Below are 222,284 nucleotides of genomic sequence, written 5' to 3' on the forward strand. Positions count from 1 at the left end.
GACTTCTGGCCCTTGATGTTGGCGATGAAGCCGACGCCGCAGGAGTCCTTTTCCAGGCTGGGATCGTACAGGCCCTCGGCTTCGGGGCGCCAAGTATGCAACTCACGCGCGGGCTCGGCGGCTTTCGAGTCCGCGGTCGCCGACAGCGTTCCTGCCACGATGTTTTCGCGCTCGAATTCCGACCCGCTCATGTGTCCTCTCCCTTTCGTAAGGGCCCCACCGTATTTGGCGCACCTTGGACGTTGCGGCACCCACCGGGCCACCGCTCGTCCGCCGCGAGCCGCATTTTCCTAAATTCAGACGACGGGCGTTTCAACGTCCCCTGAGGGACGGCCCTGCCTGCAGCATTCTCGGAGCTCGGGGCGCCGAGGTCTCGTTGCAATCCCTATGCCGGGATGGCCTCGAAATTGAGACAGCTTTACTGTCCTAACTTAGACCTTGCCAAATTTTTGTCTATCACACAAGCGCGAGGAAGTCCTCGCCCGCATGCTCGGATCGAACGGCTCGGCGGGCATGAGGCGCCCCCGATTCGAAGCAAACACGCCGTGATCTGGCCCAAGGAGGGACCAAGGACCGCCGAATTTGAAACTGAAGTTTTGCCCCGGGCAAGCCGGCAAGAGAGCGGAAACGCTCCAAGGCGGGGCAGACAGGAGTTACGGCGATGAAGTTGTTCACAGGTTCGGTTGCTGCCGCCGCCCTCGCGCTCAGCGCAGCCTCGGCCGAGGCCCAGCTGGCGACGTCCGCCCGGATCGGCAGCCCGCTTCTGGTCAGGGTATCCGACATGGACGGGCCCTATGCCGCCATGCCCGAGGTTCCGCCGCCGCCGCGCTTTGGCCGGGTCCCGAGCCTGTTGCCGCCGGTCGAGGTCTATACCGTGCTCCGCGAGAACGGCTATCTGCCACTTGGCGCGCCCCGGCAGCGCGGGTTCGTCTACACGATCTCGGTGATCGACCAGGGCGGCGACGACGGCCGGCTGGTGATCGATGCCCGTGACGGCCACATCATCCGCTTCACGCCGGCCTCCCGGCTCGGCGACAATTACGAAGAGGAAATGAGCGCGACCGATGGTCCCGTCGGGCCGATGCCGCGGCCGATCCAGGCCCGGGTGCCGCGCCCGCCACTCCCGATCCCGCATGTCGCCAGCCGCGTGCCGGTGCCGAAGCGGAACCCGCTGGGGGCCAAAGCCCAGGTTCCGGCGGCTCAGGTTCCGGCGACCCAGGCTCCGGCGGCAGCCCAAGCGCCGGCGGCAGCCCAGGCTCCCGCCCCGGCGGCCCAGGCCGCCGTCCCGCAGGCGGCCACGCCGCAGCCTGCCCAGGCAGCTGCACCCGCGACGGCCGAGCAGGCCGCAGCCCCGAAGCCGGCCGAGGCCCAGGCTGCGCAGCAAGCCGTCCAGCAAGCCGAGGCTCCGACCATCGGTCAGGGTGCGCCGCCGCCGGCGCCCGCTCCCGCGATCCTGCCGACCCAGGCAATGCCCAAGGTGCAGGGATTGGAGTAGCGGTTACCGGCAACAAAAAACGCCCCGGTTTCCCGGGGCGTTTTCGCGATCAGCCAATATCTGCTGACGCGGGGTTTGTTGCTTAGGCGGCGACCTTGCCGGCCGAGCCGTCAACGACCTGCGGAGCCTTCTCGCCGCCGCCGATCGGAATGCTGCGGGGCTTCTTGGCCTCGGGAATCTCGCGGACGAGATCGACGTGGAGCAGACCGTTCTCGAGCGAAGCGTTTTTCACCTGCACGAAGTCGGCAAGCTGGAAGACGCGCTCGAAGGCGCGGGAGGCGATGCCGCGATAGAGCACTTCGGCGCCGTTGCCGGAGTTCTCGTTGGCGGTTTTCTCGCCCTTGATCGTCAGCGTGTTCTCCTTCGCGACGATCGAAAGCTCGGCCTGCGAGAAGCCGGAGACCGCAACGCTGATCCGGTAAGCATTCTCGCCGGTGCGCTCGATGTTGTAGGGGGGATAGCCGGGGCTGCCGTCCGAGGTCACCTGATCGAGCAGGTTGAAGAGGCGGTCGAAGCCGACGGTGGAACGATAGAACGGAGTGAGGTCGTAGCTACGCATAGGAATAGTCCTCCATTGAGCGACTGTTTCAGTTACCCGCCCGCCATCGGGCCGGGCTTAGATGTGTGCAGCCTGATGTTTCGGTTCCGAAGCACTGGTAGCGGCCTGCACGGAAATGATATGGGAGGGGTCACGTCGCGTTCAAGAGGCGGAAACCGCGTCGCATTTTTCGGCGCCGGCGTCCTTGATCTCCACCCTGTCTCACCACTCCGGTCCCCTTCATGACGCTCGTCTCGATTCCCGCCAACCCGGTTCCGGACGACGTTGTCAGTGGTACCATCAAGACACCAGACGGGGCCGAGCTGCGCTTTGCGCGCTGGGCGCCGCCGCCCGGCCGCAAGGGCACGGTCTGCGTGTTCGGCGGGCGCGGCGAGATGATCGAAAAATATTTCGAGACCGTGCGCGATCTGCGCGACCGTGGCTTTGCGGTGGCGATGATCGACTGGCGCGGGCAGGGCCACTCGTCGCGCCGGCTGCGCGATCCCCGCAAGGGCTATGTGCGCGACTTCGCCGACTACGAGGTCGACGTCGAGACCTTCGTGCAGCAGGTGGTGCTGCCGGATTGCCCGCCGCCCTATTTCGCGCTGGCGCATTCGATGGGCGGTGCGGTGATGCTGCGCCTCGCGCATGCCGGCAAGCGCTGGTTCGACCGCATGGTGCTGTCGGCGCCGATGATCGACCTGCCGCGCCGCCGCGTGTCGTTCTTCCCGAGCGCGCTGCTTCGGATCATGCGGCTGGCCGGGCAGGGCGGCCGCTATGTTCCCGGCGGTAGCGACGAACTGGTCGGCCTCGCGCCCTTCATCGGCAATCCCGTCACCAGCGATCCGGTGCGCCATGCCCGCAACGCGGCGATCCTGGAAGAAGATCCGACGCTCGGCATCGCGGCGCCGACGATCGCATGGGCCGACACCGCGTTCACCGCGATGCGCACCTTCCGCGGCACGTCGTATCCGTCCGAAATCCGCCAGCCGATCCTGATGCTGGCGGCGAGCAATGACGAGGTGGTGTCGACGGCCGCGATCGAGGAGTTCGCCTATCACTTGCGCGCCGGTTCGCATCTGGTGATCGCCGGCTCCAAGCACGAAATCCTGCAGGAGCAGGACCGCTACCGCGGCCAATTCTGGGCGGCGTTCGATGCGTTCGTGCCGGGCACGCCGCTGTTCAAGTGAAACATGGCGTTTTCGAGCGAAGGGGAAACCGGTTCGCGTGAAGAAAACGCGTCCAACAAAAATCTAGCGCTGTAGCAGCGCGACGATCCGGTCAGGAAAGCGCTTGTCCACGAACAGCGTCCTGACCTCGGCGACGCTGAGATAGCGGTCCTTGCCTTCGCCCTTGCCCATGATGTCGAGCAGCACCGGCCACTCGCCTAGCATCAGGAGCGGATAGTAGCAGTGCAGGATGCCGTAGGACGGCGGATGCTCGTCCTTGGCGCGCTGGAAGTTCGCCGCCATGAAGGTCTTGATCTCGGCGGCCGACAGCCCGCGTTCGACGCTGCCGTCGGGTGCCTTGTGGTCGCTGCCGAAGGTCGCGAGCCGCGCGATCTCGTCCTCATGGACCACCGCGTGCTGGTCGAGGATGCGCGAGCCGGCGCCGTGCTTGTCGAGCGGGCCGTTGCGTAACGCGTCGAGAATGGCGCCCTGGAACAGGCTGCGCAGCTGGCTGAAAGGACCGAGGCCGTTGGCGATCTGCGCCACCATGAAGATCTTCGCCCGCGCGGTGAATCCCTCGAACCCGGTCTTGCCGGTTGCGCGCCCGATGGTCCCGGTCAGTTCAGGCAGCGGCACGATATGGCCGCCGACATAGTTGCCGGCGGCGAGCGCCCGCAGGAACGGGCACGGATTGTCAGGAGAAATCCGCGGGGCGGGCGCCGCGCTTGCAGCCGTATCGGACATCAAACCACATCCTGAAAAGCTTCAGCTTAAAAAGCATCCATTACCGGTGGATGAATTCGCTCAGGAGTCGACGGCGAATTTCGAGGTGGATGCAACCAGAGCGAGTTTGCCGAACGGCAGCCCGGCTTTCAAGAGGCCGTCGCGATAATGCGCGATGTCGGCCGGGTTCTTCCAGTGGAAATTGCGCAAGTGACGCTCGACCGTCAGCTCGGGATGGTTGGCGAGCAGGGCCTCGGCTGCCTGCGCGGCCTCGTCGGCGCGGCCGAGCTGGGCGAGCGCTGCGGTGCGCACCGCAAGGCACTGCAGATGGTTCGGGTTCAGATACAGCCCCTCGCGCGACCACGACAGCGACGCGTCATATTGCCCGAGCAGATAATGGCTGAATGCGTTCAGCGCGGCCCATTGGTAGCGCGGGTCGCTGTTGCCGCGCTGGACCGCCGTCGAGAACAGATCGACCGCCTTGCGATGATCGCCGATCACCATGTGGCAGATTCCCAGCACGCCGCGCGCGCCCATGTCGTAGGGGTTGAGCTCGATCGCCCGCTTGATGGCGTCCATCGCGGCTTCGTAATGGCCCTGCATCGCGTGCAGATAGGCCAGCAGCGAAAACGCGAACGAGGAGCGCGGGTCGAGCCGCACGCTGCTCTCGGCCAGGCTGACCGACGAGGCCCACAATTCGCGCGTGCTCGGAATCCAGCCGAACTGGATGCTCTGGATCTGAATCAGCGCCAGATAGGCGCGCGCGATCGACAGCGCGGGGTCGAGCTCGATCGCTTCCTTGAACAGCGCGATCGCGGTTTCGCAATCGTCCTTGGTCTGCTGGTAGTAGTGCGACAGCCCCTTCAGGAAGCGATCCCACGCCGTCAGTTCGGCGTTCGGCGAGCGCGCCGGTGCCGATGCTTCGGCGCGATAGATCTCCTGCGCGACGGCGGCGGAGAGATTCGCGGTGATCTCGTCCTGCATCGCGAACAGGTCGCCCATGTCGCGGTCGTAGCGGCCGGTCCACAGCTGCTCGCCCTTCTCGGGCGCGATCAGCTCGGCGGAGACGCGGATCTTGTTGCCGGCGCGCCGTACCGAACCCTGGATCAGATAGGTCGCGTCGATCTCGCGCGCGATCAGCCGCGTCGAGACGCTCTTGCCCTTGTAGGCGAAGGTCGAGTTGCGGCTCAGCACGCGGTAGAAGGATTGCAGCGACAGCGCGTGGATCAGGTCCTCGGTCAGGCCGTCCGAGAAATATTCGTCGGCGCCGCCGCTCAGATTGTCGAACGGCAGCACGCCGACGATTGCGGTCCGGTATTGCCCCGGCAGATGCGGGCCGTCGTCCGGAACCTGCTCCTGGGCATCGGATCCGGCCGGCGCCCAGGTCCAGACATTGACCGGCTCGGCGATGTTCTTGAAGCGGTGCGGGCCGGCGTCGACGAGGGTGACGGCAAGCCGCCGTCCCGCTTCGGTGCGGGCCTTGTCCGACACCGCGATGCCGCCGGGCGTTGCGACCGTCTCGAGACGGACTGCGATGTTGACGTCGTCGCCGAACACCTCGTCCTCGTCGGCCATCACGTCGCCCATGTGGACGCCCATCCGGAAGTGCATGGCGCGGTCGGCCGGCAAATGTTCGTTGCGCTCGGCCATCAGGGTCTGCATCGCGACGGCGGCCTCGATCGCGCCGATGATGCTCGGAAATTCCAAGAGGAAGCCATCGCCGGTGTTTTTGACGATTCGGCCGCCATGATTGAGGATGATCGGGTAAATCGCGCTGCGGTGCGCCTTGAACGAGGCATGCGTCCCCGCCTCGTCGGCACCCATCATGCGGGAATAGCCGGCGATGTCAGCGCAAAGAATGGCAGCGAGCCGTCTTTCCATGTCTCCTGTGCCCTGGAATGGCCACTTAGCCGAGGTGACCGAATCCGATACTTACAAGACAGGCCGGGTCCGGCGGAAGCCCGGTTTGCAGGCACCTATAATGCATAGTAGCAGGAATTGGCATGCGACCAACGGATCGTACAGTGGTTTCTCTACTGAATTCGTGTGTCGCTGGGATGGCGCCGGCTGGCTGATCATCCTTTCCGGGCGGTTACTTGCATAGGTTAATCTCACTGCCATGCTGGGAATTCACGAACTTTGGCTGTTTGTCCTGTCCGGCCTGCTGCTCAACGTCACACCGGGGCCGGATACCGCCTATATCATCGGGCGCACGATTCAGCTCGGATGGCGCGGCGGAGCCGCTGCGGCGATCGGAATCAGCTGCGGCTGCCTGGTTCATGTGCTGGGTGCGGCGATCGGACTGTCGGCGCTGCTGATGGCCTCGTCGACCGCGTTCCTGGCCGTCAAGCTGGTCGGCGCGGCCTATCTGGTGCTGACCGGTCTGCAGATGCTGCTGGCGCGCGCCAGGCCAGTCGCTGACATCACGGGGCAGGGCGGCGAGACCTCGATCTCGCGTGTGTTCTGGCAGGGGGCGCTGACCAATATCCTCAACCCCAAGGTGGCGCTGTTCTTCCTGGCTTTCCTGCCGCAATTCGTGGCGGCCGATTCGCCGCACAAGACGCTCGCCTTCCTGGTGCTCGGGCTGATCTTCATCACCGGCGGCACGCTGTGGTGCCTTGGTCTTGCGGCCTTCGCGGCGCGGGCTGCCGGCCGCATCAGGCAATCGGCCGGCGTAATCGCCTGGATCAACCGCTCGCTCGGCGCGCTCTTCATCTATCTCGGCGTCCGCGTCGCGACGCTGGAGGCGCGCTAGCTCGCGCCTTGAGGCTCTCGCTTTGCCGCTCTAGCCGTGGATCTTGAGCAGTGCGCTGCCGGCGAGATAGATGCCGAGCAGGATCATCGAGATCAGGAACCAGCGGCGGAACACCTCGGGGTGCATCCGTGTGCGAACCGCCTGGCCGATGAACATGCCGGTGAACGACGCCGCCATCGCGACCGCGCCGGGCAGTGCGGTGGCTGCCGTCAGCAGGCCCGAGGCCGTGAGGTTGAAGGCGAGCGCCACGGTCGCGGTGGTGAAGAACACGCCGAGCGCCTGCACCAGTTCGTCCTTCTCCATGCCGATCGCCTGCATGAACGGCATCGAGGGGATGACCTGAACGCCGGTCGCCGCCGAGATCAGCCCGGTGATGACGCCGACGATGCCGCCGATCCATTTCTCGTCGCGCTGCGCGACCTTGAAGTTGAACCTGCTCAGCCCGACGATCGCGTAGATCACCAGCAGCACGCCCAGCACGACGGTGCCGTAGGCCGCGTATGGCCCGGTCAGCAGCCCGGCATTGATCCAGATGCCCGCCACGGTGCCGAGCATCAACGGCCACAGCCGCTTGATGATGTCGCGCAGATAGGGGCCGACGAAGGTCTGCCAGATATTGGTGACGATCGCCGGCACGATCACGATAGCAATCGCCTGGCCCGGCGCCATCGTGGTCGCGAGCAGCCCCATCGCGACCGTCGGCAGGCCGAGGCCGAGCGTCCCCTTGACGAAGCCGGCGAGCAGGAACGCGAAAGCGATGAAGATCAGGAGATGGTCGACCATGGCGGCACATTGACCGATCGATGCGAACGGCACAATCTGGAGGTTACGGAGTTAGCCTTCGGACGACCCGAAGGTATGGGGTGGGAAACGTCATGCGGTTCGACCTGACCGATTTGCAATTGTTCATCGCGGTTTCCGATGCGCGCAGCATCACCCAGGGCGCGGCGCGCGCGAACCTTGCGCTGGCTTCGGCCAGCGAGCGGATCAAGGGCCTCGAGGAAGCGCTCGGCGTCGCGCTGCTCAAGCGCGGCCGCCGCGGCGTCGAACTTACTGCGGCGGGCGAGAGCTTGCTCGGCCACGCCCGCATCGTGATCCACAATGTCGAGGCGCTGCAAAGCGATCTCGCCGCCTATGCCAGCGGCGTGCGCGCCAACGTGCTGCTGCTCGCCAACACCTCGGGCCTGTCGGAGCATCTGCCGCGCGCGCTCGCGGCCTTCCTGCACGAGCATCCCGATATCAGCGTCGATGTCGAGGAGCGCGAGAGCACCGATATCGCGACCGCGATCGCCAGCGGCGCCGCCGATCTCGGCTTCGCCGCGGAGCACGCGCTGCCCGACAGCGTCGAGCGCTTCCTGTTCAGCGAGGACCGCTTGATGCTGGTGGCGTCGCGGCGCGGCGATCTCGGCGGCCGCCGCCAGATCGACTTCCAGGAAGTGGTCGGCCGCGATTTCGTCGGCCTCACGGCAACATCCGCGCTGCAGGTTCATATCTCGCGGCATGCCGCAAAGCTCGGGGCGCGGCTGCGCTTCCGCGCCCGCCTGCGCGGCTTCGACGCGATCTGCCAGATGGTCGCCGCCGATGTCGGCATCGCCGTGATCCCGGAGACCGCGGCGCGGCGCTGCGCGGCGTCGATGCCGATCACGACGATAAGGATCCGCGACGCCTGGGCCAACCGCCGGCTGACGATCTGCGCGCGCAGCTTCAAGGCGCTGCCGCGGGCGGCCAAGCAACTTGTGGACTATCTGCGCGCCGAAGCGCAGCGCTGACGGCTGGCTCATTTCGTCGTCACCACGCCGGCGTCCTGGATCACCTTCGCCCATTTCCTGATGTCGGCGGCGATGAAGTCGCGGAAATGCTCCGGCGTGTCGCCGGCCAGCGTCAGGCCTTGCTCGGCGAGCTTCTGCTTGACCATCGGATCGGCCATCGCCGCGGTGGCGAGCTGGTTCAGCCTTGCGACGATCGCGGGCGGCGTGCGTGCGGGCGCGACCACGCCGTACCAGTTCTCGATGACCAGTTCGGGCATGCCGGCCTCGGCGGTGGTCGGCACGTCGGGTGCGGTCGGCGCGCGTTCGCGCCCACCGAGCGCGATTGGCCGCAGCGCGCCCGCCTTGATCTGCGGCAGGATCACCGGCAGGTCGAGGAAGGTCATCTGCACCTGCTGACCCAACATGTCGTTCACCGCCGGCGCGGCGCCGCGATAGGGCACGTGCACGATGTCGATCTTGGCCGTCAGCTTGAACAATTCGCAGGCGAGATGCGGCAGGCTGCCGGGGCCGGAGGAGGCGAAGTTGAGCTTACCCGGCTGCGCCCTGGCGAGCGCGACCAGTTCGTTCATGTTCCTCGCCGGCACGTTGGCGGCGACCACCAGCATCTCCGGCACGGTCGCGACCAGCGTCACCGGCGCGAGATCCTTCAGCGTGTCGTAGGCAACCCTCTCCATGTTGGGGCTGATCGCCAGCGCGCCGGCGCTCGCGATCGCCACCGTGTAGCCGTCGGGCGCCGCCTTCGCGACCGCGTCGGTGCCGAGCACGCCGCCCTGGCCGGCGCGGTTGTCGACGATCACGGGCTGCCTTGCGAGCTCCGAGATCTTCTGCCCGATCACCCGCGCGATGATGTCGTTCGGCCCGCCGGGCGGGAACGGCACGATCAGCCGGAGCGGCTTGGTCGGGAAATCCTGGGCGAAAGCCGTGACGGGCGCGAGAAGCAGGAGAAGGGCTGCCAGCAGCCTGCCGCGCATCGTCATGTCGCCCATCCCTGGCTTTTCTGGTTGCGGTCAGGATGGGCGCAGATCAGACGCCCGGCAACTCAAGAATCAGGCAGGGAACTCAGGCGTTCAAAAGCTTCATCGCCGCTTCGTGCACGCGCGGGTCGCCGGCCGCGATGATTCGGCCGCCGCTTTGCGCCGGCTTGCCGTCCCAGGTGGTGACGACGCCGCCGGCGCCGGTGATGATCGGGATCAGGCCGGCAATGTCGTAAGGCTTCAGCTCGGTCTCGACCACGAGGTCGAGATGACCGGCGGCGAGCATGCAATAGGAGTAGCAGTCGCCGCCATAGCGCGACAGGCGCGCTGCATTCTCGATGCGGCCGAAGCGGGCGCGGTCATCCGGATTCATCAGCAGCGGGCTCGTGGTGAAGACGGTCGCCTCCTTCAGCGAGGCGCAGCGCCGTACCGAGAGCCGCCGTTCGCCCGACGGGCCGGAGTAATGCGCCGAGCCGTTGTCGCCGGAGAAGCGCTCGCCGATATAGGGCTGGTGCATCATGCCGAATACCGGCGTACCTTTGTGCAGCAGCGCGATCAGCGTGCCCCAGATCGGAAAGCCGGCGATGAAGGATTTCGTGCCGTCGATCGGATCGAGCACCCAGACATAGTCGGCGTCCTCGCGCTCATTGCCGAACTCCTCGCCGACGATGCCGTGTTGGGGGAAGTTCGACTTGATCAGCCGCCGCATCACGGCTTCCGCCGCCCGGTCGGCCTCGGTGACCGGATCGAAATCGTTCGAGCTCTTGTTGTCGACCGAGAGCGAGGTGCGGAAGAAGGGCAGGATGGTTTCGCCGGATGCGGTCGCAAGGCGGCCGATGAAGGCGGTAAAGTCGATGACCGTCACGGCATGTCCCTGAACTGCGCAAACGACGCGGTAGAAATCGGATGCGGTCTTGCCTAGCTCAATCCGGCGCGGCGCGCACGATTAACGGAGTGTTATCCAGCCCGATGACGCGGTTCCGGACTTTCGATTTGGCTTCGGATTCGAAAGCGCCCCGGGTCCCGGTCTCGATCACGAAGTTGCGAATTCTGGTATACAAGCTATGCGCGGAGCGCTGCCCGCCCGGGGGCTTTCCTTGTAAGATATTGATCCTACATACGGAAAGCCGCTCCTGCCGGCCTGTTGCAGTTTCGCCAGACTTTCCAACATTACCCAAGAAATGTTTCGAAAGTTCTTGCGTTTTGTGCAGCGCGGTCGCATATTGTTGCGGTGCGGTAGCGCCTCGCGCTATCGCTGCCCTCCTTGGGCGTTTCCTCCCTAGACTTGGGCCGCTTGTTCATTCAAGCGGCCCTTTTTTCTTGGGCCGTCGTTTCCGCAAGTGAACTGAGAATCCAGTTCGGCGCTTATCGCGCCGCCAACTTGAATTCCTGGTTCATGACTTCGTCGGGATCGCAGTGCCCGACGAAGGATTGATTACTCCGCTGCCGCCTGGAACGGGCCGAGATCGCTGAACGGGATTTTCGCGAGCGCATCCGCCAGGGTCGCAAAGTCGGCGGCCACCTGCGCGAAGCGAGGGCCGCGCTCGCGGCGGCGCTCATCCATATAGACCGCGCGGTTGAGCTCGATCTGCACGGTGTGCAGGCCGCTCGCCGGATTGCCGTAATGCTCGGTGATGAAGCCGCCGGCATAGGGCTTGTTGCGGCCGATCGAATAGCCGAGCGAGCTCATGATCTCCTCGACGTGGTCGGGCAATAGCGCCGCACAGCTCGTGCCGTAGCGGTCGCCGATCACGACGTCGGGCCGGCGCGGCTCGTCGCGCGACACGCCGACCGACGGCATCGAATGGCAGTCGACCACGATCACGGCGCCGAACGCCTGGTGTGCCTTGTTGATCAGCCGGCGCAGCGCGCGGTGATAGGGCTTGTAGAGCACCTCGATCCGGCGCAGCGCATCGTCGACATCGAGCCGCTCGCGATAGATCTCCTGGCCGTCGCCGACCACGCGCGGGATGGTGCCGAGCCCGCCGGCCACCCGCATCGAACGCGTATTGGCAAAGCTCGGCAGCCGCCCGGTGAACATGCGCGGGTCGAGCTCGTAGGGCTCGCGGTTCACGTCGACATAGGAGCGCGGGAAGTTGACCCGCACGATCGGAAAGCCGCGATCGCTGAGGCCCGCGATCAGCTCGTCCATGAAAGAGTCTTCGGAGCGCCGCAGCGACACCACATCGATTCGCGATGCCTCGAGGAATTCGGCCGGGTAGACCGAGCCCGAATGCGGGGAATTGAAGATGATCGGCGCGCGCCAGGCCTGCGGCTCAACGATCTCGAACGGGGGCGACAACTCGCCAGCAAATTCGGTCATTCCCTTGGCGCCGTCCCTTGCGTCCGCCTTGCCCCGCAGCAACTGAGTCTGCCGGAAAAGCGGAGATTTATGGGCACGCATTGTCGGTAATCGCGATCATTCTGCCAAGTGAAAAGAGTGTGGTTTCAGCTGGAACGCGTCTTAAAAGCAGCAAATGCGGCACCCGGTTGATTCGATGTCCGGTTCGGTCCACAAATGGATGGCGCGCATTTGCCGCTGGCTTGACGCAAATTTCACCCGAAATTTACCGTCTGTCGGGCTTACTGTTCGGACTGCTCCTCAAGCCGGATTCGACGATTCCTGCCATGCCGAAAATACTTCTCGCCGAAGACGACACCGATATGCGCCGCTTCCTGGTCAAGGCGCTCGAAAACGCGGGTTTCAAGGTCTCGCCGCACGACAACGGCATGTCGGCCTACCAGCGGCTGCGCGAGGAGCCGTTCGAAATGCTGCTCACCGACATCGTGATGCCCGAGATGGACGGCATCGAGCTGGCGCGCCGTGCCTCGGAACTCGATCCCGATATCAAGATCATGTTCATCACCGGCTTTGCCGCGGTGGCCCTCAATTCCGATTCGGAGGCGCCGAAAAACGCCAAAGTGCTGGCCAAGCCCGTGCACCTCAGGGAATTGGTCAGCGAAGTGAACAAGTTGCTGGCGGCCTGATTCGCCAAAAAACCTTCACTTTGTATCCTTGCCTGCCCCGCCGCCGTCCGTTATAGGGACCCGATCCAAATACGCTTTGGGTGCGTAGCTCAGCGGGAGAGCACTACCTTGACATGGTAGGGGTCACAGGTTCGATCCCTGTCGCACCCACCATCCTTCGCTCGCGCAGCGAGAGAAGGATGCCGCGCCGAAGCCCAATGGGCGGAGGCGGGCCCTTGGCCGCGAGCTGCGGCTCGGCAAGCCGTTTCTTGATACCTCCATAAATCTCTCGACCCGTCATTGCGAAAAGCGAAGCGACGAGCAATCCATCGCTCGGCATATGCGGGTGGGAGGATAGCTTCGCTTCGCTCGCAATGACGTGGTTGGTTTCCTGTCTTGTTGGTGTCATCACCCGTCGCATGCGGGTGACCCAGTATTCCAGAGACAGCAGTGTTTGAACCGAGGGACTGCGGCTCCCTCCACACGTCGTCCCTGCGAAACAGGGACCCATACTCCGCGGCGGATGCTGTTGAAGGGATTCGTCGTTCAGCCATCGGGCAACAATGACCATTCGTGGTCATGGGTCCCTGCTTTCGCGGGGACGACACTGAGTGGGTGGCTCGACCGTTGAGTCATACGCCCGCATTCTCGTGACATCGTTTTGTCCGAGCTTGGCCGCCGCTACGGAGGGCGGTCGGATGGAAGCCGGTAGCGCCACGTTTCGCCGGCGAGAACCCCGCGCTGCCGACGCACAACGGAGGGCCATTCAGAGCGAACCACGCTGAGGACCGCAGCATCGGCGGACGGCTCTTCATCGGCAGCGAAATATGCGCGAAGCCTGCCTTCGCGGCGGAAACCGAGGTCGGCGTAGAGATCAAGCATGTGCCTCAGGCGCCAGTCCAGATGCACCTCGGCCCGCTCGACCATGAGCACTTCGAACGCATACCGCGTCATCAGATGCGCAACGTGACTGACGAGCACGGCCTCGTCCAGTCGTCCGATGCTCCAGATTGGAGCGAACGTAGCCCGCTTCTCGTGCCGGTCGATCGTGCCGAACCCGGACACGCCGAGCAGGTCTCCCGATCCCGCGGCCTCGATTGCGAACGCGGCCGCGGTGTCGACCTGGTCCCGTGCCGCCGCCGGGCGTGCGGCATTCGGCCGATCCGATGTGCCGCGATCGAGCCGCCGCAGCATCGCTGCCTCGCGAAGCTGCTGTGCGCGCGAAGACTCCGGGCCGGTGATCCTGGTCAACAGGATGCGGTCGGTGGCGAAGCTTGCATGGTTGCTCGACGGGTACATGCCGTATTGACGCACCCGATGCGCATGCCGTCAAATGACCGGAAAGCCAGTTCATATGCAAATTAGTCATGCCCTTGAATCCAAGACATGTTGACCTGTTTCGAGAGGTCGTGCGCCACAACGGAATCACCAAGGCCGCCTTGAGCCTTCGGGTGGGACAGCCTTTCATCAGCCGCGCGATCGCACGTCTCGAGCGCGAGATCGGCTTTGCGTTGTTCGAACGCGGGCGAGGCGGCGTCACGCTGACTCCGGAAGGCGAGATATTCCTGCGCGAGGTCGAGAGAAACCAGGCCGGCCTCGAGTATCTGGCGCGCGCCGCGCGCGGCATTCGCGAGCGCGGCAGCGGGACGCTCAGGATCGCATGTCTTCCGGCGTTCACCTATTCCTTGATGCCGCAGATCGTCAGCAGCTTCCTGAGGAAGAATCCCGACATCGTCGTATCGGTGGCCGTCCACAGCCCCGAGCGCGTCTGGAGCCTGGTGGCCTCGGGACAATGCGACGTCGGGCTGGCGCGGCCGCAGGCGGGGTTTGCCGCGGTCGACGACGAGCTCCTCATGACAACGGAGGCGGTCTGCGTCCTGCCCCGCCAGCACCGGTTACGCTCGAAGCGATCGATCGCAGCGCAAGATCTGCGGGGAGAGCCCATGATCGCAGCTTCCCCGAGCGCACCGCATCGATCCCGCTTTGAGCGCGTCCTCGATGAGGCCAAGGTCGAGATCAAGACGGTCGCGGAGATCCAGTACAGCATGCAGCGTTGTGCCCTGGTTGCGCAGGGACTGGGTTTCTCAATCGTCGACCCGATCGTGGCCCGGGATTTTGCAAGCTCCAAAATTGTACTCAAGCCGTTCGTGCCACGGCTGGAGATCGCCACCATGTTGCTGCTTCCTTCGCAGCGGCCGCGAAGCCGTCTCGCACTTCAATTCTGCGATCTGCTGCGCGCCGAAACCGCGCAGTACAGGAAGTCCGCGCGCGTGCAGGCTTGAGCACCGGCCGCCGAACTCGCCAAGCTCAACAGACAGACCGGCACGCTCGGTGATCGCGCCGATGGCGCTGCCGCACGGCGCGCAGGTGGTGCTGATTCCGTTAGGCAACGCCTGCGTCGCCGTGACCGCGCTGCGGGTCGCCGGGTAACGCTGCCGCTCAACCCGGTCGACCCTTGTCGGCCTCTTGCCGGCGCCAGTCAGCTCGGCTGGCCGCGCCGGGTTGCTCTGGCCGATCTCACCAATGACGCCAGCGCGGATAGCCGCCGCGATAATAGGCGTATGCCGGCCGCACCACGTGACGATAGCGGTAGCCGTAATAGGCCGGCCGGTATCCGCTATAATATGTCGTCGTGTAGCCGCCGCCCCAACGATACGGCGCAGCGTAATAGCCGTCGTCATAGGCATAGCTGCCGTAATAGGCGGGCGAATAGCCATAACCGTAGCCGTAGCCGGGGTAGCCGTAACCATAGGAATAGCCGGGATAGCCGTAGGCCGACGAGGCGAGGCCGCCGACGACTGCGCCGGCAATCAATCCGCCCGCGACCGCCGGACCCCACCCCCACCCTCCGTGTCCCCACCGTGCTTCGGCGGGCGCCGGGGCCGCGATGGCGCTCACCCCAAGCGTACCGACGGTTGCAAGAACAAGCCCTGTTTTCCGCATGTGATCCTCCTCGATGATGATGCCCAGCCGGTCAACGGAGGAGAGTGGCATTGGTTGCGTATGGCCGCGCGCCTGCAAGGGATCCGGGCCCGGCGGCGAGGTGGGCGCAGTGGTGCTGCCGTTGACGGCGAATCCAATGTTCAAAGCCGAACGGAGCCTGTTTCGATCCACCGCCAGTCGCAGCGGACGATGATCCGCGTGAGCTCGCTGAGCATCGTCATGACGACGAACGCACACTTCGATTGAAAACGGGAAAGCGTGGCCATCGGTTCCGGAAGCGTGACCAGACATCAGGCCGCTGGCTCAAGATGAACTCAAGATGAACGTGTGGTGTTCCCTTGGCGCGAAATGTCGCGTCGCGGCGGTGTCTAGGAACGGTGCGGGCGGCGCCGCTGTTTTCTCAGAGTTCACCGGCGAGACGCGCGTGCCGTTGCGTCGCGTCGCTCGCCGGCTTTGTTGGAACGCGGCCCCGGCGCGGAGCGTGCCAGCCATCGGCGCCAGCTTCGCGATCCGGATAGCCGCCAAACTGCAGGAGGAATCGGTAATGCAGAGCAAGATGATGAAGAGCAAATTTCTGCTGACGACGGCCGTGCTGTTGGCAGGCGTCAGCCTCGCATCGGCGCAGGGCATGCGCGAGGGTGGCGGGGGCGGCATGGGTGGTGGCGGCCCGGGCGGCGGCGGAAGCGTCGGTGCGGGCGGTGGCGGCGGTGGTGAACACGGCCGCTCCGCAGGCTCGTCGGCCGGCAGTTCCGGCGGCGCAATGCATGGCAGTCCCGGGGCATCGCGAAGCGAAGGCATGACGGTCGGTCGCGGCCAGGGCGGCGCACGAGAAACCGGCAGGGCTGAAGGACAGATGGGCCGCGGTGCCGCCGAGCGCAGCCAGACCACCGGCCAGGCCCGCGAGAGCGGCCGCGCCGAGCAGGGTCAGCGCAGCCAGAGCAAGCAAGAGCAGACCGTCGGCCAGGGCCGAGACCAGCGCGAGCAGATGGGGCGATCTGAATCCCGCGAACGCGGCAGCGCCACGACGCGGCAAAGCCAGCAGCAGGAGAATCGCGCCAACACCGCGAACCGCGGCCAGGGCACCACGACCGGCCAGGGGACGGCTCAGGACAAGGCTCAAGGCAAGACTCAAGGCAAGCCGGGCATGACGACCGGCCAGAGCACGACCACGGGCCAGGCAAAGGGCGCGAACACGACCACCGGCCAGGGCACAACGGCAGCCCCGAATACGCGAGCCGGCCAGACCACGGGCGCGGCCGCTCCGCAGTCCGGTACGACGCAAAACCGGATGAACTCCGGACAGACCACCGGTCAGGCTCAGGGACAAGCCGGGACAACCGCTCAGACCCAGGCGCAGTCGAACGCCACGGTCCAGACCGAGGCCGGGCGCACCGTGACCGCGCAGCAGCAGAGCACGATCCAGCGCTCGGTGCTGTCGGCGCGTAACGCACCGCGTGTCAATGTCAGTACGATCAACTTCGCGGTCAATCCGGGCGTGGTGGTGCCGCGGAGGTTCAACGCGGTGTCGGTTGCCGCCTTCCCGGCGCTGATCGATGCGTTCCCGTATTATCGCGACGACAGCTTCTTCGTCGTCGAGGATGAAGTCGTGTTTCTCGATCGCGAGCGCCGTGTCGTCGACGTCGTCCCGGTCGGACCGCGGACGCGCTTCAGCCATCGCGGCGGTGGCGGTGGCGGTGGTGGCGGTAGCGTTGCGATGATGGACCTGAACCCGCAGCAGATCCGCGAGGTGCAGCAGGTGCTGATCGACCGCGGCCTGCTGGTCGGCGAGGCTGACGGTGTATTGGGATCGCGGACCCGCGAGGCGCTGATCACCTTCCAGCGTCAGGAGGGCATCACGACCAGCGGCAGCGTCGACACGCGCACGGTGACCGCACTCGGCCTGTCCGATCGGATCGGTCAGGGCGCGGGCGCATCGTCGACGGTCGGCCAGAGCCGCACCCAGCAGAACACGACTGGACAGACGACCGGTCAGACCAACGCGCCGCAGAACCAGTCGACCGGCCAGACCGGCACTCAGCAGCCTGCCCAGCAGAACACGACCGGGCAGACCACGGGTCAGGCGAACTCGCCGCAGAACCAGTCGACAACCGGCCAGAGCGGAAATCAGCCGTCCGCTCAGCAGCAGGCCCCGCAGCAGAATACGACGGGCCAGGCTGCACCGCAGAACCAGTCGACCGTCGGTCAGGGTAGCGGCAATCAGTCAAATGCCGGCCGGGACACGCAGTCCAGCCAGCCCAACCAGAATAACAACCCGCCGTCGTCAGGCTCAGGCCAGAGCCCGCAGACGCCGGCGCAAAACTCCGATCGGAAATAGGATCTCTGTGCAGGAGCCCCGCTGCAGAGCGGGGCTCTTTTTTTGGTGTGCCGAGCATGTTCGACAGCTTGGAGGTGGAAGTCCTTTACCCAGCCTGATGGCGGCGAAGGGTTAGCGAAGCGCAAGGGCGTCATCGCGAGGTGGGGTCTGAAGGAAGCGTGGAGCAAACCTGCGGCCCGATGGACAAAAACCGGATAACGAGGCCTACCCAACCGGACGAGCGAGCCAATGATCGCAAAGTCCACAGTCATCAAGGGTTGGGGTGGTAAATCCGGCGGGCGTGCAGGGAAGGCGGTCGAACTTACCTCGGGAGATCTTCGGCGTGTCCGGGCGACCGGACTGAGCGGGCCGCAAGGTCCGTGATCGCGACGGAGAAGTCAGCAGACGGCATAGTAGGCGGAACGAGTTTCGCTGAAGGCCCGAACGCTGGAAAGACGTTTGGATGTGGAAGCCTCGAGCCGGCCATGCGGCTGAAATCCAGGTCACTGGCCTTTGGAGCGGCGGGAAAGGGTGAAGCCCGGACGGCGCCGCTCAAAGGGGCCGAAGCCGACACGACGGAGACCACTATCTGAGCCTCTGGCGCGGACGCAAAACAAACCGTTCGCGCTTAATCCGGTGAACCGCCGTATACGGACCCGTATGTACGGTGGTGTGGGAGTTGCGCCTTGCAAGCGCGTTGAAGTCTGCCGTCTGAGATGACGGCCGCGGCAAAGCCTAGCGAGCAGCCGCGAACCGAGTCTTGCGTGGCGTCCGGTAACGGCCGTTGCGAAGCGTAGACAGGGAGGTTGTAGGCCGGAATGAAGTGAACGGGAAAATAGCCCCGAAATCGAACGTGATCGGAGTAGCCGACCCTGTCTCTCAAAGGGGAAGGCGGAACCGCAGGCCGCGACAACGCGAGCGGTCAGAGGTGCTCCCGGGGTTCGTACCGCCAGCATGCAATCAAAGGAAGCAGCGTGAACAAGGGAGATCCATCCGGTTCAAGCGCAAGCTTGTAAGACCTGCCAAGCCGCTGAGGTGAGAAGGGTCTGACGACCGGGTGGAAGTCAGACTGACCGATAGTACTCCGAGGACGGGAGAGCCGGCCACATGGGGAAGCGGTCAGCGGTAGTTGAATTGTTCTTGGGCGACATGGGCTCCATTCAACGGGAGTTACGGCCTTCTATGCAAAGAGAAGATCAGCTGACCATGGAAACGAAACTTGAACAAATAGCAGTGAAAGCTCGGCGCGAGACAAATCTTCGCTTCACCTCGTTGGCCCATCACATCACGCGCGACCGAGTGCAAAAGAATCTATTACAGATTCCGAAGCGCTCCGCCGCCGGGGTGGACGGACAGACGGTGGAGGCGGCGAAGGAGAGCTTCGAGGACTGGATAGGGCCAATGCTCCAATCCATCCATCGCCAGGGATATCGGGCGCCGAACATTCGGCGGGTCTATATCCCCAAGCCCGGTAAGACGGAGAAGCGCCCCCTCGGGGTTCCAACTGTCGCCGACCGGGCGCTCCAGCGCAGCACGGCTGAGGTGCTGGCCGCTATTTACGAGCAGGACTTCTTACCCTGCTCGTTCGGCGGCAGGCCGAAGCTCAGCGCCCATCATGCCTTGGCGACCCTCAATGAGGTGATCGCCGGCGGCATGATCAGCTGGGTGTTGGAGGCGGATTTGAAGAACTTCTTCGGGAGTCTCGATCATGATCGGGTCCTCCGGTTTGTCGAACATCGAGTCGGTGATCCGCGCCTGATCAGCTTGATCCGGCGCTGGTTGAAAGCGGGCATCCTGGAAGACGGAGCGGTGCACCCGAGCGAACAAGGAACGCCACAAGGCGGATCGATCAGTGTGCTTTTGAGCAACCTCTACCTTCATTACGTTCTCGACCTCTGGTTCGAACGCGTGGTGAAGGGTCGGTTGCGGGGCGAAGCCCGACTGGTGCGCTATATCGACGACTTTGTGATCTGCTTCCAATATCGATCGGACGCCACCCGCGTACAGGAGGCCTTGCGTCTTCGGTTGGGGAAGTTCGGCCTCACTCTAGAGCCGACCAAGACCAAGTTGGTCGAGTTTGGTCGGTTCGCGCAAAGACATGCGGGCAAACGCGGCAGAAACCGCCCGGAAACAATCTACTTTCTGGGGCTGACGCTCTATTGCACGCGAAACCAAAAAGGCAACTTCAAGGTTGGGATGCGCACCGAGAAATCTCGGCTAAAGCGCAGCCTTATGTCTCTGCAGGAGCTGATGCGGCAAATACGGCATTACAAGATCAGTGACCAGGCCGATGAAATCAACCTCGTCCTGCGCGGCCACTATGGCTATTACGGCGTCGCCGGAAATCTCCGGAGCCTCGTAAAAGTCTATCGGGCCGTGGAGCGTTACTGGCGCGGAATGCTGCGCAGCCGCAGCTGGGCAGGCCGACGCCTCACTTGGGACGCCTTCAACCAAATCAAAGAACGGACACCGTTGCTGAAGCCTAAGCTGCGCCTCCCTTATCGGGAGCTGCAAGCGCTTGCAGTGCTGTGAACCAACTGTCGAAGAGCGTCGGTGCGGGAAATCCGCACGCCACGTTCTGTGGGAACCGGGGGCGGGCGACCGCCTCCGGTGACCCGGTGGGAGAGTCGCGAGACTCCCCCTATCCCGATCGATCTTGCGATCAGTCTTTTAGTTCGGAATTCGGCACCAGGCCGAACCGGCCGTGCAATCCGCGCCAGAGGCCGGCGCACAGAACGCTCAGAAGCTTGCGCATCGAACTCCCTCGACATCAGCCATCGTGCGATCCTGCTGATGCCGGTGGCGAAAGGACAGAGCCAATTCTGAGCAGATCTGCGCAATCTTTAAGCAAGACACTGTCGTGGCCGCGCCGCGCGCGCGGAAAAATCTCATGAGATTCAATTGCCGGCCCGCTGGCACGCCTCGTGCATCAATGGCGTCGAGTTGGCCGCTAGGGTTCCGATCTTGCGAAGCAAGGTGCTGGTCCGAGAGCAGCCGCTTGCGGGGGAGACATCCCCGCAGGTGCACGGCGGGATAAAAGCCCGGGAGACCTCGTCAGCCAAGGGATTGGCGGAGCGATGGTCTTTTCGCCAGTCCCTTTTTGTGAAATTTCGCAAGAGGGATCGGCAATGAACAAATTCGTTTTCTTCCTTCGCTCTGTTGTCATCGGCTGCGCGGTCGTGCTGGCGGCTGCGCCTGCGGCCGACGCCGCGCCGAAGAAAAGCTTCAAGGTCGCCTGGTCGATCTATGTCGGATGGATGCCGTGGGGCTATGCGGCCGACACCGGCATCGTCAAGAAATGGGCCGACAAATACGGCATCGCGATCGAGGTCAAGCAGTTCAACGACTACGTCGAATCGATCAACCAGTACACCGCCGGCGGCTATGACGCCGTCACCATCACCAACATGGACGCACTGTCGATTCCGGCAGCCGGCGGCGTCGACACCACCGCGGTCGTGATGGGCGATTTCTCCAACGGCAACGACGCGGTGATCCTGAAGAACAAGTCTGATCTCGCCGCGATCAAGGGCCAGACCGTCAACCTGGTCGAGTTCTCGGTGTCGCATTATCTGCTGGCGCGCGCGCTCGAGACCAGCAAGCTGAGCGAGAAGGACGTCAAGGTCATCAACACCTCCGACGCCGATATCGCCGCCGCCTACAAGACGCCTGACGTCAGTGCGGTGGTGACCTGGAATCCGATCGTAACCGAAATCCTCGGCTCGCCCGATGCGAAGAAGGTGTTCGATTCCTCGCAAATCCCCGGCGAGATCATGGACCTGATGGTGGTGAACACCGCAGTCGCCAAGGACAATCCGGACTTCGCCAAGGCGCTGGTCGGCATTTGGTACGAGACGCTGTCGAAAATGACGGCGAACGATGCCGCGGCGAAGGCCGCCAAGGAGGCGATGGCCAAGGCCTCCGGCACCGACCTCGCCGGCTTCGACAGCCAGCTCTCGACCACAAAACTGTTCGACAAGGCAACCGACGCCGAAGCCTTCACGCGCAGCCAGACCGTCGGCGCGACCATGGATCGCGTGCGCAAGTTCCTGTTCGAGAAGGACCTGCTCGGCAAGGGCGCGAAGTCGGCCGACGCCGTCGGCATCGAGCTCGCCGACAAATCGGTGCTGGGCGACAAGTCGAACGTCAAGCTGCGCTTCGACCCGACCTACATGGACGAGGCCGCCAAGGGCAAGCTCTGACGCCAAGCTCTGACGCGCAGCGCGTCGCCCCAAGCAGGAGCTGCCCATGCGACTTGTGAACATACGGCCGGGACGGCAGACGCGATTCTATCTGCTCGCGCTGCCGTTCGTATTGGTCGCAATCGCCTACTTCGCCGGCTCCAGCGCGCGGCTCGCGCAGAACCCGAACGACAAGCTGCTGCCGGCGCTGCCGAGCATGGTGCAGGCCGTCAAGCAGATGGCGTTCGAGGTCGACCCGCGCACCGGCGGCTATCTGATGGCCTCCGACACCGTCGCCAGCCTGGGGCGACTGGGCTCGGCGCTGGCGATCTCGACGGCGGCTGCGCTGGTGCTCGGGATCGTGATCGGGCTGTTGCCGGGCGCCAACGCCCTGCTCGGGCCGTTCGTATCGGTGACCTCGATGGTGCCGCCGCTGGCGCTGTTGCCGATCCTGTTCATCGTGATGGGGCTCGGGGAGAATTCCAAGATTGCGCTGATCCTGATCGGGACGCTGCCTTGCATGATCCGCGATCTCGCCATGAAGGTGCAGGAGCTGCCGCGCGAGCAGATCGTCAAGGCACAGACGCTCGGCGCCTCGACTTGGCAGATCGCGCTGCGCGTCGCGATGCCGCAAACCCTGCCGCGGCTGATCGACGTGCTGCGCCTGCAGCTCGGGCCGGCGTGGCTGTTCCTGATCGCGGCGGAGGCGATCGCCTCCGATTCCGGGCTCGGCTACCGGATCTTCCTGGTGCGCCGCTATCTCGCGATGGACGTCATCATTCCCTACGTCGCCTGGATCACGCTGCTGGCGTTCCTGATCGATGTCGGCCTGCGCGTCACGCAGCGAAAACTGTTTCCCTGGTTTGCCTCGGTGAGGGCGGAATGAGCGCGATCCGCTTCGACGACGTCTGGAAGGAATATGGCGACCACATCGTGCTCGAGCGCATCACGATGGAGGTCGAGCCGCGCGCCTTCATTGCGCTGGTCGGCCCGTCCGGCTGCGGCAAGACCACGCTGCTGCGTATGCTGCTCGGCGAGGAGCAGCCGACCCGCGGCCAGATCCTGGTCGACGGCAAGCCGTTGCCTGGCGAGCCGGACGCTGACCGCGGCGTGGTGTTCCAGCGCTACTCGGTGTTTCCGCATCTGACGGTTTTGCAGAACGTCATGCTCGGGCGCGAACTGCGCGACGCCAAATTCACCGGCCGGCTGTTCGGCGCCGCGCGCCGCGCCGCCGCCGACGAAGCGATGAAGCTGCTCGCCGAGGTCGGGCTCGCCGGCCAGGAGAGCAAATATCCGTCGGCGCTGTCGGGCGGCATGCAGCAGCGGCTCGCGCTGGCACAGGCGATCATGCGCGGCCCGAAGATCCTGCTGCTCGACGAGCCGTTCGGTGCGCTCGATCCGGGTATTCGTGCCGACATTCACCTCCTGATGAAGCGGCTCTGGAACGAGACCCATCTCACCGTCGTGATGGTGACGCATGACCTCAGCGAGGCCTTCGGACTTGCGACGCGGGTGATCGCGCTGGAGCGGCAGCGCAACCGCCCCGAGGAGCGCGAGCGCTACGGCGCCACGGTGTCGCGCGACCTCGAGATCTTCCCGCGCCGCAGTGCGGAGTTGCGGACGTCAGTTCAACCAGCTCCGACCGGGACGACCCGGTCAGGCAAGGAGCATCAGCCGGGACGGCCCGGCGCTCTCGTCTTGAAGGAGCAACCATGATCCTGTCAGAGGAACAAAAGGCCGAGATCGCGGCGCATACCCGGCGGTATAACGAGCTGAAGGCGGCGGGGCAGGAGCACGCGCCGCGGGCACTGCCGGCGCCGACCGCGCGCGACGCCGCGTCGATCGATGCCGACACTGTCATTCACCGCGAGACGATCCCATCCGGCTGGTACTGGACTACGCGGCTGAATCGCGGTGACACGCTGCGCATCGTCAACACGTCGGGGACGTCGACCGTCAGCCTGCTCGCCTGGAACAGTGCCGACACCACCGAACGGCTCAACCACGCCGACACCATCAAGGTGCAGTGGGCGGCGCGGTTGCAGAAGGGGCGGGTGCTGCTGTCCGACATGGGGCGCGCGCTGCTCGGGATCACCGAGGACAGCAGCGCCGCACATGATGCCGTGGTCGGCGGCTCGACCGCGGCGACCAACGTGGCCAAATACGGCGACGGGAATTTCCGCAACACGCGCGACAATTTCATTCTCGCCGCAGCCAAGCTTGGCCTTGATCGCCGCGACGTGCATCCCTGCGTCAGCTTCTTCGCACCGGTCGCGATCGACGCCGACGGCAAGTTTGTCTGGTCGGAGCAGCGGCGGCAGCAGGGCGATTTCGTCGATCTGCGCGCGGAGATGGAGCTTCTGGTCGCGCTGTCGAACTGCCCGCATCCGCTCGATCCCGCCAAAACCTATCCGCAGGCGAGCGTGGAGATCGTGCGCTACCGCGCGGCCGCGCCGGCGGCCGACGATCTGTGCCGGACTGCGACCGCGGAAGCGGCCCGCGCCTATCAGAACAATGCGCTGTATCTCGGCGAAGCCCTGGAAGGAGCCGTGCGATGACCATGCAACCTGTTCGCACCGCCGGCCGCATCGTTCTCGATGTCGAAATTCCCGCGCGCAAGCCGTGGTCGGCGATCATCCGCAAGGGGCAGACGCTGCGGATCACCGATAGCCATGGCCAGCAGGCGGTCGACACGCTGTTCTATTGCGCCAGTGATTTCGGCGAGCGCTACAGCGGCCAGGATACGCTGCGCGCGCAGGGCTCGGCCTATGTCGGGCTGGGCACCACGATCATGTCCAACGAAGGCCGCGTGATGCTGCGTGTGACGGCCGACAGCTGCGGCCTGCACGACACCTCGGCGGGCGCCTGCTCGTGCGAAAGCAACACCGTGCGGTTCGGGCACCAGACCCGCTATCAGCACGCCTGCCGCGAGAATTTCGTGATCGAGGCCGCGAAATACGGCATGTCGAAGCGCGACATCGTGCCGAATCTCAACTTCTTCATGAACGTGCCGATCGATCCCGCCGGCAATTTCACCGTGGTCGATGGCGTCTCCAAGCCGGGCGACGCCATCGAGCTGGTCGCCGAGATGGACGTGCTGTGCCTGATCTCGAACTGTCCGCAGATCAACAACCCCTGCAACGGATTCTTTCCGACGCCGGTTCAGGTGACGATCTTCGAGCCGGAGGCGTGAGGCATGTTCAGCAAGGTCCTGATTGCCAACCGCGGCGAGATCGCCGGGCGGATCGGCAGAACATTGCGCCGCATGGGCATCTCTTCGGTCGCGGTCTATTCCGACGCCGACCGTTTCACCCGGCCGGTGCTCGACGCCGACGAGGCGGTGCGGATCGGTCCTGCGCCCGCCGCGGAGAGCTACCTCAATGTCGATGCGATCATGGCGGCGTGCCTTGCCACCGGCGCGCAGGCGGTGCATCCCGGCTACGGCTTCCTGTCGGAGAACCGCCGCTTTGCCGAGCGGCTCGCCGGGCACGGCATCAAATTCATCGGGCCGCGGCCTGAGCATCTCGACGCCTTCGGTCTCAAGCACAAGGCGCGGGAGATCGCCGAGCGCAGCGGCGTGCCGCTGCTGCCGGGCTCGGGCCTGCTGGAGACCATCGACGAGGCGGTGCAGCAGGCCGAAACGATCGGCTTCCCGGTGATGCTGAAGAGCACGGCGGGCGGCGGCGGCATCGGGATGCAGCTGTGCCACGACATGGCGACGCTGCGCGAACGCTTCGAATCGGTGCAGCGGACGGCGCGGGCAAGCTTCGGCGACGCCCGGGTCTATCTCGAGCGGTTCGTTGCGCGCGCGCGGCATATCGAGGTGCAGATCTTCGGCAATGGCAAGGGCGGCGTGGTCGCGCTCGGCGAGCGCGATTGCTCGCTGCAGCGGCGCAACCAGAAGGTCTTTGAGGAGACGCCCGCACCGGGGCTGTCCGCCGACATCCGCCGGCGGCTGCACGCGGCCGCGGTGTCGCTCGGCAAGACCGTGTCGTACGAGTCCGCCGGCACGGTGGAGTTCATCTACGACGTTGAGCGCGACGATTTCTATTTCCTCGAGGTGAACACCCGCCTGCAGGTCGAGCATCCCGTCACCGAGCAGGTCGCCGGTGTCGACATCGTCGAATGGATGATCCGGCAGGCGGCCGGCGAGGACGTGCTCGGCCAGGCGGGCGCGCTCACGCCAAAGGGCGCTGCGATCGAGGTGCGGCTCTATGCCGAGAATCCGGGCGCGGGCTTTCGCCCGAGCGCGGGCCGCCTGACGCAGGTCAGCTTTTCGCCGGATGCGCGGATCGACGGCTGGATCGAGACCGGCACCGAGGTGTCGCCGTTCTACGATCCGATGCTGGCCAAGATCATCGTTTCAGCCGAGACGCGCGAGGCCGCGATCGCGCGGCTTTCGAAAGCGCTGGACGATACGGTCGTCGCCGGCATCGAGACCAATCTCGACTATTTGCGCGCGATTGCGGCGTCCGACGTGTTCCGCAGCGGGCAGGTGGCGACGAGTGTGCTTGGCGAATTCGGCTATCGCCCCGGCACCATCGACGTTGTCGCGCCGGGCGCGCAGAGCGGGGTGCAGGAATTGCCCGGCCGGCTGCATCTCTGGCATGTCGGCGTGCCGCCGAGCGGCCCGATGGACGAACGGTCGTTTCGCCTCGCCAATCGTCTGGTCGGCAATCCGGAGACGACGACCGCACTGGAGCTGACGGTCAACGGGCCGACCTTGCGCTTCAACACCGACGCGATCGTCGCGCTCTCGGGCGCGCTGATGAAGGCATCGCTCGACGGCGCCGATGTCGCGTATGACGAGCCTCTCGCGGTACGCGCCGGCCAGACGCTCGCGATCGGCAGCATCAAGGGCCCTGGGCAGCGCACCTACCTCGCCGTGCGCGGCGGCATCGACGTGCCCGAAATTCTCGGATCGCGTGCTGTGTTTGCGCTCGGCGCCTTCGGCGGCCATGCGACGGGATCGCTGAAGGCCGGCGACGTCTTGCATATCGGTGCCGAGCCATCGGGCCTTGCGGCGCCGCGGCGCGCCACGGAACACGAGCGGCCGCAACTCACATCGGCGTGGCAGATCGGCGTCGTCTACGGCCCGCACGGCGCGCCGGATTTCTTCCTCGACGAGGATATCGAGACGCTGTTCGCGGCGAGCTACGAGGTGCATTTCAACAGCGCCCGCACCGGCGTGCGGCTGATCGGGCCGAAGCCGCGCTGGGCGCGCGCCGACGGCGGCGAGGCCGGGCTGCATCCGTCGAACATCCATGACAACGCCTATGCGGTCGGCTCGATCGACTTCACCGGCGACATGCCGATCATTCTCGGGCCCGACGGACCGAGCCTCGGCGGCTTCGTCTGTCCGGCCGTGGTCGCCCGCGACGAGCTATGGAAGGTCGGCCAGCTCCGGCCGGGCGACACCGTCCGCTTCGTGCCGGTCAAACGCGACGATCCGGTGGCCGGCCCCACGGTGCTGCGCGCGCCTGAGCTCGGATCGGCGATCGTCGGTCGGAATGACGCCGGCCCGATTCCGGTGGTCTATCGCCGCGCCGGCGACGACAATTTGCTGGTCGAGTATGGCCCGATGGAGCTCGACATCGCGCTGCGGCTGCGCGTGCATGTGCTGGCGCAGGCGCTGGAAGAGGCGAAGCTCAGTGGCCTGATCGATCTGACGCCCGGCATCCGCTCGCTGCAGATCCATTATGACGGCACCGCGTTGTCGCGAACGAAGCTGCTCGACGTGCTCAGGCGGATCGAGCGCGAATTGCCGCCGGTCGACGCGATGCGGGTGCCGAGCCGCACCGTGCATCTGCCGCTGTCGTGGCGCGATCCGGAGGCCGAGCTTGCGATGCGCAAATATCAGGAGTTGGTGCGCGCCGATGCGCCATGGTGTCCGTCGAATGTCGAGTTCATCCGGCGCATCAACGGACTTGCGAGCGAGGACGATGTCCGCCGCATCGTGTTCGACGCGGATTATTTCGTGCTCGGCCTCGGCGACGTCTATCTCGGCGCGCCGGTGGCGACGCCGCTCGACCCGCGGCATCGGCTGGTGACCACGAAGTACAACCCGGCGCGGACCTGGACGCCGGAGAACGCGGTCGGCATCGGCGGCGCCTATATGTGCATCTACGGCATGGAAGGGCCGGGCGGCTACCAGCTGTTCGGCCGTACCATCCAGGTCTGGAACACCTGGCGCACCACGCGGGTGTTCGAGCCGGGCCATCCCTGGCTGCTGCGGTTCTTCGACAAGATCCGCTTCTTCCCGGTCGACGCCGATGAACTGCTCGACGCCCGCGCCGCGTTCCCGCACGGGCAGTATGACATCATGATCGAAGAGGGCGAGTTCTCCTACGCCGACTACGCCAGGACACTGGCCGACGCCAAGCCGTCAATCGCCACGTTCAAGGCAACGCAGCAGGCTGCGTTCGACGCCGAGCGCCAGCGCTGGCGCGAGATGAAGCTCGACGAGGCGCCGGCTGAAACGATCGATGCGGCAGCCGCCGCGACGGGGATTCCCGACGGTCAGATCGGCGCGTTCTCCGAAGTGCCCGGCAACATCTGGAAGGTGCTGGTCGAGGAAGGCGCCAAGGTCGCGGCCGGCGACGTGCTGGCCATCATCGAGTCCATGAAGATGGAGATCTCCGTGCACGCACCCGCGGCGGGCCGCATCGCCTCGGTGCCGGTGAAGCCCGGCCAGACGCTGCGCGCGGGCGACGTGGTGGCGTTGCTCCGGCCGGGCTAGCGCGGCTACAGCCGCGCTTAGTCCTTGGGATCGGCCGGTGGGACGAGCGGAGTGGGCGTCTCGACTTCTTTCTCCACCCGCTGCCGGCCTTGATGATCAATTGACGCGTTTTGCCTTAACATCCGATCGATCTTCATCCTCACGCGGCGTGCCGCCAGCAATCCCAGGACCGCCTGAACCGTTCCCGAATAGTTGCGATCGCCGATGGAGAACGAGTAACGCCAGGTGCCGGCGGTCTCGCCTTCAATGATCGTGTAATGAATTGAACGATGAATGCCGCTATGCTGGGCAGGTGTTTGTCCAACCACGACCTAGCTCATACAGCTGTTCGCTTCGGCGCCAATCGCCTGCCCCAGCGAATTTGCATGGTTGACCAAGCCCATGACGCGTTCGCCCCTGCGCGGGCCCATTGGAAGCTGACTGCCGTCGTTTCAAGGCAGAAATGGAGTGGCCGCGGAGCAATCGGCTAGACGATTTGCGCCCGTTGCGTCTTGTGATCCTGGGTCGTTAAATTGCGAGATGGTGTCAGACCGGATGCCTCGTACCCATGAGCTCGTTTGACATAGGTCAAAATACAATCCCGGAAGCTCCCGACGTTGAGCCACGAACACAGTTCGGTGCCGAATGAAAGCCGCCACACGCGTTGCTAGCGCCTTGCCGTCGATACCGAGCTCTGCCGGGGGAATCGCGCGTCTCGCATGTGCCCGGCTGCGCGATGCGCAGGTTGATCCGGCCCCGATCGTGTCGGCTGCAGGCCTGGAAATCGACGACGTCGAGGACCACAAGCGCCGCATCGATGCACGAGCGCAGGTCAGGCTGCTCGAACTCGCCGCAAGGGAATTGCAGGACGACTGCTTCGGACTCCATCTGGCTCAAGGCTTCGAGCTGGGCGAGATCGGGCTTCTGTACTACGTCATGGCTTCATCGGAGCATCTCGTTGACGCCTTGCAAATCGGCGGACGCTACTGCGCGATCAACAACGAGGGTGTGCGGTTGCGAAGCTCTCTGGATCGCGGCTTCGCCATCGGGTTCGAATATGTCAACATCGATCGGTCGTCGGATCGTCACCATGCGGAATTCTGGCTGGTTGCGCTGATCCGTATTTGCCGCGCACTGACTGACGGCAGGCTGGTCCCAAAGCAAATCAAGTTGAAGCACTCCAGACGAGAAACGCCGTCGGATGTGCGATCTCTTCTTGGATGCGAGATCGAATTTGCAGCGGACAGCGACGAGCTTTTGTTTCCGTCCCGGATCGGCGCATTGCCTGTCGTGGGGGCCGATTTGCATCTCAACAGGATGTTGCTTCAATATGCCGACGAAGCGCTTCTTAACCGGGCACCGAGACGAAGCAGCGTGCAGTCACGCGTCGAAGGACACATCGCCCAGTTGCTTCCGCACGGCAAAGCCAATGCCGAGGCGGTCGCGCGTCGTCTTGGCATGAGCCGGAGAACTCTCGCTCGCGCATTGTCGTCGGAGGGGGTGGACTTCTCAGACGTTCTCAAGGCGTTTCGAATTGCCCTTGCCCGCCATTACCTCGAAGATGAGGAGCTGCCGATTTCCAAGATCGCATGGCTATTGGGCTACAGCGAGGTCTCTTCCTTCACGCATGCGTTCGTCCGCTGGACCGGCCTCACGCCGAGGGCCTATCGCAGCTCGAATGGCGATCGGTGATGGGCTGACACCAGCTCTCAACTAGCTGGCACAGACGAGCAAGACCTGGCGGAGCGTACTCCGCTAGGGCAGTCCCATGCAGTCGAACCTCTTTTCCCAGCTCGCGTGTCGCTGTCGCCGCGCTTCGGCCGTGGTTTTCGGCCCCATGACCGGGGACGACTGGCTATTCCTGGCTTCGATAATTTGTTTCCACAGTCTCTTGGTCGCGCTGGTCTGGGTCGTGTTCGCGAACTGACTGATGGCTCTGCTACGTCGACGTTCGATTGCTTCGTCGATCCGCCGTCACCCGCCTTACACCTCGAGCCATTCCTCGCGAACGGCGGCGTTGCTCTTGAGCTGGTCGGGGGTGCCTTCGAACACCACGCGGCCGTGGCCCATGATGTAGACCCGGTTGGAGATCTTCATCGCGATCGACAGCTTCTGCTCGACGAGGAGAATCGCGACGCCGGCTTTCGCGATCCGCGAGATCAGCTCGCCGACCTGCTGCACGATCAGTGGCGCCAGGCCTTCGGTCGGCTCGTCGATCATCATCAATTCGGGGTCGCCGAGCAGCGTGCGGCAGGTGGTCAGCATCTGCTTCTCGCCGCCTGACAGCACGCCCGCCGGCGTGTCGGCGCGCGCGGCGAGGTTCGGGAACATGTCGAGCATCTCCTGCAGCCGCCACTTGCCGGGGCGGCGCGGGTCCTTGATGCCGAGGATCAGGTTCTGGCGAACCGTCAGGCTCGGGAAGATGTCGCGATGCTCCGGCACATAGCCGAGCCCGAGGCGTGCGATCTTGTGGCTCGGCAGGCCCGCGATATCCTGGCCCTTGAAGCGGATGGTGCCCTGCGGCGGCACCTCGCCCATGATCGCCTTGACGGTGGTCGAGCGGCCGACGCCGTTGCGCCCCAATAGGCTCACCACCTCGCCGGCCGCGATGTCGAGATCGACGCCCTGCAGGATGTGGCTCTTGCCGTAATAGGCGTGAAGATTCCTGACCTCGAGCATCAGTCGACCTCCTCGCCGAGATAGGCTTCCTTGACCTTCGGGTTGCCGCGGATCTCCTCCGGTGTGCCGGAGGCGATGATGTGGCCGTAGACCAAGACCGAGATGCGGTCGGCGAGGCCGAACACCACGCTCATGTCGTGCTCGACGATGACGAGCGTGCGTCCCTCGGTGAGGCGGCGGATCAGCGCGACGGCGCGCTCGGTCTCGGCGTGGCTCATGCCCGCGGTCGGTTCGTCCAGCATGATGACGCTGGCGCCGCCCGCGATCGTGATGCCGATCTCGAGCTCGCGCTGCTCGGCATAGGTCAAGAGGCCCGCCGGCACGTCGCGGCGGTGGCTGAGATGGATGTCGTCGAGGATCTGCGCGGTGCGCTGCTTCACCTCGGGCAGATTGTCGACGTTCTTCCAGAACGCGTAGCGGTGGCCGGTCGCCCACAGCACGGCGCAGCGGACGTTCTCCCACACCGTCATGCGGGCGAACACGTTGGTGACCTGGAACGAGCGCGACAGCCCGCGCCGGTTGATCTCGAAGGGCCGCAAGCCCGAGGTCACCTCGCCGTTGAGGCGGATCTCGCCGGAGGTCGGCTTGATGTGGCCGCTGATCAGGTTGAACGTCGTCGACTTGCCGGCGCCGTTCGGGCCGATGATGGCGTGACGCTCGCCCTTGGCGACGCTCAGGTTGAGATCGCGGATGATGGCGACATTGCCGAAGCTCTTCTCGACGGCGTTGACTTGGATGGCAGCGGTCATGCGAGATACCCCCGGTCACGGGCCACCGTCGCGGCGCGGTCCCAGGCTTCCGCAACGCGCCGCCAGGTGATGCGCGCGACCAGGAAGCCGCCGACGAGCAGGACCGCCGCGGCCGCCCAGGTCGTCGGCGCCGTGGCGACGAAGGGAACGCCGAGCAGGTTGATCACATCGCCGCCCGAGAAGCGCGCAACGGTTTCGATGGTCAGGATGATGCCGAGCGCCAGCGCCAGCGTCGGGATCGTCGCGACCAGATAGGACGGGATCACGGTGCCGAGGGTCCCGGCGCGGATCAGCGGGCGGTGCTTCATCAGGATGCCGGCGATGCCGCCGGGTGCGAACATCACGATGCCGATGAAGATGATGCCGAAATAGAGCTGCCAGACCGAGGTGACGCTGGTCAGCCCGAGCTGCAGATAGGTCACCAGGATGGCACCTAAGATCGGACCGAAGAAATAGGCGGTGCCGCCGATGAACGCGGAGAACAGCACGAGGCCCGACTGCGTCGCGCCGAGATAGGCCGAGTTGGCGATCTCGAAATTGATCGCGGTCAGCCCGCCGGCGATGCCGGCGAAGAAGCCGGCGAACATGTAGGCGAGATAGCGCACCACATGCGGATCGTAGCCGATGAACTCGACGCGCTCCGGATTGTCGCGCACCGCGTTGCAGATCCGCCCGAGCGGCGTGCGGGTCAGCGCATACATCGCGATCGCCGACACCATCACCCAGAACGCGATCAGGTAATAGACCTGGATCTGCGGCCCGAAGGTCCAGCCGAACATCGGCATCAGCGAGGTGCGGTCGGTGGTGATGCCGGATTCGCCGCCGAACACGCTACGCAGGATCAGCGACGACGAGGCGACCAGCTCGCCGATGCCAAGCGAGATCATCGCGAACACGGTGCCGGCGCGCTTGGTCATCACCCAGCCGACGAGGAGGGCGAACGCCATGCCGCCGATGCCGCCGACTAGCGGGATCACCGGCAGCGGGATCGGCCAGTTGTGGCTCGCGACCGCGTTCATGACATGCACGGCGAGGAAACCGCCGAGGCCGTACTGCACCGCGTGTCCGAACGACAGCAGCCCGGTCTGGCCGAGCAGGATGTTGTAGGACAGCGCAAAGATGATCGCGATGCCGATCAGGCTGAAGGAGGTCAGCGAGCCGCCGGTGCCGAACACCAGCGGCAGCACGACCAGCGCGACCGCGGCGAGCAGCCAGACACCATAGAAGCTCAAGGCGCTGCCGGGCTCCTGCTTGCCCGCAGCGATGGAGGGCGTGGAAGCGTTGCTCATGACTCGCGCGTCCCCAATAGGCCCATGGGGCGGAAGATCAGGACCAGCACCAGCAGCACATAAGGCAGGATCGGCGCGATCTGCGCGATCGTGACGTTCCAGATGTCCGTGAGCGGCGAGGGGCCGAGGCTCGGATCGAGCGGGCCGAACACGCTGGCGAGCGAGCCGTTCAAAGCAACTGCAAAGGTCTGGATCAAGCCGATCAGGAGCGAAGCGATGAAGGCGCCGGGCAGCGAGCCGAGGCCGCCGAACACGATGACGACGAACAGGATCGGGCCGAGCAGCGCGGCCATGTCGGACTGCGTCACCAGCGAGGGACCGGCGATGACGCCGGCGAGACCCGCAAGGGCACTGCCGACGCCGAACACCAGCATGAACACGCGTCCGACATTGTGGCCGAGATGGCCGACCATGCTCGGATGGGTCAGCGCGGCCTGCACGATCAGGCCGACGCGCGTCTTCTTCAAGGTGACCAGCAGCGCGATGAAGATCACTACCGAGATCACCAGCATGAAGATCTTGTAGGCGGGGTAATTGGTGGAGAACACGGTGAAGGCCGGGAAGTCGAGCGCCGCCGGGACGCGGTAGTCGACCGGGCTCTTGCCCCAGATCATCGAGACGATCTCTTCGATCGCGAAGGCTAAACCAAAGGTCAGCAGCAGTTCGGCGACATGGCCGTGCTTGTGGGTGTTGCGCAGACCGTAGCGCTCGACCGCCATGCCGACCGCGCCGACTAGCAGCGGCGCCAGCACCAGGGCTGGCCAGAATCCGATCCAGCGGGTGAGCTGAAAGCCGAAGAACGCGCCGAGCATGTAGAAGCTGGCATGCGCGAAGTTCAGCACGCCCATCATGCTGAAGATGACGGTGAGCCCGCTGGACAACAGGAACAGCAGCATGCCGAACAGGACGCCGTTGAGCGTCGAGATGACGATCAGCTCAGCCACGGCGCACTCGCTTGAGACTGGAACGGTTCACGTGAGTAAAGCCTGTCGAGTGAAAGGAACTTACCCGTCATTCCGGGGCGCGCGCGTCAGCGGGCGAACCCGGAATCTCGAGATTCCGGGTCTGGTGCTTGCGCACCATCCCGGAATGACTGATGTGGCCGATCAGGGCCGCTTCATGTTGCAGGTGGTCGGAAGCATCGTCTGCGCGGTGTCGATCTTGGACACGATGCGCCAGCCCCAGCCGGTGTTTTCCTCGTCGAACGGCTCCTTGGTCTTGTCGGCCAGCGCGCCGAACGAGGAGATGTAGATCGGCTGGAAGAACTGGTGGTCGTCCTTGCGGATGAAGCCCTCGCCGCCGTCGAACACTTCGAACTTCATGCCTTCGAGTGCGGCCGCGACCTTCACCGGATCGATCGAATTGGCCTTCTCGGCGGCCGCCTTGAACATCCGCATCTCGTTGACCGCGCGCGGATACCAGACGGAAATGCCGGTCTTGGCGCGGAAGTCCTTCTCGAAATCCATCGCCGCCTTGTTGCCGGAGTTCGGGACGCCTTCGCTGATCTGGAACACCTGGCCCTCGAGGCCGGCCTGCTTGACTGCGGTCGGTCCGCCGGCGCCGCCGGCATAATAGGTGTACCAGTTGACCTTGAGGCCGGCGTCAGCCGCCGCCTTCAGCAGCAGCGCGAAGTCCTGGCCCCAGTTGCCGGTCACGACGGTGTCGGCGCCGGACGCCTTGATCTTGGCGATGTAGGGCGAGAAGTCGGTGACTTTGAGCATCGGGTGCAGTTCGTCGCCGACGACCTGGATATCCGGCCGCTTTTCGCCCAGCATCTTGCGCGCCGTGGTGCGCACCGACTGGCCGAACGAATAGTCCATGTTGATCAGGTAGACCTTCTTGATGGACGGCTGGCCCTTCATGTAGTTGGTCAGCGCTTCCATCTTGATGTCCGAGTTCGCATCCCAGCGGAAGTGCCAGTAGCTGCACTTCTCGTTGGTCATCGCCGGATCGACCGCGGCGTAGTTGAAGTAGAGCACTTCCTTGCCGGGGTTGCGCGAATTGTGCTTGGTGACGAAGTCTTCCAGCGCCGCGCCGACCGACGAGCCGTTGCCCTGGGTGATGTAGTGGACGCCGGCGTCGACCGCCTTCTGCGCCTGCACCAGGCTTTCCTGCGGATTGGTCTTGTTGTCGAGTGGGACGATCTCGACCTTGTGGCCGAGGATGCCGCCCTTGGCGTTCAACTCGTCGGCGAGATACTGAAACGTCTTCAGGCCGCCTTCGCCAACGCTGGCGCCGCCGCCGGAGAGCGGATCGATATAGCCGATCTTGATGGATTCCTGCGCGGACGCCGCGCCTCCCAACACCGTCAGCGCTGCCGCGGCGGCAACGATCAGCCTATGCATCCTGCGTTCTCCCTTGCTCGTGTTTCTTGATCTTTAGCGATCGAGGCCGTCTCATAACCCCAATCGCCGAGCCTTCGCAACTTTCGCTTTGAATACTGCGTCAAGTTTTAGCAGAAGGTATTATGATGTTATAGGCCATATGTCGCCGGAATCGGGCGCAGTTTTGAATTACAGGTAAACTTTTGGATGGGGCTCACGCTTATTCTCGGTTCCGAACCGGCGTCGTCCGTCTCCAAAACCTCCCCTTGAAAAGGGGAGGTCGCTTCGCTCGTTAGAGCGAAGCGGGTGGGGATCGGCTGTCTCCACTTGGAGCGTCGCCTGCGGCTGACCCCCATCCCGACCTTCCCCCTTTCAGGGGGAAGGGGAAACCGGGATCGCTACCGTGGCGGATCTAGCCTGGATGTCGGCGCGGCTTGAGGCCCGCGAGGAACAGCCGCGCGAAATGATCGGCGATCTCGGCTGGAGACCAGTCACGCCTGGTCTTGAACCAGATCGGATACCAGTGGCCCATTCCGGTGAGAATGCGCTCCGCGAAATAGGTATCGATGCGGCGGAAACGGCCCTCGTCGACCCAGCGCTGATAGCTGTTCTGGTCTTGTCGGATCGTCGCCAGCACGTCTCCGACATAGGCTTTTCGGTCTGCGTCGTTGAGATAGTTGATGTTGTGGTAGGTCGCCTTTGGGCCGCAGGGCGTGTCGTGCAGCATCAACAGCAGGCGAATTCGCTGAACGATGTGATCGAATGCTCCAAGGCTGTGCTCTTGCAGATGCTCGCGAATGCTGACCTCGCCGGCGAGCCCGCGTCGCAGGCAGGCCAGCAGCAGGCTCTCTTTTTCACTGAAGTGATAGTAGATGCCGGCGCGCGTCATGCCCGCATCCACGGCGATGCTCTCGAGCGACGTGCCCGAGGCGCCCCTTCGGTTGAAACTGTCGGAAGCAATCGACAGCATCCTGTCGAACTTGGCGGCCCGCTTGTTCAACGCTGCGCGAGCCTCGAGAAAAGGGGCGAGGCTGAGCGGCTCGGGCATTTTGGGGAGCGCGATCTCGCGCCGGTAGACGCCATGCGTGATGATGTCGTCGATGGCATCGATCGCCTGTTGCCGCGTGTAGTAGTCGCGTTCGGACAGCCAGAACGGAACCCAGTCGAGGATGGAGATCAGCGCCACCGCCGTGAGCAGCGGCTCGTCGCAGGCGATCGAGCCGTCCGCCACGCCCCGATCGAGGATGTCCGCCAGCAGCGCGGCGTTCTGCCAGCGCTTGGCATGGACCTCGCTGCTGTAGGGCGCGGCCAGCGCATCGATATCGCTGAACAGGATCATGCGCTGGCCTTCGGGCCTCAGCCTGCCGCGCACGAAGCGCCTGATGATCTCGAGCCCGTCGATGCCGGGCTCGGCGGCCGCCTCGATCTCGTGGCGATAGATCGCAAGGCCGCGCAGATAGCAGTGGAAGATCAGATCTTCCTTGTCGCGGAAATAGTGATACAGCGCGCCCGGCACGGCCTGCACCGATGCTGCGACCTGCTCCATCGTCACGTTGGCATAGGAGTGGCGGGCAAACAGCCGGGAAGCTGAGACGAGGATTTCTTCAGCCCGATCCGTCGGGTCGGCGGCGACTTGCAAGCTCGAATGCCCTTCTTAACCGCGGAACGAAAGTCCGCACGCGAGATAATCCCCTTGGCAGCCGCTTGTCGATCTGCGATAGACGGTGGCATACCATACACCAGCGGTCTTGATTGTCTGGTGATTTGGCGACCGTCGGCCCGTGGATGCGGGACGGCCAATATCGACCGGGCATCGGTTCGGCAGCAGCTTCGGACAGGATTTTGGAGAGCAAGCCTTTCGCGAGAAGGGCTATTGGAGAGAGCATGGCGCGCAACATTCTGATTTTGGGAGCTTCCTACGGCTCCCTGCTGGGAACCAAGCTGTTGATGGCGGGTCACAACGTGTCCCTGGTGTGCCGGAAGAACACCGCCGACCTGATCAACCGCGAAGGCACCGAGGTGCGGATCAAGCTGCGCGACGAGAAGGAGCACCGCTCGATCTTCTCGCGCGATCTGCCGGGCAAGCTCGACGCCGTCACGCCTGCCGATGTCGACGTCTCGCGCTACGACATGGTCGGCCTTGCGATGCAGGAGCCGCAATACACCAACCACACGGTTCGCGTGCTGATGATCAAGATCGCGGCGGCGAAGCTGCCCTGCCTGTCGATCATGAACATGCCGCCGTTGCCGTATCTGAAGCGGATCCCCGCACTCGCCGGCATGGACCTCGAGGAGGCCTACACCAACGCGCAGGTGTGGGAGCGCTTCGAGCCGGGCCTCGTCACGCTGTGTTCGCCCGATCCGCAGGCCTTCCGTCCGCCGGAGGAGAAGGCCAATGTGCTGCATGTCGGCCTGCCGACCAACTTCAAGGCCTCCGCCTTCGCCGACGACAAGCACAACAAGGTGCTGCGCGAGCTCGAAGCCGACATCGACGCGGTGACGCTCGACGGCCAGGACGTTCCGGTGAAGCTGAAGGTGTTCGATTCGCTGTTCGTGCCGCTGGCGAAGTGGTCGATGCTGCTGACCGGCAACTATCGCTGCATCACGCCGACTGAGCCGCAATCGATCCGCGATGCCGTGCATGGCGACCTGACGCGCTCGCAGGCGATCTATGACCACGTCGACGGCATCGCGCGCAAGCTCGGCGCCGACCCCGCGGACCAGGTGCCGTTCGCGAAATACGCCAAGGCCGCGGAAAGCCTGCTCAAGCCGTCATCGGCGGCCCGCGCGGTCGCCGCCGGCGCGCCCTTCATCGAGCGCGTCGACCTGCTGGTGAAGCTGATCTCGCATCAGCTCGGCACGCCGAGCGCCGAGATCGACCGCACGGTCGAGACCGTCGATCAGAAGCTGAACGAGAAGATCGTGCAGGGCGGCTCCGGCGCGGAGTAACCGAATGCGTTGATGGCGGGGGCAGGAACGCCCTCGCCATGCATCGGCGATCTGCAATGCACGCAATCGCGGTTGCCGGACGCATGGCTCGACCTGTCCAGATGAGGTAGACTCGCTCAGCTGCGGTTGGGAGCAACGGACATGCCGAGCAAATCGCTTCCTCTCCTTGCAATCTACGGCGACCTCGATCGCGCACGCGACATCATGCGTGCCTGGCAGCCGCTCGATCACCTCTCCCCCGAAGACGCCGAGATCGTCGTGAAGGCGATCGCCGAGGGCATCGCGCGCGGGCGCCGGCACGGGATCGAGATGGGACAGTGTCATCAGGCGGCGTAAAGCCGCTAGCCCTCATGTGTCACGGCAAGGATCGTCACCGAACGCGTCTGCTGGCTCGGCGTCTGAAAATCGATCGTCTGGCCGACCGACAATCCGATCAGCGCGGCACCGACCGGCGTCAGCACCGAGATGCGCCGCAGCGCGATGTCGGCTTCGTGCGGATAGACGAGCACGACCTCCCTGACGTCGCCGGTCTCGTCGTCGCGGTAGCGCACAAGCGAGCCCATGCGGGCCACGTCATGCAAGCGATCGGCATCGTCGGCGACCAGCTGGGCGCGGTCCGTCTCGCGTGCGAGGAACTGGGCGACGCGGGGAAACACCGCCATGCTGGAATCGGCCAGCGCGCTGAGGCGATGCGCCTCGCTCGCGGTGATCACGATCGGCGGCAATGCCGGGGCGGTAAAGCTGTTCTGAATGGTTCGGGTCATGTGGGTTGATCTTTGCGGTTGATCGGAGGCGCACGAGCGCCGGCGCGCGGACATCTCGCGACGCGACGGACTGAAATGATTTGGTGACGTAGAGGAATCCGGACGGCGCGCGATCGCCGGCCGGCTAATTGCCTGCGTGCAGACGTCCGGCGCGCAATTCGCGGCGCGCAATACGGGTGTCGATGCGGAGCGTGTCGATCATGGCATTATCAACATAGCCGCTGGCGACGTCGCATCCATTGCGGCGAAAGCGCGCACATCGCCGCGTGGAACGAGACGCCATCGCCGCAAGCAGAGCGTCAGGGCTGTCCGATGCCGGACAGGCCGAGCACCGCGCCGGCGGCGAGCGCGACAAGCGGATGGATGCGCGTCGTGGTGGTGGCGATCGCGACGCCAGTCGCGATCAGGATGGTGCCCCAGCTCGAGGCCGATGCGTGGGTGATGACGATGGCGCTGGCCGTGACGAGCCCGGCGGTGACCGGAACCAGCCCCGCCTGCACGGTGCGGCGCCAGGGCCGGTCCTTGAAGCGTTCCCAGAGCCGCAGCGCGAAGCCTGTCACCAGCGACGACGGCCCGAACTTGGCGAGCGATGTCACCAGCACGCCGGAGAAGCCCGCGACATGCCAGCCGACCAGCGGCACCACCATCATGTTCGGCCCGGGTGCTGCCTGCGCCAGCGCGAACAGCGCGCCGAATTCCTGCGCCGTCATCCAGTGATGGACGTCGACCACCTGACGCTGCATCTCCGGCAGGATGGTGTTGCCGCCGCCGAAGGCGAGCAACGACAGCTCGGCGAAGATCAGCGCGAGCGTGACGAGGGTTGCGCTCATGACGCCTGCCTCGACCGGAGAACAATGCTGAGCGGCGCGAGCGTCAGCAGGGTCGGCAGCAGCGGCAAGCGGAACACGGCGATCGCCAGCACGCACAGCGCGCCGATGAAGAGGCCGAGCACATCGCGCCGCAGCGGCCAGGCGATCTTGATCGCGGTGGAAATCAGCAACCCGGCTGCTGCGGCGGCGAGGCCACCGAATAGATGACGGACGACCGGGTCGTCGGCGAAGCGGCCATAGATCACACCAAGGCCGATCACGACCGCGGTCGGCACCGCGATCAGGCCGAGGATCGCTGCGAATGCGCCGGGAATGCCGCGAAACTTCAGCCCGACCGCGACCGACATGTTGATGATGTTGCCGCCGGGCAGGAACTGGCACAGCCCGAGCAGGTCGGTGAACTCCGCGCCGGTGAGCCAGCCGCGCTTCTCCACCATCATGTGGCGCGCCAGCGGCAGCACGCCGCCGAAGCCGGTCAGTCCGAGGATGAAGAAGCCCGTGAACAACTCGCCGACGTCAGGTGCGTGATGCTTAGTGGTTTGCGCGGCGGGGATGGCGTCCATCGGCGGGGCGGCTCCGGTTCGATTTGTTGTTGAGCCGACTCTAGTTGGCCGCGTGCCAAATATCCAATATATGGATATGCGAATTTGCATATCTATTGCATATGGATTGCCCTGATGATCGAACTGCGCCATCTCCGCTATGCCGTCGCGGTCGCCGAGGAAGGCCATATCACTCGCGCCGCCGCGCGGCTCGGCATTCAGCAGCCGCCGCTGAGCCAGCAGATCCGCGCCCTGGAAGTCGCGATCGGCGCCCCGCTGTTTCGCCGGCAGCCGCGCGGGGTCGAGCTGACCGCGGCCGGCCGTGCCTTCGTCGGCAAGGCGCGCGCGATCCTGCGCGACGCCGACCTCGCGGTTGAAGCCGCGCGCCGCGCGAGCCGCGGCCAGGAGGGCCAGCTTGCGATCGGCTTCACCTCTTCGGCCGCCTTCCATCCTTTCGTCACCGGCGTGATGCGCGAAATGCGCGAGCGCGCGCCGGCGATCACGCTGTCGCTCGAGGAGGCCTCGACCGGCGAGCTGATCGCGGCCGTCGAGGCCGATCGGCTCGATGCCGCATTCGTGCGTGCGCCAGGCGAGCGGCTGGAGAACCTCACGATCACGCATCTGCTCGACGAGGAGATGGTGGTCGCGTTACCCGACCATCATCCGCGCGCCCGCAAGGATACGCGGCGGCGGATTTCGCTGGCCTCGCTCGCCGACGAGCCGCTGATCCTCTACCGCCGTCCGACCGGGCCCGGCCTCTATGACAGCATCATTGCGGCCTGTCGTGCCGCGGGCTTCAGCCCGAAAGTGGCGCAGGAGGCGACGCGGATGGTGTCGACGCTCAGCCTGGTCGCGGCGGGGCTCGGCATTTCGATCGTGCCGGAATCGATGGCGCGGCTCGAGACCGCCGGCGTGTCCTATCTCCGCCTCGACCGCGCCACCGGCCTCGTCGCGCCGCTCGCGCTGGCGCGCAAGAAGGGCCCCGCCGCCGGCACGCTCGGCCGTCTGCTCGGGATCGTGACGCGACGGGTGAAGGACCGTGCCGGCGGCTAGTGGAGTCTGCGCGACGAGGCTGAACGTCGCCGCTGCCGCTGGTGGCGCGGAATGTGGGGAGTTTGGCGAACGCGCATATCCGGGCGCGGTTAGACAGCTCCATCAAACTCGATTGCCGGCGCACGGATCGCAACAGCCTGGTTGCGACCGGAGGCTTCGGGTTCAATCAACACCGCGAAAGGCATTTCCAATGGCGCGTTTTCCTGTCCATACGCTCGAGTCTGCCCCCGAAGCCTCGAGGCCTACTTTGCGCGAGGTCGAGGCGCGGTTTGGCATGATCCCGAACCTTGCGGCGGCGATGGCGACCTCGCCCGTGCTGATCCAGAGCTTCATCGGCATCTTCGACAAGGTTCACGGCGGCAGCTTCACCGAGCAGCAGATCCAGACCGTGCTGCTCACCGACGCGGTGACCAATGGCTGCGCCTGGGCGGTCGCGCTGCATTCCGCGCTCGGCTTGCAGGCTGGGCTCGATCCGGCCGATGTCGACGCGATGCGTGCCGGCCGCTCGCCTGCCGACAAGACGCTCGGCGCGCTCTCGACGCTGGCGCGGTCGCTGATCGAAAAGCGTGGGCGGCTCGACGACGAGGAGATCGAACGATTCCTGGCAGCCGGGTTCTACAAGGATCTCGTGCTTGAGGTGATCACCATCGTGGCGGCGTCGACCATCACCAACTACACCGGCAGCGTCACCAATCCGCCGCTGGAGGCGGCGTTGCAGGAATATGCCTGGAACGGCTGAGACGGTCTCGCCTAGCGTCAATCATTGCACGTCGACCGCGCGGCCGGCCGTGCACGTCAGAGCGCAAACCTGGCGCGATAGTCCTGCGGCGTGGTCGACAGCAGGCGCAGGAAGCTGCGCCGCATCGTTTCCTCCGACCCGAAGCCGCAGCGCTGTGAGATGCGCTTGATCGGCAGGCGCGTTTCCGAGAGCAGATGCCGCGCGCCCTCGACCCGGAGCCGCTCGATTGCGCGTGCCGGCGTCAAGCCGGTCGCTTCGGCGTAATGGCGGCTGAAGCTGCGCTCGCTCATGCCGGCCTGTTTCGCCAGCGTCGACAGCGAGAGGTCGCCGGCCAGATGGTTGCTGATCCAGTCGTGCAGCGCGCTGAACCTGTCGTCGGTGGCTTGCAGCGACAGGATTTCGCTGAATTGCGCCTGTCCGCCCGGCCGCTTGAAGAACACCACGAGATAGCGGGCGACGGCAAGCGCCGCCGTGCGGCCGAGATCCTCCTCCAGCAGCGCCAGCGCCAGATCGATGCCGGAGGTGACGCCGGCCGACGTCCAGAACGAACCGTCGCGCACGAAGATCGGATCGGGCTCGACGCGGACATCGGGAAAACGCTCGGCGAGCTCTGCGCAAAATCCCCAATGGGTCGCGGCACGCCGGCCATCGAGCACGCCCGATGCGGCGAGCAGGAACGCGCCGGTGCAGACCGATGCGGTGCGGCGCGCCTGCCCGGCGCGCTCGCGTACCCAGTCCACCAGGACGGGATCGGCCGTCGCGGCGTTGACGCCGTCGCCGCCCGGAATCACCAGCGTGTCGACCGCGGTGTCGATGGCGGGCAGCGGATGCACCGCGAGCCCGACGCCGGCGGATGACTCAACGTTCGGGCCATCCTTTGCAACGACGCGGACTTCATATGGCTCGGCGTTGCCAGCCTTGGCCGCCAGCGCATTGGCGGACGCGAACACCTGCAATGGCCCGGTGACGTCGAGCAATTGCACAGCCGGATATGCCAGCACTTCGATCGAGCGGCGGCGGTTTGGCGAAAAACGTGGGCTGGTTGGCGTCATCGCCGAAACCTGCCGCGCTAGATTCGCTTTGTCCATAGCGCAAGGAAAGTTCGAGGGAAGTTCGATGATTGCTCACGATGTTCATCTCCGGATCGGTTCGCTGCTGTTCGAAGGCGTCGATCAAATCGATTTGACCGGGCCGTTCGAGGTGCTGTCGCGGATTCCGAATTCGACCTACCGCATCTACGGCAAGACCGCCGATCCCGTCCGCGACATCAAGGGATTGCGGCTGACACCGGATGCGACGCTGGCCGATGCGCCGCCGCTCGACGTGCTGCATGTGCCGGGCGGCTTTGGTCAGCAAGCCCTGATGGAGGACACGGAGGTGCTCGGCTGGATCAACCGGCAGGCGGCGGGGGCATGCCGTATCTTCTCGGTTTGCACGGGCGCGCTGATCTGCGGAGCGGCCGGCCTGCTGAAGGGACGCAGGGCGACGACGCATTGGGCGTCGTTTCATCTGCTGCCGTTGTTCGGCGCTACGCCCGTGAACCAGCGCGTGGTGGTGGACGGAAGCTTCGTCTTTGCCGCCGGAGTCACGGCAGGCATCGATGGCGCATTGCGGCTCGCGGCTGAACTGCGCGGCGACGATGCCGCGCGCGCGATCCAGCTCTATATGGTGTATGCGCCGGAGCCGCCGTTCGACAGCGGCACGCCGGAGACCGCGCCACCCGAAATCCTGCAGCAGTCGCGCCAGGCCGTGCGCGCGATCACGGAGCAGCGGGAAGAGACTGCGCGCCGTGTCGCGGCGAGGCTGGGCGTCGCCGTGCAGGGAGATTGAGTGGGGCTAATTTCCCGGCTCGAAGCTGCAGTCGGCGCCGCCGCCGGCCTTGTCGTTGATCACTTTCGGATCGAGCGTGCAGGACAGTTTCGACAGCGTCTCGTAGATCGTGCCGGCGGCGCCGTCGGGCGGCACGCCGGCGAGCGCTTCGGTGGCGAAGATCGCGTTGGCTTCGCTGCCCTTCACGGTGTGGGTGTTGCCGCCGAAGGTCAGCGCGCAGGAACGCGAGGTGATGTCGACATTGCTGGCGCGGCAGACCACCTTGTCGGCGGTGACGATGATCTTGCTGGCATAGGAGACATTGCTGTCGCCGTTGAAGAATGCGGCGACCGCCTTCTTCTCCTTGGCCGGCAGCGGCAAGTAGGGCGCCACCACGCCGGCGAGCGCCAGCGCGACCGAGCCGGAGGTGGTCGCAGGCGCGGCCCAGGCGGCCGACGAGGCCAGCGACATTGAACATGCGAGGATCGTCAGTCGGCCCAGTCTCATTCCCGTCTCCCGGTGCCCGCGCTTTCCGCGGCGCGGAATCGCTAGCATGTCGCGTGACTTCAAGGGGTGACGCCATTCACACGCGATCCCGCAACTTCGCGTGAGGCGCGGATGCGCACAGGGCAGGGCGGCCCCGCGTGGACCCGCTTGCACGATCGCGCCATCGGCGTCACAGTCCGATCCGTGGCAGCGATGCCGCCAACAACGACGACAAGAAGATCAATCCGGGGAACGCCATGGCGGCCACGCGCATCGACTGCGACATCCATCCCGCGGTGGGGGGAACGCGCACCACGCTGCTGCCCTATCTGAGTGATCACTGGAAGGAACAGGTCGTCAGCCGTGCCATCGACGGGCTCGACCTCAATTCCTATCCGCCGTCGATGCCGCTATCCGGCCGCGCCGACTGGCGGCCGGCGGACGGCAGCAAGCCCGGCAGCGATCTTGCCATGGTGCAGCGCGGCGCATTCGACCAGCTCGGCGCCAGCCACGCGATCTGCAATGTCGTCTATGGCGCGCAGGCGGTGTTCGATTCCTACATGGCCGCGGACTTCTGCAGGGCGATCAACGACTGGATCGCGGCCGAATGGCTTGCCAAGGACACGCGGCTGCGCGCCTCGATCGTGGTGCCGATCCAGGCGCCGGACCTTGCGGTCGAGGAGATCGAGCGCAGGGCCGGCGACAATCGCTTCGTTTCGGTGCTGGTGCCCTCGCAGGGCGAGACGCTGCTCGGGCGGCGGCATTACTGGCCGATCTATCAGGCCGCGGAGAAATACAAGCTGCCGATCGCGATCCACGCCGGCAGTGCCTACCGGGGCGCGCCGAGCTCGATCGGCTGGCCGTCCTACCGCTACGAATATTATCTCGCCGAGGCGCAGGCGTTCCAGGCGCAGGCGTTGAGCCTGATCTATGAGGGCGTGTTCGGGAAGTATCCCGGATTGACCGTCGTGCTGATGGAGTCGGGCGTCAGCTGGCTGCCGGCGTTCATGTGGCGCGCCAACAAGACCTGGCGCGGCGTGCGCGTCGAGGTGCCGTGGGTGGAGCGCGAGCCCGCCGCGATCATCCGCGACCATTTCCGCGTCACCATGCAGCCGTTCGACGCGCCGCTGGATGCTACAAGCGTTGCCGACATCATCGATCAGATCGGCTCCGACAAGATGTTCCTGTTCGCATCAGACTATCCGCACTGGCAGTTCGACGGTGACGATCCGATCCCGCCGCATCTGCCGAAAAGCCTCGTCCAGCGGATGTGCGAAGACAACCCGATTGAAACGTTCCCGCGTTTGAAGCTGAATTCGTAATTCGCGCGCATGATCCGGAAAAGTGGGAACCGGTTTTCCGACAAGAACATGCGCAAACAAGAAGGAGGATCGCATGAGTGACGTCATCGACCGCCCGATGCTCGACCAGGAGAAGACCGCGGCGACGCGGCTGAAGATCATCGACTGCGACATCCATCCGAGCCTTCACGCGCACAGCGACCTCAACGAGTTCCTGCCGAAACGCTGGCAGCAGCATCTGAAGGAATATGGCAGTCATCTGCGCACGCCCTATATCGGCACCACGCCGTATCCGCGCTCCTCGCCGCTGATCGCGCGGCGCGATGCCTGGCCGCCGACCGGCGGCGTGCCCGGCTCCGACCTCGATTTCATGCGCAAGCAGCATCTCGATCCCTTCGACGTCGAGTTCGGGATCCTGCAGGTGCTCGATCTCTTCATCTTCTCGCAGCAGAATCTGGAATTCGGCGCCGCGATCCAGCGCGCCATCAACGACTGGCAACTGGCGTTCTGGGCGCATCGCGATCCGCGCCTGAAGGCCTCGATCCTGGTCGGGCAGGATGGCTCCGACCTCGGCCTCGCCGAGATCGAGCGCTGCGCCAAATCAGGCGAATACATCCAGATCAACGTCTCGCCGCGTGCCAACGAGCCGCTCGGCCGCCGCCGCTACTGGCCGATCTATGAACGCGCGCAAGAGCTCGATCTGCCGCTCGGCATCCATGTCGGCGGCTATGGCGGGCATGCTCCGACCGGCGGCGGCTGGCCGTCCTATTATTGCGAGGAGCATCAGTCGAACGCGCACACGGTGGCCTCGAACCTCACCAGCCTGGTGCTGGAAGGTGTTCCCGAGCGCTTCCCGAAACTGAAGATCGTGTTCATCGAAGGTGGCTTCGGCTGGATTCCCGCGACGATGTGGCGGATGGATCAGCACTTCGAACGCTTCCGCAGCGAGGTGCCGCATCTGAAGCGCCGGCCGAGCGAATATGTGAAGGAGCATTTCTGGTTCACGACCCAGCCGATCGACGAACCGGATGTAGCCAGGCACCTGCGGCAGCTGATCGAATGGGTCGGCATCGACCGGCTGTTGTTCTCGTCGGACTATCCGCATTGGGACTATGACGACGCGCGCTACGCCTTCAAGACGCCGCTGACGGACGCCGAGCGTCGCAAGATCTTCAATGCCAACGCCCGCGCGGTTTACAAATTCTAGGACACAGATGACCCGTCACATCGTCGCGCGCACCAGTGAGATTCCGGCCGGCGGCAACAAGGTGTTCGGCATCGAGGGCCGCGACATCGTCGTGTTCCATGTCAATGGCGAGTTCTTCGCGCTGCTCAATCGCTGCCCGCATGAAGGCGCGCCGCTGGAGAAGGCGGCCTGCGTCGCGCGCCTGACCTCGCCGGAGCCCGGCATCTATCAGCGCGACCGGGTCGGCGAGATGCTGCGCTGTCCGTGGCACGGCTGGGAATTCGACATGCGCAACGGGCAGTCCTGGTTCGATCCCAAGCGGTTCAGGATCCGCTCCTATCCGGTCGCGGTCGAGAGCGGCGCCGAGTTGCAGAAGGGGCCGTATGTTGCCGAGACGTTCCCGGTGCACATCGAGGACAACTACGTGATCGTCGAGATTTAGGTTGGCGCAGTTCGCGCGACCGTGTGCGCCGCCGAGGGCCTCGTCGTGGCAGGAACAGTCCCGGCCATGACGCAAGTAGGTGTTATTGCGATTTATGCAATAATGAAGTACCGTCGACGGCAATTATAATAACCGCTGCAATGGGCCACCTTGAGCTGGCGATCGGGAATGAACCCGTCCACCACATCAGGAACGGCACATGAAGCTGTATCACTTCGCTCTCTCCGGCCACGCGCACCGCGCGCGCCTGTTTTTGTCCCTGCTGGAAATTCCGCACGAACTGGTCGACGTCGACCTCAAGTCCGCCGCGCAGAAGCGGCCGGAATATCTCTCGATCAACCCGTTCGGCCAGGTGCCGGTGCTCGACGATGACGGCGTAATCATCCCGGACTCCAACGCGATCCTGGTCTATCTCGCGACCAAGCTCGGCCGCACCGATTGGCTGCCGCAGGATGCAAGGGGCGCTGCCGCGGTCCAGCGCTGGCTGTCGGTTGCTGCCGGCGATCTTGCGTTTGGGCCCGCTGCGGCGCGGCTCATCACCGTGTTCGGCGCGAAGCACAATCCGGACGACGTGATCGCGCGGGCGCATGTTCTGCTGAAGCGGCTCGAAGCCCATCTCGCCGGGCGCGACTGGCTGGTCGGCGCGGCGCCGACGATCGCAGACGTTGCGCTCTACAGCTATCTGTCCAGCGCGCCCGAAGGCAATGTCGATCTCTCCGCCTATGCGCGCGTCAACGCGTGGCTGCGCCGGATCGAGGCGCTGCCGGGCTTCGTGGCCTTCGCCAAGACCCCAGTCGGTCTGGCGGCCGCGTGACCTGCTGACCGGGCGTGCCGTCGGGCGCGCCCGTCCAACCCCCGAAGGGGAGGGCGATACGATGAGCGACAGACGAACCAAGAGCAAGCTCGCGACCTGGCATGCCGGCGAAAAGGCGATCCAGCAGCAGGTTGGTGTCGCCGAGAAGATGGAGGCCGTCGGCCAGCGTGCGGTGCGCGACTTCATGCCCGACCAGCATCGCGATTTCTTCGCGCAGATTCCCTTCATCGTCGTCGGCAGCGTGGACCGAAGCGGCGACGCCTGGGCCTCGCTGCTGGCCGGCCGGCCGGGCTTCATCTCCTCGCCGACGCCGCGCAGCCTCGAGATCGATGCGCGGCCTGACGCCAGCGATCCCGTCAGCGAAGGCATGCGCGCGGGCGATGCGATCGGACTGCTCGGAATCGAACTGCACACGCGGCGCCGCAACCGTGCGAACGGGCTGCTGCGCGCGGCATCAGGCAAGGCGCTCAGCTTCGAGCTCGATCAGAGCTTTGGCAATTGCCCGCAGTACATCCAGCTGCGCGATTTCGCCTTCGTGCGCGCGCCGGATGAACCGTTCGCGGGAGAGATCGAGGCGAGCACGACGCTCGATCAGGCCGCGCGCGACATGATCAAGGCGTCCGACACGTTCTTCGTGGCGTCCTATGCCGAGCGTGAGGACCGTCGCCAGGTCGACGTCTCGCATCGCGGCGGCCGGGCGGGCTTCGTCCGCGTCGCCGACGACGGCACGCTGACGATTCCCGATTTCGCCGGCAATCTGTTCTTCAACACGCTCGGCAACATCCTCGTCAACGGCAAGGCCGGGCTGGTGTTTGTCGATTTCGAAACCGGCGACCTGCTGCAGCTGAGCGGTGACGCTGAGGTGATGCTGGACTCGCCGGAGATCGCGGCGTTTCAGGGTGCCGAGCGGCTGTGGAGCTTCCGTGCCCGCCGCGTGGTGCGCCGGCGCGGCGCGCTGCCGCTGCGCTGGGCGTTCCGGGCCGAAGGCTGGTCGCCGAATTCGCTGATGACCGGCGACTGGGTGCAGACCGCCGACCGAATCCGCGCCGCCGAGCGCGCGACGCAGTGGCGGCCGTTCAAGGTCACTGGGATCGTCGACGAGAGCCGATCGATCCGCTCGTTTCATTTGCAGCCGGACGACGGCGCGGGGTTGCTTCCGCACCGGGCGGGACAGCATTTGCCGATTCGTCTCTCGTTGCCCGGTATCGACAAGCCGGTCATCCGCACCTACACGCTGTCGGTCGCGCCGTCGGACGGCATGTACCGGATCAGCGTGAAGCGCGACGGTGTCGTATCGCAGCATCTCCACGACACCATCCATGTCGGCGACATCATCGAAGCGCGCGCTCCGGCTGGCGCCTTCGCGATCGATGCGCGCGAGAAGCGGCCCGCGGTGCTGCTCGCCGGCGGTGTCGGCATCACGCCGCTGCTCGCGATGCTGCGCCACGTGGTCTATGAAGGGTTGCGCACCCGCGGCATCCGGCCGACGACCCTGATCCAGGCCGCGCATGCGAAACAGGACCGCGCGTTCGGCAATGAATTGCAGCAGCTGGTGGATGCCGCCGGCGGCGCGGTGCGGATCGTCCGCGTCCTCGGCGATGTCGACGGCGCCGAGCAGGGCACAGACTACGACGCGGCCGGACGGATCGACATGGCGCTGTTGTCGCGCGTCCTGCCGTTCAACGACTATGACTTCTATCTGTGCGGACCGCCGCGGTTCACCCAATCGCTCTATGACGCCCTGCGCGGCTACAACATTGCCGACGGCAGGATTCACGCCGAAGCATTCGGTCCTTCATCGCTGGTTCGGAAGCCCGACCTCGTCACCGCAGCGCCGCCGCGGCGACCGCCGGCGACAACGCCGGTCCCGGTCGCCTTTACCACTTCGTTGAAGGAGGCGCGCTGGACGCCGGAGGCGGGGACGCTGCTCGAACTGGCGGAAGCGCGCGGCCTTAGCCCCGCCTTCAGCTGCCGGGAGGGCAATTGCGGAACCTGCCGAACGCGGTTGCTGGCAGGCGCCGTGACCTATGTGAAGCAGCCCACCGCAAAGGTGGGCGATGACGAGGTGCTGATCTGCTGCGCCGTGCCGGCGAAGCCGGAGGGCGATGGCGAGGACCGGATCCAGCTCGCGCTGTGACCGAACCGGGCGCATAGCGCTTTCGCGGGCACTCAGCCCATGCTGCCCGGCATGAAGCAGCGTGGCCTCGGGTGCCCGTCCAGATAATACGGCCAGACCATGGTGCGGCCGGCACGGTTCGGTCCGGCGACGACGGCCTCATCGGGAACGTCGACCCACTCGCCTTCGAGCCGGACGCGATAGTGGCCGTCCTTGGTGTCCCAATCGGCGTCATCGACACGCTTCGCGTCGCTGCCGTCGCAGCAGGGGCCCTTGACGGTGCGCAGGCTCTCATACCAGGCGTTCAATTCGGGATGCCCGTGATCATGGGCCTGCACCGGCCCGATCGCCGGCTTCGCCAGCAGGGCGGTGACTAGAACGATTGCCGCACGCCAAAACCGTTTGTTCATCTGATCCCCAAAATCCGGAAAGCCCATGACAGCCAGCCCGGAGATGGTCATCGAGATCAGGACATCAATCAGATGATAATCGTCATATAATCACAATCGTGAGAGCGCGCGGGGGCTGCCGGAAGGCCGGGTGCCGACAAACTCAGGCGAGCAGGCTCATCACCTGGTCGATCACGGCCTTCACCTGCTTCGAATCCGGCCTCTGGTGCGCGAGCGCCAGCAGTCCGGCATGCACCACCATGATGGTGTGGGCGGTGACGTCGGGGTCAAAGCCCTTCCTGAACTGGACGCGATCGGTGCGCAGCCGCGCGCGCAGCAGCTCTTCGAGCCGCCGGTTGTAGCGCTCGATGCTCTTGCGGAGCTCGACCTGGTCGAGCGAGCCGTCGGTCGCGGAATTGATCGACAGGCAGCCGCGCTGTCCCTTCTCGCCCGAGCAATAGGGAATGAAGCCGGTAAGCCACTGCCTGATGACGTCCCGCGTGGGCCCCGGCTGCGCCAGCACGCGCTCGGCCCAGCCGAGGATGCCGTCGTGATAGCGGTCCAGCACCTTCAGGAACAACGCGTTCTTGTCGCCGAACGCCGCATAGAGGCTGGGTTTCGCGACGCCGCTCGCCGCCGTGATGTCGTCGAGCGAAGTCGCCTGAAAGCCCTTCTGCCAGAACATCTGGCGGGCGATTTCCAGGACATCGTCCGGATCGAAGCTGCGCGGCCTTGCCATATCCCATCTTTTATGTACTCCCGCGTCGGATGTGAAGCCTTCAACTTGCTGTGAAGGCAGGTCCGGCTATTGACGCAATCCATATTCTGTACTTAGAAGTACATAACGAAATCGGGAGATGACGCCATGAAAGCGGTTCAGGTCGTTGCGTTCGGACGTGCAGCGGACGTGGTCAAGCTCAACGAGGTGCTGGACGTCGGCAGCCCCGGCCCCGACGAGATCGTGGTCGCGGTTGAGGCTGCGCCGATCAACAATTCGGATTTCATGATCATCGCCGGGCGCTACGGCTATCTGCCGTCACCGCCGGCCACGCTCGGGATCGAGGGCGTCGGGCGGGTTGTTGCCGCCGGATCGCAGGTGAGGAATCTGAAGGAGGGCGACCGCACGCTGATTCCCTTCACGGTCCCGACCTGGACTGAGCGGGTCAAATTCACCGCATCATGGCAGCGTGCGCTGCCTGACAATGCCGATGTCCAGCAACTGTCCATGATCGGGGTCAATCCGGCCACCGCCTATCTCTTGCTGACCGATTTCGTGAAAGTGCCGCCCGGCGGCTGGGTGATCCAGAACGGCGCCAATTCGGCGACGGCGCGCGCGGTGATCGCCATCGCCAAGTCGCTCGGGCTCAAGACCGTCAACATCGTCCGCCGCGAGGACGTCGTGGACGAGGTCAAGTCGGTCGGCGGCGATATCGTGCTGCTCGACGGGCCGGATCTCGCCAAGCGCGTCGCCAGGGAAACGGGTGGGGCGCCGATCCAGCTGGCGCTCGACATGGTCGGCGGCTCATCCGCCTTGAACCTGATGAACTGCCTCGCGCCAAAAGGAGTGCTCGTCATCTACAGCGCGATGAGCGGACAGCCGTTCTCCGGCTCGGCCTTGAGCGTGATCTTCAACGAGGTGTCGGTGCGCGGCTTCTGGCTCGGTCATTGGGGCAAGACTGCGACGGACGAAGCGTTGGCCGGAATGTACGACCATCTGGTGCCGATGGTCGCATCGGGTGCGATCAGCGCGCCGGTGGTCGGCACCTATCGCCTGGAGGATTTTTCACAGGCGATCGCGCAGGCGGCGGCATTCAAGGGCAAGGTGATCTTCACGCCAAGTTAGGTCGTACCCCCCGATATTCGCCGGCGCGACACGCCGGCGCATGTCCGCACGACGTCACGCCGGGACAGCTAGACGATGGTCGAGAGCGTGAACGCGTGCCACGCACTCCAGTCAATACCATCATAGGCGCGCACATACATCGTCTCACTGCCGGTGGTGGCGCCGCCACGCATCCAGATATCATCGAGGTCGGCGGCATTGACGTCGATCACGGTGCTGGCTGCCCAATGGGAATTCGCAGAGGTCCAGAAATAGCCGCTGTTGGCGTTGCCGCCGCCATCCCAAAACTGATAGGCGGCCGCGGGATTCGCGTCAGCGTCAGCATAGGACACCAGGTTGCCGACCTGGCTCCACTCGTTGACATGCAAGGTCTGATTGCTGATCGAGGCATCGGGTGCGTGGTTTGCCAGGCTGGTCACGGTGAAGCTGTCCCAGGCACTCCAGCTCGTTCCGTCGAAAGCGCGCACAAACATGGAATCGGTACCGGCCGCGGTGCCACCTCGCACCCATACATTGGCGAGGTCGGACGCCGAGACGTCGATGACCGTGCTGGACGCCCAGTGTGAATTGTCGGGCGTCCAGAAATAGGCGCTGGTCGCAGCCCCGCCACCGTCCCAGAACTGGTATTGGGTGATTGCATCGCCGTCAGTGTCGGATGCCGTCGTCCAGTTGACGAGCTGCGCCCACTGCGCGGCGTTCAGCGTTTGATCGTTGATCGTCGCGGTCGGAGCAGTATTGGTCGACGTCAGATTAAAGCTGTCCCAATTGCTCCAGGCGGTACCGTCGAATGCCCTTACCCACATCGTCTCGGAACCGGTCGTCGAGCCGCCCTTGATCCACACATTGGCCAGATCGGATGCTGAAACGTCGATCGTCGTATTGGCAGCCCAGTGGGAATTGTCGGGTGTCCAGAAATAGGCGCTGGTCGCACCCGCGCCGGCGTCCCAGAACTGGTATTTGGTGATCGTGTCACCTTCGGCATCGCTGGCAGTGAGCCAGCCTTGCGGTTTGACCCATTGATTGACGTGTAGCGACTGGTCGTTGATGGTCGCGACGGGGACCGTGTTTGGCGTCGACGTCACGGTGAATGTGTCCCAGGAGCTCCACTCCGTTCCGTCGAATCCCCTTACCCACATCGTCTCGGAACCGGTTGTCGAGCCGCCATGGATCCAGACATTGGCGAGGTCCGCAGCCGAAACGTCTATCGTCGTGTTGGCAGCCCAGTGGGAATTGTCGGGTGTCCAGAAATAGGCGCTGGTGGCGGCGGTGCCGCTATCCCAGAACTGGTACTTCGTGATCGCATCGCCATTGGCATCGGTCTTGGTCAACCAGTTGTCGACGGTGACCCATTGATCGATATGTATGGAATGATCACCGGCTGTCACGACGGGCGGAGTATTGGCCGACGTCAGCGTGAAGCTGTCCCAGTTGCTCCAGTCTGTTCCGTCGAACGCTCTGACCCAGAACGTCTCGGCACCGGTTGTCGAGCCACCCTTGATCCAGACATCGGCCAGGTCGGCGGCCGCCACTTCGATCGTCGTGTTGGCAGCCCAATGGTCATTGGTGGAAGTCCAGAAATAGGCGCTTGTTGCGGAGGTGCCGCTGTCCCAGAATTGATATTTGGTGGCTGCATCCCCGTTGGCATCGGAGTAGGTCAGCCAATTCTTGGCTTGCGTCCATGTATTGGTGTGCAGCTGCACGTCGGGGACCGTAACGACCGGCGCAGTGTTTGGAATCGTCGTGAGCGTGAAAGACGTCCAGTTACCCCAATCGGTCCCGTCGAAAGCGCGTACCCACAGTGTCTCTGTGCCGCCGACCGCGCCGGCACGCACCCACACGTCGGAGAGGTCAGAGGCCGAAACTTCGATCGTCGTGTTGGCGGCCCAATGGTCGTTGGTGGAAGTCCAGAAATAGGCGCTGTTCGCAGCTGTGCCGCCGTCCCAGAACTGAAATTTCTGCGCGGGATTGCCGTCCGAGTCGGCATAAGTGAGCCATGGCTGTATTTTTTGCCACTGATTGTACAACAGGCTGTGGTTACCAATCGTGACGACCGGTGCGGAATTGGCCATGGTTTGCTTCCTCGTGGGGTGCGCCGGTCGAGACCGGCTAATTTCCAAGGTGCAAGGCAATCAATTTTGGCCCGTGAGGCGGGCCAGGCTGAGATTAGTATCGTCCGGCTGAGATCAGCGCATTCCGAAGAAATCGTTAATATCAAATTCAGGATCGCAGAATTTCAATGCAGCATCTATGATGGGTGTCACACCCATCAGTCAGGTCGCGTGCGGCAAAACGTCATAGGTATCCGGTTCCGAGCGGCCTCGCACCGGGTGTCGCGACACGCACTCGCCGGTGCCATTCGCGATGGTCTATCCCCGCCGTTGCGGCTTGAGACGCGCCAGGCTTGCCGTTAGCAGTGCAATTCGAACACCGGTCTTTGCGAGACACCGGTGGAGACATCGAACATCGCGGGCCGACGGAAGCAATGCCAGGCGCATTGGAGAAAGGACGTTTCTCATGGCGAATACGACGGCGGAGCTTGAAGCGCTGCTGATGCAGCGATCGTTGACCGATCCGCAGCTTCTGGCGACGGCGGAGGCGGCATCGGACTTCCGGATCCTGCCGGATGCCACCGTGATCAAGATCGGCGGGCAAAGCGTCATCGACCGCGGCCGCGCCGCCGTCTACCCACTGGTCGATGAGATCGTCGCGGCCCGCAAGGCGCACAAGATCCTGATCGGGACCGGCGCGGGCACCCGCGCCCGGCACCTCTATTCGATCGCGGCCGGGCTGCGGCTGCCGGCCGGCGTGCTGTCGCAGCTCGGCGCCTCGGTCGCCGACCAGAACGCGGTGATGCTGGGCCAGCTGCTCGCCAGGCACGGCATCTCCGCGGTCAGCGGCGCCGGGCTTTCGGCCCGTGCCGCTTTATCTCGCCGAGGTGAACGCCGTGATCTTCAGCGGCATGCCGCCTTACGGCCTCTGGATGCGGCCGGCACCCGAGGGCATGATCCCGCCCTATCGCACCGACGCCGGATGCTTCCTGGTCGCCGAACAGTTCGGCTGCAAGGCGATGATCTATGTGAAGGACGAAAACGGTCTCTACACCGCGAACCCCAAGACCTCGAAGGGCGCGACCTTCATCCCGAAAATCTCGGTCGCCGAGATGAAGGCCAAGGGGTTGCAGGATTCGATCCTCGAATTCCCGGTGCTCGATCTGCTCGCCACCGCGCGCCATGTCCGCCAGGTGCAGGTCGTCAATGGCCTCGTCCCCGGCAACCTCACCCGTGCGCTTGCGGGCGAGCATGTCGGCACCATCATCACCGCGAACTGAGCAGGGACACGACCATGGACGACACCATCAAGCACGTCGCCTCGCCGCTCGCGCGCCAGACCCTGCTCGACAGCGATCTCACCCGTCCCGTTGCCGGCGGTCGCCCGATCCCGCTGCTGCCCTGGGTGCAGGTGGTGAAGATCGGCGGCCGCTCCATCATGGATCGCGGCCACGAGGCGATCCTGCCGATCGTCGCCGAGTTGCGTTCGCTGCTGCCCGAGCACCGCCTGCTGATCCTGACCGGCGCCGGCATCCGCGCCCGTCATCTCTACAGCGTCGGCCTCGATCTCGGCCTGCCGGTCGGCTCGCTCGCGCCGCTCGCGGCAAGCGAAGCCGGCCAAAACGGCCACATCCTGGCCTGCCTGCTCGCGCCGGAGGGCGTGTCCTATCTCGAGCATCCGACCATCGCGAGCCAGCTTGCGATCCATCTCTCCGCGGCCCGCGCCGTGGTGGGCAGCGCGTTTCCGCCCTATCACCATCATGAATTCCCGGTCTCGCGCATCCCGTTGCATCGCGCCGACACCGGTGCGTTCCTGATCGCCGATGCGCTCGGTGCCGCCGGCCTGACGATCGTCGAGGATGTCGACGGCGTCTACACCGACGATCCGAATGGTCCCGAGGGGAAGAAGGCGCAGCTGCTGCGCGAGGCCAGCCTCGCCGACCTCGCCAAGCTGAAGGGCACGCTGCCGTTCGATCCCGCGCTGCTCGAGGTGATGGCCAATGCGCGGCATATCGAACGCGTGCAGGTCGTGAACGGCCTCGTTCCCGGCGGCTCACGGCGGCGCTGCGCGGCCAGCATGTCGGGTCGATCATCCGCACCGGCGCGCGGCCGGCCTGATACCGATGTAATGCTCGCGCGTCGCGTGCAGGCGGCGCGCGACCGAGGGACTACTTGATCGTCGCGTGCACGGTGATGACCGAGGTGCCGGATGCTTTCGGCCCCTGGCCCGTTGCCTTGATGGCAAAGGTGTCGCTGCCCTTGTACTTGGCCTTCGCCCTGTATTCGAAGGTCGATGCGTTGATCTTCTTCAGCTTGCCGTAGGCCGGCTTCTGCGAGATCGCGGAGTCCGTCACCGTGCCGCGGATCCCGATCGGGATCTGGCAGCTTTGGCCCGAGGCGACGTCGATATCGCCGCTCGAATTCTCGCCCCAATCCGCCAATGTCATCGACATCGAGCATTCCGGCACGGGCTGCGCCGAAGATGCCGGCGTGACATTTAATGCAAAGATGAGCGCCAGGGCGGCGATCCCCGACGCCCGCGTCGTGACGATACTCGTTTTCATGCAAGGCCCACTGCTGAAGGTTCTCGCAGGAATCCTGCAACGTGGGAGCAGGGGTGGCAAGGGCTTCGCCTCGCCCGCGCGACATGTGTTGAAATGCTTGGGCGCTTGTTGTGTCGTTGAAGCGCCCCCATAGTCACCGCAGCCTTGATCTGAATGGGGCAAAGGCGCGCGTGACAGGGAAGGGTTCCAATGGCTGAGGGCAGCGACGGTCAGGCAAAAGCTCAACAAGCCGGATTCGCCGGCGTCACCCGCAAGACCCTTGAGCGTCTCGCTTTGCCCGGCGATGATCGCGAGCTTGTCGTTGCCGAGGTGACCTTTCCGCCCGGCGGGGTCGCCCCGCTGCATCGGCATCCCATTGGCGGCGTGGTCTTCATCGTCGAAGGCGTTGCCGAGTCCGCGTATGACGACGAGGCGCCGCGCCAGTATCGGGCGGGCGAGACCTTGCAGGATCGCCCTGACGTTCCGCACACGCTGTTTCGCAATTGCGATCCGGAACGGCCGCTGCGCTTCCTGACGATCTACGCGCTCGAGCCCGGGCGCGCCTACGCGATGGAGCCGTGAGGTCGGGAAAAGGCCAAGGCAAAATGTTACGGTTGGCTCACCTGAGGTTTCGGGCTTGCGCCGGCCATCCGAGGTGGAACCGCGAGCAGGAGGCAAACCGACTCCACCAGGAGTTCATGCGCACGGTCGACAATGTCGTCCAACGAACTTGTCTTCGCGAACATGGCCTGGGCTTCAGCCAACAACCGGTCGCGCGTTGGTATGCTGGGCAGATGCAAGTCGGCGCGATGTTGTAACAGAACAAGCGCTTCCCGCACCGACAATCCGGTGTCGTGGACCGACGATTTGATGGCCTGCGCGATGTACTCGGGATTGAAGCGACCAGCGAGTTGTTCAGCCGTTCGCCTTATCACACGCGATCCCAAGCGCTGCTCGTTGCGGAGAACCAGCGTGGGCGGCGCCTTCAGATCCCAGACAATACCGAGCAAGGACAAAGTCACCAAAACATAATAGGTCACATCAATCTCCCACCACCGGAAGCCTTGCCGCGCACTGCTTTGGTAGGCGTGATGATTGTTGTGCCAACCCTCACCCATCGTAAACAGAGCCAGCAGCCAATTGTTGCGGGAGTCATCGCCCGTAACGTACCGCTTGCGCCCGTGAACATGCGCGAGGGAGTTGATGCAAAACGTGGCGTGATACAGCAGCACGGTGCTCCAGAAGAAACCGACCACGAGCCCTGGCCATCCGGCGATGAGGAAGCACAGACCTGCGACCACGATCGCCGGCAAGACCTCCAATCTGTGAAGCCACATCAACTCCGGATACGAGGCAAAATCCGCAACTTTCGTCAGATCAGTTGCATCGTGCTGTCGATAAAAAATCCACCCGAGATGACTGTGCACGAAGCCCTTATGCCCCGGCGAATGCACATCTTGCTCGGTATCCGAATGAAGATGGTGATGTCGATGTTTCGCGGCCCACCAAAGGACGCTTTTCTGAGCGCTGCTTTGGGCGAGGAATGCGAGGATGAATTGAAACGCCCTGCTCGTTGAGTAGGCCCGATGCGAGAAGTACCGATGATAGCCGGCGGTGATCGCAAACATGCGCAGCCAGTATAGGGCGACGCAAATTGCAATCGCTTGCCATGAGACGCCCGTCCAGATCGCCGCCAGACACCCTGCGTGGACCAGCAGAAACGGGAGGACCTGCGGGTACATGATGTCGTCGTGCTGCCGAGCTGGATCGATATTGGTGGACACGCTCGCGACCTCAGCTGCTTCGATGCGCGGGCCGTTTCGCCGGCAGACGGTTCAAGTCCTGGTCCTGGCGGGCATTGCGCGCGGTGTTGACAAAGAGAACCCCGCGGCCGGGTGACCGGTCGCGGGGTCGCGTAACCAGAGGCTTTGCCAGTTCATCCGTGGTCAAAGCAGCATGGCCAATTGTCGCAGCTTACACCGCGCGCAGATTGTCCGCAGCAGATTTGCCGGTCCGGCGGTCTGCAACGATCTCAAAAGAGACCTTCTGTCCCTCGTTCAGGGTGCTCATGCCGGCGCGTTCGACTGCGCTGATATGAACGAAAACGTCCTGGCCGCCCTGGTCCGGCTGAATGAAGCCGAAACCCTTCTGGCTGTTGAACCACTTCACAGTTCCCATGCTCATGGAAAATCGTCCTATAGATACGTGTTTGGAGCCGCACTCACGAGTGCAGCGGGCGAATTCGAAGTTCAGGGGGTGAGGGTCGTCAGTCAGGCACGCTATCAGCGGCGAGGCCAAGTCGTTCGGCCGAAATTCGATCAGCGGTAGATAGCTACGGTTCGGTGATTCCGCAAGTGGCTTTCTCCCCTTTCTGACCTCGACCGCTGCGTCCCCCTGGGGCAACGGCTGCAATTCACGGTGCTCTGCGGCAACTTTGCTTGACCGGATGGCGGGGACATCGTGCGGTTTGGGGCCACGCGGCCTATTCCTTCTTCGCCGTCAGCCCGTCAACCATTGCGCGCGTCAACGTTGCGATCTCGCTGCGCAGCGCGCCGATCGGCACCGCGATCAGCTTGTGCTCCAGCCCGAGCGCGACCATGCCATGCACGGCGGAGAACAGGCTGCGCGCAGTGACGCTGAGCTGCGCCGGCGAACGCTGCGGAAACAGCGCGGCGAGCGGCTTGTAGATGTGGCGGAACAATTCCATCTGCTCGGTGATTGCCCATTCCGGCACCGGCTTGCCGGGCTGCATGCGATGCTCGAACAGCGCGCGCCACAGTTCGAGATTGTCGGCGGCGAAATCGCAATAGGCGACCGCGATCCGCACCAGCAGCTCGCGCGGCGCGGCAGCCCCGCCGATCTCGGCCAGCGACAGCGACGCATCGAGCCGCGCCAGCGTGCGCGAGCCGACGCGCAGGATCAGCTCGTCGACATCCTCGACCAGATTGTAGACGCCGCCATTGGCGACCCCGATTTCCTGGGCCAGTTCGCGGGTTTTCAGGCCACCGAGACCCTTTGCCGCAATCGCCCGTTCCGCCGCCTCGATCAGCGCTTCCCGCAGTTTTGCACGTCGTTCCAATGCCTTGGACATCTTCGATCCTTCGTTAACCATTGTCTTGAGCGTTGCTCAAATAATTCTTGAGCGATGCTCATTATATGGTACAAGAGATTCATGAGCGATGCTCATAACAGGGAGCGATGAAATGTTCAAAACTGTTTTCACTCTTTTCCGCGGCACCGTTGCGGTGGCCGAAGAGGAACTTCAAGACCGCACCGCGCTGGTCATCCTCGACCAGCAGATGCGCGATGCCGCCGCCGCCGTCGACCGCTCGAAGCGGACCCTGGCGCTGGCGATCGCCGGCGACCAGCAGGAGGGCCGGCGGCTCGACGCCACCAACGCCCGGATCGCCGATCTCGAGGTGCGCGCGTCGGCGGCACTCAATGGCGGCCGGGAAGACCTCGCCCGCGAAGCCGCGCAGGCGATCGCCAATCTCGAAGCCGAGCGCGACGCCGCGATGACCGCACGCGCGTTGTTCGCTTCCGAGATCACCCGGCTGAAGCGCCATGTCGGCACCGCCGAGGCGCGCATCGCCGAGCTCGACCGCGGCCGCCGGCTGGCCCGCGCATCGGAAGCGGTGCGTTCGCTGCGCCGGAGCGGCATCGAGGCGGCGCGCCCCTACGAGTCGACGCTGCCGGAAGCGGAGGCGACGCTGAAGCGGCTGCGCGAGCGGCAGATGGAGATCCAGGCCGCCGACGAGGCGTTGGTCGAGATCGACGCCGCCTCGGGACCATCAGCCACCGCCGAGAAGCTCGCCGAGCAGGGCTTTGGCCCGCGCATGAAATCGACCGCCGACGACGTGCTGGCGCGGCTGAAAGCCAAGCGCCCGCCAGCAGCCTGAAATCCCAAGCCTGAAACCTCAAGCCTGAACTTCAAGTCTGAAACCAAGCCAATTTCAAACCATCTATCATCAAGGAGACGACCATGAACCAGACCATCCAACCCCACAGCGGCAGCTGGGTTACCTTCACCTACGCGTCCTTTGCAGCCTCCGCCTTCCTCGTCGCCGTCGGCGTGTTCTTCCTGCCGATCGACCTCTGGATGAAGGGCTATCTCACGATGGGCATCGTGATGCTGATCCAGACCTGCGTCACGCTCACCAAGACGGTGCGCGACAATTACGAGAGCAGCAAGTTCGTCAACCGCATCGAGGACGCCAAGGCGGAGCGCCTGCTGATGGAGGTCTCCAAGGCAGGGTGAGCCGAAGTCAAGTCGAAGCGGCGGGTGGTTTCTCACCCGCCGCTTTCGTCGTTCCGGGGACTTGGCCGACCCCGCCGTCATTGCGAGCGCAGCGAAGCAATCCATTCTTCCGCGTATGCCGAGCGATGGATTGCTTCGTCGCTATCGCTCCTCGCAATGACGGTGTGGATAGGCCGCCGACCGCTTACGGCCAACTTGTTCCGTTTCCGGAAGGCCTTGTTTACCGTGCGGCAAACAGCGTCAGGTTGCGCTCATGGCTCCTTAACAGGGGCGAGTGCAGAGATCGCGCCCGAGGGACAGAGAAATGGCGTCCACGGACAATCCCACGCCGGCTTCGCGCGGCAGCAAGAGCCTTGCCAAGAGTCTCGGCAAGGCGCGCGCCGCCTTTGACGGTCTGCGCAGCCATGGCGGCTTCTGGCTGAAGGCGCTGTCGCAGCCGACCATCGATCTCAGCTTGCGCACCCAGGCCGGCCAACGCACCCGGATCGTCGAGTCGCCCGGTCTGTCGCTGCCGAGGGACGAGCTCGACGCGCTGGTCGAGCAGCTGCGCATCGTCGCCGCCAAGACGCTGCCCGAGGAGAGCCTGACCTACGGCATCTTCTCCGGTGAACCCGAGCGGCTGTCGCGCGCCGTCGTCACGCTGATCTCGGAGGAAGACACCGGGCGGCCGATCGCCTTCAACGCGCTGTCGGTGATGGACGTGCCGCTCGACGGCGAGCCGGCCGAGGTCACCCATCTCGGCCTCGTCATGGTCGATCCCGATGTGCGCGGGCAGGGGCTGTCCTGGGTGCTCTACGGCCTGACCGCGCTGGTGCTGTTCGCCCGCGACGGGCTGCGGCCGAAATGGATCTCCAACGTCACCCAGGTGCCGGCGGTGGTCGGCATGGTCAGTGATACATTCTCGGACGTCTACCCGTCGCCGCTGCCGGGCGCGCGACAGAGCTTTGCGCATCTCCAATTGGCGCGCGGCATCATGGCAAGGCATCGCGCGGTGTTCGGCGTCGGCGAGGAGGCCGGCTTCGACGAGGCGCGCTCGGTCATCACCAACGCCTATACCGGCGGCTCGGACGCGCTGAAGAAGGCCTTCGAGATCGCCCCGAAACATCGCAACACAATCTACAACGAGTTCTGCGCACGCGAGCTGGATTACGGCCGCGGCGACGACGTGCTGCAACTCGGCCGTGTCGATCTTGCCGGCGCACGCCGCTATCTCATGAGCGAGGTGCCCTCGGGCTCGCTGCCGTCGCTGCTCGCGGCGTCCGCGATGCTGGCGCTGCAGCGGCTGGTGCTGCCGGTGGTCTACTGGATGGACGACAGCCGCGCCTTCGGCACGCTGCGTCCGCGCAAGCAGGATAACGGGGCCGCGCGATGAATTTCGACTACTATTCCTTCACCGGCCGCAATATCGGCTTCATCGACGAGCACGAGCAGCAGCTGCTGCGTCAGGCGCGGGTGTTCGTCTGCGGCGTCGGCGGCATGGGCGGCGCGGCCTTCATGGCGCTGGCGCGCGCCGGCGTCGGCAAATTCGTGATCGCCGACATCGACCGCTTCGAGGTCTCCAACCTCAACCGCCAGGTGTTCGCCTTCGCCGACGAGGTCGGGCGCGAGAAGGCGGCGGTTGCCGCCGAAGCCGCAAAACGGATCAATCCAACCATCGAGATCGAGGTGCTTGGCGAGAACTGGACCAGCGAGCTGGCCGGGATCGCCGCGCAGTGCCCGGTCATCGTCAACGGCATGGACGATATCGCCGCCGGCGTGCATCTGTACCGGACCGCGAAGCGCGCCGATGCAACGGTGATCGACGCCTATATGTCGCCGCTGCCGTCGGTGATCGTGGTGCGCCCGCACGATCCGCGGCCCGAGCAGCGCCTCGGCTTTCCGACGCTTGGCAAGGACTGGACCGAAATCACCGAGGACGACCGCCGCGCCGCGATGCGCGCCGAGATCGAGCACGTGATGCTGCACTCCTCGTCGCGCAACTATGTCGACCTCGCCATCGCCGGCGAAGTCGCCGCCGGCCGCCGCAGCCGGATGTCGTTTGCGCCGATGGTGATCTCGACCGGCATGCTGATGGCCTATGAGGCGGTCGCGCTGATCCTCGGCCGCACCTCCGGCACCGATTGTCGCGGCTGGTTTCTCAACCCGCACCGGCCCGCGATCGAGAAGCCGCGCAATGCGCTGGTCGCCGCCTTGATGCGTCCGCTGGTGCGGCGGGCCATCGATGAACTGACGGGCGGCAAATGACCTCCGGGGTGATCGCCGATTCCATCGTCAATCTGTGCGGCGCCATCGGGCTCGCCGTGGCGATGATGACGTTCTACCGGCGCGATCCGAGGAGCCCGTTGACGCGCCGCCTGCTGCTCGCGCTCGGCGTGATCGCGATTCTGTTCCTCGACCGCGGTCTTGCCTGGTGGACCGGAAGCCGCCTGCTCGACCGCCTCTCGGTGATCCCGGCCTCGCTGGTCCCGCTCGGCGCCCTGATCGTCACCGAAGGCATCCTGCGGCGCCACGCGCCGCGCGCGGTCAAGATCGCGGCGCTCGCGGGCGCCATCCTGCTCGGTCTCGGCGGCCTGTTCGGACTGCAACGGCTGGCGATGCCTTACGCGATCGCGCTGGCGCTGTTCCAGCTGCTGGGTTTCGCCACCTGCGCGCTGCTGTTGGCAACGCGCGATCGCGCCTCGCTGATGGCTGCGGAGAACCGCAGCATCGGCCGCATGGCGGTTGGCGCGCTGGTCGTGATCCCGTTCATCCTGACCGATTTCCGCACGCTGTTTCCCGATATCCCCGTGCGGCTCGGCGCGCTGGGCGCGCTGCTCACCGTGACCGTGATGCTGATCGCCGGCGGCGGCGCCGAGACGCGCCGGCACGGCCTTGCGATGATGGCGCTGCGGCTGATCTCGTCGGGCCTGCTAGGCCTCGCCGCTGCCTTCATGGCGCCCGACGTCGACGCCGCGCAGATGATCCGTTTCGTCGCGGTTGCGATCGCCGGCGTCCTGACCATCGGGTTGATGACGGACGCGCTGCGGGCGCTGTTCGAATCGCAGGAGCCGGGCGTGCTCAACTCAGTCGCGGCATCGCCGGCGCAGACAAGGGAGCAGTTGATCGCCGAGCTGGCGCGGCACCCGATCTTCGAAAGCGCGCGGCGCTTCCGCGAGAACGAGCTTGCGCTCTACGATCCGCCGCTGCTGCACGACTTCCTGTCGACACGGCGTGTGCTGCGGCGGTCCGACGCGCCGTGGGGACTGGCGCCGACCGATCCCGCGGCCGAGCGCATCGTGTCGCTGATCGCAGCCAACAACGCCTCCCATGTCATCGTGCTCGGACACGATCCGCTCGACCTGATCGTGCTCGCGGTGCCCGTCACCGCGGCCGACCCCGCCACTGAGACCGCGCTGGCGCTGGTGCGCCGGCTGCTGGCGTTGACCCCGGAGGCCAAATGACATCAGAGATCCGCGAGGGCGACCGCAGGGCGGCATTCGACGCCGCGCTCAACGCCTATGGGCCCGACAGCCTTTACGTGCCGCCGCTGTGGAGCGATTTCGACCGGATGTTCGATCCGGCGAAGAACCCGTTCGTCACCGAAGGCCACGGCCGCTATGCGCTGTTCTCCGCGCATCGCGATGGGCGGCCGGTCGGCCGCATCGCCGCCTCGATCCACGACGCGTCCAACCGCAAGCACGGCACCCGCCACGGTGCATTCGGCTTCTTCGATTGCATCGACGATGACGAAGTGGCCGATGCGCTGCTGCGCGCCGCCGAGCAATGGCTGTCGGCGCGCGGCATGAGCCGCGTCACCGGCAACTTCAACCTCACGGCGATGCAGCAGATCGGCGTGATGACCGACGGGTTCGACCATGCGCCTTTCACCGACATGATGTGGTCGCCGCCGCACATTGCACAGCATCTCGAACGCGCCGGCTACGCCGCGACCTTCCCGATGACGACGTTCGAGATCGCGCTCGACGGCGGCAAGCCGGAGCAACTGCTCGGCGACAAGCAGCGCGCCGTGCTCGCTGACCCGGATTTCGTCTGGCAGCCGATCAAGCGTTCCGCCTTCAAGGTGCGGCTGGAGGATGCGCGGCTGATCCTCAATGACGGCTTTGCCGACAATCCGATGTTCGTGCCGCCGACCGCCGCCGAATATCTGTTCCAGGCCGGCGACATGATGTGGATCATCGACAACCGGATTTCGACCGTGGTTTATCACCGCGGCAGGCCCGCCGGCGCGATCATCGCGATCCCTGACCTCAATCCGCTGATCAAGGCGATCGATGGCCGGGTCGGGCTGTCAGCGCCGTTCAAATTCGTGCAGCACCGCGTGATGAACAGGCGCGCGGTGCTGATCTATCAGTCGGTCTGCCGCGACCTGCACAATCGCGGCCTCAACGGCGCGATGCTCTACCGCACCGCGCTGGCGTTGCAGGAGGCGGGCTACCGCACGCTGGGCGGCACCTGGATCGCCGATATCAACGGTCCGTCGCTGCGCCAGGTCGAGAAGGTCGGCGCAAGGCCGCTGCACCGGCTGCATCTGTTCACCAAGCGGCTGGCCGCAGCATGAGCGCGCTGACGCCGGATCTGCTGCGCGAGCTGGTCGCGGAGGCGCGGCTGGCGCCGAGCGTCCACAACATCCAGCCGACCCGCTGGCGCCTGCTCGGCGACGGGCGGCTGGCGCTGGTCGATGCGACCCGCGTCCGCGCCCCGGTCGCCGATCCCGCGGGGCATGATGTTCTGGTGTCGCACGGCGCGGCGCTGGAGGGTATGAGTCTCGCGCTTAACCGCCGTGGCTTCGCAATCACGGGCATCACCACGCTCGAGCAGCCGCTGTCGCCGCAACTTACCGTGCTCTGCTCCTTTGCGATCAAGCAAGGAGCCGAGCCCGATCTGCTGGCGGACCTCGTGGCGCGCCGCATGTCGTGGCGCGGCAAGTTCGCGGCGTCGCTTGATGATGCGGCGGCGCTGGCGCAGCTGGTTGCCGCGCGCGACGATGTGATCTGCATTGGCGATCGCCGGGCGATTGCCGATATCGCCGGCTGGGCCGATCGGGCCGAATTCTCCTTTGTCCGCGGTGACGACTACCGGGCCGAGCTGCTCGCATGGATGCGGCTGTCGCCCGGCCATCCGCACTATCTGCTCGATGGCCTCAACCGTGATGCGCTGGCCATGAATGTGGTCGAGGCCACCGCCGCGCGTTACGTGCTCGGCAGCCTGTTCAAGCCGCTCGATCGTCTCGGCCTCGCCGCGTCGTTGCTTGCCGACGGCGCCAAGACCGCGTCGACATCGGCGATCGTGCTGTTTTGCCGTCCCGTCGGTGAGGATCCACTCACGACCGGACGCCATTTCTACCGCGCCTGGCTGGAGATCGATCGCGCCGGTTTCGCGGCGTGCCCGATTTCGGCGCTATCAGATCATCCTGACTTCAACGACCGGCTGCGAAAGCTCGGCAAAATTGGCGCCGATCTGCGCCTCGTCAATGTGTTCCGCATCGGCCGGCCGTCAAAACCGATCAAACCGCGGCATTTCCGGTTGCCGGTTGACCGGCTCATTGTCTGAAAATTAAGCTGCAATCCCCGCTGTCAAAACTTCACGCGGTCGTGCTATGACGCCGCCCGCTAACCAACGACCGGTGGAGATGATGTCGAAGCAATCGCTGCGCGAGGAGGCCGAACGCCTCATCCGCGAGACCATGGAAAAGCGGAACTTGGTCATCAAGCAGGGCACGACCCGGATCGAGGCCGTTTGCGGCAAATGCGGTGCGCCGAACCGGGTGCAGGCGGAAAAGGGCCAGTCCCGCGTCAAGTTCACCTGCAAGAACTGCGACCACAAGCAGGAAACGCTGTGAGCGGGGCCGCGCTCCCGTCATCCTGACAGAATGTGAATGTATTCAGCGTCGTCCTGGCTTTCGCCAGGACGACAGCGTGCGGAGGCCGCTCGCTACAATTCTCGACGACGCTTCCACGTCATTGCGAGCCACCCGGTCGGCGCGAAGCGCCGCCGGATGACGGGCTTCCGCGAAGCAATCCATCCTTCCGCGTATGCGGTGCCATGGATTGCTTCGTCGCTTCAGCGCAAAATTGCTTTGCAATTTTGTCGCGAACTCCTCGCAATGACGGGTGGCCCTACCTCCCCTTCACGAACGCGGCGAAAGCATCGCCGTAATCCGGATGCCAGCGCGACAGCGGCGGGCGGTTCTCGACGATGTCGCCGGCGGCCCACAGGATGCGGCGTTCGTCGAGTGCGCGCGGCACGTCGTTGTCGGGGCAGAGGATATAGAAATCGCCGGCATCGAGGCGTTCGATCATGAAGTCGATGGTCTGCTCCGCTGTCCAGGCGCCGGCCGGCTTCTCGGTGCGGCCGCGCGCGGTCAGCCCGGTAAAGACGAAGCCGGGGATCAAGAGATGCGCCGATATCTTGCAGCCGGCGGTGTTGCGCAGCTCGTGCTGCAGCGCTTCGGTGAATGCCTTCACGCCGGCCTTGGAAACGTTGTAGGCGGGATCGCCCGGCGGCGTGGTGATGCCCTGCTTGGATCCGGTGTTGATGATCAATCCCGGCCGGCCGCGCTTGATCATGTTGGGCGCGAACGCCTGGGTGCCGTTGATCACGCCCCACAGATTGACGCCAAGGATGCGCTGCCAATTGTCCGCGGGCCCGAACATCGCACTGCCGGGCTGGATGCCGGCATTGTTCATCAGGATGTCGGTGCCGCCGAACTTTTTCGCGACCGCGGCCTCCAGGCTTGCGACCGCGTCGGCGCGGCTGACGTCGACAGCCGCCGTCATAATGTCATCAGCGCCGCCCGGCGCCGCAGATGACAGCTTTGTCGCAGCATCCTTCAGCCGGTCGTCGTCGAGGTCGGCGATGCAGACCTTCATGCCGGCCTGCGCGAACCGCAATGCGGCGGCAAGTCCGATGCCGGAGGCGCCGCCGGTGATCACGGCAACATGATTGGCTGATATCACGGGGTGGGGCATCTGCGGTCTCCGGACACATGTGTGGCTGAGGTGCGGTCGCTATCGTACCATGCACGCACGCGCATGGGAGGTTTTCGTGCGTGCCGCCCTGATCAACGCCGGCTCGGCTTTACGGTTTCGCGTTCGCGCTGTAGAATTCGGGATATAACGCTTCCAAAAGACCTCAGCCGACATTTTACAGGGAGTGCAAACATGGCTGTTTCGCAGGCTGTTCCGATCACGCGCCATCCTTATGCCGATGGCTCCTACAAGAAGATGCTGATCGACGGCAAATGGGTCGACGCCGCCTCCGGCAAGAAGTTCGAGACGCACAATCCCGCGACCGGTGAATTGCTCGCGTCGGTCGCCGAGGGCGATGCCGAGGACATCAACCGTGCGGTCGCGGCGGCGCGCCGCGCGTTCGAAGGGCCCTGGAGCAAGGTGAAGCCGTTCGAGCGGCAGAACATGCTGCTCAAGCTGGCCGAACTGGTCGAAGCCAATTTCGAGGAACTGTCTCAGCTCGACACGCTCGACATGGGCGCACCGATCAGCCGGACCCGCGGCAACCGCCTGCGCGCGCTCGGCATGCTGCGCTACTATGCCGGCCAGGCGACCGCGATCCACGGCGAGACCATCGAGAACTCGCTGCCCGGTGAGATCTTCTCCTACACGCTGAAGGAGCCGATCGGCGTGGTCGGCGCGATCATCCCCTGGAACGGGCCGCTGACCGCCTCGATCTGGAAGATCGGCCCGGCGATCGCGACCGGCTGCACCGTGGTGCTGAAGCCGGCCGAGGAATCCCCGCTGACCTCGCTGCGCATCGGCGAACTCTGCATGGAGGCCGGCATTCCGCCCGGCGTCGTCAACGTCGTGCCGGGCTATGGCGAGACCGCGGGCGCCGCGCTTGCCTCGCATCCGGATGTCGACAAGGTCGCCTTCACCGGATCGCACGTCACGGGCCAGTCGATCATCCGCGCCTCGGCCGGCAACCTCAAGCGCGTCTCGCTCGAACTCGGCGGCAAGTCGCCGGACATCGTGTTCGCCGACGCCGATCTCGACGCCGCGGTGCCCGGTGCGGCGATGGCGGTGTTCGCCAATTCCGGCCAGATCTGCAGCGCCGGCACGCGGCTGTTCGTCGAGCAGAAGGTCTATGACGAATTCGTCGGCCGCGTCGCCGAGTTCGGCAGGAAGCTGCAGGTCGGCAACGGCCTCGATCCCAACACCCAGATCGGCCCTTTGGTGTCGCAGCAGCAGATGGACCGCGTGTCGGGCTATCTCGACATCGGCCAGAAGGAGGGCGCCAAGGCGCTTGCCGGCGGCGGCCGCCTCACCGAGGGCGCGCTGTCGAAGGGCTATTTCGTGCAGCCGACCGTGTTCGCCAACGTGCAGGACAACATGCGTATCGCGCAGGAGGAGATCTTCGGCCCGGTGATCTCGGCGATCTCGTTTAGGGATCCGGACGAACTGATCAAGCGCGCCAACGCCACCACCTTCGGCCTCGGCTCGGGCGTCTGGACCACCAATGTCAGCAAGGCGCACCAGGTCGCCAAGGCGCTGCGCGCCGGTTCGGTCTGGGTCAATTGCTACCAGGCGATGGATCCGGCGGTGCCGTTCGGCGGCTACAAGATGAGCGGCTACGGCCGCGAGTCCGGCAAGCAGCACGTCGAGGAATATCTCAACGTCAAGGCGGTCTGGATCAAGACAGCTTAGGGCTGGTCCCGCTGTTTCTCTTCACCTCTCCCCGCCTGCGGGGAGAGGTCGGATTGCATCGCCAGATGCAATCCGGGTGAGGGGGTACAGGTCTCAACGCTCGGCGTGTTCGCCGAGGGGAGCTCTCCGCTCCAACGCCCGCATGATTTCGGAAATTAGAATAACACCCCTGATTTGCCCGACGCGTCAAGTTGGGTTGTCGAACGCCGGCCGTCGCCGGCTCCTTTGCATGGGGTTGTTTTCGATATTTTCGTAAGCGCCCCAGCGACAGCCGCCGGTTCCTGCGTTCACCGCCCCGCGGCCTTCTTCGGCTTGCCGATGTCGCTGCGCAGCGCCTCGAGATCCTTGCGCACGGCGCTTGCCGCGTCGCGCTCGATCTTGCGGTAGCGCGCCACCAAGGAGAGGCCGAACGGGGTCAGCACCGCGCCGCCGCCATTCTTGCCGCCCGTCTGCCGTTCCACCGCCGCCTGCCGGCAGATGCGGTTGATCTCGTCGACCAGGTCCCAGGCGCGCTTGTAGCTCATGTCCATGGCGCGACCGGCGGCGGAGATCGAGCCGCATTCCTTGATCCGCTCAAGCAGCAGGATCTTGCCCGGCCCGATCCGGTCCTCGGCATCGAGGTCGATGCGGACGCTGAGGGAGGGGAGCGATGAGGCGCTCGATTTCGACATGGGAGACCTGTTCTCGTGGCAACAGATTGCCACTACCCGCTTTCATGAACAAGATGAACTCGTTAGATAACGGGCATGATCCGGAAAAGTGGGTACCGGTTTTCCGGGCGGATCATGCCCGGACTACAACGGGAAATGACACAAGATTAATTGGGGCAGGCATGAATCCTCCGTCGCTGTTCTCTCCGCTCAAGATCGGTCCCTACCAGCTCGAACATCGCGTCGTGATGGCGCCGCTGACGCGTATGCGGGCGGCGCGGCCGAGCCTCGCGCCGCGGCCGATCAACGCGGAATACTACGCGCAGCGCGCCACCCCGGGCGGCTTGCTGATCGCGGAGGCCTCGCCGGTGGTCGCGACCGGCTTCGGCAATCCCGGTGTTCCCGGCATCTATAGCGAGGCCCAGATCGCGGGCTGGCGCGAGGTGGTGGATGCCGTGCACGCCAAGGGCGGCTTGATCTTCCTGCAGCTCTGGCACGTCGGCCGCGTCTCGCATTCCTCGTTCCAGCCGGGCGGCGCGCTGCCGGTGGCGCCGTCGGCGGTCGCGATCCCCTCCGAGTTCAAGTGCATGACCGCGGACGGCAAGGTGGTCGATTACGAGACGCCGCGCGCGCTCGAGACCGACGAGGTCGCCCTGATGGTCGAGGCCTACCGGCAAGGCGCGAAGAACGCGCTCGCCGCCGGCTTCGACGGCGTCGAGGTTCACGGCGCCAATGGCTATCTGATCGAGCAGTTCCTGCAGTCGCGCAGCAACCTGCGCACCGACCGGTATGGCGGCTCGATCGAGAACCGCGTCCGCTTCCTGATGGAGGTGACGCAGGCGGTGACCGAGGTCTGGGGCGCCAGCCGCGTCGGCGTCCGGCTCTCGCCCTACGGCATCGCCAATGGCAGCGGCGAGGCCGACCCGATGCCGCTCTACAGCCACGCCATCAAGGCGCTGGACAAGCTCGGGCTCGCCTATCTGCATTTCATCGAGCCGCGCGCCTCGGGCACCGGGCGTGCCGAGGTCGACTGGCAGAACGTGCCGTCGGCGATGGTGCTGTACCGCCCGATGTGGAGCGGCGTGCTGATCACCGCCGGCAATTTCGTCGGCGAAACCGCGCAGAGCGCGGTCGCCGAAGGTCATGCCGATGCGATCGCGTTCGGCCGCTACTTCATCTCCAACCCGGATCTGCCGCGCCGTCTGCAGCGCGGCTATCCCTTGACCAAGTACAACCGCGCCACCTTCTATGCCGGCGAGGAGAAGGGCTACACGGATTATCCCGTGCACGACGAACTGGCGCAGGCGTAACTCTTCGTAGCCCGGATATCGCTTCGCTCGTCCGGGCAACAACGCCTTGATGGGAGACCGCGATGTTTCCGGACGACGAGTTCGAGCCGACCAAGAAGCCAAAGCCGGTGGCGCTGGCGAAGCCCGCGGCCGGCCAATGCCTGTGCGGCAAGGTGCGGTTCGAGATCGACGTGCCGGCGCGCTGGGCCTGGCATGATCACAGCGCCGCCAGCCGCCGCGCCCATGGTGCGGTTTATGCGACCTATGTCGGCAGCTGGAAGAAGCGCTTCCGCATTACGCAAGGCGAAAGCGAGCTGTCGCGCTACGAGGACGCGAAAAGCAAGACCGCGCGCAGCTTCTGCGCCAATTGCGGCACGCCCATCATCTACGAACGCGCGCGGTCGCCGCACATGGTCAACATCCCGCGCGCGCTGTTCTCGGGGCGCACCGGCCGGCAGCCGCTCTATCACATCGCGATCGAGGAACTGCAGGAATGGGCCTACACCGGCGAGCCGCTGGTGCCGCTGAAGGGCTATCCCGGCGTGGTCTGGCAGCGCTCGAAAAAGAGGAAGCGCAGCGCGCGCGAGGGGATGTTCTAGCGAGCGCTTCACCTCAGGCGCGCGCCTGCGGAATGCGGCCATGACCGCTCGCTCGATTGCCCCTCGCGCGCAAGTTTGGTCATCTCCCTTGATCCCCGTCGGCCAACGCGCCGACAGGCCTGGAGGGAACATGAAAAATCGCATTACCGGCCGCTCGGCATTTCTGGCGCTGCTGAAGGATGAGGGCGTCACCCATCTGTTCGGCAATCCCGGCACCACCGAACTGCCGATCATGCACGCGCTGAAGGACCATCCCGATCTCACCTATGTGATGGCGATGCAGGAGAGCCTGGTGGTCGCGATGGCCGACGGCTTCAGCCGCGCCTCCGGCAAGCTGGTCGCCTGCAATGTTCATGTTGCGCCGGGCCTCGGCAACGCGATGGGCTCGCTCTACAATGCCAGCTTCACCGGCACGCCGCTGATCCTGACCGCCGGGCAGCAGGAACAGGGCCACGGCCTGACCGAACCGGTGCTCTACGGTCCGCTGGTGCAGATGGCGACGCCGCTGGTGAAATGGGCGGTCGAGGTGACGCGGCTCGAAGACCTGCCGCGCATCGTGCGCCGCGCCGCCAAGATCGCGACCACGCCGCCGACCGGGCCGGTGTTCATCTCGCTGCCCGGCGACATCCTCAATTCCGAAGCCGGCATCGAGCTCGGCCGCTCCACCCGGATCGACACGCGGGTGAGGCCGTCGGAGGATTCGCTCAAGGCGCTGGCCGCGCGCATCCTGAAAGCGGAGCGACCGGTGATCGTCGTCGGCGACGAGATCGTGAAAAGCGATGCGCTGCGCGAGGCAGCCGATCTCGCCGAGACGCTGGGCTGCCCGGCCTGGCAATCGCCGACTCCTTATGGTTCGCACTTCCTCTCCGAAAGCCCGAGCTTCATGGGCGCGATCGCGCGGCTGCAGAAGGTCGCGCGCGACGTGCTGGCGCCGCATGATCTGCTGATCGCGCTCGGCGGCGATCCGCTGCGGATGTCGGTCTACAGCGAGGTCGATCCGCTGCCGGACGGCCTCTCGATCGTGCAGGTCGGCCTGGTCGACAGCGACCTCGCCAGGAACTATGGCGCCGAGATCGCGGTGAAGGCGGACGTCAAGGAAACGCTGCGCGCGCTGGTGCCGGCGTTGAAGGAGGCCGGCGGCGGCGCGCTGGAGACGCGTGCCAGGCAGGGACTCGCGGCCTTGTTGACGAAGAACTGGGCGGCGAAGCGCAAGGCGCTGGTCGAACAGATCTCGAAGGCGAGTCAGACCTCGCCGATCGATCCGGACTGGCTGGCGTTGCAGGTCGTGGAGGCGATGCCCGACAACGCGATCCTGGTCGACGAGGGCCTGACCTCGTCGCGTCAGATCATTGGCTTGCGGCCGCATCGCGACCGCTACGGCTATCACGCGCTGGCATCCGGCGGCATCGGCTGGGGCCTGCCGGCCGCGGTCGGCGTCAGCCTCGCCAATCCAGAGCGTCCGGTGGTGTGCTATTCCGGCGACGGCTCGTCGATGTATTCGATCCAGTCGCTGTGGACCGCCGCCAATCACAAGCTGCCGCTGACCTTCGTCATCGTCAACAATGGCGGCTACCGCATCATCAAGCAGCGCCTGCTCGCCTTCCACGGCGACGACAACTATGTCGGCATGGATTTCATCGACCCGCCGGTCGATTTCACCGGCGTCGCACGCTCGCTTGGGCTCGAGGCGATCAGGATCACCGACCCGCAAGAGCTGAAGAGCGTGATGAAGTCGGCGTTCAGCCGCCCGGGTGCGAAGCTGATCGAGGTGGTGGTGAGCAATGCGGTGAATTGACTTTTCACGATGCGCTCTCCTCTCACCGTCATCCTGAGGTGCGAGCGGAGCGAGCCTCGAAGGATGCACGGCCCGGCCGATGGCCGTCGATCCTTCGAGACGCGCGCAAGAGCGCGCTCCTCAGGATGACGGGATGGGCAGATGTGTGTGCCGCGTCATTGCGAGGCACGAAGCGACGAAGCAATCCATGATCCCGCATATGCGGAACGATGGATTGCTTCGCTTCGCTCGCAATGACGGCGCGGATCATTCCGCCGCAGCACTCCGCTTCACCCGATACCGTGTCGCCGGATGCGTCGCGTCCAGCCTCGCACGCCCTGCGCCGAACAACTTCTCCCGCAAGGTGCCCTTGGCATACTCCCGCTTGTAGCGGCCGCGCTTGACGAGCTCCGGCACCAGCATGTCGGCGATGTCCTCGAAATCGCCGGGTGAGATCGCAAACGCGACATTGAGGCCGTCGACGTCGGTGTCCTCGAACCATTGCTCGATCTTGTCGGCGACCTGCTCCGGCGTTCCGATCACCACGGGGCCGGCGCCGCCGATGCCGACATGCTCGGCGACCTCGCGCACGGTCCAGACCCGGTCGGGATCGGCGCGGGTGACGTTGTCCATCGCGGAGCGGCCGGCGTCGTTCTGCACGTGCCGGACCTCCTGGTCGAGCGAATAGGTCGAGAAGTCGACTCCGGTCCAGCCCGACATCAGCGCCAGTGCGCCTTCATGGCTGATATGGCTGCGATACTCGGCGTACTTCGCTTGCGCCTCCGCCTCGGTCGGCGCCACCACGACGCACATCATCGAGAACATCAGGATCTCGGCCGCGTTGCGGCCCTTCGCGGCGGCGAGCTCGCGGATCGCCGACACCCGCGGACCGATCACCTTCGCCGACGGTCCCGACATGAACACGCATTCGGCGTGCTCGGCGGCGAACTGCCGGCCGCGCGGCGAAGTGCCGGCCTGGTAGAGCACCGGCGTGCGCTGCGGCGACGGCTCCGACAGGTGGATCGCGTTGAGCCGGTAGTTGTTGCCGTCATGGCGTACCGGATGCACCTTGCTCGGATCGGTGAAGATGCCGCGCGCGACGTCGCGGATCGCGGCGTCGTCCTCCCAGCTGCCTTCCCAGAGCTTGTAGACCAGCTCCATATATTCGTCGGCGAGCTCGTAGCGGTCGTCATGCGCGGTCTGCTTGTCCTTGCCGGCGCCGCGCGCGGCGGAATCGAGATAGCCGGTCACCACGTTCCAGCCGACCCGGCCGCCGGTGAGGTGATCGAGCGTCGACATCCGCCGCGCGAACGGGTAGGGCGGCTCGAAGGAGAGATTGCTGGTGACGCCGAAGCCGAGATTTTCGGTCACCGCGGCCATCGCCGGGATCAGCATCAACGGTTCGTTGGCCGGGGTCTGCGCCGCGTTGCGCAGCGCCGCATCCGGATTGCCAGCATAGACGTCATAGACGCCGAGCACATCGGCGAGGAACAGGCCGTCGAACCGGCCGCGCTCCAGCGTCTTCGCCAGATCGATCCAGTAGGACAGCTTGTTGTAGTCCTTGGTGCGGTCGCGCGGATGGGTCCACAGACCCGGCGACTGATGCGCCACGCAGTTCATGGCAAAGGCGTTGAGCCGGATTTGTTTTGTCATTGTAGAAAACCTTGGTCGAAACCTTGCGCGCCGCTTCGAATGCTGCCCGGTCGATGCCGGGCGTCCCGCTTCAACTTGTTGCGACTTCCCACGTTTTGGCAAGGCCCATTCGCATTTCGCGCCCTTCCGGTCGCGAGCCGATCCCGATAGGTTGCGCCCCTCCAGAAGCATGATCGGGACGCAAAGCATGGCGTTCCGGTGCGATCATGCCAAGACGCGACCGGACGAAGGAACAATCATGGCGACACGGGCCGACGCAATCGCAAAGGTGCGAGAGCATTTTCAATCGGGAGAGTTCTTGAAGGAACTGGACCGCAGGGTCGGCTACCAGACCGAGAGCCTGAATGCCGACAAGGCCGATGCGCTGCGCGCCTATCTGGTGGAGAATCTGCAACCGGCCTTCGCCGAGCTCGATTTCAAGACCCACCTGATCGAGTCGCCGACCGGCCGTGGGCCCTATCTGATTGCCGACTACCAGGAAGACGCTTCGCGGCCGACCGTGCTGACCTACGGCCATGGCGACGTCGTCGACGGCATGGTCGGCGAATGGCGCGACGGGCTCAATCCCTGGCAGACCACGGTCAAGGGCGAGCGCGTCTATGGCCGCGGCACCGCCGACAACAAGGGCCAGCATTCGATCAACATGGCGGCGCTGCGCGCGGTGAAGCAGGCGCGCGGCGGCAAGCTCGGCTTCAATGCCAAATTCATCATCGAGACCGGCGAGGAGATCGGCTCGCCCGATCTGCGCGAGGTCTGCGAGGCGCATCGCGAGGAGCTGAAGGCCGACCTGTTCATTGCCTCCGACGGGCCGCGGCTGTCGGCGGAGCGGCCGACCATCTTCCTCGGCTGCCGCGGCGGCAACCGCATCCATCTCGACGTCAATCTGCGCGAGGGCGGCAACCATTCCGGCAATTGGGGCGGCGTGCTCGCCAACCCCGCCACGATCCTGGCGAGCGCGATCGCGAGCCTGGTCGACGGCAAGGGCCGCATGAAGCTCGAGATCCTGAAACCGCCGCCGATCTCGAACCGCGTCCGCGCCGCGCTCGCCGACGTCGAGATCAAGCCGACGGCGGACGAACCGGCGCTGGCGGAAGATTGGGGCGAGGAGGGCCTGACCGCGGCGGAGCGGCTCTACGCCTGGAACACGCTGGAGGTGCTGGCGATGTCGTCGGGCAATATCGAAAAGCCCGCCAACGCGATTCCCGGCAAGGCCAACGCCGTGCTGCAGCTCCGCTTCGTCGTCGGCACCCGGCATCTCGAGGTGATCGACGCGGTGCGGGACTATCTGCACAACAACGGTTTCCCGATGGTCGAGGTCTCGGGCACGCAGCGCTTTGCCGCCTCGCGCACCGACATGGATAGCCCGTGGATCGACTGGGCGGCGAACTCGATCCGCGCCACCACCGGCAAGGCGCCGGCGGTGCTGCCGAATTTCGGCGGCTCGCTGCCGAACGACGTGTTCTCCGAAGGCCTCGGCCTGCCGACGATCTGGGTGCCGCATTCCTATCCGGGCTGCTCGCAGCACGCCCCCGACGAGCACATCCTGCTGCCGGTGACCGAGGAGGCGCTGACCATCATGGCCGGCCTGTTCTGGGACCTCGGCGAGGCAAAGCACAAGGGATAAGGAGCTGGGCTCGCTTGTTCCCCGTCATTCTGAGGTGGCCGCTTCTTCAGCGGCCCTCGAAGGATCGACGGCCACCAGTGGGGCCGTGCATCCTTCGAGGCTCGCAAGAGCTCGCACCTCCAGCGACAAAGGCGAAGCCTTTGCGCGCGGATGACGGGGAAGACGTGGATGGCCGGGTCAAGCCGGCCATTTCGAGTTGAAAAGCTGGTGCCTTCACCGGCAAGGAAAATGTAATGACACTATCAACTTCGGCGGACGCTCAGCGCGCAACAGCGGTCGACAAGAAAAACATCACCCGCCTGATCGTCGCGACTTCGGTCGGCAATGCGCTCGAATGGTACGACATCTCGGTCTATGCCTATTTCGCGGTGTATCTCTCCAAGGCGTTCTTCCCGGCCAATGATCCGACCACCTCGCTGCTCCTGACCTTCGGCAGCTTCGGCCTGTCGTTTCTGATCCGCCCGATCGGCGGCGTCGTGCTCGGCGCCTATGCCGACCGGCACGGCCGCAAGGCCTCGCTGATGCTGTCGATCGTGCTGATGACGCTGGGCACGCTGGTGCTGGCGCTGATGCCGACCTATCAGACCATCGGCATCCTGGCGCCGATCGCGGTGCTGCTGGCACGGCTGGTGCAGGGCTTTTCCGCCGGCGGCGAGTTCGGCTCCTCGACTGCGTTCCTGGTCGAGCACATGCCGGAGCGGCGCGGCTTCGTGGCGAGCTGGCAGTTCGCGAGCCAGGGCGTCAGCGGGCTGCTGGGCGCGGGCTTCGGTGCACTGCTGACCTCGCTGATGAGCCCGGAGGATTTGCAGTACTGGGGCTGGCGGCTGCCGTTCCTGTTCGGCGTCCTGATCGGCCCGGTCGGCATCTACATCCGCAACCACGTCGACGATGCGACCCCGCCGCCGGCGGCGAAGAAGGAATCGCCGGTCAGGGAAGTGTTCGCGCGGCAGAAGCTCGCCACGATGCTCGCGATCGGCGCGCTCGCGGTGTCGACCGCGGTCAACTATTTGATCGTCTACATGCCGACCTATGTGGTGAAGACGCTCAACCTCGCGCCATCGGTCGGCTTCATCGCCTCGTTCGCCGCGCAGACCGCGGTTGCGCTGCTGGCGCCGATCGCAGGCATGGTCTCCGACAAGATCGGACGCACCACCCACATGATCCTGTTCGCGCTGCTGTTGCTGGTGTCGATCTTCCCGGCCTTCCTCCTGCTCACCGGCAAGCCGACGCCGATGATCATCCTGATCGGCGTGCTCTGGCTCGGCGTCCTCAAGTCGCTGTATTACGGGCCGCTCGCCGCGCTGATGTCGGAACTGTTTCCGGCGGCGACGCGTGCGACCGGGCTCGGTCTCAGCTACAATATCGGCGTCACCTTGTTCGGCGGCATGGGGCCGGCGATCATGACCTGGATGGGTGGCTTCGCGGCGATCGGCGAGCTCGCGCCGGGCTACTATCTCACCGCGGTCTGCATCCTCAGCCTCTGCGCGCTGTTCACGATCCGCAGGCTGCGGCTGGCGTAGCGCATGATCCGAAAAAGTGCGAAGCGGTTTTTCGAAAGGATCATGCTAACCGCATCAGATTTCGTGATGCGAAATTCAAATATCCTCATTGTTGCACAGCAGCGTAGATAGTCGAAATCAAAGTTTCATCTGACGAAAGTATACGGTGTCCGGCGCACGTCATCCGTCCTAGGATGATTTCGGCCGGGCGCGCATCTTCGTCCTGCCCGGTTCAGGATTTGGAATTGACGGCAAGGAAGGCCAGGGCATGAACGCCTCCACGACTGCGACCGCACGGACCAGCCGCAAGAGGCCACTGCCGGAGCCGGGCCAACCCGACAAGTTCAACGCGATCCAGAAGGTGTGCGCGATCCTGCGCGTGCTGGCGCAGCGCTCGCCGTTGCGGCTCACCGACATCGCCGACTCCACCTCGCTGAACAAGGCGACCGCGCTGCGCATTCTCAACTCGCTGATCGAGGAAGGCTTCGTCAGCCGCGTCGCCGGCGCCAAGACCTATGAGCTCGGCCAGGAGGCGCGGGTGATGGCGGTCGGCGCGCGCCGTTCGGTCGACATCGCCGAGCTGGCGCAGCCGAGCCTGCTCCGGCTGTCGGAGCGCTCGGCCGATACCGCGCTGCTGTCGGTGCGATCCGGCGTCGAGGCGCTTTATCTGGCGCGCTCGGTCGGCAACCATCCGCTGCAGCCGAACTATCTGCAGATCGGCAGCCGCCGTCCGCTCGGTGTCGGCGCCGGCGCGCTGGCGCTGCTGGTCTGGCTGCCGGATGCCGAGATCGAGGCTGTGATCGAGGTGATCGTGCCGCGGCTGGCGAAATCGCCGCGCATCACGCCAAAGTTCCTGCGCGAGCGGATCGCCATGGCGCGCAAGGCCGGCCACACCGTGCTGATCGACGCCGCGTTCCCCGGCATGGGCGGCGTCGGCGTGCCGGTCCGCGACGATGCCGGCGAGGTGGTCGCCGCACTCTCGATCGGCGCCGCGTCCGACCGCATCCGTCGCCGCGAAGGCGAGCTCGCCGACATGCTGAAGAAGGAAGCCCAGGTGCTGGCCCGCGCGCTCGCCCAGGCGCCGAAGAACGGGCGTGCGGCGAAGGTCGGTTGAGCTGCCGCTTCGCCTCTCCCCGCGTGCGGGTGAGGGGGGGCCTCCGCGGATACTGCTATCACCGTGCTTGCGGAGGCAGCCCCTCACCCCAACCCTCTCCCCGTAAGAACGGGGCGAGGGGGCGCGCTGCCGGCGCGGCTGAAGTCGGGCTCGCTCTCCTACGCCCCCTCATCCAGCGCCACCAGCTCGCGCTTCTTGCGCAGCGAGGGCAGCAGCGGGCCGACCAGCAGCACCAGCGCGAAGGCGAGGCAGATCGCCGAGATCGGCCGCTCCACGAAGGTCATGAGGTCGCCCTGCGAGAGGATCAGCGACTTGCGCAGATTGTTCTCCAGCATCGGCCCGAGCACGAAGGCGAGCACCAGCGGCGCCGGCTCGTAGCCGAGCTTGCGCATGAAATAGCCGATCACGCCGAACGCGATCATGACGTGGACGTCGAACACGTTGTTGCTGGAGCAGTAGACGCCGATGATCGTGAATAGGATGATCAGCGGGAACAGCACGTTGTAGGGCAGCCGCAGCAGCTGCACCCACATGCCGATCATCGGCAGGTTGAGCACCAAGAGCATCAAATTGCCGATATACATGCTGGCGACGATGCCCCAGAACAGCGTCGGGTTTTGCGAGATCATCAGCGGCCCCGGCTGCAGGCCGTGGATCACGAAGGCGCCGAGCAGCAGCGCCATCACCACGTTCGGTGGGATGCCGAGCGTCATCAGCGGAATGAAGGCGCCGCCGGCCGCGGAATTGTTGGCCGATTCCGGCCCCGCGACGCCCTCGATCGCGCCGTGGCCGAAGCGCTCCGGATGCTTCGAGAGCCGCTTCTCCAGCGCGTAGGAGGCGAACGATGCCACCACGGCGCCGCCGCCGGGCAGGATGCCGAGGAAGAAGCCGAGCACCGTGCCGCGCGCCACCGGTCCGGCGCTGGCCTTCCAGTCCTCCTTGCTCGGCAGCAACTGGTTGATCCTGGTCTTGATGATGTCGCGCTTGATCGCCTGCTCGGTGTTGAGCAGCACCTCGGCGACGCCGAACAGGCCCATCACGACCGGCACCAGGCCGATGCCGTCGATCAGCTCGAGGCGGCCGAAGGTCAGCCGCGGCTGCGCCGTGATGCTGTCGAGCCCGACCAGGCCGAGCACGACGCCGATGCAGGCCATCAACAGCGCCTTGGCCATCGAGCCCTGGGTGAGGAAGGTCAGCACCACGAGGCCGAGCACCATCAGGCTGAAATATTCGGCCGGCCCGAACGCGATCGCGACGCTGGCGAGCGACGGCGCCACCAGCATCAGGGCGATCAGCGCGAAGGTGCCGGCGATGAACGAGCCGAAGGCGGAGATGCCGAGCGCGGGGCCGGCGCGGCCCTGCTTGGCCATCTGGTGGCCGTCGATGCAGGTGACGACGGAAGCCGCTTCGCCGGGGATATTGACCAGGATCGAGGTGGTCGATCCGCCATACATCGAGCCGTAATAGATGCCGGCCATCATGATGATGCCGGATTCCGGCGTGCCGGACAGCGTCACCGGCAGCAGCAGCGACATCGCCGAGATCGGGCCGATGCCGGGCAGCACGCCGACCAGCGTGCCGATGAACACGCCGATGAAGCAGTAGAGCAGGTTGATCGGCAGCAGCGCGACGCCGAGGCCGTGGGCGACGTTGACGAGAGTATCCATGGGCGCTCAACCGATCTCGAACATGCCGCTCGGCAGCTGGATCGCGAGCAGGTGCTTCAGCACCCACCACATCCCGAGCGGGGCAAGGATGGACAGCGGGATCGCCAGCGACCAGCGCACCGGATCGATCACGCGGAGCAGCAACAGCATCAGCGGAATCGCCGACAGCAGGAAGCCGAGCGGCTCCAGCGCAAAGGCGAACGCCGTGAGGCAGACGATGACCAGCACCGGCTTGCCCCAGCGCGCATTCTCCCAGCGCGAGGCGAAGGTCGGGCCGCCCTCGGTGACCGCCGCGATCATGATCGAGGCCGCGAACACGCACATCAGGATGCCGGTGTAGAACAGCACGTAGCCGGAGCCGGGATCGTTGATGGTGCCGAGCTTCAGCTTGAGGCCCGACCAGATCACGAAGGCGCCGAGCCCGAGCCCGATCAGCCCGCCCCAGAGCTCGGAGTTGTTGAGGCGGAATTTGACGTTGGTTTGGTCTGTCATGGGATGTGCTCTCGTCAAGTCGCAAGGTGGGGCATCGACCTATCCCCGTCATTGCGAGAGAAGCGAAGCAATCCATTTCACCGCATGTGCGGAGGGATGGATTGCTTCGTCGCTTCGCTCCTCGCAATGACGGACGGAGACTTCGCGGCCAGTCCTTACTTCTTCGCCAGCCCCAGCGTGTCGATCACCTTGCGCTCGGACTCGGTGACCTCCCCCACGAACTTCTTGTAGTCCTCGGTGTTCTTGTAGTTCGGCACCATGTCGTATTTGGCCAGCGTTGCGATCACCGCCGGGTCCTCGATCGCCTTCTTGAAGGCATCGTGCAGCTTGGCGACGATCTTGGGGTCCATGCCCTTGGGGCCGGCGATGCCGAACGGCGAGTCATAGACCATGGGGTAGCCGAGCTCCTTCAGCGTCGGTACGTCCGGATAGTTCGGCGAGCGCGCGCCGGTCCACACCATCAAGAGGCGGAGCTTGCCGGCATCGACCAGCGGCCGCCAGCCGGTGGAATCCGCCTGCAGCATGGTGTGCTGGCCGAGCACGGCCGCATTGGTCTCGGCGCCGCCCTTGAACGGCACCTGGGTCAGCTTGATCCCGGCCATCAGGGCGATCTGCTCCATGCCGACATGCAGCGAGGTGCCGGTGCCGGGCGTCGCATAGGTCACCTTGCCCGGGTTCTTCTTGGCGAAATCGACTACGTCCTGCCAGGTCTTGAACTGCGACTCCGCGTTGGTGGTGACGCCGAAGGTGTAGCCGGTGAGGTGAATGATGTAGGAGAAATCCTTCGCCGGATCCCAGGACACCTCCTGCATCAAGGGCAGGCGGAACACTGTGATCGGGATCTGGGCGATGGTGTAGCCGTCGGGCTTGGCGCCGGCGGCCATCGTCGCGGGGCCCACGGTGCCGCCGCCGCCCGCCTTGTTGTCGACCGCGATCGGTTGGCCCAGCACCTTCGAGGCGCTCTCGGCGATCGCGCGCATCGAGATATCGGTCGAGCCGCCCGCCGGCCATGGCACGATCAGCGTGATCGGCTTGGTCGGATAGTCCTGCGCGAGCGCCGCTGTTGACACCAGCATGCCGGCGGCGAGCAGGACCATCAAGCGATTGCGGTGCGACATCTCGATCTCTCCCTTATGACCGCGTTCGATCGCGGCCGCGTCTTGTTCGGTGTTGGCAATGATCGTCCCTGTCATGCTGGGACCGAGCGCATTGGACAGAACGGGGCGGGCAACGGAAGCGCGAATTGCGCTCGAAGCGCCGGCTGCGACAATTGGTCTGCCGCGATTTGGCGCGACCTGCCGAGCCGCGGAATTCAATCGGCCTTTGGTCGGACGGATTGGCCGTTCCTGGCACTGTGCCGGGAGGGCGCGGGGTGTGCGCGCCTGACCGGCAAGCCGGGTTTGGTCAAGCGAATAATCAAGGGAACCCAAAGGCATCGGCGCCTTGCGGGATTGCGCGCTTGCCGTCATCATGGCGCCGCCCGCTGCAGGAACGCCGCCCGACAGATGACGCCATCGCCTGACGCCACCGACGACGCTGTGACGAGGGCGTTTGCCGGCCTTCCCGCGTTGCTCGACGAGGCCCCTCGGCTGCTTGCGCGCGGGCGGCTGCTTGATTGCGACTGCCTGATCGGCCCGATGGCGCGGCCGTTTCATGCCGCGATCCGGGCCGGGCGCATCGTCGAACTTGCGCCTTCGCCGATCCTGATGCGCTCCTGGCGCTTTTCCTATCGCGCGACGCCGCAGGCCTGGTCCGCCTATTGGCAGGCCGAGCCGAAGCCCGGCTGGCACGATCTGCTGGCGTTGACCAGGCGCGGCGAGGCCGTGCTGGAAGGCGACCTGCATCCCTTCATGGCGCATCTGCAATACTTCAAGGACCTGCTGGCGCTGCCGCGGCAGCATTTCGCGGCGGCCGTATCATGAGCGGCAAGATCATGGACGGCCACATCGAGCCGATGGTCGGCCGCTACGTTCACGTCGAGATCGGCGGCGAGCTGCACCGGATCTATTTCGAGGAGAACGGCACGGGCATTCCGCTGGTCTGCCTGCACACCGCGGGATCGGATGCGCGGCAGTGGCGCCATCTGCTCGCGGATACGCAATTTGCCGAAAATTTCCGCATCATTGCCTTCGATATGCCCTGGCATGGCAAGTCGAATCCGCCGATGAGCTGGACCGGCGATGAATACCAACTCACCACTGCGCGCTACACCGAGACCATCCGCGCTTTCTGCCGTGCGCTGCGGCTGGAGAAGCCTGTCGTGATGGGCTGCTCGATCGGCGGCCGCATCGTGCTTAACCTTGCGATCGAATATGCCGCCGAGTTCCGCGCGCTGATCGGGCTCGAGGCTGCCGATTTCCAGGCGCCGTGGTATGACACGAACTGGCTGAACCGGCCGGACGTTCACGGCGGCGAAGTCTGCGCCGCGCTGGTGTCCGGGCTGATCGCCCCGCAAAGCCCGGAGCCTGCGCGGATGGAAACGCTGTGGGCCTACAAGCAGGGCGGCCCCGGCGTGTTCAAGGGCGACCTGTATTTCTACCGTGTCGACGGCGACCTGCGCGGCCGGGTCGCGTCAATCGATACTAAAGTATGCAACCTCTATCTGCTTACGGGCGAGTATGATTTCTCCTGCACGCCCGAGGATACGAGGCGGACCGCAGCGGCAATAGGGGGCGCCAGCGTCACGATCATGGAGCAGCTCGGTCATTTTCCGATGAGCGAGAATCCGGAACTGTTTCGCCGCTATATCGCACCCGTCCTCGCTGATATTCTCACGCACTAGAACGACCGTTTCCACGCAAGGAGTAGACGTATGACACGCAACTATCTGATCGGCTTCGCGCTCGCCGCCGCGCTGGGCGCGAGCCAGGCGCAAGCCCAGGAGCCGACCGGCACGCTGAAGAACATCAAGGACACCGGCGCGATCACGCTCGGCTACCGCGACTCCTCGATCCCGTTCTCCTATCTCGACGACAACCAGAAGCCGGTCGGCTACGCCATGGACATCTGCTACAAGATCGTCGATGCCGTGAAGAAGGAGCTGAAGCTCGACAAGCTCGAGGTCAAGCTCAACCCGGTGACCTCGGCGACGCGTATTCCGCTGATGGCCAACGGCACCGTCGACCTCGAATGCGGCTCGACCACCAACAATGCCGAGCGCCAGAAGCAGGTCTCCTTCACCAACAGCCACTTCCTGACCGCCAGCCGCTACGTCACCAAGAAGGCGAGCAAGATCAATTCGATCGACGATCTGAAGGGCAAGACGGTGGTCTCGACCGCCGGCACCACCAACATCAAGCAGCTCACCGAGGCCAACCTCGCGCGCGGGCTGAGCGTCAATATCATCCCGGCCAAGGATCACGCCGAGGCCTTCTTGATGGTCGAGACCGACCGCGCGGTCGCCTTCGTGATGGACGACATCCTGCTCGCGAGCCTCGTCGCCGGCTCGAAGTCGCCGGATGACTACGTGATCTCCAAGGACGCGTTCTCCAAGCCCGAGCCCTACGGCATCATGCTGCGCAAGGACGACGCGCCGTTCAAGAAGGTCGTCGACGCCGCAACCGCCGCGCTCTACACCAGCGGCGAGGGCCAGAAGATCTATGACAAGTGGTTCACCCAAAAGATCCCGCCGAAGGGCCTTAATCTCAACTCGCCGGCTGGACCGGAGATGAAGAAGCAGTTTGCGAAGCCGTCGGACTCTCCGGATCCGGATGCCTATCTAGTCAACTGACCGCTGTGTATGACCCGTCGTCCCTTTTGGGAGCGGGTCCTGAAAGTTAGCATGTCCGGCCATTTTTGGAGGAGAATGGCCGGACATTTGCATAGACGCCGCGCGCGATGCCGGCGTAATGCCGTGACCGGCACGGCCGCGTGGGGGACCTGTGAACTACAATTGGAACTGGCACATCTTCCTTGAGCCGAACCCGATGGGGACCGGCACCTATCTCGACCTGTTGCTGTCGGGGCTGGTGGTCACCGTCAAGGTGTCGGTGCTGGCCTGGATCATCGCGCTGGTGTCCGGCTCGGTGATCGGCGTGCTGCGCACGCTGCCGTCGCGGACCGCGTCGTGGATCGGCTTCTGCTGGGTCGAGTTCTTCCGCAACATGCCGCTCTTGGTGCAGCTGTTCCTGTGGTTCTTCGTGCTGCCCGAATTGTTGCCGCGGTCGGCCGGGCTGTGGCTGAAGCAACTGCCGAATGCGCCGTTCTGGACCGCCGCGATCGGCGTCGGCTTCTTCATGTCGGCGCGCGTCGCCGTGCAATTGCAGGCCGGCATCACCTCGCTGCCGCGCGGGCAGAAGCAGGCCTCGACCGCGCTCGGCCTCACCACGGTGCAGACCTATCGCTACGTGCTGCTGCCGATGGCATTCCGCATCATCCTGCCGCCGCTGACCTCCGAATTCCTCAACACCATCAAGAACAGCGCGGTCGCCATCACCATCGGCCTGATCGAACTGACCGGCCAGGCCCGCTCGATGCAGGAGTTCTCGTTCCAGGTGTTCGAGGCGTTCACGGCGGCAACCGTGCTCTACCTGCTCCTCAATTTCGTCGTGGTGACCGCGATGCGCTTCCTCGAGCGCTATGTCGCGATCCCCGGCTACATCACGGGCAAATGACGATGATCGGCAGTTTCGATTTCGACGTCATCCGCCGCTCGCTGCCCTACCTGTTCCTGGAGGGCATGCGCTTCACGCTGACCTTGACCGCGCTCGCAGCGTTCGGCGGCCTGGTGTTCGGCACCCTGATCGCCCTGATGCGGCTGTCGAGCTACAAGGTGCTCGGGCGCATCGCGGGCTTCTATGTCGACTTCATCCGCTCGCTGCCGCTGGTGCTGGTGATCTTCTGGTTCTACTTCCTGGTGCCGTATATCGGGCAGTGGCTGACCGGCGCGTCGCGGCCGATCACGGTCGGCGCCTTCGCCTCCTCGCTGATCACCTTCATCGCGTTCGAGGCGGCGTATTTCTCCGAGATCATGCGCGCCGGCATCCAGTCGATCTCGAAGGGCCAGCCGGCCGCGGCCAGCGCGCTCGGCCTGACCTACGCGCAGTCGATGCGCTACGTCGTGCTGCCGCAGGCGTTTCGCAACATGCTGCCGGTGCTGCTGACGCAGACCATCGTGCTGTTCCAGGACACCTCGCTGGTCTACGTGCTGTCGATCCCGGATTTCCTCGGCGCCGCCAGCAAGGTCGCGCAGCGCGACGGCCGCCTGGTCGAAATGTACCTGTTCGCCGCGCTGGTCTACTTCGTCATTTCCTGTGTCGCGTCCTATGGCGTTCGCCGCCTGCAGTCGCGCATCGCGATTGTCCGGTAGCCAGTCATGCTTTCGAACATTCAAGACACGGCCCCCTTCACCTCTCCCATCGGGAGAGGTCGGATCGCGTCAGCGATCCGGGTGAGGGGTTTTGCTCCATCGATAGACCGCAATCCCTCACCCGGCGCTGCGCGCCGACCTCTCCCGATGGGAGAGGTGGAAGCGCGCTCGCTGCAACGCCTGAGTCACGCATGATCGAGATCAACCACGTCAACAAATGGTACGGGCCGAGCTTCCAGGTGCTGAAGGACTGCACCACCAGCGTCGCCAAGGGCGAGGTGGTGGTGGTCTGCGGCCCGTCCGGCTCGGGCAAGTCGACCCTGATCAAATGCGTCAATGCGCTGGAGCCGATCCAGGGCGGCGACATCACGCTCGACGGCGTCAAGGTCAACGATCCCAAGACCGACCTGCCGAAGCTGCGTTCGCGCGTCGGCATGGTGTTCCAGCATTTCGAGCTGTTTCCGCATCTGCGCATCATCGACAATCTCCGCCTCGCGCAGGAGAAGGTGCTCGGCCGCAAGTCTGAGGACGCCACCGCCAAGGGCATGAAGCTTCTGGAGCGCGTCGGGCTGAAGGATCATGCCAAAAAGTTTCCGGCGGAGTTGTCCGGTGGCCAGCAGCAGCGCGTCGCGATCGCCCGCGCGCTGGCGATGGACCCGATCGCGATGCTGTTCGACGAGCCGACCTCGGCGCTCGACCCGGAGATGATCAGCGAAGTGCTCGACGTGATGGTCGACCTCGCCCGCGAGGGCATGACCATGATGGTCGTGACCCACGAAATGGGCTTTGCCAACAAGGTCGCCGACCGCGTCATCTTCATGGACCGCGGCGAGATCGTCGAGGATGCCAAGAAGGCCGACTTCTTCGGCACGCCGCGCAGCGACCGCGCGCAGAAGTTCCTGTCGAAGATCCTGCAGCACTGAGCTTAGGGAGCCTCTCCGCCTGTCATTCCGGGGCGCCTCGAAGAGGCGCACCTGAGGGTTCGATGCTGCGCATCGCCCTGGAATGACGGCTGCTACAGGGTTTTCCCCCGTTAACAATTTGCGTATACGAAGGCCTGAACCCCCCTTCGTCCGCAGGAGAACTCGCGTGGAAAAGATCGCTTATGTCAACGGCTCGTTCGTGCCGCATTCGGAGGCCAAGGTCTCGGTGTTCGACCGCGGATTCCTGTTCGCCGACGGCATCTACGAGGTGGCGGCGGTGCTCGAGGGCAAGCTGATCGACAACGCCTCACACCTGGCGCGGCTCAAGCGTTCGGTCGGCGAGATCCAGCTCGCGCTGCCGGAGACGCTGGAGCGGATCGAGGAGATCCAGAAGGAGCTGGTTGCGCGCAACGACCTCGTCAACGGCATGGTCTATCTCGAGGTCACCCGCGGCGCCGACAAGGGTCGCGACTTCGCCTTCCCGAAGGCCGACGTCAAGCCGACGCTCGTGATGTTCACCTCGGAAAAGGACATCATCAACGCGCCCTCGGCCAAGACCGGCATCAACGTCATCACGGTGCCCGACATCCGCTGGGAACGGCGCGACATCAAGAGCGTGGCGCTGCTGGCGCAGGTGCTGGCCAAGCAGGCGGCGGCCGCGGCCGGCGCCGGCGAAGCTTGGATGATCGAGGACGGCAAGGTCACCGAGGGCGGCTCGTCCTCGTCCTTCATCGTCACCCAGGACGATGTCATCGTGACCCGGCAGAACGGCAACGAGATCCTGCCCGGCTGCACCCGCAAGGCGGTGGTCAAGCTCGCCGAGGAACGCCAGCTGCGCATCGAGGAGCGCGCCTTCACGATCGAGGAAGCGCTCGCCGCCAAGGAAGCCTTCATCACCAGCGCTTCCGTGTTCGTGCAGGGGGTGGTCGCGATCGACGGCAAGAAGGTCGGAGGCGGCAAGGTGGGTCCGATCACCGACCGCCTGCGCGAGATCTATGTCGAGTTCGCCAAGGCGACGGCGGTTTGACACTGGGTGGGGTGGGTTAGCGCAGCGTAACCCACCGACTTTGCTCACCACGGAGAGAATGGTGGGTTACGCCTTCGGCTAACCCACCCTACGGTCTGCGCATCGCCTTGGCACCGTCACCCTGAGGTGGCCGCTTCTTCAGCGGCCCTCGAAGGATCGACGGCCCGACTATCGACGGCCCGACTGTGGCCGTGCATCCTTCGAGACGCCTGCTGCGCAGGCTCCTCAGGATGACGGGGATGGATCGTCCGCGCTGCTCACGCCGCCGCCTTCGCCTTCACCGGATGCACCGCGCGGAAGCCGATGGCGATCCGGTTCCAGGCGTTGATCGCGCCGATCAGCGTGGTCAGGTTGACCAGCTCGCTGTCCGAGAACTGGGCGCGCACGGCTTCATAGTCGGCGTCGGGCGCATGCGTCTCGGACACCAGCGTCAGCGCTTCGGTCCAGGCTAGCGCCGCGCGCTCGCGCTCGCTGTAGAGCGGGGATTCGCGCCAGGCGTTGAGCAGATAGAGCCGCTGCTCGGTCTCGCCATGCTTGCGGGCGTCCTCGGTGTGCATGTTGATGCAGTAGGCACAGCCGTTGATCTGCGAGGCGCGGGTCTTGACCAGCTCGATCAGCGATTGCTCGAGGCCGCTCGCAGCAATCTGGTTTTCGACCGCGACCAGCGCTTTGATGGTCTCGGGTGCGGCCTGGTAGAAGTTCATACGGGGTTTCATGGTCGTTCTCCGTAGTTGTGGTTTGGGTTAGTGCGCACCGCCGCCAGCGAGGTGGCCCGGCTTCTTCAGGAATAGTGTCGCCGCGAGTGCGATGATCAGCGCGACACCGAGCAGGTAGAAGGTATCGCTGAAGGCGAGGATGTAGGCCTGCTTCTGCACGACCTTGCCGATCGCCGCGATTGCGCGGTGGGCGGCCGCGGCCTGGTCGGCGACGCCGTGGTTCATGAAATACTGCGTCAGCTGCTCAATCCGGTTGCGCGTGGCCTGTTCCAGCAGCGAGACCGACTGCATCAGCACGTTGGAGTGATATTGCTCGCGCTTGGTCAGCAGCGTCTGCAGCACGGCGATGCCGACCGCACCGCCGAGGTTGCGCATCATGTTGAACAGCGCGGAGGCCGAGCCCGCATTCTCCAGCTCGATGCCCGCGGTCGCAACCGCCGACAGCGGCGCCATCACCAGCGCCTGGCCGATGGCACGGACGATGTTGGGCCAGAACAGCTGGTCGGTGGCGTAGTCGTTGGTCATGAAGATGTTCATGAAGTTGGAGCCGGCGAACAGCGCGAAGCCGACGCCGATGATGAGGCGCGGGTCGAAGCGCTGCATCAGCCGCGGTACCAGCGGGATCAGCGCGAGCTGCGGCAGCCCGGTCCAGGCCAGCACCATGCCGATCTGCTCGGCATTGTAGCCCTGGATGCGCGCGAGGTACTGCGGCAGGATGAACACCGAGCCGTACAGCGCGATGCCAAGCAGGAAGTTGGCCAGCATGCCGAAGCCGAAATTGCGGCGGGCGAGCAGGCGCAAATTGAGCAGCGGCTTCTCGACGGTGAACTCGACGATCAGGAAGGCGGCCAGCGCGACGGCGGCGATCACCGACAGGCGGACGATGAAGGGCGAGCCGAACCAGTCGTCCTTGTTGCCTTCCTCCAGCACGGTCTGCAGCGCGGCGAGGCCGACCGCCATGGTGATGATGCCGAGCCAGTCGCCCTGGCGGATCAGAGACAGCTTCATCGGGCTCGGATCGAGCGAGACGTAGAGCATCGCGATCATCACGGCGCCCGGCACCAGGTTGACATAGAAGATATACTGCCAGCCCCAGTTCTCGGTGAGATAGCCGCCGATGGTCGGGCCGATCGCCGGCGCGAACGTCGCCGACAGCGCGAACAGCGCGAGCCCGATCGGCTGCTTGGCCTTCGGCAGTAGCGTGATGATCAGCGTGAACGCCATCGGGATCAGCACGCCGCCGGTGAAGCCTTGCACCGCGCGCAGCGCGATCATCTGCGGCAGGTCCTGCGCCAGCGCGCATGCCGCCGAGAACACCAGGAACAGGAGCGCATTGGTGAGCAGATAGATGCGCACCGAGAACACCTGCGCGAGCCAGCCGGAGAGCGGGATCACCACGATCTCGGCGATCAGATAGGAGGTCGAGATCCAGCCGCCGTCGTCGATCCCGGCGCCGATCGCGCCCTGCACGTCGGCGAGCGAGGCGTTGACGATCTGGATGTTCAGCACCGCCATGAACGCGCCGAGCGTCGCCCCGATCACCGCGATCCAGGTTTTCGTGGGGATCGCCGGCGCCGCCGGCGCTGCGGGGGCGGGGAGCGCGGTGGCGTTCGGGGCGTCGGCTGTGGGCTGAAGTGCGGTCATCGGCGTGTTCTCTGGCTTACACACGCAAAATGTATTAGGCGGTCGCTTTCGATAATCCGGGAAAGACTGGAAGGATTGTCCGGTAGAGGTTGATAATCAACGGTTGCGGCTGAGAGAGCGACTGCGGTTATGGCCACGGCACGACGGCTGCGTTTGGCCTGCGTGCCGTCGACTAGTGAGGTGAGCACGCCTCTCAAGCTCCCTCTCCCGCTTGCGGGGGCTCCACAAGATGACTCGCGGAGAGAGCCCCCCACCCGCAAGCGGGAGAGGCGAAGAGGGCGTAGACAGCAAAACGCGATCGACCACCGATGGGTGATCGATCGCGCGGAGCCAGCCGAAGAAGCGTTTGGTCCTATCCGCCGTTCGCCCGCGTCGCTGATGCCAGCCGCCGCTTCTCCTCGCGCTCGGCCAGCACCGTCGCCTTGGTGTTGACGGTCGGGATCGCCGACATGCCCGGGCGCAAGAGGCCGGTGAGGCTCTGATCGTCGAGCACGATCTTGACCGGCACGCGCTGCACGATCTTGGTGAAATTGCCGGTGGCGTTGTCGGGCGGCAGCAGCGCGAATTCGAGGCCGCTGGCCGGCGACAGGCTGTCGACATGACCCTTCAGCGTGGTGCCGCGAAAACTGTCGACCGTGAGCTCGACCGGCTGGCCGTTGCGCACATGGGTCAGCTGCGTCTCCTTGAAATTGGCGATCACATAGACCGCGTCCAGCGGCACCACCGCCATCAGCTGGGTGCCGGCCTGCACATATTGCCCGACGCGCAGCGTGCGGGCGCCGACCGTGCCGTCGACCGGCGCGGTGATCCGGGCGTAGGACAGGTTGAGCTCGGCCTGCTGCTCGACCGCGCGAGCGCGGTCCACCTGCGCTGCGGCCTGGGCGCGCTGCGTGGTCAGCACGTCGACCTTGCGCTGGGCCGCCGACAGCGCCGACTTCGCGTGCTGCAATTGCGCGGTGTTGGCGCGCAGCGCCGCGTCGGTCTGTTGCGCACGCTGAATGGTGCCGGAGCCGGACTTCATCAGCCCGTCGTAGCGGGTCTGCTCTTCCTGCGCGAATTTCAGGTTGGCCTCGGCGGCGGTGACGTCGGCCGTGCTCTGGTCGATGATCGGCTGCTGCAATTCGAGCTGGGCATCGAGGTTGCGTACCGAGGCTGTAGCGGCGTCGACATCGGCCTTGGCCTGGCCGAGCGCGGTGCGGTAATCGCGGTCGTCGATCTCGGCCAGCAGCTGGCCGGCCTTCACCGGCTGGTTGTCGGTGACCAGCACGCGGGCGATGTAGCCCGAGACTTTCGGGGCGATGATCGTGGAGTCCGCCTTCACGTAGGCGTCGTCAGTGGTTTCGAGGTAGCGGCCGGTGGTGACGTAGTCGTAGCCAAAGTCGGCTGCCACGGCGACGCCGATGATCGCGGCGAGCCCGAGCGCCACCCGCTTGACCGCTTTCCGCGACGGGCGGAGGCCGATTTTTGTTGCTTGTTCAGGGACATAAGTGGTGGTCGACATGGCATCCTCCGGGTCGAACATTCGCGTCCTTCCAGAAAGGGCGCCCAGTACGCCCCTTAGATGCAATGTCCTCCCCGCTGTGATAATCCCGATAAAACTGGAAGCATTATCAACCCAGCGCTGATAATCCGGACCTTGCCGCATGGATCGCCTGACCAGCCTGACCGCCTTCGTCCGGGTCGTGGACACCGGCGGCTTTTCCGCGGCCGGCCGCAAGCTCAACATGTCCACCACCATGGTGAGCAACCACGTGCAGTCGCTGGAGGACCGGCTCGGCGCCCGGCTGCTCAACCGCACCACGCGCAAGGTCAGCCTCACCGAGGTCGGCCAGGCCTATTACGACCGCTGCGTCCAGATCCTCGCCGACATCGAGCAGGCCGACGACATCGCGGGCGCCCAGCAATCGGTGCCGCGCGGCACCCTGCGCATCTTCACCAACACCCATCTCGTCCAGTTCCTGTCGCCCGCGGTGGCCGAGTTCCTCGCCACCTATCCCGAGGTCAAGGTCGATCTCACGATCGGCGAGCGCAATGCCGATCTGATCGACGAGAACTACGATCTCGCCGTGCGCATGGTGCCGCCGCCGGACTCCAGCCTGATCGTGCGCACCATCGCGACCTGGCGCCACGTGCTGTGCTGCTCGCACGGCTATATCGAACAGCACGGCAAGCCAACGCTGCTGGCCGACCTCTCCGCGCGCAACTGCATGCGCCACGCCAACTATCCCTATGGCGACGAGTGGCGCTTCGCCGACCGCAAGGGCACGCCGGCCGCAGTGCGCGTCTCCGGAAATCTGATCTCCAACAGCGGCGAAACCCTGAAGCTCGCGGCGCTGGCCGGCGTCGGCGTCTTCCTCGCGGCCGGCTTCCTGGTTCGCGACGAGCTGGAGTCGGGACAACTGGTCCGCCTGCTGCCCGAATACCGGCCGGTCGAGCTCACCATGAATGCTGTCTATCCGCATCGCCATCATCTCTCGGCGAAGGTCCGCACCTTCATCGACCTGCTGGTCCATCACGCCACCGAGCAGCAGAAGCTGATCAATCCGTATTCGTGAGCGGCGCGGGCGCTTGCGATGATGGCACGCGTGCGCCCTTTATCCACCGTCATCCCCGCGCAAAGGCTTCGCCTTTGTCGCTGGAGGAGCCGCGCAGCGGCGTCTCGAAGGATGCACGGCCCGGCTGCTGGCCGTTCATCCTTCGAGGCTCGCTCCGCTCGCACCTCCAGCGACAAAGGCGAAGCCTTTGCGCGGGGATGACGGGACTAATAGTACGACGTTCCTTCCGCGTCATGACCACCCGGCAGCCGTTGCATAGCCGTTGCGTGTATGAAGATCGCCTCACCTGCCGGGGTCCGTCATGCCGTTTCGTCTCCTCGCATCACTCCTGTTCGCGCTCGCAGCAAACCTGCTGCTGCAACTGCCGGCGCGCGCCGCCTATCCCGACCACATCGTCAAGATCGTGGTGCCGTTCGCGCCGGGCGGCGGCACCGATGTCGTGGCGCGGACGCTGGCGCAGGAGATGCAGAAGGATCTCGGCGTCACCGTCATCATCGAGAACAAGCCGGGGGCGGGCACCATCATCGGCACGCAGAGCGTCGCGGCGAGCCCATCCGACGGCTACACGCTGCTGATGGCGACCTTCGCCAACGCGGTCAATCCGAGCCTCTACAGCAAGCTGCCTTATGATGCGCACAAGGATTTTGCGCCCGTGGCGCTGGTGGCGCGCTCCTTCAACGTCGTTGTGGTCAATCCCGCTTCGCCGATCAAGTCGATTGCCGATCTGATCGCGGCCGCGAAGGCCGATCCGGAAAAGCTGTCCTACGGCACCTATGGCACCGGCACCTCGGCGCATCTCGCCGGCGAACTGTTCAAGCACATGGCCGGGGTCAATCTCACGACCGTTCCCTACAAGGGCGCGGCGCCTGCCATCACCGACCTCTTGGGTGGCCAGATCCAGGTAATGTTCACCACGGTGGCAAGCTGCGCCTCGCTGGTCGAGGCCGGGCAGCTGCGCGCGATCGGAGTGACGTCGGCCGAACGCTCGCCTGCGTTCCCGCAATTGCCGACGGTCTCGGAAGCCGGCGCCTCCGGCTATGTCGCCGAATCCTGGTACGGCCTCTACGTGCCGGCGAATACGCCGACCGACATCATCGACCGCCTCAACAGATCGGCGGCCAAGGCCGTGCAGGCGGAGGCCTTCAAGAAGCTCAGCGTCAATGAGGGCCTCGTGATGGTGGCCTCTCCTCCGGCCGAGCTCGACCGCTACTTTGCCGGCGAGGAGGCGCGCTGGCGCAAGGTGATAAAGGACGCCGGCATCAAGGCCGAATAGGCGGCATGCGCCAGGTGACGATCACATCTTTTTGCGTCGCATTGCCGTAACCGTGATTCTAGACGCAACGGACCGGTTCCTGGATCGTTGCCATGATCAGCGGAACCTCCCGCCTTGAGCTGTGTCTTCCGTCAAAGAGTAGGCCATGTGGATTTTGTTGCTGCTGCCGTTCATCGGCTTGCTGTGCGTGCCGTTCTATAATTTCGTCGAGCCGTCGCTGTTCGGCTTTCCCTTCTTCTACTGGTACCAGCTCGCCTGGGTGCCGATCTCCTCGCTCTTGATCTGGCTGGTCTATCGCAGCCGCCGGCCCGATACCGACGAGCCGCGGTGAGGGGACAGCCATGACCGATCACATCGCCTGGGTGGCGCTCTCCGTCTTCATCTTCTTTTTCGCGCTCGTCACCGTGATGGGCTTCTTCGCGGCGCGCTGGAAATCCGGCCCGGTCAGCGAGCATCTCGACGAATGGGGCCTCGGCGGTCGCCAGTTCGGCACCTGGATCACCTGGTTCCTGGTCGGCGGCGATTTCTACACCGCCTACACCGTGATCGCGGTGCCGGCGCTGGTCTACGCGGTCGGTGCCTACGGCTTCTTCGCGCTGCCCTACACCATCATCGTCTATCCCTTCGTGTTCGCTGTCATGCCGGTGCTGTGGAAGAAGGCGCATGCGAACGGCTACGTCACCGCCGCCGATGTCGTCCACGGCGCCTATGGCTCGCGCGCGCTCGAGCTCGCGGTGGCGCTGACCGGCCTGGTCGCGACCATGCCCTACATCGCGTTGCAGCTGATCGGCATGGAGGTCGTGATCAAGGCGATGGGGCTATCCGGCGAACTGCCGATCATCGCCGCCTTCGTGATCCTCGCGCTCTATACCTATAGCTCCGGCCTGCGCGCGCCGGCGCTGATCGCCTTCGTCAAGGACATCATGATCTACATCGTGGTGCTGGCCGCCGTGGTCGTGGTGCCCGCGAAGCTCGGCGGCTACGGCGCGGTGTTCTCGGCCGCCAACGACGCCTTCACGGCGAAGGGCGGCGCCACCGGCCTGACGTTGAAGCCCGGACAGTATCTGCCCTATGCGACGCTGGCGCTGGGCTCGGCGCTCGCCGCCTTCATGTACCCGCACACGCTGACCGGCATCTTCGCCTCGAAGTCGGCGGATACCATCCGCAAGAATGCGATCCTGCTGCCGGCCTATACGCTCTTGCTCGGCCTGATCGCGCTGCTCGGCTACATGGCCTATGCCGCCGGCATCAAGGTGACTTCGCCGAACGACGTGGTGCCGATGCTGTTCAAGACGCTGTTCCCGGAATGGTTCGCGGGCTTTGCGTTCTCGGCGATCGCGATCGGCGCGCTGGTGCCGGCGGCGGTGATGAGCATCGGCGCCGCCAACCTGTTCACGCGCAATGTCTGGAAGTCCTACGTCAACCCGGACATCTCGCACGCCGGTGAGGCGTCGGTGGCGAAGATCACATCGCTGGTGGTCAAGGTCGGTGCGCTCGCCTTCATCTTGTTCCTGCCGACGCAATATGCGCTCGACCTGCAACTGCTTGGCGGCCTCTGGATCGTGCAGACGCTGCCGGCGCTGGTGTTCGGGCTGTTCACCGTCTGGTTCCGCGCCGAAGGGCTGCTGCTCGGCTGGGCGGTCGGCATCGGCTGGGGCACGTATACGGCGTGGAGCAACGGGCTGAAGCCGCTCGCCAGCATCTCGCTCGGCGATGCCAGCTACAGCTTCTATGTCGGCCTCGGCGCGTTGCTGCTCAACATCGTCGTGGCGGTGCTCGCGACTGTCGTGGTCGGCCTGATATCACCCGCCAAGCGCCGCGCGGCGGCCTGAGCCGTCGCCTTGGTCTGACGGGGCGGAGGCAAGTCGCGCGGTGAGCCGCGCAACCTCCGCCCTGGTCTTTTCGATCGCGGCGTCTTTCACCGACCCATAGCCGCGGATCTCCATCGGCGCCTTTGCCAGCGCGACGAGATCGGGCAGCCGTGCCTTGTCGAGCTTGCCGAGCATGGTCTCGATCAGCGCCTCATACCAGGTAATCAGCTCGCGCTCGGTGCGGCGCTCCGCGGCGTAGCCGAACAGGTCGAAGGGTGTGCCGCGCAGCCCTTTCAGGCTCGCGAGCAACCGCAGCGGCGTCTGGATCCACTGTCCGAACGCGCGCTTCCTCGGCCGTCCCCGTGCATCGCGCCGCGCTGGCAGGAACGGCGGCGCAAGGTGATATTGCACCGTGAAGTCGCCGTCGAATTCCTGGCTGAGCTCGTCGAGGAAGCCGCTCTGCATATGCAGCCGCGCCACTTCGTATTCGTCCTTGTAAGCCATCAGCTTGAACAGCGACCGGGCCACGGCGTCGGTCAAGGTCTCGCTGCTGAGCGCCACTTCGGCGCGACGCACGCGGTAGATTGTCGCCCGATAGCGCGCGGCATAGGCCTCGTCCTGATACGCCCTGAGGAAATCGGCGCGCCTCGCGATCACCTGCTCCAGCGTCTCCGGGACATCGGCCGCAGCACCGTCGGCCTTCGGCAAGAACTCCGGATCGGCGAAGGCGATCCGGCCCCAGGCCAGCGCCTGCCTGTTGCGCTCGATGGCGACGCCGTTCAATTCGATCGCGCGCGTCAGCGCCTCCAGCGAGACCGGCACCAGGCCCTGCTGCCAGGCGAAGCCGAGCATCATGATGTTGGCAAAGACGCTGTCGCCGAGCAGCCGCTCGGCCAGCGCGTTGGCGTCGATCATGGTGAGGTTGCCCGACCCGATCACTCGCTCGATCGCGCGCAAGCGAACCGGCGAGGCGAGGTCGGCATCGCGAAAGCGCACCACGTCGCCGGTCGGCATCTCGGCGATATTGACCGCGGCGCGCATTCCCTTGCGATAGGTGCCGGATGCTTTTGCCGACGAGCTCACCACGAGGTCGCAACCGATCAGCGCGTCAGCCGCGCCCTGGTCGATCCGCACCTGATGCAGCGCGTCGGGCGTAACCGCCAGCCGCAGGTAGCTCAGCACGGGGCCGAACTTCTGCGCAAAACCGGTGAAGTCGAGCACCGAGACGCCGCGGCCCTCGAGATGCGCGGCCATCGCGATCAATGCGCCGACCGTGATGACGCCGGTGCCGCCGACGCCGGTGACAAGGAGATCATAGGGCCGCTCCAGTCCCGCAAGCTCCGGTACCGGCAGCGCGGCTGCGCGCGCCAGCGGATCGATCGCGCTCGCGCTCTTCGCCCGCCGCTTGCCGCCCTCGATGGTGACGAAGCTCGGGCAGAAGCCGTTGAGACAGGAAAAGTCCTTGTTGCAGGTTGAGAGGTTGATCCGGCGCCTGCGGCCGAACGGCGTTTCCTTCGGCTCGACGCTGAGGCAGTTGGATTCCACCGAGCAGTCGCCACAGCCCTCGCAGACGAGGTCGTTGATGTAGGCGAAGCGCGCGGGATCCCCGATCGTGCCGCGCTTGCGCCGCCGCCGCTTCTCGGTGGCGCAGGTCTGCTGATAGATCAGCACGGTGACGCCGGGAATTGCGCGCAGCTCGCGCTGCACGGCATCCATCGCCTCGCGCGGATGGATGGTGACGCCGGCGGGCAGATCCACCGGCGAGAAATGCGCGGGATCGTCCGACACCAGCGCGATCCGCGCGACGCCCTCGGCGCGGACAGAGTGCGCGATCGCCTGCACGCTGACCGGGCCGTCGACCGGCTGGCCGCCGGTCATCGCCACCGCGTCATTGAACAGGATCTTGTAGGTGATGTTGGCTTTCGCAGAGATCGCCTGCCGGATCGCCATCGAGCCGGAGTGATAGTAGGTGCCTTCGCCGAGATTCTGGAAGACGTGGCTGTTGCCGGTGAATTTCGATGACGCCGCCCAGTTGACGCCTTCGCCGCCCATCTGGATCAGCGACGAGGTCTCGCGGTCCATCCAGCTTGCCATGAAATGGCAGCCGATGCCGGCCAGCGCCTTGGAGCCCTCGGGCACTTTCGTCGAGGTGTTATGCGGGCAGCCCGAGCAGAAATACGGCGTACGGGTCGCGCCCGGCACCGCGATCATGCGGTCCTGTTCGGGCACCAGCGCGGCAACGCGGCGAGCGAGTTGCAATTCCGGAAACATCGGGTCGAGCCGGCGCGCCAGCACGTCGGCGAGCATGCGCGGCGACAATTCGCCGGTCCAGGAGATCAGCCGCGCGCCGCTCTCGTCATGTTTGCCGACCATCCGGTCCGGCTTGGCGCCGGGATAGTCGTAGAAATACTCCTTGAACTGGCTCTCGATGATGCCGCGCTTCTCCTCGACCACGAGGATCTCGCGCTTGCCTTTCACGAACTCCATCGCATCGTGCAGCGCCAGCGGCCACACCATGCCGATCTTGTAGATGTCGATGCCGAAGCGGCGGCACGCGGCTTCATCCAGCCCGACCAACCGCAGCGCCTCCATCAGATCGAGATGCGCCTTGCCCGTGGTGACGATGCCGTAGCTCGCATCCTTGATGTCGTAGATGTGGCGATCGATCGGATTGGCTTTCGCGAAGGCGTAGACCGCGTGCTTCTTCGCCTCCAGCCGTTCCTCGATCTGCGGGCCCGGCAGATCCGGCCAGCGATAATGCAGGCCGCCGGGCGGCGGCACGAAATCCGGTTGCACGAAACGGCGCGGCGGCCGCAGCTCGACCGAGGCGCCGGACTCCACGATCTCCGAGATCGCCTTGAAGCCGACCCACATGCCGGAGAACCGGCTCAGCGCGTACCCATACTCGCCGAATGCGAGATATTCGCCGATATCGGCCGGATGCAGCGTCGGCATGAACCAGCTCATGAAGGCGACGTCGGACTGATGAGGCATCGAGGACGACACGCAGCCATGGTCGTCGCCCGCGACGACGAGCACGCCGCCACGCGGCGAGGAGCCATAGGCATTGCCGTGCTTCAGCGCATCGCCGGAACGGTCGACGCCGGGGCCCTTGCCGTACCAAAGGGCGAACACGCCATCGACCTCGCGATCTCTTTGCGTCTCGACCTGCTGCGAGCCGAGTACGGCGGTCGCCGCGAGGTCCTCATTCACCGCGGGCAGGAATTCGATGCGGCTGTCCTTGAGCTGCTCGCCGATCTTCCACAGTTCGAGATCGACGCCGCCGAGCGGCGAGCCGCGATAGCCGGAGATGAAGCCCGCGGTGTTGAGGCCGGCAGCGCGGTCGCGCCGCGCCTGGTCGAGCACGATGCGGACGATCGCTTGCGTGCCGGTGAGGAAGACGCGGCCGCGGTCGCGGCTGTAGCGCTCGGACAGCTGATAGGCGTCGAGCAACGGCATCTGGCCCATGACTGACCTCTCCGGGATTCGCGATGTCTGATCCGACAAGGCTATGCCTGTGGGCGTGGTAGGTCTTACCTATCCATTCATTTGTCGCGGAAAAATCGGCAGGATATTGCTGAGAACGATGTAGTTCGGTAGGATCTACCAAATCGAGGGCCTCGCAATGGTCGAAGAGCAGGACGAGAAAATCCTCGCCGAACTGCAGAAGGACGGCCGCGCCACCAACCAGCAGCTTGCGGAAACCGTCGGGATGTCGACCTCGGCGTGCTGGCGCCGGGTTCGTGCGCTGGAAGAGTCCGGTGTCATCTCGGGCTATTCGGCGCTGGTCGCGCGCGAGCGCGCAGGCTTTGCGACCTCGGCGATCCTGCACGTTTCGCTCGAGCGCCACGACGTCAAATTCGTCGACGAGTTCGTCGCGCGGGTGATGAAGCGCCGCGAAGTGCTGGAATGCTTCGCGACCACCGGCGACGCCGACTATCATCTGCGCGTCGTGGTGCGCGACATGGACGCCTACAACAAATTCCTCGACGAGTTCATGTTCCGCATTCCCGGTATCCGCCACGTCCGCACCAACGTGATCCTGAAGGAGATCAAGACCGGCGTGGCGTTGCCGTTTTGAGGTGACGACGATGATGGGGCCGCGCGCTCAATTTTGTCCCGTCACCCTGAGGAGGCCGCGTAGCGGCCGTCTCGAAGGGCGAACGGCCTTCCAGCCCGGCCGTGCATCCTTCGAGGCTCGCCCAGCGGCGCAAGTGCGCCGCAAGGCTCGCACCTCCAGCGACAAAGGCGAAGCCTTTGCGCGGGGATGACGGTCGAACCAGTCGGTAGGATGGGTAGAGCGAAGCGAAACCCATCCTGGTGCCGCGGGTTCGACTTGATGGGTTTCGCTACGCTCTACCCATCCTACGAAGATACGGGTCATGCTGCCTGTTCTGTCGACTTGGTCTTCAACAGAATCATGAACACCATGACATGGCTGACCAGCAGCAGCGGCACATAGAGCGCCGGAATATAGATGCCGGCGCCGAACAGGCCGGGATCGCCGATCTTCACGCCGTTGTAATAGGCGTTGAGAAGGTCCAGCGTGCCCCAGATGTTGAAGACCCAGACGATCGGAATCGCGATCGCCCACCGCCAGGACAGCGCCGCCATCGCAAGCAGCGCGAGAACGGCGGCGACGAGATCGCCCCATCCGACCTCGCTTGCGAAATCCGTGCTCAACTGCGGCGACACGAACCCGGCCACCATGAAGTTCATGCCCAGGAACCTGAACGCATGGAACGCTGCGAGCAGTCGGAGCGCGTTGTCACGTGGCATCGCGCGGATCGCCGGCCAGACGTAGGTGACGGCCACGACGGCACTTGTCAGAAACCCGCCGGCGACGCTGAGGACGAATGGAAGATTGAAGCCCGGGGGCATCGGCGGATTTCCTTGTTGTCGATCGGTTCGGTTGGCTTGCGTTCAGGACCTTGACGCTCAGGGCTTGGCGACGAGCAGGCGGAGCGGCAGCAGCGGGCCGACCCCGATGTACTCGTGATCCATCAGATCGAGCTTGGACAACGGCAGCCCTTCCATGATCGCGTGCGCCTCGGATACATCCTTGGCGTCGAGCAGCAAGACCACGCCGCGCCCGTCGGAGCGCGAATACCATTCGCGAATCTTGCCGTTGAGATAGAGCTGCACGGTCTGCCGGATTTCGTCCGGCATCACGGCCATCACCTGATCGCGGGTGACGCCGGCTTTCGCAGTGAGGATGACCATCACGCCTGTGGTGATGGTGGAGGCGGCTTGTGCCTGTACTTGGGCTTGAGCAGGGGAGGGAGCGGTCATGATGGTGGCGCCTGTCAGAGTGAGGGTGAGAGCCAGGATTGTGTGACGGATTGCTTGCATCGGTCGCATGTCTCCGTTCACGACGGATGTCGTGATGTCGCGTGAGCAGCGCGCGTCGCGTTGCTGCCGCTTGTGGCTCCGATGTAAGGCAGCTTTCCGCGAGCGACTATTCGCGATAATGTTCACGGGCCATGAAGCAGAACTTCACAGTCCGGCAGGGCGCGCTCGACGGCGTCGAGGCATTCCTTGCCGTCGCCCAGCACCGCAGTTTTCGCCGTGCGGCGGCCGAGCTCGGCGTCACGCCATCGGCGATCAGCCAGGCGGTGCGCGCCCTCGAGGCGCGCCTCGGCGCGGTGCTGTTCATCCGCACCACCCGCAGCGTCGGACTGACCGACGCCGGCGAACGGTTTCTGGCGCGCGCAAGACCGGCATTCGAGGAGCTGGTCGCGGCGAGCGGGGCGGCGCGGGAGCTCGGGCAGAAGCCCGCCGGGCTGTTGCGTCTCACCGTGCCGCGCTCGGTGGTGCCGATCCTGCTCGAGCCGCTGATCGCCTCGTTCTGCAAGGCCTATCCCGAGATCGAGGTCGAGCTCGCCGCCAGCGAGGAATTGGTCGACCTCGCCGCCGGCGGCTTCGATGCGGGCATCCGGATGGGCCAGTTCATCAATCCGGACATGGTCGCGGTGCGCCTGACCAAGCCGTTCCCGTTCGCCATCGTCGGCAGCCCGGACTATCTCGCGCGCCGCGGCCGCCCCAAGCGGCCGGACGATCTGCGCGCGCACGCGTGCCTGCGGCTCCGGCGGTCGAACGGAGGGCTCGCGCCGTGGTCGCTGAACGACAATGGCCGTTCGATCGAGCTTGCCGTGTCGGGATCCTTCATCGGCCATGATTTTCCGACGCTGGTCGGCGCCGCCATCGAAGGCGTGGGCCTCGCGCAAGTCCCCGCACCGCTGATATCAGGCGCCGTCAAGGAGAAGAAGCTCGTCCGCGTGCTGGAGCCATTCGCGCCGACGACGCCGGGCGTGTTCCTCTACTATCCCGGCCATCGCCAGATCATGCCGAAGCTGCGCGCCTTCATCGATCACGTGAAGAGCAGGCCGCGGGCCGCGCGGTGAGGAGAGCCCGGATTTGCATTGCTCGTTCACGTCATCTCGGAATGACGGGAGGGTCTAGGCGCGCTTCTGAGGATGCCAGTCAGGCACCGTCTTGACCATGTGCCAGACCAGCAGGTCGAGGGCGCGGGTCATGCCTTCCCGCGACCTGGTATTGGTGAACGCCGACCAGCAGAAATCGCCGCTGGTTCGCACCGAGATCGTCGTCGTTCCGTCCAACAGGCCGCTGTGCCACCAATTATTGTTCGCGGTGACGAACAGGCCCTTGGCGTAGCGGGGGTTGATGGCGCTGGGGGTGCTCATGACGCGGAGGCTGTCGGTCGGTCAGCAGCTGCTCAGTGTCCTTGAAGCCGTCGATATGGACGAACAGCGTCGTCAAATCGCCCGGCGTCGCAATCCAGCCGCCGTGCGAATCCATCCGGGCGACGTTCATCCGGTACGGATCGCCGGTCTGGCTGTAGTATTTCACTTCGTTGCTTGCGCGCTCGCCCAGCGTATTGCCGGCGATCTGCATGTCGGTGATGCCGCATCGCTTCAGGACGGCGTCCTTGATGTATTGCTCGTAGCTCTGGCCGCTCAGCTTTTCGATCACGCGGCCGAGGATGCAATAGCCGAAGTTCGAATAGGCATAGGCTTCGCCTGGCGGACTGGTGAGCGGCATATGCTCCAGCGTCCAGCTGATCAGTTCGCGATGCTTCAGGTTCTGGTTCATGAACATCGGATCGCGAGACTGGTTTCCCCAGGTCCCGGTGGTGTGGGTCAAGAGATGCTCGACCGTGATCTGCTCGACATGGGAGCGAGACGAGCCGGGTGGCATCAAGCTTGGCAGCGTGGGTGTCGTCGGATAGTCCTTGCCGAGAATGGAGCTTGCGCCGAACACATAGTCGCCGAGCCGCAATTTGCCGGCCTCGATCAGGGTGAAGATCCCGGTCGAGGTCACAGGCTTCGATATGCTCGCGATCCGGAAGCGGTGTTGCGGGGTCAATGCTTCGCCGGTCTCCCGATCCGCAACCCCGAACGCCTCGACATAAGCCGGCTTTCCCTTGATTGCGATCGCGATCGAAAGACCCGGTACATCGTAGTCCTTCATGAAGTCGGCGGCCAGGTCAGCCATCTGCTTGCGTTGCTCCGACGTCGGAAGCTCCGCGGGCTGCTCGGCAAGGGCGGTCGACGGCCCGCAAACGATCCCTGCGGCCGATAGCAGGGAGCCCTGAAGCAACGTTCGGCGTGAAAGTGGCATGGCTGACTTGTCTGATGAGTGCGCGCGGACCTTATTGCGCTTTGCCCTGTGTTGTCACGATGCGAACGGCTGTGTGATCACGTCACGATGGCCCGTCGGGCAAATGCCGTCGCGAGAATGCGAGTGTGTGATCCACCAGCGGCGCCACAAACTCGCCGTCGTGCCGGCGAAAGCCGGGACGACAAATGGAGAGAGAAGCGACCCGGTCCATCACCGTCATGCTGAGGTGCGAGCGCAGCGAGCCTCGAAGCACGACGGCCCGGCTCTCGACGCAAGGATGGAGCGGCGGCCGTGCATCCTTCGAGGCTCGCTTCGCGAGCACCTCAGGATGACGGCTCTAAAGTGGTGCAAGCCGCCTCACACCTTCTCCCTCACGAACCTGTTCCGCAGCGTGCCGATGCCGGTGATGTCGATCTCGACCACGTCGCCGTCCTTCAGGTCCGGCGAGGCGCCGTCGGTGCCCATCCAGATCACGTCGCCGGGCGACAGCGTGAAATATTTGGTCAGTTCGACGAGGAACGGGACGATGCCGAAGATCATCTCGTTGGTGTGGAAGCGGCCGGTTTCCTTGCCGTTGACGCGGATCGCGGTCTCCATGCGGTCGAGGTCGACATCGGTCTCGATCCACGGGCCCATCGGCTTGAAGGTATCGGCGTTCTTGGCACGCCACAGCCCGCGATCCGCCTTCTGCCAGCTGCGTTCGGAGACGTCGTTGCCGATGGTGTAGCCGAACACGCAGTCCATCGCGTTGGCCTCGGTCAGGTGCTTGGCGGTCTTGCCGATCACGACGACGAGCTCGCCCTCGTAATGGATCTTCTCGGTCGCGCTCGCGGGGATCACGACGTTCTCGTCATGGGCGATCAGCGCGTTCTGCGCGCGGTAGCCGATCTCGGGACGATCGGGAACGTTCGGCACGGTGCCGGCCTTGTCGGCGGCCTCTTTGAGGTGCTTCAAATAATTCAGCCCGACGCAGTAGAAGGTGCGCGGGATCAGCGGCAGCTCGATCTTGACGTCCTTCAACGCATGCGTCTTCGACGTCTTGCTCCATTCGCCGAACGGATCGCCGTTGACGGTGGTGACGGTGTCGCCCTCGACGAGGCCCCAGGATGTATTGCCTGCGGCGGTGAATTTCAGCCAGCGCATGATGATGTCCCTCTATTCCGCGGCCTGCGTGCGGGTCTTCCAGGCGCCCGCGGCCGGGCGCTTGAGCCCGAGATTTTCGCGCAGCGTCGTGCCGGCGTAGTCCTTGTGGAACAGCCCGCGCTTCTGCAGTTCGGGCACCACGTGGTTGACGAAGTCGGCATAGGAGCCCGGCACGTAGCTCGCCGCGACGACGAAGCCGTCGCAGCCGCGATTGACAAACATCTCCTCCAGCCGGTCGGCGATCTCCTTCGGGCCGCCGACCATCGCGTCCTGCACCTGGCCGCGGCCGGAGAAGGTGATGAAGTCGCGGGTCGAGGGATTGGTCTTGCCGGAGGTGCGCAGCACGCCGTCGCGGATGCCGAGCATGCCTTGCATGCCCTGCAACTCCTCGGTGGTTAGCGGCTCGTCGATCGGTTTGGCGCCGAAATCGAAGTTGAGGCCTTCGGCGAGCAGCGACAACGCGTCGATCTCGAGCGGCAGCTTCTGGATCACCGCCATCCGGTCCTCGGCCTCGGCCTTGGTCGCGCCGGTGACCGGCGTGATCAGATTGCAGAGGAACATCTGGTCGGGATCGCGCCCGGCCTTGGCGGCTTCGCCCCGGATCGCGTCATAGCCCTGCCTGGCATTGGCGAGGTTGCGCGCCGCGGTGAAGATCACCTCACCCCAACGCCCGGCAAAGCGCTGGCCGCGGCCGGAGGCGCCGGCCTGGATCACGACGGGATGGCCCTGCGGCGAGCGCGGCACCGTGAACGGGCCGCGCGAGGTGAAGAATGTGCCCTTGTGGTCGAGCCGCTTCACCTTGGTCGGATCGGCGAAGCGGCCGCTCTTCTTGTCGATCAGCAGCGAACCGTCTTCCCAGGCGTCCCAGTGGCCGAGCACCACCTCCATGAACTCGTCGGCGCGGTCATAGCGATGGTCGTGCTCGAGATGCTGCTCGCGGCCCATGTTGAGCGCTTCGCCGTCATTGACCGACGTCACCACGTTCCAGGCGGCGCGGCCACCCGTCATCAGGTCGAGCGTGGCGAAACGGCGGGCGACGTCGAACGGCTCGAAATAGGTGGTGGAGGCGGTCGAGGCGAGGCCGAGCTTGGTGGTGACCATGCCCATCGTGGTCAGCACCACGATCGGGTCCATCTTCACGCAGCGGATGCCGTATTCGACGGTGTGGGCGTGATCGTTGCCGTAGCGATCGGGCATTGCGAGGCGATCGTCGAAGAACGCCATGTGGAACTTGCCGCGCTCCAGGATGCGCGCGATCTCCTGATAGTAGTCCGCCGACATCGAATCGTCGCGCGATTCCGGGTGACGCCAGGAGCTCGGCAGGTTGGTGCAGTTCTGCGCCTGCAAAAAGCCAACCAGCGCCATTTGCCGTGTCATGTCGTTCTCCTGTGTCCGCAACTATCAGCGAAGGTCGAGCTCATCGGTGAGCTTGTAATCGGCGGCGAGCGCCTTGAGCTTGTCCCAGGTCGCATCCTCGATCTCGATGCCGTCCTTGCGCCGCTGCTGCTCGCGCAGATATTCGATCTCGCCGGGATAGAACACGCCGCGGCTCCCTTCCGAGGGCGGCGTCGATTTCAGGTAGCGGGCGAAGTCGGCGACCTCCTTCCTGAAGTCCATGAGCGGACGGAATGCGGCGACGTTGAACACCGCCATGAAGCAGCCGTCGTTGTGTCGGCCGGTCGGCTCGACGCCGAAGCCGAGCCCGGTCAGGAGGCCGCACAGCACCTCGATCATCGCGGCAAGGCCCGAGCCCTTGTAGCCTTCGCTGCCGCCGAGCGGCAGCAGCGCGCCGCCCTTGCGGTAGTCTTTCGGGTCAGTGGTGTCGCGCCCCTCGGCATCGATGATCCAACCCTTCGGGATGCTCTCGCCACGCGCCACCGCGAGCTGGATCTTGCCGGCGGCGACTGCCGAGGTCGCCATATCGAGATAGAATGGCGCCTCGAGGTCGGAGGGCACCGCGATCGAGAGCGGGTTGGTGCCGAGCCGGGCCTCGCGGCCGCCGAACGGCGCCACGTGTTTCGGCGAGCGGCCGGAATCGGCGGCCGCAATCCCGATCATGCCTTCGCGCATCGCCATCATCGGGTAATGCGCGAGCCGTCCGACGTGGCTTTGGCGGAACACCGTGCAGGCCGCGACATTGGCGGTCTTCGCCTTGTTGATGGTCATCTCCATCGCCTTGGCGTTGACGTGGAAGCCGAAGCCCCAATGACCGTCGATCACAGTCGTGGTCGGTGTCTCCTGCACGATGGTCCATTTCGCGCCGGGCACGATGTGGCCGGCCTTGATGCGGTCGATATAGGTCGGGATTGCGATCACGCCGTGGGAGTCGTGGCCGGCGAGGTTGGCGTTGACGCAGCCGGAGGCGACTGCGCTGGCTTCCTCCTCCGATGCGCCGGCACCCTTGAGGAGTGCCGCGCCGATGCGCGTGAGACGGTCGGCCTGGACGATCGGCATGGGATTTTCCTCGCGGTCTGCCCGCGTGATGCGCGGGTCGTGCTTGCTGTTGTCGACGTCATGCTCTCAAAGCGCCGAGGGGCGAGCAAGGGCAGAAAAATCCGGGCGGCCATACCGCCAGCAGGGTGCTCGCCGCCGCGATTTCACGGAGTGGAACGGGCGCGGTCGCGATGCGGAATTTGGCTGCTCGGGCGGCGCGAGCAGGACGTCCATCCGCGCCTCGCCACCCTCCGCCTCAGGCTGGCACACCGGTGTCCGTAATATCCCGGAAAACCGCCGCCGGCGTTCGTCAGCCGTTTACTTTGTCGTGCAACTTGCCGGATACGCTAACCACCACTTAGGCCTCTCGCGGGCAATGTTCCCTGCCAGATTGGAGGGGTTGGCCCCCGGGCCTTCAGGAATCGTGCAGTCGAGCATCGGGCGTACCTTCGCGGCGTTGAGTGCCACCAACGAAGCGATCCTGTACGCGAAATCACCAGAAGAATTGTACGGCAAGGTCTGCGAAGCCGCGTTCTCGAGCGGGAGCTTCCTGGCCGCGACCGTGTTTTTGCTGGAGCCGGATACCGGTCTCTTGAGGTTCGCGGCTGGCTACGGCGACGATGTCGCGCGACTATGCAGCATCACCATTTCCGCGATCGCCAACACCCCGGAGGGCGAAGGCGTGGCCGGCCGCGCGTTCCGCGACCAGAAGGCCTGCGTCCGCAACGACTATGTCAACGACGCTGTTTCGGCGGCTTGGCGCAGCGGCGCGGCAGCGGCCGGCGTCGGGGCGGCCGCCGCGGTGCCGCTGGTTTGCAACCGGCGCAGCGTCGGCGTCTTCATGGTGACGCGGCGCGAGATCAATTCGCTCAGCGACGAGGCCGTTTCGCTGCTGGAGCGCATGGCCGCGAACGTGTCCTTCGCGCTCGATAATTTCGACCACGAGGCCTCGCGCAAGAGCGGCGAGCGGGCGATGCGTCGGCTCAACCGCATGTTCGGTGCGATCAGCGCAACCAACGAGGCGATCCTTCGCGCCAAGACCGAGCACGATCTCTATCAGCGGGTCTGCGATGCCGCGGTGTTCAGCGGAAAGTCCTTCGCGACGGTGGTGCTGCTGGCCGAACCCGACACGCACTGGTTCGAGCCTGTCGCCGGCACCGGCGAGGCGCTCGACCTGATCACCCAGACGCGCTTCTCGACCGATCCGGACAACGTCTATGGCAAGGGGATTTGCGGCGAGGCGTTCCGGACCCAGCGGCCCTGCGTCGAGCACGACATCCCGATATCGATGGGCCCGTCGCATATGCCGATCGGCGGCAGCGGCCTGATGGCCTGCGTGGCGCTGCCGCTCACCCGGTTCGGCAAGAGCGTCGGCGTCCTGATTTTCTTCACCGGCAATTCCTGGGCGCGCGACGAGGAGATCATCGCGCTGCTCGCGGGGATCGCCGAGAATGTCTCGGTCGCGCTCGACAATTTCGGCCGTGCCACCGAAAAGGCCAAGGCCGACGCCGAGCGCGAGCGGCTGTCGCGGATGTTCGCGGCGCTGAGCGCGACCAACGAGGCGATCATGCGCGCGAGGTCGCGGCTCGAGATGTTCGAGCTGGTCTGCGCGGCGGCGGCGCATGGCGGCGGATTCAACTCCACCAGCATCCTGATCGCGAAGCCCGGCGACGATTTCCTGGAGATGATGGCGGTCGCGGGGCCTACCGCGGCAAATGCGCGCCGCCTCAACGTCTCGCGCAGCGAGGCTCGCCCCGAAGGGCGCGGCGTCTGCGGCCGGGCGTTCCGCTCGCGGCGCGCCTGCATCAACAACGATTTTCTGGGCGACGTCGCCAGCAATCCGTTCCGCGACGTCATCGACCGCGAGGATGCGCGATCGGGCGCGGCGTTCCCGTTGATCGTCGACGACGAGCCGGTCGGCGTGATGCTGTTCATCTCCGCCAAGCGCAACACCTTCTCGGCTGAATTCGCCGAGCTGCTGCAGCGGCTCGCCGACAACGTCTCCTATGCGCTCGGCAGCTTCGACCGTGCCGACGAGAAGGCGCGGACCGAGGAGCAGAAGGAGCGGCTGCGGCGGATGTTCGCGGCGCTGAGCGCGACCAACGAGGCGATCATGCGGGCGAAATCCCGCAGCGAACTGTTCGATCTGGTCTGCGATGCCGCGGCGGTCGGCGGCCAGTTCGTCTCGGCCACGATCAGGCTGGTGCGGCCGGGCGAGGTCTTCCTGGACAATGTGGCCGCCTCGGGCCCGGACCGGGTGCGGGCCCGAGAGGTTCAGCTGTCGGCCGACGCGACGCGTCCGGAGGGACAGACGCTGACCGGCGTTGCGATCCGCACGCGCAGGCCCTGCATCAGCAACGACTATCTCAGCGATTTCGGCCCCGAATCGCACGTCTATCCGGCCGTGCGCGACAGCGGCAGCAAATCGGGCGCAGCCCTGCCGCTGCTCAAGAACGGCGAGGCGATCGGCGCGCTGGTGTTTCTCTCCAGCGAGTTCGGCACCTTCAGCCCGGAGATGATGGCGCTGTTGCAGCGGCTTGCCGAGAACGTGTCGTTCGCGCTTGCCAATTTCGATCGCGCCGACGAGAAGGCGCGGGACGACGAGCAGAAGGAGCGGCTGTCGCGGATGTTCGCGGCGCTGAGCGCGACCAATGAGGCGATCATGCGGGCGAAGTCCCGCGCAGAATTGTATCGACTGGTCTGCGCGGCGGCGGCGACCGGCGGCAAGTTCACCTCGACTACGATCGCGCTGGCGCAGACCGGAAGCGACTATCTGCGGATCGTCGCGATTGCGGGGCCGGCGGCGGAGGGCGCGCGCCAGGTGACGCTCTCGACCAGCGAGGCGCACCCCGAGGGGCGCGGCGCCTGCGGTCGGGCGTTCCGCTCCGGCAAGGCGTGCATCATCAACGACTATTTTGCCGATCCCGAGACCGCCGCTTTCCATGAGCGCGCGCGGCTCGATGGAACGCAGTCCAGCGCCTCGTTTCCGCTTGTTGTCAGCGGGCAGGTGGTCGGGGTCATGATCTTCGTCGCGATCGACAAGGACACGTTCACGCCGGAGTTCGCCGAATTGCTGCAGCGCCTTGCCGACAATCTGGCGTTCGCGCTCGAGAGCTTCGATCGCGCCGATGAGAAACACAAGGCCGACGAGCGCATCGAATATCTTGCCTCGCACGACAGCCTGACCAATCTGCCGAACCGCGAGACGTTCAACGAGATGCTGCATCACGCGATCTCGGCGGCGGATCGCCATCGCCGGCAGCTCGCGGTGCTGTTCATCGATCTCGACCGCTTCAAGGTGATCAACGACTCGCTCGGCCACGACGCCGGCGACATGCTGCTGGTGGCGATCGCCGAGCGGCTGCGTGGATCGTTGCGCGCGAGCGACGTGGTGGCGCGGCTCGGCGGCGACGAGTTCGTGGTCATCCTCGAGGAAACCGCCGAACGCGACGACGTCGAGCGCATCGCCGGCGATCTTCTGGTTTCGCTCAGCCAGCCGCTGCAGCTCAGCGGGCATGAGTGCCACACCACGGCCTCGATCGGCATCGCGATGTATCCGGCCGATGGCTCGGACGTGCAGACGCTGACCAAGAATGCCGACATGGCGATGTATCTCGCCAAGGAAGACGGCAAGAATGGCTTCCGCTTCTTCTCCAACGAGATCAGGGCGCAGTCGATCGAGCGCTTGACGATGGAGAGCGCATTGCGCCGCGCACTCGAGCGCAAGCAATTCTCGCTCGACTATCAGCCCAAGGTGGACATGGCGAGCGGGCAGATCAGCGGCGTCGAGGCGCTGCTGCGCTGGACCCATCCCGAGCTTGGCAAGGTATCGCCGGGGCAGTTCATCCCGCTTGCCGAGGAGACCGGCCTGATCGTGCCGATCGGCCGCTGGGTGTTGAAGGAAGCCTGCGGGCAGAACATGGCGTGGCAGCGCTGCGGCCTCAGGGCCGTGACGATGGCGGTCAACCTTTCACCGCGGCAGTTCGGCGATCCGAACTTGCTCGACGACATCGACGCGGCGCTGGAGGAGAGCGGCATGTCGCCGGCGTTGCTCCAGCTCGAGGTCACCGAGAGCATGGTGATGTGCAACGTGACGCGTGCGGTGCGCGTGCTCGACGCGATCCAGAATCGCGGCATTCGGCTGGCGATCGACGATTTCGGCACCGGCTATTCATCGATGTCGCTGATGAAGCAGTTCCCGATCGACACCATCAAGATCGACCGCTCTTTCGTGCGCGACCTGCCCAATGATTCCGAGGACGTCGCGATCGCGCAGGCGATCATCTCGATGGGCAAGGCGCTTGGCATGACCATCGTCGCCGAGGGCGTCGAGACCTCCGAGCAGCAGGAGTTCCTGCGCGCCCATGCCTGCGACGAGATGCAGGGCTTCCTGTTCAGCCGGCCGCTGCCGCCGCGCGATCTCGCCGAATTGTTGAAGCCGTCGCAGGCAGAGGCGTCGCCGCCGTTGCAGCCGTCGCTGGATGGCGAGGCGACCAGCGAGGCCGGGCCGGATCTAGGGCGGAAACGCGCCGTCGTCTGACGGCTGCACGGGCAGGTCGCGAACGTCGGAATCGGTTGATGCGACCTTGCGCGAGAAATCATAGGGCCACGGCAGGATGTCCTGGCCGGCCAACGTCTGGCGCAACACAACGGCAGCCTCCGCAAAGCTCGCGCCGTCGGCAAGGCGGAGCTGGCGGCTCCAGGCGGATGGCAGCGGTTCGGCGGCATCGCGCATCTCGAATGCCGGCCCCCACCACCAGGCCGGAGCGGGCGGCCGTTCCGGTTCCGCAATGGCGCGCCAGCGCGCGAACTCGTCGACGATGCGGGCAAATTGCAGCTTGGCGGCGGGATGCATCGAAGGCCCTTCCTTGGGCCGGGATGATAGCATCGCTCCCACCTCGCGCAACGCGGCTATTGGCGGCCGTGCTGCCAATGCGCCGTCACGTCGGAGCCCGATTTGTTGAGGTGGACGTGCTGGTCGACATGGTCGACCCAGGACAGCGGAATGAGGTGATGGTGCTGACCGTCAGGCGAGCTTTGCTTGGTCAGCTTGATCTGGTCGGTGCCTTCCATGTGGTCGACCTTGCCGACCGTTTTCTTGTCCGACGAGATCACATCCATATCTTCCCGAATATCAGCGGCGTTTGCCATGCGTCATTTCCTCGTCATGATGATGAGGGGATGAAACGCCGCCTGGATGCAAAGGTTGCTAGCCGGTTCCGGCTACTTCTGCTCGACCTCGGTCGCGGTGGCCGGGCCTTCGCCCATGATCAGCAGCACGGCGTCCTCGTCCTTGGCGCCGTCCCAGTGCACCTGCTTGCCGAAATGGGTGACGAAGCTGCCGGCCGGCATCGCCACGGTGCCGTGATCGGGATCGAATTTTGGACCCGAGCCCACCCACCAGGTGCCCTTGAGCACCACGATGTAGCGGTCGTTGGGATGGAAATGCGGACGGCTGAAGTGATTGCCCTTGGTCCATTTGGTGTAGACCATGTAGAAGCCGGGCTTCGAGGGATCGCCGACCACGACCGCATTCTGTGCGCCGCGCGCGTCAGCCGGGCTCCAGGGAATCTGATCAGGCAGCTTGTAGGTCACGGCGGCCGGATTGAGCTCGGCCGCGGAGCTGACGCTCAGCGTCGCGGCAAAAGCCAACGGCATCATCAGATATCGCCAAGGTCGGTTTGACGCCGTCATCGGTATGCTCCCAGATCGGATTACTCGGGCGACTGCCGCGCCCGTACGTCGCGCCATGCTAGTCGTCCTCGCTTCCGCCCGGCAAGACGCCGCCGTGCATGTCTGATCTCAGGATTGCGGCAACGATCCGTGACACAACGCAGTTGCAATATGAAAAAGCATTTACGCCGCCGCAGACGATGATAGGTTGCGCGCCAACCAAAAGACGGGAGGATAACCTTGAAGAAGCATCTGTCGATACTGGCGGCGGGACTTGTGATCGGTGCGGCCGCGCTGCAATTTTCCACCGCCGCCTCGGGGGACGACGGCTGGGTCACGCTGCTCGACAGCTCCAAGAAGGGTGACTGGGACGAGGTCGGCAAGGCCAATTGGGCGATGAAGGACGGCGCGCTGGTCGCCGACAAGCTCGACGGCAAGGATCTCTCCTATCTCGTCAGCAAGACCCAATACAAGGATTTCCAGATCAGGGCGGAGTTCTGGACCGACGAGGATGCCAACAGCGGCATCTTCATCCGCTGCGAAGGCAACAAGGTGATCGACTCCAAGGTCTGCTACGAGGTCAACATCTTCGACAAGCGGCCGGACCCGACCTACGGCACCGGCGCGATTGTCGACGTCGGCAAGGTCGATCCGATGCCGAAGGCGGCCGGCAAATGGAACGTCTACGAGATCACGGCGCAGGGGCCGCATTTCGTCGTGACGCTGAACGGCCAGAAGACCGTCGACGCCCAGGATTCCAAGCACGCCAACGGCTATATCGCGCTCCAGTATGGTTCGGGCGTGGTCAAGTTCCGCAAGGTGCAGATCAAGCCGCTCTGACGGCGCGGGTTGAGCGGGGCCTCGGTCGCACTGCGACGGGGCCCCTCCTCATTGAGGAGCACTGTCGGTCGCAGAGACCTTCCGATCGTCACTCTGCGTCCGCAGATGATGGCCGATCACGAGCCCGGTCAGGCACAGCAACAGCCCAAGTGCCGGCGGCGCAAACAGCGCCTCTTCCTGGAAGATGCCGTTCACCAGCACGACCATCGTGCCGAAAGCGGCGAGCCCCTGGATGAGGATTCCCGACGAGGCGTAGAGCCGCCAGGCCTTCAGCGCCATCGCCAGGAAGTAGCCAAGCGGCACCAGTGAGCCGATCCCCATCTGGTAGAGCAGCACGCCGACGGCGCTCTCCACCGCGCCGTCCATCGTGCCGGCCGCCTGCGCTGCGTTCCAGTCGATCGAGAAATAACCTTCGGAGAGATTGCCGCCGACGCCAAGTCCGCGGCCGATCGGATTCTGCCGAAAGCCGTCCCACCCGCCCATGAAGCCGATCACGTGGAAGTCGCCGATCTGGAGTCCAATATAGATCGCCGCGATGGCGTACAGCACGAGCCCGACCAGCGCGACGGCAAGGGTGATGGTGGCGCCGAGCAGCCAGGTTGCCGTCCAGGCCAGGGCCACGAAGATGACCAGGATGAGCGCGCCTTTTACGCTACAGCAAATCAGCAGCGGGATCGCGGCCAAGGCCAGCCAGCGATATCCGACCGCGAACAGGAACAGGATGGAGAAGGCGATCCCGTAACCGAAGCTGATCGGGCTCATATTCGGTCCGAAGATACGCAGCAACGACGAGAGGCCGAGGTCTTCGAACAACGGGCTGTTGAGAAAGCTGAAACGGAAGCGATCGATCAGATCCACCGGCACCCTGCCGGTTGCGCGCATCTCGGCTTCCCAGGATCCGGAACGGGTCGCCTTCAGCTCGTCGAAATGCCAGAACGTGTAGCCGTTGGTGATGGAGAGCCAGAAATCGCGGAACAGCAGTTCGACATATCCGCAGACGATCAGCAGCGCCGCAACCGTCACCAGGAACGGCGTGATGCGGATCTCGAAGGTTGCGGCCGTCAGCAGCGATAGCTGAAACAGAAACAGCGGCAGCGCAATGTTGCGCAGATAGACGAGGGCCGCGTGCGAATCCTGCGTGGCGCCGAGCAGGAAATACGCCGTCACGGTTGCGAGGGTGAACGACCCCCATTTCATGATCTGGTCGATCTCGGCGGAATGTTTCCGCTCGTGCAGCGCGTAGAGCGCCAGCGTGACCAGCCACATCACCGCGATGACCAGGAAATTGTAGCCCTTGACGAAATCCATCTCCTGCTCGGTCGTCATGTAGGACGACAGGATCGAGACGAAGAGGTTCTGGAAGAAGATGATGAAGATGGCGATCGACGGCGCGTAGGCCGGCACCGCGAGCACGATGGCGCAGCCGATCAGGCTTTCGACGACGATCGCGAGCCCGGCGTTGGCCGTCTGCATGATCGGCGCGAATGCGATCGATGCCACGGCGATGCCGAGTGCAGGAATCAGATCGCCGGCCAACAGCGGCCGCGGGGCTATCTCTGCTCGCACAGGCTCTGACCTAGCGTGACCGGACGTGTGGGCGTGCCACACCGCATCGTCGATCTAGCCGCGCATTGTGTAAGAACTGGTTAACCAGATGGGTCAGCGGGTCCCGAGCAAGGCCCTCAGCGCCTCGCGGTCGACCTTGCCAGTGACCGGGTCGGCGAGGCCGAAGCCTTGCGACAGCTCCCAATGAGTCCAGCCCCAGCATTGTTGCCGGGCGTAGGCGGTCACGCCGGCGAGCCAGCGCAGCCGGCTATCGCGCGGCGCGCCGGCCTTGAGCACACCGAATTCATTGATGATGATCGGCCGCGAATATTGCCGTTGCCAGGCGGCCGCCGGTTCGAGCCATTTGTCAATGCCGCGGTCGGGAATGGCACGGTCCACCATCGCGAGCGCCGTGCGCCTGTCCAGCGCGGTGAGTTGCTCCCGCAGCTGCTGAACCTTGGGATCGTCGGAGCGGACCGGATAGGGCAATCCGGTGACGTCGTGCAGCGGTTCATTCGGATCCCAATGGGCCTGATGGGTGAACACCATCGGATCGTAGAAGTGGATGGCATAGACGACATTCGGATCGTCGAGCGGAGTGAAATCCGGCAGCGAATCCGCGCGCTGCCAGTTGACCGGCCCGGTGACCAGTGTGGTCTGCGGCAGCAGGGCGCGAATGAAGCCGGCCAGCTCCCGGACTTCGCCCTGCCATTGCGCGGCCTCGACATCCGGCTCGTTCAACAGTTCCGCAAACACACGGTCGGACGGATAGCGCTGCATGACCCGTGCGAGCTCGGTCCAGGCGCGCTTCATTTCGGTCATCGCATTGGGCGGATCGTCCTTGTGTAGCGCGTTGAAGCGCTCGCCGGAGTGCAAGTCGATCGACACCGCATAGCCGAGCGCGAGCAGGGTCTTGAGCGTCGCATCGACGGTGCGCAGGCGGCCGTCTATCTCGGCTTTCGCGGCGAAGCGCGGCATGACGAAGTCGGCGGGCACCGGCAGCCGGATGTGGGTCATGCCGGCCTTGCGCAGCTCGCGCAGCAGGCCGCGGGGCGGCGCCGACCGCGGATCGGCGATCCAGCCGTCGGCATTGACGCCGCGTGACAGCGCCTCGAGCCGCTCGGCCGGGACACCTTCGATCAAGGCGGGACAGGCCCGCGCGGCGACCGACAGCAGAATCGACGCGCTGACCGCGAGGGCAAGGATCGATGGCCGCGTCATGACCGATCAGCGTGCGATGGTTGTCGCGGGATCGTGACGGGTTGCGGGGCGCTCACGAATATACTGCCTGTAGTGTTCGAGCCGGCCGGGGTCGCGGGGCGTCGTCCGAAAGATAGCTCGGCCAAGCAACGATGCGGTAAAGACGTAACACGAAATTTAACCTATGCGCCTTCGTCGACTGTCCAAGGCGACCCGTCGCGAAGAGGATTGAGCCGCCGGTGCGGCGCGCCGCTAGATCCCTCGGACCACGCCCGGCTGGCCCGGTGCGCATTCCAGCGCAGCACGGTCCCAGTTCGCGTTGATGGCCGCGGCCTCATAGCTCGATTGCAGGAATTCGAGCAGCGCCTTGTCCGGGTCGGCAGCCGTCCGCACGGCGTCGTAGGGCAGGATGAATTCGCCAAGCGCCTCGCTGAAGAACGCAGCATCGGGCCGTACCGGCGTGTTGCGATAGCCCGCGGGTTCCGGATAGGCGTAGGAATAGAATGCCGGATAATCGATCGCGCCGCCGCCCGGCCAGAAGCCGGCGCTGCTGACCTCGTGCGAATAGGCTTCGTGCGCCACCTCGTCGGGCAAATGGGGCACGCCGCCGGGATGCCGCGGCGCGGTTCTGCCGGAAAAGCGCGTCACCGCGAGATCGAAGCTGCCCCAGAAGAAATGCACCGGGCTCGCCTTGCCGAGGAAGCCGGTCCGGAATTGCTTGAACACGCGATCGCAGTTCACGAGGATCTGGTGAAACCGGCGCACGGCATCCGCGTCGTACGACGCATGCTGCGTATCCTGCGAAAAGCGGATCGGATCGGCGACTTCGTTCGGTATCTCGTCAATGGCGACGTCGATGCCGAGGTCCTTCAGATTGCTCATGACCGCCGCGTAGAAGCTTGCGACCGATTGACCGGCCAGCGCGAATTGCCGTTCGGTGCCGTCGCTGGTCGAGATGCGGAGCACGTGATCGATGAAATCGAAGTCGATCTGGAACGTGCGATCGCCGTCGGGGATCGGCGAGGTCGTCAGCCCGCGCGCCGTGACATAGAGCGTGACGTGCCAGGAGTGATTGAGCCAGGGCGACTTCGCCAGCCGGATCTTGCCGGCGATCTGGGTGAAGAGCTGGAGCGTGGCACAGCTGTCGCGCCACGCCGCGGTCGGCAGTTCCGGCCAGCGGGTCTTCTGTGTGTTGGTCATGACAAACCTCTGGGCTGCGCAACGTACAGTGTTTCGGCTATTACGAATTGGTCGCGATGACCTCGGGGGAACCGATCCTCTGGTTCCGCGCGACGTGCTCTGGTCGGCGAAGCGCACGAACGCGCTTTGCCGTCAAACCGCACGTAGGTTAGTTCGCGGCCCAAGCTCCGTGGCCCTCACCGGCGGCATATCGTCGAGGGCGGCAATCCGGCGGTCAATCTCACGGATCACGTGTTTCGAGAATGGCCCGAAATGCAAATACAGCGCCATCAACATCACGATGTAGCGAAGCGCGCCCGGATTGGACTTGGCGACCTCAACGAAGGTCTTCCAGAACGGTTCGTGGACCTCCGGCAGGGCACGCATGATCGTGTGCACGCCCTCGATGCCGCCAAGCCTCTTGCGTATGTCGCCATCCGGCAGGTCGCGACGCCGGTCGGACCGGTCGAGCATGGCGGCGAGCCGCGACAGCCGTCCTGCATAGGCCGTCGGGTCGAACACGTGCCCGATCACGGCCTTGTAGTCCTCAAGGATGTCACGCAGCGGACGTATGGTGTCGAAATTGCAGCCGAGCGTGCATTGGTCGCCCGCCTGCTCGACTTTCATGAGATCGTGGCCTTCGTGCAGGCGGCCTTCCTTCGCCAGCCGCCGCGTCAGCTGTGTGCCCGGCAGTGCATAGAGCAGTCCAACCATGCAGACTGGAATGCTCGCCTCCTCGATGAAGTCGATCATCGCGTGCCCCATCGAGGCTTTCTCGGTATCGAACCCGACGATGAAACCCGCGGTGACGAACATGCCGTAGCCATAGATCTTGTGAATGCATTCGGCGATGTCGCGCCGGGTGTTCTGCTTCTTCTTCATCTGCACGAGGGTCTCCGGATCCGGGCTCTCAATGCCGACGAAAATCCCGAAGAAGTTCGCGTCCTTCATCGCCTGCAACAGCTCGCTGTCGTCAGCGATATTGATCGAGGCTTCCGTCGAAAACTCGAACGGATAATCTCGCTCCTCCAGCCAGGCTTTGAGCTGCGGCAGCAGGATGCGGAGGTTTTTCTTGTTCCCGATGAAATTATCGTCGACGAAATCGACATGTCCGCGATAACCGTGATCGTAGAGCGCTTGCAACTCAGCGAGAATTTGATCGGGGGTCTTGGTGCGCGGCACACGACCATACAGCTCGATAATATCGCAGAACTCGCAGGTGAACGGGCAGCCACGCGAATATTGCACGCCAATGAAGAGATAGTGCTCGAACTTGATCAGGTCATAGCGGGGCATCGGGCTTAGCGTGACGTCGATCTTGAATTTCTCGGCGATGAACACGCCCTTGCGCTCTCCACTTTCCCAGGCGGCGACAAATTGCTGAATGATTTGCTCTGCCTCACCGATCACCTGGAAGTCCGCGTCGGCGTAAAGATGCGGGCTGGAGGAGACGTCAGGTCCGCCGACACATACCGGCTTGCCGTGCCGGTGTGCGAGATCGATCAGGTGGAGAAAATCAGGCTGCTGGTTGAGCATGCCGCCGATCATGACAAGATCGGCCGAGTCGAGATCGGCGTCCGTCAAGGGCTCGGTGTTACGGTTGATGAGGCGAATATCCCAATGCTTCGGCAGCATGGCGGCGACGGTGATCAGTCCGAGCGGCGCCGCCGGATACTTCGCATCGACGAGTTCACAAGCTTCCGTATAGTTCCAGAAGGAGTCCTGAACGAACTTCGGATAGATCATTAGGACGCGACAGGGAACCGTCATGTTGCTCCGGCCTGGATATTGACGGGCACGATGACACGCGGCTTGTCGCCGCTCAAGGGCTCAATTCGCGGCCAATTGTCAGGCAATCCTGGGCATGGACGCCTATTACGTCGATTATCGGCCTTTCTTGGCGTCTGTTGGCGTTCCAGCAGCGATCGCTCTTGCGCCGTTGTCCGGGAACGACGTCGCGACTTAGGCAGGGGCGGCAATCGTGAACGAGAATGCCGCCCCCATCGCATCAGCCGTGAAGTTTTCTCGCGGTTTCCGCGATCGCGCGGCGCTGATAGCGGGCGCCGGCGAGTTCGTTCTCGCTCGGCTGGCGGCTGCCGTCGCCGCCGGTGATCGTGGTTGCGCCGTAGGGCGCGCCGCCGGTGACCTCGTCGAGCTTCATCTGTCCGGCAAAGCCATAGTTCAGGCCGACCACCGTCATGCCGAAATGCAGGAGGTTGGTGATGATCGAGAACAGCGTGGTCTCCTGGCCGCCATGCTGGGTCGCGCTCGAGGTGAAGGCGCCGCCGACCTTGCCGTGCAGCGCGCCCTTGGCCCAGAGGCCGCCGGCCTGGTCGAGGAAGTTGGCCATCTGCGAGGCCATGCGGCCGAACCGGGTGCCGGTGCCGACGATGATCGCATCGTAGTTGGCGAGATCGTCGATCTTGGCGATCGGCGCGGCCTGGTCGAGCTTGTAGTACGAGGCCTTGGCGACTTCGGCCGGTACCAGCTCGGGGACGCGCTTGATGTCGACGGTGGCGCCGGCTTCGCGCGCGCCTTCCGCGACGGCATTCGCCATCGCTTCGATGTGACCGTAGGCGGAGTAATAGAGAACGAGAACCTTGGCCATGATGGCCTCCTTGTGGTTTGGCAGTAGGGTGAAGTTAAGGAACCCCGTCATTGCCGGGCTTGACCCGGCAATCCATCAAACGGAGAACCCTTGCGAAGCCCGATGGATGCCCGGGTCAAGCCCGGGCATGACGAGTGTGGATGTGGTGATCAGGCCGCGTCGACGAGCACGAGCTCAGCATCCTCGAGCGCGGTGATCTTCAGCTTGGCCTCGTCGCGGATCGCGGCGCCGTCGCGGGCATTGACGCGCACGCCGTTGACCTCGATGCTGCCGGCCGCCGGCACCAGATAGAGGTGACGGGCCTTGTCGGCGGCGTATTCCGCACTCTCGCCGGCCTTCAGCGTGGTGGCGAGCACCCGCGCATCGGCGCGGATCGGCAGCGCGTCATTGTCGCCGTCGATACCCGAGGCGATGGTGACGAGCTTGCCCGAACGGTCCGCCTTCGGGAACGGCTTCGAGCCCCAGGTCGGGTGGCCGCCCTTCGTCGTCGGCTCGATCCAGATCTGGAAGATCTTGGTCTTCGCCGGCTCCAGATTATACTCGGAGTGACGGATGCCGCTGCCGGCGCTCATCACCTGCACGTCGCCGGCTTCGGTGCGTCCCTTATTGCCGAGCGAATCCTGGTGCGTGATTGCGCCCTCGCGAACATAGGTGATGATCTCCATGTTGGCGTGCGGATGTGCCGGGAAGCCGGAGTTGGGCGCGATCTCATCGTCGTTCCAGACGCGCAGCGCGCCGTGGCTGACATTATCGGGATCGTAGTAGCTCGCGAACGAGAAGTGGTGCTTGGCCTTCAGCCAGCCGTGGTCGGCGCCGCCAAGCTTTGCGAATGGTCTGAGTTCGATCATGGTCATTCCCCTTGATGTCGATGTTGAGGAGCAGGCCGGGCGCACCGCGCCCGGCGTCTCCAGAAAATTTTGCGATCAGGCGCCGAAGCCGCCGTCGACGTTGAGCACGGTGCCGGTCACGAACGAGGCTTCCGGGCTTGCCAGGAACACGACGCCCGCTGCGACTTCCTCCGGGCGGCCGAAGCGTTGCACCGCGTGCTGCAAGCGTTGCGTCTCGGCAAACTCGCCACCGTCCTTCGGGTTCATGTCGGTGTCGATCGAGCCGGGCTGCACCACGTTCACCGTGATGCCGCGCGGTCCGAGGTCGCGCGCCGCGCCCTTGGTGTAGCCGACGACGGCCGCCTTGGTAGCGACGTAGTCGGCAAGGCCCGGGAACGAGGCGCGGTCCGCCAGCATGGAGCCGACGGTGACGATGCGGCCGCCTTCGCCCATCAGCTTGGAGGCGGCGCGGATCGCGGTGATCACGCCGTTGATGTTGATCGCCTCCTGGCGGGCGAGCGTCGCGGTGTCGGCCTTGGGGTCGTCGACCGCGCCGCCCGATGCGACACCGGCATTGTTGACCAGGATGTCGAGCCGGCCAAAATCCTTGGCGACGGTCTTCACCAGCTGATCGACATCGGATGACGAGGCCTGGTCAGCCTTGTAGGCGCGGGCGTTGACGCCCTTGTCCTTCAATTCGGCGACCACGGCCTCGGCCTTCTCGGGAGAGGCGACGTAGCTGATCGCGACGCTCGCACCTTCCGCGGCGAGTGCACGGGCGCTGGCCGCTCCGATGCCGCGCGAGCCGCCGGTGACGAGGGCAACCTTGCCTGAGAGCTTCTTTGTCATTGGATTTCTCCATCGGTTGAATTTGATGGCACTTGGATATGCCTCCGGCTGTGGTATAGAAATAGAAACTATTGAAACTCATTGTTTCCAGTATTGAGCAATCAGGACAGCGGCCCATGTCGAAACTGCCGGACTTCGAGGCGCTCGCGATCTTCGCAAAAGTCGTGGAATTACGGTCGTTTGCGGCGGCCGCGACCGAGCTCTCGCTGTCCAAGGCGACGGTGTCCAAGGCGGTCAGCCGGCTGGAGGAGCGGCTCGGCGCCCGGCTGTTCAACCGCACCTCGCGGCGGTTGGCGCTGACTGATGCCGGCCAGAAATTGTCGGAGCGCGCCGCGCGGCTGCTCGCCGACGGCGAGGCGGCTGAGAATGAGGCGCTGGCGCAATCGACCACGCCGCGCGGCCTGGTGCGGCTCGCGGTGCCGATGAGCTTCGGCATCAAGACAGTGGCGCCGCTGCTGCCGGAATTCATGGAGGCCTATCCGGAGGTTTCGATCGACCTGCACTTGAGCGATGCCACGGTCGACCTGATCGGCGAGGGCTTTGATGCTGGCCTGCGCATCGCGCGGTTGCCGGATTCCTCGCTGATCGCGCGGCGGCTGTGCGGCATGCCGCGCTACACGGTGGCCGCGCCGTCCTATCTGAAGCGCCACGGCCGGCCGACCCATCCGATGCATCTCGCCGAGCACAAATGCTTCGGCTACGCCTATCTCTCGACTCAGGGCGTCTGGCACTACACCAACGCGTCGGGCGAGCAGGCGAGCGTGCGTCCCGCCGGCCAGCTCCGGGTCAACAATGGCGAGGCTGTGATGCCCGCGCTGCTCGCCGGTCTCGGCATCGCCGATCTGCCCGACTTCATCGTCGGCGACGCGATCGCGCGGGGCGAGGTCGAGGTGATCCTGAAAGGCTGGAAGCAGCCCGAGGGCGCCGTGCATCTCGTCACCCCGCCCGGCGGCCCGCGGCCCGCGCGCGTCGAGGTGCTGGCGGATTTCCTGGCGAAGCATTTCGCCAAAGGGCGTGCGCAGCGGAAATAGAAATCCGCACGCGGAGCGGTGGAGGGACATCCGGCCCGCCCCGTCACATTCGTGTCATCCCTTTTAAATTGTATTGCTTATGTGAACTAACCCACGATCGAGGGCTGCCGCGATCGTCTATTTCTGCGTCCTGCACCGGTGTTGCCGCAAAGCGCATTTTCGGAGGAACCAGATGATTGATCTGACCAAGCATGACTTCACGTCATTGTCGGTGAAGGATCTGCTCGATGCCCGCGAGGCCTATCACGTGCATCTGGCCCATCTGCAATCGGTCTACGCCACGGCGATCGGCCGCTATCTGATCCGGGACAACGACCGCAACGCGACGGAAAGAAAGGCGCACTCCAAGCCGCAGGCGCTCGGACCGCGCACGCTGTTCAACTCGTCGGTCAAGGACTGGTCGTGGCCCTGCATCCTCGTCTTCGTCCGCGACTGGATGAAGCGCTCCGAGCTGAAGAACCATCCCGAGAAGCAGGACCAGCTGGTGCCTCCATTCCTCTATCTGCCGGATGGTCGCGTCGTGCCCACCTGCGTCGTCAAGGTCGATCCGAACGAGGGCAGCCCCGGCACCGTCGATCCGCCGGTGTTCAAGAGCGATCTGGTCGGCGGCGGCTTTCCGGTGCAGACCATGATCCAGGGCAAGATCCACCGCGGCTCGATCGGCTGTCTCGTCACCAATGGCGAGACGGTGTTTGCGTTGTCCAACCGTCACGTGGTCGGCGCCGCCGGCCGCGAGATCTTCGCCGGCTTCAAGAACACCGACCGCCGCCTCGGCGTCAGCGATGCGCTGCAACTCGGCAAGCGCGCCTTCAGCGAGGTCTATCCCGGCTGGCCCGGCTCGCGCGTGGTGGCCAATCTCGATGCCGGCCTGATCCGCGTCGATGACGTCAAGGGCTGGACCGCACAGGTCTACGGCGTCGGCCAGGTCGGCGACGTCGTCGACCTCAATGTCGGCACCTTCCGTCTCGACATCATCAACCAGCCGCTGATCGCCTTCGGTGCGACCAGCGGATTGATGAAGGGCAAGATCCTCGGCTTATTCTATCGCTACAAGACCGTCGGCGGCGTGGAATATGTCAGCGATTTCGTGATCGGCCCGCGCGACGGCGACACGCCGCTCAACAATTATCCGGGCGACTCCGGCACGGTCTGGTTTGTCGACGATCCGGACGCCAAGAAGAACCCCAGCGGCGCGCGGATCCTCAGTCCTCTGGCGCTCGAATGGGGCGGCCAGGAATTGTTCGGATCGAGCGGCAAGGTCCCGATGCAGGTCGCGCTCGGGATCTGCATGTCGACGCTGTGCCGTGAGCTCGATGTCGAGTTGATCGGCGACTGGAACGCCGGTCACACCGAGTATTGGGGCGAATGGGGCCACGTCAAGATCGGCGCCTACGCGACCAGTCTGATCGATGCGAAGTTGCCCAAGCTCGCCACCATGATGGACGCCAATTCCGACAATATCGGCCTCGACGACAAGCTGCTTGCCGACCTCAAGCCGCATCAGCGAGGGACATTCTCGCCGCTGGCCGACGTCGCCGACCTGGTCTGGCGCTTCACCCGGCACACCGACGAAAGCAACCATTTCGCCGACATGGACAAGCCGGGCAAGGACGGCAAGACGCTGCTCGATCTTTGTGCGGAGTCGACGCGCAACGTCGATCCGAAGGTCTGGAACGACTATTACGAAGGGATCGGCGAGGACCGGCGCGGCGCATTGCCGTTCCGGGTCTGGCAGATTTTCGACGAGATGGTCGAGTACGCCGCCGCCAACAAGAAGTTGGAATTCGTCTGCGCCGCGGGCATCGTCGCGCATTACATCGGCGATGCCTGCCAGCCGCTGCACATCTCGCAATTCCACCATGGCCTCGATCCGAGCGACAAGGCGCATGCCAAGGTGCACAGCGTGTACGAGACCACGATGATCGGCCGCCACGGCAAGGATCTCATCAAGATGATTCCTGACGCCCGGACCAGCGACGTCGCGGAGATTGCTCCGGGCGGCACGCCGACCGGGCGCGACGCTGCGGTCGCCGTGGTCGCGCTGATGCAGCGGACCGTGAAGCGGCTGCCGCCGATGACCATCGTCAACCTGTTCAATTCGCATATGGGCAGCGGACAGGTCGAGGCGCTGTGGTCGAAGCTGAAGGACGCCACCGCGGCCTGCATGCAGGACGGTGCCAAGACCCTGGCCCGGGTCTGGGAAGCGGCCTGGCGCGCCGGCGCGGGCGAGGACCGCGGGCAGGGCGGCAAGTTCGACCAGGACAGTTTGAGCAAGCTCTACAACGACCCGAGCTTCCTGCCGGCGTTCCCGCTCCAGCAGCTCACGCTGGATGCCAACGACCACCTCGTTCCGATCGGAGGCAGCAGCACGCGGCGCCGCAGCGCGACAACCGCGCGACGCGCGCGTCCGCAAGCAGCGAAGAAGGCCGCCAGGAAAGCCGTGAGGGAAACGGCCAGGAAGGCGCCGAAGAAGGCGCCGGCGCGCAAGCGGCCGGCCGCGGCTGCTCCGGTCCGACGCGCGGCCGCCAGCAAGAAGACCGCGACCAAGCGCGGCGCGGCCAGCAAGCGGTCGGTCGGAAAGACCCGCAGGGCGGCGCGCAAGCGCTAGAGCAAGATGACTTACACCACATCGCGCAGCGGATTCAGCTTTACCTCGCCCCGCGTGCGGGGAGAGGTATAGGCCGCCTTTGGCGGCCGTTCTCAAGAACGCCGAAGCGGAGCTTCGGCTATGACGCATCGTTAGATGCGTTCCGGGTGAGGGGGAGCCTCCACAAGTCCAACTGTCGCCGTTTACGCGGAGGCAGCCCCTCACCCCGACCCTTTCCCCGCAAGAACGGGGAGAGGGAGCACAGCGCCGTCGTTATTCGATCGAATCTCAACATGCACTCGGCCGACCAGGCTCGATCTTCCCCATCGGTCAGTCGGCGTCAGGTGCGACGCGCGGGACGCTTGAGATCAGCGCTCCGGTCCTGCACGATGCGACCAAGCCGCGGCTCTGACTGCGGCATCGCGATCGGTTGCGATCGCCAAAAAAGATGATTGGGGAGAAACTCTCGATGAACCGCCGCGAACTCCTGCGCGCCGCTGCCGCATTGCCGCTTGCGCAGGCTGCGCTCGCCAACTCCGCGTTTGCGCAAGCCGCCTATCCCAACCGCAATATCACGATGATCGTGCCGTTTCCGGCCGGCGGCCAGGCCGACCTTGCGGCGCGACCGGTGGCGCTCGCGCTGGAGCGTATCCTCGGCAAGCCCGTGATCGTCGACAATCGCGCCGGCGGAGCGGGCGGATCGATCGGCAATGCGCAGGCCGCGCGCGCCGAGCCCGATGGCTATACGCTGTTGATGACGCTGTCCTCGCTCGCGGTGCTGCCGGAGGCCGACCGGCTGTTCGATCGTCCGGTTGCCTACGAGGTGTCGCAGTTCGCGCCGATCGCGCGTGTGCTTGCCGACCCGACGCTGCTCGCGGTGCCGGCCTCGGCGCCGTGGAAGACGCTGCAGGAATTCGTCGACGATGCGAAGAAACGCCCGGGACAGATTCCTTACGGCTCGTCCGGTCCGTACGGCACGCTGCATGTCGCGATGGAGATGTTCGCGGCGAGCGCAGGAATCAAGCTGCTGCATGTGCCGTTCCGCGGCGCAGGCCCGGCGCTCACCGCACTGCTTTCCGGCACCGTGCAGGCATTGGCGTCGGCGCCGGGCACGCTCAAGCAGCAGGTCGAGGACGGCAAGATGCGCGTGCTCGCCAATTGGGGCGCCGAGCGGATCGCGAGCTTCCCCGATCTGCCGACCTTCAAGGAACTCGGCTACAGGGACGTCGAGTTCTACATCTGGGCGGGACTGTTCGCGCAGTCAGCGCTGCCGGCGCCGATCATGGAGCGGCTGCGCGCGGCGATGGCTGATGCCGTGAAGGCGCCGGAGGTGATCAAGACTTTCGAGACTGCGGGCAGTCCTGTCGCCTATATGGACGCGCCGGCGTTCTCAAAATTTGTTGCAGACGACAGCGCGCGGTTGATCGCGGCGGTGAAGAAGATCGGCAAGGTCGAATAGGGAACTCCCGGGACAAACTCTCTTCACTTTTAGTTGTCCGCGCGAACGATCCTTGGCCGCATTCATTGGGCAGCTTTGGAGCAAATCGCGGCGCGGGAACATGCGCGCGCGGGCCAGTATCTGGAACAACGGGAGCCCGACATGCGATCGCAGCGGATCGTCCTGAGCCTTGCCATAGCGATCGGCGGAGCTGTCACGGCAACGGCCGCCGTCGCCGAGGAGTATCGGGGAACCTGGGAACAGCAGATGGCGTGCACACCGGACGTGTGGCGGCTCTGCAGCGACCAGGTGCCCGACGTGCAGCGCATCGTGGCTTGCCTGCGGCAGAACACGCCGCAACTTTCCAACAGTTGTCGCGCCGTGTTCGAATCAAACGCGCAACAGTCGCAGACCCAGGGGCGGGCCCAACAGCCGCAAGCGCAGGGCCGTGCGCCGCAGCAGCCGCAGATGCAGCAGCGGCCGCGCGCACCACAGCCGATGCAGCCCGCGCCATCGCGGCCGCCGTTCGACGATGAGGATTAATCCCCAGGTCTGACTTCGCAGACGTCGACCCATTCGGCCGCAGTCAGCTCCGCCATCCTGTCGGGCGTGATGCGGACCGCGCTGTGGGTCGAGCCTGCCGCCGGCACCACGACATCGAACGCCTTCAGCGACACGTCGCAATAGACCGGCAGCGGCGTCTTCAGCCCGAACGGGCAGACGCCACCGACCTCGTGGCCTGTGATGTCGGCGACCTCGTCGAGGCCGAGCATCTTCGGCTTGCCGCCGAACGCCGCCTTCACCTTCTTGTTGTCCATTCGCGACGTCCCGGCGGCGACGATGAGCACCACGCGGTCGCCGACCCGCAGGCTCAGCGTCTTGGCGATCCGCGCCGGCTCGACGCCATAGGCCTCCGCCGCCAGCACGACCGTCGCGGAGCTCGTGGTAGATTCGATCACGGAAATTTCGGGCGCCTTCTCGGCGAAGAAGGCGCGGACAGACTCGAGGCTCATGTTGTTCAGGACCTTGCAGACACCAGTGCGGGAAGTTCGGAGAGACCGTGGATCCGGTGATCGGGTGCGACGCCGAGCTCGTCCATCTGGGTACGCAGCGCCTTGAACATCGTCAATGGGGCGACCGTCTCGCTTTCGACGCAGGCCAGCGCCATCGCTTGCGGCGTCACCCGCTCGATCCATGCGACGTTGAGGCCGAACGACTTGGCACCGCAGGCGTCCCACGGATTGGAGGAAATGAACAGCACCTCCGCCGGCGGTACTTTCAGCACCTCCTCGATCAGCGTGTAGGCCTCCGGCGCCGGCTTGAACACCTTGTGGGCATCGACGCTGATGGTCGCATCGAGCACGCGGTCGAGGCCTGAATTGCGCACCAGTGCATTCAGCATGTCGGGGCTGCCGTTGGACAGGATCGCGAGCTTCTTGTCCTTCATCGCCTCGAGCGCGCCGACCGCATCCGGATACAGCGCCAGATGCTGATATTTGTCGATGATGCGGGCGAAGGTCGCCGCGTCATATTGCAGGCCGAGGCAGCGCAGCGTGTAGGCGAGGGAGTCGCGGGTTACGACGGCGAAATCCTGGTAGCGCCGCATCAGCGAACGCAGCCAGGAGTATTCGAGCTGTTTGATGCGCCAGACCTGCGTGATGATGTCGCCATAGCCGGGAAACGCATCCTCGGTGACGTCGGCGACCGACTGGACGTCGTAGAGTGTGCCGTAGGCGTCGAAGACGATTGCCTTGATGGTCATTGTGATCTCTCTTGCCCGCCGATTGTCGCATACAGGAATTTCCTGAGTGCGTCGATGGATTGATCCCTGGCCACCTCGTTGAATTCGAGGTGATGACCGAGCAGCTGCACCGGCGTGCTGTAATGCGGCACGTCGAAACCGTGATAGGCGCCGGGATAGACAATCAGCTCGATCGGATGTCCCGCACTATTCTGCCGGGAGATGCCGTAGTCGTCGCGGCCTTCGGCCAAGGTCCGGCACTCCTTGGCCGGCGTCCAGTCGTCGAGCTCGCCGACCATGATCAGCGTCGGCACCGTCATGTCGCCCTTGATGCTGAGGCAGGGCGGGTAGAATGCAACGGCTGCGCGGAATTTCTCTGCCGCGTTATGTTCGATCGCGCCACGCTCGACCGAGAGCAGGGCGAGCCAGGCGCCTTGCGAGAACCCCACCACCGCGACGCGACCGGGATCGACCGCCGATTGCCGCGCGAGATAGCTCAGCGCACGATAGGCGTCATGGACGGTTGCGGCCGGCGCGCCGCCCGTGCAGGCGCTGCTGATGCCGCGCGGCCCGAACCGGTCGACCGTGAGCGTGACATAGCCCCAGGCCGCCAGCCGCTTGCCCCAGCGCTCGTCGAGTTGCTTGAAGAAGCCGCCGCAGCCGTGCAGCAGCACCACGGCGGGCGAGGGGCCGGGTCCATCGGGTGTTCGCAGATAGCCTTGCAGCGGCTGCGCACTTACAAGCGGGCTCTCGAATTCGACGAACGCGGGCGGCTGCCCGCCGCGTTCCGCGCAGCAGAGCCCTGCGCTTCCGATCAGGAGTGCGAAGAGGGTGGCAAGTCCGGTGAAGTTCGTCATGAACCACCTCCGAAGCTTGCCGCCGACAATACTCCCTTAGATTCCCAAAATCTTCCGCGCGTTGGCCTTCAGGACCTTCGGCCGGATCTCCTCGCGGATGTCGAGCTTGGCGAAGTCGGCGAGCCAGCGGTCCGGCGTGATCACCGGCCAGTCGGAGCCGAACAGCATCTTGTCCTGCAGGATCGAGTTGATGTAGCGGACCAGGACCGGCGGGAAGTATTTCGGCGACCAGCCGGACAGGTCGATATAGACGTTCGGCTTGTGGGTCGCGACCGACAGCGCCTCTTCCTGCCAGGGGAAGGAGGGATGCGCGAGGATGATCTTGAGGTCGGGGAAATCGGCCGCGACGTCGTCCATGTACATCGGGTTGGAATATTTCAGCCGCATCCCCATGCCGCCCGGCATGCCGGAGCCGACGCCGGTCTGGCCGGTGTGGAACAGCGCGATCGCGCCGCCGTCATTGATGGCTTCATAGAGCGGATAGGCCATGCGGTCGTTGGCGTAGAAGCCCTGCATGGTCGGGTGGAATTTGAAGCCGCGGACGCCGTATTCCTCGATCAGCTTGCGGGCCTCGCGGACGCCGAGCTTGCCCTTGTGCGGGTCGATCGAGACGAACGGGATCAGCACGTCGAGATGGTCGGACGCGACCTCGAGCATTTCGTAATTGTTGTAGCGGCGGAAGCCGGTCTCGCGCTCGGCGTCGACCGGGAAGATCACCGCGGCGATGTTCTTGGCGCGGTAGTAGGCCGCGGTCTCCGGCACGGTCGGCGGATGCTTGTGCGGCGACTTGAAGTAGTCGGCCATCTGCGCCTGGAAGTCGTCATAGCCGTCGTCGCCATGCATGCCGCACGGCTCCTCTGCATGGGTGTGGATGTCGATCGCGGTGACCTTTTCGATGTCGGGCAGTTTGAGCGTGGGCATTCGGTTTCCTCGGCGGCCTGTTCATTGGGTGATGGAAAATAATTATATGATATAACGATTTTCGCAAGCGCCGTAGCGTTGAAGGCTTATGGTCGCGCCGAGCTCAATCCAGCGCAAAGTCCGGTTCGGTCACGGTCGGGGGCGGGCGCGAGGAGGACGAAAACTCGATTCGGCGGCCGCGGCGCCATCGTCAAAGGGCGACGGCGGGTCCGTCGCTGGTTCGGATAATTGTGGCTGTCCCCGTTTCCGAAGCGATCTCAATGGCGTGGCGCGGTGCCTGGCGCGGGTTCCCGGCCGGGACAGGCCCGAAAATCGGCCCATCTCGGTTGACATTTAACGGTCCGATGGCTTAGAACCCGGCCGTCCCGGGCGGCAGGCCGCTTGTCGGGATAAATCCCATTTTGCCAAATAATGGCATTGATCAGGTACGGCCTCCAACACGGGCCTTTCGAAGTAACAGGATTGTCCCATGAAGGTCCGTAACTCGCTCAAGTCGCTGCGCGGCCGCCATCGCAACAACCGTCTGGTTCGCCGCAAGGGCCGCGTCTATGTGATCAACAAGGTCCAGCGCCGCTTCAAGGCGCGCCAGGGTTGATCCGACAAATCTGATCGACAAGGCTGATCCCGCCCGGATCGCCGGCCGATTCCGATCCTTCCTTCACAGGTCTTTGACGCCGCGCTGCTTTGCAGTGCGGCGTTGTGCGTCTAGACTTCGGCCATGGGATTAAAGCTCGGATTGAAGTTCCTGGGGCCCACCAACCGCCGGCTGGCGATCCTGATCGCCGCGCTTCTGGTGCTGCCCGTTGCGGCCGTCGCGCAGGACGATCCGCGGGTTGTCCCGCCGCCCAGGGCCCAGAAAAAACTACCTGAAGCTCCGACCAAGCTGCCGAAGGTGCCGGCCGACCGGACCCGCGGGCTGGATTTCCTGTTCGGCGCGCTGAAGGCCGCGCCCGACGAGGACAGTGCCCGCCATGTCGAGGCGCGGATCTGGGCGCTGTGGCTGCAAACCCCGAGCGATACCGCGGCGCTGTTGATGGTGCGCGCCAAGGCGGCGATCGACGCCCAGAATGTCGATGTCGCGCTGAAGCTGCTGGACGCGGTGATCAAGCTCCGCCCCGACTATGTCGAGGCCTGGAACCGGCGTGCGACGATCTACTATTTGAAGAACGATTACGTTCGTTCGCTTGGAGACCTGCAGCAGGTGCTGACCCGCGAACCCCGCCATTTCGGCGCGCTGGCGGGCGTCGGCATGATCATGCAGGACATGGGCGACGACAAGCGTGCGCTCGACGCCTTCCGCAAGGCGCTGGCTGTCGATCCCTACCTCGAGAAGGTGCCGCAGATCGTCAAGCAGCTGACCGAAAAGGTCGAAGGCCGCGATATCTGATTGCGTGCGATTGATCGCGATCGTGGGGCGATGGCCGCGAATGGGCACGTTGCTCGCGAGCTTGATGCTTGCTCGCGGTCCGGTCCGGCGCAGGAGGCTAGTGCAAGAACTTGCCGCGGGACGCGGTATCCTGGGCTACGGCAGCATAGAATTGCTGAAGCTCCGCCTCCAGGTGCTCATTCACCAGCAACAGTGCCTTCAGGGCGCCGCGCAGGTCGCCATTGCAGCTCGCCACGATCTGATCGATGGCCGCATCGCTAGGGTCGGAAATCATGGTACTCCTCCGATTACTTCCCGTTGAACTCGTCATGCGGACGCCGGTTCCTGTGGATACCGTGTACAAACCAGGAAGCATTCCAATGGCGTCCCGGTTTCGATGAAGCCTCGCGTCTGATGGCGAAATTGCCACCGCCAATCTATGAAATGACTAATGACGCAGGTATGAACCCGCTATCCACAGGCTGGGCGCATTGTGGACAACTCCGCGCCGGGGCGCGAGCCGGATAATCGACAATTGGCTTTCCGAACAAGAGCATGCCCTGGCAGGGGGCACATCCGCGCGAAACCTGATTTCGGCTTCGTCGTAATTGTCAGGTGCCCAATCAGGTGCCTAAGACCTTTCGGATCCCCTCGATGTTGACCGCAATCATTGCGCTGGCGGCCGCAGGGCTGGCCCTGGCGCTGGTGACACAGCTCGGCGCCCTGCTGATCCAGCGGGCCTTCCCGCCGCAGGGGCGAATGATCGATGTGGCCGGGGCGCGGCTGCATGTGGTCGAACTCGGCCCGCGCGATGCGGTCGGGCCGCCGGTCGTGATGCTGCATGGTGCAAGCTCCAATCTCCGCGCGATGCAGCCGCTCGGCGATCGCGTTGCCAAAGCGCGCCGGGTGATCCTGATCGATCGGCCGGGTCACGGCTGGAGCACCCGCGCGCGCGTCGCGGATTCGACGCCCGCGATCCAGGCCCGGATGATCGTGGAGGCGCTGACCAGGCTCGGCGTCGAGCGGGCGATCGTGGTGGCGCATTCCTGGGCCGGCGCACTCGCCTTGCGCATTGCGCTGGATCATCCGGACCGCGTCGCCGGCCTCGTGCTGCTCGCCCCTGTCGCCTATCCGTGGCGCGGCGGCGCCGGACGCTACAATGATGCGATCTCGACACCTTTGATCGGACCATTGCTTGCGCACACGATCACGCTGCCGCTCGGTTTCCTCGTCGCCAATTCGGCTACGCGCGGCGTGTTCGCGCCGCAGCCGGTGCCGGCTGATTTCGTCCGCGACAGCCAGTCGTTGCTCCTGCTGCGTCCGCGCGAGTTCATCGCCAATGCGCGCGACCTCGTCACGCTGAAGGCGGCCGTTGTCGAACAGGCCCCGCGCTATGCCGAGATCAGGGCGCCGCTGTCAATCATTTCGGGCGACGTCGACAAGACGGTCTCGACCGGCATCCACTCGCGGCCGCTCGCCGCATCGGCGCCGAACGCGAAGCTGACCGTGCTGCCGGACACAGGCCACATGGTGCAGTACGTCGTGCCCGATCTCGTGGCGTCCGAGATCGAGACGATGGCCGGCCTGATGGTGCGGGACGCGGTGACGGCGCAATAGCTGCCGCGCCTTTGCGCCGCGCGAATGTGATCCGGCAAGGCTTGCGCCGCCGCGTGGCGCCGAACATCATGCAGCCCACGCGGTTTCGGATTGCAGCAAAGGACACCTCTCATGCGGATCGACAACATTGCCGACCTCATCGCTGAAACCCTTGCCCAGGCCGGCGTCAAACGCATCTACGGTGTCGTCGGCGACAGCCTCAACGGCCTGACCGAGGCGTTGCGCAAGCGCGGCACGATCGATTGGCTGCATGTGCGTCACGAGGAGGTGGCCGCGTTCGCCGCCGCCGCCGAATCCCAGATCACGGGCGCGCTCGCGGTGTGCGCGGGCTCTTGCGGTCCGGGCAATCTGCATCTCATCAACGGCCTGTTCGACGCGCATCGCAGCCGCACGCCGGTGCTGGCGATCGCGGCGCAGATCCCGTCGGCCGAGATCGGCGGCGGATATTTCCAGGAGACGCATCCGCAGGACCTGTTTCGCGAATGCAGCCATTATTGCGAACTGGTGTCGGATCCGGCGCAACTGCCCTACATGCTGGAGAACGCGATCCGCGCCGCGGTCGGCAAGCGCGGCGTCGCCGTATTGGTGCTGCCGGGCGACGTCGCGATGCGGACGGCGCCGAAGCGCGACATCGCGCCGAATGCCGGCTTGCTGCCGCCGGCGCCGGTGGTGCGTCCGGCCGACACCGAGTTGAACGCGCTGGCGGCACTGCTCAACGGCGCGCGACGTGTCACGCTGTTCTGCGGCCGCGGCTGCGCCGGCGCGCATGACGGCTTGATCAAGCTTGCCGAGACGCTGAAGAGCCCGATCGTGCACGCGCTCGGCGGCAAGGAATATGTCGAATACGACAACCCCTACGACGTCGGCATGACCGGCTTCATCGGCTTTTCCTCCGGCTATGCCGCCATGCACGGCTGCGACGTGCTGCTGATGCTGGGCACCGATTTTCCCTACAAGCAGTTCTTCCCGACCGGCATCAACATCGCGCAGGTCGATATCCGCCCCGAAAATCTCGGCCGCCGCTGCAAGCTCGATCTCGGCATCGTCGGCGAGGTCGGCGAGACCATCGCCGCGCTGCTGCCGAAGCTCCATGTGAAGACCGACCGCAAGCATCTCGATGCCAGCCTCGCGCATTACAAGGACGCCCGCGCCGGGCTCGACGATCTCGCCCGCGGCAAGCCGGGCCAGAAGCCGATCCATCCGCAATATCTGGCGCGCCTGCTCAGCGAGCAGGCGAGCGAGGATGCGGTGTTCACCGCCGACGTCGGCACGCCGACGATCTGGGCCGCGCGTTATCTGAAAATGAACGGCCGCCGCCGTCTGGTGGGCTCCTGGGTCCATGGCTCGATGGCCAATGCGATGGCGCATGCGATCGGCGCGCAGGCGGCGCAGCCCGGACGGCAGGTGGTGTCGATGTCCGGCGATGGCGGCTTCGCCATGCTGATGGGCGATTTGATCACGCTGACCCAGGCCAAGCTGCCGGTGAAGGTCGTGATCTTCAACAACAGCGTGCTCGGCTTCGTCGCGCTGGAGATGAAGGCCGCCGGCTTCATCGAGACCGGGGTCGATCTGAAGAATCCCGATTTCGCGGCGATGGCCCGCGCCATGGGCATTCACGGCGTCAGGGTGGAGGATCCCGGCGAGCTCGAGGGTGCGATCCGCGACGTGCTCGCGCATGACGGCCCGGCCGTGCTCGACGTCGTGACCGCGACGCAGGAGCTGTCGATGCCGCCGACCATTACGCTGGAGCAGGTGAAGGGATTCAGCCTGTGGGTGCTGCGCGCGGTGATGAGCGGCCGCGGCGACGAGGTGGTCGATCTCGCCAAGACCAATCTGTTGCCGCGCTGAAAGGGGATGGCGTTCCGAAGAAAGGCCATCCCCGTTCTAACGTCCGCCCCGGCATAGGCGCCGGGCGGACGGCGCGACCGATACCGCCGATTACTTCTGCTTGCCGTCCTTGTCGAACGAGGAGACGTAGGCCCAGAGGTTGTTGGCCTCGTTCTCGTTCTTGATGCCGGCGAATGCCATCTTGGTGCCGGGGATCTTGGCCTTCGGGTCCTTGATGTATTCGAGGAAGGTTTCCTTGTTCCAGGTGATGCCGGAATTCTTGTTGGCATCGGAATAATTGTAGTCGGGCGCGGAGCCGGAATGGCGGCCGTCGAGGCCGTTGAGCTCGGGGCCGACCTTGTTCTTGGCGCCTTCGCCGATTGCGTGGCAGGCGAGGCATTTATTGAACGAGGTCTTGCCGGCGGCGGCATCCTGCGCCAGCGCGGAGGATGCGGAAGCCAGCGATGTGACGACCGCCAGCGCGCTCAAGGTCTTTAGGTTCATGGGGTTCTCTTCGTTTCGTCCCGGGAGGTAGTGATCGTTTGTGGCATGTCCGGCTTGGACAGGACAAGCCACGAAACTTTGACAGGTTTCGCGGCCGCCCGCTTGTCCGAGAGAGAACTCGCCATTGCGGGGTGGGGCAATCCGACCTTCGGCCGGTGCACTGAAACAGGTGCAGACGTGATTGATTTGTCGTAACAAATCGGCGAAGGGCAAAAGCCCAGCCGAGGGAACAACGATGTCCATCATGATGCCGGCGGCCGACCAGGCCGTCCTCGCTCGCCGCGCCGAAATCGTGGCCGCCTTGCGCGCAATCGTCCCGGGCGAGGGCGTGATCGACAGCGCCGCCGAGATGCTGGCCTATGAATCCGACGGCCTGACCGCCTATCGGCAGCCGCCGATGGTCGTGGTGCTGCCCGATACCACCGAGCAGGTGTCGAAGGTGCTCAAATATTGCCAGGGCCAGGGCATCAAGGTGGTGCCGCGCGGCTCCGGCACCTCGCTGTCCGGCGGCGCGCTGCCGCTTGCCGACGGCGTGCTGCTCGGGCTCGGCAAGTTCAAGCGGATTCGCGAGATCGACTTCGACAACCGCGTCGTGGTCACCGAGCCCGGCGTCACCAACCTCGCGATCAGCCAGGCGGTCGCGCATGCCGGCTTTTATTACGCGCCCGATCCGTCGTCGCAGATCGCCTGCTCGATCGGCGGCAATGTCGCGGAAAATTCCGGCGGCGTGCACTGCCTGAAATACGGCATGACCACCAACAACGTGCTCGGCTGCGAGATCGTGCTGATGAGTGGCGAGATCCTGCGCATCGGCGGCAAGTCGGCCGAGAATGCCGGCTATGATTTGATGGGAATCATCACCGGCTCGGAAGGGTTGCTCGGCGTCATCACCGAGATCACCGTGCGCATCCTGCAGAAGCCGGAGACGGCGCGTGCGCTGATGGTCGGCTTCGCCGAGGTCGAGGCGGCCGGCGAATGCGTCGCGCGGATCATCGGCGCCGGCATCATCCCGGGCGGCATGGAGATGATGGACAAGCCCGCGATCCACGCCGCGGAGGCGTTCGTTCACGCCGGTTATCCGCTGGACGTCGAGGCGCTGTTGATCATCGAGCTCGACGGCCCCCAGGTCGAGGTCGACGAGCTGATCAAGCGGGTCGAGGCGATCGCGCAAGGCTGCGGCTCGACCTCCTGCCAGATCTCGACCTCGGAGGCCGAGCGCAATCTGTTCTGGGCCGGCCGCAAGGCGGCGTTCCCCGCGGTCGGGCGCATCTCGCCGGACTACCTCTGCATGGACGGCACCATCCCGCGCGGCGCCTTGCCGAAGGCCCTGGCGCGGATCCGCGACCTCTCGGAGAAATACGGCCTCGGCGTCGCCAACGTGTTCCACGCCGGCGACGGCAATCTGCACCCCTTGATTCTCTACGATGCCAACAAGCCGGGCGAGATCGAAAAGGCGGAGGCGTTCGGCGCCGACATCCTGCGCTGCTGCGTCGAGCTCGGCGGCGTGCTCACCGGCGAGCACGGCGTCGGCATCGAGAAGCGCGACCTGATGCCGGACATGTTCACCGAGATCGACCTCAACCAGCAGCAGCGGCTGAAATGCGCCTTCGATGCGGAGGGTCTGCTCAACCCCGGCAAGGTGTTTCCGACCCTGCACCGCTGCGCCGAGCTCGGCCGTGTCCATGTCCACGCCGGCAAGCTGGCCTTCCCGGATATCCCGCGGTTCTAGTGTCCCGAATCCGAAGTTCGCATCATTTGCCGCACCTTCGGAGCGAACTTCGGATTCGATAAGGACACTAGCAAACTTCTGATTCTAGTGTGCTTTGTGAATGCGAAGTTCGTGAAAGTGGCTGCCGCGAAATCGCACGAACTTCGCCTTCAGCACACTAGAGCATGATCCGGAAAAGTGCGAAGCGGTTTTCCCTCGCGACAAACGCGGAACGCGTTTGCGCGGAGATCATGGTCAAACAAAGAGCTAAAGCGCGATGACGATTCAACCCAATCTCATCGCGCTTTAGTACCGTCTGAGCAGCCCCGACGCCGCGCCGCTATCGCCATAGGCGGCGCAGGCCCCTTCCGGGTCTCTGATCAACGCCGCCCGGACTCGCTTGAAGGTCTTGCCGACCGCTTCGGACACCTCGGGGCGGAATTTGCGCGGATCGTAGTCATTGCCGTCGTGAGCCTTGATGGCCGCGTCGAACGCATTGATCATGGCCATCGCGGCGTCGGGGCTGCCGAGAAGTCTGGCGCCCGTTTGAACGCCGCCGGCACCATTGGCCTCATAGCCGGTGCATCGTTGTTCGAGCACCGCGGCTGCGGTCGCGAGCTGGTCGAGGAACGTCGCCTCGGCGTCGGTGAGCATGGCAGCACCCGCCTGTCCCGGCGCGATGATCGCGAGCAGCGCGATGGCTGTCAGTTTGATGTGCATCGTGGTGGTTTCTCCCGGCGGAGCCGCGATCAAATCAATGGTTGCCGAATGACGATAACAAGTCTGCTTCCAGGGCATCAGGAGCCACGTCAGCTATTGGCCCCGAGGCTAACATGCGTGAACGTGCGCCCAGAGCCACCAACGCGCGAGGGCCGGTCGATACAATTCGACAGATCGCCCTAGCCGGCCGATAACCTTAACCGATCCTTGCGCGGTGGCCGGCGCCCGTGCGTCGCTGCAATTACAGCGCGGACCCATTTACACGGCCTTAGACTGTTGCTCGGTATTTTCCGCAGATGCACGTCTTCGGGAGCACATCGATGCCCAGCCTGGCCGATCAGCTGGCGCTTTCGCGCAATCGGCCCGCGGGTTTCGACTACATGCGGATCGCGCTGGCGGCGTCGATCATTGGCCTGCACAGCACGAACGTGACGCTCGGGCTCGGCCGCGCGCTGGAAATCCAGAGCACGCTGCGCATCGGCGTCGCGATGATCCTTGCGCTGTTCTTTGCGTTGAGCGGCTTCCTGGTGACCGCAAGCCTGCTCCGGTGCAAGAGCCTGATTTCCTTCCTCGGCCTGCGCGTGCTGCGGATCGGACCGGCGCTCGCGGTCGAAACCACGCTATCGGCAATCATCATCGGTTCGGTCTTCACCGCGCTGCCGTTGGCGCAATATGTCGCCGATCCGAAATTCCACGCCTATTTTCTCAATATCGTCGGCGACATCCATTACGAGCTGCCGGGCGTATTCCTGCACAATCCGCTGCCCGATCTGGTGAACGCCCAGCTCTGGACCGTGCCGTACGAGCTGTGGTGCTACGTCATCCTGGCGCTGCTCGCCGTGCTCACGATTTGCTTCAACCGGCTGGCGTTCCTCGGGTTCATGGTGATCGCCCAGATCGGGCTCATCGTCTACGACATCTGGCGCTGGGACGAGGTGCCGATCCAGCTTCGCCCGCACCTTCTGGTGTTCTGCTTCCTTGCCGGCGTCGGCTGCTACCTCTGGCGCGACAAGGTGCCGTTCAACCGCACGCTGTGCCTGCTGGCGCTGGTGCTGTGCGCCGCCGGCATGGCGACCGGGCGCGGTGACGCGCTGGCTCCCGCGCCGGCCGCCTATGTCGCATGCTATCTCGGCCTGATGAATCCGCGGCGGAGCTGGATCGTGTCGTCAGGCGATTACTCCTACGGGCTTTATCTCTACGGTTTCGTCATCCAGCAATGCGTCGCCACCTTCGGCCCGCCGGTCCAGCACTGGTATCTGAACCTCCTGATCAGCCTGCCGCTCGCCTTCGGCGTCGCCGTCGTGTCCTGGCATCTCGTCGAGAAACGCGCGCTTCGGCTCCGAACCCAGGTCGAGAGCCTCGAGGCGGCGGTGCTGTCGCGGATCTCGATCGTCGGCTTCTGGCGCAGGCCGCCCGAGCGGGCCGGCTTGCGCGCAACGCTCGGCAACAGCGGCGCGTCGATCTGACCCGCGCCGGCGGGAAGGACGAGCTTCGGTTCTGATTGAATCAGAACCGAAGCTCTCGCTTCTTGTTTTGACGCGTTTTCTTCACGCGAACCGGGTCCACTTCGCTCGAAAACGCTCTAGCATCCTCCCCGCCGCGCTTTTCTTCACAGCAGCGCGTATTGCGACCGCTCGCGCTTGGCGAGCAGCGGCAGCGCCTGCTCCGCGATGTAGGTTTTGAAAGCCGCGCTGTCCTGGTGTGCCTTGAACGCGGCTTCGTCCTGGAACAATTCGTAGAACAGGAATTGCGCCGGATTATCCTTGCCGCGGCCGATCAGGAACAGCTTGGTGCCGGGGTCCTTCTGCGCCTCGGGCAGGAAGCCGTCGAGGATTTCCGCGACCTTATCGGCCTGTCCCTCCTTGGCTTCCCATTGCGCCACAACCAGAAGGCCTGACGTGTTGATCGCGTCGCTGATGGTTCTCGTGCTCATCGCGTAGTGCTTCATTGGCATTCCTCCGTTGCTGTGCTCCGATCGAGCTTGCGATCCGGCCCAGGGCGAGACGCCGGCGATCGCCATGATCGCGAACGAGCCGATGGCCGATCGTCGGGTGAGGATCATCGTCGTGGTCGAAACTTCCGAACGTTTCATGTTCGCCTCCAGATGATTCGCGCCAAGCGTCCTGCCGGCCGAACCGCAACGCGAGAGATAGTCGATCGTTCGGCGTCCCAGTTCGGTGATGGTCGAATTGTCGATGTCGTGAACATTTCGATCATGATCGAAGCGTTGCAGCGGCATGACGTGCGACAAGCGCAAGAGGCATATTTCGATCGATGCGGAGCCGGCCATGCAGACCATCGCACCGGAGCTTGCCGAACTCGCCGGGCTGATCGCCGATCCCGGCCGTGCTAGCTCCTGTCGCGGCTGATGGACGGACGCCCGCAGACTGCGAGCGAACTGGCGCTGGTCGCGGGCGTGACGCCCCAGACCGCGAGCTGGCACCTTTCGCGCATGGTCGAGCGGGCGCTGCTCAAGGTCGAGCGGCGTGGTCCGCGCCGCTTCTACCGGCTGGCTACGCCGCTGGTTGCGCAGATGCTCGAGGGCATGATGACGGTTGCCGCGATCGATCCGCAGCCGTCCCGGCCGCCGCCGCGCATCGATCCCGAGATGCGCCGGGCTCGGACCTGCTACGACCACCTTGCCGGCGAGCTCGGCGTCGCCGTCACCGACGCGATGCGGGATCGCGGCCATCTCAATCTCGACCATGAGGCCGGCGAGCTGACTGCTTGCGGCCGTGCTTTTCTCGGCGATCTCGGCATCGACCTGCGTTCGCCGGCGCGGAGCCGGCGGATCTTGTGCCGGCCCTGTCTCGACTGGAGCGAGCGGCGTCCGCATCTGGCCGGGCGGGCGGGGGCTGCGGTTGCCGACCTTGCATTGCAACGGGACTGGATCCGGCGCCGGCCGCAGGGCCGCTCCGTCGAAATCACCGACGCCGGACTCCTCGCATTCAGAAATTTGTTCGGCGCGCGCATTTGATTTCGGAGCCGAATTTGGCTACCGGCTATGGCGTGGATACGCTCAAGGTCAGAGACGCAAAAGACGTCGAGGAAGTGGTGCGCGCGGCGGTCGCCAGCGAGCAGCCGCTTGAGGTCATTGGACATGGATCGAAGCGCGCCATCGGCCATCCGATGGCGACCAATGCGCTGCTCGACGTCTCGGCGCTGAATGCGGTCACCTCCTATGAGCCGAACGAGCTGATCATCACCGTGCAGGCCGGCGCGCCGCTCGCCGACGTGCAATCCCTGATCGACGCCAAGAACCAGCAATTCGCCTTCGAGCCGATGGACACCTCGGTGCTGCTCGGCACCGCGGGCGCCGGCACGATCGGAGGCATGATCGGCGCCGGACTGGCTGGTCCCCGCCGCATCAAGGCCGGCGGTATCAGGGATCATCTGCTTGGGGCGCACGCGGTGTCCGGGTTCGGTGACAGCTTCAAGACCGGCGGGCGGGTGGTGAAGAACGTCACCGGCTACGATCTCTGCAAGCTGCTGACCGGCTCCTGGGGCACGCTCGCGGTCATGACCGAGGTCACGCTTAAGGTCATGCCGAAGCCGGAAGCCGAGCGGACGCTGCTGCTGCGCGGGCTCGACGACGTCACCGCCAACAAGGCGATGACGGCGGCGCTGGGTTCGCCCTTCGACGTCTCCGGCGCCGCGCATCTGCCGGGTTCGGCGTTGCGGACCGGGGGCGGCGCGCTGGCCGGCCTTGCAGCCTCAGGCCAGCCGGTCACGCTGGTGCGGCTCGAGGGGATTTCGGCGTCGGCGGCACATCGGGCGGCCTCGCTGAGCCAGACGCTCTCGTCCTATGGAACGGTCGACAGCCTCGCCGACGACGGGTCGGCCGCAATCTGGAGTGCGCTGCGCGACGTGGTGCCGTTCGCGGCGAACGGCGCGCTCGGGGCCTGGCCGGTGTGGCGTATCGTTTGCCCGCCGGCCTCTGGCGGCGCGCTGGGCCAGGCGTTGTCGCGCGCCACCGGCGGCGACGTGATCTACGACTGGGGCGGGGGGCTGATCTGGGCCGCGGTGCCGCCGGGCGCCGACGCCCAGGCCACGCTGGTCCGCGGCCAGGTCGAGGCGATTGGCGGACACGCCACCCTGATCCGCGCCACCGAGGATGTGCGCCGGGCGGTCGATGTGTTCCAGCCGCAGGCGGCCGGGCTTGCCGCGCTCGGTGAACGGGTCCGGGCGAGCTTCGATCCGAGGTCCGTCCTCAACCGCGGCCGGATGATGCGAGGCGGGGCTGCATGAAGACCGAGTTTTCCCTGGCGCAGCTCGCCGATCCCGACATCAAGGAAGCCGACAAGATCCTGCGCGCCTGCGTGCATTGCGGCTTCTGCACCGCGACCTGCCCGACCTATGTGCTGCTCGGCGACGAGCTCGATAGCCCGCGCGGCCGCATCTACCTGATCAAGGAGATGCTGGAGAAAGACAAGCCGCCGACGGCCGACGTGGTCAAGCATATCGACCGCTGCCTGTCGTGCCTCGCCTGCATGACCACCTGTCCGTCGGGCGTGAACTACATGCACCTCGTCGACCAGGCCCGGGTCCGGATCGAGCGGGATTACCAGAGACCGCTGACCGAGCGGCTGCTGCGGTGGGTACTCGCCCTCGTGCTGCCGCGGCCGGGCCTATTCCGGATCAGCATGATCCTGGCCGGGCTCGCCCGTCCGTTCGCCGCATTGCTGCCGACGCCATCGGTCGGTGCGTCGAGCCCGGGTCTGCTGCGGCGGATCAAGGCGATGCTGGCGCTCGCGCCGCGCGGCCTGCCGCAACCGGGGCCGGCTGCGGGAACCGTGTTTGCGCCGATCGGCCGGCGGCGCGGCCGGGTCGCGCTGCTGCAGGGCTGCGCCCAGCAGGTGCTGGCGCCACGCATCAATCAGGCCGCGATCAATGTCCTGACCAGGCACGGCGTCGAGGTGGTGCTGGTCAAGGACGAGCAATGCTGCGGCGCGTTGACCCATCACATGGGACAGGACGGCGACGCGCTGGCGCGCGCGCGGGCCAACATCACGGTGTGGCAAAGGGAAGCGGACCAGAACGGGCTCGACGCCATCCTGGTGACGACCTCGGGCTGTGGGACAGTTGTCAAAGACTACGGCTACCTGCTGCGCGAGGACAAAACATTCGCGGAGCCGGCCAAGCGAATCTCGGCGCTGGCAAAGGATATCACCGAGTATCTCGCTGGCCTCGAGCTCGCGCCTTCAATACAGAAAGGCGACGTCACCGTCGCCTATCACTCCGCTTGTTCGTTGCAGCATGGACAGAAAATCACTCAACTTCCGAAAGAATTGCTTTCCAAGAATGGATTCGTGGTGAAAGATGTGCCCGAGAGCCATTTGTGTTGCGGTTCGGCGGGGACCTACAACATTCTCCAGCCCGACATTGCGAGCAGATTGCGCGATCGGAAGGTCGCCAATATTGCGCTTGTCAAACCGGACATGATCGCTGCGGGCAATATTGGCTGCATGGTTCAGATTGCCGGCGGTACGTCAGTTCCTGTGGTGCACACGATTGAGCTTCTCGATTGGGCGACAGGAGGTCCCCGGCCAGGATTGAATTGATCGACTGCCACTCGAGCATGATCCGGACCTCAGCCTTGCCCTGACGCAACGTGAAGGACCGGCGCTTCCTTGCCACAGACGCGAAGCGATCGCGCGGCCATCATGCCCGACAAGCGAAGTGGAGGGTGCCTCTCTTCGAGGTGCAGCCAACGTCCGGCAAGCGATCACTTCAATACGCCCGGTGGACTCAGATAGCGGCAACAGGAGGACCACGATGGCGAAGTCGAAGAAGGCGAAGAAAAGCAAGAAGGCCAAAAAGGCCAAGAAGGTGGTAGCGGCGAAGAAGAGGTCCGCGAAGAAGTCGGCCAAGAAGGCTGCGAAGAAATCCGCCAAGAAGGCTGCAAAGAAATCGGCGAAGAAGTCGGCCAAGAAAGCTGCAAAGAAAACGGCAAAGAAAGCCGCCAAGAAGGCTGCGCCGAAGAAGGCTGCGAAGAAAGCCGCTGCCAAGAAGAGCGCGCCGAAGAAGGCCGCTGCTCCGAAGAAGGCTGCCGCGCCGAAGCCGGCCGCTCCGGTCGCAGCACCTCCGGCGCCCGAGCCGCAGCCGGCGCCGAGCTGGGCCACACCGAGCCACGAACCGGCGCCGGGCTGGATTGCCGGGTCGGCCGACGGGGGCGAGCACCACTAGAGCGTTTTCGAGCGAAGTGGGCACCGGTTCGCGTGAAGAAAACGCGTCAAAACAAGAATCTAGAGCTTCGGTTCTGATTCAATCAGAACCAAAAATGCTCTAGGCCGCTGCCACATTGCCGAGGTTCAACTGATCGAAGCCGCAGCGCGCCACGCTGCGGCTTCTTCCGTAGGTGCGACGATAATCCGTGCTTTTACGGGCACGGCGATTCGCGCCGATGCTCTCCCGCCGAGCCGGCTGTTGCCGTTTCCCGGTCCGGATGGACACGTTCAACCGGTGCGAGAGCAGCGGTATTGTGGTGCAAATGCAACACCGGCAAGTCAACATGCGGCAAGATGGCTAGAACGCCTAAAAAGGCGGCACATGCATGTCTTTTTGGCTTCACGGTACCGTGCATGAGCCTCAGATTGGCCACACGCGATTTAGTTGCAGTCCGTTATCGCGCGCCCTGGGGGGCCACCGGAGCTGGGCTGTCTGAACAGGTAGATGGGGATCGTCATGAAGAAACTGGCTTTGTTAGCAACGGCGCTAGCAATGATTTCGAGCTCGGCAATGGCAGCTGACATGGCGGTGAAGGCCGTCAAGGCGCCGCCGCCGGCTCCCTTCGATCCTTGGGACATCGCCTTTGGCGCCGGCATCATGAGCGACTACATCTTCCGCGGCGTCACCCAGTCCAACCACAATCCGTCGGTCACCGCCTATTTCGAGCCGCGCTACAACGTCAGCAAGGACCTGCAGCTCTACGTCGGTACGTCGACCGAAAGCATCTCCTTCGCCAACCGCGCCGCGGCTGAAGTCGACGTCTACGGCGGTATCCGCCCGACCTTCGGCGCCTTCGCCTTCGACATCGGTGTCTGGGGTTACCTGTATCCGGGCGGGACCTGCTACTACGGCGGCGGTGCGGTGGCCGACTTCGCCGGCAATCCGCTGAGCGCCGACTGCCAGGCCAACACCCTCACCAACCTCGCCGTCATGAAGAAGGACGTCTCGTTCTTCGAAGTCTATGGCAAGGCGACCTGGACCATCAACGACAACTGGGCGTTCACCATCAACGAATACTACTCGCCGAACTTCCTCAACACCGGCGCCTGGGGCAACTACTCCTCGATCATCGGCAAGTACACTGCGCCGAGCACCGTGTTCGGCAGCAGCGGCGTCGGCATGTACGTGTCGGGTGAGTTCGGCCGGCAGTGGCTCGGCACCTCCGACAGCTTCTACGGCGTCCCGGCGTTTCCGAACGGCATCAAGTATGCCGACTACAACACCTGGAACATCGGCATCGGCTTCACCTACAAGGTGTTCACGCTCGATCTGCGCTACTCCGACACCGACATGTCGAAGGGTGATTGCAGCGCCTTCACCAGCGACTTCACCGCGGGCGGAACCACTGCCGTCACCCCGATCAATCCGGGTGGCACGAGCTCCAACTGGTGCGGCGCGGCCGGCATCGCCAAGCTCTCGGTCGACCTGACCGCGATGTCCAACCTGAAGTAATCTCTCCTCCGGGGATCGAGGGGCGGCAGAGCAATCTGCCGCCCTTTTGTTTTTGGCCGGCCAGGTCTGATCGGCACAAGGCGGACAATAGCTAAAGGCGCTCGCGAGACCTGTGGGCTGCCCCCGCCGGGGTCAGCGGCAAGCCGTGGCCGCGGCTGACCCCTAATGCCGTTTACGACGCGGCGACCTTGACCGCGTCGCGCAGGATGAAGCGGTCGCCGTCGCGGACCAGCGTGACATTGCGCTGATGGAAGGTGTCGAGCGTCGAGCGGTGGCCGATCGAAACCACCGTGGTGCCGGGCAACCTTTCGGCAATCAGCCTGTACAGCGCAGCTTCCGCCGGCTCGTCGAGCGAGGCCGTCGCCTCGTCCAGGAACAGGAATTGCGGCGCATGCAGCAGCGCCCGTGCGATGCCGAGCCGCTGCTGCTCGCCGAGCGACAGCATCCGGTTCCAGTGCGCCTGTTCCTCGAGCCGCGACGCAAGCTGCGGCAGCCCGACGGCGGTGAGAACCTCGCGGACCCGTCCCGCATCGAATTGCCTGGCCTCGCCCGGATAGACGACGGCGTCATGCAGCGAGCCGATCGGCAGATAGGGACGTTGCGGCAGCATCATCAGGCTGGCATTGGCCGGGATCTCGACCGCGCCGTCGCCGAACGGCCAGATGCCGGCGATCGCGCGGAATAGCGTCGACTTGCCGGCGCCGGAGGGGCCGGTCATCAGCGTGCGCTCGCCCTTGCGGAAGCCGAACCGGTCCGCGTTCAGCAGCGGCGTGCCGTCCGGCAGCCGCAGCACTAGGTTTTCTAGGCTGACGGCGCCGTCGCCCGGCGTCGCCGTGACATGAATTCGGTCGTCGCGCTTGGCGAGGTTTGATGCCGCCGCGATCCCTGCCTCGAATCCATCGAGCCGGTTCACCACGGCCTGCCATTCGGCCAGTTGACGATAGATGCTGACGAAGTACGAGAACGCGCCCTGGACGTTCGAAAACGCCGATGCGGTCTGCATCATGCCGCCGAGCTGGATCTTTTGCGCAAAGTAGGCCGGCGCCACCAGCACATAAGGGAAGATCACCGAGGCCTGATTATAGCTCGCCGTGAACGCGGTGATCTTCTTGGTCCGGTTCATGAGGGCGATCCAGTTCTCCACCACGCGTCCGAAGCGAACGCGCAGGCGCTCGCGCTCGGCCGGTTCGCCCTGCAGCAGCGCGATCTGCTCGGAGTTTTCCCGCACGCGCACCAGGTTGAAGCGGAAATCGGCTTCATATTGCTGCTGCTTGAAATCGATGCCGACCAGCGGCCAGCCGATCAGATGGGTCAGCACGGTGCCGAGCACCGAGTAGATCAGCGCGCACCAGACAAGGTAGCCGGGAATTGAATATTCCGTGCCGAACAAATGCAGCGGCGCCTCATTGGAAAGGCCCCACAGCAGGGTGAGAAAGGACGCCAGCGTGACGACCGAGCTCAACAGGCCGAGGCCGAGCGTGAGCGTGCGATCGACGAACAGCTTGACGTCGTCGGTCATGCGCTGGTCGGGGTTGTCGGCAGCGTCGCCCTGGAGCTGCATCCTGTAGTGATTGGCCTGATGCAGCCAGTCCCCAAGATAGTGTGTGGTCATCCATTGCCGCCAGCGGATCTGCAGCCATTGATTGAGGTAGAGCTGGTAGACCGCCAGCAGGATGAAGAACGCGACGACGACGCAGAAATAGATGATCTCGCTGACGAAGGAATCCCAATTGCGTTCCTGCAGCGCGTTGTAGAAGCGGTTGTTCCACTGCGTGATCAGAACGTTGATGCCCACGATCGCCAGTTCGATCGCGATGACCGCCGCAAGCAGCCCCCGGCCGGCCCATTTGTCCTCGGAGTTGAAATAAGGCGAGGCGATGCGCCACACCGTCGCGAGCGTCGAGCGAATGTTGTTCACAGATTATCGTCTCCGGGGAAGGGGCCGCAAAGGCCTGAAGAATCGGGACAATCGGGGTAGTCCTCGACTAAAGTCGTAGTTCTGGCATGCAAGCGTTGGCTTGTCCCGGCAATCGAGTCAATCCTAGCATGAGGACAACGGCGAGGGGCGGGGGACCTTCGATTTTTCGCGAGGATGTGAGCGATCCTTACCGATCGTTCATTCGCGAGCCGGGGCTGCAGATTTTCCGACGGACTCCCGCAATCGCACCAGTCGCGCCTGCCCACATGCAGGCCGGCGCGCTGCATAATAATGTGGGAAGGATCCCGAGATGAACACCTGGAATCAAATCTACAACCCGCTGGGCAATGCGGCGCTGTCGACGGTCGCGGCCGCCATTCCCGTGGTCACGCTGCTGGTGCTGATCGCCAGCGGCAAGGTGAAGGCGCACATTGCGGCCATCATCGCCGTGATCGTGACCAACCTGATCACGATCTTCGTCTTCACCATGCCGGCCAACATGTCGATCCGCGCCACCCTGCTCGGCGTGATCACCGGGTTCTTCCCGATCGGCTGGATCGTGCTCAACGTCATCTTCCTCTACCAGGTCACGGTGAGGTGCGGGAAGTTCGAGCTGCTCAAGCGCGCGGTCGGCGGCGTCACCGAGGACCGGCGGTTGCAGCTGCTGTTGATCGCGTTCTCGTTCGGCGCCTTCTTCGAGGGCGCCTCCGGGTTCGGCACGCCGGTCGCGATCACCGGCGCGGTGCTGATCGGGCTCGGCTTCTCGCCGCTCGCTGCGTCCGGCCTGTCGCTGATCGCCAACACGGCACCCGTTGCCTACGGTGCGCTCGGCACGCCGATCCAGGGCCTCGCCTCGGTCACCGGGCTCGACCCCTACATCCTCGGCGCGATGGTCGGCCGGCAGCTGCCGCTGTTCTCGCTGATCGTGCCGTTCTGGGTGGTGTGGGCGTTTGCCGGCTGGCGCGGCATGAAGGAGGTATGGCCAGCGATCCTGGTCACCGGCGTGTCGTTTGCGGTCCCGCAATTCGTGATCTCGAACTACATCAATCCCTGGATTGTCGACATCGGCGCCTCGCTGATTTCGATGGGCGCCCTGATCTTGTTCCTGAAGGTCTGGCAGCCGCGGCAGCTCTGGCTGTCGCCGGCGCTGCGCGGCCGCGATGAATCGGCGGCGACGATGGCCGCCGCACCTCCGCTCGACAAGACGCCGCTGACCCAGGGCGAAATGTGGAGCGCGCTGCTGCCGTGGATCATCGTCTGCATCCTGATGCTGATCTGGGGCAACGGTGCCTTCAAGGCCTGGGCGAACGCCAACTTCGTCTGGAACTATCCGGTCCCCGAGCTCGACAAGCTGATCTTCAAGGTGCCGCCGGTGGCCGCCAAGCCGACGCCGGAAGGCGCCGTGTTCGGCTTCACCTACCTGTCGTTCACCGGCACCGGCATGCTGATCGCCGCGATCATCTCGGGTCTGTTGATGGGCTTCTCGCCGCTCAAGCTGATCGCCGAGTATGGCCGCACCATCCGCATCTGCGCGATCTCGCTGATCACGATCTCGGCGATGCTGGCGATCGGCACGCTGACCCGGCTGTCCGGCGTCGACGCCACGCTCGGCCTCGCCTTCGCGGCGACCGGCGTGCTCTATCCCTTCTTCGGCACCTTGCTCGGCTGGCTGGGCGTGGCGCTGACCGGATCGGATACCGCGTCGAACGTGCTGTTCGGCAATCTGCAGAAGATCACCTCCGAGCAGCTCGGCCTGTCGCCGATCCTGATGGCGGCGGCGAACTCCTCGGGCGGCGTGATGGGCAAGATGATCGACGCGCAATCGATCGTGGTCGCCTCGACCGCGACCAACTGGTACGGCCACGAGGGCTCGATCCTGCGCTACGTGTTCCTGCACTCGATCGTGCTGGCGTGTCTGGTCGGTCTGTTCGTGACCCTGCAGGCCTATGTCTATCCGTTCACGATGCTGGTGCTGAAATAGCGCCACGACGCATTTGGCGAACCAGGAATCCCCGCGAGCGGACAGCTCGCGGGGATTTGCTTTTCAAGCACATTTTCCGGCGTTGCCAATCTGGCCAATCGCGTTCTGCTCCCATAGAAGGGGCCCGCAGTTGCGCGTCGCATTTCGAGGATTGGCATGGTTTCGATGAGGCGAGGTTTGAACGGCGGCATCGCCGCGTTGGCGCTGGTTGCCGCGGCTCTCGGCGCGGGGCCGGCGCGGGCCGAGGAGGAGTTCCCGTTCGGCTTCGTGATGACGCTCGACGCCGCGCGCATGCCGGGCTCCAAGCGGATTCCCTCGATCGAGGTCGGCGACAATGGCGAGGTGATCCTCGAGCTGTGGTGCGACGGCGGCAAGGGCCAGTTCTCGGTGGCCGGCAATACCATCGTCTTCGTTCCCGGCGCGATGGAGAACCGCACCTGCACGCCGGAGCGGGCGCAGGCCGACAAGGATCTGCTGGCGGCGCTCGGCGACATGACGGGCTGGCGGCGGCACGGTGACGAGGTGACCTTCACCGGCAGCAAGTCGCTACGTTTCGTGATCAACAGCAACTAAAGCGTTATCGAGCGAAGCGGGCGGCAGTTCGCGTCAAGGAAACGCGTCAAGACAAAACGCTCAAGGCGTTGCGATCAGTCCGCTTGCGGTGGCGACGATCCAGCGGTTGCCCCAGCGCACGATGGAATCGACCCGTCCGAGGCCGGGCACGACATCGCCGCGCGCGGCCATCTTGACGCCCTCGGGCCCCTCGAGCACGGCGGTGCCGTCGCGGACTTCGACCACCGACCATCCGGGAATGGTGCTCGGCCGCGTCTCCGGCGCCGCCGCCGGCTGCTTCGGCCCCAATGCGGTGGCCTGTGCATTCAAGGTCGTCGGCGCGGCGCCCAAGGCGAGCGGGCGCGGGCTGGCCGGTGTGGTTTTGGGAATGCTGCCGGTGACGACGGGGTCGGCGTTGGACGCGGCCCGGCGCGGGCCCTCGTTCTTTCGGCTCGGCGCCACCTCCGCAATGTGCGGGGCCGGCGCTTCCTTCTGGGCCACCGGCACCGGGGCGGGAGCTGCAAGGTCGTGCCAGTTGGCTCCGCCGGTCCATCCCAGCACGAAGCTTGCGGCGAGTGCGGTCGCTGCCAAGAGCGCGGTGCCGATGCGGTCGGCAAACGGCTCCCGCAGCAGCAGGGCGGCGTCGTGGTTCTCGCCGGTGACATCCCAGAGGTCCGCCGTCTGTGCCGGCGAATGACCCTCCGTCACATCTGTCGGCCAGATGCTCGCAGCGTTGATCGGCTCGCGGTCTTGCATGGCGTGACCTGTGTTCGATGGCGCGAAGCATGATCCTCGAAACTAAATCGAGCCTTAATTTTCGGTGACCGAACTGCGGCGGCACGAAGTCTTTTGGTCGCAGGCCCCGTAGATGCCCGGGTATCTTCCGCATACAGCGGTCGTTTCCGGACGTCGTCTCCGCAAAGCGGGTCGTCGCGGCGCGCCGGCGGGGCTATAGCGGTCGCATGCTCGATTTCGCCGCACAATATGCAGCCTTTCAGCGCCGCGACCCGGCCTGGGACGGCGTCGTGTTCGTCGCGGTCAAGACCACCGGCGTGTATTGCCGCCCGGTCTGCCGGGCGCGCACGCCGCTCGCGCGCAATGTGCGGTTCTATGGCAGCGCGCCGTCAGCCGAGCGTGCTGGCTTCCGGCCCTGCCTGCGCTGCCGTCCCGAGGCGGCACCGTTCTGTCCGGCCTGGAAAGGCACCAGGACCACCGTCGAGCGCGCCTTGGCGCTGATCGAGGAGGGCGCGCTCGACCGCGGCAATGTCGAGGCGTTGGCAGGGCGGCTCGGCGTCGGCGCGCGGCATCTGTCGCGTCTGTTCGCCGAGCATCTCGACGCCTCGCCGCTCCAGGTCGCGCTGTCGCTGCGCGTGCAGCGCGCCAAGCGCCTGATCGACGGCAGCGCGCTGCCGCTTGCGTTGGTGGCGCAGCGCGCCGGCTTCTCCAGCGCGCGGCGCATGAATGCCGCATTCGCAAAACTCTACGGCCGCTCCGCCGCATCGCTGCGGCGCAAGCGGCCAACCGTCGCGATCCAATAAACCCCGATGGAGATCGGCAATGGCCAAGAGCTACGGTACCGTTAGCGCGGAACAGAAGCTTAAGATGAGCGGCCTCGCATTCGTGCAGGGCCTCGCCAGCGGCGCATTGCCGCTCAACACCATCGCGCGGACACTCGGTTATGACGTCGCCGAGGCCGAGCGCGGCCGCGTTGTCGTCACGCTGGTGCCGACCGACGCGCATCTCAATCCGGCGGGCACCGTGCATGGCGGCCTCACCGCGACGCTGCTCGACAGCTGCATGGGGCTTGCGGTGCAGTCGATGCTCGATGCCGGCACCAGCCAGACCACGCTGGAGTTCAAGATCTCGCTGGTGCGTCCGATCACGCCCGACACCGGTCCGATCAGGGCCGAGGGCCGGGTGCTCAATTGCGGCCGTCGCATCGGCACCGCCGAAGGCAGGGTCACCGACGGGAAGGGAAGATTGCTCGCGCACGGCACGACGACGTGCCTGATTTTTCCGCCTTGATGCTGAGTTGCTGTGGAGAGAATGCGCCGGCACCGCCTCGCGAGATGCCGTGCGGGCGCGGCTACATTGGAATCTGTCCAGCGAGCCTGCGCGTTAGAGAGCTTCGATTTCAATGAGCTGTTCGATTGCGTTACCCGAACGCACGAAACGTGCGTTCGGGTAGCCGTGATGCGATCGTCGATGAAGCCGCCGGTCAACCGGCGTAGCCGCTCTGTTCAGGCAAGCGAATGAGGCCAAGCTGGAACATGGCGGTCAGCGCATCTTCCTGGCCGAGCTCCTCGGCGATCCGTCCGTCCTGCACGCGCAGCACGGTGGTGCCGGCGAACGTCATCTTGCGGCCGGAGGCCGCGGGCAACGAGCCGAGCCGGAAGTCGCTGAACGCAGGCCCGGTGTGGGTGCCGCCGCCTTCCCAGCGGCCGACCACGAGGTCGCCTTCCGCGACGAGATCGCCGACGCCCCAGAAATTCAGATCCGGAAACGCCTCACGAAACTCGGTGATGAATTGCGTGACCGCGGCGCGGCCCTTCTTCGGCTCATGCATCGGGTAGTGCACGATAATGTCTGGCGTCGCGAGCTCTTCGATGATGCGCGGATTCCACGGGTTTCCCCAAAAGCCCTCGAACCAGCGGCCTACAACCTTCTTGTTTTCCTCCGACATCTCTTCGTCTCCATTTGCGTGTTGCCGGCATCGCGACCGGCGCGGTGTCGATGCGCGCATTAGGCATTTTGAGATGCGTGTCGGACCACCCGATTTCAGATCGGGCGAGCGATCGAGTTTCAAACGAGATTCCGCTGTGTCGATATGGCGCTTAGCACGGCTTCTCGAGCGTCGTCGCGGAATCGGGAAGCGGGTGGCTCGCGAAAGACGAATGCGAGAATCTGATTGCGATCACGCAGGAGAACATCATGCGCAACTTCGATGCGATCGCCGCGCTGCGCGGCGACGGACTTCGTCCCGAGCTGCGGGCGCTGCTCGATCGCGCTGCGATCGAGCCTCGTTCCGAATTGTTCGTCAGAAGCGACGGGATGCTTCAGTCCGGTCCGGACGCCACCCCGAAGGCGGTGCGCGACAACGTCGTGCCGCTGAAGACGAAGGCGGCTTAACTCACGACAGCGGCGGCCTTACCGCCACACCGACTTGTCGGCGTCCCAGCGCTGGCCCTTGAACTCCTTGAGCAGCGCGTCGATCGCGCCGTTGTCGTCCCTGGTCTCGCTGCCTTCCTCGTCGCTGCTGGAATCGTCGGACAGATTGAGCTTGGCGCCGGCGCTGTCGTCCGATGTCGAAACGGTGGGGCTCGAGACCCACAGCATCAGCCGGTCAGAGCTTCCGGGCTTGTCGGGTGAGACCAGGGCAGTGATCTCGTAATTCTGGGTGAGGCCGAGTGCCGGGTAAATCGCGCTGGGCCGCTTCAGCACCAGCTTGAGCTTGCCGGTGTTCGCGTTCCACGTCGCCGAGGCGGGCTTTGCGGCAAGCGTCTTCGCCAGCACGCCCGCGATCGCGGTTGCCAGCTTGTCATGGTTGAGTTTGTCGCCCTCGCGCCAATCGGCGGCAGCAAAGCGGATGGTGCGGTCCATCTCGACCACCCCGCTGGTCCAGCCGGCCGCGGTCACGCCGGGCGCGGATTTCGCCTTGGCGAGCAGCGCGCCGGCGTGCTCGGGATCGACGGTGAGGTTGATGGTCTGCTCGCCGGAGCGCATCGCATCGCAGGTCACCGCAAGGCTGGAGGTGCCGATCTCGACGGCCTCGCCTTTCAGGCTCTTGAGGAAATCCGCCGCCGCATCGAGCTTCACCCGCACACCGATCGATTCCGGCGAAACGTCGGTGAAATCCTTCGGCTGCGGCGTGATGCCGTCCTCGGTGGCCTGGTTGTCCTGGAATTCCTTCTCGCTGAGATCGGAATTGTCCGTCGAGGCGACCTCGGTCACGGTCTGGCCGATCGTGATCTGGCCGCGGAACTCAAAACCGTCGCCGGTTTGCTTGCGGTTCAGCTTGATGGTGACCGGCTGCTTGTCGGCGACGCTCTGGGCGGTGCCGGAAAGCGTCTGGCCGCTGACGGTCAGGTTGGCGACGAAGCGGTCCTTGCGGTCGGAGCTCTTGTCGGCGGGATAGCAGACGTCGAGCACGGCCGCGGTCACGGTCTTGCCCTGGCGGGTTTCCTTCAGCACGACGTCGGCATTGCCGTCCATCAGGCCGTCGATCGAGGTGAAATAGCGCGTCTCGGGGCCATTGGCGGGAGCCGCCTTCGATTGCAGCTTCATCTGGGCGAGGGCAGGCGCCGAGGTGACGGCAAGACCGAGCAGCAGGAGCGGGAGCGCGCGCATACGATAAGTCCTCGAAGGGCAGAATCGGTTCCGTCGTAACTAGCAAACCTCCATGTCATTGGCCAAAAAAGAAGGCCGCCTAACGGCGGCCGCGCGCCGCGATCGCGGTCATGTGCGTTCGTCAGGTTCCTCGCCGCCCTCCAGTCGGCCGCGCAGCACCGTCACGACCCGGCTCACGGTTTCGAGGTCCTTCATCGACAGCCCGTCGGCGAGGCCGTTCACCCAAGGCAGCTGCAGGCGCATGGCCGCGTCGAAGCTTTGCCGCCCCTTGGCGGTCAGCACGACGAGCTGGGCGCGGCGGTGATGCGGGTTGGTTTCGAAGGCGACGAGCCCGTCCCGTTCGAGGTCGTTGACGATCCGCTGCACGTTCTGTCGGGCAGCGCCGAGGTCGCGCGCCAGCCATGCGACCGGTTGCGGGCGCTCTGTGGCGACGATGGCGCCGAGGATCTGCCAGCGCGCGCTGGTCAGCCCGAGCCCGGCCACCAGCCGGTCGCCTGATGTGAACAGCAGGCTGTTGAGCCTGAACAGGTCGGGAATCAGGGTGCTCAGGGCTTCACCCGCCGGCGTTCGTTTTGCATTCGGCATTTGTCACCATATAAACGTATTGACACCATGATGTCAATTTCTGTATGTATCCATCAGTCCGGAATGACATCATAACACCATATCGAACGGAGCCAACCATGCCGCAGATGCGCCCCCTGGACCCCGCTTTCCCGATCGACCGCCAGCTCGCGGTCGATGCCAGCAACGTCGTGCTCGTCAACCTCTTCACGCTCGATGCGGCCGACGAGGACACGTTTCTCAAGGCCTGGCAGGACGACGCCGCCATCATGAAGCGGCAGCCGGGCTTCATCTCGACCCAGCTGCACCGCGCGCTCGGCGAGAGCCCGGCCTATCTGAACTACGCGGTCTGGGAATCGACCGCCGCCTTCCGCGCCGCCTTCATGAACCCCGAGTTCAGGGCCAAGCTCTCGGCCTATCCGGCCTCGGCGGTAGCCTCGCCGCACCTGTTCCAGAAGGTGGCGGTGCCGGACATCTGCGTGGCGTAACGGACTGTCAGGCCGTCGCGTCAAGGATCGCTCAGCTGTGCACGAGGATGCCAACCCCAAGCGTGGAAGCAGCGGCCAGAAACGAGATGTCCAGAAATCGCAACGGCGCTTTTGGACGATGACCGGCAGAACCCGAAATGACGTAATAGACGCCATAACCCACGCCGAGGACGACAAACGTCAGCGTTTGCCTGAGCCAGAACGTCAAGACGACCGCAAGATCATCGAGGCTGTCCAGGGCATAGGCGCCGAGCGCAAGCAGTGCGCCGATCGCGTAGAACAGCACGAGCGTTGACGTCAGTGATTTGGCGTCGCGGGACATCAGATGATCCTTGCATCCCGATCGTAATCAAACTGCAAAAAAGAAGGCCGCCCGGAGGCGGCCTTCGATCTCGATAGGGATGGGGGAGGCTTAGAAGCCGCCCATGCCGCCCATTCCACCCATGCCGCCGCCGCCCGGCATTGCCGGCGCCGCGTCCTTTGGCAGTTCGGCGACCATGGCTTCGGTGGTCACGAGCAGACCGGCCACGGAGGAGGCGTCCTGCAAGGCGGTGCGCACCACCTTGGCGGGGTCGATGATGCCCTTGTCGACCATGTCGACATAGTCCTCGGTCTGGGCGTCGAAGCCGAAGGTCTCCGACTTGTTCTCGAGGATCTTGCCGACCACGATCGAGCCCTCGACACCGGCGTTCTCCGAGATCTGGCGGACCGGAGCTTCGAGCGCCTTGAGCACGATGTTGATGCCGGCCTGGACGTCGGCATTCGGGTTGGTGAGCCGGCCGACCGCCTTCTTGGCGCGCAGCAGCGCGACGCCGCCGCCCGGCACGATGCCTTCCTGCACCGCGGCGCGGGTCGCGTTCAGCGCGTCCTCGACACGGTCCTTCTTCTCCTTGACCTCGACCTCGGTCGCACCGCCGACCTTGATCACCGCAACGCCGCCGGCGAGCTTGGCGAGGCGCTCCTGCAGCTTCTCACGGTCGTAGTCCGAGGTGGTCTCCTCGATCTGCGCCTTGATCTGGCCAACGCGGGCGTCGATGTCCTTCTTCTTGCCGGCGCCCTTGACGATCGTGGTGTTCTCCTTGTCGATCACGATCTTGCCGGCGCGGCCGAGCATGTTGATCGTGACGCTCTCGAGCTTCATGCCGAGGTCGTCGGAGATCAGCTGACCGCCGGTCAGGATCGCGATGTCCTCCAGCATCGCCTTGCGGCGATCGCCGAAGCCCGGCGCCTTGACGGCGGCGACCTTGAGCCCGCCGCGCAGGCGGTTGACGACCAGGGTCGCCAGCGCCTCGCCCTCGACGTCCTCGGCGAGGATCAAGAGCGGACGGCCCGACTGCACCACGGCTTCCAGCACCGGCAGCATGGACTGCAGGCCGGACAGCTTCTTCTCGTGCAGCAGGATGTAGGCATCCTCGAGCTCGGCGGTCATCTTCTCGGCGTTGGTGATGAAGTAGGGGCTGAGGTAGCCGCGGTCGAACTTCATGCCCTCGACGATATCGACCTCGGTCTCGAGCGACTTGTTCTCCTCGACGGTGATCACGCCCTCGTTGCCGACCTTCTGCATCGCCTGCGCGATCATCTTGCCGATCGCGGCATCGCCATTGGCCGAGATGGTGCCGACCTGGGCGACTTCGGACGAGGAGGCGACCGGCTTGGCGCGCTTCTCGATGTCCTTGATCACGGCCGCGACCGCGGTGTCGATACCGCGCTTGAGGTCCATCGGGTTCATGCCGGCGGCGACCGACTTGGCGCCCTCGCGGACGATGGCCTGCGCCAGCACGGTCGCGGTGGTGGTGCCGTCACCGGCGGTATCGTTGGTCTTGGAAGCGACCTCGCGCAGCATCTGCGCGCCCATGTTCTCGAACTTGTCGTCGAGCTCGATCTCCTTGGCGACGGTGACGCCGTCCTTGGTGATGCGGGGAGCGCCGAAGCTCTTCTCGATGACGACGTTGCGGCCCTTGGGGCCGAGCGTCACCTTCACAGCGTTGGCGAGCACGTCGACACCGCGCAGCATGCGGTCGCGGGCCTCTCCGGCGAATTTTACGTCCTTGGCAGCCATTGGTTTGAACTCCTGTCAGTTTTGAGAGACGCGCTTGCCGTTTCCGCGCTCGTCATCGCCGGGCTTGACCCGGCGATCCATCGCCTTGGTAAGAACTCTTCGGAAGCGTGATGGATGCCCGGATCAAGTCCGGGCATGACGATGCGAGTGGTGCGGTCGCGCGGTTGAATGGCGATCAGGCCAGCACGCCCATGATGTCGGACTCCTTCATGATCAGGAGCTCCTGGTTGTCGAGCTTGACCTCGGTGCCCGACCATTTGCCGAACAGCACGCGGTCGCCGACCTTGAGGTCGATCGGGATCAGCTTGCCGGCCTCGTCGCGGCCACCCGGGCCGACGGCGACGATCTCGCCCTGGGACGGCTTCTCCTTCGCCGAGTCCGGAATGATGATGCCGCCCTTGGATTTCTCCTCGGCATCGATACGCTTGACCACGACGCGGTCGTGCAGGGGGCGGAAGGTGGATTTAGCCATGACGTTCCCTCTTGGAGGCTCGGTTTCAGGTCCGGTTCATCGGGACCGGCGTTGGATGCCGGCCCGGTCGGCGCTGGGCAGGACGCCCGACGCTCTTAGCAATCGTGGTGCGAGAGTGCTAATTGTGGGCCGGGAAATATGGCCTGGCGCAGTTTCTGTCAAGCAAACGGGTTAAGGCCTTGGTGAGGCCAATATAGGATGGTGGACCAGAAACCAAATCGTAGCGATGACGTAATTTTGTCAGACGTCATTGCTCCGTCTTAAGTTTTACGCTTGGCTGCAGGACGGGTGCGGCCGGGACATAGTCGGGGGATGCATATGATCAGGTCATTCAACGCGCGATTGGTCGCACGGTTCGCGGCTGTTTCGGCGCTGACGACACTCTTGGGGGCGTGCGGCAGCATGAGCCTGCCGTCGTTGTCGTCGAACCCTGAGCCGGCGCCAGCCGAGCCGGGGGTCGCCCCCGAAATGCCCGCGAGCATCCGCGCCGACGAGATCGTCGGCCGCTGGGGTCTCGCCTCGTTCCAGAATCCCGCCGATCGCGCCCGCACCGAGGCCGCCGCGCGCGGCCAGTGCAAGCAGCCTTACGTGATCGGCGCCGGCCAGAACGGCGGCGTCATCATGCATCTGGCCGACCAGGCCACCCCGCAGGAACTGCGGCTGAAGGGTTCCCCGAGTGGCAAGAACTATATCGGCCCGCCTGGACCGACGCCCGGCGAGCAGGACCGCGAGATCGTCTCGTTCGACGGCCGCGTCATGATCACCCGCTTCGTCGACAAGGACGCCGGGGTCCGCTACGGCAACATGGTCTATGTCCGCTGCGCGCCAAGGGCGTAACGGCGGGACTTCGAGCGATCTGCCGACATAGCGCCGCATAGTCGGCGCACCTCTCCCCCTGTGGGAGAGGTCGGATTGCATCGTCAGATGCAATCCGGGTGAGGGGTCTCCCTCCGCGAGTGACCCTTTCGAGATTTGAGTAGGCGGCGACAACCCTCATCCGGCGCGGATTGCATCCGCGCCACCTTCTCCCACAAGGGGAGAAGGGAAGGAGACCCGCAAACACGGCCTTATCGCCGCACGCCAACCCGATTGACGCCGCCATTCAAATTGCCGCCCGCATTGTGGCGGACCGCAGCGCGCGCCACCGGACGAGGCCTGAGCACAACGCCTGCCCGTGCCACGCAGCCTGCCGGATAACCGACATACGTGCAGTAAATCACGGCGTTGGCCGGTGCTGGACTGAGAGCGGCGCCTGCAAACCCCAACATCAGGCTCGCCGCTATTCCCGCAACCGTCACTGACTTGGTTGGAAAAATGTTCGTCCGACGCATGGTGATCCTCCTCATCGCACGTGAACTGAAGGTGATGGAGCCCGCTTCAGATGCGGCCCAAGGTATCGTCAGTGGCAAAAGGGGGAGGCGATGTTGACGTAGATCAACGCCGCGCGCGACCCGTCGCCGCGTGGGATTGATCTGCTTCATCGTGAAAGAGGGCGGCTCAGGGAGCCGCCCTCTTGCGCTGCCGTTGCGCCGGCTTCACTGACAGACGTACATGCGGCCGTCAGCCATCTTGGTCATCGTGCCGGGCTCGCAGCCGATACCATTGGCTGCCTTGTACTCCGTCCATCCGGCATATCCGTAATACGGACTGATCCTCTGGTAGGCTCGTGCCGGATAGTAGGGCTGGCCAAAGTAGGGATCCGTCTGGGCGGCATACGAATTGGTCCAATCGTTTGTGCCCCAGCCGGAATAGGCCGGCGCGGTAGCGGCGGCCGCAGCGACCGCTGCCGTAGCGGCGACACCCGCGCCCACCCCGTACCCGTACGCGGCGCGCCGGGTCTGACGACGCGCGACGCCGGCGACGCTCACGGGCGTCAGCGGCCGGCCCACACGCGCCTGGGCACTTTCGACCGACGCCGAAAGACCGCCCCGCTCGGACCAGGTGATGGAGAACAGTGTCGCACAAGCGATAGTCGAAAGCGCAATTGCAGTATTTCGGACAATTCTTTGCGTCATGTTCAATCTCCAGTGTTGAGTACTCCAGTGGCTCCGCCCCAATCAGTGATCCGGTAGCAAGGCGCACGCCATCAGCGCGATTGAAAGAAGCCCGGCGCTCATCGTCGCACCTTCAAAGACGACCTCGCGCTGTGCTTACCGGCGGTTGGCTGTCCTCACCACAAGCTCAAACGCTCGCTTCCACCACGCGCCGCTTGTTGCACTTGCGGCGATTGCTATTGCGATACGAACTGCTTGCCAATTTTTAATAGGAGGCTCTGCACGTTGGTCACACGCAGCGAGCCGGCCGCGAATGTATGATCCGGCGCTGGACCAAAATGCGAATCCTCGCGCTGGGCGACCGGAATGATTCCGGAAGTCCCATGCAACCGGCACCCAATGTTGGCTCCCGGCATACGCATGACAATTTCCCTCACGCAGTAATATGCACCCGCGACAACAAACCTGCCAGCGGATTTGCAACCGTCGACGCTGGCACAAGATGCATGTTGTCGAGACGGAGGATCGGACTGATTCATCCTTGTCGCGATACTGTTGATCTATGTCAAAGGTCCTGAAGTTCTTGAATGGGACGCTGGTGTCGACCACGCGCACGTCAATGCGGTCTCGTCGGCCGGTAGCCGCCTGACGCGGTGCTGAGCCATGCTTCAGCGCAGATGCGTGCCCTTGGGCAAAGAAGCCTGGCGATGTGCACAATGGCGGATGGAGCGATCCATGCCAGTGGCGCGGTATTTCCTGTATATCGGCGGAGTGCTGCTCGCGCTGCTATTCCTTCTGGATGCCACCATCCCCAATTCTCCACTGGCAAAGCAGCCTGACTCGAGTCGTCCGACCATTCGCATCCGTTCGATGGAAAAGCTGCCCGACCTTGTCGTTTACGACACCAGTCTCCCGACTATCGTTCCTGAACAGGTCGCGGAAATTCCTGCTCCAGCCGCGGCCGAAACTGTCGGGCCTTCCCCGATCGTTCGCGAGCGGGAAGCGTTTGCCCAGATGCAGAAATCCGAAATCGAGCGGCCAAAATCGTCGGGCCGCAAGGCGAGGGAAGCCAAGCCGCCTCGGAAGTATGCCCATGCCAGGAGATACGCGCCGTCACCTTATGCGCATTTTGCGGAGCGACGTCCGCGATATGGGTGGTTCGGCAACTTCATCTGGTGATCAGGTAGCATATGCCTGCGGTGAGGGGACGCATGCCTGCGAGCCTTGACGCAAGTCAAGGCCGGGCCTTTCCATCGCTATGGAGTGGAGCTGTGGTGCCTCAAAGGATTAAATGGAGGAACACAATGATCCGCTTGTTTGCTGTCTTTATCTTCGCTTTGTGTGTTGGAGCACCTGCGCAAGCCATGACACCCGCGCCGCTCCCCCAGACGGAAACAATGGCAATACCGGTGGCCGTCGGCTGCGGTCCGGGCCGGACGCGTATCAATGGTGTATGCGTAGCAAGGACGACCGTCCGTCAAACTCGCCGAGCCGTTCGCAGATGCGTGCGCTGGCAGGGAGGGGTCTGCGCCTTGTATGAATGAACGACTCTACTGGCGTTCAGGTCGCGACTGGGCGCCAGTACTGTAGTGCATCCGGTCGAATGCCGCTTCTAAATCATCCATGACAATCAGCGGCGACAATCCGTCGGGCCTGCCGTGCCTTACTGAGCTTCGAGCAACAGGACGGTCAACAGCAGGATCGGCCAGAGCGCGCTCGCAGCCAGAGTGATGCGGAGCACCACGTCACCGCTCGACGGTTCGACCCATCGACGCCTGAGCTGACGAGGCAATTTGCTCGATTGAAATGCGCGTTGTGGTTGGCGAGCCGATCCGACTTTTGCAGCGCCGATGGGAGGTGCCGCGGCTCGATGTCGCAGCAAGCTCTTCTCGTCATAGAGGACGTGATTTGACGGGTTCGGTTTTAAGCACCCGGGTGCCATGAACGATCCCTTCCATCGGGCACCTAATCTACGTCGGAAAACTTGAAGGCGATAGGGCGGTTTGTGCCAAGGGAGCGAGGCTCGGTCGCCCGAAGCCCGAAGTAGCGCGAGCCGGGTTCGCAGCGTGAAATACAAGCCTTATGAGCCCTGGCCTCTCAGTTCGAGCGTAACGAGCCTCGCCAGCAGCGTGGCCGGGTAAAGCTGGCCGATCACGCTCTCGACATTGCACAGGCTGCGCGCTAGCGGGTGCACAGGGATGATGTCCCCGTAGCCGCGTAGAAGTGAGCGTGACGAAGCTGAGATAATAGACCGAGTTCGCAGGGGCTGAGTCATCCTCGAAATTCATTCCCTTGAATGCGTCCGGAAACCACAACCCGAGGAAGACGAATAGCGTCCCGAAGCCGAGCCCGATCAGCAGATACAGCAGGGCCGCGCCGATGATCCGATGATAGGTGACGCGACCGCGCCGGAATACGGCGTGCGCAACCACCGCTCCGAGCGCGAGCGAGATGGCGAGCCAGCCGGCAGCCAGTATGGCGATGTTGTATGGCGACGGAGGATAAAGAATGCTGCGATTGGTAAGTCGCCTTGACCGATCCGACGCGTTGCGACCATCGGCTTGCGCGGAGGGCGAGGCGGCGATCCTCGCGGGAGTTGCACGATCGCTCAAACAAAACGCCGGCCCGAGGGCCGGCGTTTTTCGTGTTGATCTGACGAACCTCAGTTGAACATCGCGTCGATGTCGTCCTGCGAGGCGTGGCCGGCGTCGCCGTCGAGCTTCGGACCGTTGAGCAGGCGGGCATCGCCCTCGCGGGTGTCGACGATCGCCGGGACGTGCGACTTGATGGCGTCGACGCCGCCCCAGATGTTCATCATCTCGTTGATGTGCTGTTCGATGAACTTCATCGTCTGCATCACCTTGCTGATGCGCTGGCCGGTGAGGTCCTGGAAGTTGCAGGCCTCGAAGATCGAGACCACACGCTCCTGAATATCTTCGCTGAGCCGCTTCTGCTGGTCGGGCGTGACGTTGTTGGCGAGCGCGGACGCGGCCTGGTCGATCGCCTCCACCGCCTCGAGGATCTGCTGGGTGGCCTGTTCGGTGCCGCCGACCACGGCGCCGAGCTCGCCATTGACCTTGGCCATCTCCTCGCCGTTGAAGCTCTTGCCGTGCAGCACGGCGATCTCGCGCTTGGTGCGGCTGATCGCGTCGTGAATCAGGTCGAGCTCGACCTTGAGCTTCTCGCACTGTTCGACCTGCGCACGGTAGGTCTCGAGCAGCGCGTGGGTCTCGGCGACTTCGCGGGCGACCGCCGCATCGACGCTGTCGCCGGTGCGCTGTGCCGGGGCTGCGGCCATCTGGGCGCGGATCGAGCGAAGCTCGGCCATGATCTCGCGATGCATCGGACCGAGATCGGCGCCGCCCGTAACATCCGGCTCCGGCATCACAACCTCGCCCATCGCCTGCTCGACACGAAAACGCTTGCGCTTCACTGACATGATTTTCATTCCCGCCCCTTCACTGAAGTCCGTTCTAGACAGAGCGGATTTAACGTCAGGTTCACGCCGGAACTGTTTGCGCGGATAGCGCGCAAGCGCGGCGATACCGGCGATTAACCATGCTGCCGCGCCGTTCACGCAAAATAAACGCTGTCGGGGAAAACCGCGCTCCATTGCCGATGTGGTGAATCGAAACGGCCGATCCGTTTACCAAACCGATGCGGTTTTCATTGCTTATTGACCACGTGCAACGGCGCAAAGTCGGCGCCGCGCGCATCACGTCACGACGAAACCAGTACAGAGTACGTCGATGTTCAGGAAAACCACGCTTGCGCTGCTCGCCGGCGCTTCTTCTCTTATTGCCGTTCCCCATCACGCCATGGCGATCGACGCGGCAGCGCCCGCCGGGCCCGCCGTCATCTATGCCAATCAGGGCGCTCCGCAGCCGCCGATGCGCACCGCCTATGTGCAGCCGCAGCGCTCCAACATGGGCGGCGGCTTCATCGAATTCCTGTTCGGCGATGCGCCGTCGTCGCAGGGTTATTCGCCACAGCCGTATCAGCAGCAGCCTGGCTATTATGGCAACCGTCAGCTGCCGCCGATGGATCCGCAGCAGCAGATGCTCCGGCAGCAGGAAGAGGCCGCGGGCGATCCGGCGCAGCGTCCGTTCGATCCGAGATACGAGAAGCAACTGGTCGACTATAGCGGCAAGGAAAGCGCCGGCACCATCGTCGTCGATACGCCGAACAAGTTTCTCTATCTGGTGCAGGGCGACGGCCGCGCGCTGCGCTACGGCATCGGCGTCGGCCGGCCCGGCTTCACCTGGGCCGGCGTCAAGACGATCTCGGCGAAGAAGGAGTGGCCGGCCTGGACGCCGCCGCCGGAAATGCTGGCGCGCCGTCCCGATCTGCCGCGGCACATGGAGGGCGGCCCGGAAAATCCGCTCGGCGCCCGCGCGATGTATCTCGGCTCCTCGCTCTACCGCATCCACGGCTCCAACGAGCCCTGGACGATCGGCACCAACGTCTCGTCCGGCTGCATCCGGATGCGCAACGAGGACGTCATCGACCTCTACGGCCGCGTCAATGTCGGGGCCAGGGTCGTTGTGATGTGAAGTTGTAGCCCGGATGGAGCGAAGCGAAATCCGGGACAGCGAGCCGCACGATGCGTCAACCTCCCCTTGAAAAGGGGAGGTCGCTTTGCTCAACAGAGCAAAGCGGGTGGGGATCATCTCTCTCCACGAGCAGCGGCGTTTGTGGCTGACCCCCATCCCGACCTTCCCCCTTTCAGGCAGGGGTGTCCGGGGAAATTCAGGCATAGCGGAGCTCCATCTGGTCAGGTGAGATGGTTGATTTCCGACGGCTGGGGTTGATGGGCGGAGGTTTGTCGATGGCAGCGAGGGATCGACGCGTGAGCAGGAGCTGGCCGACGAGTTCGGCGAACCTGAGCGGGAGCATTTTGATGCAGTTGGTGTGAGCGGCGATGCGCAGCAGCAGGTAGGCAATCATCGCAGCGAGCACCTGAAGGCGGATCGCGTTGTCGTTGGCGCCGAGGAACTTGCGAATATCGAGATGCTGCTTGATCCAGCGGAACAGCAGCTCGATTTGCCATCGGCTCTTGTAGAGGGCGGCGATCTCGACGGCGCTACGGGCAAGGTCGTTGGTCAGGAGTGTGATCTTGCCGCCTTTCTCGCGTCTGATCTTGATGCGGCGGAGCGGGATTGGAAGGCGCGAATCGCCCTTGCTGGTGAGCTTCACCTCGTCATCGGCAAGGATTTCGAAGCCATCCCCGTTACGCTTGCGGATGGCGCGATGCCTGAGCGAGCGAAGACGGATGCTCGTCTTCGCCCGGGTAACGAAGAAAGCCTTGCTATCATTGATCTTCTGCCACCAGTCGAAACGGCAATAGCCCTTGTCAAACACATAGGTGGTGGCGGGCTGGATTGGGGTCTGTCGGCCGATCTCGATGTCATTGACGTTCGCGGCCGTCATCTCGACGCAGGTCGGGACATCGCTCCTTGGGTCGTAGACGACATGCAGCTTCATGCCGCGGATGCGGCCGTTCCACGTCGCCCAACTGCAGACCTTGCCGAGCGGGATCGGACTGGCGTCGATCAGACGCACCATCTCCATGCCTTCACTCCGCAGCTGGCGACGCGCCATCGCCGACAGCGCCGCAAAGGTTTGCGCGAAAATGCCGATCGGACGGCGGGCATTGGCATCGGACAACGTCGAGCGCGACAGCTTGCCGGTTCCCAAGTGATAGTGATGCTGCGAATTGGCGTTGAAGCCAGTCACCACCCCGCGCAGACTGCTGTTGCCGCTAAGCTGGGCATAGATCAGCGCCACCAGATGATCCCAGCTCCTGAACGACTTGTCGTAGGCATCCCCGTCCAGACGATCCACAACCGTCTGAAACTGCCGTCGATTGATCGGTTCAAGCAGCCTTCCAAAAATGCTACCGCGATATCGCATGCTCGGCCCTCTGTGTCTCGACAACCAGAAAAGACCGATTTGCCTCGGTCCTGCCGAGCATGCACCGCGACACAGTGAATCATTCCCCGGACACCCCTGCCTTTCAGGGGGAAGGAGAACAGCTTCCGCCCAGGCTACGACTGATCAAATGAAAACGGCCGCTCGATGGAGCGGCCGTTTGTGTTTCAGGTGAGACGCTTACGCGTAATTGCTGTCGTCGCCGTCGCCGCCGCCGTCGAAGCCGTCGTCATCATTGTCGAAGTCGTCGGCGTCTTGATCATCGTCACTGTCCCGGTCGGCCTGCGCTTGGTCGAACGCGCCGGCGCGCGAGCCGCTGTCGCGGTTGGAGCCGATGTCGTTGACCCCGGCGTCGCGCGCGAGGTCGCTCGACGACTGGTCGCCGCCCCAGGGACGCGAACCGCCGCCGAGGCCGGCGGCATCGGCCATCGACTGGTGGCTGCCGCCACCCATCATGCCGCGGATGCTGGAGAGCAACAGTCCGCCGCCGACCACGCCGGCCGCGGCCGCCGCCGCCGTGCCGAGGAACGAGCCGCCACCGCCACCCGGCGCGCCGCCGAGTGCCGGCGGCTGCGGGCCGCCATAGCCCTGGCCGTAGGGTTGCGCGGGCTGGCCGTAAGGCTGGCCATAGCCGCCGCCGGCCTGCTGCATCGCCTGGCCCGAGTTCCAGACCGGGCGGCTGCCCGGATCGCGGCCGCCCATGTCGGGTGCCCGCACCGGCGGCACCGAACCATGCTGCTGGCCCTGTCCGCCGAAGATCGCATCGCGCATCGAATCGAGGAAACCGCCGCCCTGCTGCTGGGCTGTCTGCTGCTGGCCGACCGCGGCCTCGAGTTCCTGAATCCGGTCATGGGCGCGCTTCAGCGCCTCGTCCTGCACCAGCGCGGTCTGCACCAGCGCGTAGACCGCATTCGGCGCGCTGCGCAGGCCCTGCATGATCGCGGACATGGCCTCGCCGTCGCGCGGGGCATTCTCCAGCTTGGCGAGCCGGTCGAAGAGATCGTCGATCAGTTGGCGTTCTTGCGGTGTCATGGCGTTCTCCATCGCGTCGATCGAATCGGCGCGTCCGAGATGTAGGACGGGGTTTGTGGCGCAAGGAGTGGGGGCCAGAATTAAATTTATGTATGCGACAATACGACCGGCGGATTCCTATGAGCCTTGTCAGGCCAGTGTAACTTTATTCAGGGCCAGCAGCGCGGGGAAATCGTCGCCTGCGAGATAGGCACGCTCGATCTCGCGCTGCGTCGTCAGCGGGTCGAGGCTCTTCAGCGTTTCGTCGACGAAACCGGGATGGCACATCACGAGTCCGTCCTCGGGCATGCCGTCGAGGAAGCCCTGCATCAGCGCCGCGAAATCATTGCCGCGCGTAAAATCATAGGCGCCGGCGAAGGCCGGATTGAACCGCAGGCCTGCTCGCTGCGCCTTGATCCGGAACTGCGTGCTGAGCACGTTCAGCACCAGCGCTTTCGGCGCCGCCAGCTGGCGCGCCAGCGGGCCTTCGCGGCCGCACTGCCGCACCCAGGCGCCCGGCGCGCGCTCCTTCACGGCGCGCAGGAAGCCGTCGCGCACCTGCGGGAACAGCTGCGCGTGCTGGTGACCGTCGACGAAGTCGGGTGCGCGGCCGAACAGATCATGGAAGGCGTCGAGCTGCGCCAGCACCTCGGCATGGACCAGTTCGGCGTCGAGCCGATGCATCAGCCCGGCGCGCAGCAGCCGCGGGAAGGGCAGGAACATGTCGCTGTCGAGCGGGCGGAAATGCATCGTCAGCGGCCGGAACGGCGCGGTCAGCGTCACATGCAGCCCGATCGCGCAGCGCGGGCTGTTCGCCACCGACGCCGTGAGTGCGCTGGCCGCATCGCGGCCGATCGCCGGCGTCACCGTCATCACCGACGTCGCATTGAGGCGGCCGCGCTCGATCAGGTCGCGGATCGCGCGGTTGACGCCGTCGCTCAAGCCATAATCGTCAGCACACAGCCAGATCCGGCGCGGCGTATCGGTGTTCATTCCGCGGCGGTCCGCTCGGAGGCATTTTGCGCCGCGCCGCCGTCGGCGTGCTTCTCGGTGTGCTCGGCGACGAAGTAGATCGGCCGCGCCTTCAACTCGGAGAGGATCTTGCCGATATATTCGCCGACGATGCCGATCATGATCAGCTGCACGCCGCCGATCGTCATCATGCCGATCATCAGCGACGGATAGCCGGGGACCTGCTTGCCGGTGGTCAGCACTTCCCACAGGATCGAGAGGCCGAACAGGAACGCTACGCCGGCGAGCAGCGCGCCGAGCAGGCTGGCGAAGCGCAGCGGCGCCACCGAGAACGAGGTCAGGCCCTCGATCGACAGGCCGATCAGCCGGCCGGCATTGAAGGTGGTGACGCCATGCGCGCGCGGCGCCGGCTCGTAGTCGACGCGGATCTGCCGGAAGCCGATCCAGCTGGCGAGGCCCTTGAAGAAGCGGTTGCGCTCCGGCAATTGCCGCAGCGCCGCGGCCGCGCGCGGCGACAGCAGACGGAAGTCGCCGGCATCCTCCGGGATCTGCTGCCGGGCGCCCCAGTTGATCAGCGCGTAGAAGCCGCGCACGGCCAGCCGCCGCGCGGCCGATTCATTGTCGCGATGCGCCTTCGCCGTATAGACCACGTCGTAGCCGTCATCGATCCAGTGCGCGACCAGTTGCTCCACCAGCGTCGGCGGATGCTGGCCGTCGCCATCCATGAACAGCACCGCGCCGCGGCGGGCGTGGTCGAGGCCGGCCATCAGCGCCGCCTCCTTGCCGAAATTGCGCGACAGCGACACCACCTGCAGGTCGAGCCCGTCGGCGGGCAGGCCGCGCGCGATCATCAGCGTGTTGTCCGCGCTGCCGTCATCGACATAGATCACCTCGCAGGCGAGGCCATAGCGGGCGCGCAGCGTCCTGGCGAGGTTGATCAGCCGCTCATGCAACGCAGCAAGCCCGGCCGCCTCGTTGTAGACGGGCACGACGATCGACAGACCCTGCCCGGCGGCGGTCTTGGCGGTCGTGGTCAGGCTGGAAACGTCAGAGCCCAGCATCATCGGTCAGGTTCCAGAACTAGAGCGTTTTCGAGCGAAATGACCTTCCGCCTCGCACGAAGAAACCGCGTCAAAACGAGAGATCCCTCGAACACAATATGGTACCGCAGGGTAGCTGTCGCCAACATGAACGGCGTGGCCGCCTCATTGTCGCAGGAACGCCTCGAGCCTGGCGAACAGCGGGTTCTCGCGGTCGAACACATAGTCCAGCGACACCACCGACACGGTTTCGGCGCCGTGCTCGCGCAGGAAGCTGCCGAGCGCGTAGAGCTTGCCCGGTGGGCAGTGCAGCGTAAGCATGCCCGACGAGGTCGGGCCGCCGAACGGGGCGACCACGCCGAAACGGTTATGCGCCTCGGAGAGCAGCGCATCGTTGCAGCCGGCGAAGCGGGTGCGGACCTCGCGATACTTGCTGGCGCGGGCGCGCGCAGCGATATGGTCGAGGATCACGCGCGCGGTCTCGCGGGCGCCCTTCGACCAGTCGGCATCCTTGGACGCCACCAGATTGGCCTGGCTGCGCAGCATGACGCCGTCGTCGAGCACCTTGAGCCCGTTGGCGGCAAGCGTCGCCCCGGTTGTCGTGATATCGACGATCAGTTCGGCGGTTCCGGCGGCGGGCGCGCCCTCGGTGGCGCCGGCGCTTTCGACGATGCGGTAGTCGCCGACGCCGTGTTTGGCAAAGAAGCCGCGCGTCAGATTGATGTATTTGGTCGCCACCCGCATGCGGTGATTGTGCTGCTCGCGGAAGCCGCTTGCGACGTCGTCGAGATCGGCCATGGTGCGGACGTCGATCCAGGCCTGCGGCACCGCGACCACGACATTGGCAAAGCCGAAGCCGAGGCCTTCGATCATCAGCACGCGCTTGTCGGCATCGGGAATGCTCTCGCGCACCAGGTCCTCGCCGGTGACACCGAGATGCACTGAGCCGCGAGCCAGATTGGCCGCGATCTCGCTCGCCGAGAGATAGGCGATCTCGACATTGTCGACGCCGGAGATGGTGCCGCGATAGTCGCGGGCGCCGCCGGCCTTCGACAAGGTCAGCCCGGCGCGGGCGAAGAAGCTTTCGGCGTTTTCCTGCAGCCGCCCCTTGGAGGGCACGGCGACGACGAAGGGCGTGCTCATTGGGCGGCTCCGAAGGAGGTGGCCTGGCCATGCCGGGTCATCGCCTCGATCCAGACCGAGAAGCCGACCGCGGGGATCGGAGCCGCCGAGCCGAGCTGCGTCATCAGCCCGTCATAGCGCCCGCCGGCGACCAGCGGTTCGGCGCCGTTGCCCTTGGCGTGCAGCTCGAACTCGAAGCCGGTGTAATAGTCGAGGCCGCGGCCGAACGCGGTGGAGAACCGGGTCTTTCGGATGTCGATGCCGCGCGCGGCCATGAAGCCGATCCGGCTCTCGAGCTGGTCGATCGCGACTGCAAGGTTCAGCTTGGCGTCGCCAGCCAGCGCGCGCAATTGCGCGACCGCGTCGTCGGGATCGCCCGCAATCGCCAGGAAGCGCTTGATGGTCGCGACCGCATCGCGCGGCAGTGCGCCGCCCTTCAGCGTCGATTGCTCGAGGAAACGGTCGGCGATCTCGGCCACCGTGCGGCCGCCGACATTGGTGGTGCCGGCGATCGACATCAGATCGGTGACCAGCGCCAGCGCCGCCTTGCGGTCGGAGCCGGCCAGCGCGGCGAGCACGCCCTCATATTCGTTGCGGCCCGGCGCGGTCTTGAGCGTCAGCTGCTCGATGTCGTCGGTCAGCGAGACCTTGCGGTTGAAGTCCTTGATCAGCCGGCGCCGCCACACCGGATAGAGGTCGAGCGCATCGATCAGCGCGTTGAACAGCGCGACGTCGCCGGTGCGGATCTCGACGTCCTTCAACCCGAACGCCGTGGTCGCCTCCAGCGCCAGCGCCAGCATCTCGGCGTCGGCCGCGGCGCGGTCCTGCCGCCCGAACGATTCGATGCCGGCCTGCAGGAACTGGCTCGGCGCACCGCCGCGATAGCGGAACACGGGGCCGAGATAGCTGAAGCCGGCCGGCTGGCCGGCGCGGGCGGAGGCGAGGTAGTCGCGCGCCACCGGGATCGTGAGGTCCGGGCGCAGGCAGAGCTCCTCGCCGCTCGGGTCCGTCGTCAGGTACAGGCTCTTGCGGATGTCCTCGCCGGAGAGATCGAGGAACGGCTCGGCCGGCTGCAGGATCGCGGGCTCGGACCTCTGATAGCCGGCCTGCGCGAACGAGGCCAGCAGCGCATCCGCCCAGACGGCGGATCCGGCGGCGGATCGTGGTGCGGCAGCTTCGGTCATCTCGACGTCCAATAGGTCCGGACCAGGTTCCGGCGCGGGTTCCAAGGGTGGTTCGGGGCAGCCCTTACCATGGCCGGATCGGGGTTTCGACAGCGATCGGCCAAGTGGCTTAATGATTGCGTGCGTTAACGATTTTGCGACGGCTTGGCTAGGGGCAGATGTTTGTCCTCGGCTTTCATCGGGTAAGCGAGCTGCAGGTTCCGTCATCCCGGCGCAAAGGCTTCGCCTTTGTCGCTGGAGGCGCGAGCGCAGCGAGCCTCGAAGGATCGACGGCCACCAGCCGGGCCGTGCATCCTTCGAGGCTCGCCGAAGAGGCTCGCACCTCAGGTTGACGGGGAGGGAGTGTGTGGCCCATTTCCTCGCCAGTCCCCCAGTGCCGCCTGTACCAGCGCCAGCGCGGCGACCGCGGCGGTGTCGGCGCGCAGGATGCGCGGGCCGAGGGCGAGGCGGAGGATGGCGGGCTGGCGCAGCAGCAGCGCGCGCTCCTCCTCGGCAAAGCCGCCTTCCGGACCGATCAGGACATCGATCCCGGCATTCGCAGCCGTTGCCGCCGCCAGCGCCTGCACCGGGCTTTCGACCTCGGCCGCCTCGTCGCAGAACACCAGCAGCCGCGCCGGATCGCGGCCCGCCAGGAAACGTTCGAGGGGCAGGGGATCGGCGACTTCGGCGAGCGAGATGATCCCGCATTGCTCGGCGGCCTCGACCGCATTGGCGCGCATCCGCTCGCCGTTGACCCGCGACACCTGGGTGAAGCGTGTCAGCACCGGCACCAGCCGCGCGGCGCCCATCTCGACCGCCTTCTGCACCATGTAGTCGAGCCGCGCATGCTTCAGCGGCGCGAACACATAGGTGACGTCGGGCAGCCGGTCCTGCGCGCGGGTCTGTGCCGCGACCGTCAGCATGTCGGCCCGCTTGCGGCCGGAAATCTCGGCGCGCCATTCGCCGTCACGCCCGTTGAACACCAGCACGCTGTCGCCGGCGCCGAGCCGCAGCACGTTGCCGAGATAGTTGCTCTGATCGCGTTCGAGCGGAACGGTTGCGCCGGCGCCGAGCGGGGCGTCGACAAACAGGCGGGGGCTGCGGAAATCGAGTTCAGGCATATCCGAGGCGGCTTCAGTGCGGTGTGGCCAGTTTACCAAACTGCGCGACACCGTAATCCCGCGGACTCCTCAGGAACTCGCCAGCCAGGCAATATTGAGCGTCGATATATTGCTTCTGTCACCAAGTCATTTCTTTAGTCCAAGGGGCCGCTTGCACGCGGTCCCTTTTGCTGTTCGGTCGCCCGCGGCGTCGGCCCATGAATCCAAACCGGGGCCTTACCGAAAATCCTGTTCAGGCAAATTTGATGGTCCATTTTACCGCCGTTCGTAGCCTAAAGGCTTAGAATCGGGGAACAATTTAATATGGCCGGTGTGGCCCTACGCCGCGCTGTCGCCCAAATCCACGGGTTGTTAAGGCCTCACAGGAATCGTAAAACGCCCCCAAAATTCGTTGCTTCGTTTTTGTTGCGCTGGGGTTGCCTGGACCTTTTGCCGGAGAAACACCCTCGATGATCCGCCGTCTGATCGTGCTGACCGTTGCTGCGACCGCCCTGTCCGCGGGGCAAGCTGCTGCCCAGAGCGCTTTTCCGGCCCCGTTGCCCAATCAGGCCGGTAAGGCCGGCACCGCGTCCGACCCCGCGTTTCCGCCGGTCAATGGCATGCGTCCAAGCCAGGCCGGAACCGCCTCGGATTCCGCATTCCCGCCGGTCAACGGCGCGCCGGCGGCCAGGGTCGGTGCCACGCCGTCGGCATTTCCGAGCAGTGGCGCGGCCCCCATCGCCGGCGGCGGGCTGTCGTCGCCGCCCCCGCCGGGTGCGGGTGGTGGTGGTGCCGCCGACGCCTGCATGAAGAATTTCACGCCGCTGCGCGAGGATGCGGAGAAGCGCGGCAAGGCGATCAAGGCGGCGAGCGATCGCCACGCCAGCCCCCAGGAGGCCTGCAAGCTGATCGGCAATTACAGCCAGGCCGAGATCAAGATGATTAAATATGTCGACACCAACGCACAGAAGTGCGGAATTCCGCCGCAGATCGCCGACCAGCTCAAGGCCGGACACAAGAATACCGAAGCGCTGCTGAAGAAGGTCTGCAATGTCGCGGAGCAGGCGGCGGCGCAGCCGCGTGGGCCAGCGGGGCCGAGCTTGAGCGACGTACTCGGTTCGTCCGCCTCGCTGCCGGAAGCGACGCCGACCAAGAAGGGCGGCAGCACCTTCGATACGCTGAACGGCAACGTCCTCACCCGTTGAGGGATCACCCATGAGCGATGTCTCCACCCGCGTTGCCGACTCCACAGGCAACTGGGTGGATACCCATGCGCCGGTCTGGACGCGGCCCTATCTGCGGCTTGCGCGCTACGACCGGCCGATCGGCTCCTGGCTGCTGTTGATGCCGTGCTGGTGGTCGGCGGCGCTCGCCGCCGGCGTCGCGCATGATGTGCGTTCGCTGCCGCTCGTGGTCCTGCTGTTCTTCATCGGCGCCTTTGTGATGCGCGGTGCCGGCTGCACCTGGAACGACATCACCGATCGCGATCTCGACGCCAAGGTCGAACGCACGCGGTCGCGGCCGATCCCGGCCGGGCAGGTCACGGTGACGCAGGCGGTGGTCTTCATGGTCCTGCAGGCGCTGATCGGGCTTCTCGTGCTGCTGCAGTTCAACCGCTTCGCGGTGATGACCGGCATCGCCTCGCTTCTGATCGTCGCGATCTACCCGTTCATGAAGCGGATCACCTGGTGGCCGCAGGTCGTGCTCGGCCTTGCCTTCTCCTATGGCGCGCTGATGGGATTTGCGGTGACGCTCGAGCGCATCGATCTGGCCGCGATTGCGCTCTACGCCGGATCGATCGCCTGGGTGATCGCCTACGACACCATCTACGCCCATCAGGACGCCGAGGATGATGCGCTGATCGGCGTCAAATCCACCGCGCGCCTGTTCGGTGCACGCACCCATCGTGCGCTCGTGATCTTCTATGGTCTCGCCGTGCTCTTGATCGGCGTGGCGTTCGCACTCGCAGGGGCGCGCTGGCCGGCCTGGATCGGGCTGGCGGCGTTTGCGTTGCATCTCGCCTGGCAGGTCCGGCGGCTCGACATCAGCGATGGCGCGCTCTGCCTGCGCATCTTCAAGTCCAACCGCGACGCCGGCTTGATCCTGTTCGCGAGCCTCGTCGTCGACGCGGTGCTGCGCGCGGCGTGATGACTTCGCAGGATGGGCGGAGCGAAGCGTACAAACCCATGATTCGGCGGCCGCGCCACAAACTCGCCGTCGTCCCGGCGAAGGCCGGGACCCATAACCACCAATGCTTCTTGTTGTGCGACGCTGGAACGACGAGTCCCGTCAACGACATCTGCTGCGGCGTATGGGTCCCGGCCTTCGCCGGGACGACACCGATTGTGAGGCAAATGGAGCGAGACGGTCAGATTAATCCCGCGCGATGATCTCGCGTTCGCCGCGATGTATGCTGGTGCCGTTGAGGCTGACACCGGCGCGGCGGCGGACCAGGAATTTGGGTCTCCGCGCGCGGATCGCGTTGCGGCGACGGCGGCGCGGCGAGGGCGTCCGCGGCGCCGGCTCGGTCAGTTGCGGGAGACGGAAGATGTCGCTCCACATCTGCCAGGCGGAGCTGATCTCCTCGGCGTCAGAACTGGAGCCGAGCGGAACGCTGAGCGCGGGATCGCGGTGAACCAGCACCAGCATCTGCGCGTCGTCGATGCCGCGCACCGCGACGCCGAGAAAGTCGCTGACGCGAACATTGACCGCCATCCGCATGCCGAGAACGGCACGGCGCAGCACGACGTGTTCGCGATGAAGCTCGACCTGCCGCATGCCGCCATCCGCGCGCGCGTCCTGCGCGTGGAAGCTGAGCGGAAGGGAAAGTGGGTCGAGCCGCAACGCGCAGCTCGACCCGGCGGAATTGATTCCGCTTGTTGGTGTTTGACGCCTCAAAGCTCTGTCTCCCCGCCGGGATTTTGTTCCCGGTCGTTGGGTGAGAGCCTAGCCGAGCGATGTCCGTTCCCCCTTAAAAAGCCTGGTTAACCCCTCCTCACCTCGTGCCATGATTGACAAGAGGTTGGCCCGCATGATTGACGAAGCCTTGCCCCGATCACTCAAATCTTTGTTGCCTGCCGGCGCAAAGTGCTTGAAATCCCTGTGAAACCGGCACATCTGGTGGGTCTGTCGACCTCGTTCCGGGCCCCCCTCAATCCGCAGGAATTCGTTCGTGAACTCTTCACCATCTGCATCGCGACACGGCGATAGCTCCGATCTGTTCGACCAATCGGGCCTGAGCGACCTTGCGCAGCGCCTGGTCGATGCCGCCAGGCGCGCGGGCGCCGATGCGGCCGATGCCATCGCGGTGCGCGGCGTCTCGCAGGGCGTCGAGGTGCGCGACGGCCGCGTCGAGGAAACCGAGCGCTCCGAAGGCGATGACGTCGGCCTGCGGGTGTTCGTCGGCCACCGCCAGGCGGTGGTGTCGACCAATGACGTCAGCGGCGACGGGGTCGCCAAGCTTGCCGAGCGTGCCGTCGCGATGGCGCGCGTGGCGCCGGACGACAAATATGTCGGTCTCGCCGATCCGGCGCTCCACGCCCACGATTTCCCCGACCTCGATCTGCTCGATCGCAAGGTTCCGAGCACGGCCGAACTCGAGCAGCGCGCGATCGAAGCGGAGGCCGCGGCGCTCGCGGTCAAGGGTGTCACCAAGTCCGGCGGCGCGTCGGTCTCGACCGGGATCGGCGGCATGGTGCTGGTGACGTCGACCGGCTTCCACGGTTCTTATCTGCGCTCCAGCCACGGCATCTCGACGACGGCGATTTCCGGTGAGGGCACCGGCATGGAGCGCGACTACGATTTCACCAGCGCGCCGCATGCCTCCGATCTCGATTCACCTGCTTCCGTTGGCCGCAAGGCCGGCGAGCGCGCGGTGGCGCGGGGCAATCCGCGCAAGGTCGAGACCTGCAAGGTGCCGGTGGTGTTCGATCCGCGGGTCGCCGGCTCGATCGTCGGCCATCTCGTCGGCGCCATCAACGGCGCCTCGATCGCGCGCAAGACCAGCTTCCTGAAGGACAAGCTCGGCGAGCAACTGTTCTCGAAAGATATCCGCATCATCGACGATCCGTTGCGGGTGCGCGGCCTGCGCTCGCAGACCTTCGACGCCGAGGGCGTCAGGGTGAAGAAGACCGCGCTGATCGATGCGGGCGTGCTCACCACCTGGGTGATGGATTCGGCGACCGCGCGAGAGCTCGGGCTTGTTACGACCGGTCATGCGCATCGCGGCGTGTCGTCCTCGCCGTCTCCCGGAACGTATAATCTGCATCTCGAGCCGGGTGCGGTGACGCCGAAGGAGCTGATCTCCGACATCAAGCAGGGCTTCTATGTCACCGACCTGATCGGCTCCGGCGTCAACGGCGTGACCGGCGATTACAGCCGCGGCGCGTCCGGCTTCTGGATCGAGAACGGCGAGATCACCTATCCGGTCAGCGAAGTGACCATCGCCGGCCATCTGCTGCCGATGTTCAAGTCGCTGGTCGCCGCCAACGATCTGGAATTCCGCTACGGCGTCAATTCGCCGACGCTGCGCATCGAGGGCCTGACGCTTGGCGGACGCTGATACGGACGACTGGACCAAGGCGCGCGATGCCGCCTTGCTGACCAGATCGGTGCAGGAAGCGGGCCGGCTCGCATCGTCACTGTTCCGCACCGAATTGAAGAACTGGATCAAGGGCGCGTCCTCGCCGGTCTCCGAGGCCGACATCGCGGTCAACGACCTGTTGGAGCAGCAGCTGCGTTCGGCAACGCCCGGCTATGGCTGGCTGTCGGAAGAGAGCGCCGACAACGACACCCGCCTCGGCAGGCGCTTCACCTGGATCGTCGATCCGATCGACGGCACCCGCGCCTATCTCGCCGGCCGCGAGGACTGGTGCGTCAGTGTGGCGCTGGTTGAAAATGCATCTCCGGTGCTCGCGGCGGTGTATGCGCCGGTCAGCGAGGAATTCTTCTTCGCCGCCCGTGGACAGGGCGCCACCCTGAACGACGGCGCGGTGCATGCAACCGCAGGCACCGATTTCAACTTTCCGCGGATGGCGGGACCGAAGCCGCTGGTGCAGCGGCTCAGCCCGACGCCGGACGAGATCACGCTCTATCCGCGCATCGGATCGCTGGCGCTGCGGTTGTGCCGTGTAGCACAAGGTCGACTTGACGCGGCCTTTGCGGGCGGGCAAAGCCGCGACTGGGATCTTGTCGCCGCGAATTTGATCGTGCAGGAAGCGGGTGGTAAGATGACCGCGCTCTCGGGGGACGCGATTGAGTACAATCGCCGGGAGGTGACGCATGGGGTGCTGGTGGCAGCAGGACGCGAACGTCATGCACGCATTGTCGAGCATTTTCGCAGCCGTCCTTTGCCGTGAGGCCTCGCCGATCCACGCCGCTTTCCGATTGTGACGACCAGACCTGTTGCGACAGCCTTGTGACGACTAGCCTTGTGACGACCAGACCTGTGACGACCACGACTTCATTTGTTTGCCGGGCATCTCGTTAGGAAAAGCACCATCATGTCAGACAATGCCCAGCCCCAGCTGCTTCACCTCGTGATCGGCGGCGAGTTGACCGATCTCGAGCACAACACCTTCAAGAATCTGGACGAAGTCGAGATCGTCGGCGTCTACCCGAACTATGCGACCGCCTATGCGGCCTGGAAGGCGAAGGCGCAGCAGACCGTGGACAACGCCCAGATGCGCTACTTCGTCGTTCACCTCCACCGGTTGCTCGATCCTGAGCAGGACACAAAGCATTCCCATTGAAACGACTTTTTCGCGATCTGCTGCGCAGCGGCTTCGTGCAGCGCGCGCTGGGTGTGCTTGCGGCCGAGTATCTGCGGCTGGTGTGGTACACCAACCGCTTCAGCTACCAGCCGCATGACGTGTACGGGATCGTCGAGCCCCTGATGCCGGCGATCTTCGTGTTCTGGCACGGCCAGCACTTCATGACGCCGTTCATCAAGACCAAGGAGAGCTACCGTGCCAAGGTCCTGATCTCCCGCCACCGCGACGGCGAGTTCAACGCCCTCGCGGTGGAGCGGCTCGGCATCGGCACCATCAGAGGTTCCGGCGATCATTCCGGCGCGTTCCATCGCAAGGGCGGCGTCGGCGCCTTCCTGGAGATGGTTCGGGCGCTGGAAGACGGCTGCAACATGGCCACCACCGCCGACGTGCCGAAGCGGGCGCGGGTGGCGGGCCTCGGGGCCATTATGCTGGCGCGGGAGACCGGCCGGCCGATCATCCCCTTTGCGATGGTCACCAGCCGATTCATCCGGTTGAAAAACTGGGATTCGACCACCATCAATTTGCCATTCGGGCGCGGCGCAGTGGTAGGTATTGAGCCGGTCTATGTGCCGCCGGATGCCGACGCCGCGACGATGGAAAAGCTTCGGCAGCACGTGGAGGAACTTCTCAACGAAGCGACCCGACGTGCCTATGCAGCGGTCGGGCGGCCGGAGGCCGCGCTTGGCTAGCTCGCTACCGATGACGTTGCGTGTGTACCGCAAGCTGTCGTCCGCGATGGTGCCGCTCGCGCCTGCCCTGATCAAGCGGCGGCTCAAGCTCGGCAAGGAAGATCCCGAACGTGTCGGCGAGCGGCGCGGCGTGAGCGCCGATACCAGGCCGCAGGGCCCGCTGGTATGGATTCACGGCGCCAGCGTCGGCGAGGTGCTGGCAGCGGCCGGCCTGATCGAGCGGCTGCGCGCGCTCAATTTGCGCATCCTGCTCACCTCGGGCACGGTGACCTCGGCCGCGATCGTCGCCAAGCGCTTCCCGCCCGACGTCATCCATCAATACGTGCCGTACGACTCGCCGCGTTATGTGACGCGCTTCCTCGATCACTGGCATCCGTCGCTGGCGCTGTTCATCGAATCCGATTTGTGGCCGAATCTGATCCTGTCGAGCGCCGCGCGGCGGCTGCCGATGGTGCTGATCAATGGGCGAATGTCGCAGCGCTCTTTCCCGCGCTGGCGCCGGGTCTCCAACACCATCGGCGCGTTGCTCGGCCGGTTCGACATCTGCCTCGCGCAGTCGAACACCGACGCCGAACGCTTTGTCGCGCTCGGCAGCCACAACGTCGTCGTCACCGGCAACCTCAAGCTCGACGTCGCGGCGCCGCCGGCCGATCCGGCCAAGCTGGAGCGGTTGATGTCGGTGACCCGCGGCCGCGCCATCGTGGTTGCGGCGTCGACCCATCCCGGCGAGGAAGAGATCCTGATCGAGGCGCACAAGTCGCTCGCGGGATTCTTCCCCGGCCTGCTCACAGTCATCGTGCCGCGGCATGCCGCGCGCGGCGAGGCGGTGGCGCGGCTGGTGACGGAGGCCGGCCTGCGCCCCGGCCTGCGCTCGCATGAGGATCTGCCGGTCGCGACAACAGATATCTACGTCGCCGATACGATGGGCGAGCTCGGCCTGTTCTATCGCCTCGCGCCGATCGTGTTCATGGGCGGCTCGCTGGTTGCGCATGGCGGCCAGAATCCGATCGAGGCGATCAAGCTTGGCGCGGCGATCGTGCACGGCCCGCACGTGTTCAACTTCACCGATGTCTATGAGGCGCTCGATCGCGCCGGCGGCGCGCGCCGCGCCGATGATCGGGAAGCGCTGGTCAAGCAGCTCGGCCAGTTCCTTGCGGATTCCACAGCCCGCGACACTTCGCTGGCGGCCTCCGAGCGCGTCGTCGAACAGCTCGGTGGCGCGCTGGAGCGCACGGTGACCGCTCTCGAGCCCTATCTGTTGCAGTTGCGGCTCGAGATGGGAGCCGCCAATGCGTGAGCCGGCCTTCTGGCACCGGCCGTCGTCTTGCCTATCGCAACTGCTCCAACCGCTCGCCGCGCTTTACGGCGCGGTCGCCGCACGGCGGATGCGGCAATCCGGCGTCGATGCCGGCATTCCCGTGGTGTGCGTCGGCAATTACCATGTCGGCGGCGCCGGCAAGACGCCGACGGTGCTGGCGCTGGCAAGATTGCTGCGTGAGCTCGACGAGCGGCCGGTGGTGCTCAGCCGCGGCTATGGCGGCAGGCTCGCTGGCCCGGTCAAGGTCGATCGCGACAGCCACACGGCGGCCGATGTCGGCGACGAGCCGCTGATGATGGCGACGAGCTTGCCGGTCGTGGTGTCGCGCGACCGTGCCGCGGGCCTGGCGCTGGCGCGCGCGCAGGATGCCAGCGTGATCCTGATGGATGACGGCTTCCAGAATCCGAGCGTGCTCAAGGATGTCTGCCTGATCGTGATCGACGGCACGCGCGGCGTCGGCAACGGCCGTGTGATTCCTGCGGGACCGCTGCGCGCGCCGCTGGTGCCGCAGCTGCAACGGACCGACGCGCTGATCGTGGTCGGCGAGGGGAGCGCGGCGCAAAGGATTGCGGCCGATCTCGCGTCCCGCGGCAAGCCGGTGCTGTCGGCGCATCTGAAGCCGGAGCAGGCTTCGCTGGCGGCGCTGAACGGAACACGTGCGCTCGCCTTTGCCGGCATCGGCGATCCCGCGCGCTTCTTCAACACGTTGCGCTCAAGCGGCGTCGACGTCGTGCGCAGCAAGGCTTTCGCCGATCATCACGCCTTCACGAAGGAGGAGATCGAAGCGCTCGTTGCCGACGCGCGTCGCGAGGGACTGACGCTGGTGACGACGGAAAAGGATCTCGCGCGGTTGCGTGGTCCGGACGGGATGCCGGCATGGGCACAGGCGATCGTGCCGTTTGCGGTGACGCTGCAATTCGATGATGGCGACGCGCTGCGGCGCCTGGTGGCCGATCAGCTGTTCAGGGCGCGGGACAGGAGACGCTCCAAATGAACCCGGCCTTGAGCCTAGGCCTGCGGCTTGAGGACGCCAGGATGGTGGCGCTGCAGCACGGCGGTCGGGGTGGCGTAGGCTTCTTGCAGATCGACGCTCCAGTACTTCAGCTCGTCGAGCGGAATCCGGACGTCGGTGATGGCACAACGCACAAAGGTGCCGGGCGAGATCACGCGGAAATCGCCGTCGAGATATTGCACCTGCGCTTCGCCATGGCCCGAGGGACCGAACTTGTTCAGCACGATTGAGCTCTCCGCCTTGCCTCCAATGAGGCCATCTGGATGTCGATGAAACCGTCTATCACAGATAGGGTGTCATGTCCGCCCGTTAAACCACCGACTTGTGATGATTTGGCGGCGGAGGCGCATGGTAGCCTTGTAGGTGTGGTCCGCTGTGTTTGCAGCGCCATAACGAGCCGGCCGGATCGGATGCGCCTCACGTCAGTTTTCATGTGCCTCGCCATGCTTGCCGTGCCGGCCGCGGCCGCGGCGCCGCTCCCGGACCCGCATCAGGTCGAGATCCCCGAAGGCAACGTCACGCTGCACGCGCAGCTCTACCGGCCCGATGGCGACGGCCCGTTCCCGACCGTCATCGCGCTGCATGGCTGCGGCGGTCTCGCCGGCCGGTCCGAGCCGGTGCTGCCGCGCTATCGCGACTGGGCCGAGCAATTGCTGACGACCGGCCATGCGGTGCTGCTGCCGGACAGCTACGGCTCGCGCGAGCTTGGTCCGCAGTGTCGCATCAAAGAGCATCAGGTCCAGACCCGCCGTGCGCGGGTCGCCGACATCAACGCGGCGCGGCAGTGGCTGGTGCAGCAGAAATGGGTGGCGAAGCGCCGCATCAGCCTGATCGGCTGGGGCAACGGCGCCGCCGCCCTGCTGTGGGCGGTGCGGCCGCAGGTGTGGTCGCGCAACGTCGAGCCGGATTTTCGCTCGGCGGTCGCGTTCTATCCGGATTGCCGCGCCTCGTTCGGCCTCGGCTGGAGCGCGCGGGTGCCGACGCTGGTGCTGATCGGCGCGCGCGACGACGTGACATCGTCATCGGCCTGCCACCAGATGGTCGACGGCGCCCGCGGCCGCAGCGCGCTGGCGCGGATCGTGGTCTATCCCGAGGCCTATCACGACTTCGACCGGCCCAACCTGCCGCTGCACGCGGTCGCGGCCTCCGATGCCGAGATCGCCGAGCGCGGTCACGTCGGCACCGATACCGGCGCGCGCAAGGATGCGCAAAAGCAAGTCGCCGAGTGGCTGTCGCGCTAAGACAGCTGTTGCCGGGCTAGAACAGACTACCCTGATCGACCGGCTTGGTGACGCGCTTCGGCGCTGCCGGTTTCGCCTCGCGCGGCTGAGGCTTCGGCTGGCTCTCGGGCGCCACCGTCGCCGGGGGCTGATCGGCGTTCGCGGTGGCGGCGACGCGGCCATCGGCGAATTCGATCGACAGGCCGGCGTTCGGGCCGACCGCCGCGGCGGAGTGCAGGGCGTGGCCGTGCGCGTCGCGCACCAGCGCGAAGCCGCGCGCCAGCACGCCGCGATAGGACAGCGCCGACAACAGCTGGCCGCTATGGGCGACGCGCGCCTCGAGCCGCTGCATCGTCGTCACCAATGCGCGGCGGGCGCGCTCGGCCAGGCGGTGGGTGCGCTCGAGGTCGCGGGCGATGGCGTTGCGCTGGGCCTTGGCGTTGGCGAGCTTCGAGGCCTTGAGCCGGATCTCGAGCCCGCTGAAGCGCTCGCGGCGGCGATGCAGCAGCGCGCGCGCCGATAGCGTGATGCGCTCGCCGGATGCGGTGAGCCGCTGCCGCGCATGCGCGATCTGGCCGCGCAGCACGCCGATGGTGAGGCGCGAACTGCTGGCGGCAAAGCGGCGGAAATGCGCGTGCGTATTGGCCTTCAGCCCGCGCGGCAAACCTGCTGCGAGATGATCGAGCCGTTGCCGCGGGATCGCCAGCAGTTCGTGCGCCGCCGGCAGCGCCCGCGCCGCGGCGCGCAGCTCGTTGCGGCGCGCCTCCTGGGCACGCTGCCAGCACACCATGGTGCGGCGGGCGAGCGCCGCGACCTCGACGAACAGCTCGCTGCGCACCGGCACCGCCATCTCGGCGGCGGCGGTCGGCGTCGGCGCGCGCTTGTCGGCGACGAAGTCGATCAGCGTGATGTCGGTCTCATGGCCCACCGCCGAGATCAGCGGGATATGGCTCTCCGCCGCGGCGCGGACCACGATCTCCTCGTTGAACGACCAGAGGTCCTCCAGCGAGCCGCCGCCGCGCGCGACGATCAAGAGATCGGGCCGTGGAATCTTGCCGCCCTCCGGCAGCGCGTTGAAACCGCGGATCGCGGCCGCCACCTGTTCGGCCGAGCCGTCGCCCTGCACCTTGACCGGCCAGACCAGCACGCGGCGGGGAAAGCGGTCCTCCAGCCGGTGCAGGATGTCGCGGATCACAGCGCCGGTCGGCGAGGTGACGACGCCGATCACCTCGGGCAGCCAGGGCAAAAGCTGCTTGCGGGCCTCGTCGAACAGGCCCTCGGCCGCGAGCTTCTTCTTGCGCTCCTCCATCAGCGCCATCAGCGCGCCGACGCCGGCAGGCTCCAGCGAATCGATGACGATCTGGTACTTCGAGGAGTTCGGATAGGTGGTCAGCTTGCCGGTGGCGATGACCTCGAGGCCCTCCTGCGGCTTGAAGCGCATCCGGGCATGGGCGAACTTCCAGATCACCGCCTCGATCTTGGCGCTCTCGTCCTTCAGGGCGAAATAGCAGTGGCCGGAGGAATGCGGGCCGCGAAAGCCCGAAATCTCGCCGCGGACACGGACATGGCCGAAGCGGTCCTCCACCGTCCGCTTCAGGGCCGAAGAGAGTTCCGAGACGGTGAATTCGGGCGCGTTGACGAGATTCGGAGCAGCGGTCATCTGATCTATAGAATCGGGGTTTTCGACCCCGTGTGCAAGGTCCGGACGCCGCGTTTCAGGCGTCGAATCACATATCCACATCTGATCGAACCGCGTGTTGCCGCGGTTCGGGAGCGTGCTAAACCGGACGAAATGGCGTTACAACCCCTCTGATCGGCGACACAGATGAACATCCTCCTGCTCGGTTCCGGTGGCCGCGAACATGCGCTGGCGTGGAAGATCGCCGCATCCCCGCTGGTCACGAAACTCTGGTGCGCGCCGGGCAATGCCGGGATCGCGCGCGAGGCCGAATGCGTTGCGCTCGATGTCACCGACCATGCCGCGGTGATCGAGTTCTGCCGGGGCAATGCGGTCGATCTGGTGGTGGTCGGACCGGAGACGCCGCTCGCCGCCGGGATCGTCGACGACCTCGCCGCTGAAGGCATCAAGGCGTTCGGACCGAGCCGGCAGGCCGCCCAGCTCGAGGGCTCCAAGGGCTTCACCAAGGACCTGTGCAGCGAGTTCGACATTCCGACCGGTGCCTATCGCCGCTTCGACAATGCGAAGGACGCGGTGGCCTATGTCCGTGCCCAGGGCGCGCCGATCGTGGTCAAGGCCGACGGGCTTGCGGCCGGCAAGGGCGTCGTGGTGGCGCAGACGCTGCCCGAGGCCGAGGCCGCGATTGCGATGATGTTCGAGGGCGCGTTCGGCTCGGCCGGCGCCGAGGTCGTGATCGAGGAGTTCTTGTCGGGCCGCGAGATCAGCTTCTTCGCGCTGTGCGACGGCGAGACCGCAATTCCGCTGGCGTCGGCGCAGGACCACAAGCGGGTGTTCGATCACGACAAGGGGCCGAACACCGGCGGCATGGGCGCCTATTCGCCGACGCCGTTCGTGACGCCTGAGGTGCACGACCAGATCATGGCGCGGATCATCCTGCCGACGGTTGCCGGGATGAAGAGCCGCGGCACGCCGTTCAAGGGAGTGCTCTATGCCGGCGTGATGCTGACCGCGCAGGGCCCAAAACTGTTCGAGTACAATGTCCGCTTCGGCGATCCCGAGTGCCAGGTGCTGATGCTGCGGATGATGTCGGACATCGTGCCGGCGCTGCTCGCCTCGATCGACGGGCAATTGAAGAACTTCGATCTGCGCTGGTATCCGGACCCGGCGCTGACGGTGGTGATGGCGGCGAAGGGCTATCCCGGCGACTACATCAAGGGCACGCGGATCGATGGCCTCGACGCCGCCGCCAAGGTCGAGGGCGTCGAGATCTTCCACGCCGGCACGGTGGCGAAGGATGGCGCAATCATCGCCAATGGCGGCCGGGTGCTGAACGTCTGCGCGATGGGCAAGACGGTCACCGAGGCGCGCGACCGCGCCTATCAGGCGATCGATCGCATCAAATGGCCGGACGGCTTCTGCCGCCGCGACATCGCCTGGCAGGCGGTCGAGGCGGAGAAGGGTTGATCGATCCGGCCTCAGCGGCGACAATGGCGCGCCCCGGGGCCTTCGAATGACCGATTTCAGACCGCCCGAGACGCACTACGCGCAAAGCGCCGACGCGAGCATCGCCTATCAGGTGATGGGCGATGGTCCTGTCGACATCATCCTTGTCCCCGGCCTGTTCTCGCACATCGAGTTCATGCACGAGATGCCCGGCTACACCGCCGTGCTGCGCCGCCTGTCGCGCTTCGCCCGGGTCGTGACCTTCGACAAGCGCGGACAGGGATTGTCGGATCGGATGACCGGCGCGCCCTCCCTCGAGCAGCGCATGGACGACGTCCGGGCCATCATGGATGCCATCGGCTCCGCGAAGGCGGTGTTGTTCGGCTTCTCCGAGGGCTGTCCGATGAGTGTGCTGTTTGCAGCGACCTATCCGGACCGCGTTTCGCATCTCGTTCTGCTCGGCAGTTTTGCCCGCTCGAAGGATCGCCTGCCGGATGACGTGTGGCAGCTGCGCTGCGATGAGATCGTGCAGAGCTGGGGTTCTGGCGATACGGTCAAGACTGTCGCGCCGAGCCAGGCAACGAATGCGGAAGTGATCGCGCAGATCGCGAAATTCGAGCGGCTGTCGAGCAGTCCGGGAGCGTTGCGGACGCTGCTCGTTCTCAATCGCGCGATCGACGTCACGGCGATCCTGCCGATGCTCCAGACTCCGACGCTTGTCCTGCATCGGACCGGCGATGCCCGCGTTCCTGTGGCGCTCGGCCGTGCCGTCGCGCGCTCGATCCCCGGCGCGAAATACGTGGAATATCCGGGCGGCGATCACTACTATTGGGTCGGCGAGACCGACGCGATGCTCGGCGATATCGAGGAATTCGTTACCGGCCATCGCGATGGTGGTGATGCCGAGCTCGACCGTGTGCTTGCGACCGTGCTGTTTACCGATATCGTCGATTCGACCCGCAGCGCCGCCGCGATGGGTGATCATCGTTGGCGACGTCTGCTCGACGATCACGATCAACTCGCGCAGCAGGTGGTCGGCCGCCATCGCGGCCATCTGGTGAAGAGCACCGGCGACGGCATTCTGGCGACCTTCGACGGTCCCGGCCGCGCCGTACGCTGTGCGCTGGCGTTCGGCTCGGCCGCGCGGCAGATCGGCCTGCCGGTACGAGCGGGCCTGCACACCGGCGAGATCGAGGTGAGGGGGGCGGATATCGGCGGCATAACGGTCCACGCCGCGGCGCGCGTGATGTCGCAGTGCGGCTCGAACGAGGTGCTGGTGTCACGCGTGGTGACCGATCTGGTCGCGGGCGCCGGGTTGAAATTCGCCGAGCGCGGCGCGTTCGAGCTGAAGGGACTGCCCGGGACATGGGAGCTGTTTGTGGCGAGCGGCTAGGTTCGGCCCCACGCCGTCATTCCGGACGACGCGCATCGCGCGTCGATCCGGAATCTCGATGTTGTGGACACCTTCTCACCTCATCTCGAGATTCCGGGTTCGGCGCGTTGCGCCGCCCCGGAATGACGAAGTGGGCTAAAGCAAATCCCCGCCCGCCGCTGACGCTGTGGTGCCGTGCTCGCGGAACGCCTTGATGACGTTCTTGCCGATCTTCCACTTGTGCACCTCGTCGGGGCCGTCGACCAGCCGCTGCGAGCGCACCTGGGTGTACCACTTCGCCAGCGGCGTATCCTGGCTGAAGCCGAGCGCGCCGTGCAGCTGGATCGCGGTATCGATCACCTTGTGCACCATGTGGGCGTGGAAGATCTTGGCGATCGAGTTCTCCTGGCGGATGTCGAGGCCCTTCTCGGCCTTGTAGGCGATGTGCAGCAGCATCAGCCGGCCGATATAGAGCTCGCTCGCGCAGTCGGCGAGCATGAACTGCACCGCCTGGCGGTCGGCCAGCAACTGGCCGAAGGTCGAGCGTTTGGTGACATGGGCGGCCGCCATGTCGAGCGCGCGCTGCGCCTTGGCGACGTTGTGCATGCCGTGGCGCAGCCGGCCGTAGGCGAGGCGGTGCTGGCCCATGTTGAAGCCGTTGCCCTCGCCGCCGAGCAGGTTGTCGGCCGGCACCTTCAGATCCTTGATCTCGATCTCGGAGTGGCCGCCGTGGATCACGTCGTCATGCGGACCCTCGATCGCCATGTTGGCGACGTTGCGCTTGATGCGGTAGCCGGGGTTGGGCAGCTCGACGATGAAGGTCGAATATTGCTTGTGGCGCGGCGCGTTCGGATCGGTCTTCGCCATGACCAGCGCGAGGTCGGCGACGCTCGCCGACGAGGAGAACCATTTCTCGCCGTTGAGGATGTAGTTCTCGTTGCCGTCCTTCACCGCCGTGGTCTGCATGCCGGTGGCATCGGCGCCGGCGGCCTTCTCGGTCATCGAGAAGCAGATGCGCTTCTCGCCGTTCAGCAGGGGCTTGAGGAATTTTTCCTTCTGGTACTCGGTGCCATGCGCCAGGATCGTCATCATCGAGGCGTCGTCCGGCCCCTGCGTGTTCATCGAGAGCGCGCCGAGCATGCTCTCGCCGAGCTCCATCTGCACCAGGGCGTTGGCGAGCGGGCCGAGGCCCATACCGCCATACTCCTTCGGCACGAAGGGGCACCACAGGCCCTGCGCGCGGGCCTTCTTCCGCAGCGGTCCCAGCACCTCGGCAAGCGGCTTGGTGTCGAGTTCCTTTTCCGCCGGAATGCATTCGTCGTGGACGAATTTGCGAACCTTCTCGCGGATCGCCTTGGCTTCGGCGGGAATTTCGAAGTCGATCGACATGGCACTTCCTCGTTTCATGTTGTTGTTGGCAGGACTTGAGGATGGCATAAACCTCGCCAAAGCGAGCGGCAACGCCGAACAAAGTTTGAAGCAGCGCGGCCGCCCCAGGGAAGGAGCTACCGATGCCTGATCTCGCTGATCTTTTTCCCGGCTATGCGTCCGAGTGGATCAACACCTCGCAGGGCCGCATCTTCGCCCGCGTCGGCGGCAAGGGCCCGCCATTGCTGCTGCTGCACGGCTTCTCCTCGACGCATGTGATGTGGCACACGGTGGCGCCGAAACTCGACGACAGGTTCACGCTGATCATCGCCGACCTGCCGGGCTACGGCTGGTCCGACATGCCCGACAGCGACAAGGACCATACGCCCTACACCAAGCGGGCCTGGGCGAAGACCATGGTCGAGGTGATGGAGCAACTCGGGCACGTGCATTTCGCGCTCGCCGGCCACGACCGCGGCGGCCGGGTGTCGTACCGGCTCGCGCTCGATCATCCCGGCCGGCTGTCGAAGCTTGCGGTGCTCGATATCGCGCCGACCTATGATTACTGGCAGAAGCTCAATCGCCTGTCGGCGCTGAAGATCTACCACTGGGCGTTCCTGGCGCAGCCCTATCCGCTGCCGGAGACGCTGATCTCCAACAATGGCGAATTCTTCCTCAAGGAGAAGATGGCGAGCCAGACCAGGAGCAAGACGCTGGAGGCGATCGATCCGCGCGCGCTCGAGCACTACCTCGCGCCATTCCGTGATCCCGCGCGCATCCACGCGATGTGCGAGGACTATCGCGCTGGCGCCTATGCCGACTACGAGATCGACAAGGCCGATGTCGACGCCGGCAAGAAGATCACGATCCCGATGCTGGCGCTGTGGGGCGATGCCGGGGTTGCCAGCGCGGCAACAACGCCGCTCGACACCTGGAAGACCTGGGCCACCAATGTCAGCGGCGCGCCGGTGGCGTCGGGGCATTTCCTGCCCGAGGAAGCTCCGGACGCGACCGCGAAGCTGCTGCGGGAGTTTTTCGTGGCGGGATGACTCCGTTCGCGCGCCGTCATCCCCGCGCAAAGGCTTCGCCTTTGTCGCTGGAGGTGGGAGCCTCGCTCCGCTCGCACCTCAGGATGACGGGATCAACAGCTGAGAGCTTCGTAGCCCGGATGGAGCGGAGCGAAATCCGGGATCGTCTCCGCGGAGATATCCCCCGGATTCATCCGGGCTGCAGGTCGCCCGCGCTACGAATTCCTCAGCGACGCTCCCTGAAGAACTCGCGCAGCAGGCGCGCGGACTCGGTCTCGCCGACCGCGCCATAGACCTCCGGCACATGGTGGCAGGTCGGCTGCGCGAAGAACCGGACGCCTGACTCGACCGCGCCGCCCTTGGGGTCGGCGGCGCCGTAATAGAGCCGGCGGATGCGGGCAAAGGAGATCGCGCCGGCGCACATCGTGCAGGGCTCCAGCGTCACGTAGAGGTCGCAATCGACCAGCCGCTCGGTGCCGATGGCCTCGGCGGCCTGCCGGATCGCCAGGATCTCCGCATGGGCCGTCGGATCGTGGTCGGTCAGGGTGCGGTTGCCGGCGGTGGCGATCACCTCGTAGCCCCGCACGATCACGCATCCGATCGGAACCTCGCCAGCTTTTCCGGCACTTTCGGCGGTTTTTAGCGCCAAATCCATGAAAGAAGGGGCAGACATGCCTCGTATCATCGGAAGAAACCTGCTAGTAGCGTCGCCTTCAGCAGAAGTGGATGCCGGTTTTGCGCCAGTCGCGCCCAGATGGCGCGCGTATCGCCGGTTGCCCTGCGCCCCAATTGAACCTCCAGGCGAGAACATTCATGCCCCGCGACAGCGACAAAAACAACGATTCCCCGCGCGGCCGGCGGGACCGGGGGGCGCCCGGGAAGGGGCGGCCCAGTGGTTCCCGCGGATCGGACAAGCCGTTCGGCAAGCGCAGCTTCGGCGGCAAAGGTGGTGATCGCGACAAGCGCTCTTTCGGCGACAAGGGCGAGGGCCGCTCGTTCCGCCGCCGTGAGGACGGCGATGCGCCGCGCCGCGATTACGGCGACCGGCCGCGCTTCAAGCGCGACGACCGTGGCGGCGAGGGGGGCGGAAAGCGCCCGTTCAAGCCGCGCGGCGAGCGCCGCGACTTTGATGCGGGCGATCGTCCGCAGCGCGGTGGCGCGCGCTCGGAGGGCCGCTCATCCGACCGCAAGTTCGGTGAAAAGCGGTCCTATGGCGATCGCGAGAAGCGCCCCTACACGCCGCGTGGCGACCGCGACGGCGAGAAGCGGAGCTTTGCGCCGCGCGGCGATCGCGCCGAGCGCAAATTCGACGACAGGAAGTTTTCGCGCGGCGATCGTGACAAGCGCTCGTTCGGGGACAAGGGCGAAGGCCGCCCGTTCCGCCGCCGCGAGGATGGCGACGCACCGCGCCGCGATTTCGGCGATCGGCCGCGCTTCAAGCGCGACCGCGACTTCGAGGGCCGCGACCGCGGCGACGAGAAGCCCTGGCAAAAGCGGGATCGCAAACCGCGCGACGACCGCGGCGGCGACGAGCGCCCGCGCTTTTCGCGGTCGCGCGACGATCGCGGTGGCGGCGAACGTCCGCGGTTCTCGAAGTCACGCGACGACCGCGAGCAGGGTGATCGTCCGAAGTTCGGCCGGCCGCGCTGGGATCGTCATGATGAAGATGGTGGCCGCGACAATCGCCGGCGTGAGCGGCCCGAAGGCCGCACCGACTGGCAGGAGCACCCGCGCAGCGAAGGCCGCTTCTCCGACCGGCCGCGCCGCGACAATGAGGACGACAGCAAGGTCTTTGCGAAGCGCCCGGCCTTCGGCGGCCGCGGTGCCTATCGCGAACGCGCCACCGACGACCGGCGCGAGCGTCCCGAGCCGAAGCCGAAGAAGACAGGCGAACGCATCGCCAAGGTATTGGCGCGCGCCGGTCTTGCCTCGCGCCGCGATGCCGAGGAGATCGTCACGCAAGGGCGCGTCACCGTCAACGGACGCGTGATCAACTCGCCGGCGCTCGATATCACCGACAACGATGTCGTGGCCGTCGACGGCAAGCCGTTGCCGCCGCGCGAGCGGACGCGGCTGTTCATGTATCACAAGCCGCGCGGGCTGATGACGACGCATGCCGATCCCGAGGGGCGGCCGACCGTGTTCGACAATCTGCCCGAGGGCCTGCCGCGGCTGATCTCGATCGGCCGGCTGGATTTCAACACCGAGGGCCTGTTGCTGCTGACCAATGACGGCGGCCTGGCGCGGACGCTGGAGCATCCCGACACCGGATGGCTGCGCCGTTACCGCGTGCGCGCGCATGGCGAGGTGACGCAGGGCCAGCTCGACCAGCTCAAGGGCGGCGTCGAGGTCGACGGCGTCAAATACGGGCCGATCGACGCGACATTGGAACGCGACCAGAGCGCCAATGTGTGGGTGGTGTTCGCGATCCGCGAAGGCAAGAACCGCGAGGTGCGCAACGTGATGGCGCATCTCGGGCTCGAGGTGAACCGCCTGATCCGGATCTCCTACGGCCCGTTCCAGCTCGGCGAGCTCGAGGAGGGCAAGGTCGAGGAGGTCAAGACGCGGGTGCTGCGCGAGCAGCTCGGCGAGAAGATCGCCAAGATCGCGGGTGCCGACTTCACGCGGCCGGAGCAGCGTGACGCAGCCGACGGCGACGATGCGCCGGCCAGAAAGCCGAAGCCCAGCAAGCGCGAAACCATCAACGATCGCAAGGGCCGCCGCGTGCTGGTGCAGCGCACCGGCAGCGAGGAAGCGCGTGCCCGCAATGAAGACGAGGCCAACGGCTACGGCCCGCCGCGCCGTCCCAAGCGCGGCTATCACGGCAAGCGCGATCTCAAGCCGCGGGACGAGTAACGGTCGATGCGCGTCGTCGGGGGCAGGCTGAAGGGCCGCAATCTCGCTTCGCCTGCGGGCCGCGAGATTCGTCCGACCGCGGACCGCCTGCGCGAGTCCGTGTTCAACATTCTGATCCACGCCTACGACAATCCGGTTGAGGACGCGCGCGTGCTCGATCTGTTTGCCGGCACCGGCGCGCTCGGCATCGAGGCCGTCTCGCGCGGCGCCAGGTTCACGCTGTTCGTCGACAATGGCGCCGAGGCGCGCGCGCTGCTGCGCAACAATGTCGAGTCGCTCGGCCTCGGCGGCACGACCAAGGTCTATCGCCGCGATGCCACCGATCTTGGACCGGCGCATCCGGTCGAGCCGTTCTCGCTGGTGTTTCTCGATCCGCCCTATGGCAAGGGGCTGGCCGACAAGGCGCTCGCCTCGCTGCGCGACGGCGGCTGGCTGACGCCGGGCGCGCTGCTCGTGGTGGAGGAGGCCAAGGCCGCGGCGTTCGCGGCGCCCGAGGGCTTCGAGGAGCTCGAGCGGCGCGCGTATGACGACACGGAGTTCGTGTTTCTTCGCAAGGCGTAATATTGCCGCTTGTTGTGCTGTCATCACCCGCGCATGCGGGTGATCCAGTGCGCCGCGGCTTCTCGATTGATCACGATCGCCGCGGCGTACTGGATCGCCCGGTCAAGTGTTTAGTCCGGGGACATGGCTGACACCTGTTCGGACACATCACTGACAGGTTGGCGGTTGGTCAAGTCGATTGATGCGACCTGCCAGCTGGCGAAGAAGACGCCGTAATGGCCGTCGCGATCCAGCGGCCTGATGGCAAGCCGTTCGCGCGCGAAGGCCTGTGGAACCTTCCAGAAGCGTCCCTTGAAGGAGATGTAGGGCCTCGTCGATGAGACCCTGCGCACGGTCTCGCCGCTGTCGTACTCGATTTTCGGGACGCGGGCCGGCATAGCGCGGGCACTGGGTCGGAAGCGATCGGCGGGAACGTGCATATCAAGGCCTTGGTGAGGGCGCTGCAGATTGTAGATCGGCCGCCAGGCATCCAAGGCACGCTGGACTTCCGGTAGGGTGCGGAAGCGGCGCATCGCAAAGACCTCGGCCTTCAGGGTGCGATGGAAGCGTTCGTTCTTGCCGCGGGCCTGCGGGTGGCAAGGCCTGGCATGCACCACCCTGACGCCAAGCTTGAGCAGCCAGACCTTCAATCCGGTCCAGCGAATGCCGGACGTATCGCCCCATGGTGAGCCGTTGTCGGTGTAGAAGGCCTCCGGCAAACCATAGCAGCGGAACGTCGTCGTCAAGTGATCCTGCACGGTGAAACGCTGCTCGTCGGCGCAGGCCTTCAGGCACAGGACATAGCGCGAGTGATCGTCGACGATCGTTAGCGGATGACACCGCGTTCCGTCGGCGAGCGGCAGGTGGCCCTTGAAGTCCATCTGCCACAGTAGATTGGGAGCTTCCTTCTCGAAGCGGTGCCCTGGATTTGGCGGCGCGTTCTCGCTCGGCTTGACGCGGCCGTTCCGGCACAGGATCCGGTGCACCGTCGAGGGCACAGGCACCGTCTTGCCGTCCCGCTTCAGGCAGTGGGCGATCTTGCGCGCGCCCCAGACCGGATGCTTGTCGCGCACCGCAAGCACCTGCTCCTCGATGGCAGCCTCACTGCGCTTGGGCATCGCATGCGGACGCCGGGAGCGGTCAGCCAGTTCCCGATCACCAGCCTGCCAGCGCCGCAGCCATTTGTAGCCAACGTCAGGGCTGATGTTGAACCGTTGACACAGCTCGCGCCGGTTGGCGCCTTCCTGCAATGCCAGCCGCACGAACTCGTGGCGCTGATCCATTACTGACACCTCACTCCACGGCATGGACGGCCTCCCGAATCGGACCAATCCAGCCAATGTTGATGTGTCAGCTATGTCTCCGAACACCCGTCAGTGATCTGTCCGGGCTAAACATCAAGCCGGGCGATGACACCGGAGTATGCGGTCTTATCTTCGCCCGAACAGCTTCTCGATATCGCTCAGCTTCAATTCGACATAGGTCGGGCGGCCGTGGTTGCACTGGCCGGAGTTCGGCGTGTCTTCCATCTCGCGGAGCAGTGCGTTCATCTCTTCCGGCTTGAGGCGGCGGCCGGCGCGGACCGAGCCGTGGCAGGCCATCGTGGCGGCGACGTGCATCAGCCGGCGCTCCAGCGGCAGCGCCTCGTCCCACTCGGCCATGTGCTCGGCAAGGTCGCGCAAGAGACCGGCCGCATTGGCCTTGCCGAGCAGCGAGGGCGTTTCGCGCACCGCGACCGCGCCGGGGCCGAAGGATTCGATCGCGAGCCCGAACGACGCCAGCTCCTCGGCGCGGTCGAGCAGCTTCTCGACGGTCGCCTCATCGAGCTCGACGATCTCGGGGATCAAGAGGATCTGCCGCTGCACGCCGTTCTTCGCCAGCGAGGCCTTCAGCTTCTCATAGACGATGCGCTCATGCGCCGCGTGCTGGTCGACCACGATGAGGCCGTCGCGGGTCTGCGAGACGATGTAGGTCTCGTGGATCTGGGTGCGCGCGGCGCCGAGCGGCCGGTCGAGCAGGTCTGGCGCGGGCGCGGCTTCGAAGCGCACATCGGCGGTCGGCGCGCCGACGTCGAAGGCGGCCTGTCCGGGCTCGGCGAAGGCGGGCGCCGCCGCACCGTCGAACGCGCGCAGCGGACCAGCCGGATAGGACGGCGAGCCGCGCCAGTCCCAATTGCTCGGGCGCGGCGGCGTGAAGGCGGGGCGGAAGGCCGAGAGCGCGGCGCTGTCGGCGGTATTGGCCGCGGTGCGCCTGCCTTCGCGCGCGAGGCCTTCCTTCAGGGCGTGCACGATGAGCGCGCGGACCAGGCCGGCGTTGCGGAAGCGCACCTCGGTCTTGGCCGGATGCACATTGGCGTCGACCTCTTGCGGGTCGCAGGTCACGAACAGCGCCACGACGGGATGGCGGTCGCGCGGCAGGTAGTCGGAATAGGCCGCGCGCACGGCGCCGAGGATCAGCTTGTCGCGCACCGGGCGGCCGTTGACGAACAGATATTGCCCGAGCGCATTGGCGCGGGTCAGCGACGGCGCGGCGGCAAAGCCTTCGACCACGACGCCCTCGCGCCCGGCGCGCACCTCGATCGCACTGGCACGAAAATCCGCACCCAGGATGTCGCCGAGCCGGGTCAGCCGGCCGGCCGCGCCGGGCAGCGCTGCGGCCCAGGTGACCGGCGCGCGCTCTTCGCCGGCCAGCGTGAAGGCGATGTCCGGGCGCGCCATGCCGAGGCGGCGCACCACCTCGCGGATCGCCTCCGCCTCGGTGCGGTCGGTCTTGAGGAATTTCAGCCGCGCCGGCGTTGCGTAGAAGAGTTCGTTGACCTCGACGCGGGTGCCCTGGCCGAGCGCGGCCGGCATGACCTCCGACTTCTCGCCGCCTTCGACCGACAGCGACCAGGCATGCGGCTCGCTGGCATGACGCGTCGTGATGCCGAGCTTTGCGACCGCCCCGATCGAGGGCAGCGCCTCGCCGCGGAAGCCGAGCGTGCGGATGCGCAGCAGGTCTTCGTCGTCGAGCTTGGAGGTGGCGTGACGGTCGACCGCAAGCGCGAGGTCGGCGCGGGTCATGCCGCCGCCATCGTCGGTGATACCGATCCGGCGCCGCCCGCCGCCATCGGTGAAAACGTCGATCCGGCTGGCTCCGGCGTCGATCGCGTTCTCGACCAGTTCCTTGACCACGCTCGCGGGGCGTTCGACCACTTCGCCGGCGGCGATGCGGTTGACGAGCTGTTCGGGAAGCTGGCGGACAGGCATGGATTGGACGTTCGGAGGAGCGATTCGAGGCTGGCCGTTACTATAAGTCGCCGCGCCGGCAAATGCATGGGACCGATCTGGCGGCCGCAAGCAGGTTGGGGATGATTCCGGCCTATCGCCTTGAAGACGCTTGGCTTCGGCGGCCGGCGCGTCACGCCCTACGTCCCGATTGTGGGGCCGCGCGCACAGGTATATCGTTTAGAAAAATTATAAGTTCTCGCCGGAGGAACGCCATGTGCCATCTTTTCGCGCATCAGCCGCAACGCGACTATGAATCGCAGACCCGATCGTTGCGGATCGACGGCCATTGCACCTCGATCCGGCTGGAAATGTCGTTCTGGGACACGCTGGAGGAGATCGCGGCCAAGGAAGGCATGACGCTGGCCAAGTTCCTCACCACCCTGCACAACGAGGTGCTCGATCATCACGGCGAGGTGAACAATTTCGCGTCGCTGCTGCGCTGCTCCTGCCTGATCTACCGCGCCAAGGCCAATGCTCCGGCGGTGGTCCCGGACTATCGCGGGGCGGCGGCGATCATGGATGCGGCGGAATAGATTTCGCACCGGTCCATCACGCAAAGAAGAAAGCGGCCTTGTCCAGTTGGGCAAGGCCGCTTCAGTGAGAGGGGAATTGTATTTTCTTGCTAAAGCGCAGTGGCGACCACGACGGCGCTGCGCTCCCTCGCCCCGTTCTTACGGGGAGAGGGTTGGGGTGAGGGGCCGTCTCCGCGTATCCGGTGACAGCTGCGTTTGCGGAGACTCCCCCTCACCCGGAACGCATCTAACGATGCGCTCCGACCTCTCCCCGCGCGCGGGGCGAGGTGAGGCGGAATCCGCGACTCGGTTCGAATGGTCGTCTGGTCTAGATCTCCTTGCGCTGCATCGCGCCGGCGATGTGGTCGGCCTGGCGGATCGCCAGCGACACGATCGTCAGCGTCGGGTTGCACGCTGCGCCTGACGTGAACTGGCTGCCGTCGGAAACGAACAGGTTCTTGATGTCGTGGGTCTGGCCGAACTTGTTGACCACGCCGTCGCGCGGCTTCTCGCTCATCCGGTTGGTGCCCATGTTGTGGGTCGAGGGATAGGGCGGCGTCGGATAGGTGACGATGGCACCGACCGCCTCATAGACCGCGGAGCCCTGCTTGTAGGCATGGTCGCGCATCGCGACGTCGTTCGGATGATCGTCGAAATGCACGCTGGCGACCGGCATGCCGAACTTGTCCTTGATCTTCGGATCCAGCGTGATGCGGTTGGTCTCCTGCGGCATGTCCTCGCCGACCAGCCACATGCCGGCCATCCGCGGATAGCCCTCGATCGCGCTGGTGAAGCTGCGTCCCCAGGCGCCGGGATTGAGGAACGCGGCCATGAAGGGCAGGCCGAGCGACAGCGTCTCCATCTCGTAGCCGCCGACGAAGCCGCGCTTCGGATCGTTCTTGGCCTCGTCGCGGATAATGCCGGCCATCGTGGTGCCGCGATACATGTGCACCGATTTCTCGAAGCCCGCATACACGCTGCCGGTCATGTGCCGCATGTAGTTGCGGCCGACCTGGCCGGATGAATTGGCGAGCCCGTCCGGGAACATGCTGGAGGCGCTGTTGAGCAGCAGCCGCGGGCTCTCGATCGAGTTGCCGGCGACGGCGACGACGCGGGCCTTCTGGCGCTGCATCGCGCCCGTCGCATCGGCGTAGACCACGCCGGTGACCTTGCCGGACTGGTCGTGCTCGATCTTGATCACCATGCTGCCGGGGCGCACTTCGAGATTGCCGGTGGCTTCGCCCTTCGGGATCTCGGTGTAGAGCGTCGACCATTTGGCGCCCGACTTGCAGCCCTGGAAGCAGAAGCCGATCTGCTGGCAGGAGCCGCGGCCGTCGCGCGGCTCGCTGTTGATCGCCATCCGCCCGGTGTGCACCTCCTTGTAGCCGAGCTTCCTCGCGCCGGCTTCCATCACCTTGAAGTTATTGTTGCCGGGCAGCCCTGGGATGCCGTTGGTGCGGGTGACGCCCATCTTGTCCTCGGCCTTGGCGTACCACGGCTCCATCTCGGCGAGCGTGATCGGCCAGTCGATCAGGTTGGCGCCGGGAATGGTGCCATAGGCCGACTTGATCTTGAACTCGTGCTCGTCGAAGCGCAGCGAGGCGCCCGCCCAGTGCGTGGTCGAGCCGCCGACCGCCTTCACGATCCAGGCCGGCAGGCCCGGAAAGTCCTGGTGGACGCGCCAGCTGCCCGAGGTCGAGCGCGCGTCGGACCAGGCGAGCTGGGTAAAACTATCCCATTCATCGTTGATGAAGTCCTGGTTCTCGATGCGCGGGCCGGCCTCGAGGATCACGACCTTGACGCCCTTCTGCGCCAGTTCATTGCCGAGCGTTCCGCCGCCGGCACCGGAGCCGACGATCACCACAACGCCACTGTCATTCAGATCGAATTTTGCCATTGTTTCCTCCCGACCCGTTAGACCTTCGGCAGCCAGTCGATATCGGCGAAGCCGCGCTTGATGTAGCCGCCATGCTCGGCTGAGGAGCCCTCGTAGCCGAACCGCGGCCACACCTCCTTGTTGTTGTAGATGGAGACGATGAGATCGCCGCGGATCTTCTGGAAGAACGCGCTTTGCTCGATCTGTTGCAGCAGCGCGACGCGATCGTTTTCCCAGGCGACCTGGACATAAGGCATCTTGTGGCGGTCGTTGGCCGCCTGATCGAGCCTCGTGACGCCGTCATTGATCAGCGACTTGACCGCCGGATCCTTCGCGGCCTTCTCGTCATACGGCTTGACCGCTGCTATGTAGTAGCTGTCGCCGAGGAAATCGTGCGGATAGATGTCGCGCGCCATCTTGAGCAGCGTCTTCATCGTGGCCGGCGTCAGCGTCGTGGCGCCTTCGGCCCACGCATCGGTGATGCCGAGCCCCGTCGAGGTCGCAATCGCGACTGCGGGTGCGGTCACGGCCGCGCCTTTGAGAAAGACACGCCGGTCATATTTGCTGCGTCGATCGATTTCTCTCATGGGTTCCTCCGTCAATTTTTATTTGTGCAATTGCCTTGTTGTCTGAGCATGCTCTAGCCGAAGCGCCCGCCGCGCTGGATCACCTCGATCTTGTAGCCGTCGGGATCGGAGACGAAGAAGAAGCGCGCCAGCGTCTTGCCGTCGTGCTTGAAGTCGCGCAGCGGCCCGGGCGACAGTTTCTCCTTCTCGAAGCGCGCGTGCTCGGCATCGACGTCATCGACGATGACGGCGAGATGGCCGTAGCCGTCGCCGAGCGTGTAGGGCTCCTTGCGATCGAAGTTGACCGTGAGCTCGACCTCGAAGGGCGAGGAGGGATGGCGCAGATAGATCAGCGCGAAATCGGGAAATCTCAGATTGTCCGCGATCTCCAGGCCAAACGCGCGCTGGTAGAAGTCGAGCGCTTTTCCTTCGTCAAACACTCGGATCATCGAATGCACGGGTTTCGCCATTCAGTTCAGCTCCTTCAGATAGGCGATGATCATGGCGCGGGTTTCCGGCTTGGCCTGCCGATAGGCCATTACGGAGCCCGGGATCACCTCCTGCGGATTGGTCAGCCAGGCATCGAGCCTGGCGTCGTCCCAGACGAAATCGGCCTTGCCGAAGCCCGCGGAATATTTGAAGCCGTCGGCCTTGCCGGCGTGACGGCCGACGACCTTGTAGAGCGACGGTCCCTGCCGGACGGCATCCGACATGTTGGTGGTGTGGCAGGTCGCGCATTGCTGCTTGAACAGCGTCGCCCCATCGGGCGGCTTGGCGGCGGGCAAGGGCATCTGCGCGCCGGCCATTTGCACTGCAAGCATTGCGCTGCAAAATCCCAGCCCCAACGTCCACCTTGCGCGCAGCTTTGTCATCTACATCACCGCCTCTGTGCGGTGACTGTAGGAGGCTGAAATCCGCCGTTGGTAGTAGCGGGCTGTTTCACAGCAGAACAAAGCTGGGCGGTGATCTGGCGCGGAACCGGTGGTTGCCGCATATGCGGACGACAATTTCGCAAAATGACCGCGAAATCCCTGCACGATCACCACACGACGCAGCTTGCATCTCGCGTGCGCCGTTTGCGGAAAATGCAGTCTTGCGCGATGGGGTTCAGGGTCGGCGCTGCAAACGGCGCACCACCTGCGCCGCTCCTCCATCGTCAATTAAAGTCCCAGGAGAAATGGATGACGTTTGCAAAAACCAGCGTGCTCGCCCTTGCCATCTCGGCCGCGATGGCCGGCCCCGTCCTGGCACAGGGAACGACTGCACCGGATACCCGCGGCGGTGCACAGGGCAGAGGTACCATGCAGCAGGGCGGCGGCATGTCCGGCAGCGGCGATGAGGAAATGACGGCGCAACCTGGCGCGACGACGCAGAAGAGCGGCGCCGCCGCCAAGTCGGGCAGCAAGGGAACGGTCGGCAGCGGACGCACGGCACCGAAGTCGGGCGGTTCCGAGATGGCGCCCGCAACCAAGAAGTACTGAAGCACGAGGGCCTTCGCGGTTCTGATCAATCGGAACCAAGGCTCAGGCTTCTTGTTCTGACGCGTTCCTTCGCGCGAACCGACATCCGCTTCGCGCGAAAACGCTTCTGGTTACGCTGACCGGATCCCGGATGCAGTGCCGCGTGCGCTGCGTCCGGCGTTCCCTGGAGCATGATCCGGAAAAGTGGAAACCGGTTTTCCGAAAAGATCATGCTCAAACAAGGAGATGAGATCATGATGCGATTCCGTGGAAACGCATTATGATCTAATCGTCGAAACGGCGGGCGCCGCGCCCCGCCTTGATGTCGCTGCGGCGCTTCTTGCCCTCGAGCCGGCGCTGCTTGGAGCCGAGCGTCGGCTTGGTCGGCCGCCGCGGTGTCGGCCGCATCATCGCCTCCCTCAACATCTCGAGCAGCCGCTCGATCGCATCGGCGCGATTGCGTTCCTGGGTGCGAAAGCGGAAGGCGTGGATCACGATCACGCCATCCTTGGTCATGCGGCTGCCGGCGAGCCGCGCCAGCCGCTGCGCGGCGTCCGCCGGCAACGCAATCTTGTTGGTATCGAAGCGAAGCTGCGCTGCGGTCGAGACCTTGTTGACATTCTGTCCGCCCGGGCCGGAGGCGCGGACAAAGACGATCTCAATGTCGTTCTCATCGATCGCAAGGTCGCGGGACACCCGCAGCATGACATCACCCGTGGAGGGAAGAATCGGCAGGCCGCAGGATAGCGGGTTTGGGTCTGCTTGGGTGGTGTTGATGCAGTGGTTGTTACGTCGGCGTCCGAGTGCGCGGCTCCCCCTTCTCCCCCCTTGCGGGGGCCGAGGCGAGCGAAGCTCGCTCTCGGGGTTGGAGAGGGAAGGTGGCCCGCCGAAACGCGTCAGTTCGCCTTCGGCGGCGCCGACACCGGCTGCGCCGCGGCTTGCGGGGCGCGGCCGACGATTGCGGTGAGTAGGCCGTTGCCCCAGAGCTTTTTGGCGACCCGCTTGGCATCGTCGAGCGTCACCGCGTCGACGATGGCGTTGCGCTTCTCGATGTAATCGATCGGCAGCTTGTCGAGCTGGTATTGCAGCATCGCCTGCGCGAGCTTGGAGGAGGTGTCGAGCGCCAGCATCTGCGAGCCCTTCAGGTAGGACTTCGCCTCGTCAAGCTCCTTCTGCGTCGGACCTTCCTCGGCGATGCGGCGCACTTCCGCTTCGATCGCATCGACGGTCTCGCCGGCGCGATCGGCGCGGGTGCCGGTGTTGCCGATGAACAGCGAGGAGTGATCCATCCAGACCAGCGCTTCATAGATCGAGTAGGCCAGCCCGCGCTTCTCGCGCACTTCCTTGTAGAGCCGCGACGACAATCCGCCGCCGCCGAGAATGTGGTTCACCACATAGGCCGCCATGAAGTCCGGGTCATGCCTGGCAATGCCGGGGCCGCCGAAGGTGACGACGGTCTGCGGCACGTCGAGCGGGACGAAGGCGCGCTGCGGCGGCCTGGTCGCCACGACGTCGGGGACGGGCGTCAATTCGGCTTTCGCCGGCAGGCCACCAAAGGTCTTGTCCAGCAGCTTGCCGAGCGTATCGGGATCGACGTCGCCGACCACGGCAACGCGCAGCGTATCCTTGGCGATGATGCGGCGGGTATAGTCCTTGAGATCCGGGATCTGGATGGTCGGCACGCTGTCGAGCGTGCCGGTGGCCGTCCTGGCATAGGGATGATCGCCGAATGCGAGCTCGAGGAACTTGCGGCCGGCGAGCGAGGACGGATTGGTCGATTCGCGGCGCAGATTGGCGATCACCTGGGCGCGGATCCGTTCGACGTCCTTCGGCTCGAAGTGCGGCGAGGTCAGCGCCATCCGCAACAGGTCGTAGGCTTCGTCCTTGTTGTCCTTGAGCATGCGCAGCGAGCCGCGGAATTGATCGCGGTTCGACTGGAAGCTGAGCTCGATGGCGCGGCGCTCGAGCCGCTCATGATAGGTCTTGGAATCGAGATCGCCGGAACCCTCGTCGAGCAGGTCGGCGACCAGATTGCCGACGCCGGGCTTGCCGGGCGGATCCTGGCTGGCGCCGCCGCTGAAGGCATATTCCATTGCGATCAGCGGCACGGTCGCGTCCTGCACGAACCACGCCTCGATGCCGCCGGGCGATACCAGCCGCTGGATCTTGGCCGCAGCCTGCGAGGGCGCCGACGTCAGCGTCAGCAGCGCGGTGCAGGCGCCGCCGATCAGCGCCGCACGGCGGGTGAGGGAATAGATCACGAGCGCTTCTCCTCGCGTTTCGGCGCAGTATCCTTGATCAGATAGCCGGTCACCGACCGCTTCTTGTCGAGCCAGCTGGCGGCAGCAGTGCGCACCTGCTCGGCAGTGACGGCGCGGATGCGATCCGGCCAGCTGCGGATATCCTCGATGCTGAGCCCGGTGGTCAGCGCGCCGCCATACCAGCGTGCCAGTGTCGCCTGGTTATCCTGGGCGTAGATCGCCTCCGCGATGAGCTGGGTCTTGACCCGTTCGAGATCCTCGGCGCGCGCCGGGTTCTGCGCGAGGTCGGCGATCACCTTGTCGATCGCGTCCTCGATCTGCGCGAACTCGACGCCGGGTTTCGGCGTCACCGAGATCGAGAATTGCGACGGATCGAGCGAGGTGCCCTGGTAGCCGGCGCCGGCCGAGATCGCGAGGCCCTTGTCGATCACCAGCGAGCGATAGAGATAGGAATTGGCGCCGCCGCCCATCAACTGCGCGAGCACATCGAGCGCCTGGCTCTCGCCCGCTGCCGCCGTCGTCGCCGACGGCACCAGGTAATAGCGGCGCAGGCTCGGCTGCTCGACGCGCGGATCCGACAGCGTCACGGTGCGCGGCGCGGCCGGTGTCGGCTCCTGCGGCCTGACCCGCTTCTCGGGGATCGCATGCTGCGCCGGGATCGGGCCGAAGTTCTTCTCGACCAGCGGGCGGATATCCTTGACGTCGACGTCGCCGGCAATGACCAGGATGGCGTTGTTCGGCGCGTAGAAGCGCCGGTAGAAGGCGAGCGCATCCTCGCGGTCGAGCTTCTCGATCTCCTGATGCCAGCCGATCACCGGCCGGCCATAGGGATGGTTGAGATAAAGCGCGGCCATGATCTGCTCGGTCAGCCTTGCATCCGGGTTGTTGGCAACCCGCATGTTGAACTCCTCCAGCACGACATCGCGCTCCGGCAGCACGTTCTCGTCCTTGAGGATCAGGCCGGTCATGCGGTCGGCCTCGAACTCCATCATGGTGGGCAGCTGCTCGCGCGGCACGCGCTGGAAGTAGCCGGTGTAGTCGACCGAGGTGAAGGCGTTCTCATTGCCGCCGACGCGCAGCACGGTCTGCGAGAACTCGCCCGCCGGATGCTTGGCGGTGCCCTTGAACATCAGATGCTCGAGGAAATGCGCGAGGCCCGATTTGCCGGGCGTCTCGTCGGCCGAGCCGACCTTGTACCAGATCATCTGCGTGACCACGGGCGTGCGGTGGTCGGGGATCACCACGACCTGCAGGCCGTTGTCGAGCGTGAAACTGGCGGGGCGTTCCGAGGTGACGGTGGTCTGGGCGCGGAGGCTGGCACCCGGCAGCGGGATGGTGGAAACGAATGCGGCAGCGAACAGGGCGATCGATCGGCGAGAGCGCATCATGGTCCTTATGAAAGCCCGGACACCGGCCGGGGCGCGAAAGCAAGCCATCGTACGCGGTCGTTCCCGTGCCGATGGTCACGAAGCGGAGAGACACCCGCCGCCCCGCATTAAGCTTTGCTCATGTCAGCCTTCGCCCGCGGAGGCCAGGCGATCACTGCACCGGTTTTCCGGTCATGACGTCGTACTGGCCTTCTTTCGCCTTCGGCGCCTGCGGGCCGGTGCCGTAGGCATAGCCCCCGGACGGCGTCTGGTAGCCCGGCGGCGGCTCGGTCAGGGATTCGCGCGTCGGCTCACCCTTGAACGGTTTGGACTCGCTGCTGTTCCCCTTGAACATGCCAAGCAGGCCGCCGTTGTAACCGAGCTGGCTCGGCATCAGCGATGGATTGGTGCTCACGCCGGGCTCCAGCGGCTCCTTGCGCCCGTCGGTGGCGGTCTGCTGCTTGCGGCCCGCCTCGATCTCGGCCGGCGTCAACGCCACCGCCGACTGCCAGGGCTCCTTCTTGACTTCCTTCTTGCGCGCCGCGATCGCAGCCTTGCGCGCCGCAATATCAGGGTCCTTCGGCCAGTTCGGCGCGTTGACCTGGGCGGTCGACGCCGGCGGGGGCAAATCCAGCTTCGGCGGCACCACCAGCGGCGAGCGCTCGCGGTAGTCGATGCCCTTGCTGGCCGCGCTCTTGGCGCCGAGCCCGGTCATCAGATTGTCGACGATCCGCTCTTCGAAGGTCAGGCCGTCGTCGCCGTCATCTTCATCGTCGCCGGCGCGCACCGGGCCGGCCGTCATGACAAGGCCGATCCCGGCTGCGACGAACGCCAGGCGCAGGCCGCGCATCAGCGACAGCCGGGACGTCTCGATCAGGTAACCGCGGGCTTTGGTGTTGCGCATTGCGCCATTCCCATCTCAAAATTCGCCAAAGCGATCACTGGCTTAGGCCACAGTTCCGCTTGATACAGGTGTGGGCCGCTGACCGGCTCGTATCGGCCGGGATCAGGGCGCTTTTACGGCGGGGGTCCCCACCACGGAATCATACAATAGGGCTGCCACGCCAGCAACGATGGCTACATCGGCAAGGTTGAAGATGTACCAATTGAAGGTTTTTCCCCCGATCTCGGCATGAAGCAGGGCAAAATCGACCACCGCGCCATAGGCAAAGCGGTCGATGCCGTTCCCGATGGCACCGCCGATGATCAGGCCGAGCGACACCGTCGCGAGCCAGGTCCGCGACCGCGCCATCCAGATCGCCAGCGCGATCACGGCCGCGGCCTTGATCACCATCAGCAGGATCTGGGCCGCCGGGGTCTCGCTCTGGAACCAGCCGAAACTGATCCCCGGATTCCAGGCGAGCACCAGGTCGAAGAACGGCGTCACCCGCACCGGGGCGTGATGCACGATGTCGAGGACGTGGAGCAGCCAGAGCTTGGAGGCCTGGTCGGCGATCAGGGTGATGATCGCCGTGATCACGCCGGTGCGGAGGGGAGGGCTCATTGCCAGCCCACCAAAGGTGTCGTCCCTGCGAAAGCAGGGACCCATACCCCGTGTCGGGTGTTGCTTGAATGACTCGGAGTCATCAACCTCAGTCCATTCCAGGCAGTGGTGGTTATGGGTCCCTGCTTTCGCAGGGACGACAGCGGACGTTAGACGCTGCCCCCCAGCGCCTTCCATTCGCGCAGCGCTTGCGCGTCGCGCGGCGAGACGTCGGGATATTCGCCGTCCTCGCCCACCGTCGGCAGGATCTTCCACGAACGGGCGCATTTGGTGCCGACCGCCTTCTCGACCACGACGGCAACGCCAGGCACGGCGTCGAGGCGGAAGGCGTTCGCCGGCGCCTCGCCCTCGCGCACCTCGTAGTTCGAGGTGATGCAGACTTCGGCAAGATCGATATCGAACAGCGTGGCCAGCATCTCCCTGTCAGCGACGTAGATCACCGGCGATGCCTCGAGCGAGGAGCCGATCCGCTTGGCGGCGCGTTCGAGTTCGAGCGCGCCGGTGACGACGCGGCGGACGTTGCGGACCGTCTCCCACTTCGCGGCAAGCGCGTCGTCTTGGAACTGCTCGAGACCTTCGGGAAACAGAGTCAGATGCACCGAAGGCTCGGCGTTCGGCCGATACATCCGCCAGGCTTCGTCGGTGGTGAAGCTGAGGATCGGCGCCAGCCATTTCAGGATCGCGTCGCAGAGCAGATCGATCGTGGTCAGCGCCGCCTTGCGCGCCACCGAGGACGGCGGATCGCAATACAGCGTGTCCTTGCGGATGTCGAAGTAGAACGCCGACAGCTCGGAGTTCATGAAGGCCGCGAGGCTTGCGACCACGGTCTTGTAGTCGAAGTCGGCATAGGCCTTGCGGATGGTCTCGGTGTGGCCGGCGAGCTCGTGCAGCATCAGCCGCTCGAGTTCGGGCATCTCGGCAAAGGCGACCTTCTCGCTCGGCTTGAAATGATGCAGCGTGCCGAGCATCCAGCGGATCGAGTTGCGCAGCTTGCGGTAGGTCTCGATGGTGTTCTTGAGGATCTCCGGGCCGATGCGCTGGTCGTCGGCATAGTCGGTGGCGCAGACCCACAGGCGCAGGATGTCCGCGCCGGAATCCTTGATCACCTTCTGCGGCTCGACGGTGTTGCCGAGCGACTTCGACATCTTGCGGCCGTTCTCGTCGAGCGTGAAGCCGTGGGTCAGCACGATGTCATAAGGCGCGCGGCCGCGCGTGCCGGCGCTTTCCAGCAGCGACGAGTGGAACCAGCCGCGATGCTGGTCGCTGCCTTCGAGATACATCACGGTGTCGTTGCCGCCATCGACCTTGCGGACGATGTTGCCGAGCTGCGGGAAGTTCTGGCGGTCTTCCAGCACGAAGGCGTGCGTGGAGCCGGAATCGAACCAGACGTCGCAGATGTCGTCGACCTTCTTCCAGTTCTCGGACGCGCGGCTGCCAAGGAAGCGCTCGCGGGCGCCGTCCATGTACCAGGCGTCGGCGCCTTCCTCCATGAACGCCTCGGTGATGCGCTGGTTGACGACCTCGTCCTGCAGGATCTCGGCCGAGCCGTCGCTGTTCTCCCTCACGAACACGGCGATCGGCACGCCCCAGGCGCGCTGCCGCGAGATCACCCAGTCGGGACGGTTGGCGATCATGCCGTTGATGCGGTTCTCGCCGGCCGGCGGCACCCATTGCGTGACCGAGATCGCGTGCAGCGCGCGGGCGCGCAGCGTGTCGCCCTTCCTGGCATGGCCGTTCTCGGCGATGGGCTTGTCCATCGCGATGAACCATTGCGGCGTGTTGCGGAAGATCACCGGCTTCTTGGAGCGCCAGGAGTGCGGATACTGGTGCTTGAGGCGGCCGCGCGCGAGCAGCCTGCCGGCCTCGATCAGCGCCTTGATCACGGCCTCGTTGGCATCGCCCTTCTCGCCCTTGTCGTTGAGCACGCGTTTGCCGGTGAAGCCCGGAGCCTGCGCGGTGTAGGCGCCGTTCTCGTCGACCGTATACGGGATCGCCGTCGGGATGCCGCGCGCATCGAGCTCGCGGGTGTTGGCCGTCCAGACGTCGAAGTCCTCGCGGCCGTGGCTCGGCGCGGTGTGCACGAAGCCGGTGCCGGTGTCGTCGGTGACATGCTCGCCGGCCAGCAGCGGCACGATGAATTCGTAGCCGCCACCGAAGCCGCGCAGCGGATGGGCGCATTCCACGGCGTCCAGCGTGTCGCCGGGAATATCGCGGACCTTCTCATAGGACGTGACGCGGGCCTGCTTGAACACCTCGGCGGCAAGCGCGTCGGCCAGGATCAGGAGATCGCCGGTCTTGGCCCAATTGTCCGCCGGCGCATCCGTCACCTTGTAGAGGCCATAGGCGATCTTCGGCGAAAACGAGATGGCGCGGTTGCCGGGCAGCGTCCACGGCGTGGTGGTCCAGATCACGACCGAGGCATTGGCCAGCGCGCCATGCGCCGGCGAGGTGACCGGGAATTTCACCCACACCATGTCGGAGGTGTAGTCCTCGTATTCGACCTCTGCTTCGGCCAGCGCGGTCTTCTCGACCACGCTCCACATCACCGGCTTGGAGCCGCGATAGAGCGTCCCGTTGGCGGCGAACTTCATCAGCTCGCGGGCGATCTGGGCCTCCGCCGGATAGCTCATCGTCTGGTAGGGATGATCCCAGTCGCCGATGATGCCGAGCCGCTTGAACTCCTCGCGCTGCACGTTGATCCAGTGCGTCGCATAGGCACGGCACTCCTTGCGGAACGCGACCATCGCCGCCGAGTCGCGGAAGTCGGGCTTCTGCTTGCCCTTGGAGCGGTAGTTCTCCTCCTCGATCTTCCATTCGATCGGCAGGCCGTGGCAGTCCCAGCCCGGCACGTAGTTGGAGTCGAAGCCGAGCATCTGCTGGCTCTTGGTCACGACGTCCTTGAGGATCTTGTTCAGCGCGTGCCCGATATGGATGTTGCCGTTGGCGTAGGGCGGGCCGTCATGCAGCACGAATTTGGCGCGGCCCTCGGCTTCCCGGCGGAGCTTGTCGTAGAGGCCGATGTCGTTCCAGTATTTCAGGATTTCCGGCTCGCGCTGGGGCAGGCCGGCGCGCATCGGGAAATCCGTCTGCGGCAGGTAAAGGGTCTTGGAATAGTCCCTAACGTCAGTCTTTTGGGCGTCGGTCTTTTGCGGCTTGTCGGACATGAAAGCTCTGATTTGGCAGGTGCGGGCGCGGATACGCGATCAATCGCGGGTGAAACGACGAAGTCCCGGTCTTGCGCCGAGCCTTCAGGCTCAGGCGGAAGCCGGGCCGCTAATCCGTATGATGCGCCGCGAAAACATGGGGTTTCCATAGCAGCCGGACGGGGAAATCGCAAAGCCCCCGGTGGCTCGCAGGGCCGCGCATGGCGCGGTTCAGGCCGGCCGTGCCCGGGCCGGATTTCCCGCCACGATCGCGCCGGGGGCGACGTTCCGTGTGACCACGCTGCCGGCCCCGACCAGGGCGCCGTCGCCGATCGTGATGCCGGGCAGAATGATGGCACCCCCGCCGATCCAGACGTCGCTGCCGATCCGGATCGGGCGGCCGAATTCCAGCCCGGCGCGGCGGGTTTCGGCATCGCGCGGGTGGTCGGCGGTATAGACCTGCACCGCGGGTCCGATCTGGGTCCGATCGCCGATCGCGACCTCGACGACGTCGAGGATGACGCAATTGAAGTTGAGGAACACGCCGTCGCCGAGGCTGATATTGCTGCCGTAATCGCAGAAGAACGGCGGGCGTATCACGGCATCCCTGCCGACCTTGCGGAAGCGCTCGCCGAGCAGCGCGTGCAACTCGGCCGCGGACGACGCGCCCGACGCATTGTAGCGTGCCATCCATTGTTCCGCCGCTGTATGCTCAGCGGCGAGCTCCGCATCCGGGCGATACAGCTCGCCCGCCAGCATCTTTTGCTTTTCAGTCCGGTTCAACCAATCACTCCGAGCTGCGGGAACGCGTCGGGCGCCGCGGCCAGCACCGCGCGCGCCTTGGCGCTGTCGTCATCCATCTGGCGTATCAACGCCTCGATGGTGTCGAATTTCAGCTCTTCGCGAATGAAACCGATGAATGCGACATCAAGGACCGCGTCGTACAGATCGCCCTTGAAGTCGAACAGGAACACCTCGAGCAGCGGCGCGCCGTTGTCGAAGGTCGGCCGGCGCCCGAAGCTTGCGACACCGTCGAACCGTTGCGAGCCCTTGCCGACCCGCACCGCGTAGATGCCGTGCTTCAAGCCGCAATGCTTGTCGAGGCGGATATTGGCGGTGGGGTAACCGAGATCTCGGCCGCGCTTCTCGCCGTGGACCACCTTGCCGGTGACGAACCACGGTCCGCCCAGCATCGTGGTCGCATCCGCGATCTCGCCTTCGGCGAGCGCCATGCGGATGGCACTGGAGGAAACCGGACGCTCCTCGATGTCGACATGGGCCTGCACATCGACCTCGATGCCGAGCCGCGGTGCTTCGCTGACCAGGAGGCTCGGCGAGCCGACCCGGCCCTTGCCGAAATGGAAGTCGTAGCCGACCGCGATCCCGCTGATGCCGAGCCGGCCGATCAGGTCATGGTGAATGAAATCCTGTGCCGTGGTCCCGGCGCGCGCCTTGTCGAACGTCATGACGACGGCGCCCGCGAGGCCGGTGGCCGCGAGCAGCCGCAGCTTGTTGGTCTCGTCCGTGAGACGGAATTGCGGAGTGTTCGGGCTGAAGAAGCTGCGCGGATGCGGCTCGAAGGTCACGGCGAGCGCGGGCACGCCGCGCGCTCTGCCCATCGCAAGCGCCGCGCCGATCACGGCGCGGTGACCGAGATGGACGCCATCGAAATTCCCCATCGCGACCACGGCGCCTTTCGGAATGGCGCTTGCGGGGGTGTTGTCGCGGATAACGGTAAAGCCGGTGCTCATGAGCGGTATTCTTCAAGGATTCTTAAGCATGATTGGTGCGGGCCGGACCGTGACGCGGCGGCGGCGTGGAAGTCAAGGCTAACGAAAATCGCGTCAAATCCGTAACAATCCGGATTCAGCCGGTTAACGCGCTGTTTAACGGCTGCTGTTAGTCGTTGGCGGAAAGCTGCGTTCGTGCAGAAGCCAAGTTGCGTTTGTGTTTTTGGGGGGAAAGATGGCGGTTGATTTGTCCATGCCGGTTCTGGTGGTTGATGATTACAGCACCATGATCCGCATCATCCGGAATCTTCTCAAGCAGCTTGGATTTGAAAATATCGACGATGCCTCCGACGGCTCCGCAGCGCTGAACAAGATGCGCGGCAAGAAGTATGGCCTGGTGATTTCCGACTGGAACATGGAGCCGATGACCGGCTACGACCTGCTCAAGGAAGTCCGCGCCGATCCCAACCTCGCGACCACGCCCTTCATCATGATCACGGCGGAATCCAAGACCGAGAACGTGATCGCGGCCAAGAAGGCCGGCGTGAACAACTACATCGTCAAGCCGTTCAATGCGGCCACGCTGAAGACCAAGATCGAGGCGGTGTTCCCGGACATGGCGACGGCATAACCGCCCGACATCGATCGCATCGGCTGAAATTCACGCATGCCCGGGCAGAAGCGCGTCTTCGCGCTAGGTGTCCCGGGCATTTGCATTTGATCACGCTTCCCTTTACCCGCCCCGCTTGTGCAACACGAGGGGGAGGGCGGCTGCACGATTTCGGAATATTAGAAGAGTATCGCTGAGTTGCCCGACGTGTCAAGGCGACTGGCGAACCCCGCGCGCCACGGGCTACTTTGCATGGGGTTGTTTTCGATATTTTGGCGGCGCGCCCCTTCACCTCGCCCCGCTTGCGGGGAGAGGTCGGATTGCATCGAGAGATGCAATCCGGGTGAGGGGGTACAGGTCTCTCGGCATCCGGCGCCTGGGGAGGCAGCCGCTCACCGAACCCTCCAAGAGCGAGCTTCGCTCGTCTCGACCCGGTGAAGAACGGGGCGAGGGACAGCGTCGCTTGCCGCTACCACTTCAGCTCGCGCATCAGCGCGCGGGGCGGATGGCCGAACAATTCCTTGATCGAGGCCGCATCGAGCTGCTCGATGCCCTCGAACTGTTCGGAATGGATGCCGCGCGTAACGAACAACAGATCGATGCCGAAGCCAAGGGCGCCGGTGAGATCGGTGCGCACGGAATCGCCGATCGCGAGCACCCGGCTGAGCTCGGTCGGACGCCCGCGGCGTTCGGTGGCCAGAGCCATGGCGCGCTCATAGATCGGCCGGTGCGGCTTGCCGTAGAAGATCACCTCGCCGCCGAGCTCGCGATAGAGTTCGGCGACCGCCCCGGCGCAATAGATCAGCCGGTCGCCGCGCTCGACCACGATATCGGGATTGGCGCACACCAGTGTGAGCTTGCGCTCGAGCGCCTTCAGCAGCGTGTCGCGATAGTCTTCGGCCGACTCGGTCTCGTCGTCGAACAGGCCGGTGCAGATGATGTAGTCGGCCTGCTCCAGCGGTACCAGCGTGGCGTCGAGGCCGCGGTGGATCGAGCTGTCGCGCTCCGGGCCGATCCAGAAGATTTTCTGGCCGGGATGATCGGCCACGAAGTGGCGCGTCAGGTCGCCCGAGGAGACGATCGCATCATAGGTCTCGTCGGCGACGCCGAGCTTGCGCAGTTGTCGCTGCACGGAATCGGCCGGCCGCGGCGCGTTGGTGATCAGGATGACCGTGCCGCCCTGCTGGCGGAAGGTGTGCAGGGCCTCGCAGGCCTCGGGAAAGGACTCGAGCCCGTTGTGCACGACGCCCCAGATGTCCGACAGCACCACATCGACGCCGCCGACGAGGTCGCGCAGCTGCTCCACGAAACGCAGTGAGGTCATGATGCAAATTGCCGGCTAATTTGGACCGAGGGCGCGGCGCGCCAGCGCGGCGCTGCCGGTTGCGCGCGGCGGAGCTGCGGGGCTGGAGGCGGGGGCTGAAGTGCTGGCGCCATTAAGATCCTGGGGGTTGGTCTGCGGAGCCTCGGCGGTAGCAGATGCCCCCTCCGGCCGCAACGGCCGCGGCGGCGCGAACAGGAACCCCTGGCCGAACCGGACATCGTAGTCGAGCAGATCGACCACCGAGCGTTCGCCCTCGATCCGTTCGGCGATCAGGTCGATGCCGTAGCGGCCGAGCAGGTCGGACAGATCGGACGGATGGATATCGGTGCTCGCGATCTGCCTGGCGTCGAGCAGCAGCGCCGCCGGCACCTTGATGAAGCGGACGCTGCGATCGGCGAGCTCGCGCGGCTCGAGGCGAAGGTCGCTGACATGGTCGATCGAGAACCGGTAGCCGCGCTGTGCCAGCGCCGCGAGGTTTTCGCTCTCGGTCCCGCCGAGATTGCGGAAGGTCGCCTGCTTGAACTCGAGCACGAAGGACGGCGCCAGCGCGCGGTTGGCCTCGAGGAAGTCGAGACACTGGGTGAAATGCGCCTGGTTGGACAGCGTCGCCGCCGAGACGTTGCAGAACACGCCGACATCCTTGCTGCGGATCATCAGGCGGCGCAGCACCTGGACGCAGCGAAGCATCACCATGTGATCGATGCGGCCGATCAGGCCGCCGGCCTCGGCCGCCTCGATGAAATCCTCGGCGGCCAGCACCTGGTCGCGCTCGTCGCGCAGCCGCGTCACCGCCTCGTAGTAGCGCACCTTGCGCTGCGGCAGCGTCACCATCGGCTGCAGGTAGATGTCGAGGCGGTTCTCGTCGATGGCCTGCTTGATCGCGCCGATCAGCTGGGTCTGGCTGCGCGAGACCTCCGGCGGAGCCGCAGGTGGCGGCGGAGGCGCAACCACGACGGTCGGCGCCGGCGCAACCCGTTGCAACACATCGTCACGCGGGGACGCGACCGGCTGCATCGCCGGAGCCGCCGCCAGCAGATCCTCATGATGCGCGACGGATGCCGCGAGCTGCCGCACCAGTCCGCCGAGTTCGCTGATCTCGCCGGCCATGCCCTGCATCCGGTCGGCGCCGGTGGAGTTGGCCGAGGCGACGCGGCCTTCGACCGCGGCCAGCCGGCGGCCGAATTCGGCGACCTGGCGGGCAAGGTCGGCGGTGCCGCGCGACAGATCCGCGATCTGGCCGCCGACGTCGCTGCGGTCACGCAGCCGCATCGAGACCGCGTTGTAGAGGATCAGGCAGGTGAGGGCGGTGAGCGCCACGATCGCCGATTCCGATCCGCTGATGCCCGCCACCGAATACAGCACGAAGCCGAGCGAGGCTGCGACCAGCACCATGCAGATGGCGATGAAGATCGTCGAAATGCGAATCATGTCGCGCGCCCGCGCCCTCTGTCCGAACGTCCCCGGACCGCGACCTTAGCACCATTGTTGATTCGACGGGCCAGCGATCTTCGGAACCGGCTGGAACTGCACACGATTTTCGTTTCGCCGGGGTCGGGCTCCGTAAAGCGCCGGAGCCGGCGGCGGCACGCCGGTCAGAGGTCCGCGGCAGCGATCCAGAACACCTCGCCCTCGGAGTCCTCGGTGTCGAGCCAGAGCAGCGGCAGGTTCGGATAGGCGGCCTCGAGATTGTCGCGGCCGCGGCCGATCTCGCAGAGCAGCCCGCCCTGCGGGGTCAGATGTTGCCTCGCCTCATCGAGCAGGCGGCGGACGATGTCGAGCCCGTCGGCGCCGCCATCGAACGCGATCTTCGGCTCGGCACGGCACTCGCGCGGCAACGCCGCCATGCCTTCGGCGTCGACATAGGGCGGGTTCGAGATGATGAGATCGTATCTGCTGCCGCCGAGCGGCTTGAACAGGTCGCCGCGATGCAGCGTCAGGCGACCGTCGAGGCCGTGGTCGGCGACGTTGCGCGCGGCGACCTCGAGCGCGTCCTTTGAAATATCGACGGCATCGACCGCGGCGTTGGGGAAATGCCGGGCGGCCAGGATCGCGAGGCAGCCGGAGCCGGTGCAGAGGTCGAGCACGCGTTCGACCTCCTCGGGATCGCCGATCAGCGAGGTGCCGTCCTCGTCGCCGCCGAAATGCGAATCCAGCAATTCGCCGACGAAGGAGCGCGGCACGATGGTGCGCTCGTCGACATAGAACGGCAGGCCGCGCATATAGACCTTGTTGACGAGATAGGCGGCCGGCTTCCGCGTCGCGATCCGGCGCTCGATCAGGTCGAGGATCTGCTTGCCTTCGGCCACGGTGACGCGCGCGGTGGCGAAGGTCTCGAACTGGTCGGGATGCAGGTGCAGCGTTTCGCAGATCAGGAACGCGGCCTCGGCCACCGGATCGGTGGTGCCGTGCGCGAACACGAGCTTCGCCGCGTTGAAGCGGCTCGTCGCATAGCGCAGGAAATCAAACAGGGTCTGCAGCTCGCCGGCGCCGACTTTCGGCGCTTTCGGCACGGCGGGGCTGCGCCTGGCCGGCACTTTGCTGCGCTTGGCCATCAGGATTTGGTCCAGCGCGCGGCGGCCGCGTCGTCATGACCCTGCGCCTCGATCCAGCTCGCGCCGCGCGCGCTTTCCTCGCGCTTCCAGAACGGTGCGCTGGTCTTCAGATAGTCCATCAGGAACTCGGCGGCCTCGAACGCGGCCTGCCGGTGCGCCGAGGCGGTCACGACCAGCACGATGTTCTCGCCCGGCGCGATGCGGCCGAAGCGATGGATGATGGTGAGGCCCTGCAACGGCCAGCGCGCCAGCGCCTCGTCGGCGTGGCGTCCAATCTCGGCTTCCGCCATGCCCGGATAATGTTCGAGCGTCAGCGCCGCGATCGGCTCGCCCTGCTCGCTGCCGCGGCAGATGCCGCTGAAGCTGACGACCGCGCCGACATCGGTGCGGCCCCTGCTCAAGGCCGCGATCTCCTGCGCGACGTCGAAGTCGGCTTGCTGGATACGGATGGTCGCTGCGACGGTCATGTGGACTTCTTTGCTTGACGCGTTTTCTTCACGCGAACCGGTACCCACTTCGCTCGAAAACGCTATCCTAGCCGCCGGTCATTGGCGGAAAGAACGCGATCTCGCGGGCGCCGGAGATCGCCGCGTCCGATTTGACATGGGCGTGGTCGATCGCGGCGCGGATCACCGTCGGCTTCTCGAAGGCATAGGCGTAGGCATCGTCGCGCGCCGCAAGCCAGCCGATCAGGTCGCCGACGGTGCGCACCTCAGCCGGCGGCTCGACGATCTCTTCAGCCTTGCCGACGCGTTCACGCACCCATGCGAAATATTTCAGCTTCATCCCTCATCCTCCTTGATGAGGTGATGGATGCCAGCACGGAAGTAATCCCAGCCGGTGTAGATCGTGAAGATAGCCGACATCCAGAGCAGCACGATGCCGATCAGGGTGGTGGCCGGGAAGACCTGCTCGCCCGCTTCGCCGGCAATCAGAAAGCCGATCGCCACCAGCTGGATCGTCGTCTTCCATTTCGCCAGCTTGGTGACGGGAACGCTGACCCTGAGCCCTGCGAGATATTCGCGCAGGCCCGAGACCAGGATCTCGCGGCACAGGATCACGATCGCCGCCCACAGCGTCCAGCCATGGATCGAATTGTCGGCGGCCAGCATCAGAAGGCTGGAGGCGACCAGGAGCTTGTCGGCGATCGGATCGAGCATCCGGCCGAAGGCGGACTGCTGGTCCCAGATCCGGGCATAATAGCCGTCGAGATAGTCGGTGATTCCCGCCGCAATGAACACGGCCAGCGCCACCCAGCGCAGCCACAACGGGCCGTCCAGGATCGATTGCCAGTAGACGCAGCCGATCACCACCGGGATCGCGGCGATCCGGGCGTAGGTCAGGATATTCGGGAGGGACATGGTCTTGGTCTGTCCCCGGGTCGTGGCGATGTTCATCCGTTCTACCAATACCGCTGAAGCGAGAAGGTCAACCGTGCGGACGCGTCAAGCGCGACCAGATTGCGCTGCATCGTCATAGCGCCTTAGCTCGTTGTTTAAGCATGATCTTTTCGGATAACTGCCTCACACTTTTCCGCATCATGCCCTAGATGCCCCTGTCGCAGGCGACGCCCTGATGACTCGCCTTTGGTTTAACCCGGCTGGGCGTGGAAAAACTCGAAAATCTTGCGGGCGCTCTCGGCGCTGACGCCGGGAACCTTGCCGAGGTCGGCGATCGAGGCCCGCTCGATCTCCTTGAGCGTTCCGAAGTGGTGCAGCAGGGCACGCTTGCGGGACGGGCCGATGCCCGGGATCTCCTGCAGTCCGGCCTCGCGGATGTCCTTCTTGCGCAGCTTGCGGTGCGAGCCGATCACGAAGCGGTGGGCCTCGTCGCGCAGCCGCTGGATGAAATAGAGCACCGGGTCCCGCGGCTCCAGCTTGATGGCCTCGCGGTCGGGCATGAACAGGGTTTCGCGCCCGGCATCGCGCTCAGGACCCTTGGCCACCGCCATCAGCGAGACCTCGGTCAGCCCGAGATTCTGGAAGATCTCCCGGACCGCGTTGAGCTGGCCGCGGCCGCCGTCGATGATGACGAGGTCGGGCCATTGCGGGAACGAATCGTCATCCGCTTTCGTCTTGGCTGCGGCCTCGCCCTCCGGCGGCTTCAGCAACCGCTTGAAGCGGCGTTCCAGCACCTCGCGCATCATTCCGTAATCGTCGCCCGGCGTCAGCCCTTCGGACTTGATGTTGAACTTGCGGTACTGGTTCTTCATGAACCCGTCGGGTCCCGCCACGATCATCGCGCCGACCGCGTTGGTGCCCTGGATGTGGCTGTTGTCGTAGACCTCGATCCGCTTGGGTGTGTGCGGCAGGCCGAGCGTCGAGACCATGCCCTCCAGCAGCCGGCTTTGCGTCGCGGTATCGGCGAGCTTGCGCCCGAGCGCCTCGCGCGCGTTGGTGAGCGCGTGGCCGATCAGCTCCTTCTTCTCGCCGCGCTTCGGCACGGAGACCTCGACCTTGGATCCGGCCTTGACCGACAGCGCGTCGGCGAGCAACGCGCTTTCCTCGATCTCGTGCGACAGCAGGATCAGCTTCGGCGGCGGCTTGTCGTCGTAGAATTGCGCGAGGAACGAGGACAGCACTTCTTCGGGCGTGAAGCTCTTCTCGGCCTTCGGGAAATAGGCGCGGTTGCCCCAGTTCTGGCCGGTGCGGAAGAAGAACACCTCGACGCAGGAATAGCCGCCCTCCTGGTGGATCGCGAACACATCGGCCTCTTCGACCGTGCGCGGATTGATGCCCTGCTGCGACTGGATTGCCGACAGCGCCGCGAGACGGTCGCGGTACAGCGCCGCGGTTTCGAACTCGAGCTCGCCGGAGGCCTTCTCCATCTCGGCCGCGAGCAGCTCCTTCACGGCGTGGCTGCGGCCGGAGAGGAATTCGGTCGCCTCGCGCACCAGTTCGCTGTAGCCGGGGAAGTCGATCTCGCGCGTGCAGGGGCCGGCGCAGCGCTTGATCTGATAGAGCAGGCAGGGCCGGCTGCGGCTTTCGAAGAAGCCGTCGGTGCAGGAGCGGATCAGAAACGCGCGCTGCAGCGCCGTGATGGTGCGGTTGACTGCGCCTGCGTTGGCGAACGGGCCGAAATAGCGCCCGGGCCGCGACTGCGCGCCGCGATGCTTGAGGATCTGCGGCGCCCAATGGTCGCCGGTGATCAGAATGTAGGGAAACGACTTGTCGTCGCGCAGCTGCACATTGAAGCGCGGACGGAGCTGCTTGATCAGATTGGCTTCGAGCAGCAGCGCCTCGGTCTCGGTCATGGTCGAGACGATCTCGACCTGCGTGGTCGCCGCGATCATGCGCAGGATCCGCGCCGGCAGCGGCGCGTTGGCCCGCGCGTAGGACGACAGCCGCTTTTTGACGTTCTTCGCCTTGCCGACATAGAGCACGTCGTTGGCAGCGTTGAGCATGCGGTAGACGCCGGGCGAGGTCGGGGCGAGGCGGACCGCGTTCTCGATCGCGGCATGCCCGACCGAGAGCGTGCCCTCGGCGACCGCCTCGGCGGCGTCCTCCGAAGTCTCGGGCAGGCGCGCCTCGTCCTCCTCCTCGGCGGCGGAGGTTTCGGGATCGACGTCACTTGTATCGAGCGTCAGATCGTCCTGCGGCAGGTCGGACTTCGAACCGCGCCGTGGTTTGGGGGCAGCCTTGGAGTCAACCTTGGAGTCAACCTTGGGGGCCGGCGTCGGGCGCTCGGGAGAATCGTGAACCATGGGCCGTAAACTAAGTGCTTGGGCGAGCGGTCGCCAGCGTTGACGGCACCTACAAAAAGCACCTCGATTGCAGGAGGTTACCGGCCCCGCACGGGCGCCGGGAAGGGGTGCGTAACACCTTGTTAAGACTGATGAGCGGGCCGGTAACCGGGCTTAACAGCCCTTTAACTTAAAACTCTCGATAAACCTTAGCGAAAAAAGTGGAATTCCGTAACCACGCCGGCCCTCGCCGGCGGGCTGCGGCAGTTGCGTTCTGGAGAGTACCAATGACCCGGTTTGTTGCGCGTGCGCTGGCACTGATCGTTGCAGGCTGGACGACCTCGGCCGCGTCGGCCGACCTCAATTACGGATCGCCCTATACCGTCTATCAGCCGCTCAATGCCTATAGCTGGGCGGGCCCCTATCTCGGCGGCAATGTCGGCTATGGCTGGGGCTCGGTGGAGAACAACCCGACCAAGCCGTCCGGTTTCGTCGGCGGTGTACAGGCCGGCTACAACTTCCAGAACGGCTCCCCCTGGGTGTTCGGTATCGAGGCCGATATCCAGGGCACCACAGCCGACGACCGGTTCGCGCCGTGGAAGTTCTCCAACCCGTGGTTCGGCACGGTGCGCGGCCGCGCCGGCTATGCGGTCAATAACGTGCTGTTCTACGCGACCGGCGGTCTCGCCTTCGGCGAACTGCGCGGCGAGACGTTCGGCATCACGGAGAGCCACACCAATGCGGGCTTCACCGTCGGTGCCGGCGCCGAAATGGGCTTTGCCCCGCACTGGAGCGCCAAGATCGAGTATCTCTACGTCGACCTTGCCAACAGCAATTTCACGATCACCGGTGGTGTGTCGAACGGCTACAGCTTCAGCCTGGTTCGCGCCGGCATCAACTATCACTTCTGAGAACAAGAAAACGTCGACCATCAACTCCCGGCCGCGCCTAGCGCGGCCGGGTTTTTCTTTGTGTTGATGATCTCAACGTCGCGCATGCGACATGCATGCCGCGGCGTGCGCGAATCCAATCGGTGGGCCGCACGTGTGGGATATGCGGCTCCGCCGGTCGCGTCCGCATCATGCAGGTGGTCATCCAGCGAGCGCCAGCCACGCGCTCGGCAGCCAACTCACACGCAACGCCTCATTCGGTGTTCATTCCGAGCCGCGCATCGCGAGCGCTCGTCATGAGACCACCAGGTTGACCGCCTTCGGGCCCTTGCCCTTCTTGTCGGGCTCAACCTCGAACGTAATGCGTTGTCCTTCAGTCAGGTCCTTCAATCCTGCACGCTCGACAGCTGTGATGTGAACGAACACATCGCGGCCGCCATCATCAGGCTTGATGAAGCCGTAGCCACGCTCTCCGTTGAAGAACTTGACTGTCCCAGTCATGGCCATCGGGAAACTCCTCCCCCGTATTGCTCCACCGCTACGCGCACGCCGCGTAGCGGTTGACCGACATTCGCTTGTCGGAAGCTTGGCCACCTGAACAGGCCGGCGTCACGCCGCCGGTCTGCCTGGATTTATTTCGGCCTTGTCACTCCGCCGCA

The 222,284-nt window shown here is 65.1% G+C and carries 210 protein-coding genes, 1 tRNA gene, 2 pseudogenes and 1 riboswitch; of the genes and pseudogenes, 103 read left to right on the top strand and 110 right to left on the bottom strand.

Annotation, left to right across the window (positions count from 1 at the left end; translation table 11 throughout):
- The coding region (locus ACVMDN_RS00005; protein WP_456843589.1) for a hypothetical protein at positions 1-191 on the bottom strand (191 nt) is incomplete at its 3' end.
- Positions 192-661: 470 nt separating this feature from the next.
- Between ACVMDN_RS00005 and ACVMDN_RS00010 the strand changes: the two genes are divergently transcribed.
- Entirely contained in the window at positions 662-1,495 is an 834-nt protein-coding gene (locus ACVMDN_RS00010) for a hypothetical protein (RefSeq protein ID WP_076827684.1), read from the top strand.
- A gap of 82 nt (positions 1,496-1,577) precedes the next feature.
- Here the strand turns inward: ACVMDN_RS00010 and ACVMDN_RS00015 are convergent, their stop codons facing one another.
- Positions 1,578-2,054, bottom strand: a complete 477-nt coding sequence (locus ACVMDN_RS00015; protein WP_076827682.1) for an Hsp20 family protein — start codon at positions 2,052-2,054, stop codon at positions 1,578-1,580.
- Positions 2,055-2,275: 221 nt separating this feature from the next.
- On the opposite strand from ACVMDN_RS00015, the gene ACVMDN_RS00020 reads away from it, so the two are divergent.
- Positions 2,276-3,223 carry an alpha/beta fold hydrolase gene (locus ACVMDN_RS00020; protein WP_057016251.1) on the top strand — a complete coding sequence of 316 codons (948 nt, stop codon included), beginning with the start codon at positions 2,276-2,278 and terminating at the stop codon, positions 3,221-3,223.
- 63 nt (positions 3,224-3,286) lie between these two features.
- Here ACVMDN_RS00020 and ACVMDN_RS00025 read toward each other — a convergent pair whose 3' ends face one another.
- Positions 3,287-3,946 carry a hypothetical protein gene (locus ACVMDN_RS00025; RefSeq protein WP_076827680.1) on the bottom strand — a complete coding sequence of 220 codons (660 nt, stop codon included), beginning with the start codon at positions 3,944-3,946 and terminating at the stop codon, positions 3,287-3,289.
- A 60-nt stretch (positions 3,947-4,006) separates the two neighbouring features.
- Complete coding sequence (locus tag ACVMDN_RS00030) at positions 4,007-5,806, bottom strand: adenylate/guanylate cyclase domain-containing protein (RefSeq protein ID WP_076827678.1); 1,800 nt, start codon at positions 5,804-5,806, stop codon at positions 4,007-4,009.
- A gap of 238 nt (positions 5,807-6,044) precedes the next feature.
- Between ACVMDN_RS00030 and ACVMDN_RS00035 the strand changes: the two genes are divergently transcribed.
- Positions 6,045-6,680: a LysE family translocator gene (locus ACVMDN_RS00035; protein WP_076827676.1), complete on the top strand. Its 636-nt coding sequence runs from the start codon at positions 6,045-6,047 to the stop codon at positions 6,678-6,680.
- Positions 6,681-6,710: 30 nt separating this feature from the next.
- Here ACVMDN_RS00035 and ACVMDN_RS00040 read toward each other — a convergent pair whose 3' ends face one another.
- Positions 6,711-7,463: a sulfite exporter TauE/SafE family protein gene (locus ACVMDN_RS00040; protein ID WP_141339587.1), complete on the bottom strand. Its 753-nt coding sequence runs from the start codon at positions 7,461-7,463 to the stop codon at positions 6,711-6,713.
- A 92-nt stretch (positions 7,464-7,555) separates the two neighbouring features.
- On the opposite strand from ACVMDN_RS00040, the gene ACVMDN_RS00045 reads away from it, so the two are divergent.
- Positions 7,556-8,449 (top strand): LysR family transcriptional regulator, encoded by an 894-nt coding sequence (locus ACVMDN_RS00045; RefSeq protein ID WP_076827672.1) that lies wholly within the window; start codon positions 7,556-7,558, stop codon positions 8,447-8,449.
- 8 nt (positions 8,450-8,457) lie between these two features.
- Here ACVMDN_RS00045 and ACVMDN_RS00050 read toward each other — a convergent pair whose 3' ends face one another.
- The 3 genes from ACVMDN_RS00050 to ACVMDN_RS00060 all read right to left on the bottom strand — a co-directional run bounded on the left by ACVMDN_RS00050 (position 8,458) and on the right by ACVMDN_RS00060 (position 11,746).
- Entirely contained in the window at positions 8,458-9,426 is a 969-nt protein-coding gene (locus tag ACVMDN_RS00050; RefSeq protein WP_076827779.1) for a tripartite tricarboxylate transporter substrate binding protein, read from the bottom strand.
- 82 nt (positions 9,427-9,508) lie between these two features.
- Positions 9,509-10,288, bottom strand: a complete 780-nt coding sequence (gene hisN, locus ACVMDN_RS00055) for a histidinol-phosphatase (protein WP_076827670.1) — start codon at positions 10,286-10,288, stop codon at positions 9,509-9,511.
- A gap of 570 nt (positions 10,289-10,858) precedes the next feature.
- On the bottom strand, positions 10,859-11,746 hold the full coding sequence (locus ACVMDN_RS00060; RefSeq protein ID WP_076827777.1) for an N-formylglutamate amidohydrolase: 888 nt from the start codon (positions 11,744-11,746) through the stop codon (positions 10,859-10,861).
- A gap of 305 nt (positions 11,747-12,051) precedes the next feature.
- On the opposite strand from ACVMDN_RS00060, the gene cpdR reads away from it, so the two are divergent.
- The gene (cpdR, locus tag ACVMDN_RS00065) at positions 12,052-12,411 is read left to right on the top strand and encodes a cell cycle two-component system response regulator CpdR (protein WP_016843340.1); all 360 of its coding nucleotides are present in this window, start codon (positions 12,052-12,054) and stop codon (positions 12,409-12,411) included.
- Positions 12,412-12,489: 78 nt separating this feature from the next.
- A tRNA-Val gene (locus tag ACVMDN_RS00070) sits at positions 12,490-12,564 on the top strand.
- A 507-nt stretch (positions 12,565-13,071) separates the two neighbouring features.
- Here ACVMDN_RS00070 and ACVMDN_RS00075 read toward each other — a convergent pair.
- The gene (locus ACVMDN_RS00075) at positions 13,072-13,704 is read right to left on the bottom strand and encodes a GNAT family N-acetyltransferase (protein ID WP_244558811.1); all 633 of its coding nucleotides are present in this window, start codon (positions 13,702-13,704) and stop codon (positions 13,072-13,074) included.
- Between the two features lie 53 nt (positions 13,705-13,757).
- Between ACVMDN_RS00075 and ACVMDN_RS00080 the strand changes: the two genes are divergently transcribed.
- Complete coding sequence (locus tag ACVMDN_RS00080) at positions 13,758-14,672, top strand: LysR substrate-binding domain-containing protein (protein WP_076827668.1); 915 nt, start codon at positions 13,758-13,760, stop codon at positions 14,670-14,672.
- 235 nt (positions 14,673-14,907) lie between these two features.
- Here ACVMDN_RS00080 and ACVMDN_RS00085 read toward each other — a convergent pair whose 3' ends face one another.
- Positions 14,908-15,333, bottom strand: coding sequence for a hypothetical protein (locus ACVMDN_RS00085; protein ID WP_229193406.1), 426 nt, complete (start codon positions 15,331-15,333; stop codon positions 14,908-14,910).
- A gap of 544 nt (positions 15,334-15,877) precedes the next feature.
- On the opposite strand from ACVMDN_RS00085, the gene ACVMDN_RS00090 reads away from it, so the two are divergent.
- From ACVMDN_RS00090 to uca, 8 genes are all read left to right on the top strand, one after another.
- Positions 15,878-17,668 carry a peptidoglycan-binding protein gene (locus ACVMDN_RS00090; RefSeq protein ID WP_246786771.1) on the top strand — a complete coding sequence of 597 codons (1,791 nt, stop codon included), beginning with the start codon at positions 15,878-15,880 and terminating at the stop codon, positions 17,666-17,668.
- A 1,128-nt stretch (positions 17,669-18,796) separates the two neighbouring features.
- Positions 18,797-20,179, top strand: coding sequence for a group II intron reverse transcriptase/maturase (ltrA, locus tag ACVMDN_RS00095; protein ID WP_456835857.1), 1,383 nt, complete (start codon positions 18,797-18,799; stop codon positions 20,177-20,179).
- A 407-nt stretch (positions 20,180-20,586) separates the two neighbouring features.
- Positions 20,587-20,697, top strand: a riboswitch (guanidine-I (ykkC/yxkD leader).
- A gap of 78 nt (positions 20,698-20,775) precedes the next feature.
- Entirely contained in the window at positions 20,776-21,849 is a 1,074-nt protein-coding gene (locus ACVMDN_RS00100; RefSeq protein WP_057017922.1) for a putative urea ABC transporter substrate-binding protein, read from the top strand.
- Between the two features lie 46 nt (positions 21,850-21,895).
- Positions 21,896-22,714, top strand: coding sequence for an ABC transporter permease (locus ACVMDN_RS00105; protein ID WP_456835788.1), 819 nt, complete (start codon positions 21,896-21,898; stop codon positions 22,712-22,714).
- Positions 22,711-23,544: an ABC transporter ATP-binding protein gene (locus ACVMDN_RS00110; RefSeq protein WP_057017920.1), complete on the top strand. Its 834-nt coding sequence runs from the start codon at positions 22,711-22,713 to the stop codon at positions 23,542-23,544. Before ACVMDN_RS00105 ends, ACVMDN_RS00110 begins: the two co-directional genes overlap by 4 nt.
- Positions 23,541-24,386 carry an urea amidolyase associated protein UAAP1 gene (locus ACVMDN_RS00115; protein ID WP_076827665.1) on the top strand — a complete coding sequence of 282 codons (846 nt, stop codon included), beginning with the start codon at positions 23,541-23,543 and terminating at the stop codon, positions 24,384-24,386. The genes ACVMDN_RS00110 and ACVMDN_RS00115 overlap by 4 nt, the downstream gene beginning before the upstream one ends.
- Positions 24,383-25,021 carry an urea amidolyase associated protein UAAP2 gene (locus ACVMDN_RS00120; RefSeq protein WP_141339589.1) on the top strand — a complete coding sequence of 213 codons (639 nt, stop codon included), beginning with the start codon at positions 24,383-24,385 and terminating at the stop codon, positions 25,019-25,021. Before ACVMDN_RS00115 ends, ACVMDN_RS00120 begins: the two co-directional genes overlap by 4 nt.
- Positions 25,022-25,024: 3 nt before the next feature.
- Entirely contained in the window at positions 25,025-28,567 is a 3,543-nt protein-coding gene (gene uca, locus ACVMDN_RS00125) for an urea carboxylase (RefSeq protein ID WP_141339591.1), read from the top strand.
- 17 nt (positions 28,568-28,584) lie between these two features.
- Here the strand turns inward: uca and ACVMDN_RS00130 are convergent, their stop codons facing one another.
- Positions 28,585-28,875 carry a hypothetical protein gene (locus tag ACVMDN_RS00130; protein ID WP_076827661.1) on the bottom strand — a complete coding sequence of 97 codons (291 nt, stop codon included), beginning with the start codon at positions 28,873-28,875 and terminating at the stop codon, positions 28,585-28,587.
- Between the two features lie 316 nt (positions 28,876-29,191).
- On the opposite strand from ACVMDN_RS00130, the gene ACVMDN_RS00135 reads away from it, so the two are divergent.
- The gene (locus ACVMDN_RS00135; RefSeq protein ID WP_246786772.1) at positions 29,192-30,238 is read left to right on the top strand and encodes an AraC family transcriptional regulator; all 1,047 of its coding nucleotides are present in this window, start codon (positions 29,192-29,194) and stop codon (positions 30,236-30,238) included.
- Positions 30,239-30,529: 291 nt separating this feature from the next.
- Here ACVMDN_RS00135 and ACVMDN_RS00140 read toward each other — a convergent pair whose 3' ends face one another.
- The 6 genes from ACVMDN_RS00140 to ACVMDN_RS00165 form a co-directional block, all read right to left on the bottom strand.
- Entirely contained in the window at positions 30,530-31,225 is a 696-nt protein-coding gene (locus tag ACVMDN_RS00140) for an ABC transporter ATP-binding protein (protein ID WP_076827659.1), read from the bottom strand.
- Entirely contained in the window at positions 31,225-31,974 is a 750-nt protein-coding gene (locus tag ACVMDN_RS00145; protein WP_028332917.1) for an ABC transporter ATP-binding protein, read from the bottom strand. Before ACVMDN_RS00145 ends, ACVMDN_RS00140 begins: the two co-directional genes overlap by 1 nt.
- On the bottom strand, positions 31,971-33,263 hold the full coding sequence (locus ACVMDN_RS00150; RefSeq protein WP_076827658.1) for a branched-chain amino acid ABC transporter permease: 1,293 nt from the start codon (positions 33,261-33,263) through the stop codon (positions 31,971-31,973). The genes ACVMDN_RS00145 and ACVMDN_RS00150 overlap by 4 nt, the downstream gene beginning before the upstream one ends.
- Complete coding sequence (locus tag ACVMDN_RS00155) at positions 33,260-34,207, bottom strand: branched-chain amino acid ABC transporter permease (protein WP_016847025.1); 948 nt, start codon at positions 34,205-34,207, stop codon at positions 33,260-33,262. Before ACVMDN_RS00155 ends, ACVMDN_RS00150 begins: the two co-directional genes overlap by 4 nt.
- A gap of 162 nt (positions 34,208-34,369) precedes the next feature.
- Positions 34,370-35,608 carry a branched-chain amino acid ABC transporter substrate-binding protein gene (locus tag ACVMDN_RS00160; protein WP_057017914.1) on the bottom strand — a complete coding sequence of 413 codons (1,239 nt, stop codon included), beginning with the start codon at positions 35,606-35,608 and terminating at the stop codon, positions 34,370-34,372.
- Between the two features lie 391 nt (positions 35,609-35,999).
- Positions 36,000-37,226 carry a TetR/AcrR family transcriptional regulator gene (locus ACVMDN_RS00165; protein WP_076827656.1) on the bottom strand — a complete coding sequence of 409 codons (1,227 nt, stop codon included), beginning with the start codon at positions 37,224-37,226 and terminating at the stop codon, positions 36,000-36,002.
- A gap of 245 nt (positions 37,227-37,471) precedes the next feature.
- Here ACVMDN_RS00165 and ACVMDN_RS00170 point away from each other — a divergent pair, with 245 nt between their 5' ends.
- Both ACVMDN_RS00170 and ACVMDN_RS00175 read left to right on the top strand, forming a co-directional pair.
- Entirely contained in the window at positions 37,472-38,536 is a 1,065-nt protein-coding gene (locus ACVMDN_RS00170) for a ketopantoate reductase family protein (RefSeq protein ID WP_028332920.1), read from the top strand.
- A 141-nt stretch (positions 38,537-38,677) separates the two neighbouring features.
- A complete protein-coding gene (locus ACVMDN_RS00175; RefSeq protein WP_076827654.1) occupies positions 38,678-38,872 on the top strand; it encodes a hypothetical protein in 195 nt (64 codons plus the stop codon).
- A gap of 5 nt (positions 38,873-38,877) precedes the next feature.
- On the opposite strand, the gene rnk is transcribed toward ACVMDN_RS00175, so the two are convergent.
- The 3 genes from rnk to ACVMDN_RS00190 form a co-directional block, all read right to left on the bottom strand.
- Entirely contained in the window at positions 38,878-39,300 is a 423-nt protein-coding gene (rnk, locus tag ACVMDN_RS00180) for a nucleoside diphosphate kinase regulator (RefSeq protein WP_456835787.1), read from the bottom strand.
- Positions 39,301-39,599: 299 nt separating this feature from the next.
- Entirely contained in the window at positions 39,600-40,130 is a 531-nt protein-coding gene (locus ACVMDN_RS00185) for a chromate transporter (protein WP_076827650.1), read from the bottom strand.
- Positions 40,127-40,693: a chromate transporter gene (locus ACVMDN_RS00190; protein WP_076827649.1), complete on the bottom strand. Its 567-nt coding sequence runs from the start codon at positions 40,691-40,693 to the stop codon at positions 40,127-40,129. The genes ACVMDN_RS00185 and ACVMDN_RS00190 overlap by 4 nt, the downstream gene beginning before the upstream one ends.
- Before the next feature lie 114 nt (positions 40,694-40,807).
- On the opposite strand from ACVMDN_RS00190, the gene ACVMDN_RS00195 reads away from it, so the two are divergent.
- Positions 40,808-41,725: a LysR family transcriptional regulator gene (locus tag ACVMDN_RS00195; protein WP_076827647.1), complete on the top strand. Its 918-nt coding sequence runs from the start codon at positions 40,808-40,810 to the stop codon at positions 41,723-41,725.
- Between the two features lie 190 nt (positions 41,726-41,915).
- On the top strand, positions 41,916-42,464 hold the full coding sequence (locus ACVMDN_RS00200) for a carboxymuconolactone decarboxylase family protein (RefSeq protein WP_076827645.1): 549 nt from the start codon (positions 41,916-41,918) through the stop codon (positions 42,462-42,464).
- A gap of 56 nt (positions 42,465-42,520) precedes the next feature.
- On the opposite strand, the gene ACVMDN_RS00205 is transcribed toward ACVMDN_RS00200, so the two are convergent.
- Complete coding sequence (locus ACVMDN_RS00205) at positions 42,521-43,516, bottom strand: GlxA family transcriptional regulator (protein ID WP_076827769.1); 996 nt, start codon at positions 43,514-43,516, stop codon at positions 42,521-42,523.
- Between the two features lie 64 nt (positions 43,517-43,580).
- On the opposite strand from ACVMDN_RS00205, the gene ACVMDN_RS00210 reads away from it, so the two are divergent.
- Entirely contained in the window at positions 43,581-44,294 is a 714-nt protein-coding gene (locus ACVMDN_RS00210; RefSeq protein ID WP_057017904.1) for a DJ-1/PfpI family protein, read from the top strand.
- 6 nt (positions 44,295-44,300) lie between these two features.
- Here the strand turns inward: ACVMDN_RS00210 and ACVMDN_RS00215 are convergent, their stop codons facing one another.
- On the bottom strand, positions 44,301-44,780 hold the full coding sequence (locus ACVMDN_RS00215; protein WP_076827643.1) for a hypothetical protein: 480 nt from the start codon (positions 44,778-44,780) through the stop codon (positions 44,301-44,303).
- A gap of 236 nt (positions 44,781-45,016) precedes the next feature.
- On the opposite strand from ACVMDN_RS00215, the gene ACVMDN_RS00220 reads away from it, so the two are divergent.
- The 5 genes from ACVMDN_RS00220 to ACVMDN_RS00240 all read left to right on the top strand — a co-directional run bounded on the left by ACVMDN_RS00220 (position 45,017) and on the right by ACVMDN_RS00240 (position 50,639).
- Positions 45,017-46,081: an amidohydrolase family protein gene (locus ACVMDN_RS00220; RefSeq protein WP_076827767.1), complete on the top strand. Its 1,065-nt coding sequence runs from the start codon at positions 45,017-45,019 to the stop codon at positions 46,079-46,081.
- A 73-nt stretch (positions 46,082-46,154) separates the two neighbouring features.
- Positions 46,155-47,267 (top strand): amidohydrolase family protein, encoded by a 1,113-nt coding sequence (locus tag ACVMDN_RS00225; RefSeq protein WP_076827642.1) that lies wholly within the window; start codon positions 46,155-46,157, stop codon positions 47,265-47,267.
- A 7-nt stretch (positions 47,268-47,274) separates the two neighbouring features.
- Complete coding sequence (locus ACVMDN_RS00230) at positions 47,275-47,688, top strand: Rieske (2Fe-2S) protein (RefSeq protein WP_141339593.1); 414 nt, start codon at positions 47,275-47,277, stop codon at positions 47,686-47,688.
- A 199-nt stretch (positions 47,689-47,887) separates the two neighbouring features.
- Positions 47,888-48,502, top strand: coding sequence for a glutathione S-transferase family protein (locus ACVMDN_RS00235; RefSeq protein WP_076827638.1), 615 nt, complete (start codon positions 47,888-47,890; stop codon positions 48,500-48,502).
- A 61-nt stretch (positions 48,503-48,563) separates the two neighbouring features.
- On the top strand, positions 48,564-50,639 hold the full coding sequence (locus ACVMDN_RS00240) for an FAD-binding oxidoreductase (protein ID WP_076827636.1): 2,076 nt from the start codon (positions 48,564-48,566) through the stop codon (positions 50,637-50,639).
- Positions 50,640-50,671: 32 nt separating this feature from the next.
- Here the strand turns inward: ACVMDN_RS00240 and ACVMDN_RS00245 are convergent, their stop codons facing one another.
- Together ACVMDN_RS00245 and ACVMDN_RS00250 are read right to left on the bottom strand one after the other, a co-directional pair.
- Positions 50,672-51,028: a hypothetical protein gene (locus ACVMDN_RS00245; RefSeq protein WP_057017927.1), complete on the bottom strand. Its 357-nt coding sequence runs from the start codon at positions 51,026-51,028 to the stop codon at positions 50,672-50,674.
- A 142-nt stretch (positions 51,029-51,170) separates the two neighbouring features.
- Positions 51,171-51,746: a TetR/AcrR family transcriptional regulator gene (locus ACVMDN_RS00250; protein WP_076827635.1), complete on the bottom strand. Its 576-nt coding sequence runs from the start codon at positions 51,744-51,746 to the stop codon at positions 51,171-51,173.
- Between the two features lie 126 nt (positions 51,747-51,872).
- Between ACVMDN_RS00250 and ACVMDN_RS00255 the strand changes: the two genes are divergently transcribed.
- Complete coding sequence (locus ACVMDN_RS00255; protein ID WP_076827633.1) at positions 51,873-52,850, top strand: zinc-dependent alcohol dehydrogenase family protein; 978 nt, start codon at positions 51,873-51,875, stop codon at positions 52,848-52,850.
- Positions 52,851-52,918: 68 nt separating this feature from the next.
- Here the strand turns inward: ACVMDN_RS00255 and ACVMDN_RS00260 are convergent, their stop codons facing one another.
- Positions 52,919-54,919, bottom strand: a complete 2,001-nt coding sequence (locus tag ACVMDN_RS00260) for a hypothetical protein (protein ID WP_245311534.1) — start codon at positions 54,917-54,919, stop codon at positions 52,919-52,921.
- A gap of 445 nt (positions 54,920-55,364) precedes the next feature.
- On the opposite strand from ACVMDN_RS00260, the pseudogene ACVMDN_RS00265 reads away from it, so the two are divergent.
- Both ACVMDN_RS00265 and ACVMDN_RS00270 read left to right on the top strand, forming a co-directional pair.
- Positions 55,365-56,178: pseudogene (locus ACVMDN_RS00265) on the top strand (amino acid kinase family protein).
- A 14-nt stretch (positions 56,179-56,192) separates the two neighbouring features.
- Positions 56,193-57,016: pseudogene (locus ACVMDN_RS00270) on the top strand (amino acid kinase family protein).
- A gap of 50 nt (positions 57,017-57,066) precedes the next feature.
- On the opposite strand, the gene ACVMDN_RS00275 reads toward ACVMDN_RS00270, so the two are convergent.
- A complete protein-coding gene (locus tag ACVMDN_RS00275) occupies positions 57,067-57,462 on the bottom strand; it encodes a hypothetical protein (protein WP_244558806.1) in 396 nt (131 codons plus the stop codon).
- Between the two features lie 189 nt (positions 57,463-57,651).
- Here ACVMDN_RS00275 and ACVMDN_RS00280 point away from each other — a divergent pair, with 189 nt between their 5' ends.
- The gene (locus ACVMDN_RS00280; protein WP_076827631.1) at positions 57,652-58,023 is read left to right on the top strand and encodes a cupin domain-containing protein; all 372 of its coding nucleotides are present in this window, start codon (positions 57,652-57,654) and stop codon (positions 58,021-58,023) included.
- A gap of 26 nt (positions 58,024-58,049) precedes the next feature.
- Here ACVMDN_RS00280 and ACVMDN_RS00285 read toward each other — a convergent pair whose 3' ends face one another.
- The 3 genes from ACVMDN_RS00285 to ACVMDN_RS00295 all read right to left on the bottom strand — a co-directional run bounded on the left by ACVMDN_RS00285 (position 58,050) and on the right by ACVMDN_RS00295 (position 60,532).
- Positions 58,050-59,225: an acyl-CoA desaturase gene (locus tag ACVMDN_RS00285; RefSeq protein WP_371852130.1), complete on the bottom strand. Its 1,176-nt coding sequence runs from the start codon at positions 59,223-59,225 to the stop codon at positions 58,050-58,052.
- Between the two features lie 190 nt (positions 59,226-59,415).
- Complete coding sequence (locus ACVMDN_RS00290) at positions 59,416-59,625, bottom strand: cold-shock protein (protein WP_028341292.1); 210 nt, start codon at positions 59,623-59,625, stop codon at positions 59,416-59,418.
- 298 nt (positions 59,626-59,923) lie between these two features.
- Positions 59,924-60,532, bottom strand: a complete 609-nt coding sequence (locus ACVMDN_RS00295; protein WP_076827761.1) for a TetR/AcrR family transcriptional regulator — start codon at positions 60,530-60,532, stop codon at positions 59,924-59,926.
- A 112-nt stretch (positions 60,533-60,644) separates the two neighbouring features.
- On the opposite strand from ACVMDN_RS00295, the gene ACVMDN_RS00300 reads away from it, so the two are divergent.
- The 8 genes from ACVMDN_RS00300 (at position 60,645) to ACVMDN_RS00335 (ending at position 67,538) form a co-directional block, all read left to right on the top strand.
- The gene (locus ACVMDN_RS00300; RefSeq protein ID WP_076827629.1) at positions 60,645-61,340 is read left to right on the top strand and encodes a PspA/IM30 family protein; all 696 of its coding nucleotides are present in this window, start codon (positions 60,645-60,647) and stop codon (positions 61,338-61,340) included.
- Between the two features lie 83 nt (positions 61,341-61,423).
- Positions 61,424-61,699, top strand: coding sequence for a YiaA/YiaB family inner membrane protein (locus ACVMDN_RS00305; protein WP_038384293.1), 276 nt, complete (start codon positions 61,424-61,426; stop codon positions 61,697-61,699).
- Between the two features lie 304 nt (positions 61,700-62,003).
- A complete protein-coding gene (locus ACVMDN_RS00310; RefSeq protein ID WP_456835786.1) occupies positions 62,004-63,071 on the top strand; it encodes a hypothetical protein in 1,068 nt (355 codons plus the stop codon).
- Positions 63,068-63,943, top strand: a complete 876-nt coding sequence (locus ACVMDN_RS00315; protein ID WP_076827627.1) for a HesA/MoeB/ThiF family protein — start codon at positions 63,068-63,070, stop codon at positions 63,941-63,943. The genes ACVMDN_RS00310 and ACVMDN_RS00315 overlap by 4 nt, the downstream gene beginning before the upstream one ends.
- Positions 63,940-65,139, top strand: coding sequence for a hypothetical protein (locus tag ACVMDN_RS00320; protein WP_076827625.1), 1,200 nt, complete (start codon positions 63,940-63,942; stop codon positions 65,137-65,139). The genes ACVMDN_RS00315 and ACVMDN_RS00320 overlap by 4 nt, the downstream gene beginning before the upstream one ends.
- Entirely contained in the window at positions 65,136-66,257 is a 1,122-nt protein-coding gene (locus ACVMDN_RS00325) for a GNAT family N-acetyltransferase (RefSeq protein ID WP_076827623.1), read from the top strand. Before ACVMDN_RS00320 ends, ACVMDN_RS00325 begins: the two co-directional genes overlap by 4 nt.
- Positions 66,254-67,249, top strand: a complete 996-nt coding sequence (locus tag ACVMDN_RS00330; RefSeq protein ID WP_076827621.1) for a nitroreductase family protein — start codon at positions 66,254-66,256, stop codon at positions 67,247-67,249. Before ACVMDN_RS00325 ends, ACVMDN_RS00330 begins: the two co-directional genes overlap by 4 nt.
- Before the next feature lie 82 nt (positions 67,250-67,331).
- Complete coding sequence (locus tag ACVMDN_RS00335; RefSeq protein ID WP_024581255.1) at positions 67,332-67,538, top strand: hypothetical protein; 207 nt, start codon at positions 67,332-67,334, stop codon at positions 67,536-67,538.
- A gap of 277 nt (positions 67,539-67,815) precedes the next feature.
- Here ACVMDN_RS00335 and ACVMDN_RS00340 read toward each other — a convergent pair whose 3' ends face one another.
- Positions 67,816-68,667 (bottom strand): SDR family NAD(P)-dependent oxidoreductase, encoded by an 852-nt coding sequence (locus ACVMDN_RS00340; protein WP_076827619.1) that lies wholly within the window; start codon positions 68,665-68,667, stop codon positions 67,816-67,818.
- A 192-nt stretch (positions 68,668-68,859) separates the two neighbouring features.
- Here ACVMDN_RS00340 and ACVMDN_RS00345 point away from each other — a divergent pair, with 192 nt between their 5' ends.
- On the top strand, positions 68,860-70,356 hold the full coding sequence (locus ACVMDN_RS00345; RefSeq protein WP_057017888.1) for an aldehyde dehydrogenase family protein: 1,497 nt from the start codon (positions 68,860-68,862) through the stop codon (positions 70,354-70,356).
- A 287-nt stretch (positions 70,357-70,643) separates the two neighbouring features.
- Here ACVMDN_RS00345 and ACVMDN_RS00350 read toward each other — a convergent pair whose 3' ends face one another.
- Positions 70,644-71,027 carry a winged helix-turn-helix domain-containing protein gene (locus tag ACVMDN_RS00350; protein ID WP_016846469.1) on the bottom strand — a complete coding sequence of 128 codons (384 nt, stop codon included), beginning with the start codon at positions 71,025-71,027 and terminating at the stop codon, positions 70,644-70,646.
- 161 nt (positions 71,028-71,188) lie between these two features.
- Between ACVMDN_RS00350 and ACVMDN_RS00355 the strand changes: the two genes are divergently transcribed.
- The 3 genes from ACVMDN_RS00355 to ACVMDN_RS00365 all read left to right on the top strand — a co-directional run bounded on the left by ACVMDN_RS00355 (position 71,189) and on the right by ACVMDN_RS00365 (position 74,689).
- Positions 71,189-72,316, top strand: coding sequence for an alkene reductase (locus ACVMDN_RS00355; protein ID WP_076827617.1), 1,128 nt, complete (start codon positions 71,189-71,191; stop codon positions 72,314-72,316).
- Positions 72,317-72,378: 62 nt separating this feature from the next.
- Positions 72,379-72,894: a GFA family protein gene (locus tag ACVMDN_RS00360; protein WP_076827615.1), complete on the top strand. Its 516-nt coding sequence runs from the start codon at positions 72,379-72,381 to the stop codon at positions 72,892-72,894.
- Between the two features lie 130 nt (positions 72,895-73,024).
- Positions 73,025-74,689 (top strand): thiamine pyrophosphate-binding protein, encoded by a 1,665-nt coding sequence (locus ACVMDN_RS00365; RefSeq protein ID WP_141339597.1) that lies wholly within the window; start codon positions 73,025-73,027, stop codon positions 74,687-74,689.
- 246 nt (positions 74,690-74,935) lie between these two features.
- Here ACVMDN_RS00365 and ACVMDN_RS00370 read toward each other — a convergent pair whose 3' ends face one another.
- Entirely contained in the window at positions 74,936-76,321 is a 1,386-nt protein-coding gene (locus ACVMDN_RS00370) for an LLM class flavin-dependent oxidoreductase (protein WP_076827611.1), read from the bottom strand.
- Positions 76,322-76,559: 238 nt separating this feature from the next.
- On the opposite strand from ACVMDN_RS00370, the gene ACVMDN_RS00375 reads away from it, so the two are divergent.
- The 3 genes from ACVMDN_RS00375 to ACVMDN_RS00385 all read left to right on the top strand — a co-directional run bounded on the left by ACVMDN_RS00375 (position 76,560) and on the right by ACVMDN_RS00385 (position 80,558).
- Positions 76,560-77,945: a M20 family metallopeptidase gene (locus ACVMDN_RS00375; protein WP_076827757.1), complete on the top strand. Its 1,386-nt coding sequence runs from the start codon at positions 76,560-76,562 to the stop codon at positions 77,943-77,945.
- Positions 77,946-78,178: 233 nt separating this feature from the next.
- On the top strand, positions 78,179-79,465 hold the full coding sequence (locus ACVMDN_RS00380) for an MFS transporter (protein WP_076827609.1): 1,287 nt from the start codon (positions 78,179-78,181) through the stop codon (positions 79,463-79,465).
- A 247-nt stretch (positions 79,466-79,712) separates the two neighbouring features.
- Complete coding sequence (locus tag ACVMDN_RS00385) at positions 79,713-80,558, top strand: IclR family transcriptional regulator (RefSeq protein ID WP_057015479.1); 846 nt, start codon at positions 79,713-79,715, stop codon at positions 80,556-80,558.
- A 158-nt stretch (positions 80,559-80,716) separates the two neighbouring features.
- Here ACVMDN_RS00385 and ACVMDN_RS00390 read toward each other — a convergent pair whose 3' ends face one another.
- The 3 genes from ACVMDN_RS00390 to ACVMDN_RS00400 form a co-directional block, all read right to left on the bottom strand.
- Entirely contained in the window at positions 80,717-82,225 is a 1,509-nt protein-coding gene (locus ACVMDN_RS00390) for a tripartite tricarboxylate transporter permease (protein WP_028341157.1), read from the bottom strand.
- Between the two features lie 6 nt (positions 82,226-82,231).
- On the bottom strand, positions 82,232-82,717 hold the full coding sequence (locus tag ACVMDN_RS00395) for a tripartite tricarboxylate transporter TctB family protein (protein ID WP_028332964.1): 486 nt from the start codon (positions 82,715-82,717) through the stop codon (positions 82,232-82,234).
- A 155-nt stretch (positions 82,718-82,872) separates the two neighbouring features.
- Complete coding sequence (locus tag ACVMDN_RS00400) at positions 82,873-83,835, bottom strand: Bug family tripartite tricarboxylate transporter substrate binding protein (protein WP_076827755.1); 963 nt, start codon at positions 83,833-83,835, stop codon at positions 82,873-82,875.
- 387 nt (positions 83,836-84,222) lie between these two features.
- Here ACVMDN_RS00400 and ACVMDN_RS00405 point away from each other — a divergent pair, with 387 nt between their 5' ends.
- From ACVMDN_RS00405 to ACVMDN_RS00435, 7 genes are all read left to right on the top strand, one after another.
- A complete protein-coding gene (locus tag ACVMDN_RS00405; protein WP_076827607.1) occupies positions 84,223-84,639 on the top strand; it encodes a hypothetical protein in 417 nt (138 codons plus the stop codon).
- Positions 84,636-85,499, top strand: coding sequence for an alpha/beta fold hydrolase (locus tag ACVMDN_RS00410; RefSeq protein ID WP_200844555.1), 864 nt, complete (start codon positions 84,636-84,638; stop codon positions 85,497-85,499). The genes ACVMDN_RS00405 and ACVMDN_RS00410 overlap by 4 nt, the downstream gene beginning before the upstream one ends.
- Before the next feature lie 30 nt (positions 85,500-85,529).
- Entirely contained in the window at positions 85,530-86,447 is a 918-nt protein-coding gene (locus ACVMDN_RS00415) for an amino acid ABC transporter substrate-binding protein (RefSeq protein WP_057015477.1), read from the top strand.
- A 151-nt stretch (positions 86,448-86,598) separates the two neighbouring features.
- The gene (locus ACVMDN_RS00420; protein ID WP_050385176.1) at positions 86,599-87,330 is read left to right on the top strand and encodes an amino acid ABC transporter permease; all 732 of its coding nucleotides are present in this window, start codon (positions 86,599-86,601) and stop codon (positions 87,328-87,330) included.
- Between the two features lie 2 nt (positions 87,331-87,332).
- Positions 87,333-88,025: an amino acid ABC transporter permease gene (locus ACVMDN_RS00425; RefSeq protein WP_057015486.1), complete on the top strand. Its 693-nt coding sequence runs from the start codon at positions 87,333-87,335 to the stop codon at positions 88,023-88,025.
- A gap of 191 nt (positions 88,026-88,216) precedes the next feature.
- On the top strand, positions 88,217-88,948 hold the full coding sequence (locus tag ACVMDN_RS00430; RefSeq protein WP_057015476.1) for an amino acid ABC transporter ATP-binding protein: 732 nt from the start codon (positions 88,217-88,219) through the stop codon (positions 88,946-88,948).
- A 166-nt stretch (positions 88,949-89,114) separates the two neighbouring features.
- Positions 89,115-89,975 carry a D-amino-acid transaminase gene (locus ACVMDN_RS00435; RefSeq protein WP_057015475.1) on the top strand — a complete coding sequence of 287 codons (861 nt, stop codon included), beginning with the start codon at positions 89,115-89,117 and terminating at the stop codon, positions 89,973-89,975.
- A gap of 257 nt (positions 89,976-90,232) precedes the next feature.
- Here ACVMDN_RS00435 and ACVMDN_RS00440 read toward each other — a convergent pair whose 3' ends face one another.
- The 3 genes from ACVMDN_RS00440 to ACVMDN_RS00450 all read right to left on the bottom strand — a co-directional run bounded on the left by ACVMDN_RS00440 (position 90,233) and on the right by ACVMDN_RS00450 (position 93,836).
- Complete coding sequence (locus tag ACVMDN_RS00440) at positions 90,233-90,691, bottom strand: carboxymuconolactone decarboxylase family protein (protein WP_057015474.1); 459 nt, start codon at positions 90,689-90,691, stop codon at positions 90,233-90,235.
- A gap of 27 nt (positions 90,692-90,718) precedes the next feature.
- Positions 90,719-92,335 (bottom strand): MDR family MFS transporter, encoded by a 1,617-nt coding sequence (locus ACVMDN_RS00445; RefSeq protein WP_076827605.1) that lies wholly within the window; start codon positions 92,333-92,335, stop codon positions 90,719-90,721.
- Positions 92,336-92,687: 352 nt separating this feature from the next.
- Positions 92,688-93,836, bottom strand: coding sequence for an HlyD family secretion protein (locus tag ACVMDN_RS00450; RefSeq protein ID WP_076827751.1), 1,149 nt, complete (start codon positions 93,834-93,836; stop codon positions 92,688-92,690).
- Between the two features lie 142 nt (positions 93,837-93,978).
- Between ACVMDN_RS00450 and ACVMDN_RS00455 the strand changes: the two genes are divergently transcribed.
- The 4 genes from ACVMDN_RS00455 to mctP all read left to right on the top strand — a co-directional run bounded on the left by ACVMDN_RS00455 (position 93,979) and on the right by mctP (position 97,995).
- Positions 93,979-94,890: a LysR family transcriptional regulator gene (locus ACVMDN_RS00455; protein WP_057015472.1), complete on the top strand. Its 912-nt coding sequence runs from the start codon at positions 93,979-93,981 to the stop codon at positions 94,888-94,890.
- Positions 94,891-95,191: 301 nt separating this feature from the next.
- Positions 95,192-96,163, top strand: coding sequence for a tripartite tricarboxylate transporter substrate binding protein (locus tag ACVMDN_RS00460; protein ID WP_076827603.1), 972 nt, complete (start codon positions 95,192-95,194; stop codon positions 96,161-96,163).
- A 145-nt stretch (positions 96,164-96,308) separates the two neighbouring features.
- Entirely contained in the window at positions 96,309-96,494 is a 186-nt protein-coding gene (locus ACVMDN_RS00465; RefSeq protein ID WP_076827601.1) for a DUF3311 domain-containing protein, read from the top strand.
- 10 nt (positions 96,495-96,504) lie between these two features.
- Entirely contained in the window at positions 96,505-97,995 is a 1,491-nt protein-coding gene (mctP, locus tag ACVMDN_RS00470) for a monocarboxylate uptake permease MctP (RefSeq protein ID WP_076827599.1), read from the top strand.
- Here the strand turns inward: mctP and ACVMDN_RS00475 are convergent.
- A complete protein-coding gene (locus ACVMDN_RS00475) occupies positions 97,966-101,442 on the bottom strand; it encodes an indolepyruvate ferredoxin oxidoreductase family protein (protein ID WP_141339599.1) in 3,477 nt (1,158 codons plus the stop codon). The genes mctP and ACVMDN_RS00475 overlap by 30 nt on opposite strands.
- Positions 101,443-101,599: 157 nt before the next feature.
- On the opposite strand from ACVMDN_RS00475, the gene ACVMDN_RS00480 reads away from it, so the two are divergent.
- On the top strand, positions 101,600-102,055 hold the full coding sequence (locus ACVMDN_RS00480) for an Lrp/AsnC family transcriptional regulator (RefSeq protein WP_057015467.1): 456 nt from the start codon (positions 101,600-101,602) through the stop codon (positions 102,053-102,055).
- 299 nt (positions 102,056-102,354) lie between these two features.
- On the opposite strand, the gene ACVMDN_RS00485 is transcribed toward ACVMDN_RS00480, so the two are convergent.
- Entirely contained in the window at positions 102,355-102,855 is a 501-nt protein-coding gene (locus ACVMDN_RS00485) for a hypothetical protein (RefSeq protein WP_076827596.1), read from the bottom strand.
- Positions 102,856-102,912: 57 nt separating this feature from the next.
- Positions 102,913-103,266 carry a hypothetical protein gene (locus tag ACVMDN_RS00490; protein ID WP_310885481.1) on the bottom strand — a complete coding sequence of 118 codons (354 nt, stop codon included), beginning with the start codon at positions 103,264-103,266 and terminating at the stop codon, positions 102,913-102,915.
- A gap of 191 nt (positions 103,267-103,457) precedes the next feature.
- On the opposite strand from ACVMDN_RS00490, the gene ACVMDN_RS00495 reads away from it, so the two are divergent.
- Positions 103,458-104,378, top strand: coding sequence for a LysR family transcriptional regulator (locus tag ACVMDN_RS00495; RefSeq protein ID WP_076827592.1), 921 nt, complete (start codon positions 103,458-103,460; stop codon positions 104,376-104,378).
- A gap of 54 nt (positions 104,379-104,432) precedes the next feature.
- On the opposite strand, the gene ACVMDN_RS00500 is transcribed toward ACVMDN_RS00495, so the two are convergent.
- The 5 genes from ACVMDN_RS00500 to ACVMDN_RS00520 all read right to left on the bottom strand — a co-directional run bounded on the left by ACVMDN_RS00500 (position 104,433) and on the right by ACVMDN_RS00520 (position 109,212).
- Positions 104,433-104,678 carry a hypothetical protein gene (locus tag ACVMDN_RS00500; RefSeq protein ID WP_244558804.1) on the bottom strand — a complete coding sequence of 82 codons (246 nt, stop codon included), beginning with the start codon at positions 104,676-104,678 and terminating at the stop codon, positions 104,433-104,435.
- Positions 104,614-105,489, bottom strand: a complete 876-nt coding sequence (locus ACVMDN_RS00505) for a serine hydrolase domain-containing protein (RefSeq protein WP_244558803.1) — start codon at positions 105,487-105,489, stop codon at positions 104,614-104,616. Before ACVMDN_RS00505 ends, ACVMDN_RS00500 begins: the two co-directional genes overlap by 65 nt.
- Before the next feature lie 483 nt (positions 105,490-105,972).
- On the bottom strand, positions 105,973-106,758 hold the full coding sequence (locus tag ACVMDN_RS00510) for a fumarylacetoacetate hydrolase family protein (protein ID WP_076827590.1): 786 nt from the start codon (positions 106,756-106,758) through the stop codon (positions 105,973-105,975).
- 12 nt (positions 106,759-106,770) lie between these two features.
- Positions 106,771-108,135: an LLM class flavin-dependent oxidoreductase gene (locus tag ACVMDN_RS00515; RefSeq protein WP_076827588.1), complete on the bottom strand. Its 1,365-nt coding sequence runs from the start codon at positions 108,133-108,135 to the stop codon at positions 106,771-106,773.
- A gap of 24 nt (positions 108,136-108,159) precedes the next feature.
- Complete coding sequence (locus ACVMDN_RS00520) at positions 108,160-109,212, bottom strand: Ldh family oxidoreductase (protein WP_057015461.1); 1,053 nt, start codon at positions 109,210-109,212, stop codon at positions 108,160-108,162.
- 403 nt (positions 109,213-109,615) lie between these two features.
- On the opposite strand from ACVMDN_RS00520, the gene ACVMDN_RS00525 reads away from it, so the two are divergent.
- Positions 109,616-113,731 carry a bifunctional diguanylate cyclase/phosphodiesterase gene (locus ACVMDN_RS00525; protein ID WP_456835785.1) on the top strand — a complete coding sequence of 1,372 codons (4,116 nt, stop codon included), beginning with the start codon at positions 109,616-109,618 and terminating at the stop codon, positions 113,729-113,731.
- Here ACVMDN_RS00525 and ACVMDN_RS00530 read toward each other — a convergent pair.
- The 3 genes from ACVMDN_RS00530 to ACVMDN_RS00540 form a co-directional block, all read right to left on the bottom strand.
- A complete protein-coding gene (locus ACVMDN_RS00530) occupies positions 113,705-114,046 on the bottom strand; it encodes a hypothetical protein (protein WP_076827584.1) in 342 nt (113 codons plus the stop codon). The genes ACVMDN_RS00525 and ACVMDN_RS00530 overlap by 27 nt on opposite strands.
- A gap of 56 nt (positions 114,047-114,102) precedes the next feature.
- On the bottom strand, positions 114,103-114,342 hold the full coding sequence (locus ACVMDN_RS00535; protein WP_076827582.1) for a DUF2171 domain-containing protein: 240 nt from the start codon (positions 114,340-114,342) through the stop codon (positions 114,103-114,105).
- 72 nt (positions 114,343-114,414) lie between these two features.
- Entirely contained in the window at positions 114,415-114,852 is a 438-nt protein-coding gene (locus ACVMDN_RS00540; RefSeq protein ID WP_057015484.1) for a cupin domain-containing protein, read from the bottom strand.
- Positions 114,853-115,104: 252 nt separating this feature from the next.
- Here ACVMDN_RS00540 and ACVMDN_RS00545 point away from each other — a divergent pair, with 252 nt between their 5' ends.
- Positions 115,105-115,704 carry a 3-keto-disaccharide hydrolase gene (locus ACVMDN_RS00545; protein ID WP_057015457.1) on the top strand — a complete coding sequence of 200 codons (600 nt, stop codon included), beginning with the start codon at positions 115,105-115,107 and terminating at the stop codon, positions 115,702-115,704.
- Between the two features lie 48 nt (positions 115,705-115,752).
- Here the strand turns inward: ACVMDN_RS00545 and ACVMDN_RS00550 are convergent, their stop codons facing one another.
- The 7 genes from ACVMDN_RS00550 to ACVMDN_RS00580 all read right to left on the bottom strand — a co-directional run bounded on the left by ACVMDN_RS00550 (position 115,753) and on the right by ACVMDN_RS00580 (position 123,912).
- Positions 115,753-117,240, bottom strand: coding sequence for a hypothetical protein (locus ACVMDN_RS00550; RefSeq protein WP_076827580.1), 1,488 nt, complete (start codon positions 117,238-117,240; stop codon positions 115,753-115,755).
- Positions 117,241-117,363: 123 nt separating this feature from the next.
- A complete protein-coding gene (locus tag ACVMDN_RS00555; protein ID WP_076827578.1) occupies positions 117,364-118,470 on the bottom strand; it encodes a glycoside hydrolase family 5 protein in 1,107 nt (368 codons plus the stop codon).
- Between the two features lie 231 nt (positions 118,471-118,701).
- Entirely contained in the window at positions 118,702-119,649 is a 948-nt protein-coding gene (locus tag ACVMDN_RS00560) for a DUF5996 family protein (RefSeq protein WP_076827577.1), read from the bottom strand.
- Positions 119,650-119,781: 132 nt separating this feature from the next.
- The gene (locus ACVMDN_RS00565) at positions 119,782-121,398 is read right to left on the bottom strand and encodes a B12-binding domain-containing radical SAM protein (RefSeq protein WP_076827575.1); all 1,617 of its coding nucleotides are present in this window, start codon (positions 121,396-121,398) and stop codon (positions 119,782-119,784) included.
- A gap of 238 nt (positions 121,399-121,636) precedes the next feature.
- Positions 121,637-122,236, bottom strand: coding sequence for an NAD(P)H:quinone oxidoreductase (gene wrbA, locus ACVMDN_RS00570; protein WP_456835784.1), 600 nt, complete (start codon positions 122,234-122,236; stop codon positions 121,637-121,639).
- 149 nt (positions 122,237-122,385) lie between these two features.
- Positions 122,386-123,084 (bottom strand): pirin family protein, encoded by a 699-nt coding sequence (locus ACVMDN_RS00575; RefSeq protein ID WP_057015482.1) that lies wholly within the window; start codon positions 123,082-123,084, stop codon positions 122,386-122,388.
- A gap of 75 nt (positions 123,085-123,159) precedes the next feature.
- Positions 123,160-123,912: an SDR family NAD(P)-dependent oxidoreductase gene (locus ACVMDN_RS00580; protein WP_076827570.1), complete on the bottom strand. Its 753-nt coding sequence runs from the start codon at positions 123,910-123,912 to the stop codon at positions 123,160-123,162.
- Positions 123,913-124,028: 116 nt separating this feature from the next.
- Here ACVMDN_RS00580 and ACVMDN_RS00585 point away from each other — a divergent pair, with 116 nt between their 5' ends.
- The 4 genes from ACVMDN_RS00585 to ACVMDN_RS00600 all read left to right on the top strand — a co-directional run bounded on the left by ACVMDN_RS00585 (position 124,029) and on the right by ACVMDN_RS00600 (position 129,511).
- Positions 124,029-124,943, top strand: coding sequence for a LysR family transcriptional regulator (locus ACVMDN_RS00585; RefSeq protein ID WP_016846155.1), 915 nt, complete (start codon positions 124,029-124,031; stop codon positions 124,941-124,943).
- A gap of 172 nt (positions 124,944-125,115) precedes the next feature.
- Positions 125,116-127,551 carry a Nal1-like putative serine protease gene (locus ACVMDN_RS00590; RefSeq protein ID WP_076827568.1) on the top strand — a complete coding sequence of 812 codons (2,436 nt, stop codon included), beginning with the start codon at positions 125,116-125,118 and terminating at the stop codon, positions 127,549-127,551.
- Positions 127,552-127,999: 448 nt separating this feature from the next.
- Positions 128,000-128,989 (top strand): tripartite tricarboxylate transporter substrate binding protein, encoded by a 990-nt coding sequence (locus tag ACVMDN_RS00595; protein WP_076827566.1) that lies wholly within the window; start codon positions 128,000-128,002, stop codon positions 128,987-128,989.
- A gap of 141 nt (positions 128,990-129,130) precedes the next feature.
- Positions 129,131-129,511 (top strand): hypothetical protein, encoded by a 381-nt coding sequence (locus ACVMDN_RS00600; RefSeq protein ID WP_168856521.1) that lies wholly within the window; start codon positions 129,131-129,133, stop codon positions 129,509-129,511.
- On the opposite strand, the gene ACVMDN_RS00605 is transcribed toward ACVMDN_RS00600, so the two are convergent.
- The 4 genes from ACVMDN_RS00605 to ACVMDN_RS00620 are packed head-to-tail and all read right to left on the bottom strand — an operon-like array spanning position 129,508 to position 132,487.
- Positions 129,508-129,981, bottom strand: coding sequence for a YbaK/EbsC family protein (locus ACVMDN_RS00605; RefSeq protein ID WP_050384246.1), 474 nt, complete (start codon positions 129,979-129,981; stop codon positions 129,508-129,510). The genes ACVMDN_RS00600 and ACVMDN_RS00605 overlap by 4 nt on opposite strands.
- Before the next feature lie 5 nt (positions 129,982-129,986).
- Positions 129,987-130,730, bottom strand: a complete 744-nt coding sequence (locus ACVMDN_RS00610) for a haloacid dehalogenase type II (protein WP_076827564.1) — start codon at positions 130,728-130,730, stop codon at positions 129,987-129,989.
- Entirely contained in the window at positions 130,727-131,566 is an 840-nt protein-coding gene (locus ACVMDN_RS00615; protein ID WP_057018110.1) for a dienelactone hydrolase family protein, read from the bottom strand. Before ACVMDN_RS00615 ends, ACVMDN_RS00610 begins: the two co-directional genes overlap by 4 nt.
- 36 nt (positions 131,567-131,602) lie before the next feature.
- Positions 131,603-132,487, bottom strand: a complete 885-nt coding sequence (locus ACVMDN_RS00620; RefSeq protein ID WP_076827560.1) for an amidohydrolase family protein — start codon at positions 132,485-132,487, stop codon at positions 131,603-131,605.
- A 469-nt stretch (positions 132,488-132,956) separates the two neighbouring features.
- On the opposite strand from ACVMDN_RS00620, the gene ykgO reads away from it, so the two are divergent.
- Together ykgO and ACVMDN_RS00630 are read left to right on the top strand one after the other, a co-directional pair.
- Positions 132,957-133,082: a type B 50S ribosomal protein L36 gene (gene ykgO, locus ACVMDN_RS00625; RefSeq protein ID WP_002718645.1), complete on the top strand. Its 126-nt coding sequence runs from the start codon at positions 132,957-132,959 to the stop codon at positions 133,080-133,082.
- Positions 133,083-133,205: 123 nt separating this feature from the next.
- A complete protein-coding gene (locus tag ACVMDN_RS00630; protein WP_057018108.1) occupies positions 133,206-133,874 on the top strand; it encodes a tetratricopeptide repeat protein in 669 nt (222 codons plus the stop codon).
- Between the two features lie 97 nt (positions 133,875-133,971).
- On the opposite strand, the gene ACVMDN_RS00635 is transcribed toward ACVMDN_RS00630, so the two are convergent.
- Positions 133,972-134,148 carry a hypothetical protein gene (locus ACVMDN_RS00635; protein ID WP_018269760.1) on the bottom strand — a complete coding sequence of 59 codons (177 nt, stop codon included), beginning with the start codon at positions 134,146-134,148 and terminating at the stop codon, positions 133,972-133,974.
- A gap of 359 nt (positions 134,149-134,507) precedes the next feature.
- Here ACVMDN_RS00635 and ACVMDN_RS00640 point away from each other — a divergent pair, with 359 nt between their 5' ends.
- Positions 134,508-135,470 carry an alpha/beta fold hydrolase gene (locus ACVMDN_RS00640; RefSeq protein ID WP_057018107.1) on the top strand — a complete coding sequence of 321 codons (963 nt, stop codon included), beginning with the start codon at positions 134,508-134,510 and terminating at the stop codon, positions 135,468-135,470.
- A 111-nt stretch (positions 135,471-135,581) separates the two neighbouring features.
- Complete coding sequence (gene poxB / locus ACVMDN_RS00645; protein WP_057018106.1) at positions 135,582-137,318, top strand: ubiquinone-dependent pyruvate dehydrogenase; 1,737 nt, start codon at positions 135,582-135,584, stop codon at positions 137,316-137,318.
- A gap of 90 nt (positions 137,319-137,408) precedes the next feature.
- Here the strand turns inward: poxB and cycA are convergent, their stop codons facing one another.
- Entirely contained in the window at positions 137,409-137,801 is a 393-nt protein-coding gene (gene cycA / locus ACVMDN_RS00650; RefSeq protein ID WP_018269764.1) for a cytochrome c-550 CycA, read from the bottom strand.
- Between the two features lie 235 nt (positions 137,802-138,036).
- Between cycA and ACVMDN_RS00655 the strand changes: the two genes are divergently transcribed.
- Entirely contained in the window at positions 138,037-139,530 is a 1,494-nt protein-coding gene (locus ACVMDN_RS00655) for an FAD-linked oxidase C-terminal domain-containing protein (protein WP_076827554.1), read from the top strand.
- A gap of 285 nt (positions 139,531-139,815) precedes the next feature.
- On the opposite strand, the gene ACVMDN_RS00660 is transcribed toward ACVMDN_RS00655, so the two are convergent.
- Positions 139,816-140,229 (bottom strand): hypothetical protein, encoded by a 414-nt coding sequence (locus ACVMDN_RS00660; RefSeq protein WP_076827552.1) that lies wholly within the window; start codon positions 140,227-140,229, stop codon positions 139,816-139,818.
- A 320-nt stretch (positions 140,230-140,549) separates the two neighbouring features.
- On the opposite strand from ACVMDN_RS00660, the gene ACVMDN_RS00665 reads away from it, so the two are divergent.
- A complete protein-coding gene (locus tag ACVMDN_RS00665) occupies positions 140,550-141,695 on the top strand; it encodes an acyltransferase family protein (RefSeq protein ID WP_244558801.1) in 1,146 nt (381 codons plus the stop codon).
- A gap of 143 nt (positions 141,696-141,838) precedes the next feature.
- On the opposite strand, the gene ACVMDN_RS00670 is transcribed toward ACVMDN_RS00665, so the two are convergent.
- Positions 141,839-142,321 carry a putative quinol monooxygenase gene (locus ACVMDN_RS00670; RefSeq protein WP_225162242.1) on the bottom strand — a complete coding sequence of 161 codons (483 nt, stop codon included), beginning with the start codon at positions 142,319-142,321 and terminating at the stop codon, positions 141,839-141,841.
- Positions 142,322-142,466: 145 nt separating this feature from the next.
- Between ACVMDN_RS00670 and ACVMDN_RS00675 the strand changes: the two genes are divergently transcribed.
- From ACVMDN_RS00675 to ACVMDN_RS00700, 6 genes are all read left to right on the top strand, one after another.
- Complete coding sequence (locus tag ACVMDN_RS00675; protein ID WP_456835783.1) at positions 142,467-142,598, top strand: hypothetical protein; 132 nt, start codon at positions 142,467-142,469, stop codon at positions 142,596-142,598.
- On the top strand, positions 142,598-143,206 hold the full coding sequence (locus ACVMDN_RS00680; protein WP_456835782.1) for a helix-turn-helix domain-containing protein: 609 nt from the start codon (positions 142,598-142,600) through the stop codon (positions 143,204-143,206). The genes ACVMDN_RS00675 and ACVMDN_RS00680 overlap by 1 nt, the downstream gene beginning before the upstream one ends.
- Positions 143,207-143,238: 32 nt before the next feature.
- Positions 143,239-144,477 (top strand): FAD-binding protein, encoded by a 1,239-nt coding sequence (locus tag ACVMDN_RS00685; protein WP_076827749.1) that lies wholly within the window; start codon positions 143,239-143,241, stop codon positions 144,475-144,477.
- Entirely contained in the window at positions 144,474-145,790 is a 1,317-nt protein-coding gene (gene glcF / locus ACVMDN_RS00690) for a glycolate oxidase subunit GlcF (protein WP_076827548.1), read from the top strand. The genes ACVMDN_RS00685 and glcF overlap by 4 nt, the downstream gene beginning before the upstream one ends.
- A 214-nt stretch (positions 145,791-146,004) precedes the next feature.
- Positions 146,005-146,415 carry a histone gene (locus ACVMDN_RS00695; protein WP_076827546.1) on the top strand — a complete coding sequence of 137 codons (411 nt, stop codon included), beginning with the start codon at positions 146,005-146,007 and terminating at the stop codon, positions 146,413-146,415.
- Between the two features lie 498 nt (positions 146,416-146,913).
- Positions 146,914-147,909 (top strand): TorF family putative porin, encoded by a 996-nt coding sequence (locus ACVMDN_RS00700; RefSeq protein WP_057018099.1) that lies wholly within the window; start codon positions 146,914-146,916, stop codon positions 147,907-147,909.
- A gap of 172 nt (positions 147,910-148,081) precedes the next feature.
- Here ACVMDN_RS00700 and ACVMDN_RS00705 read toward each other — a convergent pair whose 3' ends face one another.
- Positions 148,082-149,827: an ABC transporter ATP-binding protein/permease gene (locus ACVMDN_RS00705; RefSeq protein ID WP_057018098.1), complete on the bottom strand. Its 1,746-nt coding sequence runs from the start codon at positions 149,825-149,827 to the stop codon at positions 148,082-148,084.
- 310 nt (positions 149,828-150,137) lie between these two features.
- Between ACVMDN_RS00705 and ACVMDN_RS00710 the strand changes: the two genes are divergently transcribed.
- Both ACVMDN_RS00710 and ACVMDN_RS00715 read left to right on the top strand, forming a co-directional pair.
- Positions 150,138-151,808, top strand: a complete 1,671-nt coding sequence (locus ACVMDN_RS00710) for an L-lactate permease (protein ID WP_038380167.1) — start codon at positions 150,138-150,140, stop codon at positions 151,806-151,808.
- Positions 151,809-151,964: 156 nt separating this feature from the next.
- Positions 151,965-152,381 carry an META domain-containing protein gene (locus ACVMDN_RS00715; RefSeq protein WP_076827544.1) on the top strand — a complete coding sequence of 139 codons (417 nt, stop codon included), beginning with the start codon at positions 151,965-151,967 and terminating at the stop codon, positions 152,379-152,381.
- 60 nt (positions 152,382-152,441) lie between these two features.
- Here ACVMDN_RS00715 and ACVMDN_RS00720 read toward each other — a convergent pair whose 3' ends face one another.
- Positions 152,442-153,116, bottom strand: coding sequence for a hypothetical protein (locus tag ACVMDN_RS00720; RefSeq protein ID WP_456835781.1), 675 nt, complete (start codon positions 153,114-153,116; stop codon positions 152,442-152,444).
- Between the two features lie 206 nt (positions 153,117-153,322).
- Here ACVMDN_RS00720 and ACVMDN_RS00725 point away from each other — a divergent pair, with 206 nt between their 5' ends.
- Together ACVMDN_RS00725 and ACVMDN_RS00730 are read left to right on the top strand one after the other, a co-directional pair.
- Positions 153,323-153,898 (top strand): bifunctional transcriptional activator/DNA repair enzyme AdaA, encoded by a 576-nt coding sequence (locus ACVMDN_RS00725; protein ID WP_076827540.1) that lies wholly within the window; start codon positions 153,323-153,325, stop codon positions 153,896-153,898.
- Between the two features lie 19 nt (positions 153,899-153,917).
- On the top strand, positions 153,918-154,385 hold the full coding sequence (locus ACVMDN_RS00730; protein WP_076827538.1) for a PaaI family thioesterase: 468 nt from the start codon (positions 153,918-153,920) through the stop codon (positions 154,383-154,385).
- Between the two features lie 193 nt (positions 154,386-154,578).
- On the opposite strand, the gene ACVMDN_RS00735 is transcribed toward ACVMDN_RS00730, so the two are convergent.
- Positions 154,579-155,043 (bottom strand): ester cyclase, encoded by a 465-nt coding sequence (locus ACVMDN_RS00735; protein ID WP_076827536.1) that lies wholly within the window; start codon positions 155,041-155,043, stop codon positions 154,579-154,581.
- Between the two features lie 248 nt (positions 155,044-155,291).
- On the opposite strand from ACVMDN_RS00735, the gene ACVMDN_RS00740 reads away from it, so the two are divergent.
- Entirely contained in the window at positions 155,292-155,489 is a 198-nt protein-coding gene (locus tag ACVMDN_RS00740; protein WP_076827533.1) for a hypothetical protein, read from the top strand.
- Positions 155,490-155,507: 18 nt separating this feature from the next.
- Here ACVMDN_RS00740 and ACVMDN_RS00745 read toward each other — a convergent pair whose 3' ends face one another.
- Positions 155,508-156,707, bottom strand: a complete 1,200-nt coding sequence (locus tag ACVMDN_RS00745; RefSeq protein WP_076827531.1) for a hypothetical protein — start codon at positions 156,705-156,707, stop codon at positions 155,508-155,510.
- A 108-nt stretch (positions 156,708-156,815) separates the two neighbouring features.
- A complete protein-coding gene (locus ACVMDN_RS00750; RefSeq protein WP_057018090.1) occupies positions 156,816-157,292 on the bottom strand; it encodes a MarR family winged helix-turn-helix transcriptional regulator in 477 nt (158 codons plus the stop codon).
- 98 nt (positions 157,293-157,390) lie between these two features.
- Between ACVMDN_RS00750 and ACVMDN_RS00755 the strand changes: the two genes are divergently transcribed.
- Positions 157,391-157,759: an antibiotic biosynthesis monooxygenase family protein gene (locus ACVMDN_RS00755; protein ID WP_076827529.1), complete on the top strand. Its 369-nt coding sequence runs from the start codon at positions 157,391-157,393 to the stop codon at positions 157,757-157,759.
- A 31-nt stretch (positions 157,760-157,790) separates the two neighbouring features.
- Here the strand turns inward: ACVMDN_RS00755 and ACVMDN_RS00760 are convergent, their stop codons facing one another.
- From ACVMDN_RS00760 to ACVMDN_RS00770, 3 genes are all read right to left on the bottom strand, one after another.
- Positions 157,791-158,081, bottom strand: a complete 291-nt coding sequence (locus ACVMDN_RS00760) for a hypothetical protein (protein WP_076827527.1) — start codon at positions 158,079-158,081, stop codon at positions 157,791-157,793.
- Positions 158,082-158,171: 90 nt separating this feature from the next.
- Positions 158,172-159,818, bottom strand: a complete 1,647-nt coding sequence (gene groL, locus ACVMDN_RS00765) for a chaperonin GroEL (protein ID WP_038388056.1) — start codon at positions 159,816-159,818, stop codon at positions 158,172-158,174.
- Between the two features lie 175 nt (positions 159,819-159,993).
- On the bottom strand, positions 159,994-160,290 hold the full coding sequence (locus tag ACVMDN_RS00770) for a co-chaperone GroES (RefSeq protein ID WP_018269780.1): 297 nt from the start codon (positions 160,288-160,290) through the stop codon (positions 159,994-159,996).
- Positions 160,291-160,608: 318 nt separating this feature from the next.
- Here ACVMDN_RS00770 and ACVMDN_RS00775 point away from each other — a divergent pair, with 318 nt between their 5' ends.
- Complete coding sequence (locus ACVMDN_RS00775) at positions 160,609-161,127, top strand: hypothetical protein (protein ID WP_026192247.1); 519 nt, start codon at positions 160,609-160,611, stop codon at positions 161,125-161,127.
- Positions 161,128-161,357: 230 nt separating this feature from the next.
- On the opposite strand, the gene ACVMDN_RS00780 is transcribed toward ACVMDN_RS00775, so the two are convergent.
- The 3 genes from ACVMDN_RS00780 to ACVMDN_RS00790 form a co-directional block, all read right to left on the bottom strand.
- On the bottom strand, positions 161,358-161,636 hold the full coding sequence (locus ACVMDN_RS00780; RefSeq protein WP_141339615.1) for a hypothetical protein: 279 nt from the start codon (positions 161,634-161,636) through the stop codon (positions 161,358-161,360).
- A 189-nt stretch (positions 161,637-161,825) separates the two neighbouring features.
- Positions 161,826-162,305: a hypothetical protein gene (locus tag ACVMDN_RS00785; RefSeq protein ID WP_244558799.1), complete on the bottom strand. Its 480-nt coding sequence runs from the start codon at positions 162,303-162,305 to the stop codon at positions 161,826-161,828.
- Between the two features lie 215 nt (positions 162,306-162,520).
- Positions 162,521-162,706 carry a hypothetical protein gene (locus ACVMDN_RS00790; protein WP_141339601.1) on the bottom strand — a complete coding sequence of 62 codons (186 nt, stop codon included), beginning with the start codon at positions 162,704-162,706 and terminating at the stop codon, positions 162,521-162,523.
- Between the two features lie 313 nt (positions 162,707-163,019).
- On the opposite strand from ACVMDN_RS00790, the gene ACVMDN_RS00795 reads away from it, so the two are divergent.
- Positions 163,020-163,463 (top strand): hypothetical protein, encoded by a 444-nt coding sequence (locus tag ACVMDN_RS00795; RefSeq protein ID WP_083715002.1) that lies wholly within the window; start codon positions 163,020-163,022, stop codon positions 163,461-163,463.
- A 1,483-nt stretch (positions 163,464-164,946) separates the two neighbouring features.
- Here ACVMDN_RS00795 and ACVMDN_RS00800 read toward each other — a convergent pair.
- Positions 164,947-165,723, bottom strand: a complete 777-nt coding sequence (locus tag ACVMDN_RS00800) for a protein phosphatase CheZ (RefSeq protein WP_076827745.1) — start codon at positions 165,721-165,723, stop codon at positions 164,947-164,949.
- A 310-nt stretch (positions 165,724-166,033) separates the two neighbouring features.
- On the opposite strand from ACVMDN_RS00800, the gene ACVMDN_RS00805 reads away from it, so the two are divergent.
- A complete protein-coding gene (locus ACVMDN_RS00805; protein WP_076827521.1) occupies positions 166,034-166,837 on the top strand; it encodes a L,D-transpeptidase in 804 nt (267 codons plus the stop codon).
- Positions 166,838-167,033: 196 nt separating this feature from the next.
- Here the strand turns inward: ACVMDN_RS00805 and ACVMDN_RS00810 are convergent, their stop codons facing one another.
- The 7 genes from ACVMDN_RS00810 to ACVMDN_RS00840 all read right to left on the bottom strand — a co-directional run bounded on the left by ACVMDN_RS00810 (position 167,034) and on the right by ACVMDN_RS00840 (position 174,644).
- Positions 167,034-168,197, bottom strand: coding sequence for an IS4 family transposase (locus ACVMDN_RS00810; RefSeq protein WP_057015126.1), 1,164 nt, complete (start codon positions 168,195-168,197; stop codon positions 167,034-167,036).
- A gap of 198 nt (positions 168,198-168,395) precedes the next feature.
- The gene (locus ACVMDN_RS00815; protein WP_076825594.1) at positions 168,396-169,247 is read right to left on the bottom strand and encodes a DUF2076 domain-containing protein; all 852 of its coding nucleotides are present in this window, start codon (positions 169,245-169,247) and stop codon (positions 168,396-168,398) included.
- Between the two features lie 129 nt (positions 169,248-169,376).
- Positions 169,377-170,219 carry a ChbG/HpnK family deacetylase gene (locus ACVMDN_RS00820; protein ID WP_076825586.1) on the bottom strand — a complete coding sequence of 281 codons (843 nt, stop codon included), beginning with the start codon at positions 170,217-170,219 and terminating at the stop codon, positions 169,377-169,379.
- Positions 170,216-171,262, bottom strand: a complete 1,047-nt coding sequence (locus ACVMDN_RS00825; RefSeq protein WP_057016655.1) for a glycosyltransferase family 2 protein — start codon at positions 171,260-171,262, stop codon at positions 170,216-170,218. The genes ACVMDN_RS00820 and ACVMDN_RS00825 overlap by 4 nt, the downstream gene beginning before the upstream one ends.
- A 141-nt stretch (positions 171,263-171,403) precedes the next feature.
- Positions 171,404-172,381: an ATP phosphoribosyltransferase gene (gene hisG, locus ACVMDN_RS00830; protein WP_076825584.1), complete on the bottom strand. Its 978-nt coding sequence runs from the start codon at positions 172,379-172,381 to the stop codon at positions 171,404-171,406.
- Positions 172,378-173,544 (bottom strand): ATP phosphoribosyltransferase regulatory subunit, encoded by a 1,167-nt coding sequence (locus ACVMDN_RS00835; protein ID WP_076825593.1) that lies wholly within the window; start codon positions 173,542-173,544, stop codon positions 172,378-172,380. Before ACVMDN_RS00835 ends, hisG begins: the two co-directional genes overlap by 4 nt.
- Positions 173,545-173,867: 323 nt before the next feature.
- Positions 173,868-174,644 (bottom strand): 16S rRNA (uracil(1498)-N(3))-methyltransferase, encoded by a 777-nt coding sequence (locus ACVMDN_RS00840; RefSeq protein WP_076825582.1) that lies wholly within the window; start codon positions 174,642-174,644, stop codon positions 173,868-173,870.
- Positions 174,645-175,093: 449 nt separating this feature from the next.
- Between ACVMDN_RS00840 and ACVMDN_RS00845 the strand changes: the two genes are divergently transcribed.
- Both ACVMDN_RS00845 and ubiA read left to right on the top strand, forming a co-directional pair.
- The gene (locus ACVMDN_RS00845) at positions 175,094-175,828 is read left to right on the top strand and encodes a hypothetical protein (protein WP_057016652.1); all 735 of its coding nucleotides are present in this window, start codon (positions 175,094-175,096) and stop codon (positions 175,826-175,828) included.
- Between the two features lie 10 nt (positions 175,829-175,838).
- A complete protein-coding gene (gene ubiA, locus ACVMDN_RS00850) occupies positions 175,839-176,771 on the top strand; it encodes a 4-hydroxybenzoate octaprenyltransferase (RefSeq protein WP_057016651.1) in 933 nt (310 codons plus the stop codon).
- Positions 176,772-176,996: 225 nt separating this feature from the next.
- Here the strand turns inward: ubiA and ACVMDN_RS00855 are convergent, their stop codons facing one another.
- Positions 176,997-177,521, bottom strand: a complete 525-nt coding sequence (locus ACVMDN_RS00855) for a DUF6101 family protein (protein WP_057016649.1) — start codon at positions 177,519-177,521, stop codon at positions 176,997-176,999.
- Positions 177,522-177,795: 274 nt separating this feature from the next.
- Between ACVMDN_RS00855 and ACVMDN_RS00860 the strand changes: the two genes are divergently transcribed.
- From ACVMDN_RS00860 to lpxK, 6 genes are all read left to right on the top strand, one after another.
- Positions 177,796-179,184: a TldD/PmbA family protein gene (locus tag ACVMDN_RS00860; RefSeq protein ID WP_076825581.1), complete on the top strand. Its 1,389-nt coding sequence runs from the start codon at positions 177,796-177,798 to the stop codon at positions 179,182-179,184.
- Complete coding sequence (locus tag ACVMDN_RS00865) at positions 179,171-179,980, top strand: 3'(2'),5'-bisphosphate nucleotidase CysQ (protein ID WP_076825579.1); 810 nt, start codon at positions 179,171-179,173, stop codon at positions 179,978-179,980. Before ACVMDN_RS00860 ends, ACVMDN_RS00865 begins: the two co-directional genes overlap by 14 nt.
- A gap of 144 nt (positions 179,981-180,124) precedes the next feature.
- Positions 180,125-180,373: a DUF4170 domain-containing protein gene (locus ACVMDN_RS00870; RefSeq protein ID WP_016848023.1), complete on the top strand. Its 249-nt coding sequence runs from the start codon at positions 180,125-180,127 to the stop codon at positions 180,371-180,373.
- On the top strand, positions 180,370-181,083 hold the full coding sequence (locus tag ACVMDN_RS00875; RefSeq protein WP_050384219.1) for a lysophospholipid acyltransferase family protein: 714 nt from the start codon (positions 180,370-180,372) through the stop codon (positions 181,081-181,083). Before ACVMDN_RS00870 ends, ACVMDN_RS00875 begins: the two co-directional genes overlap by 4 nt.
- Positions 181,046-182,380, top strand: a complete 1,335-nt coding sequence (locus tag ACVMDN_RS00880; protein WP_141343023.1) for a 3-deoxy-D-manno-octulosonic acid transferase — start codon at positions 181,046-181,048, stop codon at positions 182,378-182,380. The genes ACVMDN_RS00875 and ACVMDN_RS00880 overlap by 38 nt, the downstream gene beginning before the upstream one ends.
- A complete protein-coding gene (lpxK, locus tag ACVMDN_RS00885; protein ID WP_076825575.1) occupies positions 182,373-183,395 on the top strand; it encodes a tetraacyldisaccharide 4'-kinase in 1,023 nt (340 codons plus the stop codon). The genes ACVMDN_RS00880 and lpxK overlap by 8 nt, the downstream gene beginning before the upstream one ends.
- A gap of 14 nt (positions 183,396-183,409) precedes the next feature.
- Here the strand turns inward: lpxK and ACVMDN_RS00890 are convergent, their stop codons facing one another.
- Positions 183,410-183,637, bottom strand: a complete 228-nt coding sequence (locus ACVMDN_RS00890) for a DUF2093 domain-containing protein (protein ID WP_016848019.1) — start codon at positions 183,635-183,637, stop codon at positions 183,410-183,412.
- A 219-nt stretch (positions 183,638-183,856) separates the two neighbouring features.
- On the opposite strand from ACVMDN_RS00890, the gene ACVMDN_RS00895 reads away from it, so the two are divergent.
- Entirely contained in the window at positions 183,857-184,654 is a 798-nt protein-coding gene (locus tag ACVMDN_RS00895) for a dienelactone hydrolase family protein (RefSeq protein WP_371852100.1), read from the top strand.
- A gap of 16 nt (positions 184,655-184,670) precedes the next feature.
- On the opposite strand, the gene xseA is transcribed toward ACVMDN_RS00895, so the two are convergent.
- Positions 184,671-186,293: an exodeoxyribonuclease VII large subunit gene (xseA, locus tag ACVMDN_RS00900; protein WP_076825572.1), complete on the bottom strand. Its 1,623-nt coding sequence runs from the start codon at positions 186,291-186,293 to the stop codon at positions 184,671-184,673.
- Positions 186,294-186,458: 165 nt separating this feature from the next.
- Between xseA and purD the strand changes: the two genes are divergently transcribed.
- On the top strand, positions 186,459-187,736 hold the full coding sequence (gene purD, locus ACVMDN_RS00905; RefSeq protein WP_057016645.1) for a phosphoribosylamine--glycine ligase: 1,278 nt from the start codon (positions 186,459-186,461) through the stop codon (positions 187,734-187,736).
- Between the two features lie 46 nt (positions 187,737-187,782).
- Entirely contained in the window at positions 187,783-189,108 is a 1,326-nt protein-coding gene (locus tag ACVMDN_RS00910) for an adenylate/guanylate cyclase domain-containing protein (protein ID WP_076825570.1), read from the top strand.
- 135 nt (positions 189,109-189,243) lie between these two features.
- Here ACVMDN_RS00910 and ACVMDN_RS00915 read toward each other — a convergent pair whose 3' ends face one another.
- Positions 189,244-190,476, bottom strand: coding sequence for an acyl-CoA dehydrogenase family protein (locus ACVMDN_RS00915; RefSeq protein WP_038388024.1), 1,233 nt, complete (start codon positions 190,474-190,476; stop codon positions 189,244-189,246).
- Between the two features lie 122 nt (positions 190,477-190,598).
- On the opposite strand from ACVMDN_RS00915, the gene ACVMDN_RS00920 reads away from it, so the two are divergent.
- A complete protein-coding gene (locus ACVMDN_RS00920) occupies positions 190,599-191,504 on the top strand; it encodes an alpha/beta fold hydrolase (RefSeq protein WP_076825569.1) in 906 nt (301 codons plus the stop codon).
- A gap of 205 nt (positions 191,505-191,709) precedes the next feature.
- Here the strand turns inward: ACVMDN_RS00920 and ACVMDN_RS00925 are convergent, their stop codons facing one another.
- Positions 191,710-192,156, bottom strand: coding sequence for a nucleoside deaminase (locus tag ACVMDN_RS00925; protein ID WP_225163883.1), 447 nt, complete (start codon positions 192,154-192,156; stop codon positions 191,710-191,712).
- A 140-nt stretch (positions 192,157-192,296) separates the two neighbouring features.
- On the opposite strand from ACVMDN_RS00925, the gene ACVMDN_RS00930 reads away from it, so the two are divergent.
- Together ACVMDN_RS00930 and rsmD are read left to right on the top strand one after the other, a co-directional pair.
- The gene (locus ACVMDN_RS00930) at positions 192,297-194,339 is read left to right on the top strand and encodes a pseudouridine synthase (protein ID WP_076825567.1); all 2,043 of its coding nucleotides are present in this window, start codon (positions 192,297-192,299) and stop codon (positions 194,337-194,339) included.
- Between the two features lie 6 nt (positions 194,340-194,345).
- Entirely contained in the window at positions 194,346-194,900 is a 555-nt protein-coding gene (gene rsmD / locus ACVMDN_RS00935) for a 16S rRNA (guanine(966)-N(2))-methyltransferase RsmD (RefSeq protein WP_076825565.1), read from the top strand.
- A 110-nt stretch (positions 194,901-195,010) separates the two neighbouring features.
- Here rsmD and ACVMDN_RS00940 read toward each other — a convergent pair whose 3' ends face one another.
- Together ACVMDN_RS00940 and mutL are read right to left on the bottom strand one after the other, a co-directional pair.
- Entirely contained in the window at positions 195,011-196,186 is a 1,176-nt protein-coding gene (locus tag ACVMDN_RS00940) for an IS481 family transposase (RefSeq protein ID WP_057015551.1), read from the bottom strand.
- Positions 196,187-196,309: 123 nt separating this feature from the next.
- A complete protein-coding gene (gene mutL / locus ACVMDN_RS00945) occupies positions 196,310-198,127 on the bottom strand; it encodes a DNA mismatch repair endonuclease MutL (protein ID WP_076825563.1) in 1,818 nt (605 codons plus the stop codon).
- Between the two features lie 233 nt (positions 198,128-198,360).
- On the opposite strand from mutL, the gene ACVMDN_RS00950 reads away from it, so the two are divergent.
- On the top strand, positions 198,361-198,681 hold the full coding sequence (locus ACVMDN_RS00950) for a ribbon-helix-helix domain-containing protein (RefSeq protein ID WP_016848007.1): 321 nt from the start codon (positions 198,361-198,363) through the stop codon (positions 198,679-198,681).
- Positions 198,682-198,988: 307 nt separating this feature from the next.
- Here ACVMDN_RS00950 and ACVMDN_RS00955 read toward each other — a convergent pair whose 3' ends face one another.
- Genes ACVMDN_RS00955 through ACVMDN_RS00970 form a run of 4 tightly spaced genes read right to left on the bottom strand, consistent with a single transcriptional unit; the run spans position 198,989 to position 201,893 of the window.
- Positions 198,989-200,557 carry a GMC family oxidoreductase gene (locus ACVMDN_RS00955; protein ID WP_076825561.1) on the bottom strand — a complete coding sequence of 523 codons (1,569 nt, stop codon included), beginning with the start codon at positions 200,555-200,557 and terminating at the stop codon, positions 198,989-198,991.
- Positions 200,558-200,574: 17 nt separating this feature from the next.
- A complete protein-coding gene (locus ACVMDN_RS00960; protein WP_076825559.1) occupies positions 200,575-201,123 on the bottom strand; it encodes a Twin-arginine translocation pathway signal in 549 nt (182 codons plus the stop codon).
- A 53-nt stretch (positions 201,124-201,176) separates the two neighbouring features.
- A complete protein-coding gene (locus ACVMDN_RS00965; RefSeq protein ID WP_057016635.1) occupies positions 201,177-201,572 on the bottom strand; it encodes a VOC family protein in 396 nt (131 codons plus the stop codon).
- Positions 201,573-201,893 carry a c-type cytochrome gene (locus ACVMDN_RS00970; protein ID WP_076825591.1) on the bottom strand — a complete coding sequence of 107 codons (321 nt, stop codon included), beginning with the start codon at positions 201,891-201,893 and terminating at the stop codon, positions 201,573-201,575.
- Positions 201,894-202,283: 390 nt separating this feature from the next.
- Here ACVMDN_RS00970 and ACVMDN_RS00975 point away from each other — a divergent pair, with 390 nt between their 5' ends.
- Complete coding sequence (locus ACVMDN_RS00975) at positions 202,284-202,583, top strand: hypothetical protein (protein WP_057016634.1); 300 nt, start codon at positions 202,284-202,286, stop codon at positions 202,581-202,583.
- 264 nt (positions 202,584-202,847) lie between these two features.
- On the opposite strand, the gene arfB is transcribed toward ACVMDN_RS00975, so the two are convergent.
- From arfB to ACVMDN_RS01015, 8 genes are all read right to left on the bottom strand, one after another.
- Positions 202,848-203,267 (bottom strand): alternative ribosome rescue aminoacyl-tRNA hydrolase ArfB, encoded by a 420-nt coding sequence (gene arfB / locus ACVMDN_RS00980; RefSeq protein WP_076825557.1) that lies wholly within the window; start codon positions 203,265-203,267, stop codon positions 202,848-202,850.
- A gap of 191 nt (positions 203,268-203,458) precedes the next feature.
- Positions 203,459-204,823: a M16 family metallopeptidase gene (locus tag ACVMDN_RS00985; RefSeq protein WP_194295319.1), complete on the bottom strand. Its 1,365-nt coding sequence runs from the start codon at positions 204,821-204,823 to the stop codon at positions 203,459-203,461.
- Entirely contained in the window at positions 204,820-206,211 is a 1,392-nt protein-coding gene (locus ACVMDN_RS00990; protein ID WP_194295318.1) for a M16 family metallopeptidase, read from the bottom strand. The genes ACVMDN_RS00985 and ACVMDN_RS00990 overlap by 4 nt, the downstream gene beginning before the upstream one ends.
- Positions 206,212-206,362: 151 nt before the next feature.
- Complete coding sequence (locus tag ACVMDN_RS00995) at positions 206,363-207,094, bottom strand: hypothetical protein (RefSeq protein ID WP_076825555.1); 732 nt, start codon at positions 207,092-207,094, stop codon at positions 206,363-206,365.
- Between the two features lie 102 nt (positions 207,095-207,196).
- Positions 207,197-207,694, bottom strand: coding sequence for a signal peptidase II (gene lspA / locus ACVMDN_RS01000; protein ID WP_057016631.1), 498 nt, complete (start codon positions 207,692-207,694; stop codon positions 207,197-207,199).
- A 149-nt stretch (positions 207,695-207,843) separates the two neighbouring features.
- Positions 207,844-210,858 (bottom strand): isoleucine--tRNA ligase, encoded by a 3,015-nt coding sequence (ileS, locus tag ACVMDN_RS01005; protein ID WP_076825553.1) that lies wholly within the window; start codon positions 210,856-210,858, stop codon positions 207,844-207,846.
- Positions 210,859-211,068: 210 nt separating this feature from the next.
- Entirely contained in the window at positions 211,069-211,620 is a 552-nt protein-coding gene (locus ACVMDN_RS01010; RefSeq protein WP_200844658.1) for a sugar O-acetyltransferase, read from the bottom strand.
- Complete coding sequence (locus ACVMDN_RS01015) at positions 211,617-212,588, bottom strand: bifunctional riboflavin kinase/FAD synthetase (protein ID WP_076825550.1); 972 nt, start codon at positions 212,586-212,588, stop codon at positions 211,617-211,619. The genes ACVMDN_RS01010 and ACVMDN_RS01015 overlap by 4 nt, the downstream gene beginning before the upstream one ends.
- Before the next feature lie 214 nt (positions 212,589-212,802).
- Between ACVMDN_RS01015 and ACVMDN_RS01020 the strand changes: the two genes are divergently transcribed.
- Positions 212,803-213,198 carry a response regulator gene (locus tag ACVMDN_RS01020; protein ID WP_016844467.1) on the top strand — a complete coding sequence of 132 codons (396 nt, stop codon included), beginning with the start codon at positions 212,803-212,805 and terminating at the stop codon, positions 213,196-213,198.
- 448 nt (positions 213,199-213,646) lie between these two features.
- On the opposite strand, the gene ACVMDN_RS01025 is transcribed toward ACVMDN_RS01020, so the two are convergent.
- From ACVMDN_RS01025 to uvrC, 7 genes are all read right to left on the bottom strand, one after another.
- Entirely contained in the window at positions 213,647-214,501 is an 855-nt protein-coding gene (locus ACVMDN_RS01025; protein ID WP_076825548.1) for a TIGR01459 family HAD-type hydrolase, read from the bottom strand.
- A gap of 15 nt (positions 214,502-214,516) precedes the next feature.
- On the bottom strand, positions 214,517-215,929 hold the full coding sequence (locus tag ACVMDN_RS01030) for an EAL domain-containing protein (RefSeq protein WP_141342025.1): 1,413 nt from the start codon (positions 215,927-215,929) through the stop codon (positions 214,517-214,519).
- Positions 215,930-216,093: 164 nt separating this feature from the next.
- Positions 216,094-217,053, bottom strand: a complete 960-nt coding sequence (prmB, locus tag ACVMDN_RS01035) for a 50S ribosomal protein L3 N(5)-glutamine methyltransferase (protein WP_076825545.1) — start codon at positions 217,051-217,053, stop codon at positions 216,094-216,096.
- Entirely contained in the window at positions 217,053-217,520 is a 468-nt protein-coding gene (locus ACVMDN_RS01040) for a molybdenum cofactor biosynthesis protein MoaE (RefSeq protein ID WP_076825543.1), read from the bottom strand. Before ACVMDN_RS01040 ends, prmB begins: the two co-directional genes overlap by 1 nt.
- Positions 217,521-217,587: 67 nt before the next feature.
- Entirely contained in the window at positions 217,588-217,839 is a 252-nt protein-coding gene (gene moaD, locus ACVMDN_RS01045) for a molybdopterin converting factor subunit 1 (RefSeq protein ID WP_028333074.1), read from the bottom strand.
- The gene (pgsA, locus tag ACVMDN_RS01050; RefSeq protein ID WP_057016624.1) at positions 217,836-218,450 is read right to left on the bottom strand and encodes a CDP-diacylglycerol--glycerol-3-phosphate 3-phosphatidyltransferase; all 615 of its coding nucleotides are present in this window, start codon (positions 218,448-218,450) and stop codon (positions 217,836-217,838) included. Before pgsA ends, moaD begins: the two co-directional genes overlap by 4 nt.
- A gap of 194 nt (positions 218,451-218,644) precedes the next feature.
- Positions 218,645-220,756 carry an excinuclease ABC subunit UvrC gene (gene uvrC / locus ACVMDN_RS01055; RefSeq protein WP_076825541.1) on the bottom strand — a complete coding sequence of 704 codons (2,112 nt, stop codon included), beginning with the start codon at positions 220,754-220,756 and terminating at the stop codon, positions 218,645-218,647.
- A gap of 266 nt (positions 220,757-221,022) precedes the next feature.
- Between uvrC and ACVMDN_RS01060 the strand changes: the two genes are divergently transcribed.
- Complete coding sequence (locus tag ACVMDN_RS01060; protein WP_016844476.1) at positions 221,023-221,646, top strand: outer membrane protein; 624 nt, start codon at positions 221,023-221,025, stop codon at positions 221,644-221,646.
- Positions 221,647-221,919: 273 nt separating this feature from the next.
- Here the strand turns inward: ACVMDN_RS01060 and ACVMDN_RS01065 are convergent, their stop codons facing one another.
- Positions 221,920-222,132 (bottom strand): cold-shock protein, encoded by a 213-nt coding sequence (locus ACVMDN_RS01065; protein ID WP_016844477.1) that lies wholly within the window; start codon positions 222,130-222,132, stop codon positions 221,920-221,922.
- Between the last annotated feature and the right edge of the window lie 152 nt (positions 222,133-222,284).

This window comes from Bradyrhizobium sp. USDA 4510, assembly GCF_054059095.1.

Excerpts from the sequence above, each read along its gene's own strand:
- prmB (WP_076825545.1), bottom strand. The coding sequence starts at position 217,053 with ATGGCCAAGCGCAGCAAAGTGCCGGCCAGGCGCAGCCCCGCCGTGCCG.
- ACVMDN_RS00730 (WP_076827538.1), top strand. The coding sequence starts at position 153,918 with ATGGCCAAGAGCTACGGTACCGTTAGCGCGGAACAGAAGCTTAAGATG.
- ACVMDN_RS00895 (WP_371852100.1), top strand. The coding sequence starts at position 183,857 with ATGCTTGCCGTGCCGGCCGCGGCCGCGGCGCCGCTCCCGGACCCGCAT.
- ACVMDN_RS00460 (WP_076827603.1), top strand. The coding sequence starts at position 95,192 with ATGCCGTTTCGTCTCCTCGCATCACTCCTGTTCGCGCTCGCAGCAAAC.
- ACVMDN_RS00845 (WP_057016652.1), top strand. The coding sequence starts at position 175,094 with ATGATCCGCCGTCTGATCGTGCTGACCGTTGCTGCGACCGCCCTGTCC.
- ACVMDN_RS00835 (WP_076825593.1), bottom strand. The coding sequence starts at position 173,544 with ATGACCGAAGCTGCCGCACCACGATCCGCCGCCGGATCCGCCGTCTGG.
- ACVMDN_RS00925 (WP_225163883.1), bottom strand. The coding sequence starts at position 192,156 with ATGTCTGCCCCTTCTTTCATGGATTTGGCGCTAAAAACCGCCGAAAGT.
- ACVMDN_RS00315 (WP_076827627.1), top strand. The coding sequence starts at position 63,068 with ATGAATTTCGACTACTATTCCTTCACCGGCCGCAATATCGGCTTCATC.
- ACVMDN_RS00030 (WP_076827678.1), bottom strand. The coding sequence starts at position 5,806 with ATGGAAAGACGGCTCGCTGCCATTCTTTGCGCTGACATCGCCGGCTAT.
- ACVMDN_RS00720 (WP_456835781.1), bottom strand. The coding sequence starts at position 153,116 with ATGCAAGACCGCGAGCCGATCAACGCTGCGAGCATCTGGCCGACAGAT.
- ACVMDN_RS00280 (WP_076827631.1), top strand. The coding sequence starts at position 57,652 with ATGGCTGAGGGCAGCGACGGTCAGGCAAAAGCTCAACAAGCCGGATTC.
- ACVMDN_RS00100 (WP_057017922.1), top strand. The coding sequence starts at position 20,776 with ATGAACAAATTCGTTTTCTTCCTTCGCTCTGTTGTCATCGGCTGCGCG.
- ykgO (WP_002718645.1), top strand. The coding sequence starts at position 132,957 with ATGAAGGTCCGTAACTCGCTCAAGTCGCTGCGCGGCCGCCATCGCAAC.
- ACVMDN_RS00395 (WP_028332964.1), bottom strand. The coding sequence starts at position 82,717 with ATGACAGACCAAACCAACGTCAAATTCCGCCTCAACAACTCCGAGCTC.
- purD (WP_057016645.1), top strand. The coding sequence starts at position 186,459 with ATGAACATCCTCCTGCTCGGTTCCGGTGGCCGCGAACATGCGCTGGCG.
- ACVMDN_RS00390 (WP_028341157.1), bottom strand. The coding sequence starts at position 82,225 with ATGGATACTCTCGTCAACGTCGCCCACGGCCTCGGCGTCGCGCTGCTG.
- ACVMDN_RS00500 (WP_244558804.1), bottom strand. The coding sequence starts at position 104,678 with ATGAGCACCCCCAGCGCCATCAACCCCCGCTACGCCAAGGGCCTGTTC.
- ACVMDN_RS00640 (WP_057018107.1), top strand. The coding sequence starts at position 134,508 with ATGTTGACCGCAATCATTGCGCTGGCGGCCGCAGGGCTGGCCCTGGCG.
- ACVMDN_RS00135 (WP_246786772.1), top strand. The coding sequence starts at position 29,192 with ATGAAAGCCGCCACACGCGTTGCTAGCGCCTTGCCGTCGATACCGAGC.
- wrbA (WP_456835784.1), bottom strand. The coding sequence starts at position 122,236 with ATGGCCAAGGTTCTCGTTCTCTATTACTCCGCCTACGGTCACATCGAA.
- ACVMDN_RS00710 (WP_038380167.1), top strand. The coding sequence starts at position 150,138 with ATGAACACCTGGAATCAAATCTACAACCCGCTGGGCAATGCGGCGCTG.
- ACVMDN_RS00045 (WP_076827672.1), top strand. The coding sequence starts at position 7,556 with ATGCGGTTCGACCTGACCGATTTGCAATTGTTCATCGCGGTTTCCGAT.
- ACVMDN_RS00340 (WP_076827619.1), bottom strand. The coding sequence starts at position 68,667 with ATGCCCCACCCCGTGATATCAGCCAATCATGTTGCCGTGATCACCGGC.
- poxB (WP_057018106.1), top strand. The coding sequence starts at position 135,582 with ATGCGGATCGACAACATTGCCGACCTCATCGCTGAAACCCTTGCCCAG.
- ACVMDN_RS00330 (WP_076827621.1), top strand. The coding sequence starts at position 66,254 with ATGAGCGCGCTGACGCCGGATCTGCTGCGCGAGCTGGTCGCGGAGGCG.
- ACVMDN_RS00090 (WP_246786771.1), top strand. The coding sequence starts at position 15,878 with ATGCAGAGCAAGATGATGAAGAGCAAATTTCTGCTGACGACGGCCGTG.
- ACVMDN_RS00430 (WP_057015476.1), top strand. The coding sequence starts at position 88,217 with ATGATCGAGATCAACCACGTCAACAAATGGTACGGGCCGAGCTTCCAG.
- ACVMDN_RS00440 (WP_057015474.1), bottom strand. The coding sequence starts at position 90,691 with ATGAAACCCCGTATGAACTTCTACCAGGCCGCACCCGAGACCATCAAA.
- ACVMDN_RS00760 (WP_076827527.1), bottom strand. The coding sequence starts at position 158,081 with ATGTCCCGCGACGCCAAATCACTGACGTCAACGCTCGTGCTGTTCTAC.
- ACVMDN_RS00580 (WP_076827570.1), bottom strand. The coding sequence starts at position 123,912 with ATGACAAAGAAGCTCTCAGGCAAGGTTGCCCTCGTCACCGGCGGCTCG.
- ACVMDN_RS00915 (WP_038388024.1), bottom strand. The coding sequence starts at position 190,476 with ATGTCGATCGACTTCGAAATTCCCGCCGAAGCCAAGGCGATCCGCGAG.
- rsmD (WP_076825565.1), top strand. The coding sequence starts at position 194,346 with ATGCGCGTCGTCGGGGGCAGGCTGAAGGGCCGCAATCTCGCTTCGCCT.
- ACVMDN_RS00295 (WP_076827761.1), bottom strand. The coding sequence starts at position 60,532 with ATGTCCAAGGCATTGGAACGACGTGCAAAACTGCGGGAAGCGCTGATC.
- ACVMDN_RS00400 (WP_076827755.1), bottom strand. The coding sequence starts at position 83,835 with ATGTCGCACCGCAATCGCTTGATGGTCCTGCTCGCCGCCGGCATGCTG.
- cpdR (WP_016843340.1), top strand. The coding sequence starts at position 12,052 with ATGCCGAAAATACTTCTCGCCGAAGACGACACCGATATGCGCCGCTTC.
- ACVMDN_RS00425 (WP_057015486.1), top strand. The coding sequence starts at position 87,333 with ATGATCGGCAGTTTCGATTTCGACGTCATCCGCCGCTCGCTGCCCTAC.
- ACVMDN_RS00365 (WP_141339597.1), top strand. The coding sequence starts at position 73,025 with ATGAAAAATCGCATTACCGGCCGCTCGGCATTTCTGGCGCTGCTGAAG.
- ACVMDN_RS00405 (WP_076827607.1), top strand. The coding sequence starts at position 84,223 with ATGACGCCATCGCCTGACGCCACCGACGACGCTGTGACGAGGGCGTTT.
- ACVMDN_RS01015 (WP_076825550.1), bottom strand. The coding sequence starts at position 212,588 with ATGAGCACCGGCTTTACCGTTATCCGCGACAACACCCCCGCAAGCGCC.
- ACVMDN_RS00790 (WP_141339601.1), bottom strand. The coding sequence starts at position 162,706 with ATGCGTATGCCGGGAGCCAACATTGGGTGCCGGTTGCATGGGACTTCC.
- ACVMDN_RS00410 (WP_200844555.1), top strand. The coding sequence starts at position 84,636 with ATGAGCGGCAAGATCATGGACGGCCACATCGAGCCGATGGTCGGCCGC.
- ACVMDN_RS00375 (WP_076827757.1), top strand. The coding sequence starts at position 76,560 with ATGGCGACACGGGCCGACGCAATCGCAAAGGTGCGAGAGCATTTTCAA.
- ileS (WP_076825553.1), bottom strand. The coding sequence starts at position 210,858 with ATGTCCGACAAGCCGCAAAAGACCGACGCCCAAAAGACTGACGTTAGG.
- ACVMDN_RS00445 (WP_076827605.1), bottom strand. The coding sequence starts at position 92,335 with ATGACCGCACTTCAGCCCACAGCCGACGCCCCGAACGCCACCGCGCTC.
- ACVMDN_RS00770 (WP_018269780.1), bottom strand. The coding sequence starts at position 160,290 with ATGGCTAAATCCACCTTCCGCCCCCTGCACGACCGCGTCGTGGTCAAG.
- ACVMDN_RS00060 (WP_076827777.1), bottom strand. The coding sequence starts at position 11,746 with ATGACCGAATTTGCTGGCGAGTTGTCGCCCCCGTTCGAGATCGTTGAG.
- ACVMDN_RS00755 (WP_076827529.1), top strand. The coding sequence starts at position 157,391 with ATGCCGCAGATGCGCCCCCTGGACCCCGCTTTCCCGATCGACCGCCAG.
- ACVMDN_RS00035 (WP_076827676.1), top strand. The coding sequence starts at position 6,045 with ATGCTGGGAATTCACGAACTTTGGCTGTTTGTCCTGTCCGGCCTGCTG.
- uca (WP_141339591.1), top strand. The coding sequence starts at position 25,025 with ATGTTCAGCAAGGTCCTGATTGCCAACCGCGGCGAGATCGCCGGGCGG.
- ACVMDN_RS00950 (WP_016848007.1), top strand. The coding sequence starts at position 198,361 with ATGTGCCATCTTTTCGCGCATCAGCCGCAACGCGACTATGAATCGCAG.
- ACVMDN_RS00235 (WP_076827638.1), top strand. The coding sequence starts at position 47,888 with ATGAAGCTGTATCACTTCGCTCTCTCCGGCCACGCGCACCGCGCGCGC.
- ACVMDN_RS00110 (WP_057017920.1), top strand. The coding sequence starts at position 22,711 with ATGAGCGCGATCCGCTTCGACGACGTCTGGAAGGAATATGGCGACCAC.
- ACVMDN_RS00310 (WP_456835786.1), top strand. The coding sequence starts at position 62,004 with ATGGCGTCCACGGACAATCCCACGCCGGCTTCGCGCGGCAGCAAGAGC.
- ACVMDN_RS00735 (WP_076827536.1), bottom strand. The coding sequence starts at position 155,043 with ATGTCGGAGGAAAACAAGAAGGTTGTAGGCCGCTGGTTCGAGGGCTTT.
- ACVMDN_RS00025 (WP_076827680.1), bottom strand. The coding sequence starts at position 3,946 with ATGTCCGATACGGCTGCAAGCGCGGCGCCCGCCCCGCGGATTTCTCCT.
- arfB (WP_076825557.1), bottom strand. The coding sequence starts at position 203,267 with ATGCTGCGGGTGTCCCGCGACCTTGCGATCGATGAGAACGACATTGAG.
- ACVMDN_RS00475 (WP_141339599.1), bottom strand. The coding sequence starts at position 101,442 with ATGGGCCAGATGCCGTTGCTCGACGCCTATCAGCTGTCCGAGCGCTAC.
- ACVMDN_RS00225 (WP_076827642.1), top strand. The coding sequence starts at position 46,155 with ATGAGTGACGTCATCGACCGCCCGATGCTCGACCAGGAGAAGACCGCG.
- ACVMDN_RS00175 (WP_076827654.1), top strand. The coding sequence starts at position 38,678 with ATGCCGAGCAAATCGCTTCCTCTCCTTGCAATCTACGGCGACCTCGAT.
- ACVMDN_RS00675 (WP_456835783.1), top strand. The coding sequence starts at position 142,467 with ATGACGTGCGACAAGCGCAAGAGGCATATTTCGATCGATGCGGAGCCG.
- ACVMDN_RS00995 (WP_076825555.1), bottom strand. The coding sequence starts at position 207,094 with ATGCGCAACACCAAAGCCCGCGGTTACCTGATCGAGACGTCCCGGCTG.
- ACVMDN_RS00600 (WP_168856521.1), top strand. The coding sequence starts at position 129,131 with ATGCGATCGCAGCGGATCGTCCTGAGCCTTGCCATAGCGATCGGCGGA.
- ACVMDN_RS00080 (WP_076827668.1), top strand. The coding sequence starts at position 13,758 with ATGCCCTTGAATCCAAGACATGTTGACCTGTTTCGAGAGGTCGTGCGC.
- ACVMDN_RS00195 (WP_076827647.1), top strand. The coding sequence starts at position 40,808 with ATGATCGAACTGCGCCATCTCCGCTATGCCGTCGCGGTCGCCGAGGAA.
- ACVMDN_RS00750 (WP_057018090.1), bottom strand. The coding sequence starts at position 157,292 with ATGCCGAATGCAAAACGAACGCCGGCGGGTGAAGCCCTGAGCACCCTG.
- ACVMDN_RS00495 (WP_076827592.1), top strand. The coding sequence starts at position 103,458 with ATGAAGCAGAACTTCACAGTCCGGCAGGGCGCGCTCGACGGCGTCGAG.
- ACVMDN_RS00680 (WP_456835782.1), top strand. The coding sequence starts at position 142,598 with ATGGACGGACGCCCGCAGACTGCGAGCGAACTGGCGCTGGTCGCGGGC.
- ACVMDN_RS00305 (WP_038384293.1), top strand. The coding sequence starts at position 61,424 with ATGAACCAGACCATCCAACCCCACAGCGGCAGCTGGGTTACCTTCACC.
- ACVMDN_RS00810 (WP_057015126.1), bottom strand. The coding sequence starts at position 168,197 with ATGCGATATCGCGGTAGCATTTTTGGAAGGCTGCTTGAACCGATCAAT.
- ACVMDN_RS00775 (WP_026192247.1), top strand. The coding sequence starts at position 160,609 with ATGATCAGGTCATTCAACGCGCGATTGGTCGCACGGTTCGCGGCTGTT.
- ACVMDN_RS00335 (WP_024581255.1), top strand. The coding sequence starts at position 67,332 with ATGTCGAAGCAATCGCTGCGCGAGGAGGCCGAACGCCTCATCCGCGAG.
- glcF (WP_076827548.1), top strand. The coding sequence starts at position 144,474 with ATGAAGACCGAGTTTTCCCTGGCGCAGCTCGCCGATCCCGACATCAAG.
- ACVMDN_RS00415 (WP_057015477.1), top strand. The coding sequence starts at position 85,530 with ATGACACGCAACTATCTGATCGGCTTCGCGCTCGCCGCCGCGCTGGGC.
- ACVMDN_RS00955 (WP_076825561.1), bottom strand. The coding sequence starts at position 200,557 with ATGGCAAAATTCGATCTGAATGACAGTGGCGTTGTGGTGATCGTCGGC.
- ACVMDN_RS00015 (WP_076827682.1), bottom strand. The coding sequence starts at position 2,054 with ATGCGTAGCTACGACCTCACTCCGTTCTATCGTTCCACCGTCGGCTTC.
- ACVMDN_RS00530 (WP_076827584.1), bottom strand. The coding sequence starts at position 114,046 with ATGCATCCCGCCGCCAAGCTGCAATTTGCCCGCATCGTCGACGAGTTC.
- ACVMDN_RS00960 (WP_076825559.1), bottom strand. The coding sequence starts at position 201,123 with ATGAGAGAAATCGATCGACGCAGCAAATATGACCGGCGTGTCTTTCTC.
- ACVMDN_RS00715 (WP_076827544.1), top strand. The coding sequence starts at position 151,965 with ATGGTTTCGATGAGGCGAGGTTTGAACGGCGGCATCGCCGCGTTGGCG.
- groL (WP_038388056.1), bottom strand. The coding sequence starts at position 159,818 with ATGGCTGCCAAGGACGTAAAATTCGCCGGAGAGGCCCGCGACCGCATG.
- ACVMDN_RS00515 (WP_076827588.1), bottom strand. The coding sequence starts at position 108,135 with ATGACACGGCAAATGGCGCTGGTTGGCTTTTTGCAGGCGCAGAACTGC.
- ACVMDN_RS00870 (WP_016848023.1), top strand. The coding sequence starts at position 180,125 with ATGTCAGACAATGCCCAGCCCCAGCTGCTTCACCTCGTGATCGGCGGC.
- lpxK (WP_076825575.1), top strand. The coding sequence starts at position 182,373 with ATGCGTGAGCCGGCCTTCTGGCACCGGCCGTCGTCTTGCCTATCGCAA.
- ACVMDN_RS00260 (WP_245311534.1), bottom strand. The coding sequence starts at position 54,919 with ATGGCCAATTCCGCACCGGTCGTCACGATTGGTAACCACAGCCTGTTG.
- ACVMDN_RS00490 (WP_310885481.1), bottom strand. The coding sequence starts at position 103,266 with ATGACCGCTCCCTCCCCTGCTCAAGCCCAAGTACAGGCACAAGCCGCC.
- mctP (WP_076827599.1), top strand. The coding sequence starts at position 96,505 with ATGACCGATCACATCGCCTGGGTGGCGCTCTCCGTCTTCATCTTCTTT.
- ACVMDN_RS00275 (WP_244558806.1), bottom strand. The coding sequence starts at position 57,462 with ATGAAAACGAGTATCGTCACGACGCGGGCGTCGGGGATCGCCGCCCTG.
- ACVMDN_RS00520 (WP_057015461.1), bottom strand. The coding sequence starts at position 109,212 with ATGCCGATCGTCCAGGCCGACCGTCTCACGCGCATCGGCGCGGCACTC.
- ACVMDN_RS00670 (WP_225162242.1), bottom strand. The coding sequence starts at position 142,321 with ATGAAACGTTCGGAAGTTTCGACCACGACGATGATCCTCACCCGACGA.
- ACVMDN_RS00615 (WP_057018110.1), bottom strand. The coding sequence starts at position 131,566 with ATGACGAACTTCACCGGACTTGCCACCCTCTTCGCACTCCTGATCGGA.
- ACVMDN_RS00010 (WP_076827684.1), top strand. The coding sequence starts at position 662 with ATGAAGTTGTTCACAGGTTCGGTTGCTGCCGCCGCCCTCGCGCTCAGC.
- ACVMDN_RS00140 (WP_076827659.1), bottom strand. The coding sequence starts at position 31,225 with ATGCTCGAGGTCAGGAATCTTCACGCCTATTACGGCAAGAGCCACATC.
- ACVMDN_RS00185 (WP_076827650.1), bottom strand. The coding sequence starts at position 40,130 with ATGAGCGCAACCCTCGTCACGCTCGCGCTGATCTTCGCCGAGCTGTCG.
- ACVMDN_RS00020 (WP_057016251.1), top strand. The coding sequence starts at position 2,276 with ATGACGCTCGTCTCGATTCCCGCCAACCCGGTTCCGGACGACGTTGTC.
- ACVMDN_RS00505 (WP_244558803.1), bottom strand. The coding sequence starts at position 105,489 with ATGGCTGACCTGGCCGCCGACTTCATGAAGGACTACGATGTACCGGGT.
- ACVMDN_RS00355 (WP_076827617.1), top strand. The coding sequence starts at position 71,189 with ATGAATCCTCCGTCGCTGTTCTCTCCGCTCAAGATCGGTCCCTACCAG.
- hisG (WP_076825584.1), bottom strand. The coding sequence starts at position 172,381 with ATGAGCACGCCCTTCGTCGTCGCCGTGCCCTCCAAGGGGCGGCTGCAG.
- ACVMDN_RS00220 (WP_076827767.1), top strand. The coding sequence starts at position 45,017 with ATGGCGGCCACGCGCATCGACTGCGACATCCATCCCGCGGTGGGGGGA.
- ACVMDN_RS00920 (WP_076825569.1), top strand. The coding sequence starts at position 190,599 with ATGCCTGATCTCGCTGATCTTTTTCCCGGCTATGCGTCCGAGTGGATC.
- ACVMDN_RS00630 (WP_057018108.1), top strand. The coding sequence starts at position 133,206 with ATGGGATTAAAGCTCGGATTGAAGTTCCTGGGGCCCACCAACCGCCGG.
- ACVMDN_RS00510 (WP_076827590.1), bottom strand. The coding sequence starts at position 106,758 with ATGCGCTGGCTGAAATTCACCGCCGCAGGCAATACATCCTGGGGCCTC.
- ACVMDN_RS00665 (WP_244558801.1), top strand. The coding sequence starts at position 140,550 with ATGCCCAGCCTGGCCGATCAGCTGGCGCTTTCGCGCAATCGGCCCGCG.
- ACVMDN_RS00800 (WP_076827745.1), bottom strand. The coding sequence starts at position 165,723 with ATGTCAGTGAAGCGCAAGCGTTTTCGTGTCGAGCAGGCGATGGGCGAG.
- ACVMDN_RS01020 (WP_016844467.1), top strand. The coding sequence starts at position 212,803 with ATGGCGGTTGATTTGTCCATGCCGGTTCTGGTGGTTGATGATTACAGC.
- ACVMDN_RS00785 (WP_244558799.1), bottom strand. The coding sequence starts at position 162,305 with ATGACGCAAAGAATTGTCCGAAATACTGCAATTGCGCTTTCGACTATC.
- ACVMDN_RS00455 (WP_057015472.1), top strand. The coding sequence starts at position 93,979 with ATGGATCGCCTGACCAGCCTGACCGCCTTCGTCCGGGTCGTGGACACC.
- ACVMDN_RS00050 (WP_076827779.1), bottom strand. The coding sequence starts at position 9,426 with ATGACGATGCGCGGCAGGCTGCTGGCAGCCCTTCTCCTGCTTCTCGCG.
- ACVMDN_RS00300 (WP_076827629.1), top strand. The coding sequence starts at position 60,645 with ATGTTCAAAACTGTTTTCACTCTTTTCCGCGGCACCGTTGCGGTGGCC.
- ACVMDN_RS00605 (WP_050384246.1), bottom strand. The coding sequence starts at position 129,981 with ATGAGCCTCGAGTCTGTCCGCGCCTTCTTCGCCGAGAAGGCGCCCGAA.
- ACVMDN_RS00320 (WP_076827625.1), top strand. The coding sequence starts at position 63,940 with ATGACCTCCGGGGTGATCGCCGATTCCATCGTCAATCTGTGCGGCGCC.
- ACVMDN_RS00620 (WP_076827560.1), bottom strand. The coding sequence starts at position 132,487 with ATGCCCACGCTCAAACTGCCCGACATCGAAAAGGTCACCGCGATCGAC.
- ACVMDN_RS00655 (WP_076827554.1), top strand. The coding sequence starts at position 138,037 with ATGTCCATCATGATGCCGGCGGCCGACCAGGCCGTCCTCGCTCGCCGC.
- ACVMDN_RS00595 (WP_076827566.1), top strand. The coding sequence starts at position 128,000 with ATGAACCGCCGCGAACTCCTGCGCGCCGCTGCCGCATTGCCGCTTGCG.
- ACVMDN_RS00725 (WP_076827540.1), top strand. The coding sequence starts at position 153,323 with ATGCTCGATTTCGCCGCACAATATGCAGCCTTTCAGCGCCGCGACCCG.
- ACVMDN_RS01030 (WP_141342025.1), bottom strand. The coding sequence starts at position 215,929 with ATGATTCGCATTTCGACGATCTTCATCGCCATCTGCATGGTGCTGGTC.
- uvrC (WP_076825541.1), bottom strand. The coding sequence starts at position 220,756 with ATGGTTCACGATTCTCCCGAGCGCCCGACGCCGGCCCCCAAGGTTGAC.
- ACVMDN_RS00560 (WP_076827577.1), bottom strand. The coding sequence starts at position 119,649 with ATGACCAACACACAGAAGACCCGCTGGCCGGAACTGCCGACCGCGGCG.
- ACVMDN_RS00815 (WP_076825594.1), bottom strand. The coding sequence starts at position 169,247 with ATGACACCGCAAGAACGCCAACTGATCGACGATCTCTTCGACCGGCTC.
- ACVMDN_RS00910 (WP_076825570.1), top strand. The coding sequence starts at position 187,783 with ATGACCGATTTCAGACCGCCCGAGACGCACTACGCGCAAAGCGCCGAC.
- ACVMDN_RS00360 (WP_076827615.1), top strand. The coding sequence starts at position 72,379 with ATGTTTCCGGACGACGAGTTCGAGCCGACCAAGAAGCCAAAGCCGGTG.
- ACVMDN_RS00795 (WP_083715002.1), top strand. The coding sequence starts at position 163,020 with ATGCCAGTGGCGCGGTATTTCCTGTATATCGGCGGAGTGCTGCTCGCG.
- ACVMDN_RS00930 (WP_076825567.1), top strand. The coding sequence starts at position 192,297 with ATGCCCCGCGACAGCGACAAAAACAACGATTCCCCGCGCGGCCGGCGG.
- ACVMDN_RS00840 (WP_076825582.1), bottom strand. The coding sequence starts at position 174,644 with ATGCCTGAACTCGATTTCCGCAGCCCCCGCCTGTTTGTCGACGCCCCG.
- ACVMDN_RS00780 (WP_141339615.1), bottom strand. The coding sequence starts at position 161,636 with ATGAGGAGGATCACCATGCGTCGGACGAACATTTTTCCAACCAAGTCA.
- ACVMDN_RS00145 (WP_028332917.1), bottom strand. The coding sequence starts at position 31,974 with ATGACCGCTGCCATCCAAGTCAACGCCGTCGAGAAGAGCTTCGGCAAT.
- ACVMDN_RS01025 (WP_076825548.1), bottom strand. The coding sequence starts at position 214,501 with ATGACCTCACTGCGTTTCGTGGAGCAGCTGCGCGACCTCGTCGGCGGC.
- ltrA (WP_456835857.1), top strand. The coding sequence starts at position 18,797 with ATGGGCTCCATTCAACGGGAGTTACGGCCTTCTATGCAAAGAGAAGAT.
- ACVMDN_RS00555 (WP_076827578.1), bottom strand. The coding sequence starts at position 118,470 with ATGACGCGGCCATCGATCCTTGCCCTCGCGGTCAGCGCGTCGATTCTG.
- ACVMDN_RS00485 (WP_076827596.1), bottom strand. The coding sequence starts at position 102,855 with ATGCCCCCGGGCTTCAATCTTCCATTCGTCCTCAGCGTCGCCGGCGGG.
- ACVMDN_RS00590 (WP_076827568.1), top strand. The coding sequence starts at position 125,116 with ATGATTGATCTGACCAAGCATGACTTCACGTCATTGTCGGTGAAGGAT.
- ACVMDN_RS01040 (WP_076825543.1), bottom strand. The coding sequence starts at position 217,520 with ATGACCGTCGCAGCGACCATCCGTATCCAGCAAGCCGACTTCGACGTC.
- ACVMDN_RS00825 (WP_057016655.1), bottom strand. The coding sequence starts at position 171,262 with ATGATGCTGGGCTCTGACGTTTCCAGCCTGACCACGACCGCCAAGACC.
- ACVMDN_RS00385 (WP_057015479.1), top strand. The coding sequence starts at position 79,713 with ATGAACGCCTCCACGACTGCGACCGCACGGACCAGCCGCAAGAGGCCA.
- ACVMDN_RS00170 (WP_028332920.1), top strand. The coding sequence starts at position 37,472 with ATGGCGCGCAACATTCTGATTTTGGGAGCTTCCTACGGCTCCCTGCTG.
- ACVMDN_RS00745 (WP_076827531.1), bottom strand. The coding sequence starts at position 156,707 with ATGCGCGCGCTCCCGCTCCTGCTGCTCGGTCTTGCCGTCACCTCGGCG.
- ACVMDN_RS00940 (WP_057015551.1), bottom strand. The coding sequence starts at position 196,186 with ATGCCGTGGAGTGAGGTGTCAGTAATGGATCAGCGCCACGAGTTCGTG.
- ACVMDN_RS00740 (WP_076827533.1), top strand. The coding sequence starts at position 155,292 with ATGCGCAACTTCGATGCGATCGCCGCGCTGCGCGGCGACGGACTTCGT.
- ACVMDN_RS00325 (WP_076827623.1), top strand. The coding sequence starts at position 65,136 with ATGACATCAGAGATCCGCGAGGGCGACCGCAGGGCGGCATTCGACGCC.
- pgsA (WP_057016624.1), bottom strand. The coding sequence starts at position 218,450 with ATGAACATCGCCACGACCCGGGGACAGACCAAGACCATGTCCCTCCCG.
- rnk (WP_456835787.1), bottom strand. The coding sequence starts at position 39,300 with ATGACCCGAACCATTCAGAACAGCTTTACCGCCCCGGCATTGCCGCCG.
- ACVMDN_RS00695 (WP_076827546.1), top strand. The coding sequence starts at position 146,005 with ATGGCGAAGTCGAAGAAGGCGAAGAAAAGCAAGAAGGCCAAAAAGGCC.
- cycA (WP_018269764.1), bottom strand. The coding sequence starts at position 137,801 with ATGAACCTAAAGACCTTGAGCGCGCTGGCGGTCGTCACATCGCTGGCT.
- ubiA (WP_057016651.1), top strand. The coding sequence starts at position 175,839 with ATGAGCGATGTCTCCACCCGCGTTGCCGACTCCACAGGCAACTGGGTG.
- ACVMDN_RS00085 (WP_229193406.1), bottom strand. The coding sequence starts at position 15,333 with ATGCGGAAAACAGGGCTTGTTCTTGCAACCGTCGGTACGCTTGGGGTG.
- ACVMDN_RS00370 (WP_076827611.1), bottom strand. The coding sequence starts at position 76,321 with ATGACAAAACAAATCCGGCTCAACGCCTTTGCCATGAACTGCGTGGCG.
- ACVMDN_RS00205 (WP_076827769.1), bottom strand. The coding sequence starts at position 43,516 with ATGACGCCAACCAGCCCACGTTTTTCGCCAAACCGCCGCCGCTCGATC.
- ACVMDN_RS00345 (WP_057017888.1), top strand. The coding sequence starts at position 68,860 with ATGGCTGTTTCGCAGGCTGTTCCGATCACGCGCCATCCTTATGCCGAT.
- ACVMDN_RS00450 (WP_076827751.1), bottom strand. The coding sequence starts at position 93,836 with ATGTCGACCACCACTTATGTCCCTGAACAAGCAACAAAAATCGGCCTC.
- ACVMDN_RS00965 (WP_057016635.1), bottom strand. The coding sequence starts at position 201,572 with ATGGCGAAACCCGTGCATTCGATGATCCGAGTGTTTGACGAAGGAAAA.
- ACVMDN_RS00535 (WP_076827582.1), bottom strand. The coding sequence starts at position 114,342 with ATGGCAAACGCCGCTGATATTCGGGAAGATATGGATGTGATCTCGTCG.
- ACVMDN_RS00585 (WP_016846155.1), top strand. The coding sequence starts at position 124,029 with ATGTCGAAACTGCCGGACTTCGAGGCGCTCGCGATCTTCGCAAAAGTC.
- ACVMDN_RS00290 (WP_028341292.1), bottom strand. The coding sequence starts at position 59,625 with ATGAGCATGGGAACTGTGAAGTGGTTCAACAGCCAGAAGGGTTTCGGC.
- ACVMDN_RS00540 (WP_057015484.1), bottom strand. The coding sequence starts at position 114,852 with ATGATGCCGTTGGCTTTTGCCGCGACGCTGAGCGTCAGCTCCGCGGCC.
- ACVMDN_RS00700 (WP_057018099.1), top strand. The coding sequence starts at position 146,914 with ATGAAGAAACTGGCTTTGTTAGCAACGGCGCTAGCAATGATTTCGAGC.
- moaD (WP_028333074.1), bottom strand. The coding sequence starts at position 217,839 with ATGAAGCTGAAATATTTCGCATGGGTGCGTGAACGCGTCGGCAAGGCT.
- ACVMDN_RS00380 (WP_076827609.1), top strand. The coding sequence starts at position 78,179 with ATGACACTATCAACTTCGGCGGACGCTCAGCGCGCAACAGCGGTCGAC.
- ACVMDN_RS00975 (WP_057016634.1), top strand. The coding sequence starts at position 202,284 with ATGACGTTTGCAAAAACCAGCGTGCTCGCCCTTGCCATCTCGGCCGCG.
- ACVMDN_RS00215 (WP_076827643.1), bottom strand. The coding sequence starts at position 44,780 with ATGAGACTGGGCCGACTGACGATCCTCGCATGTTCAATGTCGCTGGCC.
- ACVMDN_RS00105 (WP_456835788.1), top strand. The coding sequence starts at position 21,896 with ATGCGACTTGTGAACATACGGCCGGGACGGCAGACGCGATTCTATCTG.
- ACVMDN_RS00250 (WP_076827635.1), bottom strand. The coding sequence starts at position 51,746 with ATGGCAAGGCCGCGCAGCTTCGATCCGGACGATGTCCTGGAAATCGCC.
- ACVMDN_RS00575 (WP_057015482.1), bottom strand. The coding sequence starts at position 123,084 with ATGATCGAACTCAGACCATTCGCAAAGCTTGGCGGCGCCGACCACGGC.
- ACVMDN_RS00160 (WP_057017914.1), bottom strand. The coding sequence starts at position 35,608 with ATGCATAGGCTGATCGTTGCCGCCGCGGCAGCGCTGACGGTGTTGGGA.
- ACVMDN_RS00970 (WP_076825591.1), bottom strand. The coding sequence starts at position 201,893 with ATGCCCTTGCCCGCCGCCAAGCCGCCCGATGGGGCGACGCTGTTCAAG.
- lspA (WP_057016631.1), bottom strand. The coding sequence starts at position 207,694 with ATGAGCCCTCCCCTCCGCACCGGCGTGATCACGGCGATCATCACCCTG.
- ACVMDN_RS00040 (WP_141339587.1), bottom strand. The coding sequence starts at position 7,463 with ATGGTCGACCATCTCCTGATCTTCATCGCTTTCGCGTTCCTGCTCGCC.
- ACVMDN_RS00820 (WP_076825586.1), bottom strand. The coding sequence starts at position 170,219 with ATGAACACCGATACGCCGCGCCGGATCTGGCTGTGTGCTGACGATTAT.
- ACVMDN_RS00565 (WP_076827575.1), bottom strand. The coding sequence starts at position 121,398 with ATGACGGTTCCCTGTCGCGTCCTAATGATCTATCCGAAGTTCGTTCAG.
- ACVMDN_RS00610 (WP_076827564.1), bottom strand. The coding sequence starts at position 130,730 with ATGACCATCAAGGCAATCGTCTTCGACGCCTACGGCACACTCTACGAC.
- ACVMDN_RS00350 (WP_016846469.1), bottom strand. The coding sequence starts at position 71,027 with ATGTCGAAATCGAGCGCCTCATCGCTCCCCTCCCTCAGCGTCCGCATC.
- ACVMDN_RS00660 (WP_076827552.1), bottom strand. The coding sequence starts at position 140,229 with ATGCACATCAAACTGACAGCCATCGCGCTGCTCGCGATCATCGCGCCG.
- ACVMDN_RS00210 (WP_057017904.1), top strand. The coding sequence starts at position 43,581 with ATGATTGCTCACGATGTTCATCTCCGGATCGGTTCGCTGCTGTTCGAA.
- ACVMDN_RS00240 (WP_076827636.1), top strand. The coding sequence starts at position 48,564 with ATGAGCGACAGACGAACCAAGAGCAAGCTCGCGACCTGGCATGCCGGC.
- ACVMDN_RS00990 (WP_194295318.1), bottom strand. The coding sequence starts at position 206,211 with ATGATGCGCTCTCGCCGATCGATCGCCCTGTTCGCTGCCGCATTCGTT.
- ACVMDN_RS00150 (WP_076827658.1), bottom strand. The coding sequence starts at position 33,263 with ATGAGCAACGCTTCCACGCCCTCCATCGCTGCGGGCAAGCAGGAGCCC.
- ACVMDN_RS00805 (WP_076827521.1), top strand. The coding sequence starts at position 166,034 with ATGTTCAGGAAAACCACGCTTGCGCTGCTCGCCGGCGCTTCTTCTCTT.
- ACVMDN_RS00255 (WP_076827633.1), top strand. The coding sequence starts at position 51,873 with ATGAAAGCGGTTCAGGTCGTTGCGTTCGGACGTGCAGCGGACGTGGTC.
- ACVMDN_RS00230 (WP_141339593.1), top strand. The coding sequence starts at position 47,275 with ATGACCCGTCACATCGTCGCGCGCACCAGTGAGATTCCGGCCGGCGGC.
- ACVMDN_RS01060 (WP_016844476.1), top strand. The coding sequence starts at position 221,023 with ATGACCCGGTTTGTTGCGCGTGCGCTGGCACTGATCGTTGCAGGCTGG.
- mutL (WP_076825563.1), bottom strand. The coding sequence starts at position 198,127 with ATGCCTGTCCGCCAGCTTCCCGAACAGCTCGTCAACCGCATCGCCGCC.
- ACVMDN_RS00480 (WP_057015467.1), top strand. The coding sequence starts at position 101,600 with ATGGTCGAAGAGCAGGACGAGAAAATCCTCGCCGAACTGCAGAAGGAC.
- ACVMDN_RS00880 (WP_141343023.1), top strand. The coding sequence starts at position 181,046 with ATGCAGCGGTCGGGCGGCCGGAGGCCGCGCTTGGCTAGCTCGCTACCG.
- ACVMDN_RS00120 (WP_141339589.1), top strand. The coding sequence starts at position 24,383 with ATGACCATGCAACCTGTTCGCACCGCCGGCCGCATCGTTCTCGATGTC.
- ACVMDN_RS00635 (WP_018269760.1), bottom strand. The coding sequence starts at position 134,148 with ATGATTTCCGACCCTAGCGATGCGGCCATCGATCAGATCGTGGCGAGC.
- ACVMDN_RS00115 (WP_076827665.1), top strand. The coding sequence starts at position 23,541 with ATGATCCTGTCAGAGGAACAAAAGGCCGAGATCGCGGCGCATACCCGG.
- ACVMDN_RS00200 (WP_076827645.1), top strand. The coding sequence starts at position 41,916 with ATGGCGCGTTTTCCTGTCCATACGCTCGAGTCTGCCCCCGAAGCCTCG.
- ACVMDN_RS01065 (WP_016844477.1), bottom strand. The coding sequence starts at position 222,132 with ATGGCCATGACTGGGACAGTCAAGTTCTTCAACGGAGAGCGTGGCTAC.
- ACVMDN_RS00245 (WP_057017927.1), bottom strand. The coding sequence starts at position 51,028 with ATGAACAAACGGTTTTGGCGTGCGGCAATCGTTCTAGTCACCGCCCTG.
- ACVMDN_RS00190 (WP_076827649.1), bottom strand. The coding sequence starts at position 40,693 with ATGGACGCCATCCCCGCCGCGCAAACCACTAAGCATCACGCACCTGAC.
- xseA (WP_076825572.1), bottom strand. The coding sequence starts at position 186,293 with ATGACCGCTGCTCCGAATCTCGTCAACGCGCCCGAATTCACCGTCTCG.
- ACVMDN_RS00465 (WP_076827601.1), top strand. The coding sequence starts at position 96,309 with ATGTGGATTTTGTTGCTGCTGCCGTTCATCGGCTTGCTGTGCGTGCCG.